At 36.5% G+C, this 230686-nt stretch carries 215 protein-coding genes, 2 pseudogenes and 1 other annotated feature (2 of these 218 cut by a window edge); of the genes and pseudogenes, 187 read left to right on the top strand and 30 right to left on the bottom strand.

Going from position 1 to position 230686, the window contains the following annotated elements; genetic code table 11:
• The 19 genes and pseudogenes from QA584_RS25725 to QA584_RS25635 form a co-directional block, all read left to right on the top strand.
• Positions 1–996: the 3' portion of an ABC transporter ATP-binding protein gene (locus tag QA584_RS25725; RefSeq protein WP_278271956.1), read on the top strand. Its footprint begins 678 nt before the window's first position; 996 of the gene's 1674 nt are visible here — the last part of the coding sequence; its start codon lies beyond the left edge, outside the window; the stop codon is at positions 994–996.
• Positions 997–1092: 96 nt separating this feature from the next.
• Positions 1093–1950 (top strand): zinc dependent phospholipase C family protein, encoded by an 858-nt coding sequence (locus tag QA584_RS25720; protein ID WP_278271955.1) that lies wholly within the window; start codon positions 1093–1095, stop codon positions 1948–1950.
• Positions 1951–2079: 129 nt separating this feature from the next.
• Positions 2080–3255: a S8 family peptidase gene (locus QA584_RS25715; RefSeq protein WP_278271954.1), complete on the top strand. Its 1176-nt coding sequence runs from the start codon at positions 2080–2082 to the stop codon at positions 3253–3255.
• A gap of 167 nt (positions 3256–3422) precedes the next feature.
• Positions 3423–3581 carry a hypothetical protein gene (locus QA584_RS25710; protein WP_278271953.1) on the top strand — a complete coding sequence of 53 codons (159 nt, stop codon included), beginning with the start codon at positions 3423–3425 and terminating at the stop codon, positions 3579–3581.
• Positions 3582–3608: 27 nt separating this feature from the next.
• The gene (locus tag QA584_RS25705) at positions 3609–5123 is read left to right on the top strand and encodes a recombinase family protein (protein ID WP_278271952.1); all 1515 of its coding nucleotides are present in this window, start codon (positions 3609–3611) and stop codon (positions 5121–5123) included.
• Positions 5124–5414: 291 nt separating this feature from the next.
• Positions 5415–6797: a coproporphyrinogen-III oxidase family protein gene (locus QA584_RS25700; protein ID WP_278271951.1), complete on the top strand. Its 1383-nt coding sequence runs from the start codon at positions 5415–5417 to the stop codon at positions 6795–6797.
• A gap of 36 nt (positions 6798–6833) precedes the next feature.
• Positions 6834–7082 carry a phosphopantetheine-binding protein gene (locus QA584_RS25695; RefSeq protein ID WP_278271950.1) on the top strand — a complete coding sequence of 83 codons (249 nt, stop codon included), beginning with the start codon at positions 6834–6836 and terminating at the stop codon, positions 7080–7082.
• 17 nt (positions 7083–7099) lie between these two features.
• On the top strand, positions 7100–8452 hold the full coding sequence (locus tag QA584_RS25690; protein WP_278271949.1) for a S8 family serine peptidase: 1353 nt from the start codon (positions 7100–7102) through the stop codon (positions 8450–8452).
• 17 nt (positions 8453–8469) lie between these two features.
• On the top strand, positions 8470–9984 hold the full coding sequence (locus QA584_RS25685) for an amino acid adenylation domain-containing protein (protein ID WP_278271948.1): 1515 nt from the start codon (positions 8470–8472) through the stop codon (positions 9982–9984).
• Positions 9985–10004: 20 nt separating this feature from the next.
• Positions 10005–10967 (top strand): hypothetical protein, encoded by a 963-nt coding sequence (locus QA584_RS25680; protein ID WP_278271947.1) that lies wholly within the window; start codon positions 10005–10007, stop codon positions 10965–10967.
• 131 nt (positions 10968–11098) lie between these two features.
• On the top strand, positions 11099–12343 hold the full coding sequence (locus tag QA584_RS25675) for an ATP-grasp domain-containing protein (protein ID WP_278271946.1): 1245 nt from the start codon (positions 11099–11101) through the stop codon (positions 12341–12343).
• 142 nt (positions 12344–12485) lie between these two features.
• Complete coding sequence (locus QA584_RS25670; RefSeq protein ID WP_278271945.1) at positions 12486–13901, top strand: B12-binding domain-containing radical SAM protein; 1416 nt, start codon at positions 12486–12488, stop codon at positions 13899–13901.
• The gene (locus tag QA584_RS25665) at positions 13894–14556 is read left to right on the top strand and encodes a hypothetical protein (protein ID WP_278271944.1); all 663 of its coding nucleotides are present in this window, start codon (positions 13894–13896) and stop codon (positions 14554–14556) included. The genes QA584_RS25670 and QA584_RS25665 overlap by 8 nt, the downstream gene beginning before the upstream one ends.
• A gap of 50 nt (positions 14557–14606) precedes the next feature.
• The gene (locus QA584_RS25660; RefSeq protein WP_278271943.1) at positions 14607–15773 is read left to right on the top strand and encodes an aminotransferase-like domain-containing protein; all 1167 of its coding nucleotides are present in this window, start codon (positions 14607–14609) and stop codon (positions 15771–15773) included.
• A gap of 123 nt (positions 15774–15896) precedes the next feature.
• A pseudogene (locus QA584_RS25655) lies at positions 15897–15980 on the top strand (manganese catalase family protein); the annotation flags it as partial.
• 488 nt (positions 15981–16468) lie between these two features.
• Complete coding sequence (locus tag QA584_RS25650) at positions 16469–17059, top strand: DUF6385 domain-containing protein (protein WP_278271942.1); 591 nt, start codon at positions 16469–16471, stop codon at positions 17057–17059.
• A gap of 331 nt (positions 17060–17390) precedes the next feature.
• Positions 17391–18371: a biotin--[acetyl-CoA-carboxylase] ligase gene (locus QA584_RS25645; RefSeq protein WP_278271941.1), complete on the top strand. Its 981-nt coding sequence runs from the start codon at positions 17391–17393 to the stop codon at positions 18369–18371.
• Between the two features lie 247 nt (positions 18372–18618).
• Positions 18619–19593: a biotin synthase BioB gene (gene bioB / locus QA584_RS25640; RefSeq protein WP_278271940.1), complete on the top strand. Its 975-nt coding sequence runs from the start codon at positions 18619–18621 to the stop codon at positions 19591–19593.
• 71 nt (positions 19594–19664) lie between these two features.
• On the top strand, positions 19665–20213 hold the full coding sequence (locus tag QA584_RS25635) for a biotin transporter BioY (protein ID WP_278271939.1): 549 nt from the start codon (positions 19665–19667) through the stop codon (positions 20211–20213).
• 334 nt (positions 20214–20547) lie between these two features.
• On the opposite strand, the gene QA584_RS25630 is transcribed toward QA584_RS25635, so the two are convergent.
• The gene (locus QA584_RS25630) at positions 20548–21429 is read right to left on the bottom strand and encodes a hypothetical protein (RefSeq protein WP_278271938.1); all 882 of its coding nucleotides are present in this window, start codon (positions 21427–21429) and stop codon (positions 20548–20550) included.
• Positions 21430–22028: 599 nt separating this feature from the next.
• Between QA584_RS25630 and QA584_RS25625 the strand changes: the two genes are divergently transcribed.
• Positions 22029–23180, top strand: coding sequence for a methyl-accepting chemotaxis protein (locus QA584_RS25625; protein WP_278271937.1), 1152 nt, complete (start codon positions 22029–22031; stop codon positions 23178–23180).
• 17 nt (positions 23181–23197) lie between these two features.
• On the opposite strand, the gene QA584_RS25620 is transcribed toward QA584_RS25625, so the two are convergent.
• The 4 genes from QA584_RS25620 to QA584_RS25605 form a co-directional block, all read right to left on the bottom strand.
• The gene (locus QA584_RS25620; RefSeq protein WP_278271936.1) at positions 23198–23578 is read right to left on the bottom strand and encodes a helix-turn-helix domain-containing protein; all 381 of its coding nucleotides are present in this window, start codon (positions 23576–23578) and stop codon (positions 23198–23200) included.
• Between the two features lie 786 nt (positions 23579–24364).
• Positions 24365–25084 carry a lysophospholipid acyltransferase family protein gene (locus tag QA584_RS25615; protein ID WP_278271935.1) on the bottom strand — a complete coding sequence of 240 codons (720 nt, stop codon included), beginning with the start codon at positions 25082–25084 and terminating at the stop codon, positions 24365–24367.
• 69 nt (positions 25085–25153) lie between these two features.
• Complete coding sequence (rpoD, locus tag QA584_RS25610; RefSeq protein WP_278271934.1) at positions 25154–26269, bottom strand: RNA polymerase sigma factor RpoD; 1116 nt, start codon at positions 26267–26269, stop codon at positions 25154–25156.
• A 695-nt stretch (positions 26270–26964) separates the two neighbouring features.
• On the bottom strand, positions 26965–28344 hold the full coding sequence (locus QA584_RS25605; protein WP_278271933.1) for a TrpB-like pyridoxal phosphate-dependent enzyme: 1380 nt from the start codon (positions 28342–28344) through the stop codon (positions 26965–26967).
• Positions 28345–28424: 80 nt separating this feature from the next.
• Positions 28425–28677 (bottom strand) — a binding site (T-box leader).
• Between the two features lie 250 nt (positions 28678–28927).
• Here QA584_RS25605 and QA584_RS25600 point away from each other — a divergent pair.
• Positions 28928–29272, top strand: coding sequence for a phenylpyruvate tautomerase MIF-related protein (locus QA584_RS25600; RefSeq protein ID WP_278271932.1), 345 nt, complete (start codon positions 28928–28930; stop codon positions 29270–29272).
• A gap of 117 nt (positions 29273–29389) precedes the next feature.
• Here QA584_RS25600 and QA584_RS25595 read toward each other — a convergent pair whose 3' ends face one another.
• Positions 29390–29965 carry an N-acetylmuramoyl-L-alanine amidase family protein gene (locus QA584_RS25595; protein ID WP_278271931.1) on the bottom strand — a complete coding sequence of 192 codons (576 nt, stop codon included), beginning with the start codon at positions 29963–29965 and terminating at the stop codon, positions 29390–29392.
• A gap of 286 nt (positions 29966–30251) precedes the next feature.
• Between QA584_RS25595 and QA584_RS25590 the strand changes: the two genes are divergently transcribed.
• From QA584_RS25590 to QA584_RS28765, 3 genes and pseudogenes are all read left to right on the top strand, one after another.
• Positions 30252–30617, top strand: coding sequence for a DUF134 domain-containing protein (locus tag QA584_RS25590; RefSeq protein ID WP_278271930.1), 366 nt, complete (start codon positions 30252–30254; stop codon positions 30615–30617).
• Positions 30618–30762: 145 nt separating this feature from the next.
• Positions 30763–31602: pseudogene (locus tag QA584_RS25585) on the top strand (P-loop NTPase); the annotation flags it as partial.
• Between the two features lie 12 nt (positions 31603–31614).
• Entirely contained in the window at positions 31615–32061 is a 447-nt protein-coding gene (locus tag QA584_RS28765) for a NifB/NifX family molybdenum-iron cluster-binding protein (RefSeq protein ID WP_334306038.1), read from the top strand.
• 160 nt (positions 32062–32221) lie between these two features.
• On the opposite strand, the gene QA584_RS25580 is transcribed toward QA584_RS28765, so the two are convergent.
• The gene (locus QA584_RS25580; protein ID WP_278271928.1) at positions 32222–33451 is read right to left on the bottom strand and encodes a DNA polymerase Y family protein; all 1230 of its coding nucleotides are present in this window, start codon (positions 33449–33451) and stop codon (positions 32222–32224) included.
• 303 nt (positions 33452–33754) lie between these two features.
• Here QA584_RS25580 and fba point away from each other — a divergent pair, with 303 nt between their 5' ends.
• The 6 genes from fba to QA584_RS25555 all read left to right on the top strand — a co-directional run bounded on the left by fba (position 33755) and on the right by QA584_RS25555 (position 37895).
• A complete protein-coding gene (gene fba / locus QA584_RS25575; protein ID WP_278271927.1) occupies positions 33755–34618 on the top strand; it encodes a class II fructose-1,6-bisphosphate aldolase in 864 nt (287 codons plus the stop codon).
• Positions 34619–35063: 445 nt separating this feature from the next.
• Complete coding sequence (locus QA584_RS28655; RefSeq protein WP_331487757.1) at positions 35064–35264, top strand: hypothetical protein; 201 nt, start codon at positions 35064–35066, stop codon at positions 35262–35264.
• Positions 35261–35527 carry an HIT family protein gene (locus tag QA584_RS28650; RefSeq protein ID WP_331487756.1) on the top strand — a complete coding sequence of 89 codons (267 nt, stop codon included), beginning with the start codon at positions 35261–35263 and terminating at the stop codon, positions 35525–35527. Before QA584_RS28655 ends, QA584_RS28650 begins: the two co-directional genes overlap by 4 nt.
• Positions 35528–35638: 111 nt before the next feature.
• Positions 35639–36922, top strand: a complete 1284-nt coding sequence (locus QA584_RS25565; protein ID WP_278271926.1) for a LysM peptidoglycan-binding domain-containing protein — start codon at positions 35639–35641, stop codon at positions 36920–36922.
• A 149-nt stretch (positions 36923–37071) separates the two neighbouring features.
• Positions 37072–37272 carry a hypothetical protein gene (locus QA584_RS25560; protein WP_278271925.1) on the top strand — a complete coding sequence of 67 codons (201 nt, stop codon included), beginning with the start codon at positions 37072–37074 and terminating at the stop codon, positions 37270–37272.
• A 158-nt stretch (positions 37273–37430) separates the two neighbouring features.
• The gene (locus QA584_RS25555; protein WP_278271924.1) at positions 37431–37895 is read left to right on the top strand and encodes a cupin domain-containing protein; all 465 of its coding nucleotides are present in this window, start codon (positions 37431–37433) and stop codon (positions 37893–37895) included.
• Positions 37896–38134: 239 nt separating this feature from the next.
• On the opposite strand, the gene QA584_RS25550 is transcribed toward QA584_RS25555, so the two are convergent.
• Together QA584_RS25550 and QA584_RS25545 are read right to left on the bottom strand one after the other, a co-directional pair.
• Positions 38135–38752: a LysE family translocator gene (locus QA584_RS25550; protein WP_278271923.1), complete on the bottom strand. Its 618-nt coding sequence runs from the start codon at positions 38750–38752 to the stop codon at positions 38135–38137.
• A 102-nt stretch (positions 38753–38854) separates the two neighbouring features.
• Positions 38855–39271, bottom strand: coding sequence for a YjdF family protein (locus tag QA584_RS25545; RefSeq protein WP_278271922.1), 417 nt, complete (start codon positions 39269–39271; stop codon positions 38855–38857).
• Between the two features lie 440 nt (positions 39272–39711).
• Here QA584_RS25545 and QA584_RS25540 point away from each other — a divergent pair, with 440 nt between their 5' ends.
• Positions 39712–41427, top strand: coding sequence for a phospho-sugar mutase (locus QA584_RS25540; RefSeq protein WP_278271921.1), 1716 nt, complete (start codon positions 39712–39714; stop codon positions 41425–41427).
• Positions 41428–41551: 124 nt separating this feature from the next.
• On the opposite strand, the gene QA584_RS25535 is transcribed toward QA584_RS25540, so the two are convergent.
• From QA584_RS25535 to QA584_RS25520, 4 genes are all read right to left on the bottom strand, one after another.
• Positions 41552–42547, bottom strand: coding sequence for an SPFH domain-containing protein (locus QA584_RS25535; protein WP_278271920.1), 996 nt, complete (start codon positions 42545–42547; stop codon positions 41552–41554).
• A 41-nt stretch (positions 42548–42588) separates the two neighbouring features.
• Entirely contained in the window at positions 42589–43545 is a 957-nt protein-coding gene (locus QA584_RS25530; RefSeq protein WP_278271919.1) for a TPM domain-containing protein, read from the bottom strand.
• Positions 43542–44648: a hypothetical protein gene (locus QA584_RS25525; protein WP_278271918.1), complete on the bottom strand. Its 1107-nt coding sequence runs from the start codon at positions 44646–44648 to the stop codon at positions 43542–43544. Before QA584_RS25525 ends, QA584_RS25530 begins: the two co-directional genes overlap by 4 nt.
• A gap of 118 nt (positions 44649–44766) precedes the next feature.
• Positions 44767–45441, bottom strand: a complete 675-nt coding sequence (locus QA584_RS25520) for a PspA/IM30 family protein (protein ID WP_278271917.1) — start codon at positions 45439–45441, stop codon at positions 44767–44769.
• 784 nt (positions 45442–46225) lie between these two features.
• Between QA584_RS25520 and QA584_RS25515 the strand changes: the two genes are divergently transcribed.
• A complete protein-coding gene (locus QA584_RS25515) occupies positions 46226–47263 on the top strand; it encodes a LacI family DNA-binding transcriptional regulator (RefSeq protein ID WP_278271916.1) in 1038 nt (345 codons plus the stop codon).
• 289 nt (positions 47264–47552) lie between these two features.
• Positions 47553–48431 (top strand): class I SAM-dependent methyltransferase, encoded by an 879-nt coding sequence (locus tag QA584_RS25510; protein WP_278271915.1) that lies wholly within the window; start codon positions 47553–47555, stop codon positions 48429–48431.
• A gap of 13 nt (positions 48432–48444) precedes the next feature.
• Here QA584_RS25510 and QA584_RS25505 read toward each other — a convergent pair whose 3' ends face one another.
• Positions 48445–49161, bottom strand: coding sequence for a GNAT family N-acetyltransferase (locus QA584_RS25505; protein ID WP_278271914.1), 717 nt, complete (start codon positions 49159–49161; stop codon positions 48445–48447).
• A gap of 133 nt (positions 49162–49294) precedes the next feature.
• Here QA584_RS25505 and QA584_RS25500 point away from each other — a divergent pair, with 133 nt between their 5' ends.
• From QA584_RS25500 to QA584_RS25340, 33 genes are all read left to right on the top strand, one after another.
• Complete coding sequence (locus QA584_RS25500; RefSeq protein WP_278271913.1) at positions 49295–49747, top strand: VOC family protein; 453 nt, start codon at positions 49295–49297, stop codon at positions 49745–49747.
• A gap of 399 nt (positions 49748–50146) precedes the next feature.
• On the top strand, positions 50147–50458 hold the full coding sequence (gene rpsJ, locus QA584_RS25495; RefSeq protein WP_161837418.1) for a 30S ribosomal protein S10: 312 nt from the start codon (positions 50147–50149) through the stop codon (positions 50456–50458).
• Positions 50459–50619: 161 nt separating this feature from the next.
• On the top strand, positions 50620–51252 hold the full coding sequence (rplC, locus tag QA584_RS25490; protein WP_278271912.1) for a 50S ribosomal protein L3: 633 nt from the start codon (positions 50620–50622) through the stop codon (positions 51250–51252).
• Positions 51253–51279: 27 nt separating this feature from the next.
• A complete protein-coding gene (rplD, locus tag QA584_RS25485) occupies positions 51280–51900 on the top strand; it encodes a 50S ribosomal protein L4 (protein WP_278271911.1) in 621 nt (206 codons plus the stop codon).
• Positions 51900–52199: a 50S ribosomal protein L23 gene (gene rplW / locus QA584_RS25480; RefSeq protein ID WP_278271910.1), complete on the top strand. Its 300-nt coding sequence runs from the start codon at positions 51900–51902 to the stop codon at positions 52197–52199. The genes rplD and rplW overlap by 1 nt, the downstream gene beginning before the upstream one ends.
• Before the next feature lie 76 nt (positions 52200–52275).
• Positions 52276–53118, top strand: a complete 843-nt coding sequence (gene rplB, locus QA584_RS25475; protein WP_278271909.1) for a 50S ribosomal protein L2 — start codon at positions 52276–52278, stop codon at positions 53116–53118.
• Between the two features lie 17 nt (positions 53119–53135).
• On the top strand, positions 53136–53414 hold the full coding sequence (gene rpsS / locus QA584_RS25470; protein WP_278271908.1) for a 30S ribosomal protein S19: 279 nt from the start codon (positions 53136–53138) through the stop codon (positions 53412–53414).
• Positions 53415–53445: 31 nt separating this feature from the next.
• The gene (gene rplV, locus QA584_RS25465) at positions 53446–53832 is read left to right on the top strand and encodes a 50S ribosomal protein L22 (RefSeq protein WP_278271907.1); all 387 of its coding nucleotides are present in this window, start codon (positions 53446–53448) and stop codon (positions 53830–53832) included.
• Between the two features lie 11 nt (positions 53833–53843).
• Positions 53844–54500, top strand: coding sequence for a 30S ribosomal protein S3 (gene rpsC / locus QA584_RS25460; RefSeq protein ID WP_278271906.1), 657 nt, complete (start codon positions 53844–53846; stop codon positions 54498–54500).
• Positions 54500–54937 (top strand): 50S ribosomal protein L16, encoded by a 438-nt coding sequence (rplP, locus tag QA584_RS25455; RefSeq protein ID WP_278271905.1) that lies wholly within the window; start codon positions 54500–54502, stop codon positions 54935–54937. The genes rpsC and rplP overlap by 1 nt, the downstream gene beginning before the upstream one ends.
• Positions 54927–55136, top strand: coding sequence for a 50S ribosomal protein L29 (rpmC, locus tag QA584_RS25450; RefSeq protein WP_278271904.1), 210 nt, complete (start codon positions 54927–54929; stop codon positions 55134–55136). The genes rplP and rpmC overlap by 11 nt, the downstream gene beginning before the upstream one ends.
• Positions 55137–55171: 35 nt before the next feature.
• On the top strand, positions 55172–55426 hold the full coding sequence (rpsQ, locus tag QA584_RS25445; RefSeq protein ID WP_033169004.1) for a 30S ribosomal protein S17: 255 nt from the start codon (positions 55172–55174) through the stop codon (positions 55424–55426).
• 23 nt (positions 55427–55449) lie between these two features.
• Positions 55450–55818 (top strand): 50S ribosomal protein L14, encoded by a 369-nt coding sequence (gene rplN / locus QA584_RS25440; protein WP_278271903.1) that lies wholly within the window; start codon positions 55450–55452, stop codon positions 55816–55818.
• A 13-nt stretch (positions 55819–55831) separates the two neighbouring features.
• Complete coding sequence (gene rplX, locus QA584_RS25435) at positions 55832–56149, top strand: 50S ribosomal protein L24 (protein WP_278271902.1); 318 nt, start codon at positions 55832–55834, stop codon at positions 56147–56149.
• Positions 56150–56173: 24 nt separating this feature from the next.
• Positions 56174–56713 (top strand): 50S ribosomal protein L5, encoded by a 540-nt coding sequence (gene rplE, locus QA584_RS25430; protein ID WP_278271901.1) that lies wholly within the window; start codon positions 56174–56176, stop codon positions 56711–56713.
• A gap of 15 nt (positions 56714–56728) precedes the next feature.
• Positions 56729–56914 (top strand): type Z 30S ribosomal protein S14, encoded by a 186-nt coding sequence (locus QA584_RS25425; protein ID WP_278271900.1) that lies wholly within the window; start codon positions 56729–56731, stop codon positions 56912–56914.
• Between the two features lie 24 nt (positions 56915–56938).
• A complete protein-coding gene (gene rpsH / locus QA584_RS25420) occupies positions 56939–57340 on the top strand; it encodes a 30S ribosomal protein S8 (protein WP_278271899.1) in 402 nt (133 codons plus the stop codon).
• Positions 57341–57393: 53 nt separating this feature from the next.
• Positions 57394–57936 (top strand): 50S ribosomal protein L6, encoded by a 543-nt coding sequence (gene rplF, locus QA584_RS25415; protein WP_278271898.1) that lies wholly within the window; start codon positions 57394–57396, stop codon positions 57934–57936.
• 16 nt (positions 57937–57952) lie between these two features.
• Positions 57953–58321, top strand: a complete 369-nt coding sequence (rplR, locus tag QA584_RS25410; RefSeq protein ID WP_161837432.1) for a 50S ribosomal protein L18 — start codon at positions 57953–57955, stop codon at positions 58319–58321.
• Positions 58322–58337: 16 nt separating this feature from the next.
• A complete protein-coding gene (gene rpsE / locus QA584_RS25405) occupies positions 58338–58850 on the top strand; it encodes a 30S ribosomal protein S5 (RefSeq protein ID WP_278271897.1) in 513 nt (170 codons plus the stop codon).
• Positions 58851–58862: 12 nt separating this feature from the next.
• Complete coding sequence (rpmD, locus tag QA584_RS25400) at positions 58863–59045, top strand: 50S ribosomal protein L30 (RefSeq protein WP_278271896.1); 183 nt, start codon at positions 58863–58865, stop codon at positions 59043–59045.
• Between the two features lie 28 nt (positions 59046–59073).
• Entirely contained in the window at positions 59074–59514 is a 441-nt protein-coding gene (rplO, locus tag QA584_RS25395) for a 50S ribosomal protein L15 (protein WP_278271895.1), read from the top strand.
• 3 nt (positions 59515–59517) lie between these two features.
• Entirely contained in the window at positions 59518–60846 is a 1329-nt protein-coding gene (gene secY / locus QA584_RS25390) for a preprotein translocase subunit SecY (RefSeq protein WP_278271894.1), read from the top strand.
• 458 nt (positions 60847–61304) lie between these two features.
• Complete coding sequence (locus tag QA584_RS25385) at positions 61305–61949, top strand: adenylate kinase (protein ID WP_278271893.1); 645 nt, start codon at positions 61305–61307, stop codon at positions 61947–61949.
• Positions 61950–62013: 64 nt separating this feature from the next.
• Entirely contained in the window at positions 62014–62769 is a 756-nt protein-coding gene (gene map, locus QA584_RS25380) for a type I methionyl aminopeptidase (protein WP_278271892.1), read from the top strand.
• A gap of 113 nt (positions 62770–62882) precedes the next feature.
• Positions 62883–63164 (top strand): hypothetical protein, encoded by a 282-nt coding sequence (locus QA584_RS25375; protein WP_278271891.1) that lies wholly within the window; start codon positions 62883–62885, stop codon positions 63162–63164.
• Positions 63165–63230: 66 nt separating this feature from the next.
• Complete coding sequence (infA, locus tag QA584_RS25370; protein WP_033168705.1) at positions 63231–63449, top strand: translation initiation factor IF-1; 219 nt, start codon at positions 63231–63233, stop codon at positions 63447–63449.
• Between the two features lie 103 nt (positions 63450–63552).
• A complete protein-coding gene (gene rpmJ, locus QA584_RS25365) occupies positions 63553–63666 on the top strand; it encodes a 50S ribosomal protein L36 (protein WP_073285411.1) in 114 nt (37 codons plus the stop codon).
• 405 nt (positions 63667–64071) lie between these two features.
• Complete coding sequence (rpsM, locus tag QA584_RS25360; RefSeq protein WP_161837437.1) at positions 64072–64440, top strand: 30S ribosomal protein S13; 369 nt, start codon at positions 64072–64074, stop codon at positions 64438–64440.
• Positions 64441–64511: 71 nt separating this feature from the next.
• The gene (gene rpsK / locus QA584_RS25355) at positions 64512–64907 is read left to right on the top strand and encodes a 30S ribosomal protein S11 (protein WP_185256919.1); all 396 of its coding nucleotides are present in this window, start codon (positions 64512–64514) and stop codon (positions 64905–64907) included.
• Between the two features lie 16 nt (positions 64908–64923).
• Positions 64924–65520, top strand: coding sequence for a 30S ribosomal protein S4 (gene rpsD, locus QA584_RS25350; RefSeq protein WP_278271890.1), 597 nt, complete (start codon positions 64924–64926; stop codon positions 65518–65520).
• Positions 65521–65561: 41 nt separating this feature from the next.
• Complete coding sequence (locus tag QA584_RS25345) at positions 65562–66521, top strand: DNA-directed RNA polymerase subunit alpha (RefSeq protein WP_278271889.1); 960 nt, start codon at positions 65562–65564, stop codon at positions 66519–66521.
• 26 nt (positions 66522–66547) lie between these two features.
• On the top strand, positions 66548–67084 hold the full coding sequence (locus QA584_RS25340) for a bL17 family ribosomal protein (RefSeq protein WP_278271888.1): 537 nt from the start codon (positions 66548–66550) through the stop codon (positions 67082–67084).
• Positions 67085–67539: 455 nt separating this feature from the next.
• On the opposite strand, the gene lepB is transcribed toward QA584_RS25340, so the two are convergent.
• Positions 67540–68061, bottom strand: a complete 522-nt coding sequence (gene lepB, locus QA584_RS25335; RefSeq protein WP_278271887.1) for a signal peptidase I — start codon at positions 68059–68061, stop codon at positions 67540–67542.
• 1060 nt (positions 68062–69121) lie between these two features.
• Here lepB and QA584_RS25330 point away from each other — a divergent pair.
• From QA584_RS25330 to QA584_RS25295, 8 genes are all read left to right on the top strand, one after another.
• The gene (locus QA584_RS25330; RefSeq protein ID WP_278271886.1) at positions 69122–69973 is read left to right on the top strand and encodes an energy-coupling factor transporter ATPase; all 852 of its coding nucleotides are present in this window, start codon (positions 69122–69124) and stop codon (positions 69971–69973) included.
• A gap of 45 nt (positions 69974–70018) precedes the next feature.
• Entirely contained in the window at positions 70019–70873 is an 855-nt protein-coding gene (locus QA584_RS25325) for an energy-coupling factor transporter ATPase (RefSeq protein WP_278271885.1), read from the top strand.
• Positions 70874–70891: 18 nt separating this feature from the next.
• On the top strand, positions 70892–71695 hold the full coding sequence (locus QA584_RS25320; RefSeq protein ID WP_278271884.1) for an energy-coupling factor transporter transmembrane component T family protein: 804 nt from the start codon (positions 70892–70894) through the stop codon (positions 71693–71695).
• A gap of 427 nt (positions 71696–72122) precedes the next feature.
• On the top strand, positions 72123–72866 hold the full coding sequence (gene truA, locus QA584_RS25315; protein WP_278271883.1) for a tRNA pseudouridine(38-40) synthase TruA: 744 nt from the start codon (positions 72123–72125) through the stop codon (positions 72864–72866).
• Positions 72867–73578: 712 nt separating this feature from the next.
• Positions 73579–74013, top strand: coding sequence for a 50S ribosomal protein L13 (rplM, locus tag QA584_RS25310; protein WP_278271882.1), 435 nt, complete (start codon positions 73579–73581; stop codon positions 74011–74013).
• A 28-nt stretch (positions 74014–74041) separates the two neighbouring features.
• Positions 74042–74434 (top strand): 30S ribosomal protein S9, encoded by a 393-nt coding sequence (gene rpsI, locus QA584_RS25305; protein WP_278271881.1) that lies wholly within the window; start codon positions 74042–74044, stop codon positions 74432–74434.
• A gap of 408 nt (positions 74435–74842) precedes the next feature.
• Positions 74843–75670, top strand: a complete 828-nt coding sequence (locus QA584_RS25300) for a MerR family transcriptional regulator (protein WP_278271880.1) — start codon at positions 74843–74845, stop codon at positions 75668–75670.
• 67 nt (positions 75671–75737) lie between these two features.
• Positions 75738–76199, top strand: coding sequence for a DUF6790 family protein (locus QA584_RS25295; RefSeq protein WP_278271879.1), 462 nt, complete (start codon positions 75738–75740; stop codon positions 76197–76199).
• Positions 76200–76308: 109 nt separating this feature from the next.
• On the opposite strand, the gene QA584_RS25290 is transcribed toward QA584_RS25295, so the two are convergent.
• From QA584_RS25290 to QA584_RS25265, 6 genes are all read right to left on the bottom strand, one after another.
• Positions 76309–77796, bottom strand: coding sequence for an aryl-sulfate sulfotransferase (locus QA584_RS25290; RefSeq protein ID WP_278271878.1), 1488 nt, complete (start codon positions 77794–77796; stop codon positions 76309–76311).
• Between the two features lie 57 nt (positions 77797–77853).
• Positions 77854–78912: an ABC transporter substrate-binding protein gene (locus tag QA584_RS25285; protein ID WP_278271877.1), complete on the bottom strand. Its 1059-nt coding sequence runs from the start codon at positions 78910–78912 to the stop codon at positions 77854–77856.
• A 54-nt stretch (positions 78913–78966) separates the two neighbouring features.
• Positions 78967–79779, bottom strand: coding sequence for an ABC transporter permease (locus tag QA584_RS25280; RefSeq protein ID WP_278271876.1), 813 nt, complete (start codon positions 79777–79779; stop codon positions 78967–78969).
• Positions 79780–79791: 12 nt separating this feature from the next.
• Positions 79792–80853: a sulfate/molybdate ABC transporter ATP-binding protein gene (locus QA584_RS25275; protein ID WP_278271875.1), complete on the bottom strand. Its 1062-nt coding sequence runs from the start codon at positions 80851–80853 to the stop codon at positions 79792–79794.
• Positions 80854–80909: 56 nt separating this feature from the next.
• A complete protein-coding gene (locus tag QA584_RS25270) occupies positions 80910–81239 on the bottom strand; it encodes a thioredoxin family protein (protein ID WP_278271874.1) in 330 nt (109 codons plus the stop codon).
• 185 nt (positions 81240–81424) lie between these two features.
• Positions 81425–82969, bottom strand: a complete 1545-nt coding sequence (locus tag QA584_RS25265; RefSeq protein WP_278271873.1) for a PucR family transcriptional regulator — start codon at positions 82967–82969, stop codon at positions 81425–81427.
• Between the two features lie 465 nt (positions 82970–83434).
• On the opposite strand from QA584_RS25265, the gene QA584_RS25260 reads away from it, so the two are divergent.
• The 12 genes from QA584_RS25260 (at position 83435) to QA584_RS25205 (ending at position 95997) form a co-directional block, all read left to right on the top strand.
• On the top strand, positions 83435–85138 hold the full coding sequence (locus tag QA584_RS25260) for an ABC transporter substrate-binding protein (protein ID WP_278271872.1): 1704 nt from the start codon (positions 83435–83437) through the stop codon (positions 85136–85138).
• 234 nt (positions 85139–85372) lie between these two features.
• Complete coding sequence (locus QA584_RS25255; protein ID WP_278271871.1) at positions 85373–86371, top strand: ABC transporter permease; 999 nt, start codon at positions 85373–85375, stop codon at positions 86369–86371.
• A 23-nt stretch (positions 86372–86394) separates the two neighbouring features.
• A complete protein-coding gene (locus QA584_RS25250) occupies positions 86395–87330 on the top strand; it encodes an ABC transporter permease (RefSeq protein WP_278271870.1) in 936 nt (311 codons plus the stop codon).
• A 19-nt stretch (positions 87331–87349) separates the two neighbouring features.
• The gene (locus tag QA584_RS25245; protein WP_278271869.1) at positions 87350–88318 is read left to right on the top strand and encodes an ABC transporter ATP-binding protein; all 969 of its coding nucleotides are present in this window, start codon (positions 87350–87352) and stop codon (positions 88316–88318) included.
• Between the two features lie 81 nt (positions 88319–88399).
• On the top strand, positions 88400–89389 hold the full coding sequence (locus tag QA584_RS25240) for an ABC transporter ATP-binding protein (RefSeq protein WP_278271868.1): 990 nt from the start codon (positions 88400–88402) through the stop codon (positions 89387–89389).
• Positions 89390–89662: 273 nt separating this feature from the next.
• Entirely contained in the window at positions 89663–91096 is a 1434-nt protein-coding gene (locus tag QA584_RS25235) for a CD3324 family protein (protein ID WP_278271867.1), read from the top strand.
• A complete protein-coding gene (locus tag QA584_RS25230) occupies positions 91089–91352 on the top strand; it encodes a Txe/YoeB family addiction module toxin (protein ID WP_278271866.1) in 264 nt (87 codons plus the stop codon). The genes QA584_RS25235 and QA584_RS25230 overlap by 8 nt, the downstream gene beginning before the upstream one ends.
• 533 nt (positions 91353–91885) lie before the next feature.
• A complete protein-coding gene (locus QA584_RS25225; protein WP_278271865.1) occupies positions 91886–93016 on the top strand; it encodes a helix-turn-helix domain-containing protein in 1131 nt (376 codons plus the stop codon).
• Positions 93009–93212, top strand: a complete 204-nt coding sequence (locus QA584_RS25220) for a PLDc N-terminal domain-containing protein (protein ID WP_278271864.1) — start codon at positions 93009–93011, stop codon at positions 93210–93212. The genes QA584_RS25225 and QA584_RS25220 overlap by 8 nt, the downstream gene beginning before the upstream one ends.
• A 1-nt stretch (position 93213) precedes the next feature.
• A complete protein-coding gene (locus QA584_RS25215) occupies positions 93214–94116 on the top strand; it encodes an ABC transporter ATP-binding protein (RefSeq protein ID WP_278271863.1) in 903 nt (300 codons plus the stop codon).
• Positions 94113–94901 (top strand): ABC transporter permease, encoded by a 789-nt coding sequence (locus QA584_RS25210; protein WP_278271862.1) that lies wholly within the window; start codon positions 94113–94115, stop codon positions 94899–94901. Before QA584_RS25215 ends, QA584_RS25210 begins: the two co-directional genes overlap by 4 nt.
• Before the next feature lie 382 nt (positions 94902–95283).
• Entirely contained in the window at positions 95284–95997 is a 714-nt protein-coding gene (locus tag QA584_RS25205) for a dihydrofolate reductase family protein (RefSeq protein ID WP_278271861.1), read from the top strand.
• Positions 95998–96385: 388 nt separating this feature from the next.
• Here the strand turns inward: QA584_RS25205 and QA584_RS25200 are convergent, their stop codons facing one another.
• Positions 96386–97291, bottom strand: a complete 906-nt coding sequence (locus QA584_RS25200) for a LysR family transcriptional regulator (protein WP_278271860.1) — start codon at positions 97289–97291, stop codon at positions 96386–96388.
• A 684-nt stretch (positions 97292–97975) separates the two neighbouring features.
• On the opposite strand from QA584_RS25200, the gene QA584_RS25195 reads away from it, so the two are divergent.
• The 8 genes from QA584_RS25195 to lysS all read left to right on the top strand — a co-directional run bounded on the left by QA584_RS25195 (position 97976) and on the right by lysS (position 105923).
• Positions 97976–98536 (top strand): nitroreductase family protein, encoded by a 561-nt coding sequence (locus QA584_RS25195; protein WP_278271859.1) that lies wholly within the window; start codon positions 97976–97978, stop codon positions 98534–98536.
• Between the two features lie 444 nt (positions 98537–98980).
• Complete coding sequence (locus tag QA584_RS25190) at positions 98981–100012, top strand: hypothetical protein (RefSeq protein WP_278271858.1); 1032 nt, start codon at positions 98981–98983, stop codon at positions 100010–100012.
• A 240-nt stretch (positions 100013–100252) separates the two neighbouring features.
• Positions 100253–101011: a class I SAM-dependent methyltransferase gene (locus QA584_RS25185; protein WP_278271857.1), complete on the top strand. Its 759-nt coding sequence runs from the start codon at positions 100253–100255 to the stop codon at positions 101009–101011.
• 118 nt (positions 101012–101129) lie between these two features.
• On the top strand, positions 101130–101966 hold the full coding sequence (locus QA584_RS25180; protein WP_278271856.1) for a potassium channel family protein: 837 nt from the start codon (positions 101130–101132) through the stop codon (positions 101964–101966).
• A gap of 328 nt (positions 101967–102294) precedes the next feature.
• Positions 102295–102498, top strand: coding sequence for a helix-turn-helix transcriptional regulator (locus tag QA584_RS25175; protein WP_278271855.1), 204 nt, complete (start codon positions 102295–102297; stop codon positions 102496–102498).
• Between the two features lie 12 nt (positions 102499–102510).
• Positions 102511–102960: a hypothetical protein gene (locus QA584_RS25170; protein WP_278271854.1), complete on the top strand. Its 450-nt coding sequence runs from the start codon at positions 102511–102513 to the stop codon at positions 102958–102960.
• Positions 102961–103057: 97 nt separating this feature from the next.
• Positions 103058–103720, top strand: a complete 663-nt coding sequence (locus QA584_RS25165) for a YkgJ family cysteine cluster protein (RefSeq protein ID WP_278271853.1) — start codon at positions 103058–103060, stop codon at positions 103718–103720.
• A 733-nt stretch (positions 103721–104453) separates the two neighbouring features.
• Positions 104454–105923, top strand: coding sequence for a lysine--tRNA ligase (gene lysS / locus QA584_RS25160; protein WP_278271852.1), 1470 nt, complete (start codon positions 104454–104456; stop codon positions 105921–105923).
• 4 nt (positions 105924–105927) lie between these two features.
• Here lysS and ymfI read toward each other — a convergent pair whose 3' ends face one another.
• Positions 105928–106659 carry an elongation factor P 5-aminopentanone reductase gene (ymfI, locus tag QA584_RS25155; protein ID WP_278271851.1) on the bottom strand — a complete coding sequence of 244 codons (732 nt, stop codon included), beginning with the start codon at positions 106657–106659 and terminating at the stop codon, positions 105928–105930.
• A gap of 573 nt (positions 106660–107232) precedes the next feature.
• Between ymfI and uraA the strand changes: the two genes are divergently transcribed.
• From uraA to yfbR, 12 genes are all read left to right on the top strand, one after another.
• A complete protein-coding gene (gene uraA, locus QA584_RS25150) occupies positions 107233–108507 on the top strand; it encodes a uracil permease (RefSeq protein ID WP_278271850.1) in 1275 nt (424 codons plus the stop codon).
• A 258-nt stretch (positions 108508–108765) separates the two neighbouring features.
• A complete protein-coding gene (locus tag QA584_RS25145; RefSeq protein ID WP_278271849.1) occupies positions 108766–109557 on the top strand; it encodes a hypothetical protein in 792 nt (263 codons plus the stop codon).
• Between the two features lie 206 nt (positions 109558–109763).
• Positions 109764–110636 (top strand): YitT family protein, encoded by an 873-nt coding sequence (locus tag QA584_RS25140; RefSeq protein ID WP_278271848.1) that lies wholly within the window; start codon positions 109764–109766, stop codon positions 110634–110636.
• Between the two features lie 197 nt (positions 110637–110833).
• On the top strand, positions 110834–111946 hold the full coding sequence (locus QA584_RS25135) for an ABC transporter ATP-binding protein (RefSeq protein ID WP_278271847.1): 1113 nt from the start codon (positions 110834–110836) through the stop codon (positions 111944–111946).
• 394 nt (positions 111947–112340) lie between these two features.
• On the top strand, positions 112341–113429 hold the full coding sequence (locus tag QA584_RS25130) for a PucR family transcriptional regulator (RefSeq protein ID WP_278271846.1): 1089 nt from the start codon (positions 112341–112343) through the stop codon (positions 113427–113429).
• Positions 113430–113475: 46 nt separating this feature from the next.
• Positions 113476–114162, top strand: a complete 687-nt coding sequence (gene ftsE, locus QA584_RS25125) for a cell division ATP-binding protein FtsE (RefSeq protein WP_278275235.1) — start codon at positions 113476–113478, stop codon at positions 114160–114162.
• A complete protein-coding gene (gene ftsX / locus QA584_RS25120; RefSeq protein WP_278271845.1) occupies positions 114152–115066 on the top strand; it encodes a permease-like cell division protein FtsX in 915 nt (304 codons plus the stop codon). The genes ftsE and ftsX overlap by 11 nt, the downstream gene beginning before the upstream one ends.
• A gap of 53 nt (positions 115067–115119) precedes the next feature.
• Positions 115120–116460: a murein hydrolase activator EnvC family protein gene (locus QA584_RS25115; protein WP_278271844.1), complete on the top strand. Its 1341-nt coding sequence runs from the start codon at positions 115120–115122 to the stop codon at positions 116458–116460.
• Positions 116461–116614: 154 nt separating this feature from the next.
• Positions 116615–117877, top strand: coding sequence for a S41 family peptidase (locus tag QA584_RS25110; RefSeq protein WP_278271843.1), 1263 nt, complete (start codon positions 116615–116617; stop codon positions 117875–117877).
• A gap of 914 nt (positions 117878–118791) precedes the next feature.
• Positions 118792–120777, top strand: a complete 1986-nt coding sequence (uvrB, locus tag QA584_RS25105; protein ID WP_278271842.1) for an excinuclease ABC subunit UvrB — start codon at positions 118792–118794, stop codon at positions 120775–120777.
• Positions 120778–120842: 65 nt separating this feature from the next.
• Complete coding sequence (gene uvrA / locus QA584_RS25100; RefSeq protein WP_278271841.1) at positions 120843–123704, top strand: excinuclease ABC subunit UvrA; 2862 nt, start codon at positions 120843–120845, stop codon at positions 123702–123704.
• A 157-nt stretch (positions 123705–123861) separates the two neighbouring features.
• Positions 123862–124443, top strand: a complete 582-nt coding sequence (gene yfbR / locus QA584_RS25095) for a 5'-deoxynucleotidase (protein ID WP_278271840.1) — start codon at positions 123862–123864, stop codon at positions 124441–124443.
• Between the two features lie 181 nt (positions 124444–124624).
• Here yfbR and QA584_RS25090 read toward each other — a convergent pair whose 3' ends face one another.
• On the bottom strand, positions 124625–124978 hold the full coding sequence (locus tag QA584_RS25090; protein WP_278271839.1) for a VOC family protein: 354 nt from the start codon (positions 124976–124978) through the stop codon (positions 124625–124627).
• A 720-nt stretch (positions 124979–125698) separates the two neighbouring features.
• Between QA584_RS25090 and guaA the strand changes: the two genes are divergently transcribed.
• Positions 125699–127234, top strand: coding sequence for a glutamine-hydrolyzing GMP synthase (gene guaA, locus QA584_RS25085; RefSeq protein WP_278271838.1), 1536 nt, complete (start codon positions 125699–125701; stop codon positions 127232–127234).
• 178 nt (positions 127235–127412) lie between these two features.
• Here the strand turns inward: guaA and QA584_RS25080 are convergent, their stop codons facing one another.
• A complete protein-coding gene (locus tag QA584_RS25080; RefSeq protein ID WP_278271837.1) occupies positions 127413–128084 on the bottom strand; it encodes a site-specific integrase in 672 nt (223 codons plus the stop codon).
• Between the two features lie 203 nt (positions 128085–128287).
• Here QA584_RS25080 and QA584_RS25075 point away from each other — a divergent pair, with 203 nt between their 5' ends.
• From QA584_RS25075 to QA584_RS25030, 11 genes are all read left to right on the top strand, one after another.
• Positions 128288–128473, top strand: a complete 186-nt coding sequence (locus QA584_RS25075; RefSeq protein WP_278271836.1) for a helix-turn-helix domain-containing protein — start codon at positions 128288–128290, stop codon at positions 128471–128473.
• A gap of 24 nt (positions 128474–128497) precedes the next feature.
• Positions 128498–128656, top strand: a complete 159-nt coding sequence (locus QA584_RS25070; protein ID WP_278271835.1) for a DNA cytosine methyltransferase — start codon at positions 128498–128500, stop codon at positions 128654–128656.
• Between the two features lie 10 nt (positions 128657–128666).
• Positions 128667–128792, top strand: coding sequence for a DNA cytosine methyltransferase (locus QA584_RS28915; RefSeq protein WP_442870344.1), 126 nt, complete (start codon positions 128667–128669; stop codon positions 128790–128792).
• Between the two features lie 41 nt (positions 128793–128833).
• A complete protein-coding gene (locus tag QA584_RS28760; protein WP_334306016.1) occupies positions 128834–129034 on the top strand; it encodes a hypothetical protein in 201 nt (66 codons plus the stop codon).
• A gap of 177 nt (positions 129035–129211) precedes the next feature.
• Positions 129212–129844, top strand: coding sequence for a hypothetical protein (locus QA584_RS25060; protein WP_278271834.1), 633 nt, complete (start codon positions 129212–129214; stop codon positions 129842–129844).
• A gap of 22 nt (positions 129845–129866) precedes the next feature.
• Positions 129867–130292 (top strand): hypothetical protein, encoded by a 426-nt coding sequence (locus QA584_RS25055; protein ID WP_278271833.1) that lies wholly within the window; start codon positions 129867–129869, stop codon positions 130290–130292.
• 72 nt (positions 130293–130364) lie between these two features.
• Positions 130365–130736 (top strand): hypothetical protein, encoded by a 372-nt coding sequence (locus QA584_RS25050; RefSeq protein ID WP_278271832.1) that lies wholly within the window; start codon positions 130365–130367, stop codon positions 130734–130736.
• Positions 130691–131161, top strand: a complete 471-nt coding sequence (locus QA584_RS25045; protein ID WP_278271831.1) for a hypothetical protein — start codon at positions 130691–130693, stop codon at positions 131159–131161. Before QA584_RS25050 ends, QA584_RS25045 begins: the two co-directional genes overlap by 46 nt.
• 327 nt (positions 131162–131488) lie before the next feature.
• Positions 131489–132958 carry an ATP-binding protein gene (locus tag QA584_RS25040; protein WP_278271830.1) on the top strand — a complete coding sequence of 490 codons (1470 nt, stop codon included), beginning with the start codon at positions 131489–131491 and terminating at the stop codon, positions 132956–132958.
• A 158-nt stretch (positions 132959–133116) separates the two neighbouring features.
• The gene (locus QA584_RS25035) at positions 133117–136077 is read left to right on the top strand and encodes a TOTE conflict system archaeo-eukaryotic primase domain-containing protein (RefSeq protein WP_278271829.1); all 2961 of its coding nucleotides are present in this window, start codon (positions 133117–133119) and stop codon (positions 136075–136077) included.
• Between the two features lie 79 nt (positions 136078–136156).
• Positions 136157–136519 carry a hypothetical protein gene (locus QA584_RS25030; RefSeq protein WP_278271828.1) on the top strand — a complete coding sequence of 121 codons (363 nt, stop codon included), beginning with the start codon at positions 136157–136159 and terminating at the stop codon, positions 136517–136519.
• A gap of 61 nt (positions 136520–136580) precedes the next feature.
• On the opposite strand, the gene QA584_RS25025 is transcribed toward QA584_RS25030, so the two are convergent.
• Positions 136581–136946, bottom strand: coding sequence for a plasmid mobilization protein (locus QA584_RS25025; RefSeq protein ID WP_278271827.1), 366 nt, complete (start codon positions 136944–136946; stop codon positions 136581–136583).
• Positions 136947–137570: 624 nt separating this feature from the next.
• Here QA584_RS25025 and QA584_RS25020 point away from each other — a divergent pair.
• The 15 genes from QA584_RS25020 (at position 137571) to QA584_RS24950 (ending at position 155526) form a co-directional block, all read left to right on the top strand.
• Positions 137571–138311, top strand: coding sequence for a helix-turn-helix domain-containing protein (locus QA584_RS25020; RefSeq protein WP_278271826.1), 741 nt, complete (start codon positions 137571–137573; stop codon positions 138309–138311).
• A gap of 32 nt (positions 138312–138343) precedes the next feature.
• On the top strand, positions 138344–138793 hold the full coding sequence (locus QA584_RS25015) for a GNAT family N-acetyltransferase (RefSeq protein WP_278271825.1): 450 nt from the start codon (positions 138344–138346) through the stop codon (positions 138791–138793).
• Between the two features lie 71 nt (positions 138794–138864).
• Entirely contained in the window at positions 138865–139785 is a 921-nt protein-coding gene (locus tag QA584_RS25010) for an AraC family transcriptional regulator (protein WP_278271824.1), read from the top strand.
• Positions 139786–139803: 18 nt separating this feature from the next.
• Positions 139804–140787 carry a serine hydrolase domain-containing protein gene (locus QA584_RS25005; RefSeq protein WP_278271823.1) on the top strand — a complete coding sequence of 328 codons (984 nt, stop codon included), beginning with the start codon at positions 139804–139806 and terminating at the stop codon, positions 140785–140787.
• Positions 140788–141077: 290 nt separating this feature from the next.
• Positions 141078–142076 (top strand): DNA cytosine methyltransferase, encoded by a 999-nt coding sequence (locus tag QA584_RS25000; protein ID WP_278271822.1) that lies wholly within the window; start codon positions 141078–141080, stop codon positions 142074–142076.
• The gene (locus QA584_RS24995; RefSeq protein WP_278271821.1) at positions 142019–143053 is read left to right on the top strand and encodes a HaeIII family restriction endonuclease; all 1035 of its coding nucleotides are present in this window, start codon (positions 142019–142021) and stop codon (positions 143051–143053) included. Before QA584_RS25000 ends, QA584_RS24995 begins: the two co-directional genes overlap by 58 nt.
• A 180-nt stretch (positions 143054–143233) precedes the next feature.
• Positions 143234–144130: a helix-turn-helix transcriptional regulator gene (locus tag QA584_RS24990; protein ID WP_278271820.1), complete on the top strand. Its 897-nt coding sequence runs from the start codon at positions 143234–143236 to the stop codon at positions 144128–144130.
• 28 nt (positions 144131–144158) lie between these two features.
• Positions 144159–144806 carry a hypothetical protein gene (locus tag QA584_RS24985; protein WP_278271819.1) on the top strand — a complete coding sequence of 216 codons (648 nt, stop codon included), beginning with the start codon at positions 144159–144161 and terminating at the stop codon, positions 144804–144806.
• An 814-nt stretch (positions 144807–145620) separates the two neighbouring features.
• The gene (locus tag QA584_RS24980) at positions 145621–146661 is read left to right on the top strand and encodes a LacI family DNA-binding transcriptional regulator (RefSeq protein WP_278271818.1); all 1041 of its coding nucleotides are present in this window, start codon (positions 145621–145623) and stop codon (positions 146659–146661) included.
• Between the two features lie 147 nt (positions 146662–146808).
• Complete coding sequence (locus QA584_RS24975) at positions 146809–147729, top strand: ABC transporter permease (protein ID WP_278271817.1); 921 nt, start codon at positions 146809–146811, stop codon at positions 147727–147729.
• A 12-nt stretch (positions 147730–147741) separates the two neighbouring features.
• Positions 147742–148674 (top strand): carbohydrate ABC transporter permease, encoded by a 933-nt coding sequence (locus tag QA584_RS24970; RefSeq protein WP_278271816.1) that lies wholly within the window; start codon positions 147742–147744, stop codon positions 148672–148674.
• A 67-nt stretch (positions 148675–148741) separates the two neighbouring features.
• Positions 148742–150337, top strand: a complete 1596-nt coding sequence (locus QA584_RS24965) for a DUF3502 domain-containing protein (protein WP_278271815.1) — start codon at positions 148742–148744, stop codon at positions 150335–150337.
• Between the two features lie 74 nt (positions 150338–150411).
• A complete protein-coding gene (locus tag QA584_RS24960) occupies positions 150412–152115 on the top strand; it encodes a glycosyl hydrolase 53 family protein (RefSeq protein ID WP_278271814.1) in 1704 nt (567 codons plus the stop codon).
• 405 nt (positions 152116–152520) lie between these two features.
• Entirely contained in the window at positions 152521–154599 is a 2079-nt protein-coding gene (locus QA584_RS24955) for a beta-galactosidase (RefSeq protein WP_278271813.1), read from the top strand.
• A 684-nt stretch (positions 154600–155283) separates the two neighbouring features.
• Entirely contained in the window at positions 155284–155526 is a 243-nt protein-coding gene (locus QA584_RS24950; protein ID WP_278271812.1) for a hypothetical protein, read from the top strand.
• Positions 155527–155818: 292 nt separating this feature from the next.
• On the opposite strand, the gene QA584_RS24945 is transcribed toward QA584_RS24950, so the two are convergent.
• Positions 155819–156601 (bottom strand): DeoR/GlpR family DNA-binding transcription regulator, encoded by a 783-nt coding sequence (locus QA584_RS24945; RefSeq protein ID WP_278271811.1) that lies wholly within the window; start codon positions 156599–156601, stop codon positions 155819–155821.
• Between the two features lie 436 nt (positions 156602–157037).
• Between QA584_RS24945 and deoC the strand changes: the two genes are divergently transcribed.
• From deoC to QA584_RS24915, 6 genes are all read left to right on the top strand, one after another.
• Positions 157038–157703, top strand: coding sequence for a deoxyribose-phosphate aldolase (gene deoC / locus QA584_RS24940; RefSeq protein ID WP_278271810.1), 666 nt, complete (start codon positions 157038–157040; stop codon positions 157701–157703).
• A 397-nt stretch (positions 157704–158100) separates the two neighbouring features.
• Positions 158101–158805: a purine-nucleoside phosphorylase gene (deoD, locus tag QA584_RS24935; protein ID WP_278271809.1), complete on the top strand. Its 705-nt coding sequence runs from the start codon at positions 158101–158103 to the stop codon at positions 158803–158805.
• Between the two features lie 155 nt (positions 158806–158960).
• Positions 158961–160124 carry a BMP family lipoprotein gene (locus QA584_RS24930; protein WP_278271808.1) on the top strand — a complete coding sequence of 388 codons (1164 nt, stop codon included), beginning with the start codon at positions 158961–158963 and terminating at the stop codon, positions 160122–160124.
• Between the two features lie 98 nt (positions 160125–160222).
• Positions 160223–161749, top strand: coding sequence for an ABC transporter ATP-binding protein (locus QA584_RS24925; protein WP_278271807.1), 1527 nt, complete (start codon positions 160223–160225; stop codon positions 161747–161749).
• Entirely contained in the window at positions 161746–162846 is a 1101-nt protein-coding gene (locus QA584_RS24920) for an ABC transporter permease (protein WP_278271806.1), read from the top strand. The genes QA584_RS24925 and QA584_RS24920 overlap by 4 nt, the downstream gene beginning before the upstream one ends.
• Complete coding sequence (locus QA584_RS24915) at positions 162846–163799, top strand: ABC transporter permease (protein ID WP_278271805.1); 954 nt, start codon at positions 162846–162848, stop codon at positions 163797–163799. Before QA584_RS24920 ends, QA584_RS24915 begins: the two co-directional genes overlap by 1 nt.
• Before the next feature lie 402 nt (positions 163800–164201).
• Here QA584_RS24915 and QA584_RS24910 read toward each other — a convergent pair whose 3' ends face one another.
• Both QA584_RS24910 and QA584_RS24905 read right to left on the bottom strand, forming a co-directional pair.
• Positions 164202–166451 (bottom strand): DNA gyrase/topoisomerase IV subunit A, encoded by a 2250-nt coding sequence (locus tag QA584_RS24910; RefSeq protein ID WP_278271804.1) that lies wholly within the window; start codon positions 166449–166451, stop codon positions 164202–164204.
• An 11-nt stretch (positions 166452–166462) separates the two neighbouring features.
• Complete coding sequence (locus QA584_RS24905) at positions 166463–168394, bottom strand: DNA gyrase/topoisomerase IV subunit B (RefSeq protein WP_278271803.1); 1932 nt, start codon at positions 168392–168394, stop codon at positions 166463–166465.
• 725 nt (positions 168395–169119) lie between these two features.
• Between QA584_RS24905 and QA584_RS24900 the strand changes: the two genes are divergently transcribed.
• The 37 genes from QA584_RS24900 (at position 169120) to lspA (ending at position 212480) form a co-directional block, all read left to right on the top strand.
• Entirely contained in the window at positions 169120–169791 is a 672-nt protein-coding gene (locus QA584_RS24900; RefSeq protein WP_278271802.1) for a PHP domain-containing protein, read from the top strand.
• A 317-nt stretch (positions 169792–170108) separates the two neighbouring features.
• The gene (locus QA584_RS24895) at positions 170109–171374 is read left to right on the top strand and encodes a diaminopimelate decarboxylase (RefSeq protein ID WP_278271801.1); all 1266 of its coding nucleotides are present in this window, start codon (positions 170109–170111) and stop codon (positions 171372–171374) included.
• A 497-nt stretch (positions 171375–171871) separates the two neighbouring features.
• Complete coding sequence (gene flgM / locus QA584_RS24890; protein WP_278271800.1) at positions 171872–172150, top strand: flagellar biosynthesis anti-sigma factor FlgM; 279 nt, start codon at positions 171872–171874, stop codon at positions 172148–172150.
• A 47-nt stretch (positions 172151–172197) separates the two neighbouring features.
• A complete protein-coding gene (locus tag QA584_RS24885) occupies positions 172198–172713 on the top strand; it encodes a flagellar protein FlgN (RefSeq protein ID WP_278271799.1) in 516 nt (171 codons plus the stop codon).
• A gap of 33 nt (positions 172714–172746) precedes the next feature.
• Positions 172747–174441, top strand: coding sequence for a flagellar hook-associated protein FlgK (flgK, locus tag QA584_RS24880; protein ID WP_278271798.1), 1695 nt, complete (start codon positions 172747–172749; stop codon positions 174439–174441).
• Between the two features lie 31 nt (positions 174442–174472).
• A complete protein-coding gene (flgK, locus tag QA584_RS24875) occupies positions 174473–176236 on the top strand; it encodes a flagellar hook-associated protein FlgK (RefSeq protein ID WP_278271797.1) in 1764 nt (587 codons plus the stop codon).
• A gap of 135 nt (positions 176237–176371) precedes the next feature.
• Positions 176372–177871: a flagellar hook-associated protein FlgL gene (gene flgL, locus QA584_RS24870; protein WP_278271796.1), complete on the top strand. Its 1500-nt coding sequence runs from the start codon at positions 176372–176374 to the stop codon at positions 177869–177871.
• 153 nt (positions 177872–178024) lie between these two features.
• Entirely contained in the window at positions 178025–178495 is a 471-nt protein-coding gene (gene fliW / locus QA584_RS24865; RefSeq protein WP_278271795.1) for a flagellar assembly protein FliW, read from the top strand.
• Entirely contained in the window at positions 178495–178716 is a 222-nt protein-coding gene (csrA, locus tag QA584_RS24860; protein WP_278271794.1) for a carbon storage regulator CsrA, read from the top strand. The genes fliW and csrA overlap by 1 nt, the downstream gene beginning before the upstream one ends.
• Positions 178717–178902: 186 nt before the next feature.
• On the top strand, positions 178903–179316 hold the full coding sequence (locus QA584_RS24855; RefSeq protein ID WP_278271793.1) for a flagellar protein FlaG: 414 nt from the start codon (positions 178903–178905) through the stop codon (positions 179314–179316).
• 20 nt (positions 179317–179336) lie between these two features.
• Positions 179337–181103: a flagellar filament capping protein FliD gene (gene fliD, locus QA584_RS24850; RefSeq protein WP_278271792.1), complete on the top strand. Its 1767-nt coding sequence runs from the start codon at positions 179337–179339 to the stop codon at positions 181101–181103.
• Between the two features lie 152 nt (positions 181104–181255).
• Positions 181256–181624 (top strand): flagellar export chaperone FliS, encoded by a 369-nt coding sequence (gene fliS, locus QA584_RS24845; RefSeq protein WP_278271791.1) that lies wholly within the window; start codon positions 181256–181258, stop codon positions 181622–181624.
• Positions 181625–181652: 28 nt separating this feature from the next.
• Positions 181653–182132: a flagellar export chaperone FlgN gene (gene flgN / locus QA584_RS24840; protein WP_278271790.1), complete on the top strand. Its 480-nt coding sequence runs from the start codon at positions 181653–181655 to the stop codon at positions 182130–182132.
• Between the two features lie 181 nt (positions 182133–182313).
• Positions 182314–183174 carry a flagellin N-terminal helical domain-containing protein gene (locus QA584_RS24835; RefSeq protein WP_278271789.1) on the top strand — a complete coding sequence of 287 codons (861 nt, stop codon included), beginning with the start codon at positions 182314–182316 and terminating at the stop codon, positions 183172–183174.
• Between the two features lie 115 nt (positions 183175–183289).
• The gene (locus QA584_RS24830; RefSeq protein ID WP_278271788.1) at positions 183290–183580 is read left to right on the top strand and encodes a hypothetical protein; all 291 of its coding nucleotides are present in this window, start codon (positions 183290–183292) and stop codon (positions 183578–183580) included.
• Positions 183577–185448 (top strand): motility associated factor glycosyltransferase family protein, encoded by a 1872-nt coding sequence (locus tag QA584_RS24825; RefSeq protein WP_278271787.1) that lies wholly within the window; start codon positions 183577–183579, stop codon positions 185446–185448. The genes QA584_RS24830 and QA584_RS24825 overlap by 4 nt, the downstream gene beginning before the upstream one ends.
• 4 nt (positions 185449–185452) lie before the next feature.
• Complete coding sequence (locus QA584_RS24820; RefSeq protein WP_278271786.1) at positions 185453–186457, top strand: acylneuraminate cytidylyltransferase family protein; 1005 nt, start codon at positions 185453–185455, stop codon at positions 186455–186457.
• A 125-nt stretch (positions 186458–186582) separates the two neighbouring features.
• The gene (locus QA584_RS24815; protein ID WP_278271785.1) at positions 186583–188289 is read left to right on the top strand and encodes a motility associated factor glycosyltransferase family protein; all 1707 of its coding nucleotides are present in this window, start codon (positions 186583–186585) and stop codon (positions 188287–188289) included.
• A 135-nt stretch (positions 188290–188424) separates the two neighbouring features.
• A complete protein-coding gene (locus QA584_RS24810; RefSeq protein WP_278271784.1) occupies positions 188425–189924 on the top strand; it encodes an N-acetylneuraminate synthase family protein in 1500 nt (499 codons plus the stop codon).
• Between the two features lie 395 nt (positions 189925–190319).
• The gene (locus QA584_RS24805; RefSeq protein ID WP_278271783.1) at positions 190320–191531 is read left to right on the top strand and encodes a CDP-glycerol glycerophosphotransferase family protein; all 1212 of its coding nucleotides are present in this window, start codon (positions 190320–190322) and stop codon (positions 191529–191531) included.
• 39 nt (positions 191532–191570) lie between these two features.
• Positions 191571–192758 carry a nucleoside-diphosphate sugar epimerase/dehydratase gene (locus QA584_RS24800; protein ID WP_278271782.1) on the top strand — a complete coding sequence of 396 codons (1188 nt, stop codon included), beginning with the start codon at positions 191571–191573 and terminating at the stop codon, positions 192756–192758.
• Positions 192759–192817: 59 nt separating this feature from the next.
• On the top strand, positions 192818–194269 hold the full coding sequence (locus QA584_RS24795; RefSeq protein ID WP_278271781.1) for a glycosyltransferase: 1452 nt from the start codon (positions 192818–192820) through the stop codon (positions 194267–194269).
• Positions 194270–194311: 42 nt separating this feature from the next.
• Positions 194312–194788: a hypothetical protein gene (locus QA584_RS24790; RefSeq protein ID WP_278271780.1), complete on the top strand. Its 477-nt coding sequence runs from the start codon at positions 194312–194314 to the stop codon at positions 194786–194788.
• Positions 194781–195572: a glycosyltransferase family 2 protein gene (locus QA584_RS24785; protein WP_278271779.1), complete on the top strand. Its 792-nt coding sequence runs from the start codon at positions 194781–194783 to the stop codon at positions 195570–195572. Before QA584_RS24790 ends, QA584_RS24785 begins: the two co-directional genes overlap by 8 nt.
• Positions 195572–197074, top strand: coding sequence for a TDP-N-acetylfucosamine:lipid II N-acetylfucosaminyltransferase (locus tag QA584_RS24780; protein WP_278271778.1), 1503 nt, complete (start codon positions 195572–195574; stop codon positions 197072–197074). Before QA584_RS24785 ends, QA584_RS24780 begins: the two co-directional genes overlap by 1 nt.
• 30 nt (positions 197075–197104) lie before the next feature.
• The gene (gene rffA, locus QA584_RS24775; protein ID WP_278271777.1) at positions 197105–198229 is read left to right on the top strand and encodes a dTDP-4-amino-4,6-dideoxygalactose transaminase; all 1125 of its coding nucleotides are present in this window, start codon (positions 197105–197107) and stop codon (positions 198227–198229) included.
• Positions 198230–198251: 22 nt separating this feature from the next.
• Positions 198252–199484 (top strand): WcbI family polysaccharide biosynthesis putative acetyltransferase, encoded by a 1233-nt coding sequence (locus tag QA584_RS24770; RefSeq protein WP_278271776.1) that lies wholly within the window; start codon positions 198252–198254, stop codon positions 199482–199484.
• A gap of 134 nt (positions 199485–199618) precedes the next feature.
• The gene (locus QA584_RS24765) at positions 199619–200584 is read left to right on the top strand and encodes a radical SAM protein (RefSeq protein WP_278271775.1); all 966 of its coding nucleotides are present in this window, start codon (positions 199619–199621) and stop codon (positions 200582–200584) included.
• Positions 200585–200594: 10 nt separating this feature from the next.
• Entirely contained in the window at positions 200595–201254 is a 660-nt protein-coding gene (locus QA584_RS24760) for a hypothetical protein (protein ID WP_278271774.1), read from the top strand.
• 18 nt (positions 201255–201272) lie between these two features.
• A complete protein-coding gene (locus QA584_RS24755; RefSeq protein WP_278271773.1) occupies positions 201273–202472 on the top strand; it encodes an ATP-grasp domain-containing protein in 1200 nt (399 codons plus the stop codon).
• A 333-nt stretch (positions 202473–202805) separates the two neighbouring features.
• Complete coding sequence (locus tag QA584_RS24750) at positions 202806–204041, top strand: methyltransferase domain-containing protein (protein ID WP_278271772.1); 1236 nt, start codon at positions 202806–202808, stop codon at positions 204039–204041.
• Between the two features lie 41 nt (positions 204042–204082).
• On the top strand, positions 204083–205180 hold the full coding sequence (gene wecB / locus QA584_RS24745; protein WP_278271771.1) for a non-hydrolyzing UDP-N-acetylglucosamine 2-epimerase: 1098 nt from the start codon (positions 204083–204085) through the stop codon (positions 205178–205180).
• 34 nt (positions 205181–205214) lie between these two features.
• Complete coding sequence (locus QA584_RS24740; protein ID WP_278271770.1) at positions 205215–207440, top strand: hypothetical protein; 2226 nt, start codon at positions 205215–205217, stop codon at positions 207438–207440.
• Positions 207441–207481: 41 nt separating this feature from the next.
• On the top strand, positions 207482–208666 hold the full coding sequence (locus QA584_RS24735) for a glycosyltransferase family protein (protein WP_278271769.1): 1185 nt from the start codon (positions 207482–207484) through the stop codon (positions 208664–208666).
• A 1327-nt stretch (positions 208667–209993) separates the two neighbouring features.
• A complete protein-coding gene (locus QA584_RS24730; protein ID WP_278271768.1) occupies positions 209994–210374 on the top strand; it encodes a molecular chaperone in 381 nt (126 codons plus the stop codon).
• Between the two features lie 111 nt (positions 210375–210485).
• Positions 210486–211499, top strand: a complete 1014-nt coding sequence (locus QA584_RS24725) for a glycosyltransferase (protein WP_278271767.1) — start codon at positions 210486–210488, stop codon at positions 211497–211499.
• A 534-nt stretch (positions 211500–212033) separates the two neighbouring features.
• Entirely contained in the window at positions 212034–212480 is a 447-nt protein-coding gene (gene lspA / locus QA584_RS24720; protein ID WP_278271766.1) for a signal peptidase II, read from the top strand.
• Positions 212481–212568: 88 nt separating this feature from the next.
• Here the strand turns inward: lspA and QA584_RS24715 are convergent, their stop codons facing one another.
• The gene (locus tag QA584_RS24715; protein ID WP_278271765.1) at positions 212569–214173 is read right to left on the bottom strand and encodes a CTP synthase; all 1605 of its coding nucleotides are present in this window, start codon (positions 214171–214173) and stop codon (positions 212569–212571) included.
• Positions 214174–214799: 626 nt separating this feature from the next.
• On the opposite strand from QA584_RS24715, the gene ftsH reads away from it, so the two are divergent.
• The 11 genes from ftsH to QA584_RS24660 form a co-directional block, all read left to right on the top strand.
• On the top strand, positions 214800–216722 hold the full coding sequence (ftsH, locus tag QA584_RS24710; protein WP_278271764.1) for an ATP-dependent zinc metalloprotease FtsH: 1923 nt from the start codon (positions 214800–214802) through the stop codon (positions 216720–216722).
• Positions 216723–217266: 544 nt separating this feature from the next.
• Positions 217267–219123: an excinuclease ABC subunit UvrC gene (gene uvrC, locus QA584_RS24705; protein ID WP_278271763.1), complete on the top strand. Its 1857-nt coding sequence runs from the start codon at positions 217267–217269 to the stop codon at positions 219121–219123.
• A gap of 177 nt (positions 219124–219300) precedes the next feature.
• Positions 219301–220242 carry an HPr(Ser) kinase/phosphatase gene (hprK, locus tag QA584_RS24700; RefSeq protein ID WP_278275234.1) on the top strand — a complete coding sequence of 314 codons (942 nt, stop codon included), beginning with the start codon at positions 219301–219303 and terminating at the stop codon, positions 220240–220242.
• A gap of 101 nt (positions 220243–220343) precedes the next feature.
• The gene (locus QA584_RS24695; RefSeq protein WP_331487743.1) at positions 220344–221288 is read left to right on the top strand and encodes an ROK family glucokinase; all 945 of its coding nucleotides are present in this window, start codon (positions 220344–220346) and stop codon (positions 221286–221288) included.
• A gap of 209 nt (positions 221289–221497) precedes the next feature.
• Positions 221498–221722, top strand: coding sequence for a hypothetical protein (locus QA584_RS24690; protein WP_278271762.1), 225 nt, complete (start codon positions 221498–221500; stop codon positions 221720–221722).
• Positions 221682–222599, top strand: coding sequence for a UDP-N-acetylmuramate dehydrogenase (gene murB, locus QA584_RS24685; RefSeq protein ID WP_278271761.1), 918 nt, complete (start codon positions 221682–221684; stop codon positions 222597–222599). Before QA584_RS24690 ends, murB begins: the two co-directional genes overlap by 41 nt.
• Positions 222600–222616: 17 nt before the next feature.
• Positions 222617–223483 (top strand): RNase adapter RapZ, encoded by an 867-nt coding sequence (gene rapZ / locus QA584_RS24680; protein ID WP_278271760.1) that lies wholly within the window; start codon positions 222617–222619, stop codon positions 223481–223483.
• 21 nt (positions 223484–223504) lie between these two features.
• Positions 223505–224491, top strand: coding sequence for a DNA-binding protein WhiA (gene whiA, locus QA584_RS24675; RefSeq protein WP_278271759.1), 987 nt, complete (start codon positions 223505–223507; stop codon positions 224489–224491).
• The gene (locus tag QA584_RS24670) at positions 224466–224720 is read left to right on the top strand and encodes an HPr family phosphocarrier protein (RefSeq protein WP_278271758.1); all 255 of its coding nucleotides are present in this window, start codon (positions 224466–224468) and stop codon (positions 224718–224720) included. Before whiA ends, QA584_RS24670 begins: the two co-directional genes overlap by 26 nt.
• A gap of 524 nt (positions 224721–225244) precedes the next feature.
• Positions 225245–226705: a polysaccharide deacetylase family protein gene (locus QA584_RS24665; protein ID WP_278271757.1), complete on the top strand. Its 1461-nt coding sequence runs from the start codon at positions 225245–225247 to the stop codon at positions 226703–226705.
• Between the two features lie 844 nt (positions 226706–227549).
• Positions 227550–230686 carry the 5' portion of a DNA polymerase III subunit alpha gene (locus QA584_RS24660; protein ID WP_278271756.1) on the top strand. 352 nt of this gene lie beyond the right edge of the window, so the window shows 3137 of its 3489 coding nt (coding positions 1–3137); the start codon lies at positions 227550–227552; the stop codon falls past the right edge of the window.

The following is a 230686-nucleotide window of genomic DNA, read 5'->3' as shown; positions in this document are numbered from 1 at the left end:
TACGAAAAGTATTATGCGGCTCAGATTAAGTTAAAGCTGACTTCTTCCGTCAATATTAATATAAGTTATCTGTTGATTTACCTTCTTTCCGGTTGTATCTGGGTAATCGGCGGTTTTTCCATATTTGCCGGAACACTTACCGTAGGTTCGGTTATGGCAATTGTTAACTACCAAAACCTTCTCCTTACCCCGACGAACTTTTTCACCCAGTTCAATAACAGTTATCAGGGTGCTGTTATAGCAATTAATCGTTTATATTCCATACTTAAAGAACAGGATGAGAGCAGTGGCGACAGGGAACTGGAGGAACCGGTGGAAACCATCCGGTTTGACGAGGTGAGTTTTTGGTATCAGGAAGGAAAAAAGGTACTAAACCGTCTTAATCTAACCATAAACCGTGGAGAAGTAACGGCTTTTATGGGACCAAGCGGCTGCGGCAAGTCTACTATTATGAAACTGGTAACAGGACTTTATACCGTCAGTGACGGAAACATATACTTTAATCATATCCCAATAAAACAATTGGATATTCGTTCCCTTCGCAAAAAAATTGCTTTCGTACAGCAGGAATCACTATTTTATAAAGAATCCATTCTTGAGAATCTTAATATAAGTGGGGAGTTTAGTGAAAAGCAGCTGATTACCTTTAGTGAGCTGCTAGACTTAAAAGAGGAAATACTTGACTTACCAGCTAAATGGAAAGAAGAATTAAGTGCAGGGACTTCTAATTTGTCCATCGGTCAGAAAAAGAGGCTGGATATTTTAAGAGCCTTATTAAAAGATGCAGACATCCTTATATTTGATGAAAGTACTGCTTCTATTGATATTGAACGGAGAAAAAAACTCTTTTCTATTATAGATAAATTAAAGGAAGATAAAATTATCCTGTTTATATCCCACAATATCGAGGAATGTGCATATTTTGATAGAATTTATTCCGTGAAAAAAGGAATTGCAGCAGTGGTTAAGGAGTATGAAATCGCAACGATCTATTAGATTGTTGCGTTCATAGATAAGAAACCAACGAAAGTAATTAAGTGCCGGCTGCTTTGCTGGTTTTAATTACGCAACAAAAAGAAAGGGGAATGTAGAATGAAACAATTCATGAAAAAAGTATTATGTACCTTATGTGTGGTAACAGTTTTTTGCAGCAGTACTGCTTTTGCAGCAGGAACAGAGGGAAAGGAGGAGGGACTGCCGGAGAAAGTACTGGAGATTATGAATGGCTCTGATGATATTTACGGCAGCGGAGTACCTCTTAATCACAGCCAGGGCGAATTTACACCAAGCTTTGTCAGCGGAGGTGTGGATCATACCCATCAATATATTGTTGCCAATGCCCTGGCGATAATAAGTAATGACAAGGGAAACAGTATTCTTCATTCAGCTTATAATGCAGAGGTTATTGTATCGAATACCGACTGGCCGGATGGACTTGGCAATGAAACAGATTTTGCCACATTTGCCGGACACTTTTATGATCCGGATACGAATAAAAACTGGTTGGGACAAACTTCTCCAACGGCAAAAACCAGAGCAGAATCCTATTATAACCAGGCAATTGAACGGTATAAAGCAGGCGACATCACAGCAGCATTCTTATATCTTGGCAGGGGAACCCATTATGTTTCCGATGCGAACGAGCCTCATCATGCCTCAAATCTTACAGCGTTAAACAGCAATCATACCGAATTCGAAGCCTATGTGGATGACCATCGTACTTCCTATAAAATTGCCGGCAATACATTTTCTTCAAGTGTTTACCAGCAGGCTGTTAATACTTCCGTAGGTAGCCTTATGCAGGCTACGGCAAAGTTGGCGAAAGCTTTGGCAGGACAGGCACAAAACAGCAGTACATACAGTATTGCAGGAGAAAAGAGCGTCCAAAATGCTATCAAAGCAGTTACTCAGTATATTTATAAATTTGCGGAAGAAGTCGGAATCTACTAAGGGTCTGGATGTCTTAAGTATCATTCAAAACATAAGTTTCAACTGGGAGGTTAAAGCTCCCCTTGAAACTTATGTTATCTTTGGTTTTGCGGTTACTGTAAAGTGTAAATGATAAGGAAAGGAGCAGATATGAAGCCAATAAAAGCAGCTGTAATTGATTCGGGTGTAAATTTAGAGGATAGTTTTTTTGCAGGAAAAAAGGTGACAGGACTGGGATATGATAGACAGGGCATCAAAGAATCCGGATATGATACAGCTTCCCATGGTACCAATATTATTAAGAAATTGCTTTATGAAGCTCCTGATACGGAGATTATATCCATTCAGATATTAGATGACCGGTTAAGGGGAAGCTTGGAAGATTTATGCGGAGCCATTAAGTATAGCATCGAAGCAGGTGTTGATATCATTAATTTAAGTTTAGGTTTTACCTGGAAAGCAGATAAGACTGAACAGAAAAAAGTACTTATGCTAAAGGATGTATGTGACAGGGCTTATAGAGCAGGCATTGCCATATTTGCTGCGGATAATAATAAAAATGGTATATCCTATCCTGCTGGATTTGATTCGGTTATGGGGATAAGTTCGGTTTCGGGAAATTGCTTGGCGGTGGGAAACAACCTAGAATCGGTGAGCTGCTCGGAGACTGCAATTACCCCGGAAAACGAAAGCAACCCGGATACATTGCAGATACCATATCTGCATCTGGACCGAATTAACAACAGGCTTATTTTTTCAGACAGTTATGTAGGAATTCCGTCTTCGGATACCTTTAACATATATCATGGAAACAGCTATTTGACCCCCTTAATTACTGCGCTTTACAGCCGTTACCTAAATTACTTCCATAAAACCTTCAATTTTCTCGGAGACTTTTTTGATTTTTTAGAAACCAATTTAAGCAGAGATAATATCAATAATTTCTATCTGAATAAAAAAGTACGAACCACAGTTTTTAACAATAGTAATATTTTATATCTGGGGAATGAAAACAACCACCTTGATAGGGATCTGGTAGCATTTTTAAAAGATCAGGGTATCGTTGAATTTTATTCTTGGGATAGGACCTGGTTTGATGATATAAAAGTCAGAGAAGAGTTGCTAAGAGAGGAGTACCATTATATATGGTTTGGAAGTCTTAGAGAAGAAGCAGTAACTACAGATAAAGAAAAGGTTGAAACGGTTTACTGTTATGCCCTGAACAGTAAAAAGGATATTGTAATGACAATGCCTCTCCTTCCCCTTTTTAACCGAATATTATTGCATAATATAGAACAGATAAAAGTGGTCAGCCTGTATAAATAATCTGGGATAAACCCGATTTCTGACACTTAAAAAAGAATTTGAAATTTATCCAAATCCTTATCTGATATTGCATAGAAGAATGCTGCCCATATAAGGCAGCTTTTTTAATGCATACTGTACGAACTGTCTTGCATAGTTTTTTATGAAGTTATATCAGGAGGCGGCTCATGCAGGAGAAAGATAGTATTTATGCGATAGAAATCTCAGAACTGAATGAGGAGAAGATGCAGTATACCGTTATAAACCATACACCTGTGAATCCAGAAGAGAATGCACGGCTTTCTCTTGAACAGGAACTATATAAAATATTTAGTAAATACACATAAGCTCTAACATTGTAATGGAGGTGTAGGATGAACGATACCTATATAGCCATATATGGTCGTCAGTCAATCATAAAAGAAGATAGTATTTCCGTAGAAAGTCAAGTTGATTACTGCAAGTATGAGACCCACGGTGAGCCTTATAAAGCGTATATTGATAGAGGGTACAGTGGAAAGAATACAAATCGTCCGGCATTTGAAGAAATGCTGTGTGATATGGAAGCGGGAAAAATTTCCACAGTAATTGTTTACAAACTGGACAGGATCAGCCGTTCCATCTTAGACTTTTCTAATATGATGGAAAAATTTCAAAAATATAATGTGGAATTCATTTCAACAACAGAAAAATTCGATACCTCTACCCCTATTGGCCGGGCCATGCTTCATATTTGTATTGTATTTGCCCAGCTAGAAAGGGAGACCATACAAAAAAGAGTGGCGGATGCTTATTATTCCCGCAGCAAAAAGGGTTTTTATATGGGAGGCCGTATTCCTTATGGTTTTGCTATAGAAAAAACAATGATTGATGGAGTGAATACCTCAAGATATATTCCTATTCCAGAGGAAAGCGAACAGATCAGATTGCTTTATGCAATGTATTCCGACAGTAGTAATTCTTTAGGGGATTTAATTCGCTATATGAATGAAAATAATATTAAAAATCTGCGAGGAGCCAGTTGGAGTACTGCCAGGATTTCGGAAATGCTTCGTAACCCGGTATATGTTAAGGCTGATGTAGAGGTTTATGAATTTTTTAAAAGTCAGGGGGCTAATATAATTAATCCGGTAACGGATTTTATCGGAGTAAATGGCTGTTACCTTTATAGAGGTTCTGCTTCAGAAACCAGAAAGCAATGTGATCTGACAGATAAGGAAATAGTATTAGCACCCCATGAAGGAATTGTATCCTCGAAAGAATGGATTAAGTGCAGAGTAAGATGCTTAAATAACAGGCAATCTGCTAAAGCAGGCAAAGCTAGAAACTCCTGGCTTGCGGGGAAGGTGAAATGCGGAAATTGCGGATATGCCCTGACGATAGCAAAATCAAAGACAAAATGGGGAAGATACTTTGTATGCAGCTCCAGGTTGAATAGGAAGAAGTGTAGCGGTGTTGGAAGAACCATTTATGCAGATTTATTAGAAAATTATATGGGGGCTGCTATAAAAAAGAAACTTTCCCAATTTATTAAATTAACCGCACAAGCTGATTATAAGCCTAATCAAAAATTAAATGAAGATAAAATGCAGTTATCACAAATCGAAAATGAAATAGAACAGTTACTTGCGAAAGTCAGTAATGCAAACGAAGTTTTACTGCGATATATAAATGAAAAAATATGTAAACTGGATTCAGAGCGTACCCGGCTAAAAGAAGAAATTATAAAACTTACCAGCACTTCAACTGACAGTGATAGGAAGGTGATTAAAGATCATGTGGAAAAATGGGAAATAATTTCTTTTGCCGACAAGCAGGCAGTAGTGGATGCATTAATCAAAATAATTTATATTACAGAGGATAAAATTGATATAACCTGGAATATATAAAACTTTCTTACGAAGTAGCGCACTGTCTAACATATCTGGTTGGGGAGTGCGTTTTGCGGTGTGCCGGTATGGCACTATACGAGTTCATTCTATATATTTTGTTAAAATTCTAAAAATTTCGCATTTTTATGCATCATTCAAAACTGGAAATAAATAGAAAAAAATATATTTATAAATATTGACAAATTAACGCGTCACTCGTATAATGTGATAAAGAATAAAATTTACAAAATTTGATATAAAAGGGAATAAAATGGAAAGGAGTCGTGTAATTAATACACTGTTTTTATTATGGGGAGAGAATTATTCACTGATAGGAATAATTTAACTTGGTTTTATCCAAAATTGTGTAAATTCCAAGATAATGCAAAATCAATAGAGGGGGTACTTAACAATAATTATAAGGATGACGGTATCGAAAAACTACTTTACATACATATTCCTTTCTGTGATTCATTTTGTTCTTACTGCGCCTGCTTCAAGGAATTAATCCACCAATACAACGATGAAGAAAAAATATTATTTATAAATTCTCTTGTTAAAGAAATGTCAATCTTAAAGAAGTTAAATAATGATAAAAAGATAAAAGTAAGGTATATCCAATTTGGAGGAGGTACGCCCTCCTGTTTACATAAGGATTTACTATTAAGACTCTTTGAAGGAATTAATGAGAATATAGATTTAAGCGAAAATGAAGGCATATCCTTTGAAGGTAACGTTATGTCTTTAAATGATTATGATAAATTAAAAATATTAAAGGATGCAGGAGTCACCAGGGTAAGCTTTGGGGTTCAGACTTTTAACAAGTTATTACGAAAAGAATTAAACATCAAGGCAAAGCTTAGTGATATTTTTGGGACTGTAGAAAAATTGAACATGGTTGGAATCAACTCCTATGCTTTGGATTTGATATATAACCTGCCAAATCAAACAATTGAAATTCTTGAGAATGATTTGGAAATAGCAGGGAGAGAATTAAAACCTGTATTTATTCAAACCTATCAATTTAATCAGTTTAATAACACAACGTTATCTAACCGCATTAGAAAAGGTGATTTTAAAGTCCTTCCCTCTGAGGAACGTGAAAAAGAAATGGCGGAATTTATTCAAAGTAAAATGAATCAATTAGGCTATAAGAATAGAGTATTAATTAATCTTTATAGCAATGTGGATTCAAAACCCTGGACAGGTATTGAAATTTCTTTGGGAAACAACAGATACAATGGAAGTTATATGATTGGAATCGGACCAGGTGCAATGAGTTACCTAAAAGAAAGCAATCATAGAAATTTCTGTTCCGTTAAAGAATATATAGGTTCTTTGGAAAATAATATGTTACCTATTGAATGCGGACATTTATCAAGAGATGAAGAAAAACGTAATAAAGTCATGGTATGTTTTCCAGCATTTACAAAAATGAACAAGAAGGACATACCTGAGGATGATAACATTCATCAAAAAGTGAAAGTACTTATAGAAAACGGTTATATTTATGAAGATGAACAAACTATTTTTCTAAGCGAAAAAGGGTTAGACTGGGCAGGAAATATTTCGTATTTTTTTTATTCGGAAAGTGAAGTAAAACGTAATAAAAATTCCTATTATCAATCGATTAAACATAATAAAAATCCATTTAATCAGGATGACATGAACATCGATAAAAAGGTTAAATAATTTTTTCGTTGCATATCAGGAAGAGGGGGTAAAGTTGTGAAAGATAAAATATATGAAGATATTAATAACATATTGAATGAAAGCTTCAAAATGGCTGACAGCAGAATTGATAAGAATACGCTTTTGCTAAACGGAGGACTTAATCTTAATTCGCTGCAGCTTATTGAACTTACAGTTGCAATTGAAAATTATTATAATAAAGAATTCGATACGGATACGCTGACTGAAGAAAACTTTAGCAGCGTTGAGGCGCTGGCAGACTTGATTCAATCCAGTTTTATGTAGATAGGCGGTGAAGTTTCATGGAGATATTGGAAGTAGTATTTAGTGTAACATTTTATTCAGATGGAGGAAAGTCCATATATAGGGAACTTGGTGAACTTAATAGGGATACTTTTAAAGATTATATTCCAAAACAGGAAGGGATTGAGGAAGCCGTTCACTTCTTTTTAGCCAAGGGATGTATTGTAGAAGCCAGGTCTGAAGTTGGGATTACCGTAAGCTGCGAAAAGGAAATCTTTGAAGAAATATTTACCACAGAAATTGTCTATAATCGAATAAAATACATAAAAGATTTTGATAAATACATATATGAAAACAAAAAAGAGATTATTATTCCAAAGGAATTAAAGCAGATAGAAAGAATCATATTACCAAAACAAAGTTTTGAACTGGAATCAAAAGAGACACAAAGACCGGATTTAAATTACAGGCATTTAAATGTGCCAGAGGATATTGCCGCAATAGCAAATGCAGGGACACTACATGATAATGGATATTTTGGACAAGGCATAAGGGTAATTATGATTGATACTGGATTATATGAGCATCAGTATTACAAAGAAAAGTGCATATCTTTTAATAGAATAGGAGCTGTTAACAGCTTTTTGGTGGACAAAGATGAAAGAGGACATGGAACAGCTATGTCCTCTGTATTATTATCAATTGCCCCGAAATGTGACTACACATTAGTAAAATCATGTAATAAAATAAACAGCTATCCCATACCCGCTTTACAAAAAGCTGTGGGATTGGTACCGGATGTGATTAACTGTAGCTGGGGAATAATAGGGTATGAACCACAAATCTATTTGGAAATTGCCAATGCGGTATCTAAAAATATAATTATGGTATATTCCTCCGGTAATGGTTCTAGTGACAGAAAAAATGCATTTTTTCAAAGTATAGCATATCCGGATATAATCTCTGTAGGTGGTTGTTTTGTTAATACTAATATGGAACTTGAGTTATCCGATATTTCAAGTGGTTATAAATCAGAACTATTTGATGAAAGATGTGTTCCAGATTTATGCGGTATTTGCGGTAAGATGCCAAAGGCCCAATTAATACTTATGCCGACCCAGCCCGGCTGTATTTTTGATGTTTCCAATGGCAAGAGGGATGGAACGGGACAGGAAGACGGCTGGATGGTATCTAGTGGAACTTCAGCCGCAGCAGCTTATGTCACCGGACTGATTGCGCTGTATCTTCAATTACATCCTGATATAGACAGAAGAAATCTGAAAGGGGTTCTTCGAAGCCATTGTAATCCAATCAATAAGGGGATAAATTATATGGGCTATCCAGCTGAGACTGACTGGAATAATTGTTCATGTGGGAGTGGTTTTCTGACCGCAAAAAATTTCGGGATCTAAAGATAAGGAGGTGGGAAATGTATAATTTAGCGGATATTTTATATAGAAGTGAAATAAATGACTCTAAGAAGGCTGTAGAGCATGGAAGTGACAGTATTACTTACAAGCAGCTAAGAGAGTCAAGTAATAGAGTAGCAGAAATATTGGCAAAATATAATGTTTATGAAGAGGATAATATTATTATCTTATTGAAAAAATCAATATCTGCAATTATCAGTATTTTTGGTGTTTTGAAAATAGGTGCAGCTTATATTCCAATAGACTATACCCTTCCATTAGAAAGATTATGTTATATTGCACAAGATTCCCATGCGAAATTAATTATAACGGATTGTATTAAAATAGAAGAATTAAATGGAGTCATGACAATTCCTATGGTAAATATCCAAGAAGAGCTAAAAACAGACGAATCAGAGAGAAACGCTAAAAAATTAACTTCCCGTAAAGATACCCTGAACAAAGCAGCATACATAATTTATACTTCTGGTTCAACCGGAGTTCCCAAAGGTGTTGTAATACCCACTAGTAGTGTGCTTACATTTATAGACAATGCAGCTAATCTTAATTTGTATGATTCTAACACACGTTTCCTTAATGTATGTCCACTGCATTTTGATGCCAGTGTACTAGATATCTTTGTTACACTTTACTGTGGAGGGACAATTGTTTTAATGGATAAATTTATTTGGCCCATGCAGTTAATTAATATGTTAAAAGATAATAAGATTACGGATACGCTTCTTGTGCCTTCCGTAATTAATATCATCATAACCCAGATAAATAAGCTGGTTACAGAGGATTTCCTGGCGTTAAAGAGTATCTGGTTTGGGGGAGAATCTTGTTCTGTTACGAATATAAGAAAATTAATGAGTAAACTGGAACACGTTAAATTCATCCACGGCTATGGACCAACTGAAAGTACACATTCCGTAACAGTTAAAATATTGGATGGAATACCTAAGGAAGGAAATGAAACTATCCCCATAGGAAAAGCCTTAAGGGGCGTGAAGCTTTATGTTGTTAAAGAAGATGGGAATATTGCAAAAACGGGGGAGCCCGGCGAATTACTAATAGGTGGAGAGCAGTTAATGCTTGGGTATTGTAATCATGAAGAATTAACGGGTAGAGTTTTGATAAAAAGTAAGTTTGACGAAGGACTGCTGTATAAAAGCGGTGATATTGTTTATCTGGATGAAAACGGAGAATATAATTTTATTTCTAGAAAAGATGACATGGTTAAAGTTGGCGGTAATCTGGTTTATACATCAGAAGTTGAAAAAGTCTTGTCTACGGATAAAAGGATCAATCGTTGTTTTGTACTACCGGTAAAAAATGATTTGGGTACAAAACTTGCTGCAATTATAGTAAAAAATATGAATTATGAATTAGAGGTTGAAGACGTTAGGAAGGAAATACAGAGTAAATTACCGGATTATATGATTCCTTCTGTTATTTGTTTTATTAACGAAAGTGAATTAAAATATATGGCTTCAGGTAAAATTGACAGAAAGGGACTGCTTGAATTTCTGTAATTTTAAGTAAAGGTGATGACATGATTGGTATAACCTATATGGATTATTACTTAGGTATGCAAGAAGCAGATATAAAGAAAGTATTACAAGAATCTCATTTATTTGGAGAGGCTAAAGAAGATGATTTTAAAGAAAAAATAAATTATATTTCACAAATGAGTCAATGTAATACAATTGTATATGACGACAAGGAATCACATATTTTAGTATATGAATCCTTAGTAGATCGCTTTATAGAAAATAGCAAAGTGGATGTCAATGATATAATCGGATTATTTTTTACGGATATATATAATTTTAAAAACGAAGGAATCAATGTTCCCTACTATATTCAGCATAAATATAAAATGAAAAATGCTGGGGTTATCAGCTTAAATCAACAATGCTCTGGAACACTTGCCGGTATAAAACTAAGCAGCAGCCTACTTGAAAATACAAAAAATAAATATGTAATACTATTAACCTCTTGTTTTATGGATAATTTTACAGACAGATATCATGGGGATTGTCTGGTTGGAGATGGTGCAGGAATTATAGTTATAAGTAATCAGGACTATTTACTAAAACTTAGAGGTTCCAGTCTTAAATCTTATGGGGAACGAAGTTATTGTAAACAGAAAGGAGATAACGTTAAGATAAATAATATGAAATTAGCTCAGATATATAAGCAGGCAATGGAAGAAGCAGTTACGGACAGTGGTCTTTTAATGGATGAAATTGATAAAATTATATGCCAGAATACAAATTACTATCTTAATTCTAATGTATTGCTTAAATTATTAAGGATTAAGAAGAATATCATTTTCATGGAAAATAAAGAGTATGGAGGGCATATCGGGGATGTGGACATAGTAAGAAATTTAAAGGACTTTACGGACCAGAAAAAAGAGGAAGTTAGGTATATGTTGCTGTTAGCAATAGGTTCATATGACTGCAGTGAGGGTGATAGAAGCATTGCATCCGTAGTATTGGAAAAAGTATAAAGTGAGAGGTGCTAATGAATGAAACGTGTTTTATTTATCTTTGATTTCCCATACATACAGGAACAAATAAAAAATATAAAAGAATACTACAAGAATATACTTATCCGTTTGACGGATAGAGAGGAGCGAATGTGAGAAAAACAGTATTAGTTGTTATAGCAAAAGGCGGAGGTCATTACCCATTAAAACAATTAATGGAGTATTTGTTTGCAGCAGGTCATAAAATTGTCTTTGCAAAGAATAAAAATGATAACTTAAATGAGTTTGATAACTATGCAGAAGATATGATTGATGTAGATGTCTATAATGTAGATTCCCTCATAACTGAAGTTACGGAATACAAGGTTAAAAATAGAATCGATGCTATTGTTACAGTAAATGAATATGCTGTTGAGCAGACAGCAATTCTTTGCAGTGCACTGGGGTTAAAAGGACTGGATGTAGGTGCGGCAAAGAGATGCAGGAATAAATACCTGACCCGTTTTTGTTTAAGTAACAAAGGAATAGAGCAACCTAAATTCGGTTTGGTGAGAAAGCCTCAGGATTTATATGAAATGGCTGATAAATTAGGTTATCCGTTTATTGTAAAACCCATGAATTTTGCAGGGTCCTGCGCGGTTACAAAAGTGCAAGACGAAACCGCTTTGAGGGAAATCGTTAAAAATTTGTATGATATTAAAAAAAATGCACCTTCCAATGAACATTTTATGGATCCAATAAAAGATTATTGGTTGGCTGAACAATATCTTAGCGGAGCAGAAATTACTGTAGAATGTGTTGTAGATAAAGGAGAAGCACATATAATTGCAATTCACGACAAAATGGTTTTGAATGATTATGATGATTTTCTTGAGCAGTATGCGGTTACCCCTTCTCCAAGACTAAGTGAAGAAATTCAGCAAAAAATAGCAGACCGAAGTAGGGAAATCTTAAAAGCGCTGGAATATGATAATGGTATTGCTCACATAGAGTACCGAGTAGAGGGTGAGAAGCTGGGGCTTTTGGAAGTAAATGCAAGGATAGGTGGTGTGCTGATTGCAGCATCTGCATATAATTCAACCCGGGTAAATCTTTCTGAATGTCTAGTGAAAATCAGTTTGGGAGAAGAAATACATATAAATGTCAGTGAAAGAATACCAACTGCCTTTTGTACCGCATTTACGGGAGTTGGTTATGTAAAAAATATCAGGGGTATTGAGGAAGTAAAAGGAATGGACGGTCTTGTGTATATGGATCAGTGGATTAAAACTGGTGACCTGATTGAAAACAAGATGGATGGTTACGGAATTGTCTTAATGTATCAGGGGCAAGACAGCAATGAAGCATACAAAAGAGCCAGTACTGCTGTAGCAACTATTGTTTATGAAATGGAGTAAGTATGGCTGTTAAGAGTCTTAAGAAGTAAATTATATTACGCTGATAAACCTTGTATTTTATTTTAATGACTGTGTTTTGTTGTTTGCTAGTGGGATATATTATACAAAATAAGTCGAATACTGCTAAAGGAGAATATCAAATATGAATGTAGTGTTAATTTATGCTCCTATGGATGATGATTATTATACTGATGGTGTTAATGATTGCCTTCCACTTGGATTGCTGGCGCTATATAACTATGCAATCAAGGTATGTAAGTTAGATGTTTACATAGACATCATAGATGGGGAGTATTATTCCCTGGAACAAATCTTAAATCTATTACCCCAATATAATATGGTATGTGTTCAGTCGATGATGGCCTCGTATAAAAATACCTTAAAAATTCTTAACGAAGCGAAGAAATATAATATTACGACTGTGCTAGGGGGACATCATGCAACACAGCTTTGTCAAAGTATTATGAAAAACAGACATAGTGTTTTGGACTGTATTATGACAAGTGACGGCGAACAGACCTTCGTTGATTTAATATTAAATAAACCATGGAAAGATATTAATAATCTTGCTTATATGGATTATGAAAACGGCAAGGTCATTATAAATAAAAATGAAAAATTTCCAATTAATGATAATCTCATATTGGAGATTGATAATAAGTTATTCGAGCAATACAAAAGAATACCGGTCAGAGACAGTAAGTTGGAAAGATTAGAAGTGCTGACAAGCTTTCGCAGTTACAGTCATAAAGGCTGCAGCAACAGGGAGAACTCACAATACTGCTTTTTCTGTGGTAGGGCAGATGCAGGTGTAAGATTTAAAACGCCGGAAAATTATATAAAAGAATTAGAATATCTTGTAACCATACCCACAATTAAATATATATTTGAAATTGGTGATGATTTTCTACAAAATGAAGATTGGCTAAGGGAAGTGGCTGTTTTATACCAAAGAAAATTGAAGGATTCAAAAGTTTTACTTAAAATTTTTGCCAGAGCAAACAGGGTAAACGAAAATGTAGTCAAATATTTAAAGATGTTGAATATAACAGAGGTTGCTATTGGATTTGAATCGGGCAGTGATAAGATATTATCTAATATAAATAAAAATGCCACTACTGCTGATAACATAAACGCAGCTAAAATATTATATCAAAATAATATTGATACCATAGCCAGTTATGTAATTGGGTTACCGGGAGAAGATATCGAAAGTTTGGATATGACGTATGAGCAGGCCAAGTATATACGGGAATTGGCTATTAAACATATAGGAAGGCCCCCTCAAGAAATAATAGCTAATATTATAGAAGTAAATCCGGGTGCACCTGCATTTCAATTATTAAAAAAGGCGATGCCTGGAAAATATGAAAATCAGGATTTACTTGGTATTAAAGAAACGCAGAATGACTATTTTAAAGTAGTGTTTAATCTGGCAGATGATGACAAAGTAGCTGATTTTAGAAAACTTTTAATAAATTACGGACACAAAATTAATTCTTTGGGAAATTATAGTTATCGTGCTGGATGGACGATGGAGGATATAATGAATGAATAATATAGTGTTCGCTGAAAAGTTAAAAGGATTCATAGATATTAACCTTAATTTAAGTATGATAGGAACTTATTTAACAATGGACTTAATTAAAGAGGTTAGGATTTTTGCCTTGGGTCCTGAAGGAACCAATATATATGAAGCGGCTAAATTATGGGCAAAGGAAAGAAACATTGAGAATAAATGCTCCTTTGTACTTTGTACTACACCGGAGGAAGCCGTGAGTGAAGCCAAAAAGGTTAATGATAAAAACATTTTGCCAGTATTTGTGTTATGTGCCGTTTATTTTAAATTATATGAACTTTATTTTTTCAATACCGATTGTCTTTTTTTTATGGATCATTTATATATGAAACTGGATGATATGCAGCTTGCGACATTATCCTATATCGAAAAAAATAACTATAAGGTATTCACACATCCCTCTCCAGCCAAATTAGTGGATAGCATTAACAATGTGAAGCTTGAATACTCTGATTCAAATGGTTATGCAGCTCGCAGATGTAAGGAAGAGGAAGGATCATTATGCATAACAACGGAAAAGGCAAGAAGTATTTATGAACTGGAGAAAATATATGATTTTGGTTCACCCTTTATGCTTTTTACCTTTGGGACATCCTATAATGGAGTGAAATTATTAGAAAAATGTGCAGTTTAGAATTTGTTTGAGTTATAAAAGACTTAGAAAAAACAGAGGAGAGCAAGGATATGAGATTTTCAAACAGAATGAATAAAGTACAAAAGTCTTTTGTTCGTGAAATATTAAAGGTGACAGAAAATAAGGAAGTAATTTCATTTGCAGGAGGATTACCAAATCCAAGGTTTTTTCCTGTAAATGAAATTGCAGAAGCCTCCAATATGGTTCTTCATGAATGTGGGGAATCTGTACTTCAGTATAGTACAACGGAAGGCTACAGACCACTTAGGGAGTTTATCGCAAATAGGTATTATAAAGATTTAGGAATAACTGCAGATAATATTATCATAACAAATGGTTCGCAGCAGGCATTAGATTTAATTGGAAAAATTCTTATAGATGCGGGTGATCATATAATAATAGAAAAACCAGGGTATTTAGGTGCAATTCAGGCTTTTTCTATTTTTGAACCTGCTTTTAATGCCGTATCACTTGGTAAGGATGGAATTTATATAGAAGAATTGAAACAAGTGATCGAAAAAAATAATCCAAAACTTTTTTACGCAGTAACTAATTTTCAGAATCCTACTGGCATAACTTATTCTTCTGAAAATAGAAAAAAACTGGCAGAAATTATGAAAGAAACGGAAACGATACTAATTGATGATAATCCTTATGGAGAGTTAAGATTTGATAATGAACCGATAGAATCTATGGTTTCAATATTAGGAACAAAGATGATTTCTCTTGGCTCTTTCTCGAAAGTATTTGCTCCAGCAATGAGACTTGGATGGATTTGCGCCAATGATGAAATAATAGACAAACTGGTTATCACAAAACAGGCATCAGACCTACATACCAATAATTTTTCACAAAGGGTTTTATATCAGTATTTATTAAGTAATAGTCTGGATGAACATATTGCCCATATTTGCAAAGCCTATAAAGAACAAAAAGATTGTATGCTTGCATGGCTTGATCAAGAACTCCCGGAAGGTGTAGAAGTTACAAGGCCTAAGGGAGGTATGTTCCTTTGGGTAACATTGCCAGAAAGAACATCCTCTATTAAGTTATTTAATATTGCTACTTCTAAAAATGTAGCCTTTGTACCAGGAGTACCTTTTTATACTAACTGTAAGGATATTAATACATTACGCATGAACTTTACAAATTCATCGTTTGAAGATATAGAAAAAGGTGTTAAGTTATTTGCATGTTCGTTAAAAGAGATCTTGTAGATACTATTACATTGTGACCAAAATATCCAGACTACTATTTATGATTAAAAAATACAGAGTGATATCTGGGGTATTTAAAATATGTACATTAACTGGGTAACATATAATCTGCTTGATACTGTACGCTTTGGTGAATCATTAAGAATCGTCCAGGATCATCTGGATTCCAGAAACTTCTACGCATTTAATCCGGAATTTGATAGATAATGCAAAGAATATTATATAAGGTTTCTAAAAAAAAGTAATAATCTGTTAACCCAGATTGGAATAAAGACATTAAACCCGACAGGATGGAGTGAAAGGAACAGCACTCCATCCTGTTGCTGTTTTGTTAATAAAATCAGATACTAAAGGTCTTTAAAGGACATTCTTTTGATATTCTTCTTGCTGAGTCTATCGTTGCTTTTTGATAGTTCTTTGGGTATTTGAATAGGATTCCTCTGGTCACCTTTTATTACCTTTTAGCGGTATTTCAGAGAGTTCGTTGAAATGTATTTTACATGAATCATGTCGAATATAATAAAATATAGGGATTTACAATCACAAAAGTTAAGAAAAGCTCATATTATGTTATGGTGATGATTAAATCCGCCCGATTCTATGAAGCTGGTAATCGGAATCAGAGCAAGTTAAAGCGGGATGATTAATCATTATTGAGATAGGAATTACAACTAAAATCTTAGGAGATGATTTTTATGTCAGGTCTTGCTGTATATCAGGACTCTCCCGAAAGCCTAAAATCGATACATTATGGGTATGACGGAACCACAGCAAAGGTAATAAAAGTAGATTCAAACGGACGGTTATATATTACAACAGAAATAGGTACAACAGTTGAAGTTAATGCAAATGACTTTGATATAAGAAACCTGTCAAATACACAGGATAATGTTGCTGTGTATGGTAATGACGGAACTACGAACCGTATCTTAAAAACCAATGACAGTGGAGCACTTCAGGTCTCGGTTGGAATGAACTTTACTAACCAGAGCGAAAATGTAACATCTGCTGATGATTATGCCGGCTCCACACAAAGAGACATATCTCTCCAGCGTCAATATAGTTTCTTTATCAGCAACACCGGTACAAATTCAGCTATAGTAAAGGTACAAATCAGCCCAGATGGCACTCTCTGGGTAGATGACAGTGCGGAATTTACAGTAGCAGGAGCAGCGGCGCTGGTATTGGGACCTAACAAATTTGCAAACTTTACCCGTATTTCCTTTAAGTCTGCTACAACTGGTTCAAGTACAGGATTAACGATAACTTATCAGTCACAGGCATAAACGGATATCATAATTATTGAGATAGAAAAGAAATAGGAACAGCCGCATTCTTAATTCGATGCGGCTGTTCCTATATAAGTCAGCTTTGCCTAACCTGCTCTGGGAGAAAGTGCCATGTAATATTACAGATTAATATCTCCCTGGTTTTAAGGTATTTGATTACTAACAATATCAATTTTAAATGTCACCCATTGTAATGATATAGGTTGACATTTGAAGACCCTTATGTTATCTTTAGGTAGAAAATTAAAATAATAATTAAGTACATATATTTTTTGAGGTCAAAAGTAGTAAAGCAGGTTAAAATTTATAAATAAAAGAAGGTGACTTCATGAGTGCAAAACAACATGTATTACTTATGCTTGAAAAAAATAAGGGAACCAGCGTATCCGGTGCCAAACTGGCCCAGGATCTTTCCATCAGCCGGAATGCGGTCTGGAAGGCAATTAAAACGCTCCAGGGTGAAGGATATGCCATTTCAGCGGTACCAAATAAGGGGTATTGTTTATCGGAAGACAATGACATACTCTCAAATGAAAGCATAATGCCTTATTTAGCGGATAATCTAAAGAATGTAAAGTTAGAAGTTCATAAATCCGTAACCTCCACAAACACCCTGCTCAAAGAACTGGCAGCAGCAGGGGCAGAAGAGGGAAAAGTCCTGATTGCGGAGGAACAGACCGGGGGAAGAGGCCGCCAGGGACGTCAATTTTATTCTCCGCCCAATACCGGAATCTATATGAGTATACTTCTGCGTCCTAAGCTAACGGTGGAGGATGCCCTGTTTATTACCACATCGGCTGCCGCCGCTGTTGCCAAAGCCATTGAAATGGTTACTGGCTGCGAAGCTAAAATCAAGTGGGTCAATGATATTTATTGTAACGGGAAGAAAGTCTGCGGAATCCTAACGGAGGCTGGGGTAGACTTTGAGGGTGGAGGACTGGAATACTGCATTGTAGGGATTGGAATTAATGTTGCCAGACCGGTGGAAGATTTCCCGGAGGAATTAAAAGATGTAGCAACAGGTATATTTGAAAACAGGATGTATTCAGCAGATCTTCGGAGCAGGCTGGCTGCTACGATACTGAATCTTTTTTGGGAATATTACCGGGAATTTTCCGGTAAAGCTTTTATTGAGGAATACCGGAAGCGCTCTTTCTTAATCGGGAAAGAAATCGATGTTTTAACCGGAGACAGAACGGAGCAGGCAACAGCTCTTGATATTGATGAAAGAGCAAGGCTTATTATAAAATTGACGGATGGAGAGATCAAAGCCCTGACCTCGGGAGAAGTAAGTGTAAGAGTCAGATAGAAAATAGGCTTGGTTGAACATGATAAATGCACAGTAGATAATAAAGAAGTATGATAATGAAACAGTAGATAATAGAAAAAACAGTAAGATAATGAGACAGCAGATAATCGAGAAACAGTAGAATAGTTAAGCAGTAAGATAATCAGTAAGGCAATTTATAGATAAGATAAGAAAGCAGCAAGATCATTTAAAGTATGATAAAAGGAAATATGAAAATTTTCGATTACCTACAGTGAGGAGAAAAGGGATGCTAGAATTGGCAGATAAAATAATAAAGGGGCACCGTCTTACCAGGGAGGAGGATGTAACCGCATTTTTAACCGCAGATTTAAAAGAACTATGTGAGGGTGCCAATAAACTGCGGGAGCATTTTCATGGTAATAAAGCGGATTTGTGTGCCATTATAAATGGCAGAAGCGGTAATTGCAGTGAAGATTGTAAGTTCTGCGCCCAATCCGGACACCATAATACAGGAATAGAGGAATATGGTTTCCTTACCAGGGAGGTTATTTTAGAGGATTGTAAAAAGCATGAGGCGGAAGGCGTCCATAGGTATTCGATCGTAACTGCGGGCAGGTCGCTGTCAGGCACGGATTTAGATCAGGCCATAGCTGCCTATCAGGTTATGGAGGAGGAGTGTAATATTAATTTATGTGCTTCCCATGGATTACTGACAGAGGAGGCTTATACGGATTTAAAAGCAGCCGGAGTCTCAAGATATCATGAAAATATAGAGACGTCCAAAAGAAATTTTCCCAATATATGTACAACCCATACATATGAAGACAAAATAGAGGGTATCCGTTTGGCAAAAAAAGCCGGTTTGGAGGTTTGCTCCGGTGGTATTATTGGAATGGGAGAAACCTGGGAGGACCGGTTGGACATGGCATTTAGTCTATCAGAGTTAAAGGTGGATTCCATCCCGATTAATGCCCTTATGCCGATTAAAGGAACCCCCCTTGAGGACAATATAAGGGTAACGGAGGAAGAATTACTGCGGACCATAGCTATTTTCCGTTATATAAATCCCCAGGCAGATATCAGATTGGCGGCCGGTCGTGCAATTATGGACAATTCCGGGGAAAAGGCTTTTTTATCCGGTGCCAATGCTACCATTACCGGAAATATGCTTACTACCTCTGGTAATAATATAAAACAGGATATAAAAATGCTTGAAACACTGGGCTTTGACTTATCTAAACAACACGAAGAAACAAAATAACAGGAAAGGAATGCCGTACAAACAATATATGATGCGGCTTATTGCAGCAGGACTGCAATAATTAGGTACATATGAATACAAAAAAAATTACTACCAAAGAACTAACACTGATTGGTCTTATGACTGCCATCACCTGTATATTAGGTCCCCTCTCAATACCGCTGCCCTTTAGCGTGGTTCCAATCACGTTTACCAATCTGGCAATATACTTCACGGTATTTTTGCTTGGCTGGAAAAAAGGCACCATAAGTTATTTAATCTATCTGTTAATCGGCTTCGTAGGAGTACCCGTATTCTCAGGTTTTAGCGGCGGTCCGGGAAAACTTATGGGGCCAACAGGAGGATATCTGATTGGATTTATATTATTAGCTGTAATCAGCGGTTTATTTATCGAAAAATTCAAAGGTAAGCTTTATATGTATACCCTTGGCATGGTTCTAGGACTTTTAACCACTTATTTACTTGGAACTGCATGGTTGTCCTTTCAGCTGGAATTATCCTTTCAACAGGGACTTTTAATGGGGGTTATCCCATATATTCCGGGAGATATCTTAAAGATTGCGGCAGCGTTATTACTAGGACCGGTACTAAGGAAACATATAGCCGGAATTGTTGGGTAATTATCTGAAATAAAATATTAGCTGTATGTTATTTAAGATAGCATCTGATAAGCTTATAAATATTGAACATCTTATCTAATCCAGATGTAATGTTAAAAATAAAAAGACGAGGCTGTTACAAAATTGTAAGGTTTTTGAACTTGGGCTTAGAATGGGGATAATGTTTTTAGTAATTTAGTGTAAAGATTGCGCGAATGGGCGGCTGCATTCTCTTTCTTGCAGCCATTCGCGCATACTTTACACTAAATTTCTAAAAAACATTATCCCCATTCTCTCCCAAGTAATTTACTCTTTGAATTTTGCAACAGTCTCATCTTTTTCGCATTTAAAAATGTTACCCCACAGATTCCTCAAAGAACCTATAAGGAAGACGAATCTGTTTTAAGGAACAATTATTACTACCATAATCCAAATAGTAAAGAACCGGTGCTTCATTGCTTCTTTCATCATCGATTTCAACAATTACCTTGTTATTTACCTCTTTTAAAAAGGAGGAAGATATCTTAGTGATGTTTGTATCAAGCCTGTCTACTTCATCATTTATATCAGCAAGCATAAAGGATCCCTTTTGAAAACTAAGTATATTTAGCTCTGGAGCATTTAGATGCATTCCTCCAAATTGTAATATTACTTCCTTGATCCCATCCTGATTTACATCAATCACTTGCGGTTTACCCCAATTATGAAAAGAAAACCAACTATTGCTTGCCTCATCAAAAATTACATAGGTATATCCCAGAGTGGAAGAGCCTATACAAGAAACCAAATCAATAATCCTCCCATTGAAATTGAATTTGAGCTGTAATTTATGAATTTCAATTGAGTTAATATCATGAGCATATCCTAAATAAGTTAACATATACTTTTTACTTTTATGTTTAAAAACTCCGAAGATATTATTATCTTTGTCTGAATATAATGTGATGTTAATTTGACTTTTACTTGCATTACCCAATCGTTCACTCTTTAATTCATTGAGAAATTCAAAGTCACCAGCCTGTTCAATACGATCAAGTTTAACTTTACTTAAGGATAATTTTATTGTGTCTGGCAGATTATAATTCTGGACCTGATCCTCTGACTGATTATTCTTAGTAACTATTTGATTTATATTACTTTGCATAGTAACTACAAATCTATTATTTCCGGCAGCTATATTACCACCTTCGTTTATAAAAAAAGAAATCAGCCCAAATACCATTAACAGAAATTTCATTATACACCTCTTTCAATACACAATTCCACGGTGATGGATTTAGTCTTACCATATAACAGCTTTTTGTTAACCTCCGGGAATATCTATATAATAGAGCAGTTTCATAATAGAGCAGTTTCATAATAGAGCAGCTTCACTGACAACTGCTATCAGTGAAGAAATTTTAATTTAATACTATTTCATTTTTTGTATTTCGTCAAGGATTCTAACACAATTACTACACCTTGATAATTCCATTGCCATTCTTTTGTATCAAGATTTTTGTATTATGCAATTTTTCCAACATCCCATCTCATATGCCAGGGCTTGGTAATCCGGTAATGTAATAACAAAAAGATGAATGAAACATGCGTCAATGCACATTGACCTCTTGACAACCTGCGCAACTGCATATATAATGGTAAACGAATACAAAAACTAACAAAAAATGATATTATGTAACAAATAATGTAAGAGAATTACGTTATGATATAAGGTAAAGATCAAAGGAAATGTCATTAAATTCATTAACGTAAATATCAATATTTTCATTATATTAGCGGTTGCTCAAAGACCCTTAACAGAAGTTTTAACAGCAGCTATGAGATGGAGGATAAGCAATGATTCATATGTCGGGATTAGAAGAATGTAAGTTTATGATAGAAACTCTTACCGAGCTGGTACAAGGAGGGATTCTGTTTGCTGTTATTGAAGGCGATACGGTTACATGGCAGAAAAAGTCCAGGACCTTTGCATTGGATATATTAAAGTTAGGTGATCAGTTGGAACAGGATTCCACTACCATAAAAGCAATTCGTGAAAAGAAAGTTTTAGTTCAGAACATTCCCCGCAGTGTATACGGTGTAAGACTTAAGGTATCATCGCTGCCAATACTTAACAGTGACGGAGAAGCTTATGGAGCCTTACTTATCGCAGTGCCTCATTTACATCCGGTAGCTGCTTCCTTTTATGATTTCGCCCCGATTCTGACAGAGATGTTTAATGAAGGAGCCTTTCTTTACCTGACAGATCTTCAAAAAATAGCGTATTGTCAGAATTCCAACAAATTTCAGATGCCTATGTTCCCGGTGGGTTATGAGTTAACCCAAGAAGATGTAGCATATAAGGTGATACAATCTAAAACTCCGATGACTGCAGAACTGGATGAAGCAAAGTATGGTGTGCCTGTTTTTACAGCCAATTATCCTCTTTTTGATGAGGAGAACGGAACAGATCTTGTAGCTACCTTAGGAATTATCATGCCTAAGGAGAATGCAGCCGTACTCCGCGGTATGTCAGTCAATCTAGAAAACAGCCTTACCGGAATATCCTCTGCCATACAGCAGCTTGCAGCTTCAGCCACAGAAATCCATTCCAATGAACAGGTACTAAATGGAATAATCAAAGACATTGCCGGTATCTCCGATGAAATCAATTCGGTAACCAAATTTATTAAAGTAATAGCAGACCAGACCAAAATGCTTGGATTAAATGCCTCCATTGAGGCTGCCAGAGCAGGCGAAGCCGGTAAAGGCTTTGCAGTTGTTGCGGATGAAATCCGAAAATTATCTGATCAGTCTAAAAGTACAGTGCCAATCATTAATAAACTCACGGACACTATAAAACAAAAAGTAGAAGAGGCAGGCATTAAAAGCAGCGATTCTTTAAGTGCAAGCCAGGAACAGGCGGCTGCTACAGAAGAGATTACTTCCAGTATTGAAGAGATTACTAGTATGTCGACAGAATTATCAAGACTCGCTCTTAATGTATAGAGGGTAGGACTTCATCATCAATTAGTCTGCATATCTTTTTGATATAGGATAAATTTTACAAATCTGATTACTTCGTGTTTTTCATTGTCGTTTAGATTCTGATACAGTTTATAAAATTCCCCTAACAAAGGGTCAGTTTGCAGAGACTTTTCAAAGGTCAGGGCTGCTTCAAGGAGCAGTTCGTGACAGGGAGGCGAAGAGACTCCCGTAAGTAACCATTCCACACTGGTATTCAGATTTTTGGCAATCAGATATAAAATATCTGCCTGCGGCACGGCATCTTTATTTTCAATTCTGCCTATATTGGTAGGATGTATGCCTGACAAACTGCCTAGTTGGGCTTGGGTCAAGCCTTTTTTAACTCGTAATTCTTTCACTCTGCTGCCTATAGAAGACATATTAATACCCCATGTATAAATGATTGGGAAAAATCACCATACATATTCCTTTCTAATAATAGTAGTAACCTTTTTATCCTTCGTATTATGTATATTCTAATGATTCGTAAAGTTTTGCTTTTTATACGGTTAATTATATAAAAACGGTTAACAAATCTCTCACAAGATGTAACAAACTGACCGGGAGGAAGTGTGCGTTACATAGAAACGTGATAGCAAAATGCACCTTAGAAGTAATATGAGACAGGATTTATATAATCCGGTTTTGGGTAGATGTTCCCTGGTATAATAAGAGTTTACTGACTATTCCGACATTTAGGGTTAATTGGTAGTTTATACACGGTAAGAGGTACCTTATTATATAATAAGTTGTGGTACCTGTTTTCTGTATTGTCTGTAATTCTACACACTACTTCGTCAAAATTCATTAAAATTCAGTCATATTAATAAATAAACTGGTAAAAAAGGTAATTAAATATTAACAAATTTAGGATAAATTTTCTATAGGTAATTATAAAACTTAATTATAAAATAAGGTAATTTAAGAAAAAAAGTGTCTGTGATGGGGAGCTAAAGCCTCCAAAATAGCTAAAGCCCCAAAAATGGCTAAAGCCCCAAAAATGGCTAAAGCCAAAAAAATGGCTAAGGCTTTATGCCTTAACCATTATAAGTATAACTGATTTTATATTGATAAGTAGTTGAGTTAGCGGCTAAGTTAAAAGTTCAACTTTCTGTCAGGATGTTCTTTGATGCAGCATCGCAAACAATAACGTAGATGCTTTACTTTCAAGCTGGAATCGTTTCAAACTCATTTATAGTTTTTTCAATTCTGGCTGCAACCAATTCCGCTATTTCACCGGATTTCATACCTTGATAATCCTCATAGTAAAGTGGTTCTAAGTAATGAATCTGAACCGTTAATTTTGCAATGGAATGGGTGTCAAAGCTCTTATAAGAATCAATTATGGCGATTGGGACAATCGGAGCTTTAGCGTTCATAGCGCATTTAAAACTGCCGCCTTTAAATTCCTGTATCTGATTCTGGTTCTTAGATCTGGTACCTTCGGGAAATATTAAGTAATTACGACCTTCCTTAACCTCCTTGGTTACCTCCATCATAACCTTCATGGATTGTCTGACGTCTTCTCTGTCAATAAATTTGGATCTGAGAATAACAAAAATCTGTTTTATGAAAAATACATTCTCAACCTCTTTCTTTGACACCGTTGCAAAGGGGCGTTCATGAGTCTCAAGTAAAATTAATGCATCGAACATACCCTGGTGATTGGAATACATAACATAACCATTCTCCTTAGGCAGATTATCAAGACCATAACATTGAATCGTAACCCGGCCTCTGCGATTGGCTTTTTTAGTCAGCCGGTATAAAAGCGCGTATCCGGTTGTTTCATCATATTTGTCAATATCTGCGTATCGAAATATTTTATATAACCAAAAGGGCAGTTCCAAAAGACTTCTTATAACCATCAATATAATACGTTCCATAGTGTGTCCTCCATGGGTATAACCACAATAACAGTGCTTATACTTGATATTTTATAATTCCAAGAATTCTTACATGATGTCATAGCCTTTTAGCATTCTTGCGCGGCTTGGATGTCTTAATTTTCGTAGTGCTTTTGCTTCAATCTGTCTGATACGTTCACGGGTTACGTTAAATTCCTTACCTACCTCTTCCAAGGTTCTGGTCCTTCCGTCCTTAAGACCGAATCTTAATATTAATACCCGCTGTTCCCGCTCAGTTAAGGTCTCTAATAATTTTGAGATCTGATCCTGAAGCACGGAATAAGATGCTGCATCCTCCGGTCCCATAATGGAATCATCTTTGATAAAATCGCCAAGATGGCTGTCGTCTTCTTCACCAATGGGGGTATCAAGAGAAATAGGGTCCGCGGAAACCTTAAGGATTTCCCTCACTTTTTCAATGGGAAGTTTCATGGCATCTGCAATTTCCTGCTCGGAAGGTTCTCTTCCTAATTCCTGTAAAAGGCTTCTGGATACGCGGTAAGTCTTATTAATAACCTCAGACATATGTACCGGTATACGAATGGTACGTGACTGATCTGCGATGGATCTGGTAATCGCCTGTCGAATCCACCAGGTAGCATAAGTACTGAATTTATATCCTTTATTATAATCAAATTTATCAACAGCTTTAATAAGACCTAAATTACCTTCCTGAATTAAATCCAGAAAAGATAAGCCTCTGCCGACATAACGTTTTGCTATACTGACAACCAGACGAAGATTCGATTCAGCCAGTACTCTTTTTGCATTGGCATCGCCTTCTTCGATTTTTTTTGCAAGTTCAATTTCTTCGGCTACGGATAAAAGAGGATAACTTCCGATTTCTTTTAAATACAATTTAACCGGGTCATCAGACATGGTACCGATCATGGAAAAATCTTCAAAATCTAAAAGAGCAGCCTCATCACTGTCTTCCAAATCCATAATAATCTCATCATCCGGTTCATCCTCTTCAATGGGATTCAGGATAACAATATTATGTGCTTCCAGATACTCATATATTTTATCAATTTGCCTGACATCCAGGTTCATCTCTTTAAAAAAGTCGTTGACTTTACCCACATCAACAACACCTTTATTGTCATTGGCATAGGATAATAATTCTCTTAATTTCTCTTCAAAGTTATGTGCTACTTCGCTCATTTTATTCCTCCATGGGTCTGGTTGCTTTTAATGTACAATAAAAAAAGAAACTATTTACAAAATTAAGAGTCCCTTTTTCATAGTATGATTATCTTAGGGACATTTCATGCAAAAATATTTAGTAAATAAGTTTCCTGGGACGATATTATCACCAAATATCATTATAGCACAGGCTGTCCTAGAAGAAAAGCAGATTTTTTAATTTCGACATAATTCGGATAGTGCATCAGACATACTTATAAATATGAGGATTTATGCATTAAGATGAAAACATAATAGAATAAAGTATTTAAACCTCGTCAATAAGTATTTATGAAACACCGCATAATCCTGCTTACAATTTAGGCACTTGAAGTAATTTTATTAAGAGTTTTTTGTTATCAAACAGCGAAATCTACGAAAATTATCATATACTATATGAAAGTATCTTACAGAATAAAATATGAATATAGAAAGTAAAATAGTCATGAATTCATGAATCAGGGTGACATAATGTGAGAAAATAGTAACTTGATGAAAAATAGGTATGAATTACTACAATTTTTTCAGGCTGTTGCAGATAGATATCAGAGATATATTTGATATCTATCTGGTAAATAAATTGGGACAAAGTTACTTAAAAACGTATTGCTATCTCAGACCGATGTCCATAATAGAGATTTTATTCCGCAACAGCCTCCATCAAAAATAATAAGTTAAGCCTTTAATCCAGGAATTATAGGCAATTGGGAAAATCCCATTGCCAGGTCACTGTCGGTGGGAATATAATCCGTCATAGTGCCTTCCAGATAAGCGGTATAAGCCATCATATCGAAATAACCGGTACCGGTAAGACCGAAAAGAATGGTTTTTGCTTCACCGGTTTCTTTGCAGGTTAAGGCTTCATCAATTGCAGCCCGTATGGCATGGGCAGACTCCGGAGCCGGCAGGATGGTCTCTTGTTTTGCAAAAAGACAAGCGGCCTCAAATACCTTGGTCTGTTCTACAGCCACAGCCTCCATATATCCGTCATGATATAATTTAGAAAGAATCGGAGACATGCCATGGTATCTTAAACCGCCGGCATGGTTGGCGGAGGGGATGAAACTAGAGCCTAAGGTATACATTCTGGCCATAGGTGTGACTTTACCGGTATCGCAGAAATCATAAGCATATTTGCCTCGGGTAAAGGAGGGACAGGAGGCCGGTTCTACGGCTACAATTCGGGGATTTGCCTTACCCAGTAATTTATCCTGCATAAAAGGAGCAATTAACCCGCCAAGGTTGGAACCGCCCCCGGCACAGCCAATTACAATATCCGGGTATTCATCTAAAAGTTCCATAGCAGTTTTGGTCTCTAGACCGATAATTGATTGATGAAGGAGTACCTGATTTAATACGGAACCCAGTACATAACGGCAGCCTTCTGTGGTAACGGCCTTTTCCACAGCTTCCGAGATAGCACACCCAAGGCTTCCGCCGGTATTCGGGGATTTTTCTAATATCTTTCGCCCTGCCTCTGTGGTGGCACTTGGACTTGGAATGATAGCTGCATCAAAGGTCTTTATAATGGATTTGCGGAAGGGCTTTTGTTCATAGGAGCATTTGACCATATAAACCGTAAGGGGAATGTTAAAATAGGAGCAGGCTTCTGCCAGGGCGGTACCCCATTGACCGGCGCCGGTTTCTGTCGTTAGGCTTTTAAGACCCTGCTCTTTGGCATAATAAGCCTGTGCAACGGCAGAGTTTAGCTTATGGCTTCCGGAGGTATTGTTCCCTTCGAATTTATAATAGATTTTAGCAGGTGTCCCCAGGGCTTTTTCTAAATTATAGGCACGGATTAAAGGTGAGGGTCGGTACATCTTATAAAAGTCCTGTATTTCATCCGGAATATCTACATACCTTGTGACTCCATCCATTTCCTGATGGGCAAGTTCTTTACAAAATACAGGGTATAAATCTTCCTCGGTGGCGGGCTTAAAAGTTCCTGGGTTTAACATGGGATCCGGCTGTTCCTTCATATCAGCTCTTAGATTATACCAACTGGTGGGCATCTGGTCCTCCGTAAGATAAAGTCTGTGTGGAATTTTTGCCATAACTTAAGTTCTCCTTTCGATTCATTAATGCATGTTTATAAGTAAATGGGTATAAAAAAAGACTCTTGCCTCAGTAAATTTACTGGGACAAAAGTCTGTATATCCTTCTGCGGTACCACCCTGTTTGGTGAAAAATCACCCACTTATTCCATATACCTAGAATATATGCTCCCAGGATAACGGGTGGAGATCCCGTCGGGCATTACTTGGTCTTTGACCTTTCTTCCCAACCTCTTAAGCCCATTCGGTCTGCCCTCTATTACCTTACTTCCACCACTGTAAGGTTCTCTGAAAATGTAAGACAAACGTACTCTTCTTAATCAACGGTTTATTTATAATTATTCATGAATTATCTTATAGTATAATTAGAATATTTTTCATTGTCAATATAAAATTTGTAATATTCGTAAAGTTTATTAAAAATTTCTGCCGAATTGGAAAAAATCTTGTAATTATCCTATAAATAACTTGACAAATGGGATAACTAACAATAAATTATATAGTATATTAAATTTATTCCAGATCAGTTAGAAACTGGGCCTAACGAAGGAATGGAAGGTTAGTAACTTTTAGGAGGTAAGACATGCCATATATTAATACACAGACCAATGTAACTATAACAAAAGGTAAAGAACTGGATATAAAGAAAAAGTTAGGAAAGGCAATAGAATTAATCCCCGGTAAAAGTGAAAATTGGCTTATGGTTTCCTTTGAAGATCAATGCTCTATGTATTTTAAAGGGGAAGGTGATTTTGGTATTGCATTTGTAGAAGTGAAATTGTTTGGAAAAGCTGATTCCGATTCCTATAACAAACTTACTACTGTCATAACTAAAATATTGGAGGAAGAACTGGATATTAGTCCGGATCATATCTATGTAAAATATGAAGAAGTAAGTAACTGGGGCTGGAACGGAAGTAATTTTTAGAGCCAGTAACACAACAGACAAAGAGATTATTTCAAAAGATCCCTGAGCCGGCAGTTGGAGAATTAATTGCCTCTCAGGGATTTTTTTGTCTGATTGTCACTGCTGTCATAAAGCGCCTTATCCTAAAACAGAAAATCCAAAGTAATCTAACAATCCCTGATAAATACCATAAGCAAAATCATATTGCCGCGAACCTAATTTTTGAGCATCCTCATAATTGGTAATATAGGCAAGCTCTACTAAAACAGCAGGCATATTAGTCCGCCGTAATACATATAAAGAAGGATTAATCCGGACACCGTTATTTCTTGTTCCCACCCGGTTAACGATGGCAGGCAGTATTCGTTCTGCCAGGTAATAGGATTGGGTATAATTCTGGAAGACATAACATTCTGTTCCGTTGATGGCGGGATTATCATTTGCATTACAATGGATACTAATAAAATAATTAGCCGGCCAGGAGTTAGCCAGCCTTACCCTTTCTGCTAAACTGGTGGTATTGCTGTAACCTAAAACCTGCTCCGGTGTTGTCCTTGATGTGCGGGCTTCAAATCTGGGGTCATCATTCAGAATATTAGCCAGGTACATGCCGACCTGGTAAGTGATATCCTGTTCCCTAAGACCAAAACCCTCAGCTCCGGCATTGAAGCCGCTGGGGTTATGTCCCTGATCTATAAATATTCGTATAGGCAAAGTTATAAAACTCCTTAAGGATTTTATTAACATAATATTCAGATAGATTTATTCTGACACAAGATAATAATGTACTATGTTCACATAGATCTCAGCTGGCTTTTAACAGTTTGAGAAAATGAGTAACATAAAGGAGGTTATTAATATTTTTAGCTTAACTATTGACAAAAAATTATCAGGTAGTATAATTTAATTTGTGCATATGCACAATATAAATAAAAGATAGAGTTTATGTTAAGTTATAGTAGCAAGCAGCTGGATACTGGTGCCGGAAAGGAGATGCTTTATGCCAAGAAATGCAAAATGCAGGAAAGTTTGTGCGGAGTTTGAACATAAAGTATTTACGCCGGAAGAAGGCGGGCAGGGGTATATTATACTCAGTGTAGACGAATTGGAAGCCCTCCGCCTTTGTGATTTTGAAAATCTGGAGCAGGAGGATGCTGCTCAGAAAATGGGTGTCTCCCGAGGGACTTTTCAAAGAATTCTTTACTCTGGAAGGCATAAGTCCGTGGAAGCACTATGTGAAGGGAAAGGTGTATTGATACAGGGTGGCAATTATGAAATTACGGAGATGGACCTGCCCTGCAACTGCGGTTGTAAACGTTGTAAAAAGGTTTTGAACCAAAAACCGAGTGAATACAAAGCCGAGTGAAATTCAAAGCTAAGTAAAATTCAAAATTGAGTAAAACACTAAGAGGAAATAACAATATCCAGTTATGCCAAAGTCTGGTAAACCACAGCCGGGTAGACCACAGAAGTAAGAGAATATGTGTTAATAAGAATAGGAGAATAAAGATATGAGTGAAACGTATGAATCACAAAGCAGCTGTTCTAGTGACTGTTCAAGCTGTCAAACAGAATGTTCCTCAAGGAAATCTTCCAAGGAAGATTTTTTAGCCCCCCTTAATCCTTATAGTAAGGTGAAAAAGGTAATTGGAATTGTAAGCGGTAAAGGAGGCGTGGGCAAATCCTTTATTACGTCTTATCTTTCCGTATTGATGAACCAAAAAGGCTACAATATCGGTATTTTGGATGCGGATATAACCGGACCGTCTATTCCGAAAGCATTTGGTATCCACAGCAAAGCAGCCGGCAATGAGCTTGGAATTTTACCGGCAGTAAGTGAAAACGGTGTTAAGATTATGTCGGTTAACTTATTGTTGGAAACCGAAGATACTCCGGTGATTTGGAGAGGTCCAGTGATTGCAGGAACCGTAAAACAATTCTGGTCTGAGGTGCTTTGGGAAGATATTGACTATATGTTTGTGGATATGCCTCCCGGAACCGGAGATGTTCCGCTTACCGTATTTCAGTCCTTGCCGGTGGACGGACTTATTATAGTAGCATCCCCTCAGGAACTGGTATCCATGATTGTATCAAAGGCAGTTAATATGGCTAATGCCATGGATATTCCTATTCTGGGTCTTATTGAAAATTATAGTTATATCAAGTGCGGTAATTGCGGAGAAAAGATTAGTGTATTTGGTACCAGCCACATCGACGAAATTGCCAATAAATATGATTTGCCGGTCCTTGCCAAAGTTCCCATTGATCCGGCAATTGCTGCAGCTATTGACGGTGAGCGTATTGAGGAGTTAAAGGGTGACTGGCTTGATCTCGCAGCAGAAACTATTGAGATTGTACATGAAGTGGAAGGGGCAGCAGCAATAAAGGCTTCAAAGGAAGTAACTGCAGCCCAAGAAAAGGCTGCGACCATTAAAATTGCAGTTACGGTGGATGATGAGAATACTGTATTCGGTCATTTTGGAAGATCAGAACAGTTCAACATCTATGAAATACGAGGGAAAGAATTAATAAGCAAATCTGTTTTAAAAAGTAATGGCAGCGGACATTCTGAATTGGTAGAGCTCCTAAGTGGTGAAAAGGTCAATGTGGTAATATGCGGTGGTATTGGCATGGGAGCCATGGAAGGACTTATGGATGCAGGTATTCTGGTAATACCGGGAGCAGAAGGTGATGCAGATGTAGTAACAGCAGCTTACTTAGACGGAAGCCTTGCGGAAGGAAAAGGTCAGTGTGATCATCATGGACAAAACCATGAAGAGTGCAGCGGAGACTGCCAATGTCATGACTAACAACAAAGGATTAACTTGAAGAAATAAGAAGTCTCTTATCTACGTCAGGTAAAATAAATTATAAAAGTAAGGGTCTGTTGCAAATCAAAGACTAAATTGCAACAGACCCTTTAACTAATTTTATTCTGCGCCTAAGAATATCTTCCTGCTTGTAGCATAACTACTTCATCTGAGCATTATTTGATGACTGGCTTTTCTCAGGTTCCATAAACCTGGCCCGCTTGACGGAATCGCTGCCGAACCGGCTTCGAATACTGTCAAGGGCTTTATCCAGTTTTTCTAATTTTTCATTTCTGGACATATCGAATAGATTCATTTGAGTATATTCTTCTGTAGTAAGCTTCGTAACCCGGATACCAAGCAGCCGAAGTGGAGTACCATTCCAGCACTCCTTTAACAGGCGGAAGGCAGTTTCTTGTAGGGTGTTGGCAGTATTAGTCGGTGATAATAGGGTGGTCTGGTGGGTCTGATGATTAAAATCACAGTCCGTAAGTTCTACCGTAATACAGCTCCCTTTTACTTCACTGGTACGAAGTCTTGCAGCCACAGTTTCACTTAAAGATAACAGCACCAGCTTTGCAGTATCAAGATCGGTAACATCCCGGGATAAAGTTGTACTGCTGCCGATTCCTTTGTTCGGGGACTCAGCTGATTCCACAAGGTCATTATTAATTCCGTGGGCATATTGATAAATAAGCTGTCCATGTTTATTTCCAATATGTGTCTTTAATATACCAAGATCCATTTTGGCTATATCGCCTATGGTACAAAGTCCTAAACCGCGAAGAATCTTACTGGTGGACCTGCCTACGAAAAAAAGCTCCTCCAGAGGCAAAGGCCACATCTTAGCCGGAACTTCATCCGGAAAAAGCGTATGGATCAGATCTGGCTTTTGAAAATCCGAGGCCATCTTTGCCAGCAGCTTATTCGAGGAAATACCAATATTCACAGTAAATCCCAGTTCGTTCTTAATCCGGTTCTTTATAATTTGGGCGGCATTCAGGGGTGAGTCAAAATGAATACAGGCACCGGTCATATCAAGAAAAGCTTCATCTATGGAAAAAGGTTCAATATCCGGCGTGTATTCAGACAGGAGGTTCAAAAGGCTTTGGGAACACTGTTCGTATAGCGCATGATTGGGAGGAACCAGGACAAGTTCCGGACATTTTTGCAGAGCCTGAACAATCGGTTCTCCGGTTTGCACCTTATATTTTTTTGCCGGAGTGGATTTGGCGAGGATGATTCCATGACGTTTAGAACTGTCACCGCCAACAGCCGAAGGAATCGAGCGTAAATCCAGTGTTTCGCCTAACACATTCATGCGGTAAACAGCTTCCCAGCTTAAAAATGCGGAATTTACATCCACATGAAATATAATTTTTTCCTGCAAAAAAATCCCTCCTCTCCTATAGATGTTTAATTGCTTCAAGGTTATGAGCAAAATTGTTAACCATATTATCTAATAACATTTTACTGCATAGATCCGTTATTATCAACAGATTTTCACCTTCCATGAAACCTGAGGAACAGGGGATGATAATATAGGTGTCCATGAACATAGGTTATTGATAAAATTATAACAAAAAAAAGTTTTAATGGAATTTTTATTTCTTTTTCTTTGAAAATAGGTTATAATAACAAAAAGTTGTGATACAGCTTATACGATAAAATAGAAGAAGATGGAGGTAGATTTATGTTAGTATCAGCGAAAGAAATGCTTAACAAAGCAAAAGCAGGCCACTATGCAGTGGGCCAATTTAATATTAATAATCTTGAATGGACGAAAGCAGTATTATTAACAGCCCAGGAATTAAACTCACCGGTAATCCTTGGTGTATCCGAAGGCGCTGGAAAATATATGTGTGGTTATAAGACTGTAGTTGGTATGGTAAATGGAATGCTGGAAGAATTAAAAATTACCGTGCCTGTTGCTCTGCATCTTGACCACGGCAGCTATGATGGTGCATTAAAGTGTATCGAAGCAGGATTTTCATCCATTATGTTTGACGGATCACATTATCCTATTGAAGAAAATATTGATAAAACCACTGAATTAGTTAAAATCTGTGCAGAAAAAGGTTTATCCATAGAAGCAGAAGTTGGTTCCATTGGTGGAGAAGAAGACGGCGTGATAGGTGCCGGTGAAGTTGCAGATCCTAAGGAATGTAAGGCTATTGCTGATCTTGGTGTAACCATGCTTGCCGCCGGTATCGGTAATATCCATGGTAAATATCCGGAAAACTGGGCAGGTTTAAGCTTTGACACCTTGGATGCTATTCAGCAATTAACGAAAGACATGCCTTTAGTTCTTCACGGCGGTACTGGAATTCCGGAAGACATGATTAAAAAAGCGATTTCCCTTGGAGTTGCTAAAATCAATGTTAATACAGAATGCCAATTATCCTTTGCAGAAGGTACACGTAAGTATATTGAAGAAGGCAAGGATTTAACCGGCAAAGGTTTTGACCCTCGTAAGCTTTTAGCTCCTGGAACAGAAGCAATTAAAGCTACCGTTAAAGAAAAAATGGAATTATTCGGTTCCGTTGGAAAAGCTTAAATTTATAAACATAGCAATTAATCACTTTGTGAATTAAAGTGAATAAATCGCTCTGAAATGATGTGGGCTTGTATATACCTATGAATTATTTTTTTCGTTGTTTTGCAGTTACGCTAATCGGTATGTCATAACATAATGACAGCAATCAGGTTAGTTGACAGATATCAAATAAGTTGATAAATATCAAACAAGTGATAAATATCAAATAGTTGATAAATGTCAGATAAATTGATAGATGTCAGACAGACAATAGAGGTGATAGTGGATAAGACGATTCATTATTTAACTGATATATTGATTGATAAACTAACTGCTGCAATAAACGAAAAAGAGGATTTTCATAGCTATTTACAAGCCCACATTTTTTATAGAATTTTGAATACGCTTACTGGGGAGAGGTATTTATGTGCTAGATAAAACCGCGAAAATTAAGGAAGGTAAAATTATGAGCTGCTTCATATGTGAAAGAATTGAAATGATAAAAGACGGAACAAATCCATATTTCGTAACAGAACTTGAAACAGGATATGTGGTATTGGGAGATTACCAGAGATATAAAGGTTATACATGCTTTCTAAGTAAACTACATGTTACGGAACTTCATTTTATGACTAAGGAATACAGAATAAACACTTGGAAGAAATGAGTATAGTATCGGAAGCAGTATATAATGCATTTCAAGCTGATAAGATGAATCATGCCATGCTTGGAAATCTGGATAGCCATGTACATTGGCACCTGATTCCAAGAGTAGAGGGAGATACACCTGTAAAAGCTCCGATATGGAGATTACCCGATGAGGAGTTATTTCATGATTCCTATCGTCCTGGAAGGGAAGAATTAAATGAGATGATAATTAGTTTAAAAACAGAAATAAGCAGATTAAACGCCAAAAATATTATAGAATAGGCAAATGAGAGTTTTAAATGCATTATCAAATCATCTTAAAGTAGTCTTAGAATGAATTATAATTTCAGACATATATTTAAAGTAAGCATATGTTTGGAATCGAGGATTCGTATGGTAATTCATGTTGTGCAGCAGGGAGAAACGTTAGAGTCCATCGCTGATTATTATGGAATACCCGTAACCAGATTGAGAGTAGATAATGGTCTGAGAGAAAATCAAGGTTTAGTTATAGGACAGTCAATCGTTATAGCGGTTCCGGAGGTTGTCTATACGGTTAAAGATGGGGATACCTTAACTAAGATCGCAGAAGTTTTTCAAGTTTCGGTAATGCAGCTGTTACAGAATAATCCGTTTTTAGCCGATAGAGAATATATATATCCTGGGGAAGAAATTGTAATTAGTTACCCACATAGGGGAAGTGTAACTATACACGGTAATACCAACCCCAATATTGATTCTGGAATTTTAAGAAAGACCCTGCCTTATTTAACCTATCTTTCAATTTTGAATTATACAGCAACCAAAGAGGGTGAAATAATAACCTATTTTGATGATACCCAGGTGGTAGAAATTGCAAAGGAATATGGAGTAATGCCCCTTTTATTACTAACTACCTTGACGATTCGAGGTGAAGCTAATATCGGTATTGAATATGATTTGCTGTTGAATAGTAATTATCAAAACAGATATATTGACAATCTGTTAGTCATTATTAAACAGAAGGGATACCAGGGCGTTAACATCTCATTTCAGTATATAAATGTATCCAATATATACTGGTACAACACGTTTTTTAAACTTATATCCGACCGTTTGAACAGCGAAGGATTTTATGTTTTTATTACAATAAACCCTAATTTCAGTAATATCACCGGTGAAGTTGACTTTGAACGAGTGGATTATTCGATACTAAATGAATATGCCCAAAACATCATATTTATGAGTTATCAGTGGGCTACCAACATTAACCCTCCATCACCAATCAGTTCGATATATAAAATGGATGTATTCTTAAGTTATGTTGATACCTTCATATCACCGGATAAAATAATTATTGGTATTCCAACGATCGGCTATAAATGGGAACTGCCATTTTTGCCAGGATTCTCAAGTATTAATGCTATATCCTTTGAAGGGGCAGTTGAGCTGGCGGAAGTACATGGTGCTGTGATTCAATTTGATGAACTGTCCCAGACCCCGTATTACATTTATTACGAAAATAAAGTACAATACATAGTTTGGTTTATAGATTCACGCAGTATTAATGCTTTACTTGAGCTGGTAGTTAAATATGGATTACATGGTTCCGGAATCTGGAATATAACCCTTTACAACCCTCAACTTTGGTTGGTAATAACTTCTCAATTTGATATTGTGAAAGTTAATATGCAATAATGCTTCTATCATTTCTGCACCTGCAGGGGCTGTAATTTTTGCGTCTGCAGAGAAATGCAGGGCAATTTTTTTGATGGACAACCAAACTGTATATTAAACTATTAAAATGACGTTTGAAATAAAGAAAATTGGATAGGAGAAGTATATACATGGTGATAGAGGTTATGAGATACATAGGGATATTTTATTATTGGACATGGTTTATATGGCCTTTTGTGTTTGTATTTTCCTTGGCTAAGGGTATAGCACTGAAAGTCAATAAAGAAGAGTCGGCAGATCAGTACATTCTCGCTGCAGCCATATCCTTCTTAATTATATTAGCCGGGATTACAACTCCAAACTTTAAATAGATATAGAAATTAGTAATATGACCATTAGGAAAATCAGTAAGTAATAAGCCTGTTATTATGGAGGACATTGTGAAAACTGAATACCCTTCTATATATGAGAATATAGCAGAAACTTTCTTATTTAAATAATTTATATTAAATAGGGCAGGAGGAAAATAATGAAAAGAATCGGTAACATCAATGAGATTTCTGACGAATTTATATGGAAAGACAGAATCGGGCTCATAACGAAAGAATTAGGAACTTCAACAGGCAGTCAAAAGCTGTATGTCAACATGGACAGCGTTCCCCCAAAGGGCTATAGTACGAAATACCATAGCCATTCCCAACAGGAAGAATTCTTCTATATCATTTCAGGTAATGGAATTCTTCGCCTGAATAATAAGGAGACAGCAGTTAGCCAAGGTGATTTCTTATCCAAACCGGCAGGTGAAAATATAGCCCATACATTCTATAATTCCGGAGAAGAACCACTGGTTATCCTTGATATAGGAACGAAAGAAAAAGAAGATACCTGTTATTATCCTGATGAGGATATTTATTTACATAAGTCAAATGGGAAAAATAATGCCTTTAGAGGAACCTCTTTTTTAAAGGAATGGGTATCGGATCCCAATGAATAACATAAACCCTCATACTAAACTTACGGGCAGGAACTATGGTTCTGTTACCTGTAATAAATATTATTACAGGTATTTTATGCTTTGTAGACGCTTATAGTTGCCATAAGAAATATCTTAAAGGGAATAAGATTTAATGCAAACCTTAGAATCATTACCAAGTATCTTAAAATCACCCTTGGAGTTTAATATACCTCAAGGCTCATATAAGGGTGAGATGAAGTTCTATAAGCAGTACAGTTTTAACTTTTCCTGTAAAAGGTCCGGATACCAAAAAATACTAAGAGAATACCCACCAAGATATTTAAAAAATTAACGGCGGTTGTATTTAAATACGAATTTAATAAACTGCCGGTAAAAGCCACTGCCGACAGAAAAACCAAAGTAGAGAGCAAGGCACCAAGACCAAAGCCATACATAGTTTTCCTGTCCCTGTCACCTTCTGAGAGTTTCGTTGAAAATACTCCTGCCCAGAATAATATGGTCAATGGATTGGATAAAGTCAATAAAAGAGTTTTTAAGAATATATTATTAAGGGTATCTGCTTCCTTAAAACTCAGACCAGGAAGAAAATTGAGGTCAAATACACCGGCTATAGTACTGAGACCAAATACAAGGAGTACCAATCCTCCAAAAAGCCTGAGAGTCGTCTTTGCCCTGCTGTTTTTATTCAGTAAGGTACCAATTCCTAATATGGCAGCCAGTATGTACAACCCGTCAATTAATGTGACTCCAAGGACTCCTGTCATGGCGGTATAAAAGCCGGATACAGAAGCTGTTTGAAAGATAAAAAAGCAAATTGGTCCTACGGCGATCTGAAGCAGTAAGCCGAAGCGGAATCCTTTCAGTAATATATGCATAATAACTCCTATCTTGAAAAACCGCTGTAATCTTTGCAGGTTACATCCAGTTGTGGACGCTGAGAAAAGTATGGTTTATCACTTTTGATAACTTAGTGGCAGTTATCTACCCTTATGTTTTTCTTTTCTCTTGCGTTGTTTGAGCTCAAATTGACGATTATTTTCAGCTTCTTTTCTCTCTCGTTTTTTTTTTGCCCGATTGTGTTTAGCCAAAGTCTGCTGCAATTTGAGTGACTGTTGTGATTTGGTGCCAACCCCCATATGGTCAAGCTGCCGTTTTATGGCTCTTTGCATACGTTTGGGATTGGTACATACTTTGATTACGGTGTCCTCGGTAGCTGGGCTGAATTCTAACTTTTGCCAGTTCTTAAGTATATATTCCTGAATTTCATAATCTTTTGGTTCTGTCCCAAAGGTGATTTTACATACAGTTAACCACCCATTCGTCCTGCGTTCACAGATACCGATAAAAAATGGATCTTCAAAAAATACACGTAAAGCTACTGATACTTTGTCCATAATATTCCTCCTTAAAATAAAATGAACAAAGAACGGACAACCAAGGAGGCAGGTTACTGATAGCTTACGCTACGCCTGGACTACCAACCAGACTGTGTTTTTATCTTTGTCTTCTCATTATAATCAGAACTTTCATGATTTACAAGATTTTTCTAATTCATAAAACCTCAAAAGTGCAATGAAAATTTATATTATTTGTATAACAGGAACGTAAGATAATTTAAATCAATCAGAAATACATTGTTAACAACCTATAGAACGATATATTTCCCTAAGACTAAGACTAACGGATTGTTAAGCAGGTGCTGACAGGCAAATAGAGTCGTTGATTATTCCGAATATAATAGGTATTTTCATAATAGTTTAAAAAATGCATTGCAAGATATGATGAAATTCAGTAAAATGTATAATAATAAGACAGATTGAAAGGAGATAAGATTTTGGATTATTTAGAGAAATATAAACAATGGACAACAGATGAGTATTTTGACGCAGCAACCAGACAGGAATTAAAGGATTTATCAGATAATGATGTAGAAATTAAGGATCGTTTTTATAAAGATTTGGAATTTGGAACAGGAGGTCTTCGCGGCGTATTAGGTGCCGGAAGTAACCGAATGAATTTATATACGGTAAGAAAAGCAACCCAGGGTCTGGCTAATTACATTATTAAGCAGGGCGGTGCCGCGAAAGGGGTTGCTATTGCATATGATTCCAGAAGAATGTCTCCGGAATTTGCTTCTGATGCAGCTCTTTGCTTAAATGCCAATGGTATTAAATCCTATGTATTTGAAGCCTTAAGACCCACTCCGGAATTATCCTTTACGGTAAGGGAATTAGGCTGTATTGCCGGTATCGTAATTACTGCCAGCCATAATCCGGCAGAATACAATGGTTATAAGGTATACTGGGAAGATGGTGCCCAGATTACTTATCCCAAGGATGAGGAGATTATAACAGAAGTAAATACCATTACCGACTATGCGTCAGTAAAAACAATGGACAAGGAAACCGCTGAAGGAAAAGGCTTATATAATGTAATCGGAAGTGAAATTGATGATAAATATATAGCAGAACTTAAAAAACTGGTAGTAAATCCTGTTGCCGATAGCTGCAAAGATATGAAAATTGTCTACACTCCTCTTAACGGAACCGGTAATCTTCCGGTCAGACGTATTTTAAAAGAGCTGGGCTTTACTAATGTATATGTAGTTCCAGAACAGGAGATGCCGGATTCTAACTTTACAACAGTTGGTTACCCCAATCCCGAAGACCCGAAAGTATTCACTCTTGCGAAAAAACTGGCAGATGAAGTGGGTGCAGATTTAATTATGGCTACAGACCCGGATGCAGACAGACTTGGAGTGCAGGTACGTAACGAGCAGGGCGAATTTGTATTATTGACCGGTAATATGTCCGGTTCCTTAATAGCAGAGTATGTATTTTCCCAGAAAGCAGAACACCATACCTTACCATCTAATGCAGCATTAGTTAAGACAATAGTAACTGGAAATATGTCAGACCAGATTGCAAAATACTATGGTGCGGATCTGATTGAAGTTTTAACCGGCTTTAAATACATTGGTGAACAGATTAAATTATATAAAGAAACCGGTTCTCATGAATATGTTTTTGGCTTTGAAGAAAGTTATGGCTGTTTAATCGGAACTCATTCCAGAGATAAAGATGCGGTTGTGGCAGTTATGGCTTTATGCGAAGCAGCAGCTTATTATAAGCAAAAGGGTATTACACTGTATCAGCAGATGAACCACCTGTTTGAAAAATACGGATATTTTAAAGAAGATTTAGTATCTGTTACCCTAAAAGGTATTGAAGGAATGCAGAAAATCAAAGAGATTATGGGCAATTACCGAAAGAATCCTCCAGTTGCAGCCGGTGGTTACAAGGTGCTAAAATTCAGGGATTATGAAGCAGATACCATAACCGATCTGTCTACTGGAACAGTGACAAAAACCGGATTGCCAAACTCTGACGTATTATATTTTGAACTGGAAGAAGATGCCTGGTGTGCAGTCAGACCCTCTGGAACAGAACCTAAGATTAAATTTTACTTTGGTGTAAAAGGTTCAAATCTGGAAGACGCACAGGATAAGCTGAATAAATTGGTTCAGGATCCGGTCTTTAAAGTACAATAAATAATTAAGACTGAATAAAGTTATTAAATATGCCCAATCATTCAATAATTGAAGGAAACATATATCCTGCAATTACAGTTTGATTGGGCATTCTTTAAATAAAACGATTCAAAAGTTATTCAGCTTATACTAATTTCTGACCGCAGTTCGGACAGAAATTGGCATCTCCGGTTTTCTGACCGCAGTTTGGACAGAAATTAGGTTTTGTACCATTGCTTACAAATTGGTTACCGGGTTGACCGGAAGTATTAGGTTGTTTCGCATTCTGATCCATACTCTGGTTCATATTCTGCATCATCTGATTGGCAATATTCATACCCATCATCATGCCTGTCATATCAGAAGCAAAGCCGCCGCTGTTTACCCGGCCTTTTGATATACCGTCTGTCATAATAACCTGCTGGTATTTGCCGAGATCGCCAATCATACTGGTGGAAGCGCTTCTGGTAATCATCTCCTGGATTTCCTCCGGATAGGTAAAGCTCATTATGTTAAAGCCGGCAATGGTAAGACCTGTATCAAATAGCTGCATATCCAAATCGGTCTTTATGCCGGTGCTGATATCAAAAGAATTGGCCTGGAGGTTAAACATATCCTTGCCTTCCTTAACAATCCACTTCATTAATAATTGATCTAACAGGGAAGAAATACGAAGCTTTACATCTTCAACCAGATAGCTGTCTTTTACACCTGCTATTTTATCTATTAATTTAATATAATCATTTACTCTGAAATTAAAGGTACCATTTGCCCGGATTGGAAGACCTCCCGGCAGCTGTGGGGTAGGAATATTAATTGCGCTCCTGGTGCCCCATTTTACCGTGAATTCTTTGGTATTAATAAATAATACTTCCGCCCGCATACCGCTGTTAAACCCAAAACGAAACCCTTTTAAGGTAGAAAGGAAAGGTATAATGTCGGATTCAATATCATAATCTCCGTCATCTTTAAAGATTCCCTCTATTTTACCGTTAAATAAAAATACAGCATCCTGACCCGGACGTATAATTAATTTACTGCCTTTTTTAATTTCTGAGTTATGCCATTTATAGAAGATCATATCTTCCCTAAACTCTTCCCATTCAATTACATTGGATAATTGTCCTGTAAAAAATCCCATCGTTTCCTACTTCCTTTCTATAAAACATAAGGTGCCAAAATTTAAAAGCTTCTGCCGCCGCCGCTGTGGGAGTGACCGCCGCTTGAGATTCCGCCGCCGCCACTGCTTCTGCCGCCTCCGTTGTTATTATCATTGGTAGGTTTTTTAACCCTGGTTGTGGTGGTCCTGATATAATCATCACGGGTGGCAACGATTCCCGAATGCCCCTCATCCAGATAAGTCCGGTTAGAAACGGTAACCCTTCCTCCGGAGTTTGCTGCCATAATACCTACGGCTACTGCTCCTATTATAACAGCAATTGCTACTTGAAAAAAGGTATTATAGAAAATATTATCATCTTTTTCTCCATAATAATCACTGGGACCGGCGTAACCGGATTCCCCGTAATTATTGGAACCAGACCCACCATAATTATTACCCGGACCGGTATAACCAGATTCGCCGGAATCATCAGCCCCTGTAGCAGGGGAAGTATTAACACCCTTATCCTGATTCATGTAATAAGCAGCCTGTTTGGCAAACTCATCCATGGCATCATAATAGCTGCCGTCTTTAAGCAGAGCCACAACATCATCCAGCATATGTTCAATACGGTCATTATTCAGATAATATTCGGCATTTCCGTACCCCTGGATTTCAACACCCCGGTCGTCCTGGTTCATATTAATTAAAATCATTGCGGTATCGCCAAATTCCTTATCAAAACCAAAACCATGCTCATCATAGAAATCTTCCAGATACTCTTGGCGTGATTTATCAGAAAAATCATCGGTTATCATAACAATATCTATTTTTCCTTCATCACCATATTTGGAGCAGATATCTTCTAAGTCTGCTACTTCTTCCGAACTAAACAGCCCATAATTGTCATAGACCTTCTGATCCTCCGGGGCTGCCAGGGCTTTAAGGGGAGCCAAAGCAGTGCCACCTAAAAGTACGGATAGGATAAGAAGTATAAAAAGTCTGTAATATTTATTAATTCTGCCTGTCTGCATCATAATATCGGTCCTCCTGTCAGTACTGCAATGATTTTTAATACTGCAAAGACACCGGCGCTGATTCCGGTAAACCAGGCAGCCATTTTACCGACACTAAGGGGAGGTTTACCTACGATTTTACCAGTCTGACCGTTCATGGCAAAGGTGTGTTCTGATTGTTTATAATCGTAGCAGACCATCCAGACGGGAAGAAGTACATAATCCGCCTGCTGTTCCTTTACCCGGATATTTTTCTGGTTATAAGATGTTGTGGTGTAGCCGCCAATCGTAGATTTAATATAGGTGTCTACAAAATCCGTTACCCGGTCTTCAACCCTGGAAAATAAGGTTTTATCGTCATAATTATACTTTTCTGCCAGATATCCTGCCAAATAAGGCATATTAAAGTCTTTTAAATCGTTATAATGATAAGGCTCTAATTTATCCATTAACTCATCATTCATTTTTTCAGAGGCATCAGCAGGAACCTTTAAGTAATTTAAATTGACCTGCCGGTAGACATGATAATAACTGGTTTCGGTATAGATATAATCTCCCTGGGGATACGTCCGGACCCTGGTACAGGTGGCATCTGCTTCCCCCTGACCATTTAAGTCATAAAGCCAGAAAGGTACATATAATCCGCTAATACTTTTGATACGGTTGGCGGTCATAAAACCTTTTGGAGTCAAGAGACCTTTTTTGCACCATTTTTTAAAAGCTTCCTGTGCCTGCTGTTTATTGATTGTAAATGGAATTACTTTAGCAGGCTTCATGCTGCCGCTTAACCGGTCCGCAAGGACAACTCCGGCACCACAGAAGCTGCAGGTAGTTGCAGTTGTATTTTTATCGGTAATTAATACAGCACCGCAATTCTTGCAGTGGTATTCTGCTGTTTCATTTTCGTCATAGGAATGGAAATCCCTGTCCTTCTCTTTGTGGTGTTCTTCGTGGGAGTGAAAACTGTCCGTACCGGTTTCTGTTTTTGAATCCGTACCTGAACCGGCTTTTTGGAAGGATTCAATGGAGTCATTTCTTCCGCAGCTATCGCAATGGAGCATACCGGAGGTACTGTCATATGCCATGTCGGCTCCGCAATTTGGACATTTATATTGTACTACCATAAACCTTACCTCTTTCTGCTATAGTGATACCTTAGCGCGAAAAACAGCGGCTTAAGTTCCCTGCCGCCATTTTCCTATTGTTATAATTTGATCTCGAATTTATAAGGCTGATTCTTCTTTATTTATTTAAGCTTGCTTTGAGTGCTGCCAGTTCTGCATCTACATCGGAATCGGAAGCATATTTCTTTGTAAGGTCATCAATGGAATTATCTGAGGTAGAGCGGTTTAATTCAGCCATGGCATTTGCCTTGTCAATGGCTTTATCAGCCATTTCTTCATATTTGCTGAAGCTTGCTAAAGAATCATTGGCACTTGCAAAAGAAGAAGTCATCTTGTTAATGCGTTCCTGGGCTTTGGCAACGGATAACTTACCTTTTATCATTTCTCTACGGGATTCCAGTTCGTTAATATCGCCAACTAATTTATCATGCATCTCTCTCATATGAAGCGCATTGGCATGAGATAAATCGTAAGCTTCCTGTAAGCCGGCTAATTTATTGGTTAAGGTTGCTTTTTGTTCCAGGAATTTCTTAGCATCCTCTTCATTATTTGCTTCAAGTGCTTTTATTGCATAAGTCTGCATTTTAGCAACTTCTTCACTGCATTCATCAAGAACCCTTTTTGCACGCTGTTCTTCTGCCATAATGGTAGCGGTTTCAGATTTTACTTTACCCAAATCACTATTAAGATTTCTTAAACACTGATCGATCATTTTTTCTGGATCTTCTGCTTTGTCCAGTAATGCATTAATGTTGCTTGACATAATGTCTTTAAATCTTGTTAAAATTCCCATTGTACAATCCCTCCAACTGTTATTGGCTAAGACGTCTGCTTTTAGCAGATATCTTAAGTTTCTATGTTATTTCCATGTATTGTCTGCTCTTTCAGTTTATATTTTTTTTGTGGTAACGTCAAGTTAAAAAACGGTTAAAATAATGATGAACAGATTAAAACTTGATTGCTTACACACCTTTCTCCAAGCTTTTTTTGACTTCCTGGGTTACTGCAATTACAAAAACACAGCCCCCATACGGACGAGAACTGTATGTAAAAATAATTTATAAATATATATTTATTGATTTGAGAGTCAAAAGCCTCAACTTAATTAATGAATATATATACTGGCTTATTCATTTTACAACCTAAATTAGGCTTTTGACTCTCAAATCATTTATTTCATATTTATGAATTAGGTAAGAATAAAAAAGAAGGGGAAAATGCAATTGACATCCCCAGATGCCTGTTGTAAATTTATTATGTATTAAATTATGTTATATACCTTTACAGTTGTCTGTATTTTTTGCGCAAAAATCGGTGCTTTTTATATTGTGTGTAATTTTCGTGCAAAAATCAGTGCTTTTTATATTGTCTGTATTTTTGAGCAAGAATCAGTGCTTTTTATATTGTGTATATTTTTTGTGCAAAAATCAGCGCTTTTTACGTTGTGTATAGTTTCGTGCAAAAGTCGGTGCTTTTTACAAGGGTACAAGAGAGCATGCTCATAAACCGGTTAAATGGTTATATCAGAATGGAGAAGGTAACCAGCCATTACTTAGAATAAGATTGAGGTGAAGCAAGTGAAAAAGATAACAATACAAGACGTAGCGAAGGAACTTAACCTGTCCCGCAATACGGTTGCTAAAGCATTGAATAACAGCGAAACGGTTGCTTATGAGACAAGGTATGTGGTAATTAAGAAAGCCTATGAAATGGGTTATTCCAAGCTTTCTCAGGTGGTTCTAAATGATTTTAATATTAAGGACAGGCTGGAAAAAACCAAAACCATAGTTGTATTTGCAAGAAGGGAGCTGTCCACCTTTTGGAATCGGATTATTATGGGGATTTCCGATGAACTGAATAAAAATAACTGCAAGCTCCAGTTTAACTTTATCAGCGAAGAGGATGAGGAAAACCACGTCCTCCCTTTGGATATGCAGTCAGAAATGAGTGGAATCATTATATTAAGTGTATTTTGTAAATCATTTTTGGAATTAATAATTAAGAAGAATGTTCCGGTTGTATTTTTAGATGGACCAAGAAATGTACATGAAATCTCTGATTTAGGGGATATCATTTTATTTGAAGGCTATAACAGCACGAGGTTATTAACAGAACAACTGATATCCCAGGGTATGAAGCAAATAGGTTTTATCGGTGATACCACCTACTGCAGGACCATTAAAGACCGTTATGAAGGTTACCTTGCTGCCATGACTGAACACGGGTTACAGGCAGATGATAAGTTTATAATTAATAAACATGTTGAACATAAATATTACCGCCAGGATGAGATTTCTAAGGTACTAGAAAGTCTCCCCCAGATGCCGGAAGCCTTTGTGTGTGCGAATGACGATATTGCCAAAGACACTATGCTCTGGCTTAAGAAAAAAGGCATTAAGATACCAGAGGAGGTTGCGGTGACAGGATTTGATGATAAGGAAGAAGTGGAGCTGTTATCCCCTGCTTTAACCACGGTGCATATCGGCAACCAGAGAATGGGCAGGAGACTGGTGCAGATATTGATCTGGCGTATTGAAAATATGGAATTACCCAAAGAAATTGTTATTATTAATACGGAACCTATAATCCGGGAATCATCACTTAAGAGGAAATAAAGCTGGAATATTGGTTTGCGTTGACAAATGGTTTATTACCTTTATAATAAAATACTGTGTATTTAATTTGACCAGGTATGTTTACTATATTTAATTTTCCATATTTTAATAGAGTATTGGAAGTATATTACGATGCGGAAACGGAGTATTTTAGTAAAGGACCATTATATATAGAAACGATTAAAAAAACACAAATATTCTAAAATCAAATATAGAAAGATTATTAAAGATACAATCAGACAAAGGCTTGGAACCGTTAATAAAAATTTATACTGAAAGAGAGAAAAATATGTGGATTGCAGATGGATGGAAAGATTATGAAGTCATAGATACTTCTTCAGGAGAAAAATTGGAACGCTGGGGTAACTATATATTAGTTCGTCCGGATCCGCAGGTTCTTTGGGATACACCGAAAACCCATACTGGCTGGAAGAAAAGAAATGCCCATTATCACAGAAGCAGTAAAGGCGGCGGAGAATGGGAATTCTTTGACCTGCCAAAGCAATGGCAGATACAATATAAAGATTTAAGTTTTAACCTTCAGCCCTTTAGCTTTAAGCATACGGGATTATTTCCGGAGCAGGCGGCTAACTGGGAGTGGTTTGGTGATTTAATCCGCAGAAAGAAACAGTTAAACCCGGAACGTGAAATCAAGGTATTAAACCTCTTTGCCTATACCGGCGGGGCAACCATCGCAGCCGCCAAGGCAGGCGCTAGTGTCACCCATGTGGATGCCTCCAAGGGAATGGTGACCTGGGCAAAAGAAAATGCTGCACTTTCCGGTCTTTCAGAGGCACCAATCCGATACATTGTTGATGACTGCGTAAAATTTGTGGAACGGGAAATCCGCAGAGGGAACTTTTATGATGCAGTTATTATGGATCCGCCCTCTTATGGAAGAGGTCCCAAGGGAGAAATCTGGAAGATAGAAGAGAGTATCCACCCTTTTGTAAAATTAAGCTCAGGGGTATTAACAAAAGAACCGTTATTTTTCCTGATTAACTCCTATACCACCGGTTTACAGCCGGCAGTACTGGCATATTTGCTGGGAATCGAGATAAAATCCAAATTCGGAGGCATTGTTGCGGCAGATGAAGTCGGACTTCCTGTATCCTCTAATAATCTGATTTTACCTTGCGGGGCGTCCGGACGCTGGTATTCTATTTAGAAGTATAAGGGTTTTACCCCTTATGATATTCTACCCAGTTTACAGAATCCATTTTTTGAAATCCAAGCTTTAATGCCAGATTCATGGATTTTGTATTCTTTTCTTCAATATGTAAAAAAGGTAATTTGCCTTTTAGGCGTACTTTGCGAATTAAATCCAGTGTTACTTCCTGTCCAAGCCCCATTCTTCTGTATTCAGGCAAAACATGAAGGAAACCGATTGCACCGTCATCCTGTGTCATTCCCCAGGCAACCGGCTTGCCCTCCCTTCGAATGCAGGAAGTAACACCTTTCTGTAAACGGTCCAAAACATAAGGAAGAGAAATAAAATCTTTATAATCGGAATTTGTATATATGAACACAGCATCCTCTAATGTTAATTCCGTCATGGAATGCACGGGAAGTGCAACACTTTTATCCTCCGGCAGGATCAGCTTAACGGAGGATAAGATCCATTTGCAGTCCCTGCCCCTGCTGATGACTGGGAGCATCCAGTCCTTAACAGCGGCAAAGCAGGTATCCTCATAAGTCAGTTCTTCTGCAAGCGCAGCCAGTTCTTCTATAGAAGAGGAACTTATGTAGATCCAGTTCTTATCGCTGGTACCTTTTACAAGGATTGTATTGCCATATTGCTTTATGTCGTGGATTTCATAATCTTCTATAAAATTGATGAGATTAATATGATCTTCAATATTTTCTGATAAATGTTTCATTATTCTCTGTGTATTCATTGCCGCTCCTGACTTTACTCATATTAATTAAAGAAAACTCTTGATTGATTCCTATATAAAATAAGGTATAATTTTATTATATATAAAAGAGCATAGAAAGGAAAGCGATAATCTGTGCGGGAGGAATAGCATAATGAATATAAAGTATGTACACACTAACATTATTGCAAAAGACTGGAAAAAGCTATCCCAGTTTTATCAGGAGGTATTTAACTGCAAACCAGTACCGCCGGAGAGAAACCTAGAAGGAGAATGGGTTGATAAATTGACAGGTTTGCCAAATGCACATATAACAGGAGTGCATCTGGCTTTACCGGGGTATGAAGATTTTCTTCCGACACTTGAAATTTTTTCTTATGATAGGATGGAAGAGTATAACCTTAAGAGGATTAACGGTATCGGATATGGTCATCTGGCCTTTCAGACAGATGACGTGGAGGGATTGCTTAAAAAGCTTCTTCATGCCGGAGGAAAAAAGATAGGTGAATTAGTTAAAACGGTTTATCCTGGAAAGGGCACTGCGGTCTTTCTTTATGCGGCTGACCCAGAAGGCAATATCATCGAACTTCAGAGCTGGGAAAAGTAATAATTAATCCCATAAAGCACTGAAAAACACTCTATTTATCATTACTAATACATTGTAATAAAAAAAATAAAATTTTGTAAAAAAATACTTGCATTAATGAAATGCCTGTAGTATACTAATTAGTGCTGTGACATTGATAGCGTAGAAACGTGAGGTTGCTACATAATATGTAGGTTTTCCGTGGAGCGAATGTCAAGTTATGAAACTGGCGACAAGTCACTGTACAAAACAAATCTTTCTGCTTCGGGCAGATAAACGTGGGTAAGTCACGCGTGTAAACTCAGATAGATTGTGCGAGCAATCTGCGTTGCGGGTTTTAATGCTATGACACACACGGTTGAGTGTACAGTCACCGCTTGTCGTACTGCAATTAAGTGCGAAAAGGAGGCGACTTTTTTTATGGCAAGTCAAGTAATGAGAATTACATTGAAAGCGTATGATCATCAATTAATCGATCAATCAGCTGCAAAAATCATCGAAACTGTAAAGAAGACAGGATCAAAGGTGAGTGGACCGGTACCCCTACCTACTAAGAAGGAAGTAATAACAATCCTTAGAGCGGTACACAAGTACAAAGATTCCAGAGAGCAGTTCGAACAAAGAACTCATAAGAGATTAATCGATATCATCACACCTACACAAAAAACAGTTGATGCATTATCAAGATTAGAAATGCCGGCTGGCGTGTACATCGACATCAAAATGAAGTAATTCATTCCTTTGTCAAAAAGAAGTAAAATTAGAAGAAATCCTTTAGGGTTTATATATAGGGAAAAGGTTCGGAAAAGAAACCTGCACCCAAGGTAGACCATCTAGGATGATTACACGAAATGTGTAATCCGCTGTAGATTAAACAGGAGGTGCAATAAGTAATGAAAAAAGCGATTTTAGCTACAAAAGTCGGAATGACTCAGATTTTCAATGAAAATGGAGCGTTAATCCCAGTAACTGTATTACAGGCAGGTCCTTGTGCAGTAACTCAGGTTAAAACAGTTGAAAATGACGGATACAGCGCTGTTCAGGTTGGCTTTGGCGATATCCGTGAAGTATTAGTAAATAAGCCAAGAAAAGGACACTTTGCAAAAGCAGGTGTTGCAAACAAAAAACATCTTAAAGAGTTCAGGTTTGAAAATGCCGCTGATTATACAGTAGGACAAGAAATTAAAGCTGACATCTTCGCAGAAGGTGACAAAGTTGATGTTACTGCAAAATCAAAAGGTAAAGGTTTCCAAGGTGCAATCAAGAGACACGGACAGTCCAGAGGACCTATGGCTCATGGTTCCAAATTCCACAGACATGCAGGTTCCAATGGTGCTGCTACAAGCCCGGGTAGAGTATTTAAAGGCAAACACATGCCAGGACATATGGGTCATGTAAAAGTAACCGTTCAGAATCTTGAAGTTGTCAGAATTGACACCGAAAATAACATTATCTTAGTAAAAGGTGCTGTTCCAGGACCTAAGAAATCTCTGGTAATGTTAAAGAATACCGTGAAAGCAAACTAGAAGCTTTGAGAAAGGAGGAACACACAGATGGCAAACGTATCTGTTTATAATATGGATGGCAAAGCCGTTGGTTCTATCGAATTAAACGATGCTATCTTCGGAGTAGAAGTTAATGAACATTTAGTTCATTTAGCAGTTGTTCAGCAACTTGCTAATAAACGTCAGGGAACACAAAGCGCTAAAACCCGTGCGGAAGTAAGCGGCGGCGGAAAGAAACCCTGGAGACAAAAAGGAACTGGTCATGCAAGACAGGGTTCAACCAGAGCACCTCAATGGAAAGGTGGCGGCGTTGTATTTGCTCCAAAGCCAAGAGATTATTCCTTTAAGTTAAACAAGAAGGAAAAAAGAATCGCATTAAAATCAGCTTTAACTTCCAGAGTAGCTGCTGAAAAAATTGTAGTACTTGAAGACCTTAGTTTTGACGAAATCAAAACAAAGAAAATGGCTGCAGTACTTGGTAACTTAAAAGTAAATAAGGCATTAGTAGTTGTTGGGGAAAAGAATGATAATGTAATTCTTTCTGCTAAAAACATTCCTTCCATCAGGACTGCATTACCTAACTCCATTAATGTATATGACATTTTAAAATATGATACTTTAGTATTAACTAAGGATGCAGTGGCAAAGATTGAGGAGGTGTACGCATAATGGCAGATTTAAAATATTATGATGTTATACTCAAACCGATTATTACTGAAAAAAGTATGAACTCCATGAGCGAGAAGAAATATACATTTTCAGTTCATCCGGATGCAACAAAGAACCAGATCAAAGAAGCTGTAGAAAAAATGTTCCAGGGAACAAAGGTTGTACGTGTTAACACAATGAACTTAGACGGTAAAAACCGCAGACGTGGAAATACAACCGGTAAAACTTCAGCTGTGAAAAAAGCAATCGTTCAGTTAACAGAAGACAGTGCAGAAATCGAAATTTTTGCAGGTCTGTAGTTAAGAGTTACAAATAAATTATGGTGTTTATTCGCCGATAACAGAATAAAATAACTGCTCGAAAGGAGTGCAAAAGATGGGAATCAAAAAGTTTAACCCATATACACCTTCCAGAAGACATATGACTGCATCTGATTTCAATGAAATCACAACAACTACCCCGGAGAAATCCTTAGTAGTATCCATTAATAAAAATGCTGGTCGTAACAATCAAGGAAAAATTACTGTAAGACATCAGGGCGGCGGCTCTAGAAGAAAATATAGATTAGTAGATTTTAAGAGAAAGAAAGATGGTGTACCTGCAACTGTAAAGACAATCGAATACGATCCGAACAGAACAGCCAACATCGCTCTTATCTGCTATGCAGATGGTGAAAAATCATACATTCTTGCTCCGAACGGACTTACCGTTGGAACAGTAATCATGAATGGTGAAACTGCAGAAGTCAGAGTAGGTAACTGCTTACCGCTTCAAAACATTCCAGTTGGTACTCAGGTACACAACATTGAATTATATCCTGGCAAAGGTGGACAGTTAGTTCGTTCCGCTGGTAACGCTGCACAGTTAATGGCGAAAGAAGGAAAATATGCTACACTTCGTTTGCCTTCAGGTGAAATGAGATTAGTTCCTATCATCTGCCGTGCGACAATTGGTCAGGTTGGTAATATTGATCACGAATTAATTAACATTGGTAAAGCCGGTCGTAAACGTCATATGGGTATCAGACCTACTGTCCGCGGTTCCGTAATGAACCCGAATGACCATCCTCATGGTGGTGGTGAAGGTAAGACTGGTATTGGTCGTCCAGGTCCTGTTACACCTTGGGGTAAACCTGCTCTTGGCTTAAAGACAAGAAAGACCAACAAGAAGTCTAACAAACTGATCGTAAGAAGAAGAGACGGTAAAACTGTTAAATAATTAAGGAGGTTAAACCTATGGCTCGTTCATTAAAAAAAGGACCATTTGCTGATGATCATTTATTAAAGAAAATAGATACTATGAACAAAGCAGGTGACAAGTCTGTAATCAAAACTTGGTCACGTCGTTCTACTATTTTCCCTCAGATGGTTGGACATACAATTGCAGTCCATGACGGAAGAAGACATGTGCCTGTATATGTAACAGAAGATATGGTTGGACACAAACTTGGTGAGTTTGTAGCAACTAGAACCTATAGAGGACATGGAAAAGACGAAAAGAAGACAAAGAGATAGAAAGTAATGGTATTGAAAGGAGGTTTCATCCATGGCGAAAGGACATAGATCGCAGATTAAGAGAGAAAGAAATGAGAATAAAGACACCAGACCGAAGGCAAAAGTTTCTTTTACAAGAGTGTCTGTACAAAAGGCTTGTTTCGTTTTAGATGCCATTCGCGGTAAAGATGCCACAACAGCTCTTGGTATCTTAGCTTATAATCCAAGATATGCATCAACTGTAATAGAGAAAGTATTAAAGTCAGCTATTGCTAATGCTGAGAATAATAATGGCATGGACGTATCAAAATTATATATTCAAGAGTGCTACGCAAATCAGGCACCTACTATGAAGAGAATCAGACCTAGGGCACAGGGCAGGGCTTACAGAATCTTAAAGAGATTAAGTCATATCACTGTTGTACTAAATGAAAGATAAGGAGGCAGGTAATGGGACAGAAAGTTAATCCTCATGGCTTGAGAGTCGGAGTTATTAGTGACTGGGACTCAAGATGGTATGCTGAAGCTGATTTTGCAGATAACTTAGTAGAAGACTACAATATCAGAACATATCTGAAAAAGAAATTATACAGCGCAGGTGTTTCTAAGATTGAAATCGAACGCGCATCCGATCGTTTAAAGGTTATCATTTTCACTGCTAAACCTGGTGTAGTAATTGGTAAAGGCGGAGCGGAAATTGAAAAATTAAAAACAGATATTCAAAGATTTACTACCAAGAAATTAATGGTAGATATCAAAGAAATCAAGAAACCGGATATGAACGCTCAATTAGTAGCTGAAAATATTGCCGCTCAACTTGAAAACCGTATTTCTTTCAGAAGAGCAATGAAGTCAACTATGTCAAGAACTATGAAAGCTGGCGCAAAAGGAATTAAAGCTGCGGTTGCTGGACGTCTTGGCGGTGCTGATATGGCTCGTACTGAATTCTATAGTGAAGGAACTATTCCGTTACAGACCTTACGTGCGGATATTGATTATGGATTTGCAGAAGCAGATACCACTTATGGTAAATTAGGCGTTAAAGTTTGGATTTACCAGGGTGAAGTACTTCCAACAAAGGCAAAAAAGGAAGGGAGCGATAAATAATGTTAATGCCAAAAAGAGTAAAACGCCGTAAACAATTCCGTGGCTCCATGGCAGGAAAAGCATTAAGAGGTAATACAATCTCTAACGGCGAATTTGGTCTGGTATCATTAGAACCAGCTTGGATTAAATCTAACCAAATCGAAGCTGCCCGTATTGCGATGACTCGTTATATCAAACGTGGTGGTAAAGTTTGGATTAAAATATTCCCTGATAAACCTGTAACAACGAAACCAGCTGAAACTCGTATGGGTTCCGGTAAGGGCTCATTAGAATACTGGGTAGCTGTTGTAAAGCCAGGACGTGTAATGTTTGAAATTTCAGGTGTTTCTGAAGAGTTAGCCAGAGAAGCATTACGTCTTGCTATGCATAAATTACCGGTTAAGTGTAAAGTAGTTTCTCGCGCAGACTTAGAAGGAGGTGCGGGCAGTGAAAACTAATAAATATGTAGAAGATTTAAAGGTAAAATCTGCAGCAGAATTAAACGAAGAATTAGTAGCTGCTAAAAAGGAACTTTTTAATTTAAGGTTCCAAAACGCAACAAACCAGTTAGATAATACTAGCAGAATTAAAGATGTTAGAAAGAATATTGCAAGAATTCAAACAGTGATTTCTGAAAAAGCTAAGGCTTCTAACTAATCACGGGATCTTAAGTTAGGAAAGGAGAATTTGTTGTGGAAAGAAATCTTAGAAAAGTTCGTACCGGTAAAGTAGTAAGTGACAAAATGGATAAGACAATCACAGTAGCAGTTATTGACCATGTGAAACATCCTTTATATAACAAAATTGTTAAAAGAACTTACAAATTAAAGGCTCATGATGAAAATAATGAGTGTGGTATTGGCGATAGAGTAAAAGTTATGGAAACAAGACCTTTATCCAAAGATAAGAGATGGAGACTTGTTGAAATTATTGAAAAAGCGAAATAAGCTGTGCTGAAAGGAGTAAGGTCATGATACAACAAGAATCAAGACTTAGAGTTGCTGACAATACCGGCGCAAAAGAATTACTCTGCATCCGTGTTTTAGGCGGATCAACTAGAAGATATGCTGGTATCGGCGATATCATCGTTGCGTCTGTTAAAGATGCAACACCAGGTGGTGTTGTTAAAAAAGGTGACGTTGTAAAAGCTGTTGTAGTTCGTAGCGTAAAAGGAGCCCGTCGTAAAGATGGATCTTATATCAAATTCGATGAGAACGCAGCTGTAATCATAAAAGAAGATAAGAATCCAAAAGGAACACGTATTTTTGGACCAGTAGCAAGAGAATTAAGAGAAAAACAATTCATGAAAATCGTTTCATTAGCACCAGAAGTATTATAAGGAGGTGTCGGCTGTGTCTACAATTAAAATCAAAAAAGGTGATAACGTTAAAGTTGTAACCGGTAAAGATAAAGGCAAAGAAGGCAAAGTTATTGCTGTTATGGACAGCAAGGTATTAGTGGAAGGCATAAATATGGTTACTAAGCATAGCAAAGCCAGCCAGTCTAATCCAAAGGGTGGAATAATCCACCAGGAATCACCGATTGATATTTCAAACGTTATGTACGTTCATAAGGGCAAAGTTACCAGAATTGGTTTTACTACCAAAGAAGGTAAAAAAGGCACTGAAAAAGTACGTATCGCAAAATCAACTGGCGAAGTAATCGACTAATTCTAAGAGAGGAGGTCTCATAAGTTGACTAGATTAAAAGAAACTTATTTGAATGAAATTATTGATGGTATGACTAAAAAGTTCGGATATAAGAATGTTATGGAAGTACCTAAATTAAATAAAATCGTAATTAACATGGGTGTTGGTGAAGCGAAGGATAACTCCAAGCTTTTAGATGCGGCTGTTAAGGATATGGAAATCATAGCAGGACAGAAAGCTGTTGTAACAAAAGCTAAGAAGTCTGTTGCTAACTTTAAAATCAGAGAAGGCATGCCTATCGGATGTAAAGTAACCCTTAGAGGCGATAAAATGTATGAATTTGCAGATCGTCTTATTAACTTGGCTTTACCTCGTGTACGTGACTTTAGAGGTGTTAATGGCAATGCATTTGACGGCAGAGGAAATTACTCACTTGGTATCAAAGAGCAGGTTATTTTCCCTGAAATCGAATACGACAAAATTGATAAGGTTAGAGGAATGGATATTATCTTCGTAACCACAGCTAAAACAGATGAAGAAGCTCGTGAATTATTGACATTATTCGGTATGCCATTCAAAAAATAGTTAGGAGGGAATTCCATGGCTAAAACGTCTATGAAGATTAAGCAACAGCGTACAGCTAAGTTTTCAACACAAGAGTACAATCGTTGCAGAATCTGTGGTCGTCCACATGCATATTTAAGAAAATACGGAATTTGCAGAATCTGCTTCCGTGAATTAGCTTATAAAGGACAAATACCAGGTGTTAAGAAGGCAAGCTGGTAGGAAACAAGGAAGGAGGCAAATGACATGACAATGAGTGATCCTATTGCAGATATGCTTACAAGAATCCGTAATGCAAGTACTGCAAAACATGATACAGTAGATATACCTGCTTCAAAGATGAAGACAGCAATTGCTGATATTCTTCTTAAGGAAGGTTATATCAAAAAATATGATATTGAAGAAGTAGATAATTTTAAAACCATCCATATCACATTAAAATATGGTAAAGATAAAAATGTTAAGATTATTACAGGTCTTAAGAGAATCTCTAAGCCAGGTCTTCGTGTATATGCTAACAAGGAAGAGCTTCCAAAAGTACTTGGAGGTCTTGGTGTAGCTATTATATCCACGAACAAAGGTGTTGTTACTGATAAAGAAGCTAGAAAGCTTAACGTAGGCGGAGAGGTATTAGCATTCATCTGGTAGTTAAGAAGAATGGAATACAAGAAGACCTATAACAAATCATAGGAGGTGCGGGCATGTCACGTATAGGAAGAATGCCTATCGCTGTACCAGCAGGCGTAACTGTAGATATAGCAGAAAATAATAAAGTATCTGTAAAAGGACCGAAAGGAACACTCTCCAGAGTGTTACCTACTGAAATGATAATTAAATTAGAAGGTTCTGAAATCATAGTAACCAGACCAAGTGAATTAAAGAAGATGAAATCCTTACATGGTCTTACAAGAACCTTAATCGCTAATATGGTAACCGGTGTTACAGCTGGTTATGAAAAAGTGCTTGAAATCAACGGTGTTGGTTATAGAGCAGCAAAAGCCGGTAAAGAATTAACTTTAACTTTAGGATATTCTCATCCAGTAGTAATGACTGATCCGGAAGGCGTTGAAACAGTATTAGAAGGACAGAACAAGATTACAGTAAAAGGTATTGATAAAGAAAAAGTTGGCCAATACGCTGCCGAAATCAGAGATAAGAAGAGACCGGAACCTTATAAAGGTAAAGGTATTAAATATGCTGATGAAGTTATCAGACGTAAAGTTGGTAAGACTGGTAAGAAATAATTGGAGGTGAAATACAATGGTTAGTAAAGAATCAAGATCTGAAGTTCGTGTAAATAAACATAGAAAATTACGTAATCGTTTCACCGGAACTCCTGAAAGACCACGTTTAGCTGTGTTTAGAAGTAATAATCATATGTACGCTCAAATTATTGACGATACAGTTGGTAATACTTTAGTATCAGCTTCTACACTTCAAAAGGATGTTAAGGCTGAACTCGAGAAAACAAACGATGTGGCTGCAGCAGCATATTTAGGTACTGTAATTGCAAAAAAAGCATTGGAAAAAGGTATTACAGCAGTTGTCTTTGATCGAGGCGGTTTCATATATCAAGGAAAGGTAAAAGCATTAGCAGATGCAGCCAGAGAAGCTGGTCTGGAATTCTAAGCAAGGAGGAAAACACATGAAACGTACAATCGTTGATGCTAGTCAACTAGGCGAATTAGAAGATAAAGTAGTATCAATCAAGCGTGTTACTAAAGTAGTTAAAGGTGGACGTAATTTCAGATTTACAGCTTTAGTAGTAGTTGGTGACAAAAATGGACACGTTGGTGCAGGTTTAGGAAAAGCAGCAGAAATTCCGGAAGCTATTCGTAAGGGAAAAGAAGACGCAATGAAGAAATTAATTACCCTTCCTATCGATGAGAATGGCAGTGTGCCACATGACTACATTGGTAAATTCGGAAGCGCAACTGTATTACTTAAGCGTTCCCCAGAAGGTACCGGTGTTATCGCAGGAGGTCCTGCGCGTAATGTTCTTGAACTTGCAGGGTTTAAGAATATCCGTACCAAGTCACTGGGTTCTAACAATAAACAAAACGTAGTTCTCGCTACAATTGATGGATTAAGTCAGTTAAAGACTCCTGAGGAAGTAGCTAAGCTTCGCGGTATTTCTGTAGAAGATATGTTAGGTTAGGAGGACTTTAAAATGGCAGGTAAATTAAAAATAACTTTAGTAAAATCTACAATTGGTTCAATCCCTAAGCATAAATTAACAGTTGCAGCATTAGGACTTAAAAAACCGAATAAGACTGTTGAATTGCCGGATAATGCAGCAATCAGAGGCATGGTAAACCAGGTAAGACATTTAGTAAAGGTTGAAGAGATATAATTACGAAACAAGTAAGGAGGTGTAATCGATGAATTTATCAGAATTAAGACCAGCTGACGGCTCTAAACACAGTGATAATTTTAGAAGAGGACGCGGACATGGTTCAGGAAATGGTAAAACCGCAGGTAAGGGTCATAAAGGACAGAAAGCCCGTTCTGGCGCACCCAGAGTAGGTTTTGAAGGTGGTCAGACCCCTTTTATCAGAACTTTACCTAAAAGAGGTTTTACAAACAGAAATACAAAAGAAATCATTGCAGTTAATGTAGACAGATTAAACAGATTTGAAGATGGCGCCGTTGTTACCGTTGAGTCATTAATGGAAATTGGTATCATCAATAACCCCAAAGATGGTGTTAAGATTCTAGGAAATGGAGAACTTACCAAAAAGCTTGATGTTAAAGTGAATGCATTCAGTGAAAGTGCAATCGAAAAGATCAAAGCTCTTGGTGGAAATGCTGAGGTGATTTAGGATATGTTTAAAACGTTCCGAAATGCTTTTAAGATTAAAGATATAAGAAGCAAATTAGTGTTTACTTTTATAGCACTGATTTTAGTTAGACTTGGCTCTCAACTTCCTGTACCACGTATCGATCGAGAATACTTCGCACAGTGGATTGGAACTCAGACTTCTTTAGGATTCTTTGATACTTTAACAGGTGGTTCTTTTACAAGAATGTCAATTTTTGCATTAAATATTACTCCATATATTACTTCCTCCATTATTATGCAGCTCCTTACCATAGCGATTCCAAAGCTCGAGGAACTTCAGAAAGAAGGAGAAGACGGTAGAAAGAAAATTGCAGAGTTTACCCGTTACGTGACAATTGGTTTATCTTTAATCGAATCTATTGCTATGGCAATCGGTTTCGGAAGTTCAGGCTTGTTAGAAGGTGGCACCACATTTACGAATGTTGTCATCATCGTAGCATCCTTAACTGCTGGTTCTGCGTTCTTAATGTGGTTAGGCGAAAGAATTACAGAAAAAGGCGTTGGAAATGGTATCTCAATTATCCTTTTAATTAATATCATTGCAAGAATGCCAAGTGATATTACAAACCTTTATAGAAAATTTGTAGCTGGTGCTTCCAATGTAATGAATGGTCTTATCGGAGCTGTTATAATCCTTGTGGTTATTGTTACGGTAGTAGCTTTCATTGTATTGTTACAGAATGCCCAGAGAAGAATACCAGTACAATATGCAAAGAAAGTACAGGGAAGGAAAATGGTAGGCGGTCAGTCTTCCCATATTCCTTTGAAAGTAAATACAGCCGGTGTTATACCGGTAATCTTTGCAGGTTCATTACTGCAATTTCCGATCGTTATTTCATCATTTTTTGGTGTAAGTCCGGCAAGAGCATATTTTTGGCCTAAAGTATTGTACTTATTAAACCAGAATACCTGGTTAAATTTTAAAAGTATAGGCGAATTCAAATATTCAATCGGATTATTGATTTATATTGTATTAGTAATTTTCTTTGCTTATTTCTATACTTCCATTACATTTAATCCAATTGAAGTATCGAATAATATGAAGAAGCAGGGTGGTTTTATCCCGGGTATCCGCCCAGGAAAGCCAACGACTGAATATTTGACAAAAGTTCTTAACCATATCATTTTTATAGGTGCTGTTGGTCTTACCATTGTAGCAGTTATTCCTATTTTCTTTTCAGGAGCTTTTGGTGCAGATGTATCGTTCGGCGGAACATCCTTAATCATTATCGTAGGTGTTGTTCTTGATACAATCAAGCAGATTGAATCACAGATGCTAGTACGTCATTATAAAGGATTTTTAAACGATTAACAGACATAATGAAATTTGCGAAGGCGGAGCCCCTGCTCCGCCATTTGCAGATTATACATTTTTGAAAAACGCTTGGCTTATTCTGGGTTTTTATAAGTAATTCAAGAATATTTAGCCGGATTTTACTGTACAAAGGATATAGATATTAGGGCATTTGAAGGTATCATAACATTCTTTAATATCCTAATCATTATCAGCAGGTTAAAATGAAACGTTTTTAGTTATGGGTTCTGTGCTTAATCCTTTATTCCGGTCATTATGATGACTTATTATGTTTTTGAACATTAGAACAGGTATTATGCATATAAATCAGTTTGAAGGGTCTGCTTACTTATGTAAGCAGAGGATTTATGGTGAAAGAAAATAAAGTCAGGAAGGATGCCACGTTTTGGTTCTTTCACTCCTTAATATTCGTGGCAGTACTGCAGATAGTTTTAAGGTATGCAGTGGTGTAAATAATGAAAATAATTATGTTAGGCGCACCTGGCGCAGGTAAAGGCACACAGGCAAAAAGAATAGCTGAAAAATATACAGTTCCGCATATATCAACAGGAGATATCTTCAGAGCTAACATTAAGAATGGTACGGAGCTTGGTAATAAAGCAAAGTCTTATATGGATCAGGGATTACTGGTTCCTGATGAATTAGTAGTTGACCTTGTAGTAGACAGAGTAAAACAGGATGATTGCGTGAATGGTTATGTTTTTGATGGTTTTCCAAGAACCATACCACAGGCAGAAGCACTTGATACTGCACTGAAAGCAATCAATGAAAAAATTGATTTTGCTGTTAATGTGGAAGTGCCGGATTCCAACATTGTTGATCGTATGTCTGGACGCAGGGCATGCTTAAACTGTGGAGCAACTTATCATTTGGAACATATACCTACTAAGGTTGAAGGCATCTGCGATGTATGCGGCTCTGAGCTGGTATTACGAGATGATGATAAGCCTGAGACTGTATTAAAGAGATTAAAGGTATATCATGAACAAACCCAGCCTTTAATTGATTTCTATAAGAATCAGGGTGTCTTAGTGGAAGTTGACGGAACGAAGGACATGGCTGAGGTATTTAAAGCAATCGTAAGCGTTTTGGAACAATAAAATCCATAGGTGTATGAATTGTAATACATTGATATGCAAGGAATATCAATGCATGGGAGAGATTATGTCAGTTATTATTAAATCAGAGAGAGAAATTGAATTAATGCGTGAAGCTGGCAACATCCTGGCTATTGTACATGAAGAGCTTGAAAAATATCTTAAGCCCGGCATATCTACCCTGGATATTGACAAAAAAGCAGATGAGCTGATCAGAAGCTATGGGTGTATACCATCCTTTTTAAACTATAATGGTTATCCTGCTTCCATTTGTGTATCCCTTAATGAGCAGGTAGTACATGGCATACCGAATAAGAGTACATTTTTAAGAGACGGCGATATTGTCAGTTTGGATGCAGGTGTTATTCATAAAGGCTTTCAATCCGATGCAGCAAGAACCTGGGCAATCGGAGAAATTACCGAAGAAGCCCAAAAGCTTATCGAGGTAACAAAACAAAGCTTCTATGAAGGTATTAAATGTGCAAAAGCTGGCAATCATCTATATGAAATCTCTGCTGCAATTCAAGATTATGTAGAATCTTTTGGTTTTTCAGTAGTCAGGGATCTGGTAGGTCATGGAATCGGTAAAGATTTGCATGAAGAGCCCCAGATACCGAATTTCAGACAAAAAAGAAGAGGTATCCGCTTAGAGCCCGGAATGACATTAGCGATTGAACCAATGGTTAACGCCGGCAGGTATGATGTATACTGGGAAGACGATGATTGGACCGTAGTTTCTGAGGATGGCTCCTTATCAGCACATTATGAGAATACCATTCTTATTACGGAAGGTGAACCGGAGATTTTATCGATACGGTTATAACCGCAATACGTAATAACGGTCAGTTTAAACTGATTTTTCAACTCCTTAGTACCGGCGCCGTAGTCAATGCGTCAATCCGGGAACAGGTAACTATAATTAAGTGGAGATCCGATATGTCGTTATATGAATTCGGCAATATAGCAGTATCCAAGGCTGGCCATGACAAAGGTGAAGTTTTTGTCATACTTAAATCAGATTCTGAATATGTTTATTTGATGGACGGCAAAAACAGAACGTTGGAAAAACCCAAGAAAAAGAAACGAAAGCATATCCAATCTATTCAATATACAGATGAAAAGCTGTCACAAAGATATGCGAATCAAGAGAAGATAATCAATGAAGATGTGAAAAGAGCCATAAAGCTCTATAAAACAAAAAAATGTAGTCATAGTTAGTAGGTAATGATGATGAGTGAAGGAATAAAAGATAACTAAATTTCTTCAAATCATGGAGGTGACATAGTGTCAAAATCAGATGTAGTAGAAATCGAAGGAACCGTAATCGAAAAATTACCCAATGCAATGTTTCAGGTAGAATTAGAGAACGGACATAGAGTATTAGCACATATCAGCGGAAAGCTGCGTATGAATTTCATTAAAATAGTACCAGGCGATAAAGTTACCCTGGAATTATCTCCATATGATTTAACTAAAGGCAGAATTATTTGGCGTGACAAATAATTTCGATAAATTTCAAGTAAATAAATATGAAAATATTACTTGATATATTATTATAACAGTGTTATAATGATAGACGGACTTTTTTTGAAAGGAGTGAATTACTGTGAAAGTAAGGTCATCAGTAAAACCAATCTGCGAAAAGTGTAAGATTATTAAAAGAAAGGGAAGTATCAGAGTAATCTGTGAAAATCCCAGACACAAACAAAGACAAGGCTAATATTCAATAGAAGAGTTGGCTGTTTGACGGCAGTCTTTTATTGTTCTATATAATCTAGTTCTTGCTTTTTGTGTTACAATCTGCATTTTTGCAGTTGTGATATTGTGGGCAGTTTAGTTAAATTGCTTTGGAATCAGACGATGGCGCATCGCGCCCGTTTCATATCATTATTATGATTTCAGCAGGTAAGGGTATCCCTTTGCTTGTCACAATTTAAAGCGGCTGTGCAATGAAACACTTGGAAGAGTTGTTCATTGTATTTTATCTAAAATATGTTATATGAAAGAAACATTTAATCCAGGGGTGACGGATTATAGTATACATTTCACCATATAAAGCAATTAGTTTTATATGATACTAAATGACTTCACTCTTATTAAAATCCAACGGAGGTGTAATACGCACATGGCTCGTATCAGTGGTGTAGATTTACCAAGAGAGAAACGTGTAGAAATCGGTCTTACTTATATATATGGTATTGGTAGAGTAAGTTCAAACCGTATTTTAAAAGAAGCTAACGTTAATCCGGACACACGTGTCAGAGATTTAACAGACGAAGAAGTAGCTAGAATTCGTGATATAATTGATGCAACCCAGCAGGTTGAAGGTGATTTAAGAAGAGAAATCGCCCTTAATATTAAGAGACTTCAAGAAATTGGATGCTACAGAGGAATCCGTCATAGAAAAGGTCTTCCTGTTCGTGGACAGAAAACTAAGACAAACGCTAGAACCAGAAAAGGACCTAAGCGTACAGTTGCAAATAAGAAGAAGTAATATAATCTGCCGTGACCAAATCGTCACGAATTAATTAAGTAGTTAAAAAATCCAATAGGAGGGTTTGTTAAATGGCTAAAAAGATAGCAAAAAAAGTGACTAAGAAACGTGTCAAGAAGAACGTCGATCGTGGACAGGCACATATCCAGTCATCTTTTAATAATACAATTGTTACTCTGACCGATGCAGAAGGCAATGCTCTTTCATGGGCTAGTGCTGGCGGATTAGGATTTAGAGGTTCCAGAAAGTCTACTCCCTATGCAGCTCAGATGGCAGCAGAAACAGCAGCTAAAGCAGCGTTAGTACATGGTTTAAGATCAGTTGATGTTATGGTAAAAGGCCCAGGTTCAGGAAGAGAAGCAGCAATTCGTGCACTTCAAGCTTGCGGTATTGAAGTAACCAGTATTAAGGATGTCACTCCGGTTCCTCACAACGGATGTAGACCTCCGAAACGCAGAAGAGTCTAATAGGAGGTAAATAACAATGGCAAGAGACATGGGTCCTGTTTTAAAGAAATGCAGATCACTTGGTCTGGAACCTGCATACTTAGGTATTGATAAGAAGTCTAACAGAACTTCTTCAAGAGCCGGCAAGAAATTAAGCGAGTATGGTACACAGTTAAGAGAAAAACAAAAGGCTAAATTTATCTATGGTATTCTGGAAAAACCTTTCAGAAACAATTTTGATAAAGCAAAGAAAATGAAATACGGTACAACCGGTGAAAATCTTATGATCCTTCTTGAACTTAGACTGGATAATGTTATATTCCGTTTAGGTTTCGGTAGAACCAGAAGTGAAGCTAGACAGATCGTTGATCATAAACATGTATTAGTAAATGGAAAATGCATCAATATTCCTTCTTACGTAGTAAAAGCAGGTGACGTTATTGAAATCAAAGAAAAATTCAAGAGCGCTCAAAGATATAAAGATGTATTAGAAGTGACAGCTGGAAGAACAACCCCAGCTTGGCTTGAAGCAAATCACGAAGCGCTTAGCGGCACAGTAAAAGAGATTCCTTCAAGAGACCAAATCGATGTTCCGGTAAATGAAATGCTTATCGTCGAGTTGTATTCTAAGTAATCATTAATCGTATCATAATAACCCATAAGGAGGGTCCTATTGTGTTTGATTTCGAAAAACCAAAAATTGAAATTGCAGAAATTTCTGAAGATAAAAAATTTGGACGTTTTGTAGTAGAACCTTTGGAACGAGGATACGGTACAACCTTGGGTAATTCTTTGAGAAGAATTATGCTTTCATCCTTACCCGGTGCTGCAGTCAGTCAAGTTAAGATTGATGGCGTTGTTCATGAATTCAGTGCAATTCCTGGCGTTAAAGAGGATGTTACTGAAATCATCATGAACTTAAAGAGTTTAGCAATCAAAAATACCAGTGAGACAAATGAACCGAAGACGGCTTATATAGAATTTGAAGGTGAAGGTGTTGTAACAGCCGGAGATATCCAGGCTGACCCTGATATTGAGGTGCTTAACCCTGAATTGCCGATTGCAACATTAAACGGCGGCAACGACAGCAAACTGTATATGGAGATAACCATTACAAAGGGCAGAGGATATATTAGTGCGGATAAGAACAAGAATGATGATTTACCAATTGGAGTTATTCCAATTGATTCTATCTATACTCCTGTTGAACGCGTTAATTTAACTGTTGAGAATACCCGTGTTGGTCAAATAACAGATTTTGATAAACTTACACTAGACGTATATACCAACGGAACTTTAGCTCCTGATGAAGCTGTTAGTTTAGCTGCTAAGGTTTTAAGTGAACATCTTAATTCATTTATCGATTTATCCGAAAATGCTAAAACCGCTGAAATTATGGTTGAAAAAGAAGATAATGAGAAAGAAAAAGTTCTGGAAATGAATATTGACGAATTGGAATTATCCGTTCGTTCTTATAATTGTCTGAAGAGAGCCGGAATTAATACGGTTGAAGAATTAACGAATAAAACTTCTGAAGATATGATGAAGGTTAGAAATCTTGGTCGTAAGTCATTAGAAGAAGTACTTGCAAAGCTGAAAGAGCTTGGCTTATCACTTAATGTAAGCGATGACTAAAAACAGAAGTTAAAGGAGGGAAAAAAATGGCAGGCTATAGAAAACTTGGAAGAACATCCAACCAAAGGAAAGCGTTGCTTAGAAACCAAGTAACAAATTTATTATACAATGGTAAAATAATTACTACCGAAGCGAAAGCAAAGGAAATCCGCAGAATCGCTGAAGGTATGATAGCTTTAGCTGTAAAAGAAAAAGATAATTTCGAAACTGTTACAGTAAAAGCGAAAGTAGCTCGTAAAGATAAAGACGGTAATAAAGTAAAAGAAGTTGTTAACGGTAAAAAGGTTACAGTATATGATGATGTTGAAAAAACAATCAAAAAAGATAGTGCAACCCGCCTTCATGCAAGAAGACAAATGTTAAAATTCCTTTATTCCGTAACAGAAGTACCTACAGAAGCAGCTGGTAAGAAGAAAAACACCAAAACTGTTGATGTAACAGAAAAATTATTTGATGAAATCGCGCCTAAGTATGTAAGCCGTAACGGTGGTTACACAAGAATCGTAAAGATTGGACCTCGTAAAGGCGATGCAGCTATGGAAGTATTAATCGAATTAGTGTAATTTTACTTTTGTAATTGTAATTATTTATTCATATAATTGTTTATGAAAAGGAGCTGTTTCAAGTTGATTGAAGCAGCTTCTTTTAGACTAAATAAAATAATTTATAAGATTAAACTTCCTTACAGCAAATACTTTTAGTGCTATATACTGCCAGGTAACCTTTTCTGCATTTCGCTAGAACATAGTTCAAATAGTATCAATAGATGGAAAGATGAACTGGCTAATAATTTTAATTTTATAGTAGTAAGTTAGTTTTATGAGAAAGTTATGGTATGAAATTAATGTAAACCATGAATTGAAAAATAATTTGGATATTATGCATAAAGTCATTTGTAATCAAAAAAGAAAAAATAAAACTTGGAATATAGAAAATAACTATTCCAAGTTTCTGTAAAATCAGTATTTAATTAGACCGTAAGATTATTCCAGCATTATGTATGGCAATATAAGAAGTTTTACTTTAATACCTTAATCGAAGGATAATAGCGTAAAACCACCTTACCTAATATTTTTTCCTTTTTAACAAAAGGATGATTCCAAAATCTTGAGTCTAAAGAGATATTTCGATTATCACCCATCATAAAATAGGAATCCGCCGGAACTTTGTAAGGACCATAAGAACCGGTAGGTTTTTCTTTGAGATAATCCTCTTTTAAAGGTTCTTTACTATTATTTATGTATACTTTGCCATCTTTGATTTCAACCGTATCACCGGGAAGACCAATTATACGCTTTAGATAGTTGACACTTTCATCATCTGGAAATGGGAACACGACAATATCGCCTCGTTGTGGATCATTAAACAAATAAGAAAGCCGATTAGCAAAAACCCGGTCCTTCGTCATAACTGTGTTCTCCATGGAACCGGTAGGAACCTGTGCATTAACAATCACGAAGTTATTTAAAATAAACGAGATTGCGACTGCTGCCAGTATAACCTTGACCCAATCCAGAATTTCTTTTTTCTTATCACTCATATTATTACTTATCCTTTCTACGTTTGTAAGAATATATATCAAAAGCATACTAAAATCTAAGTATATTAATAATAAAAATATACTAAAATAAAAAGTGTATCAATATCAAGAATGTGCCAATAACGAAGTGTAATTATATTAATAACTTAAGCCGAGCATCATTAAACTATAATCATATAAAAAAATATGTAATAGCGATAGGGAAAAATCCAATAAAAACAGTTTATTTCCAGAGCCCAATGCAAATCTGATTATTATATTAAGTATATTAATAGTTAATAAAGATGGATTATAATACCTAAAGTTACTATATTACTATATTTAAGAAAAGTCAAATCCAAAAATCTTAAAAATTCATTACAAATTTCAAAAGGTGTGTAAACAAATTACATTGAAACTAGCCATTTAATAAATATCAAGCATATATTGAAACTGGTTATTCAATAAGTGTCAAGCATATACTCAAATTGGCTATTTAATAAGTGTCAAGTATATATTCAAACTGGCTATTCAATAAATGTCAAGTATATATTCAAACTGGTTATACAATAAGTGTCAAGTATATATTCAAACTGGCTATTCAACAAATGTCACGTATATATTCAAACTGGCTATTTAATAAATGTCAAACACAATGCAATATAACATTATTCAACAAAAGAACTTTCGACATAATATTCCTATACTCTAATATTATAATACCCTGGAAAATAGTCAAAGAAGCGAAGGATAAAAGTCTTAGAACCTAATTAAGCCATGTATTTTTTGAATGCATTATTACAGAAATAAGAGGTTTGTAGTGATAAAACACAGTTTACGTGTTTTGTTCGAATCCCTGACGTATTATGCCATTATTATAGATGTTTTAGGCAGGAGATAAACGATAATAATTGGACAGAATCAGTGTTATAAATCATAAAAATACGTTGCAAATATTTATATTATACTTTACAATGTAGAAAGCTAAAGTAGTAATTTATAAGTAAAAATTGCAATTTATAAGTAAAAGTAGTTTAATGGCTGAAATAGTAAAAACCAAACAATAAAGAAGGTCATAATCATGGGAATGATAAATGCTAAAAATTTAATTTTTGAATATATAAGACGGGATGAAGACGGTAATGTGGAGTCGATAAACCGCGCCATAGATAACGTAGATATAGAAGTTAAAAAAGGCGAATTTGTGGCTATCTTAGGCCATAATGGATCAGGGAAATCCACTATGGCGAAACATATCAATGCCATACTTACCCCAACAGAAGGAACCGTCTGGGTAAACGGAATGGATACGAAAAACGAAGATAAGATATGGGATATACGTCAGACTGCCGGTATGGTATTTCAAAATCCGGACAACCAGATCATCGCTACAGTAGTGGAAGAGGATGTTGGTTTTGGTGCTGAAAACCTGGGTGTACCCACGGAAGAGATCTGGAAACGGGTAGAAGAAAGTTTACGTGCAGTAGGCATGCTTGAGTACCGTACACATTCACCGAATAAACTATCCGGCGGACAAAAACAAAGAGTTGCCATAGCAGGAATCATGGCAATGAAACCGGAATGCATCGTTTTGGATGAACCCACTGCCATGCTAGATCCCATTGGACGCAAGGAAGTTATTCAGACTGTTATGGAACTGAATAAACGTGAGAAAGTAACGGTATTATTAATCACTCATTATATGGAAGAGGTTATTCATGCAGATAACGTCATTGTAATGGATCAGGGAAAAGTCGTAATGCAGGGAACTCCCAGAGAAATCTTTTCCAGAGTAGAAGAATTAAAGCAATACCGTTTGGCAGTACCCCAAGTAACGGAATTAGCTTTTGAACTAAGAAAAAATGGACTGAAGATTCCCAAAGGGATACTTACTGTCTCTGAACTGGTAGAAGCAATAAGCAACATTGCTTAGAGATGAAAAAAGTGCAGTAACGTAACATGCTGCAGGGAGGTTATTATGTTAATGGTTATCGACAAATTAAATTATATATATAGCCCGGGCAATGCTTATGAAAAACAGGCGTTAAAAGATGTTAACCTGGTAATTGACGAAGGAGATTTTATTGGGTTAATCGGGCACACCGGTTCTGGAAAATCCACGTTAACACAGCATTTAAACGGACTGATGAAAGCAACCAGCGGAACCATCTATTTTAAAGGACAGGATATTTATGAAAAAAATTATGACATGAAAAGCCTGCGCAGTAAAGTCGGACTGGTATTTCAATATCCCGAACACCAATTATTTGAGACCACCGTTTATAAAGATGTGAGTTTTGGACCAAAGAATTTGGGTCTCGAACAATTAGAAATTGACTTAAGGACTTATGATGCCATTAAAATGGTAGGACTAGGAGATGATATTCTGGATGCCTCTCCTTTTGAATTATCCGGCGGGCAGAAAAGAAGAGTTGCCATAGCAGGTGTATTGGCAATGAAACCGGAACTGTTGATCTTGGACGAACCCACAGCAGGACTAGATCCCAAAGGTAGAGATGAGATATTAGATCAGATTGCAAAGCTCCACAGGGAAAGCAACATTACCATAATCTTAGTATCCCATAGCATGGAGGATGTGGCAAAGTACGCTAACCGGCTGGTTGTAATGAATAAAGGTGCAGTTGTTTTTAACGATACTCCCCACAATGTGTTCAAACATTATAAAGAATTAGAGGACATGGGTCTTGCCGCACCCCAGGTTACTTATGTTATGAATGAACTAAAAGTAAGAGGATTTTCTGTAAATACTTCCGCTACTACGGTGGAAGAAGCCAAAGAAGAGATCCTGAAGGCCTTAAAACATAAGCTTTAATAAAGAAGGAAGATAAAAATGATCAGAGACATTACCATAGGACAATACTATCCGGCAGATTCCATTCTCCACAGATTGGATCCCAGAGTGAAACTAATTGGCACAATCCTGTATATTGTATCATTGTTTACATTCCGGAATAACTTCGGATATTTACTTGCAGCTCTTTTTCTGGCTTGCATCATACAAGTATCAAAAGTACCCGTTAAATTCATCGTTCGGGGATTAAGGCCGATTATTATGCTCTTACTATTTACCGTTGTCTTTAATTTATTTTTAACTCCGGGTAAAGTGGTATTCCACTGGGGTATTTTGAAAATAACAATGGAAGGTATTCGGTCCTGCGTTTTAATGGGTATCCGCCTTATATTCTTAATATTAGGTTCTTCCCTTATGACATTTACTACAACACCAAACCATTTGACCGATGGTTTAGAGAGTGTAATGCGTCCCCTCAATAAAATCAAAGTGCCGGTACATGAAATATCCATGATGATGTCCATAGCCCTCCGGTTTATACCGATATTGATGGAGGAAACGGACAAAATCATGAAAGCCCAGATGGCAAGAGGAGCCGACTTTGAAACCGGAGGATTAATGAAAAGAGCTAAAAGCCTGATTCCCCTTTTAGTTCCCTTATTTGTCTCCGCCTTCCGCCGCGCCAATGACTTAGCTATGGCCATGGAAGCCCGGTGTTACCGCGGAGGTGAAGGACGTACCAAGATGAAGCCGCTTAAATATGCTTCCCGGGATATTATGGCATATCTTGTACTGGTTTTGTATGTTGCAGCCATTGTTGTGCTGAATGTATTCGTTAAGTAAAGTAATATAATAAGGAAAGAAAAACAAATCAATACTGTATGTAAAAAAAGTAGCAAACGATAAATCAATACTGTATGTAAATGAAGTGGCAAACGATAAATCAATACTGTATGTAAATGAAGTGGCAAACGATAAATCAATACTGTATGTAAATAAAGTAGCTAACAAGAAATCAATACTATATGTAAATTTAGTAGGAAACAAGAAACTAAGAAGATATATATAGTTATGTTAAAAATCGAAAAGGAAAATCTAGAAGTAAGATCGGTTAATTCAATATTCGTTATAACCATGGACTGAATCAGTTAAGTAGATGTTAAAGTATTGAACTATACTATAAAAATATGACAGGCAATCACTCAATGATTGCCTTTTATACAGTTTATATAAACGCAGTATAATTACCAAAATGGTATCGGAGTATATTATGAAGAGAATTATGTTAATAGTCGCATATGATGGAACCGGTTATTGCGGCTGGCAGGTGCAGCCCAATGGAATCACTGTTGAAGAAGTAGTGAACCGGCATTTAAGTGAGCTCTTAAAAGAGCCTATAGAGGTAATCGGTGCAAGCAGAACGGACTCAGGGGTACATGCACTGGGTAATGTAGCTGTATTTGACACAGAAACCCGTATTCCGGGAGAGAAGATTTCTTTTGCATTAAATCAAAGGCTGCCCCAGGATATCGTGATTCAAATGTCGAGGGAAGTCCCGTCAGATTTTCATCCCAGATTCTGTAACAGTACAAAGACCTATCAGTATCGTATATTAAACAGCAGGTTCCCACTGCCCACCCTAAGGCTGTATAATCACTTTGTATACTATCCATTGAATACAGATTTAATGGCAGAGGCGACGAAGCATTTAATTGGGGAACATGATTTTAAAAGTTTCTGTTCTACCAGAACGCAGGTTACGGATACAGTCAGGATAATTTATGATCTAAAGGTGGAAAGAGACGGGGACAGCATATCCATTACCATATCTGGTAATGGCTTTTTATACAATATGGTTCGTATTATCGTAGGTACTTTATTAAAAGTAGGTCTCGGTGTATATCCTCCGGTCCATGTTAAAGAGATTCTGGAGAAAAAAGACCGACTGGCAGCTGGTCCCAAAGCACCGGCACAGGGTTTGACCCTTATAAAGATAGATTACCCGGACTTATAGTAAAATGAATGGAAATCACTAATATAAACGAATCAATATGTATATGCGGCATGTTTGGTTGGACTAATATGAAAAGCATACAAGCTTAGTATTGTTGAGATAAAAATATGATTATATCATGAAAAAATATTTTTATGAAAAAATCAATTATGAATTATGAAAAAAAATATTGTTGTGAAAAATATTATATTATGCTAAGGATATATAATATTAATTAATATTGTGGGATATGAAGAATCAATAGAATCAATCTAAGTAACCTCTTTAATAATGAATATCTGAATTAATACATTTCTGTTTTGTAGTTGATAGAATGAAATGTGATTAAATAAAGCATAATTTAAATGCTGGTTATTTTAGAAGGAATGAAGCAGCAATAAACCTAATAGCAATAGATGAATTGATAATAAAAGGAATGGTAATAATTGTATTAGAAATAGTAGTGCTAGCAGTTGCAGCATAGTGATTATAAAATTAGTTAAGCCTAGTATACTAAGAAAAAAGTAATCAAATAGTAACCGATCAAATGCTCAATATAAAATATTGGAAAAACAGCACAAAACCGCATAAAATCTATTGACACGCCAGGCGGAATGTATTATAATATGGAGATGTGACGTGAGAATACTTAGCCAAGCCCCGGTAAAGTATTTTAACATATAACTATGAAATAATTGAAATGAGATTAAAATTAATCTAAGGAGGGTAACCAATGAAAAGCTTTATGGCTAGTCCAGCAACGATAGAAAGAAAATGGTATGTTATAGATGCTACAGGTCATACTTTAGGACGTCTTTCATCCGAAATCGCTAAGATTTTAAGAGGAAAAAACAAACCAACTTACACACCACACATTGATACTGGTGATTATGTAATCATCGTAAATGCTGATAAAATAAAAGTAACAGGTAAAAAATTAGATCAGAAAATTTACTACAACCACTCTGATTATGTAGGTGGAATGAGAGAAACAACTTTAAGAGAATTAATGGCTAAGAAACCAACCGAAGCTATTAGTATTGCTGTTAAAGGAATGCTTCCCAAAGGACCTTTAGGAAGACAGATGATCACAAAATTACACGTATACGCTGGTCCTGAACATGAGAATGCAGCTCAGAAACCAGAAGTATTAGAGATTAAATATTAATCAAAGAGGTTGAAAGGAGGAAATTAAAGTGGCTAAAGTAAAATATTACGGAACTGGAAGAAGAAAAAGCAGTATAGCAAGAGTTTACTTAGTACCTGGTACTGGTAAAGTTACAATAAATAAAAGAAGTATGGATGAATATTTCGGTCTTGAAACATTAAAATTAATCGTTCGTCAACCATTGGTTATTACAGATACAGTTGATAAATATGACGTTCTTGTAAATGTACGCGGAGGTGGTTTCACTGGTCAAGCTGGTGCAATCAGACACGGAATTTCCAGAGCATTATTACATGCTGATCAGGATTTCCGTCCATCCTTAAAGAAAGCTGGTTTCTTAACCAGAGATCCAAGAATGAAGGAAAGAAAGAAGTACGGCTTAAAAGCTGCACGTCGTGCTCCTCAGTTCTCAAAGAGATAATTGGAAATTTCATACAAAGCTATTCGAAGCCTTGCAAACAATATGTTTGCAAGGCTTTTTTACGTTAAATGAAAATAGTTAATAAATATAAAACGATATAAATTACATAGAAGAGTACGGGTAGGAAACAAGTAAGTAACTAAGTTATAATCTATTAGAACTTACTACTATCATAAAAAAGCAAGTACTCAAAGGATGATAGTTGTGCCATACAAAATTAGTGATATAATCTTTATATAGCAAGACTGGAAAAGGAATCAATTGATTATAGTATAACTAATACGTGGAAATTACGAACTAAGTATTTTTCAGCGGAATATTTTAATGGATTATTAGATAGCAAATAAAATTTGATTCATATTGGTTTTATATAATGATTATAAAATTAAACTTTTAGGAGTGACTTGTATGAGCAAAGAGTTGTATTCAATAGGTGAATTTTCGAAATTATGCGGTATTTCGATTCAAACATTGCGTTATTATGATAAAATAGAACTTTTAAGGCCTAAATTTACAGATGTACAGAGTGGATATAGATTTTATAATAATGAGCAGATTACTATTATAAAGATAACCCAAAAGATGAGAACATTAGGGTTATCCCTGGATGAAATAAAATTATTTTTACTAAGAAATGATATGGTTAAAATAAAGTTACTTTTAGAAGAAAAAAGAAAAGAAATTGAAGAAAAAATGAATGAGCTTTTATATGCAGATAAAAGTTTAGAATTACATATAGAGAATATAAATCTTAGGGAAAATATAGATTTTACTTCTATTACAGTAAAAAAAACATATGAAAAAAAAGTGATTTATTTAAGGAAAGAGATAGAACTAGATAACAATGGATTCACTAAATTATTCAATGAATTTGAAAAACTAATTGGTGCTTATAAATATTATACGGTAGGAAATCCAATGGTTATATATTATAGTGATAGAATTTTAGGAGAAGCATGTGATATTGAACTTTGTATGGAAATTAAGGATAATTGCACACCTGAAATTGAATGGAGGCAACTAGAAAGAGGTTATTTTTTAACGAAAATGCATTTAGGAGACCATATGAATAAGCCAAAAACATATGATATTTTATATAATTATGCTAAAAATAATAATTTGTTAATAGTAGGAAATCCAATTGAAGTTTGCTACATAGATATTTCCATAACAAAAAATACAGATGATTTCATTACAGAAATTCAAATTCCTGTTAAAAATATGTTGACTCTATAGTAAGTATAGACATTATAATTCTCCTCAAGAAACAAAAATTTTATTAAAAATTGAGGAGGTTATTAAGATGGTATTTTTATTTTATGATTTATTGGGTATTATTGTAGGTACTATTGATGCCTTATTTTATTCAAAGTCAAACACGGTTGCAGCCTTTGCAAGCAGGATGCTTTTATGGGAGATTGTTATTGGAATAGGAGCCTTAGGTATAATATGTTTTATAGGTCATGTATTGGCTTCTGAAAGAGTTGCGGAATATATAGGTTGGCAATCTAATTATTTTCAGAAAGAATTGGGTTTTGCTGAGCTTGGTATGGGGTTAATTGCTATTATGAGTTTATGGCAAAAATCACAATTTATTGATTGTAGCATAATTATTGCTTTAACTACTTGTATTGGAGCAACCTGTGTTAGAATTACAGATTTAACCAAGAATAAAAATCGTACAAGAGGAAATATCTTATCATTGCTGCCCGATTTGTTTATACCTTTTTCACTTATTACTTTAAAGATTCTTTCTAATGTTTAAACTAACGTTTACGTTACTATCTTTTGTTATAATGTATTAAGCGCAAAACAATAAAAGTATTGATAAACGGCACCTTATTGCATAGCTTTAAGGTGCCGAAGCATTAACTTTATGGTTTTTTCAAAGTATCTTCCTTGGTTATTGAGGTTACACAGAAATTAACCTGCTCCTCTTCACTTCCAAAACCGGTCAGTTTTTCCCTCTCAGGATCGACTCCCTCTGTTAAGGTAACCTTTCCGCTGCCTTCACCAATGGAAGCTCCCGGAACTCGAAAGGTCACAATATCAATTTTCTCAATATCTGTTTCAAGGGGCTTCTCAAGCTGAGGAATCCATTCATAGGGTACTCTGTAAGCGCGATATACCATATTGTTATCAAATTTACCGAGTATTTTTTTGAAGTAAGGATTAATAAATTCCCATACAATTTCGTGGTCCGGTGTTACTTCAAATACCCTGCCGTCGGAACCTTCTGTAATCAGCGTATTGCCGTTAGGAAGCCGCTGGGCTGAGCTGATATAGGAGCTGTAGAACTTTGAGGCATCTGTAAATAACATTGCTCCGGCTTCAAGAGGGGTATACTGCCAGGTAATCTCAAGGGTCAGAGGATTAAACTGCAATACTCTGGAATAATCCCGGACAGCATTATTTATGCCGTATTTTGAAGAAGGATTAGGAGAGCCGTAACCGCCGGCACCGCCGTTATCATATACCAGAAAGTCTCCTTCACCAGGAAGCCCCCTGGGTATTAAGTGAAAATGATGTTGTCCGATTATCCACCCAAGCTTCTTTGTTGCTTCACTTTCATTAAAGTCAGGGCCAAGTCTCCATACGATTTTACCAGTTTTCTTATCGATAATAGCCAATATATTCGCATTTCTTGCATCAAAGATAATATTATCAGGGTGAAAACGTTCATCACCGGAATCATACCATTTGTTTGGGCCCAGTGTGGAGATAGAATTAATATGCAGCCAGTCACCATCAAAATTCTTAACTACACAGGGATCTCTGAACAGAACATTTTTGGCAGCTTCATCAAAGCCAAATTCCTCAAAATGTTCATTGGCCCGCCAGGTCCAGATAATATCGCCCTCCCAGGTCACTTCGATAATTTTATCATCCAACAGACGTTTATCAGAGATAGCATGGTTATAGATATTCTCGTGAGTAAGTATTAAGGTATTGCCGTGATCGATATATGGCTCGGCATCCGGAGCAAAATATCCGGTAGAAGATCCCTCTCTTTGGTAATCATGATGCTGACGTGCCACATAACGTGGCTCAGAACCCGGATCCGCTACAAGTTCAGTCTGATCAAATTTCCAGACAATATTACCCTCCCAGTCCACTTGAACCAAATCCAGCTGATCCTGAAAAGCATACTTAGCATTGCGTTCTCCTGTTGTACCAAACACATAACCACCCGGCAGTATTTTATTTGGAAATCCACCCAGGCCGGCCCATAACTGAACCTCGTTTCCGTTCATATCAATCAGCAGAGCTCCTTTAGATGACGGATATATGGTATATCCGTTAAAAGCTTTTGTCTTGTCATAATAGGTAACCCCTGTGGGGTATATAGTAGGTAATCCCATGGTTCTTACTCCTTTTCTTTGATTTTTTCCAAAAAGTCATCATTCCCAATGCTTGATTTATTTTCCGGCTATTGTAACTTTATCAGGAAATGCAAGCTTTACTGCATCTGTGTTAATATAGTCTCTGATTGCATAATCTTGCTTAAATTTCTCTTTACCTAAGGCCCATTTCTCAATTGCTTCCAGCTGAAGGGCACCCTCCTCACTAAAACCAATACCAGACTTGGCAGCAGACCAGTCTGCTTTCACTACCTCCGCATTTACACCAAGGGTCTTTTCAAGGTAAGCGGCAGATTCATCCAAATGACTGACAATATAATCAAAGCTTTCCTGAGTTGCCTGTAAATACTGGGAAATTAGTTCTTTGTTATTTTCATTAAATTCTTTCGTTGCAACATCAAAGCTGTAGGTATTAATATTTAATTCAGAAGCATCTACAGCTTTTATCCAACCCATTTCTTCGTAGAGTTTTGCATTTGCACCGGAAGCAAAGAGAGCAGCCGCATCTCCTTTTTGGGCCAGAGCAAGGGAAGTCTGAGGATTGTCAATATTCAATAACTGTTGTTTATCCTCTTCAAAGCCTAAATACTCAAAAATTTTGCTGTTGTAATATTCGATTACTGTACCTACCGAACTAATGAACCCCTTACCATCTAAAGCGTTCAGATTATCCTTATAGTCAGGATTCACATATAATCCGCCGTTTACAGGTCCGCCCTGCACCTCTGAAACAATAACCAGATTTGTGGAATCAAGGGTATTACCGATACGGTTTACGATAGCAAAATCAGCAACGAATCCAAGGTCGGCTTGGTCTGTAACCAGTGCATCCACGGTATTGATACCTGCCGGATATTCAGTTATTTGTAAATCAATACCATGTTTCAGATAGATTCCCTGTTCTACTCCGATTAAAGCGGTGTAATGGTTAAACATTCCTGTCATTACCGCTAATCGTAATTGCTTTGGTTCACCTTTCGAGGAGTCTCCTTTGGTAACGGCACTTTCTTTGGTTTCAGGATTTCCAGGGGCTGCATTGCTGCACCCAATAACTGAAACGGCCATTAGGAGTAATAAGAGTAACCCTACAATTTGTTTTCTTCTGGCTGTCATCATTCAAAATCCTCTCTTTCTTTCTGCTGTTTTATCAGGGCTATTTCATTTAAGTTGTTATTTTACACCATATTGTTTTAAAAACCTTCTGCCTAAATATGTAATTAACCGGTCTGCTGCAAAGCCTAATATACCAAGAGTCAGAATACCTACAAACATCCAGCCGGTTTTATAATACAGGCGTGAACTATAGATCAGGTATCCCAGCCCATTATTAGCAACCAACATTTCAGCCGCTACCACACATAGAATCGAACTGCCAAGACCAAGCCGTATCCCTGTAAATACAAAGGGAATGGAAGAGGGGACTACCACTGTCAAAAACACTCTTAAACGGGATGCTCCCATACACTGGGCAGCCTCCAGTAGAATTTTATTGGTGGAACCTACACCGGCAATGGTATTAATCAGCATGGGAAAAAAAGTTGCATAAGTGATCAGAGCTATTTTAGATTCCTCACCCACTCCAAACCACATTAAGAACAGACTTGTCAGAGCCAGCACCGGAACAAATCGTAAGAAATTTAAGAAGGGTTCAGTAAGGCATCGTACCTTTTCAAAATTTCCAATCAGCAGTCCCAAGGGAACCGCCAGAACGATACCTAAAAGCCAGCCCTTTCCTGCTCTGACTGCACTGAAAATAATATCTGTCCATAACACCCCGTTGCCAATCAATTCTACGAAATTCCTTATTACAGAAAGCGGACCGGGAAGAAAGTAATCCGAATATGACAGAGCAGTCAATTGCCAGACTGCTAGAATTAAGAGCCAGGAAAGCAGTCCTCCTCTGGTGAAAATAACCGGAATATTTTTCGGGGAGAATTTTGCCTGCTGGTTTTGCTTGTTACTATATTTTTCGTAGCTTTTCATGCCATCCTCCCTCTAAATATAAAATGTGTCTGCCGCATCAAGACTTTTATTCGTAACTGAATATGCTTTCTTATCATCGAATAGATAGAAACGCAGGATATGCAGCTGTACCTTTTCACCAAGGGCAACTCCTTCGTCATCCAGGGAACGAAGGGTCTTTAGGAAATTTCCTTTGACTTCCAGGGTAACCTCCATACAGTCTCCTCTGAAAATAGCATTCCTTACAATTCCATCCTCCAGGGCACTGATATATTCCTCTTTTGTTCCGTATTTATAGACCTTTATAAATTCAGGCCGAATAACGGCTCTAAAGCCTTCCTCCAGTGTTTCAAAGCCTTTTAGGTTTCTGTACCCGTTAATTTGTGTGGATTGCCCGATAAACTGAGCAACAAAGGGAGTTCTGGGATTTTTGTAGATTTCAATCGGTGTTCCGATTTGTTCAACCTGGCCTTTATTTGTAATAATAATTTCATCGGCGACTTCTACCGCTTCATCCTGATCATGAGTCACAAAGATACTTGTAATTCTTATTTTTGTTATCATTTCCCGCAGCCAGCTTCTTAGCTCTTTACGAACCTTTGCATCAATAGCAGCAAAGGGTTCATCCAACAGTAACAGCTTTGGGTTGGGTGCTAAAGCTCTGGCAAAAGCAATTCTTTGCATTTGCCCACCGGAAAGTTCTAAAGGGTATCGCTTTTCAAGACCCGGAAGTTCAACAAGTTCCAGTAGTTCCGTTACTCTGTCCCTGATATATTCCTTGCTTTTCTTTTGTACCTTCAGGCCATAGGCTATGTTGTCATAAACGGTCATATAAGGGAACAAACCATAGCTTTGGAATACAAATCCAATGCCCCTTTTGCTGGCAGACAACTCATTGACCAGGATACCGTTCAGATATACATTACCAGTATCCTGTCTTTCAAGTCCTGCAAGGATTCTTAAAATGGTCGTTTTTCCGCTGCCGCTGGGTCCTAATAAACCTATCAGTTTTCCTTTCTCTATTTCAAAAGATACCTGATCGAGGGCTTTGTAATTGCCAAAGACTTTATTGATATTATCTAATTTAATATCCATATGCCGACTTCTCCTTTCCACCATTCTTTTACAATCTAGAGGCTTACCTTTTCTTATTAGGAAAGCAGGTGAAGCAATTTGTTTTGGTTTGCTTGAATTACCAGTGAGGGATAGTAACCCTCCAGACACTCTTTTTTCTCACCTTTAATAAAGAATAGTAGTGTTGGCAGAGAATCAATTTCATACAAATCCAAGAGCTCATACTCCTCCTTTCCATTAATCTTCCCGAAGAGAACCGGACCTGCTGACTTACTGGATAAATCATCTAATTCTGCTTTCATTTTACTGCAATGGATACAGTCCTCCTTATAAAAAAGTATCATTAGCAGTTCATTGGAATTTGATAAAAATTCACTGAAATTACTCTTGTTTAATTGAGTTATCATACTGTCCTCCAATGCAATTAAATATATACTGTAATCATATATGTTAAGTATGAAATAGGGTTTTATTTATTGTAGACCACAGGCTTGTTAAAGACAATGTACTTGATTTACGGTTTTAAATGACATATTTGTACTCAGGAGTACAAATAATATAAATAATGAATTTATACGGCTAGAAGTCGGCGTTACAGTTTTTCGTATTTACAGATTTCTAAGGATACCATCAGACTCAAATCCTCATGTTCATCCAGATTGAGACCGGTAATCTCTTTTATTTTATTTATGCGGTAGACAAGAGTATTTCTATGTATATAAATTGCTTCTGCTGCTGCATATGAATTTTTGTTATACTTTAAAAAAGCCTCCAATGTTTCAAGATAATGCGTATGTTTGGTTTGATCATATTCGTAAAGCTGTATAACCGCCGGATGGCAGAAGTACTTTAAGTCTGCGTGTCTGCTGCAGACCCTTATCATATATTGCAGTGCATAATTTCTGTAATAAGAAAGAGGAGTGATGTCCTTTTGTACTGCTTCTCCCAGCTCAAGGGCTAAGAGAGACTGATTATAATAGGTCTTTAGCAGTACTAAATTGCTAAATACATTACTGATCCCTCCGCGCAGACCACTTTTTGCAAGGATTATTTTCAGAGGATTCAAATAACTCTCCTCCGGCTCCAATAACCCGGCTGCCAAACCATCAATGATTATGATCTGCCGGTTATATAGTAGGAGATTGCAGCGGGGGTATCGTTTCCTGACAGCGTTTTTTATATAACAACTCAGCGTGTCAAAATTATCCTGTCCGGTTATATCTATGGTAAGCAAATAATACCTGTCTGAAAAATTCCATTTCAAATAGGGAAGCCTTTTCTGCAGCTGGTTTTCGCTAATCTGCCCGTCTTCCAGGATATCAATTATCATCTGTTCATATCTGTCATTATCACATTTATTCGTTTCAGTGTTCTGATCAGATAACAGCTTTGCCATTATCTTTGAAATCAACTTTATCAATTCCAGATCATAATCTGTAAAAATATGATTTTCTTCAAGGATTGCCATATAGCCTAAATTGCTTTTACCGGATTGCAGTCTTATTAGAATTTTTCTCACATTGCCTTTACATTCAGGTTCAATGATACAAGGCTGCAGAAAGCTTTTGTAGCCGTTTGCTTTTTGAACCGCAGTTATCGTTGCCAGAGAGGGATATCCATTCTCTAGGATTTCTTTCCAATAGTTATCTTTTGTTACTGTGTCTTTGGTCCATGCCAGAAGCTTAAAGCTGGAATCCATTACTGCTACAGGATTTTGAAGTACTTTTTCACATTTATCCACAACAGTTTGAAGGGGATCCTCCTCCAGAATTGTTTTCATAAACTCATGGTAAACCGTGAGTACTTTATTGAAATGAAAGAACATATCCAGTACATCACTTAAAGTTTTGGCAACATTGCTGCTCTGGAGTACAACTATATTGGCACCTGGGTGGAATACTTCTTCAGTTGAGCTCTCCGTATCCGAACACAAAATGGCATTTAGTTCGTAATCCCTTATTAAGATGTAATCCTGCATTGTTCCAATATATACAGTATCATGATCAAACTGGTCTTGGCTGCTGTCAAAAAGCTTCACGCGTTCAATTTTTTGATTTTCCTTATATACCTTTTTCTGCAGTATTCTTCCATTCAGATTGTCACAAATCTTTAAAAATGTTAGAGATGCATTCACCATTTGATTTTCTCCCATAAGGTCCTTATAAGACCATTTGCTTCCGGCAATAGATACCTGACTATCTGTTAATTCATATTAATCTGATATGATAACAGTATATTAATGCAAGAATGTTTTCTTGTCAATCAATAAATCATATAAAACCGATTGACAAAGCAGTCAATCGGTTTATGGAAGGTGAAATTTATATTTTCAAAGGTGATAAAATGATGGCAGGATAGATAGAGGGACACCTATCATAAAATGATAATAAAAACTAACTAAAATAGCTTTGAAATACAAACGAATTAAGAAATATTCACGGTTGAAGCTCTATATATTTTTTTGGACATAGGCTAATGTTTATATAAAATAATTATTATGAGCTTTAAAATTAAACAAAATTTATAAAAAGTGTAATTATTATCATAATCAGGTAATATACATGTTCTGTAGTAAAATAATAATTTAAAGGAGGATAAGCTTATGAAAATGAAAAAGTTTATCGCTATAATGCTGATAGTTGTGCTATCATTTCCCATGACTATGCCTACTATGGCGAAGGCTGCAAAGAAACCTGCTTTTCTTACGATTATGTCACAGGAGAGTAATGGTTGGGTAAGAAACTTTAACCCGCTTATTAACAATGCTTTACACGCTTCTTTGGGATTTATGTTTGAGCCATTGGTTATTTTTGATAGCTTTAACAATAATAAGGAAACACCATGGCTTGCAGAAAAGATTGTAACAGAACCTGATTTTAAAACCCTAACCGTATATGTGCGAAAGGGAGTTAAATGGAGCGATGGTAAGGATTTTACTGCTAAAGACGTTGCATTTACCTTCAACTATACAAAGACACATCCGGAGATAGACAGAAACGGTGACTGGGATCACAATGGCGTAAAGGGAAGAATTGCTTATGTTACCATAGTTAACAACTATACAGTTAAAATTGTCATGAAAGAAGCAAATCGTTTTGTACGTAACAGTTTATTCTATCAACGCTGGATGTTACCGGAACATGTTTATTCAAAGGTTACAAATCCGGCAACTTATGTAGACAAAAACCCTGTAGTTACAGGTCCATTCTCAGTAGTTAAGTCATTTAAACCTGAAATGATTGTACTGGATAGAAACCCTAATTATTGGAATGGTAAAAATCTAAGTGTTGATCAGCTTCGTTTCCCGCAGTTTAATGGCAACCAAGCTGCACTTTCCTTACTTCAGACAGGAGCGGTTGACTGGGCACATATCTTTATACCGGACGCAGAAAAGAATTATGTACAGGGTGACCCGAACAGAAAATACTGGTATGGTAAAAACGATGCTGTAAGACTTGCATTTAACTTTATGGATGAAAATAAGGATACCTTAAAGGCATTTAACGATGTTAATTTCAGAAGAGCGGTATCATTATGTGCTGATAGAAACGGTATCATAAATTCAGCAGTATACGGATATCTTTCAAAGGATGTTCCTCCGGTTACCGGTTTACCGCCGGCACTAATGGGGTACGCTGATAAAACTGCCCAGGCTGAATTGGCTAAATATGCTAGATATGATATCAATGCAGCCAAAAAGTTATTAGCAGATGCCGGATACAAAGATGTGAACAATGATGGATTCTTAGAGAACCCGGATGGTTCCAAGCTGGCATTTGAAATTACATCACCTGCAGGTTGGACTGATTGGAATGATGGTGCAGCAATTGTTGCAGCAGGACTTAAGAAAGCAGGTATCAATGCAACAGCAAAAGCGATAGATCTTGCAATGTATATTGAAAGCTGGAAAACTGGTAAACATGACATTCTTTATGGTGGATATGGTATTTCCGGTGACCCGTACAGATACTATTATGACACAATTGGTGATCAATCAAGAATTAAAACAGATACCTGGTGGACGATTACCATGAATAACTATGCGAATAATCAGATGACAGCTTTAATCGCCAGCATGCCAACTGCGAAAGATTCTGAATTAAAATCCATAACAGCAAAGATAGAGCAGCATTTTGCAAACAATATGATCAATGTTCCATTATTCTACAATGGAAACTGGTTTGTTTACAACACAAGCAGATTTACCGGTTGGGCTACTGCTAACAATGTAGTATGTAATCCTGCAAATGTTCAGCATGATTCAAAACTTTTACAGCTTATGCTTTTAAAGCCTGTTAAAAAGTAATGAATGAATCAGGTATGGCATAAGTTTTTACTTGTGCCATACTTGATATAGTAATAGTCCAACGATTACTATATTGCACCTTATAATTCCGGATTTCTATAGATTTTACTATTTATCTTCTATAGATTTTACTATTTATCGAATTTCACCGGAATTTCATAGAACCTTACAATTTAATATTATATAAAATTTTGGATCTGTATAAAGACCATATACTTGGAGGTGAGGATAGCTGTGAAATACATTTTAAAAAGGTTATGGTTTTATATAATAGCATTCTTTGGGGCTTTGGCTGTAAACTTTTTTCTTCCACGTATGATGCCGGGAAATCCTGTTCAGATGTTCTTATCAAACCTTTATCAATCAGGTGGAGTTGTTGATAATAATACAATAGCTGCAGTAGAGAAATTATTTGGATACGATACCCATACACCTGTTATCATAAGTTTCTTTCATTATATCGCTAGTATTTTCAAAGGTGATTGGGGTATTTCTTTTACTTTTTACCCACAGACAGTATTGGAAGCAACGGGACGTGGAGTGAGATGGACGGTATTCCTGTTGGGATCAGCATTGATTCTCGGATTTATTATAAATACACTGCTTGGTATTCTTGTTGCCTGGAAACGTGGAAGCAGATTAGATACAACATTAACAGTTGGCGGGCAAATTATGGCTAATATTCCGTCAGTTGTGACAGCAATAATTTTAAGCATCGCACTTGCCTATACGGATATATTTCCAAGAGGCTATGCGGTTACTCCCCTTTTTTATCCTGACAATGTCTTTCAATACATAGGTGATGTGGCTTATCATGCATTCTTGCCCGGTCTTGCAGTTATTATTACAGGACTTGGCGGGATTATGGGCATGAGAGCAAATATGATTAACCAACTTGGTGAAGATTATATCGTTATGGGAATTGCCAAAGGCGTACCTGACAGGAAGATCATGTTTGGCTACGGTGCAAGAAATGCACTTTTACCCGTTGTTACATCACTTGCAATGCAGATCGGATTCTTATTAGGCGGCTCATTAATAATCGAACAGGTTTTTAATTATCCTGGGTTAGGTCAAATTATGGTTATGGCGATTAGCAGACGTGATTATCCTTTGATGCAAGGCATACTACTTATGACTACAATAGTGATGCTTACAGCAAACTTTATAGCAGACATCAGCATCATGATTTTGGATCCAAGAACCAGAAGACAAGGTGTGAATGGGAATTAATTGGAAAGGAGGCTTAAGAGTATATGAAAAAAATATGGAATAGTATGATAATACGCTTTTTCAGAAACAGCCCCAAAACAAGTATTGGAGCTATTCTGATACTTATAATTCTTCTCCTTACCATTGGAGCAAACCTGTTTACGAGTATTGATCCTACAAATAGATTTGTTGATGAATATCACAGCCAACCTTCACATAGTCATATCTTAGGCACAACGCAATTGGGTAATGATGTATTCGCTCAAACCTTATATGGAGGCCGTGTATCCATCCTGGTAGGTATATTTGCAGGTGTTCTTACCGTGTTTTTAGGAATCTTTTTTGGAATCACTTCGGGCTATTTTGGAGGATGGTACGATAACATAATAACAACAGTGATAAACATTATCATGGTTATACCGAATATAGTCTTGCTGCTTATCGTTGCAGCAATGTTAGATGGGGTATCGCCCTTCCTGATTTGTATTATTATTGGGCTGACTTCCTGGCCCTGGAATGCTCGTGTACTTCGTGCTCAGACAATGAGCTTGAGAAACAGGGAATTTGTTTATTCAGCAGAGACATTAGGAGAATCAAAGCTTAGGATCTTGTTTATAGAGATTATGCCAAATATGCTTTCTATTATAAGTTCTGCGTTTGTCAGCACAATCATCTATGCCATTACAGCGAGTGCTACGCTTGAATTTATTGGTTTTGGTGATCCCCTTTCTTGCACCTGGGGAATCATGCTTTTTAATGCAAATAAATCTGGAGCGTTGACAAGTGGTGCATGGTGGGAATTGATCGGTCCGATTGCAGGGATTGTTTTGTTTGGTGTAGGGCTTACCTTAATCAACTTCTCCATCGATGAAGTATCAAATCCGAAATTGAAAGCACAAAGAATTATGAGAGCTTATTATAAAGTGAAAAAAATACAGGCAAAAAAAATGAAAAAATTAGGTTTAAATAACATCGAATAGGAAGGAGGAATGCTTTAAGATGGGTGACTTATTAACGGTAAAAGGACTTAGCGTTGATTATGTGACTGCAAAAGGGGGACATGTCAGAGCTGTAGATAATGTCAGTTTTTCAATACAAGAGGGTCAAAGCTATGGCTTAGCGGGAGAATCCGGCTGTGGTAAGAGTACAATTGCTTACTCTCTTATGAGATTACACAGACCTCCAGCCTTAATATCAGATGGTCAGATTATTGTTGGAGGTAATGATATCGTACCTATGACAGAAGACAGGGTTCAGCAATTACGCTGGAGCGAGATCGCCATGGTATTCCAATCGGCTATGAATTGTCTGAATCCCGTCGTAAAGATGGAGGAACAATTTTTTGAAATATTTAAGTATCATAAGATTACCAATAATAAAACCGTTGCCAGAAAGAAGTCTGAAGAACTGTTATCCTTTGTAGGTATCCCAGCAGAAAGGTTAAAAGATTATCCTCATCAATATTCCGGAGGTATGCGTCAAAGAGCAGTTATTGCAATGGCATTAGCGCTCAGACCAAAGCTGCTTATATTAGATGAACCTACTACTGCGCTTGATACGGTAGTACAAAGGGATATATTACGTTGTATTTACGACTTAAAAAAGGAGTTGAAATTTTCCATTCTTTTTATTACACACGATATTAGTTTGATGATGGAATTTTGCGATACAATAGGTATTATGTATGCTGGGAAGATTGTAGAACAGGCTTCTTCGGAGAAGATTCTTCATAATCCAAGACATCCCTATACCTACGGATTAAAAAATTCATTTCCCTCTTTAAAAGGAGAAGTTAAGTATATGGAAGGAATACCCGGGACCCCCCTTGATTTAAATGCAATTCCTGTAGGGTGCAGATTTCAAGACCGTTGTTTTAGAACCTGTAAAGACTGTTTTACAAAAGAACCAGAGAATAGCACAACGAATGAGGGGTTCTTTTATTGCCATAATCCATTAGAGGTAGGATAGATGTAACTTAATTCATGACAAGTGAACTGGCTGGACCGTTCCAAATACCAAACGCAATGTATCAATAATACGAGGTGTGAAATGAAAGAAGAAAATCAAATAGTATTAAGTGTAAAAAACGTTGTGATGGATTTTAAAATCGGTGGAAAATCAATTCTGGCTAAGAAGAAAACCTTACGTGCTTTAAACGATATCACTTTTGATTTATATAAAGGGGAAGCCTTAGCCATTGTTGGCGAATCAGGCTGTGGAAAATCTACTATATGCAGGATCGCTATGAAATTTTACAATCCAACCTCGGGAACAATGACATTTGAAAATAAAGATATTCATAAATTAAAAGCCCAGAATTTAAAAAATTATCGTCAAAAAGTGCAGATGATTTTTCAAGACCCTTTTTCCTCATTAAATCCATTGCATAATATTTATTATCATTTGGAGAGACCCCTTAAGTTATATCATCCTTCAGACAAAATTACCATGAAAAAGAAGATGGATGAGTATTTGACTTTGGTAGGTCTGGTTCCACCAGAAGAACAAGGAAGCAAAAATCCTCATCAGCTGTCTGGCGGGCAAAGACAAAGAGCTTATTTAGCAAGAATTTTGTCTGTAGGTGCAGAAGTTATATTTGCAGATGAGCCAACATCAATGTTAGATGTATCGATTCGGCTGGGTATTCTAAACCTTATGAATAAATTGAAAAAAGAAAATAACAAATCCTTTATTTTTATTACCCATGATATAGCCACTGCCAGGTATTTTGCTGATCGGATTATTGTCTTGTATGCCGGGCATATGGTTGAATGGGGTGATGTGAATAAGGTTATCGTAGGTCCTGCGCATCCCTATACAAAACTTTTGATTACTGCTGCTCCAGATCCAGAAAGAGAAGGAGTTGTAGAATTGCCAGTATTAAAAGATAAAGAATCAGAAGTTACTTATTGGACACCAGAAAGCAAAGGATGCCCGTTTAAAGGCCGTTGTCCTGTCGCAGAAGAGAGATGTTCCAAGGAAATGCCTCCGGTAAGAGAAGTAAGTGATGGACAGTTTATTAGATGTTTCCATTCATAAAAGAAAAACCCCGAAGATACTTTGTTTTTCGGGGTTTTTTATAATTATTAGATATTTCCAGTAATTTATTATACTGTTTTATCCCAAAGCGCGATTCTAACACCTGCAGCTATTTGCAGCAGCATTATTTAATAGAGTTAGTTCAAAGCATGTAAAGATTAGGTCCAGAGAAAGATATTATCAAGAAGCTGCCCAATGATTTGCCATACATGAGATTGGGAATGAAAATTAACAGTCCATATGGTAAAATTTGTTGTAAAGCGAGGTGATTCAATGAAGTATATAAATGGAGCGGATATTTTACCAGAAGAACTAATAAATGAGATAAGAAAATATACCGATGGCGTATATATTTACATTTCTAAAAGTGGTTCAAAACGAAATAAATGGGGAGAAAATACAAACCACCGCCGGGAAATGGAACTAAAGAATTTACATATTTACGATAAATTCTTGGAAGGTATTGATTATATGGAATTATCAGAGTGCTATCATTTGTCTGTTAAAAGTATTAGAAGGATAGTGATGACGCAGAAAAGAAGAATGGAGCCTGTTCAAGCTATGATGGAGGAAATAGTAAAAGAGTGGAATTTAAAGGATTGCCCAAAACAAATATACCATTCCACTTGGAGTGTAAAAGAGACATATGTTTTAAAAGAATACAGCGATCGTAACTTATTATTAAGAAATATTCAAATGCATAAAACACTTCGTGAAGCCGGAGTTACCGTGCCGGAAATCTGCCCACTTGCAGATGGCAAAGAATTTTATGTAAAAAACGATAAGATGTATTTGCTTACAACGAAATTGAAGGGTAAAAATATTATTGATATCGACCAGTTGGAGGAAGATTGGTTTTACAATTTTGGGCGAATTCTCGCAAAGCTTCATATTGCCTTTCGGGAATGCGAGAAAACAATAAGTTTTTGGAATAATAGCCTTCTGGAAGAAATGGAAGGCTGGGTTACGAGAAATCTCGATGAATTTGCACCCGAATACTTACCGGAGAATGAAATTAAGGAATCTATTCATCAATTATCGGAGGTATATAGAGAGCTGCCCAAACAGTTAATACACAGAGATGTATACTTGGGAAATTTTTTGTTTGATGATAAGCAGTTTTCAGGATATATTGATTTTGATTTGAGCCAGAGTAATATCAGAATTTTTGATATCTGTTATTTCTTGTTAGGAATTCTAATGCAGGAAGATAATAATCGGGTAAAGAAAGAATTCTGGTTTCGTATCGTAAGCCAGGTGATTGAAGGATACGACTCACTTGCAGACTTAAAACAAGTTGAGCGGCAGTCTATGGCATGTGTTATGAAGAATATAGAATTACTGTTTGTAGCGTATTTTTTGAAAATCGGAGATGAAAAATTAGCAAAAGACTCGGCTGATTTATTTCTGTTTGTATGTAGAAATGAAGAGAAAATAATGGACGTTGTAATAAACTATACAACGTTAAGAGATAATATGAAGACGTACATGGATAAGGTCACTGATGATTATGAGACATTGATAGTAACAAGAAAAGATAATAAAAATGTTGTTATTCTCTCTGAAGAATCCTATAATAATATGATTGAAAATATATATGTAATGGGAAATAAAAATAATTATGACTGGTTAATGGAATCAAGGACACAATTAGAAAATGGAATAGTATCTACACAAGAATTATCAGAGGATGAAGCCGATGATTAAGGTTTTTACGAAAAATGGATGGACCGATTATATTTATTGGCAGATGGAAGATAGAAAAACATTAAGAAAAATAAATCAATTAATTGACGAAATAACCAGAAATGGGAATGAAGGAATTGGAAAGCCAGAGGCATTAAGTGGAAATATGGCTGGTTTTTGGAGTAGGAGAATAAATGATAAAGATCGTTTGATATATAAAATTGACAATGATACTATCTATATTCTGGCTTGCAGATACCGTTATGGTGATAAATGATTTTACGGTAAATAGGGGATGTTTCCAATGCTTTTTAGTGTTGCTAACATCCTTTTTTAGTGTAAAAATTCTTGTGAGTTTAAACCAATGGTTTTAAACGAATCTACTGCAGAATCGACTACTAGTATCAGTGGTGCCCGGTACATTGATTATCGTACATAATACTAGGTAAAAGCAGATAGAGATTTCTGTGTAAAAATCCTTAACTATAGAAATAGTACCCATAAAGATATTTAATTGTAAACAACAGACAGTAGTATGAAGAGAATCAATCAAGAATAAAAGTTTCCTGTTGGTTGATTTTGTATTATAAGGTATCGTGCTTCTCCATTGTTTTCTGTATTTTAGTTTTGTATAATTTATTATGAAAGCAGCCAAAGAACTGAGGGCCAAAGAACTGAGGACCAAAGAACGGAGAGCAAAAGAACTGAGAGCCAAAGAACTGAGAGCTAAAGAACTGAGAAATAAGAATCGAGAGCCAAGAATCGAGAGCTGAGAACTATTAACTGAGAACTAGAAAGGAGCTAGCCAATATGAGGTTACTTAATATTTCGGAAAATCTGGTAAAGTTTCGGCATGAAAAAAAAGTGACACAGGATGAAGTTGCATCGTTTTTAGGAGTAACAAAAGCATCCGTTTCAAAATGGGAAAATGAGCAGAGTATGCCAGATATTCTGCTATTGCCACAAATTGCTGTTTATTTTGGAGTGACGGTTGATGAATTACTTGGTTATGAACCACAACTAAGTAAAGAACAAATACAACGCATATATCAGGAACTCGCTAAAGATTTTGCATCCCAATCCTTTGAGGATACGATGGAAAAATGTAAGTCACTAGTGCACAGATACTATTCTTGCTTTCCCTTTTTGCAACAAATCTGTGTTCTGTGGTTAAATCATTTTATGTTAGCAAATTCTCAAAGTGCACAACGAGAAGTATTAGAAGAAATATCAGACCTTAGCGAACATATTCTTAAGAATTGCAAAATAATAGAGATTTGTAATCATGCACTATCCTTTAAGGCTATGGTAGAATTACAGCTGGGAAACCCACATAATGTAATTGAAATTTTAGAGGACATTGTCAGATCTCAAAATCTGTCTATGTCTAATAATTCGGTATTGATACAAGCTTATCAGATGGTGGGAGATACAGATAAAGCGTTAAGCAGCGTTCAAATATCTATTTATATTCACTTATTAGAGCTGGTGGGTACGTCCGTTGGATATCTCGCTATAAATAGCGACAATCTTAATGGATGCGAAGAAACTATAAGACGAACTGGTTGTGTCATTTCTGCCTATAATCTGGATAAACTGCAGCCTAATTTGGCGGCTCAGTTTTATTATCAGTCGGCGGTAGTTTATGCAATATATAAACAAACGGATAAAGCACTGGAGATGCTTCATAAATTCGAACGCACTGTAACTTATCTGCTCACTGGGGATAATATCAATTTACATGGTGACAGCTATTTCACTGCACTTGATTCATGGTTTGCACAACTTGATCTTGGTGCAGCACCCCCAAGAGATAAAAAATTAATAATGGATAATGCAGTAGAATCCCTTGACCATCCGGTTTTTGAAGCAATGAAAGATACTGAGGCATTTCAAAAAATCAAACAAAATCTAAGTAAAGGAAGAACTTATTATGAATAAAATCATCGAATACTTACCATTTATTCTACCACTTGTAATAGCAGAACTGGGACTTCTAGTATATACGCTCCACCATATACTAACACATCAGAATTATAAACGAGGCAGTCGAAAGGTGTGGCTGATTATTGTGATTGTGGGTATGGAGTTTATTGGACCAATTCTTTATTTCCTCCTTGGAAGAGAGGACGATTAGAATGGAAATGTTAAACGTATCCCATGTTTCTAAGCAATTTGGTGAAAAGAAGGTACTTTCCGACTTGAGTTTTTCCGTACCGGCAGGCAGTGTGTTTGGTTTCGTAGGGCAAAATGGTGCGGGCAAAACTACTACAATGAAAATGATACTTGGCCTTATAGCTGCAGATCGTGGAGAGATTTATGTAAATGGTGAAAAGGTTACTTACGGGCAGAACAAGACCAACCGTTATGTGGGTTATCTGCCGGATGTTCCCGAATTTTATTCCTATATGACACCCAGAGAGTATTTAAACTTTTGCGGTGAAATTACGGGAATGGAAACCAATAAAAACAAAAGCAGAACGACAGAACTTCTTGCACTTGTTGGGTTAGAACATGAAAAAAGACACATAAAGGGCTTTTCGAGGGGAATGAAGCAGCGGCTTGGTATTGCACAGGCACTTATGAATCAACCCAAACTGCTTATATGTGATGAGCCAACCTCTGCGCTTGATCCGGTAGGCAGAAAGGAGATTCTGGATATTTTAGTGTCTTCGAAAGAACAGACAACGGTGCTGTTTTCAACGCATATCCTGTCAGATGTGGAACGGATATGCAATGCAATTGCATTTATCAAGGATGGAAAGATAGCTTTAAGTGGAAATTTAGAACAAATCAAAAATATGCATCAGGCAGCAGGCTTTGAAATTGAGTTTGAGGATTCTTCCGATGCAGATAAGCTCCTTTTCGTTTTTCCGGATGGAAAGAAACGAAGGGAAAGGAATATTGCTTTTGACGACGTTAACGAGCAGAAAATGATGGATGTATTAGGGGTTGTTGTAAATCAGAAACTTGCGTTTACTAAAATCGAGAGGTTAGAGCCTACTCTGGAATCTTTGTTTTTGGAGGTGGTCAGCAAATGAAAACATTATTTGCATTTTTTAAAAAGGAGTTTATGGAACTGATACGTTCTGGACGGCTGACAATCCTTTTATTGGTTTTCGTACTGTTTGGTATTATGAATCCGGCTATAGCGAAAATAACACCCTGGTTAATGGAAATGATGGAAAGTTCCCTGAAAAGTACTGGAATGATTGTAACTGATATAAAGATTGATGCCATGACTTCATGGATGCAGTATTATAAAAATATTGAAATGGCACTATTTATCTTTGTTTTACTTGTTAGTAATACCTTTACGAAAGAGTATCAAAGCGGGACATTAGTTTTGGTTTTGACGAAAGGATTGTCAAGATATAAAGTTATTCTTGCAAAAACAGCAGTCCTGCTGTTGTTATGGACATTCTGTTACTGGATATGCTTTGGCATTACTTATGGATATAATGCATATTTTTGGGATAACAGCATTGCCTCACATTTATTTTATGCGGCACTATGCTATTGGCTGTTTGGAATATGGATACTGGCAATGGTTATATTGTTCTCTTCCCTTGCACAGAGCAATACCCTTGTTTTGGCTGGAACAGGAGGTACCTTTATTGCAATTAATTTGCTTAATATGTTTTCAAGCATTCAAAAATACCTGCCGACTAAGCTTACAGGTGGATTTTCTTTGTTGACTGCCACAACAGTAGATACGGACTTCAAGGTAACGATTCTGTTAACCATACTCTTTTGTATCGCATGTATAGGCGGTAGTATTCTTATCTTTAATCGGAAGATGATTGGGGTTCCAAGAGAATCTTAAAGGTACCTTATAAAAAGCCTTACAGGCAGGATGCGCATGACGCACTTAAGGAAAATTGTCACTGTCGTGACAGCGCGTCAGCGCTAGAGTCTGGCGAGGCAGACACTTTGTTTTTTACAGAAAGTTATCTGTATCCATTTGTTTTCTTTGGACTAGAATGAAATATATTATTAAATGCAATTTCCACCAGGGCATTTCATTCTTATTAATTAATTGTTTTAATTGTATAAAAGGTGGTTTAGGTTACCAGGTAAAGGATATGTGATGATATCGTATAGAAATAATTCCTGATAATTTTATGCAAAAAAAATCATGAAGAAATGGGCTGCCTCCTGTAAAATAGATTAATACCATAAAAAGCAGGAAGGAGATAGATAAGCATATGGATTTTGAAAAAGTAGTAAAAGCGAAAAAAAGACCTATTACAACCTTATTTATGCTGTCATCGGTAGATGGTAAGATTAGTACCGGAGCATCGGATACGTTGGATGTTGATACGGATTATCCTAAGCTTGCTGGTGTAAAAGAGGGATTACATCAGTATTATGAGATAGAGCAGACCACAGATTTATGGTCTTTGAATTCCGGTCGCGTACAGGCAAAATTAGGAGTTAATAAAAAGGCTATGCCTGAAAAAACACCAGTATCATTTGTGATTATTGATAATAAACATCTAAAAGAAGGAGGAATACGGTATTTTTGTTCACTAGCAAAGGAATTTGTATTGGTTACAACGAATGATGGGCATCCGGCATATTCAGTGAAAGAAAAGAATTTAAACATTATATATCAGGAAAAGCTGAACCTAAAAGCAATGCTTGAAGTTCTCTCAGAACAGTATCAATGTGAACGTATCACGATACAGTCTGGTGGAACATTAAACGGAATGTTTCTGCGTAATAAATTATTTGATTACGTCGATATAGTTATAGCTCCGGTTTTGGTCGGTGGAAGGAATACCGCAACCCTTATAGACGGCGAATCAATTACACGGCAGGAGGAATTAGAAAAATTAGGTGTGCTCTCACTTGAAAAGTGTGAAGTATTGGAGAATTCTTATATACGTTTAGTGTATAGAATAATAAATTACAATTAATGTAGTTGCTTTAAGTGATATGTAGAATTTATACAAATGAATGGTAGAATGTTATGCGGGTGCGGGCTAATAGTATAATGAATTGAATCCATGTCTACATAACTCATATAGACAAATTCATTTAGACTAAATTTATAAGAAATCCAGCCTATTCCGGAAGTATACTTAGTCTAATGGGGTAGCTGTGTACAGGCATATGTTTGCGCCTGTATGTGTTCTGATCGCCTGCATGTTCTTCTATGGAGTTAGAATAAGGGTAGAAGAGGCAGCTTTACGGGGTAGGTTTAGGGAGGAATTTAATGAGTATTGTAAGCAGACACAATTCCGGTTGATTCCCTATGTTTATTGATTGTATATAGTACGTTTGAAACAAACTGGCATCCGGTTCTTAAGTTTGATTGCTGAAAGTTGTTCTGGAGACATATTCAATCAAAAAGTCTTTAAATAGTTTGGCAGAAGAGGATAAAGTAGCATTTTTCTTGAGACCCATATAAATTGTCCTGAAACAATGCTGTTCTTTTGACCTTAGTACAGATATATCCTCCGTTTTTAAGAAACAGGAATAAGGAACAATGGATATCCCCAGACCTGCTCGTACAAATTCGGTTACTAAACTTCCGTTTTCACTGGGTTTTAGCAGGGACTTTGGAGTATAGCCATGCATTTTATAAAAGGTAGTAATTTTCTCTTTGGTTTTTTCAGAAAAGAAAACAAAATTTTCGTCCTTTAGTTCCAACAGGGATATTTCAGTTTTATTTGAAAGAGGATGATTCTTTGGAACAATAATTACAAGTTCTTCCTGTTTGACGGGTATGGCTTCAATTTCCCTGTTTGGTATAGCAATTTCGTTATCAGCTAATAAGCCCAAATCAAACCTTCCGTTTACTAGACCTTTTAGGATATTTTCCGCAGTTTCCATGCAGTATTCAAATTTAATATTGGGATATTTAATCAGAAATTCACTAACTGCATCAGGTATAAGGCGAGTGCCAAGAGTAAAGAGTGAGGAAATTGAAACAGTACCCGTTTCCGGATTGGCCATATCCTTAAGTTCCTGCACACCTTCGTTGATTTCCCGGAGAGCAGTTTGGGTGTGTGTAAGAAACAGACTTCCATAACGGGTCAGTTGGATATTCCGTCCATGTTTTTCAAACACAGGAACGCCTAACTCTTCTTCTAATTTGGATATAGCCTTGCTGAGGGCTGGCTGTGTTACGGAAAGTAAAGTTGCTGCCTCTGTGAAATTTTCAGTTTCTGCTATGGTCTTAAAATATTCTAATTGCTGCCAGTTCATAATTCCTCCTGCTTTTTTCTGATTTATAAATATGAGGTAAATAAATATGAGGTAAATAAAAATGTCGTAAATAAATATGATGTAAACAAATATGATGTAAATAAATATGTCGTAAATAAAATGATGTAAATAAAAATGATGTAAATAAAAATGATGTAAATAAAAATGATGTAAATAAATATGATGCAAATAAATGTGTTGTATTATGTCGTAAAGAAAAATAATAAATAAATATGGTACATAACTATGCGAAACATAAAATTTATCATTTATGATAAAACTTCTATTTGTGAAATTGTGAAGTATAAATTTGTAATGATACATCTATACTTAGATAGACAACCCCGATAATGAATCCTGATAAAGCAAACAATAAAGGTATCAAGGAACGTACTCCCAATAACCAATTGACTTATTTTATGTGACATAAAATTTTTCATCCATAACTTAAAGTTATAGAATTAATGAAAAGAATTCATTAGACCTGAGATGAAAATACTGTTATTATTTCAGTGTTATCAAGATAATCAAATAAATCAGTAGCTAATTATAAAACAAATTTATAAATTAGTCAAAGCAAGGTTTCTGATACCAAAACTAATCTGATTCCGAAACTAGTCTGATTCCAAAACAAGTTTAATGACATTGTGGTCACCAAGTTTTTACAATCGAAAGGAGTTATATATGAACGAAATAATACAGAATATTTTATCCAGAAGAAGTGTAAGATCCTATACACAGGAGCAGATTTCAGATGAAAACTTAAATCTGATTTTAGAAGCGGCAAACTATGCGCCAAGTGGGATGGGACAACAGGGATGGCATTTTACGGTAGTACAGAATAAGGAAAAAGTAGATGAACTGGTCTCTGCTGTGAAAGAATTAATGAAAAATTCCTCGGAAGAACGTTTCCAAAAGATGGCTGGCAATCCTGAATTCAATCCTTTTTATAATGCACCCACAGTAATTATCACCTCTTATGATAAAAGCTCAGCTACAGTTGAAGCAAATTGTGCAGTTGCCCTTCAAAATATATTTCTGGCTGCCCATTCTCTTAATATCAGTTCCTGTTGGATTCATATATTGGCATACTTTGGGCAGGATCCTAAGGTAAGAAGTATCTTAACAGAACTAGGTGTACCACAGGATTATGAAGTATCTGGTTCCGCTGTATTAGGATACAGCGATAAGCCGCTGCCTGCCGCTGCGCCTAGAAAAGAAGGAACTGTTAACTTTGTAAAATAAGATTTTTGCTTCGCAGCATATACAAAAAACACGTTATATATTTAGCTGTGAACAGTTCCACCTCCCCGTCATAAGCAGCAGGGAGGTGGAAATTATATTGACATCATAATTAATGTAATGTTATGATACAAAGGTGATAACATAAAAATATAATTCTGGGGTGACGATATCCGGTACACTTGATATTACAGAATCGGTAATATAAGTAGCACGTGGAAAGGAAGATAAAAATCATAATTTAATAGAAAATATAAGACTGTTCCATAACAGTATTATTTTCTATACACAAATATGGTTTTATCAAACTTTTCCGCTCATATAATAACAACTATTTGGCTGTGGAGAGTTCCATGGCCTTTTTATGTTATCACAAAAAAAGACCGTAATTACTTATTACCTTAATTACAATATAAAAATACCATTACATTTGAAAGGGAACATATAATGAAAAGTAAAAGACCTTATGTCAGTATTAAAAAAGATAGTAATTTGACAGAACTTATGGAAGCGCTTAATAAAAATATGGATAAAATCAAAGAATTTGAACAAATTGCAGGTATTATGCTGGACGGTGGCATGTCAAGAGGCTATGCTGATTATTTATCGGAAATAGATGTGGTGATTTTTCTCCATGAAGAGGCTTTTAATTGCTATAAAACGAAAAAAACGCCGCTTGCTCTTGGAATTACAAAAGTCGATGGATATCTGTATGATATTAAAATCTTAAATTATGAAGAAGAGTTAAAAAGGGATTATGACACCATTGCATTATGGGATCTATCGTATGCAAAAATTATCTATGATGAGAATGGAGCGTTAAAAAGTCTGTTTGAAACAAAGCTCCAAAAAGAAAGCGAAGTCAGTCAGGCAGAAGGACTCATGTTTGAATCCTGGTGGAATTATAAATTAGCAGGTGATATATGGATTCACAGAGAGGATATTTTACAGGGACATTATTGTTTTAACTATGCGGTAAAACCTCTGATATCCGCTTTATTTATTGCAAATAAAGAATATATCCCTCATGATAAATGGCTGATTCATATGAGCAGAACCTTGGAATGGCAGCCGCAGAATTATGAGCAGTTGCTAATGGAGATGCTAAATACCGGGGACATGAGCTTGGAAAGCTTATATAAAAGACAGCAAAGTATTGAAACCGTATGGAAGGCCATCGATAACCAACTGTGCAGTAGGATTGATTTTAATGCCGGGTTGAATTTGATGCACCGGAGTACTTATCAGAACTTGAAAAGAATAACAGAAAAAGAGGTGTTTACAATTGAGGAATGGAAGGAATTTAGCAGCATTCAAGCACTAAATTATGAGCCGCTTTTTGGTATTTCGGAAATAAAGGATGGAAAGGTTATTCTGAATAAAGAAAAATTATTTGGATTAGGTGAAGCTGATTTGTATAATTGGTTCCTGGATATTGTGAAGGCGATTAGACAAGGAGATAAGCGAAGCAATAAATAAAGATTGTAGGAGACAATAAATATTTTGATAGAATAGCCTCTGTGTGGCTACAATAACAGATTTTAAATTTAGTCCGCACTTCATTATCCATTATATTACAAATTGAATTACAAGTCTATTATTTTCTCAAAATTATTGCTAATATAATACTGCCGGCAAGTAATTATGAATTGTTAATATAGTATTATTAAAATACGTGCAGGGGAATTAATACCCAATATACGCATAAGGAGGCAGTATGTGAAGATAAAAGCTTCAGACTGGTATAAAAATATATGGACCCTTGATATGAAAAAGCAGTCATGGGTGGAAGATACTAAGAATCAAGTGGATTTTATTATTAACACCCTCGGGCTTACCGGACGGGAACGTATTCTTGATCTTGCTTGCGGGTACGGAAGACATTCACTGGAGTTTGCAAGAAAAGGCTACTCGGTTGTTGGAGTTGATATAACGAAAGAATTAATTGAAGACGCAAGGATGATGGCAGAAAAAGAAGCATTGACCCCAGAATTTATCCATTCGGATATCCGCAGCATAAATTTTAAAAATGAATTTGACGTTGTCGTAAATCTGGCAGATGGTGCAATTGGTTATTTGGAGAATGAAGAGGAGAACTTAAAGATTTTTGACGTTATCTCAAAAGCGTTAAAGCCTTTAGGAAAGCATTTTATGGATATATGCAATGCGGAACATGCAGAGCTTTATTTTCCAAAGCAGGGCTGGGAAGTTGGAGATAAGGCACTTGCTTTATCCGTGTTTGATTGGGATGCAAAAAACAGAAGAATGCTGTATGGAGACTTCAATATACCCTATGGATTTCCTGCACAAAAACCGGAGATAAGTCCGGCAGATCCAACCAGACTGTATTCTATTGATGAGCTAAAAGAAATCTTTCGGAAGAGAGACATGAAGATAATAGCTTCATTTTCAAATTATTACGGAAAAGCCGCGACATACAAAGAATTACAGCTTATGGTGTATTCGATGAAGCGATAAGATGCCAGAGAATAGAAGAGGTAAAATTCAGTGATAATACATTTTTAGGTTCCCATAGCAAATAGGAGAATTAAGGAGTATAATTGGGAGACAAATAGAGTTTTAAGGAGGTATGTTGGTGGATGACATATTGATTTTAGCAATGACTATGATAATGTTGCTCTACTTCTTTAGGGAAATCTGGAAAAACAGACTATATTTATTAAAATATATCGCCACGGTGGGAGGAAAGTCTTCTGCTGCTGTCCATGTGAAACCGGCGGTTTTAATTCCAGTTGCAATATTCCACGGTGTACTTTTCATTGCAGTGGGGGTTGTGATTTTCTTAAATGACAGTGAAGGAAGAATAGCATTCCGGCTCCTGATTTCATCGATTTTATCTCTAATTTGTTTGCTGCTGTTGTTTTTATTATATTTTTTAGTTGTAGTTATCATAAAAGAAATTGTCAGTATGAAGGATAAGACCATTAATTGTATTCTGATTTATTCGGGAGTTTCCTTCTGTATCCTGTTTGGGCAGTTAATAACCCGGAGCATAGAATATCCCAAGGGATTTATATGGATCAGTGCGGTTTTATATGTAGTGAATATATTTGGCATTGGTCGGATCATTTGGACAATCTTTAAAAAGAAAGTACTGGTAAAAAGTATTTGGAGTATTGCTTTTATGAATATCAGCTTTGCGATTTTTGCATTAAGCAATATTACTTTTGAAATACAGAACGTCTATCCCACTGCCTGCTATAGCCGGGAGCTGACCTCCTGGGGAGATGCTTTGTATTTCGTTGTAATTACTTTTTTTACGGTGGGATATGGTGATCTATACCCGGTCTGTGAAGCGACAAAGATCTTATCTATGATAACTATTTTATCGGGATTTACGTTTACGGCAGTATTTGTATCGGCGGCTTTGTCAACAACCATTGAACATTTTGGGAGTATTCAAAAAAAGTAATAAAGCTATTGAATAACAAATTTTATGAAGTTTATTGAAAACCCTGTAGATGTAGATAGTACATTTACAGGGTTTTAGTATATTGTAAAATGAAAAATGTTTGCTGTTAGAAAAGAAAGATGAGAAAAGAAAGATGAAAAAAAGATGAGAAGAGATGAGAAAAGAAAGATAAGAAAATAATAATAAGAAAAATAAGAAATGAATAAATATAAGATGTGAAAGATACAAAAAAATATATTTAATATGCAAAGTAGACTTGACAAATAATGCAAAGCAGACTATACTAAAAATGCAAAGTTAACTTAGCTTTATTTGAGAGGCGGTATTAGTGAAAACACACATTAAAGAGTTGCGAAAGCAGCACAAATTATCACAGGAAGAACTTGCATTTGCAGTGGGGACGACGCGGCAGACAATTACATCCATTGAAGTGGAGAAGTATACAGCTTCCCTGGTCCTTGCATATAAGATTGCACATTATTTTGGATTGCCCATTGAAGAAGTCTTTGACTTCACAGACATTGAAAGGTAAAAGGAGAACGATATGGAAAATTACAGAAAAAAAATTATCTCAAGCATATTTATCGGTGGCATCATGATTGCCGCTGCGTTAATTTTATTTGTTTTTAATATTTTAGTAGATACGAATGTAATAACCTTCTACTCAGGTAATAAAATGATGCTCAGTTTTCAAAGCGGTCTGCTGTGTGGAATCAGCCTGGTTGCATTGGTTACAACAATTAAATATGCAATGGCATTAAAAAATCCTCAAAAACTTCAGCTAATGTATAATGAGGAATACGATGAACGTAAGCAGCTGATTGCCCAGAAAGCAGGAATGCCCATGGCAGGGATAAATGCCGTGGTTATGATAATGGCTGGTATTGTAGCCGGTTATTTTAACACAGTTGTTTTCTATACACTGATTGCTGCTGCAGTCGCGCAATCCATGATTAGTCTGGCAGCTAAGGTATATTATTCGAAAACCATATAAATAATCTTATTTATATTGCAGGCATATATTATTATGTTATAATGGAGTTCAATAATTATAAGAATAAGCCATAGCAATTAATAAGTGAGGAAAACATATGAAAAGAAACTGCAGTCTGGATGAAATATCCGATGGAAAACTATATGATCTGGAAGATCTGGTAGAAGCCAGTTGCAATGGCTGTAAGGGAGAAGCCTCCTGCTGCCACGGAATGGGAAAATCAATTATTCTGGATCCTTATGATATATTCCGGTTAACAACGTATCAGGATGCTACGTTTGAAGGACTTTTAATTGATAAGATTGAATTAAACGTGGTAGACGGCATCATTCTTCCAAATCTGAAGATGGCGGGGAACAATGAAGCCTGTTCCTATCTGAATACCCAAGGCAGATGCAGCATTCACGGATTACGACCGGGGATATGCAGGATTTTTCCGCTTGGAAGATATTATGAAGATCATGGGTTTAAATATTTTTTACAAATCAACGAATGCCAAAACAACATAGCGACAAAACGAAAAGTCATGAATTGGATTGATACACCGGATATAAAGCAGAACCAGCAGTTTCTGACAGACTGGCATTATTTTCTCAATGATATGGAAGTTATTATAAAAAATACCAAAGAGGATAATCAAATTAGAAATATCAATATGTATCTGCTCAATATCTTTTACCTGAAGAAATATGATAAAGATAAAGAATTTTATTCTCAATTCTATGAACGGCTGGCTGAAGTAAAGAAAGTTATAGGTTGAAATAAAACCCTTGACACCCTCCTATTCCATATGATAGGATAAACCCAATAAAAATAAAGGCTATGAAAAGATAAGTAGATAATGTGTTATGTTACAGAGAGCCTCAGCCGGTGGAAAGAGGTACAAAAAGCATTAGCGAAACAAAGACTTGGAGCCGCGTACCGACTGCTATCCTGCTGAGGCTACGATGGGAGCGCCCATTACAGCGCCAGAGTATCGGTATGAATTAGTATACCCGTACTTGTAGAGATCCCTATTGTGAAATATGGATGAAACAGGGTGGTATCACGAAGCTTATGCTCTCGTCCTTGAATAAAATCAAGGAAGGGGGCTTTTTTTAATTTATAGGAAAGTTCTAAGAACTTTCCTATAAATTAAAAAGCCTTCCAGGCAGGATGCGCATGACGCACTTAAGGAAGATTGTCACTGTCGTGACAGCGCGTCAGCGCTAGAGTCTGGCGGGCCAGACTCTTATTATACCTTTTAGTCAAGTGATTATGTAGGAAACGATTAAAAAAATTTCACGAAAACGATAATTTCTAATTTCTTGAAAAGAAAATTCATGAAGAAAGGTTTATTAAAACAATCGTCGTATCGTTACGTAATCAGGTGAGATTTATCAATTAAAGGTAAAATTACCTTTAACATGGATAAATAAAAACTTCATAAAAATATACTCAAAAGTATACTCAAAAGTACAAAACCTAAATTGTAAATGCAAGGAGGATTACAAATGGAAACAAGCTTAGAGCAAGTCAGAAGAGAAAAGTTAAATCTGGTTTCTGAAATAACGAATCCCTACCCGGAGCGCTTTGAAATAACCCACCAGCTGGCTGAACTATCAACCATGCCTGATGGAACAGACCAGATAAAAGCAGCCGGAAGAATAACATTTATTCGAAAGATGGGCAAGTTAACCTTTATTACCATAGCGGATATTAACGGGCACCTGCAGGCAGCCTTAAAGAAAGATATTTTAGGTGAAGCCCAGTATGATTTCTTTAAAAAATCCTTTGACATAGGGGATTTTATCGGGGTAATAGGTGAGCTTTTTACTACACAGACCGGAGAGAAAACAATCCGGGTTGCTGAGTTTCAATTTTTAGGCAAAGCCTTGAAACCACTGCCGGAAAAGTTCCATGGAATCAGTAACATTGACAGCTGTTACCGCCAAAGGTACTTAGACCTGATTATGAATGAGGAGACCAGAAAGCGCTTCCTAATTAAGTTTAATTTTATGAAAGAAATCAGACGCTTCTTAGAAGATAACAGCTATATTGAGATTGAAACTCCCGTTTTAATCAACAAGCCTTCTGGAGCGTTGGCGAAACCCTTTATATCCCACCATAATGCCCTGGATCTTGACGTTTATCTTAGAATTGCACCGGAAACATATTTAAAGCGGGCAATTGTCGGCGGTTTTACCAGAGTATTTGAATTTGCAAGGTGTTTTCGAAATGAAGGGATGGATACGACCCATTTGCAGGATTTTACCATGCTGGAATGTTACTGTGCATATTTTAATTACAAGGATAACATGGAATTTACCCAAAGAATGCTTTGCAATGCAGTCAATCAGGTCTTTGGAACTACGAAGATAACGATAGGAGACAGAGAGATTGATTTTAAGGCCCAGTGGCCGGTAGTATCTTTTCGGGAATTGATATTAAAAGACAGTGGTATCGATATAACCAGCTTCCAGACAGCAGCAGAGCTAAAAGCTGAAATTGACCGAAAAGGCATAACTCTGGAATCTGAAACAGATATTAATCTGTTAGGCAGGGGAAATCTGATTGACCTTCTATATAAAAAGGTCAGCAGACCAAATATGATCGCACCGGTTTTCCTCACCGAGCATCCGATTGCTCTTTCACCTTTAGCCAGAGCGAATGATGCGGATAAAGAATTAACCGACCGCTTTCAGCTGGTTATTAACGGTGTAGAAGTAATCAATGCCTACTCGGAATTAGTTGACCCGAAAGAACAGGCAAATCGGTTAACCGAGCAGGCTAAGTTAAACGCTATGGGTGATGAGGATGCCATGGTTATGGATCAGGATTATATTACTGCCATGGAATACGGAATGCCTCCCATATCCGGCTGGGGGATGGGGATTGACAGAATCCTGCAGGTACTTTTAGGCACTGGAAATATTAAAGATTCTATCCTGTTTCCGCTAATGAGACCAATGGAAAAGGACTAAATGCTTATATCCAGGCTCCGTCTAAGCGGATAACCTGACCATTTAAATAATCATTGCCAGAGGCTATATGATAGACAAACTCAGCCACTTCCTCCGTGCGTCCAAGTCGGTTTGCCGGAATTTCTTCAATAAGAGAGGACACTTCCTCTTGGTTTAGAAAATGATTCATTTGGGTATCAATGGCTCCGCAGGCTACTGCATTTACCTGAATATTACTTGGCGCCAGTTCTTTTGCCAGGGCTTTGGTAAAGGCATTGATACCCCCTTTTGAAGCGGAATAGGCTACTTCACAGGAAGCACCTGCACTTCCCCAGACAGAAGATATATTGATGATTTTCCCCTGCTTCCTGGCAATCATATCGGGGACTACCAGCCTGCAGCAGTTAAAAACGGAAGTTAAATTCGTGTTAATTATCTCATTCCAGGTTAAAAGATCCATATCGGTAAAAAGACCTACATGGGATATCCCTGCATTATTTACCAGCACATCAATGGTCCCGAATTGCTGTTTAGCGAGCATAATCATATTATTTACTTCTTCAAAGCTGCCTGCGTTACCGACATAAGCCATGCAGGATACCTGGAAGCTTTCAATTTCTTTCTTGGTAAGAAGCAGTTCTTTCTCCTGATGGGAACAATTGATAATAACGTTATAACCCTCTTTGGCAAACTTTATTGCTATGGCTTTCCCGATTCCCCTACTGGAACCGGTTACTAATACAGTGCTTCGATTCATAATAGCTCCAATCTTGATTCTTTATATGATATATTCATACTTCGCAGTTATTTTTGTCTTGGTATACTTGATAAAATCAGCAAGGAAGGTGATTAAGAAAGCATTGATTATGCTATGTTTCATAAGCTTAGTATTCTGAGCCTGGACATCAAATAACCAAATAAATTATAACACAAGTTACAACGGATGGAAACAGATTGTATCTATGTTCCATATCATCCATAAACATGAAAATATATATTAACTTATTAACTTGTTCCATGTTTGTTCTTAAAAAGGCTATGCACTTCAAATAAAATAACGGCACTAAATAATACGGTAAAGCGAATGGAAAAAGAGCTTACATCCTATCATTGTGCACATATGATAAATCAGTTAGTACTAATTGGTAAAATATGAATAATTTTTGAAGTATTATCTAATAATCAATACAAGAAAGGCGAGAAAAAAATTCAAAATAATAAAAATAATTGTAGAAATCTGCCGAAGACCGTGCTATACTTGTCAGGATGAGCTTTTAGAATGAATTTCAGGACAAGCTTTCAGGATGAACTTTAAGGAGGTATTTTTTTTTTGGAAACCAAGAAAATTATTCAAGTGGAAGATAAGGTCGGGGTTAATCTGTTAATTCCATTATCCCTTCAACACATGTTTGCTATGTTTGGAGCATCTGTTTTAGTTCCTATTCTCTTCCAGATCAATCCATCTGTTGTATTGCTGATGAATGGTATCGGCACCTTATTATTTATTCTTATCACCAAGGGCAAAGCTCCCGCTTATCTCGGATCCAGCTTTGCTTTTCTTGCGCCAGCAGGTATTGTAATCTCAAAATGGGGTTATCCTTACGCACTGGGTGGTTTTATCGTAGTCGGCCTTGCCGCTTGTATTATTGCATTTATCATTTATAAGTTCGGCACCAAATGGATCGATGTCGTTCTTCCCGCAGCCGCAATGGGACCCGTAGTAGCACTTATTGGTCTGGAACTTGCAGGAACTGCTGCTTCTACCGCTGGTATTCTTCCTTCAGAAGATGCTGCTATCAATCCCAAAAATATAATTGTTTTTGCTGTTACTCTGGGGGTTGCCGTATTTGGTAACGTACTATTCCGTAAATTTTTTGCTGTAATACCGATTTTGATTGCAATTATTGCCGGATATGTTACAGCAGTACTTACTCATCTGGTAACTATGGCTGATGTAAGTAAAGCACTTCATGCCAATATCCTGGTTATGCCTAATTTTCAAGCACCCCGCTTTAATCTTGAGGCAATTATCATGATTCTTCCGGTCATCTTAGTTATTACGTCGGAGCATGTTGGTCACCAGATTGTAACCAGTAAAATCGTTGAAAGAGATTTATTAAAAGACCCCGGCTTACACCGTTCCTTATTTGCAGATGGTTTTTCTACCATGCTTTCTGGTTTTGTGGGATCTGTACCAACCACAACCTATGGTGAAAACATTGGTGTTATGGCTATGACTAAAGTTTATTCCGTACAAGTTATCGGAGGTGCAGCAGTCCTCTCTGTAATAGCTTCCTTTGTAGGACCTGTCTCAGCCTTAATTCAAACCATCCCAGGACCAGTAATCGGAGGTATTTCCTTCTTATTATATGGTATGATCGGTGCCTCTGGTATCCGTGTTATGGTAGACGGACAAGTTGACTACAGCCGCAGCCGAAACTTAACCCTGACCTCCATTGTATTTGTAACTGGTTTATCTGGTGTTGCATTAAACCTTGGTGAAGTTACTTTAAAAGGAATGGTACTTGCTTGTATCGTTGGTATGATACTATCCCTTCTCTTCTTTCTTTTTGACAAGCTCGGATTAACGAATGATAAACAGTAAAATATATATGCAGGTTTATAACATATAGCAGAATGCCCCAAATAGATCTTTCACTGATCTTATGGGGCATTTTTTAAAATCAATAAATTCTATAAATTCTCTAAAAAGAGTTGATGATAACAGCCTTATTTCACTCATGGGGATAGAACATATATGGCCACAAACAATTAGAATAAAGTGTTGGAATTAATAGGATATTATTGCTATAATATATGAAATAGAATATGATGTGCAACAGGTTAAAGGTGGGAGGAAGAGTTGAAAAGAGCAGAAGGAATATCTGATAATAAGACAAAACCGAAGAACACTGGGACATCCTTTATGCAGGAAATAACGGAAGCGGATTATAAGAATAATGAGAAATATCCAGTCACTTTTATAAATCCCAACTTCGGACATCTGGATAAAGAAAGTGAAGCGGATAAAAAATGGGAAATAGATTACGCAAACAGGCAAAGGATGATAAAAAAGAAGAGAAGAAATAGGAGGTCCATTGCCTTAGGGATATTAACCACCTCAATAATGCTGCTTTTTACAATATCAGTTATAAAGGAAAAAAATAAAAGAGATATCCTGGAAGCTGATAAGAAAGAATATCTTAACCAACTGTATGTCCAATGTAATCAAGGTGTAAAAGCACTGGATAACATTGAATTTGTTGAGGAAGGTCTTGGTAACTATGAATTATTTACGGACTCTTTGAAAGCAATCATAAACTTAGATAATGAAAATAGTAATATGGAACGTATAATTACCGGTTTTTCCGCCTTTCATCTGACTATGGAGCAGATTTATCAGAATATGACGAATGGGCAGGAAGTCTACCAGTATGAAGCATTTGATGCGGATAATAAGTTATCGGAAATTGAAAAACAATATCTCACCAATATACGTTATGATTTTATGACACTCTGTGACGCTATATATACGAAAGGAAATTTTAATAACCTGAAACCCGAGGAAATCGATCATTTATTTTCTTATTTTATAAAGAAATATCAAACCAACAGTGATATTCGGACATTTTCCGGGAAATACAGCGGTAAATAGTTATGGGACCGCTTAATACAGGGTATAATACCTGTATAAGAGATTACATTTTGCCTCTTTAATGCTTTAACAAGCTGCCTTGGAGAGCTTGTCTTTCTATATTAATTTTGATATACTACAAATTGGTGCGCTATACATTATTTGGTATGCTGAGGGACTAAGCTCCCAATTGCACCTCTTAAATTAAATGAAAAGGCGAAGGGAAAATGGAAAAAATATTTAAAAAAACGAAAGCAGGACATTATCTGCTGATCATTGTCGGCACTTTACTTATGGCAGCCTCAGTCAATCTGGTCTATGATCCTTTGGAAATGGTTACCGGAGGTGTCACCGGTCTGGCAATCGTAATAAAAAAAGTCACCAGTATATGGATAAAGGGCGGCGTACCAATCTGGCTGACGAATATACTGCTTAATATCCCGCTGTTTATAACTGCCTGGCTCGTACGGGGAAAAACCTTTTTAAAGAATACTTTCTTTGCAACGGTCAGTCTGAGTGTGGCATTATATATTGTTCCGCCTTTTGATATTGTTCATGAGGATTATCTCCTTGCAGCCGTTTTCGGCGGAGTCCTTGGCGGCGCCGGGTTAGGTCTGGTTTTTGTCACCTTAGCTTCCACAGGGGGTACGGATCTTTTGGCTATGGTAATCCATAAATTCAAACCTTATTATACGGTTCCACAGATTTTGACGGTAATTGACGGCATAATTGTGCTGGCCGGTGTTATCAGTTTTGGACTTCATAAAGCGTTATATGCAATTATAGCGGTATTTATTACAGCAAAAGTCTCCGATGGCATACTTGAGGGTCTTAAATTTGCCAAAATGGCTTATATTATTTCAGATTATTATGATGAAATTGCCAGGGTTATCTTAAAAGAACTGGATCGTGGCGTAACCGGAATATCAGCCACTGGAATGTATTCCAATAAAGATAAAAAAATGCTTTTCTGTGTAGTATCTAAAAAAGAAATCGTGGAATTAACTGATATTGTGGCAAAAATCGACCCAAAAGCCTTTATTATCGTAAGTGATGCCAGAGAGGTAATGGGTGAGGGTTTTAGAGAATATAGACAGTAATTTTATAGAAAATTATAAGAAAAATCGGTAAAAGTACTTATTTTGAAAATGAATATACAAATTATACAAAAGGGCAAAAATTAATTTGTTTAATTGAGATATGGCGTTACAAGTGCTAATAGTGTATGATAAGTCATATAGTAATAGTACAAGATAGTGTACTCAAAAAGACATAAAATTTAGGGAGGAAATGAAAAATGGCAAGTTTATCTTTAAAAAATATTAACAAGACATATCCTAATGGTTTTGTAGCTGTTAAAGATTTTAATCTTGAAGTAGCTGATAAGGAGTTCATCATCTTTGTAGGACCCTCTGGTTGCGGTAAATCAACAACTCTTCGTATGATAGCAGGTCTGGAAGAAATTTCAGCCGGTGAATTATGGATCGCTGATAAATTAGTTAATGATGTAGAACCTAAGGACAGAGATATCGCGATGGTTTTCCAGAACTACGCTTTGTATCCTCATATGTCAGTTTATGATAACATGGCATTCGGTCTTAAATTAAGAAAAACTCCTAAGGATCAAATAGATAAATTAGTTCACGAAGCTGCTAAAATCCTTGATATCGAACATCTCTTAGACCGTAAACCGAAGGCTTTATCCGGTGGTCAGAGACAGCGTGTTGCTATGGGTCGTGCCATCGTACGTAATCCTAAAGTATTCCTTATGGATGAACCGTTATCAAACCTGGATGCTAAGTTAAGGGTGCAGATGCGTATCGAGATTTCCAAGTTACATCAGAATTTACAGACAACAATCATCTATGTAACACATGACCAGACAGAAGCTATGACACTTGGTACCAGAATCGTTGTTATGAAAGATGGCGTTATTCAGCAGGTAGATTCTCCTCAAAACCTTTACAATGCTCCGAATAACTTATTCGTTGCTGGATTCATCGGATCTCCTCAGATGAATATGGTTGACGCAAAAGTTGTTAAATCCGGTTCTGACGTTTTATTATCCTTTGGAACAAATTCCATTAAGGTACCGGAAGCAAGAGCTAAGAAATTAATCGATGGCGGATATGAAAACAAAGTAGTTGTATTCGGAATCCGTCCGGAAGATGTAAAAGACGAAGAAATGTTTATCAGCAGTTCTCCTGACAGTGTTGTTGAAGCTACTGTTAAGGTATACGAATTATTAGGTGCTGAAGTTAACTTATACTTCGCTGTTGATGAATATGATATTACAGCTCGTGTTAATCCAAGAACTACTGCAAGACCTGGTGATACAATTAAAATTGCATTCGATTTAACTAAGATGCATTTATTTGATAAGGAAACAGAACAAGTAATTTCTCACTAATACTATAAAGAATAATAATATAAGAGGACGGTCCTTGCGTTATAAGTTTTTAACTTATAAGTAAGGGGCGTCCTCTTATTATTCATAGAAATTTCTTTAAACTTCCCAATGAAATAATAAGCCCTCCAGGCAGGATGCGCATGACGTTTAAGGGGAAGGTGTCACTGACGTTATATAAGGACCGTATCTGATTGTCGAATTTTGCGTTGTGATGTATAGTTCAGTCAATAAACTAAATTGAAAAACTTGGGTTTTGACAGTATTGTACGAAATTTTAATAATATTTTATATTTTTTTAGTTTACTTTCGACGAAATCAATGTTAAAATTAGCGTATGAAAATTTAGTTTTTTAATAATAATAAAAAAAAGCAGCTTACAGAAGGAGTGTATGATATGATTTCGAATCAAATTCTACAGAATACCATCGAAGGACTGAAAGCGATTACCAGAGTAGACCTGTGTGTTATGGATACCGAGGGTAAAGCTTTGGCAACTACTATAAATAATGCTGACGAATATGAGAGCGCAGTATTGACGTTTGTGGAATCCCCGGCAGACAGCCAGGTGCTGCAGGGATATCAGTTCTTTAAGGTTTTTGATGAACATCAGCTTGAATATGTGATATTGGCAAAAGGTGACAGTGATGATGTATATATGGTTGGCAAGATAGCTTCTTTCCAGATACAGAATTTACTGGTAGCTTATAAAGAAAGATATGATAAGGACAACTTCATTAAGAATCTGTTATTAGACAACTTATTATTGGTAGATATCTATAACCGTGCGAAAAAGCTACACATCGAAACCGATGTCAGAAGAGTTGTATTTATCATAGAAACCAAGAATGAGAAGGACGTCAATGCCCTTGAAACCGTAAGAGGTTTATTCTCCGGCAAGACAAAAGACTTTATCACTGCGGTAGATGAAAAGAATATAATTCTTGTAAAAGAATTAAAACAGAATGAAACCTATGATGATATGCATAAGACCGCAAGGGTAATCTTAGACATGCTGAATACGGAAGCAATGACCAAAGTACATGTATCCTTTGGTACCATTGTAAACGAAATCAAAGATGTATCCAGATCCTATAAAGAAGCTAAGATGGCACTGGACGTAGGAAAGATTTTCTACAGCAGCCGCAATGTGGTAGCTTATAGTAACTTAGGAATCGGCCGTCTGATTTATCAGTTGCCGATGCCGTTATGCAAGATGTTCATTAAAGAGATCTTTGACGGAAAATCCCCAGATGAATTTGATGAAGAAACTTTAACTACTATCAATAAGTTCTTTGAGAACAGCTTAAATGTATCAGAAACTTCAAGACAGCTTTACATCCACCGTAATACACTGGTTTATCGTCTTGATAAACTGCAGAAGAGCACCAATTTAGACCTTAGGGTATTTGAAGACGCTATTACCTTTAAGATTGCACTGATGGTTGTGAAATACATGAAATATATGGAGACTTTGGAGTATTAAAATGGCTTATGATTTAAAAAAACAGCTAAAAGACATGGATGCTCCCGTGATTAACTTCGAGCAGGTGTCTAAAACATATCAAAAAGGTACCCCTGCTATCAACAATGTCAGTTTACAAATTCGCAAGGGCGAATTTGTATTCATTGTTGGCAGCAGCGGCTCCGGCAAATCCACCATGATAAAACTTATGCTAAAGGAAATCGAACCAACAACCGGCAAGGTTTTCGTAAACTATAAGGATTTATCCAGATTAAGGCACGGTCAGGTGGCAAAGTACCGCCGCAGCATTGGGGTGGTATTCCAAAACTTCCGTCTGTTAAAGGACCGGAATGTATATGAGAATGTTGCATTTGCCCAAAGAGTAATTGAAATGCCAAACAGTTCCATCAGGAGGCAGGTTCCAGCTATGCTCTCTGTGGTAGGTCTGGCGGATAAACAAAAAGCCCTCCCCAGCCAATTATCCGGTGGTGAGCAGCAAAGAGTGGCACTGGCAAGGGCTCTTGTTAATAATCCTGTTATTTTACTGGCCGATGAGCCCACCGGTAATTTAGACCCTAAGAATTCCTGGGAAATCATGAAGCTTTTAGATGAAATTAATAAAAGAGGAACTACGGTGGTTGTGGTTACCCATAACAGTGATATCGTAGATAAGATGCAGAAGAGAGTGATCACCATGAGTAAAGGCATTCTGATCAGTGATGAGCAAAAAGGTGGGTATACCCATGCGTATTAGTACATTTTTCTATAGTTTAAAGCAAGGAATTAAGAATATACATAGAAACCGAATGTTTTCCCTGGCCTCCATCGGCACGATTACGGCTTGTCTGTTTTTATTTGGCATATTTTATTTTGTAGTAGCTAATTTTCAATATATGGTAAAAACAGCCGAGACTTCTGTTGGGGTAACGGTTTTTTTTGATGCCGGAGTCAGCGAAGACCAGATTAAGCAAATTGGTGAAGAAATCAAATCCAGAGCGGAAGTTTCTAAGATTGAATATATTTCAGCGGAGGAAACCTGGAAGAATTATAAAGAAAAATATCTCAAACCGGAGCTTGCACAAACCTTTGGGGATGATAACCCATTAGCAGATTCTGCGTCCTATTCGGTTTACTTAAATGATGTATCCATGCAGAAGTCCCTGGTTACGTACATACAAGACCTTGACGGTGTAAGACAGGTCAATCATTCCGATTCCGTTGCCAATACCTTTAAAACCTTCAATGCTTTGGTGGGCTATGTTTCAGCGGCAATTATCATAATTTTGCTGGCAGTAGCTATATTTTTAATAAGTACTACGGTCACCATGGGAATTGCAATTCGGAAAGAAGAAATTTCTATTATGAAATTAATCGGGGCTACCGATACCTTTATCAGAGCACCTTTTATAGTAGAAGGTGTAATCATCGGTATTATTGGTGCACTTTTACCCGTTACCGGATTATATTTCATTTATCATAAAGTAATATCATATATTACTGAAAAGTACATAAATATATTTCATGCATTTAAGTTTTTGGAAGCACCGGAGATTTTCTCCAAACTGGTTCCCATATCCTTGGGTATCGGAATCGGAATTGGACTGATCGGAAGCTATATGACAGTAAGAAGGCATTTAAGACGCAATGAAGCGTTGTAACCTGAGTTAAGCGGTGAACCTATGAGAAGTCATGCAAATGGGAGAAGAACGTTATGGAGAAAAAGCCTTTAAAAGACCTTATTGCCAGAGCATTAAAGCTTACTGGAAAAAAGAAATTACAAGGTATACTTATAATATTGTCGGTTATAATGTTAGTAAGCTCTCTTAGTTTCCCTTCCCTTGCCAATGAAATTGACAAGGCTAAGGATGCTAAGTCTGACCTTGAGAGAAAGAAACAGGAAACAGAATCAAGATTATCGGAATTAGAAAAGGAAAAGGGCGATATACTTAAATATATCGAAGAATTAGATAAGGAATTAAGCAACTTAGCCGATGAAATTGATTCGTTGAACGGTGACATTAAAAAGACAGGTGTCTCTTTGGAGAATGCGAAAAAGGAATTAAAAGCTGCCAAAGCAGTTGAGCAGGAACAATATAACATAATGAAAAAACGGATACAATACATGTATGAGAACGGTAATACGGAATATATCGAAATTATTATGAAATCCGATACGATTTCCGATATGTTAAATCAGGTTGAATACATGTCTAAAATTACGGAATTTGACAACAATCTTTTGGATAACTATAAAAAACTGAAACAGGATGTGGCGGATAAAGAAAAAAAGCTGGAAGCAAAAGTTGCCGAATTAAATGCATTAAAAGAAGAGCTGACTTATGAACAAGGGACGGTTAAAAAATTAGCCTCAGATAAAAATAAAGAACTGGCTAAATATGAGGCCAGCATTGATGAAACACAGGCTCTTTCCGCCGACTATACCAATAAACTAAACGAGCAGGAAGATCTGATCGAACAATTACTGGAAGCAGAAAGAAAACGTGTGGAAGAAGAGGAACGTAAGAAAAAGGAAGCAGAGGAACGCAGGAGAAAGGAAGAAGAAAGAAAACGACAGGAAGAAGCAGCTAAGAATAATAACGATTCAGAACAAAACGATGATTCCGGTCAGGATACCTCTTCCGGAGGTCCGGTTAATACCGGGGGCTTTACCTGGCCCTGCCCGTCCAGTACCCGTATTACCTCAACCTTTGGAAATAGGGAACAACCAACGGAAGGCGCAAGTACCTACCATAAAGGAATTGATATCGGTGCAAGCACCGGAAGTAATATTGTAGCGGCAGGAAGCGGTTCTGTTGTCACGGCGGCCTATAGTGTATCTGCAGGTAATTACATCATGATTTACCATGGTGATGGAGTCTATACCGTATATATGCATTGCTCTAAATTACTGGTTTCCGTCGGCGACGAGGTCACTAAGGGGCAGACCATTGCCCTGGTAGGATCAACGGGAATTTCTACCGGTTCCCATTTACACTTTGGAGTTACTGTAAATGGTACATATGTAAATCCGCTGAATTATGTAAGTTATTAGATTTTTTTCATGTTAGCTGCAGGGGGAGTTTTTATTTATAAAAAACATTTACTTCCCCGTAGATAGAGTAAAGGATTAATATTTTAGTAAGTCTGGTTAACGTTTGCATTTTATATTATGCAAGCGCCCCGCTAAAAGATAAGGAGAGCGAACTATGAAGAATAAATTTATGTCTGGATTTTTATCAGGATTAGCAGGCGCACTATTTATTTTTACAATCGTACTGACAATTTATGTTACCCAGGTTGAGGGCAGAGATTCAAAAAGCCCGGAAGCAAATGTTGCCAGTGAACAAAACAATGGTACGGCTAAAGCCACTGAAGTAAAAGAAACATCTTCAGATGAAGTCATGCAAAAAATAAATAAGCTTGAAACCCTGATTGATAAGTTTTACATGGAGAAAGTGGATGACAGCAAGTTAGCGGATGGTATTTATAAAGGTCTGCTTGCAAGTCTTGGTGACCCATATTCCTGTTATTATACGGCAGATGAGTATAAAGCCCTGATGGAGTCCACCGGTGGTGTTTATTGCGGAATCGGTGCTACGGTGACTCAGAATGTGACCACTGGTATTATTACCATAGTAAAGCCCTTCCTGAACGGACCGGCCCATGCGGCAGGAATTTTACCCGGGGATATTGTATATAAGGTTAACGGTGAAGAAGTAACCGGGAAAGATTTAACCGAAGTAGTAAGCAAGATCAAAGGAGAGGAAGGGACCAAAGCGGAGATAACCATTGTCCGTGAAGGAGAAACAAAGCCCATGGAGTTTTCCATACCCAGAAAAACCGTGGAAGTTCCTACCATCGAATATGAGATGTTAGACAATAAAATCGGCTATATTGCAGTTTCTGAATTCGACGAAGTTACGGCAGAACAGTTCCGTAAAGCTGTCAATGACTTAGAAAAACAAGGCGAAAAAGGTCTGGTTATTGATATCCGTAATAATCCGGGAGGATTGCTGGATACGGTATGCGACATGCTTGACCGGATGCTGCCCAAAGGTTTAATTGTATATACGGAAGATAAGTATGGCAAGAGAGAAGAAAAATTCTCTGACGCCAAAGAAGAGTTTAATAAACCGTTAGCAGTTCTGATTAATGGAAACAGCGCCAGTGCTTCGGAAATATTTGCAGGTGCAATACAGGATTACAAACGTGGTACCATTGTTGGGACCACCAGTTTTGGTAAGGGTATCGTACAGTCTATTATCCCTTTATCTGACGGCACCGCAATTAAAGTTACAGTTTCTAAGTATTTCACTCCTAACGGTAAAAACATTCATAAGATTGGTATCAAACCGGATGTGACCGTAGATTTGAAAGAAAAACTAAAAAAAGAGGTAGTCATTAAGAAAGAAGAAGATAACCAGCTTCAGAAAGCAATTCAGGTTATTAAGGATCAGATAAAGAAATAAGGGGTATTGAAGGATAAAGGGTATTGAAGAATAAGGGGTATTGAAGAATAAAGGGTTTTGAGAAATAAAGGGTTTTGAAGAAAGAATATTGAAGAATAAAGGATACTAAAAACAAGGGATATAGTAATAAAGGTATAAAGAAATATAATTAAAACCAACAATTTTTTAGGCATTTGTAATCCGGAGGTTATTCATTAACTGATTTTAGGCAGTTGATAGGAATAAATCCGTTAGATTTACAAATGCCTTTTTCATATTATAGCAGCAAATTGGTGAATTCACTGCTTAGCGACTATTTACTTAATGATGATGATTATAATTCATTAAGTTATTTGGTTATTAGATAAAGTTACACAGTATGTTAATGCTTAAGATATTACATATTATAGAAATTATGGCAGAACAGACATTCGAAAATATGTTGCGTTTGAAAACCAGATATGATATAATGACTAACGATTAGTTAAATCGATTAAAATAATACCTTTTGATATAGATGATATAAACCGTAGGGAATGCAAATATAAGGACTGGAGTAATTGAGAATCATCCTAATTAAATTTATAATCGACATTCATATTTATAATTGACATTCATATTTATAATCGACATTCATATTTATAAACGACATTCATATTTATAAACGATATTCATATTTATAATCGAAATTCATATTTATAACTGACATTCATATTTATAACCGATATTCACATTTACAATCGACTGTTGCAGTTATAGTGCATTCACAGTTATAATCGATATTCATGCCATTAATGTAAGATTAGAAGTATAACCATTGCAGAAAAGGCAGTGCAAGATATAATTCATATTCATATAAATAGCAGATATTTCTAAATCATGTAGTTTTATAACTGCTTGATTTCATGTAAGGATTAATAGAAAGGATAAAACAGATGAGTATTTTCAAGCTTGTTTCGGAATATGCACCAACAGGAGACCAACCGGAAGCGATAACCCAGTTGGTTAATGGTTTTAAAGAAGGTAATCAGTTTGAGACCCTGCTTGGTGTTACGGGTTCCGGTAAAACCTTTACCATGGCCAATGTAATACAGGCGCTGGATAAACCAACGTTGGTCATTGCCCATAACAAGACTTTAGCAGCTCAGTTATATGGAGAATTCAAGGAATTTTTCCCTGAGAATGCCGTAGAGTATTTTGTAAGTTATTATGATTATTACCAGCCGGAAGCCTATGTCCCTTCAACCGATACTTACATTGAAAAGGATTCCGCTATTAACGATGAGATTGATAAACTAAGGCACTCCGCTACCGCAGCCTTATCCGAACGTAAGGATGTCATTATCATTGCCAGCGTATCCTGTATTTATGGCTTGGGTGACCCTATAGATTATCAGGATATGGTAATTTCCCTAAGACCTGGTATGACAAAAGACAGGGACGAGGTTCTTAGAAAGCTGGTGGATCTTCAATATACCAGAAACAATATGGACTTTAAACGTGGTACCTTCCGTGTACATGGCGATGTGGTTGAGATATTTCCGGTGACTTCCGATGATCGTGCAATCCGTGTGGAATTCTTTGGTGATGAAGTCGACCGGATTAGTGAAATTGATGTATTAACCGGTGAAATCAAGTGCAGCCTGGAACATATTGCAATCTTCCCTGCTTCTCACTATGTAGTATCCCAGGACAAGCTTGAAGCTGCCATTAAGACTATTGAAGTCGAGCTGGAAGAAAGAATCCGGTACTTTAAGAGTGAAGATAAATTGCTGGAAGCCCAGAGAATCTCTGAGCGGACGAATTTTGATATCGAGATGTTACGGGAGACCGGATTTTGTTCTGGTATCGAGAACTATTCCAGACATTTATCCGGTTTGGAACCAGGAAGTACGCCCCATACTTTAATAGATTATTTTCCAGATGACTTCCTTATTATTGTAGATGAATCCCATATTACCATACCTCAGGTCAGGGGGATGTACGCCGGAGATCAGGCCAGAAAGAGTACCCTGGTGGATTTTGGTTTCCGCTTGCCGTCTGCTAAGGATAACAGACCTTTAAATTTTGAAGAATTTGAAAGTAAGATTAATCAGATGATGTTCGTATCCGCTACCCCTTCCGTTTATGAAAGAGATCATGAACTGATGCGCACAGAACAGATTATAAGACCTACCGGATTATTGGATCCGGAGATTTCCGTACGTCCCGTTAACGGACAGATAGATGACTTAGTCGGTGAAGTGAATAAGGAAGTAGCCAAAAAGAATAAGATACTGGTTACTACCTTAACAAAGCGTATGGCAGAAGATTTAACCGCTTATATGAGGGAAGTCGGCATTCGGGTAAAGTACCTTCATTCCGATATTGACACACTGGAACGTTCGGAAATTATTAGGGACATGAGATTGGATGTATTTGATGTTTTAGTTGGAATTAATCTGCTTAGAGAAGGACTTGATATACCTGAGATTACTTTAGTGGCAATACTGGATGCAGATAAGGAAGGTTTCTTACGTTCAGAAACTTCACTGATTCAGACCGTTGGACGAGCCGCTCGTAATTCAGAAGGCCGGGTTATCATGTATGCAGATAAAATAACGGATTCTATGGATAAGGCAATCTATGAAACCAACCGAAGAAGAGCAATCCAAAGCCAATATAATGAAGAACATGGAATTACTCCGACTACAATACAAAAGAAAGTACGGGAGTTAATCCGTATATCGAAAAAAGCAGACAAAGATTATTATAAGATGGATAAAGATCCGGAATCCATGAGCCGGAACGAACTTGAAGCAGTGGTTAAGAAGATTACCAAAGACATGCATACGGCAGCCGCCGAATTAAACTTTGAGCTGGCAGCCGAACTAAGAGATAGACTGCTTGAACTAAAAAAACAGTTAAATGATATGGAGTAGGACCAGGTAATTACGAAAGCTATGGAGCTTAAGCAGGTTAGTTATTGAAAGGTACAGGTGTTAAAATGGCTGAAAAGAAACATTATATTAAAATCAGAGGGGCAAAGGAACATAACCTTAAGAATATCAGTGTGAATATACCTCGGGATGAATTCGTTGTCCTGACGGGGCTAAGCGGTTCTGGTAAGTCCTCTTTGGCGTTTGATACAATCTATGCAGAAGGACAAAGAAGATATATGGAATCCTTATCTTCCTATGCCAGGCAGTTTTTAGGACAGATGGAAAAACCGAATGTGGAAAGCATTGAAGGTCTGTCCCCTGCTATATCCATAGATCAGAAATCTACTAACCGAAATCCCCGTTCCACGGTTGGAACCGTAACGGAGATTTATGATTATTTTCGTTTATTATATGCCAGAGTCGGTACGCCCCACTGCCCCAAATGCGGTAAGGAGATAAAGAAACAGACTGTTGACCAGATGGTGGACGAAATAATGCGTCTTGAAAGCGGCAGCAGGATTCAGCTGCTGGCTCCGGTAGTAAGAGGCAGAAAAGGTGAACATGTTAAATTATTTGAACAGGCCAAGAAAAGCGGATATGTCCGTGTTATGGTAGATGGTCACCTTTATGAATTATCCGAAGAGATTAAATTAGAAAAAAATATCAAACATAACATAGAAATCATTGTAGACCGTCTGATTGTAAAAGAAGGAATAGAAAAGAGGCTATCCGATTCTATCGAAAGTTCCCTGAAACTGGCAGAAGGTCTGTTGCTTGTAGATGTTCAGGATAAAGCACCTTTAACCTTTAGTCAGAACTTTGCCTGCCCGGACTGCGGTATCAGTATTGATGAAATTGAACCAAGGAGCTTTTCCTTTAATAATCCTTTTGGAGCCTGCCCGGAGTGCCATGGTATCGGCTTTAAGATGGAATTTGCAGAAGAACTTATAATACCTGACCATTCCCTGAGTCTGGCAGAAGGTGCCATTGCTGTATTAGGCTGGCAGTCGGCAGTTGATAAATCCAGTTATACCAGATGCACCCTGGAAGCACTGGCGAAGGAATATAAGTTTGATCTATATACACCATATAAAGATTTACCGGAGAAAATCAAATATGTCATAATGCACGGCACCGATGGCAGATCTGTAAAGGTTCATTATAAGGGACAACGTGGTGAAGGGGTATATGACGTAGCGTTTGAAGGTCTGATCCGTAACGTGGAAAGACGCTACCGGGAAACCGCCTCAGAATCCACCAGACAGGAATATGAAAGTTTCATGAGAACCACACCTTGTAAAGAATGCGGTGGTAAGCGTTTAAAGAAGGAATCCCTGGCGGTTACCATTAATAATAAAAATATCTCGGATGTAACGGAATACTCCATCCGTGATTTAAGTGACTTCATGAGTAAGTTAGAACTTACGCCGACCCAGCTTAAAATCGGAGAACTGGTACTTAAGGAAATCCGGGCAAGAGTAGGCTTCTTAATGGATGTTGGTCTTGACTACTTATCCTTATCTAGAGCTACCGGCTCCTTATCCGGTGGTGAAGCTCAGAGAATCCGACTGGCGACCCAGATTGGATCAGGTCTGGTAGGTGTTGCTTATATTCTGGATGAACCAAGTATCGGTCTTCATCAAAGAGACAATGATAAGCTTTTAAAGACTCTCAAAAACTTAAAAGAACTCGGCAATACCTTAATTGTGGTTGAGCATGACGAAGATACCATGTTTGCGGCAGATTATATAATCGATATCGGACCAGGAGCAGGAGAGCACGGTGGAGAAGTGATTGCTGCCGGTACGGCGGAAGAAATCATGAAAGTGGAAGAATCCATAACCGGAGCATATCTGAGCGGAAGGATAAAGATTCCCATTCCGGAGATTAGAAGACAACCAAGCGGATATATAACGATTAAAGGTGCCAAGGAGAATAATTTAAAGAATGTTACAGTGGATATCCCACTTGGAATAATGACCTGTATAACCGGAGTATCCGGTTCCGGTAAGAGCTCTCTGGTTACGGAGATATTGTATAAGCGTCTGGCAAGGGATCTTAACCGGGCCCGTTGTATTCCGGGCAAGCATGAGGATATGATTGGACTGGATAGACTGGATAAAGTAATTAATATTGACCAGTCACCGATTGGAAGAACACCCAGATCAAACCCTGCAACCTATACCGGTGTATTTGACCAGATCAGGGACTTATTCTCTGCTACACCGGATGCTAAGATGAAAGGTTACTCAAAAGGTCGCTTCAGCTTTAATGTAAAAGGCGGACGCTGTGAAGCCTGCAGCGGTGACGGAATTATAAAAATTGAGATGAACTTTTTACCGGATGTCTATGTACCTTGTGAAGTCTGCGGCGGAAAACGCTATAACCGTGAAACCCTGGAAGTAAGATATAAGGGAAAGAATATATACGATGTGCTTGATATGACGGTGGAAGAGGCCATGAAGTTCTTTGAGAATATGCCTTCCATCCGGCGAAAGATTGAAACCTTATATGACGTAGGTTTGTCTTATATCCGACTTGGACAGCCATCCACTACACTCTCCGGCGGGGAAGCCCAAAGAATCAAACTGGCAACGGAACTTAGCAAGCGCAGTACCGGTAAGACGATATACATTTTGGATGAACCGACAACCGGACTCCATTTTGCAGATGTCCACAAATTAATTGAAATCTTAAGAAGGCTTTCTGAGGGCGGCAATTCAGTGGTTGTAATCGAACACAACTTAGATGTAATTAAGACAGCGGATTATATTATCGATATGGGACCGGAAGGCGGAGATAAGGGTGGTACTGTCATCGCTAAGGGAACACCAGAAGAAATTGCTGAGAACAAGAATTCCTATACCGGTATTTATGTAAAAAGACAGCTGGAGGATTATCAGAAGGATAACTTAAAGGTAATATAGTAGTATTAAACTATGTAATAGAAAAAATATAAGCAAACGTTATTATACTTATTGTAGGCTATATAATAGTAAAAAAGTATGATACAACTAAAAAGTATGTAATACAGCAGAGGTGATACTATAGTTAAGTTTTAATCGCTTCGAGATTGGAGTATATATGGACAGCCATTTCTTTGCTATGATGTCACGAATGAAATATATAGAACGATGGGCACTCATGCGAAACTCACAGACAGAGAATATATCCGAACATTCCCTGGAGGTAAGCATGTTAGCCCATGCACTGGCTGTTATCAGCAATAAACGCCTGGGTAATACTTTGAATGCAGAAAAAGCTGCTCTAATTGGTCTTTATCATGACTCTACTGAGATTATAACCGGAGATATGCCAACTCCGGTTAAATATTATAATAAAGAGATTCAGGCTGCCTTTAAAGACATAGAAAAAATAGCAGCCAGACGTTTAGTTGACATGCTGCCGGAAGATATGAGGGATTCCTATCAATCCATCTTTTTTCAAATGGAAGGGGAGGAATATCTTTGGAAACTACTGAAAGCTGCAGATAAACTCTCGGCACTCATAAAATGCATACAGGAAGAAAATGCAGGTAATACGGAGTTTTCCAGTGCAAAGCTAAGTTTAACAGAGACATTAAGGGAGATGGAACTTAAGGAAGTGGAGATATTTATGGAAGAGTTTCTGCCTTCTTATTATAAAACTTTGGATGAACTTAATTGACTATATTTGATAAAAAATAAATAATATATGGGCAAAAAAAAGAGGGGCAGTAAGATACCAATGTCATTAAGTTAAGATGACATTGGTATCTTACCCTCTTAAATTTTTATTTTAATATTCCATAATAAAATGTTATGTAAATTATTAAATCTGAACATTCTAATGAAAAGCGTTTCTTAATTTACTTTTGCTCAGGAAAACTCCTAAAATATATATCATTACCGTCCGGATCTTTAAAATGCATGTTCTTGGCGCCCCAAGGCTGTAATGTAGGTCCATCTAGAATGGGAATTTCAAGTTTTATGAAACGCTCATACTCTATATCTACGTCATCCACAGTAAAGGCCAGGCTGATATTCGGACTTGGATTATTTTTAATTGTCCCGTCATTATAAACTGTTAAGGTGGTCCCCTCGGTAATTATGAATTGATGTACTTCGTCTTTACAATCAGAACTGATATATAATATTTTTCTGTAAAAATCAGCCAATCTGATTACATCATTTGTTCCTAAACATACTTCTCCTAAAATCATCTCTTAGTTACCTCTTTCTATTAGTTTTGTATTTTGTATTAGATTGTAATTTGGGTTCATAATGTAATATAAAGTATGAGTTTCAAAATTTGAGTTATATTGATGATTTCATTTGTAATCTAAGATATATAGTTCGAATTCAAAATTCGAGGTCAAGATTCGCGTTCAAGATTCGAGTTCAAAATCCGAGGTCAAGATTCGAGTTCAAAATTCGAGTTCAATATTCGCGTTCAAGATTCGAGTTCAAAATCCGAGTTTAAAATTCGAGTTCAAATTCCAAGTTTAAAATTTGAGCTGTATTAGTTCAAATTCAAAAAAAGGTATATGGAATGAGGACATAAAGTTATAAACTTATTAATGCATAGGATACCGATGTTAGTCGTCGCTTAGCGTTTAAAAGAACATTATGCTTTGATTTATTATACTATAGAAAGAACGTGTGTTCAAGGGTGTAATCCATTTTATTTACAGGTCTTAATTCTATTAAGTTTCAATTGATTTACAATTAAATTTACAGGGATTTATCCTAAAGACTCCATAAAATAGGATACAGCTTAAAATAAAACTTTTTCAAATTGCCTTTATAGATAAGTTGCACAGATTTTAATATAATAATGAAATATTTTGTACTGGTGTTCACGAAAAAAATGTTGTAAAATAGGCTATATGTTTAAATTGACAAGATACCAGATAATCATAGTCTAGTAGGAGGAAAAACGAGTGGATAAGGAAATAGTAATTGTCTTGGATTTTGGAGGTCAGTACAATCAGCTGATAGCCAGAAGAGTAAGGGAATGTAATGTATATTGCGAGGTATTGCCTTACAACACAAGTCTTGAAAGAATAAAAGAAATAAATCCCAAGGGTATCATATTTACCGGTGGGCCGGCCAGTGTCTATGCAGAAGACTCTCCAACCTGCGATAAAGAAATATTTGAATTAGGTATTCCGGTTCTGGGAATCTGCTATGGCTGCCAGTTAATGACGTATTTACTTGGCGGTAAGGTTTCCAAAGCTCCTGTCAGAGAATATGGTAAGACAGAAGTAAAGGTGAATAAAAATTCAAAATTATTTGAAGATGTAATGGAAAGCTTGATCTGCTGGATGAGCCATACCGATTACGTTGAAGTATTACCCGAGGGCTTTACTGTATCTGCCCATTCCGATTCCTGCCCGGTAGCCGGCTTAGAAAAGCCTTCACAGAATTTATATGGTGTACAATTCCATCCGGAAGTTGTCCATACCCAGGAAGGAACCAAAATGCTTCACAACTTCCTTTATAAGGTATGTAACTGTGCCGGAGACTGGAAGATGGATTCCTTTGCGGAAGAATCCATAAAAGCGTTAAAAGAAAAGATCGGTGATAAAAAAGTATTATGCGCCTTATCCGGCGGAGTAGATTCCTCTGTAGCTGCAGTAATGATTAGTAAGGCTGTTGGAAAGCAATTAACCTGTATTTTCGTTGACCACGGTCTGCTTCGTAAAAACGAAGGTGACGAAGTTGAGAAGATATTTACAGAGCAGTTTGATGTGAACTTTATCCGTGTAAATGTTCAGCAGAGATTTTATGATAAATTAGCAGGTGTGTCCGAGCCTGAGACTAAGAGAAAAATCATCGGTGAAGAGTTCATTCGTGTATTTGAAGAAGAAGCGAAGAAGATTGGAACCGTGGACTTCCTGGTTCAGGGAACGATATATCCTGACGTAATTGAGAGTGGTCTTGGCAAATCAGCAGTGATTAAAAGTCATCATAATGTAGGTGGACTACCCGATTATGTGGATTTTAAAGAGATAATAGAACCTCTTCGCAACCTGTTTAAGGATGAAGTACGAAAAGCAGGTTTGGAACTTGGAATTCCTGAAAACCTGGTCTTTAGACAGCCATTCCCGGGACCAGGACTTGCCATCCGTATCATCGGAGATGTAACAGAAGAAAAGATTAAGATATTACAGGAAGCAGATTACATTTACCGCGAAGAAATTGCAAAAGCCGGATTGGACAGATCCATAGGACAATATTTCGCTGCCCTTACTAACATGCGCTCCGTTGGTGTTATGGGAGATGAGAGAACCTATGATTATGCAGTGGCTCTTCGTGCCGTAACTACCTCGGATTTCATGACAGCGGAAGCTGCGGAACTGCCTTGGGAAGTTATTGGGAAGGTGTCATCTCGAATTGTAAATGAAGTGAAACATATTAATAGAGTGCTCTATGACTGTACGGGTAAGCCACCGGCTACGATAGAGTTTGAATAGTAGCGATGAGTCTGGGAAGCCTTATAAAATAGGGCGTTCCTGGACTTTTCTTTTGTCTCTGCTACTACTCTGCTACTAACCGCAACTATCCTTTTTCTTAGTTATTATGTGGCTTATAGTAGAATTTAGTGACAATACAGCGCATGATTTTACAGCATGGCTGTTATTAAAGTTGATATTAAACAATGTTTCGAATTGGCATTTGGATTATTTTTCCGGGTGCCTTTTCTTTTGGAACAGGACCAATTGGTGTTGGTGGAAAATTAGCTGCTGCTGTGTCTTCCATAGTATCTTCAAAAATGTCCAGTGAAAAGATATTATCTGGAGAAGGTGGTGTAGGAATTGCTTTCTCACCAAGATTTTGAAGATTATCAACCAATTCTTTCTGTTTGTGTGGAAACATGTGCGAGTAAGTGTTTAACGTTGTGGATACTTTCTCATGTCCCAGTCTGTCAGCAATCACAATTGCATCGTAGCCCTCATTGATAAGAAGGGAAACGTGCGAGTGTCTTACGTCATGAATTCGTATTTTCTTTACTCCAGAGGCTTTGGTGCCTCGTTTCATTTCATGTGCAAGAAATGATTTGGTGAAAGGAAATAATCTGCTCTTTGGATCAAGCATATATTGTCTGTCTATATAATCCTTTACTTCTTGAAATAGAAAGTCTGGAATAGGAACGGTGCGCTTGCTTTTCTTGGTCTTTGGAGTAGTAATAACATCTTTTCCTTTGCTTCGGGAGTAGGTCTTATTGACACGAATATTCTTTTCGGTAAGATTAATATCTTCCGCTGTCAGAGCTAGCAATTCACCTTCTCGGATACCTGTCCAATATAAAATTTCAAAACACATATACGATACAGGTTATCCTTGATTGCGTCTCGAAAAGCAAGAAATTCAGGTGTGCGTTGGCTGGTCATTATTAAATTTATGAAAAAATAAATACCATTAAATCATACTTAACAAGTAAAATATCGGTTGTTATTTCACATTTTATTATGTATAATTTTAAATTAGGGTAACTATACTTAGTATCAAAAAATGGAGGAAAAGCAATGTCAGAAGTTACTGAAAAATGGTCAAGTTTAGAAGAGACAGCAGATTATCTGGGAGTGACCAAAGACACTATAAGAAGCTGGATAAAAAAAGGTGCAATACCAGCACATAAGGTAGGAAGGCTTTGGAAATTCAAATTTTCTGAGGTGGATGACTGGGTGAAGACTGGGAAGAGTGCATTATAGAATTAATTACAAGGAGCAATTTCAGTGAAAAAAATTAGATTTATAGATTTGTTTTGTGGATGTGGTGGATTGAGTTTAGGCTTTGAACAAGCAGGATTTATTCCAGTTGCGGGTATTGATTTTAAGGAGTCAGCCATAAAGACATATAGGGAACATTTAAAAATCAAAAGCAATATGTGTTGATATATCGTCAATGGATGAAAAACAAATTAAAGAAGAATTAGGAGGTTTGCCTAAGATAGACATTATTATAGGCGGTCCACCTTGTCAGGGATTTTCAAATGCAAATAAGAATTATGTTTGTTATTACAAAAGGTGAGAAATTCGATTTATAATTAATAATAGCTTCATAAAGCATTATTGCATAAGGGATACTGGTACAGAAAAAACTGCAAAGTTTTTTATGGGAAGCCAGATGTTGTACTCAAAAAATACAGTATAGCAATATTCTGTGATGGAGAATTTTTTCATGGAAAAGACTGGGAAGTATTGAAATCTAGATTAGAAAAGCGTAATAATGGCGAGTGCTGGATTAGCAAGATTTCTCGATATAGAGAATGAGATGATAAGGTCAACAAAAGAATTTTATTTGAAGGGTGGACGTTTGTTAGGTTTTGGAGCGATGATATTAAGCGGCATGTGGACGAATGCATAAAGATTGTGGAAGAGATGACATTTGATATAAAGATAAATGAAGATAAAATATAAGCTTTCGAAAAAACGGAGGAAAAGATAAGGATGTTTGATGCATTGACATATCAGATGATGATGGAAGAAATAAATGATAATGTTAGACGGCATGGTATTATGGATGACACAATTGGTATTCTTGTAACTAGACCAGATCTTCCTACGGGAAAAAATATTATGAACAGCTTAGAATATTTTCATTTTCGCACAGGAAAGTCAGTTAATTTCTATTTGCCAGGTTATGGAGCTTATTGGCCAAAAACTGATTATCCTGATGGAAAAATCGTCACCGTGATTGATGGAGTAAATTGGTCCTTTAGTAATCAAATGTTTGTACAATTTATCTCTCAATTAGAGAAATATTCAAAATGGCAGTATTCTGGAGAAAGTGAATTGTTGTTAGTAGAATTAAAAAACGGAATTCTTTCGTATGAAAACATGATGCAGTTTCATTTGGATAATATGATTCGAGACAATGTAATTCAATCGGTTTATCAATTTTTTGAACAATTGTTTAGCATATGTTCGGATAAAGAGACTTTGAATCAAATAAGTAATGCTTTTGGAATCAATAAGCTGAAACAAATTAGTAAAGAGAAACTTTTAGAAAAAATGCCGTTAGATATAGGAAATGTTCTTAAACAGGAAAAATACTTTTGCATAAAAAATATGCAAGTGTAAAGCTGATAAAAGGAGGAATTTTATGGAGGATATTTTTGTATCAGAATTTTTTCGTTTAGATAATGAATTGGATGAAATAAATGACTTTTTTCGCACAATAATGATTTTGCTTGATAATTCTAATAATAAGGATGATAAATTGTATCGAACTGCGTTGGAGAAATTTGATTTCCCGGGAGTAAAAGGGATTAATTTGGGCGTATCAGAAACTGGAATGGATGCGGGGTTTGGACCAATATTATCGGAGCAAGTTATTAGTGATGCTTTTGATATCGTAGAGGCAGGCTCAAAGCAGCCAGAAATTTTTCAATTAGTTGGTTTGTTTGAAAAAAATGTTTCATCTGATCGATTAAGTGATATGATAGCAACCATTATTCTGCCGGATATTAGGGAATATACTCGGAAAGTGAACCGTAAATTAGGACTAAATTTTGCTAGATATTATTAGATTAAATTCAGGGATGAAATCGCAATTAATCCATTTAAAAATTGTGAATTACTATATTTACCCATAGATATCTTGCATGAAATTCCAATTGCTCGTTCTTGGAGTGACATCGATAGGGTAATTGCAGAGAATAAAGCAATTAGAGACGAAGTAAATGAAGCAGTAGGAAAAGAATGGAGAAAAATGTGTTCTGCCGACAAAAAAGAGTATATAAAAAATCATATATTTCATGATTTTGACAGATGTATGCGTCTGATTGAAAGCTATAGGCAGGCGGAGATAAATGAATACGAATTAGCAAATAATTGGGATTATTTGATTGCAGATACATTTAAACAGATGAAGAAGTGCGGACTTTTTAATTTCTTAGAACACGCAGATAATTCTGGAATCGATAGTTGGCATGCATCTTTAAAGGTTCTATCACTTCTAAGGATTGGATAGAAAATAATAAAGGATGGGATGAAATTATATCGATAGCCACAAATAGAAGAGAAAAGTCATTGCAACGATTATTACATTTGAGTGGAAAATATTATTGCTCAACAAATAACATTGATATGTCTTTTGAAGCAAATGAAGGACCAGGTCCTGTAGATTTGAAAATCAGTCGAGGAATGGATAAAACAGTTGTGGAAATAAAATTGTCTTCAAATGAGGATTATATGCATGGGTATGAAGAACAAATAGAAAAGTATGCAAAAGCAGAGGAAACTGATAAAAGAATATTTGTGTACGTTAAAGTTGTAAATCCTATAAGAGACAAGAAAATAGAACAAAGACATATAGAAAGAACTGAGAGTTTCGAGAACTCACCATTACTATTTGTCATTGACTCTCAAATACAAAAAACAGCAAGTAAAAAGTAAATAAAAATCACAAAGATACTTATTAAAAGAATAAAATTACTCATAAAAAGTACGAGAAAGACTTGATAAAATAGATCAGTTCTTTGGTGGATATTGTGAAGTTTATAGAATGAAATGAGATGGGGAATAATAGAGAATATTATTCATACCATTTGTGTATTTGCAAACGACTTGGAGAATGTTAATAGTGTAAATGGTCAAGCTCCACTAAGGAATTATACTAGAATATTATTAAATTAATATATCCAAAGAAACAATGAATTCGTAGAACTAAGCCATAAAAAATATGTATTTATTATAAGTCAAAACATAGAGGTAGGTGAAATAATGGCAACTAGATCAATAGAATATCTTCAAAGTCTTGTCAGGGAATTAGCAAAGCTTCCAAGTGAAGTTGAATGGGTTGAATTTAAATGTAATAGCAAAGATCCAGAGAGAATAGCAGAATATATTTCAGGACTTAGTAATGTGGCAGCTTTGTTTGAAAAACCAAAAGCATATCTTGTATGGGGAATAGAGGATGATACACATGAGATAAGTGGTACTAATTTTGAATACAGAAAGATGAAAAAAGGAAACGAAGAATTAGAAGCATGGCTTGCAAGAATGATAAATCCTAAGATAAATTTTAAGTTTTTTGAAGTGTCGATGGGGAATAATATAACAGTGGTGTTATTAGAAATTCCGTGTGCAGAAACAGAAACAACCAAGTTTGGAGCAACTGCGTATATACGTGTAGGTACTAATTTAAAACCGTTGGTAGGATATAAGGACAAGGAAATGGAGTTATGGAGAATATTTGATACGACTCCATACGAACTTCGTATTGCTGCTAGTAATATGATGGAAGATGAAATTGTTATGCTTCTTGAATATCCAAGGTATTATGATAAAATGGAACTGCCTATTCCGAGAAACCGCGACAAAGTTTTTGAGGATTTAAATAACGAAAAATTTATTAAGAAGAATGATGCAGGAAATTGGGATATTACTAATTTAGGTGCATTGATGATTGCAAAGGATTTAAAGAAGTTTGATAATCTTGCACGTAGAACGGTTAGAGTTATCTGGTATAAGGGCATTTCTAGGTTGGAGGCAGTAAGAGAAAAAGAGTTCTCCGGTGGCTATGCTTTTGCATACGAAGACATTGTGCAGTACATTATGACGATTATTCCTCAGGAAGAGGTAATTGTAGAGGCTACTAGAAAGTCGATTTTTAGCTTTCCAGAAATTGCTATCCGTGAATTGATTGCTAATATTATGATACATCAATCACTGGAACAACGTGGTACTAATCCGATGGTAGAGATTTTTGAAAATAGAATTGAGTTTTCGAATGCAGGTGCACCGCTTATTTCAATCGATCGTATTGTAGATACGGTTCCAGTATCTCGAAATGAGAATATGGCTGGATTTATGCATAAATGTGGTATATGCGAGGAACGTGGTAGTGGATACGATAAAATTGTAGCAGCAACCAGTCGGAATGAAATGCTTGCTCCTCGTATTGAAAATCAAAATAATCAATTTACAAAAGTTGTTTTGTTTGCAAAAGTCCCATTTGATATTACTACAAAAGAAGATCGTATCAGAACATGTTATATGCAAGCGTGTCTGGCATATGTTAACTTTGGTGCTGTTGGAAATTCTGACATTAGAGAAGTGTTTGGATTGACGGATAAAGAAAGTTATAAATCCTCTCGAGTTATTAAGGACACAGTAGATGCGGGCTTAATTAAACCACTTGATGAAAATACGGCGCCTAGATATATGAAATATATTCCTCACTGGGCATAAGTTTAACTTGCAGTAACTTGCAATAAAATGTTTTATCGGACTTATACCATCCATTTTTAACGAAAAACACATGGAACTGAGCTGAAAACATCAAAATTTAACTTGCAGTAACTTGCAACAACTTGCAGCCTGATAGGAAAAGTAAAGGAGGTATTCCCATGGATGACAAAGATAAAATAATACAAGAATTACAACAAAAAGTTTACAATCTGGAATCCAGAGTGGATTATCTTCAAGGTATTTTGATGGAAGCAAAGATTCCTTATAAAAATGATGTTGACCAACCTGAAGAAACAGAGCTACATACTGACTCTACTGAAGAAAATCAAGGAGCACTTATAATTCCAGAAGTTATAACCCAAAATCACGCAAAATACTTTTATTCTATGTTCAAAGGAAGAATGGATGTATATAGCAAGCGTGGTGGTAAGCCTAATCCTAAGACAGGAAAGACTGGTTATTATACGCAGTGTTGGAACTTCTGGAAAGATGGTATATGTCCTAAGAAAACTGGTAACAAGATCAAGTGTGGTGAGTGTAAGAATCAAAACTATAAGCCACTGATTGGTGAAAATATAATGAATCACCTAAAAGGCGAAAGAGAGGATTGCTCTGACGTAATTGGCTTATATCCGATGTTTCCGGATGAAACATGTAATTTCCTCGTGTTTGATTTTGATAATCATGATGAAAAAACAAATGGAGATGATTTTGCAAATACTGACGATGAATGGATGGAAGAAGTAAATGCAATGCGTGCCATATGTGAAAATAATAATATTCAAGTATTGGTGGAACGCTCACGCTCAGGGAAGGGTGCACATATTTGGCTGTTTTTTGATGAATCTATTCCTGCATCTCTTGCTCGGAAATTTGGAACAGCATTACTTACAAAAGGAGCAGAATCTGTAAATCAAAAGAATTTTAAGTCTTATGATAGAATGCTACCGGCACAGGATCATATGCCAGAGGGCGGATTGGGGAATCTGATAGCATTGCCACTACAAGGACAGGCTTTGAAAAATGGAAATAGTGCTTTTATTGATGAAAAATGGAATGCATATCCGAATCAATGGAACGTTCTAGGAGAGACCAGTAAAATATCCAAAGCTTATATTGAAGAAAAAGTAAATGAGTGGACGGCAGATGGATTACTTGGAGTTCTTGCAGAAGATATGAGTGGGAATGTAGAAAAAAGTGAAAATGAAGAATCAAAGCCATGGGAAAAGAAGAAACAAAGATTTGAGACATCTGATGTTAATGGTATTTTAAACATTACATTGGCGAATCAGATTTATATAGATATAGAGAATGTAAAGCCACGTTTGCAGAATCAAATTCGGAGATTAGCTGCATTTAGCAATCCACAGTTTTATAAGAATCAGGCAATGGGATTTTTATCACAGGGAACTGCAAGAATTATATCGTGTAGTCAGGATGTTGAACATTATGTTTGCATCCCTCGTGGTTGTGAGGAAAACCTTGTTGAACGGCTTACAGATTCAGGAGTATCATTTAATAAAGAAGATTGTAGACAAGCTGGTAGAAGCATATCAGTTTCTTTTGTAGGAGAACTGTATCCAGAACAAAAGAAAGCAGCTGATAAAATGCTTTCTTTTGATATTGGGATACTTGGAGCTGCTACTGCATTTGGAAAGACAGCTGTTGGAGCATATCTTGTGTCTGCACGTAAAGTGAATACTCTGATATTGGTTCAAAATACAGAAATTATGAAGAACTGGGTAGAGGATTTTGAAAAGTTTCTACATATTGACGAAGAACTACCAGAGTATAAAACTGCTACCGGCAGGATAAAAAAGAGAAAAAGTGTAATCGGACGTATGTATGCAGGACATAATTCGGTTACTGGAATTATAGATGTTGTAATGATTTCCTCCCTTGGCAAAAAAGGAGAAATCAACCAATTGGTGAAAGATTACGGCTTAGTTATCATGGATGAATGTCATCATGGAGCTTCGCAAACAGCAGAAGAAGTGTTAAATGAAGTAAATGCAAAATATGTCTATGGTCTGACTGCAACACCAAAACGTGATGATGGTCAAGAGCAGAAAGTATTTATGCAGTTTGGTCCAATCAGGTATCGTTACACAGCGAAGGATAAGGCAAAAGAGCAAGGAATTGAACATTTTGTTTATCCGCGTTTTACAAGGCTGGTACATGCTGAAGGAGAAACGCTAAAAATAAATGACGCATATCAAATGGTTAGAGAAAGTGACATTAGAAATAATCAGATCATTTCTGATGTAGAAGCTTGTCTTGAGAATGGAAGAACACCTCTGGTGTTAACAAAATTCAAAGATCATGCAGCGTATTTATATGACAAGTTAAGTGGTAAAGCGGATCATATTTTCTTGTTGCAGGGTGGAAAAAGTGCCAAAGAGCGAGATTTAATCAGAAAGAAAATGAAGGAAGTACCAGAAAATGAAACAACTGTACTCGTGGCAATAGGACAATATATTGGGGAAGGTTTTAATTATCCAAGGCTTGATACCATGATGCTAACCACACCAATCGCATGGCAGGGAAATGTAGAACAATATGCAGGGCGATTACATAGAGATTTTGAAGGAAAACAGGATGTAATAATTTATGATTATGTAGATTCACATATCCGTGTTCTGGAGAGAATGTACCATAAGAGACTTCGTGCATATAAGAAAATTGGTTATGAAATATGCTTGACGTTAACTGATAAAAAGCAGATTGCAAATGCCATTTACGACAATGAATCCTATGGGGCAATCTATGAAAAAGATCTTCTTGAAGCGAATAACAATATTATTATTTCTAGTCCAGGTATCAATGAAAAGAAAGTAAAACGAATTATTTCATTGATAAGAAAAAGGCAAGAATCTGGGGTGACGGTTACCGTCATAACCTTGAAGCCAGAAAGTTATCCTGAAAACAGAGTGGATAAGACAAGACAATTGATTAATCAGCTTATGGAGGTTGGAATAAAGGTAAGGCAGGAACCAATCATGCATGAACACTATGCGATTATTGATGAGGAAATTGTATGGTACGGAAGTATGAACTTGCTGTCTTGGGAAAAAGAAGATGACAATTTAATGCGTGTTGTAAGTAAGGAAATTGCGTAGCAGATTATGGAGATTGCGTTTGGTAAAAACATATAATACGATTAGTATTAATAGATAAAAAAGGGGACGAAGGAAAAATATGCTGGGTATAGATGAGCAAATTATAAATATTGATAAAGTTATTTGTAGACATATTGGAGCAACGGATTTTTCATCACGAGGGGCAGTATCACAAGATATTCTTGCCCAGTTAAGGAATTTTGTTGAACATATCATGCTTAAATTTTATGCACAGGGAAATGATATAAACGACTCCTATGAAAACATATGCAAGGCTGTTAAATATTCAAAAACAAATGCAAAATTAAAAGTATTAAACAAATTTTATGATTATCTAGAGATTGTGGCATCACATTATACTTTAGATGAAGAAAATTCTGAGCGATTGATGTTGAAGTATTACACATATCTGTTTAAAATACGGATTTTTGAACGAGCTTAGTTCAATTGGTAATATTATACCAGTTTTTCCAGGAAGCAATGTGAATCGTGGAAAGTTAAAGTCATTCATGATGTCCTCCTTCCCAAAGATACTTGGCACCGTCAAGCATATTAATAATAGCTTTTAGTGCAAGTTCATATTTGGTTTGAAGTGCCGAGATTTCCTCGGATGTTGGAAATGTAGTTGTAGTATCGCTAGTAAAAGTAGCATGCATGGTATAAAGTTGAAGATATAATTTTCTTAGGACTTCAACCAAAGGATATATCGTTTCTTTCTTGCCTACAACGCAGATTTGATTATAGATACAGGAACGAACAAAGTAATCTTTTTTCATCATACCGCTGGCAAGGATGTGTGCTTCAATAGCATTTCGTTCATATTCAGATACACGGAAACTTATAGTTGGATTTTTATGTTGATTGCTCATAGCAAACTCCTTTCAAAAGTCGCGACAGTGTCGCGATAATTCGCTTTGTAATTAGCAATGATTCCAGTGACTCGAAGCCACAAGGAACAACTGCCTGGTGAATAATAAAAAGTAGATTATACCAATCTTTAGAAGTTAAAAGTCTGCTACTATTCTGCTACTAAAAGAACGAAAAACAATGCGGAAAGCGTAATATTTCATGGAATAGATATACCAGAAACCGCCATTTATCAGCATTCAGTGAGCAGTGGTAAAATGCCCAGCAAGAGTTTGAGTAACCTGGAAACGCTTGGAAGCCGCTAAATAAGCGACTTCCCAGTTTTTGCGTCAGCAAAATGTCAGCAGAATTTAGAATCACAATAGAGTATTATTGATTTGGGATGAATATTTAAGTGTCAAATTCATATTTGGGGAGTTATTGAAGTTAATGCAACATGATGTGTTACATACAATCGAAAAAGAGCAAATGCCAGTTGGTTGTTATGCTACATATGATATGACATAATATATCTTGTCTAGATGACCGAAAGATAATATTTTGAATGTAGGCAGCGTAGCCGTCTGTGTTAATAAGTAAGAAACGTAGCAGATTGCGAATGTCTGCATTTATAGGAGATGAAATATATGAGCTTAGGATCAAATATATGTTTTTTGAGAAAACAGAAAAAATATACGCAGGAACAATTTGCAGAAAAGATGGGTGTTACGCGACAGACTATATCAAGGTGGGAGTCTGGCGAAGTAGTTCCGGAGCTGGCAAAACTCATTGAGATATGTGATGTTTTTACATGTAAACTTGATGCACTTGTGAAAGAAAATCTATCAGATCAGGGAGATATTTATTCAAAAGTTCAGATAAAAAGAGTAGCAGCATTTAGAATGGCGAGATATGTAATGATTTCGCCTAATCCTGAGAGCGATGTTAATGAATATATGGAGAAATGGGCTATTAGTAGTGGTCTTAAGGCTTCAAATCCAAACGCGAGAAGGATAGGATGGGATTTTCCTTTTGTATCACAGGAACAACAAAACAGATTCGGAATGCACGGATATGTGTCTGCTTATATTTTGCCAGAAGGGTTTGATACAAAATGCCCTGGCGTAGTAGAGTATGCAGAAAATGCGGAGGCTGACTACGCAATGATTACCATAAAAGAGCCTTTTATACAGCCTTTTGAGAGAATTCCTAACGCATATAAGATTATCATGGAATATCTTCAGGTAAATAATTTTAAAGAGAAGCAACAGGATAACATTGTCAGCTGTTTTGAACACGAATATGAAGAAAACGGAATTGAGTATATGGAAGTTTATATTCATGTTGAGGGTGTTACTAAAGTTGATGCCTTTTCGCCGTTTAATTGAAGTGGCTTAAAATAGAAACGGGGGATTAATTAATGATGCAGTTGACAAAAGCCGGTACATTGGATGTAGTGGTGATAAATAGTATTTCAAAGCGTGCATTTGATAGTGATATTATTGTTGGAGCATCGTCAAGAGGAGGCCCACCTGGATATATGTCTGTAAGTTTTCATATTAAGATGGCAAAGGAAAATCATTTATATAAATTATTAGTGGATGGTCTTATTGTAGGAGGCGCCATTCTTTTTGTGGATGGATTACAACTTAATATTGGTAGAATATTTGTAGACCCTGAATATTTCAAAAAAGGGTATGGTATATTTATTATGCAAGAAATTGAAAGAATCTTTTCTGATGCAAAAGAATTATATCTTGATACACCTGTTTGGAACATTCGAACAAATGCTTTTTATCAAAAACTGGGATATATTGTGTATAAGAAAGAGGATGAGTTCATTTACTATAGTAAGAAGATAAACAACTGATGAAATGCTTGGTTTGAATACCATTGAACAGGAGAATATAGCAATGGATGCCGTTACAGGGAGAACGATTTATGTCAGACAAATGTAAAAATGAGTATATATCCAGAATATGTAAAGTACAGGACTATATCGAAAAAAACTATTTTCATAATGTTTCAGTGGAAAAGCTTGCAGATGTTGCAGGCTTTTCGAGGTATCATTTTAATAGAATATTTAAGAGCATTTTGAACGAATCGGTATCCCAATATGTTAATCGTATTCGTATAGAACATTCACTTTTTCTCCTAGCTTATCGCACAGATATATCATTAACAGATATTGCATTGGAATTGGGATATACAGATTCTGCAATATTTTCAAGAGCGTTTAAAAATAATTATGGAATTAGTCCATACGCATATCGAAAGAAATATAGCACAAAGTGCAAAGAAAATATTTTTATTTCTGAATATAATGAACCTGTAAAAAAGAAAAAATGGGTTCAAAAATCATATTTAAACTTGGGAGAAATCCGCATAGAATCAAGGGATGAGGTGCCTGCTGTCTATGTACGTCATGTAGGTAATTACAAGTCGTTAGAAAAAAAATATACAAAACTAATGCATCGACTATGTAGGGAAGCAGCAAAACAGCATCTGATGGACCATGATAATGTGGAGATTCTGGCAATGTATCATGATAATCCAGAATTTAGTCTGGAAGATCAGTTTCGGACCAGTTTATGCGTGTCTTTACCAAAGGGTACAAATCCTTTAGTAAATGATAAACTGGGTGTTATGAAAATTGAAGGTGGTCTATATGCAATTGGACACTTCAGGATACAACAAGAGCAGTTTCAGGATGCATGGGACTTTATGTATCAACAGTGGTTATTTACAAGTGATTATGTTCCACGAGATGTTTGCCCTTTTGAAGTATATTTGAATAATCCTATGGAGGAAGCGAATCATCACATTGAGGTAGATATCTATATGCCAATTGAGCCCATATAATTTGAAAGAGGGTATTATATGGATAAGAAAGAATTACATAGTTTCGTAGAAAAAGAACAGCCAAACATATGCCAGATAGTTGTACTTAAAGATGGAGAAGAAGTATATTCAGATGAATGGAATGATTATAAAAAAAGTGATTGCGTTCATGTTATGTCAGCGACAAAAAGCATTGTATCATTATTAATTGGTATAGCCATAGATCAAGAGTTAATAAATAGTATAAACGATAAAGTGCTGGACTATTTTCCGGACTATAAAGTGAAACGTGGTGAGAAAACTATTTATGATATTACCATTCGGCATTTGCTTACGATGACGGCGCCTTATAAATGTAAAGGAGATCCATGGACTAAAGTATGCTCCAGTGATGATTGGACTTTAACCTCTTTGGATATTTTAGGGGGGAGAAAGGGTATCACGAATGAATTTAGATACCAAACTGTTTGCCTGCATATATTAACTGGTATATTAAATAAAGTATCTAAAATGACTACAGTAGATTTTGCAAATAAGTATTTATTTGAACCAATAGGAGTACAAAAACATATTAATTACTTAGCTGAAACAGCGGAGGAACATAAGAATTTTACGATAAATAAAGAACCAAAAGAAAATATTTGGTTTTGCGATCCACAAGGTGTAGGTACTGCTGGATATGGTCTTTGTTTGTCCGCAGAAGATATGGCGAAAATAGGATTTCTATGTTTAAACAAGGGAGTGGTAGATGGTGTACACATCATATCTTCTGAGTGGATTGATCTCATATCAACAACTACATGTTTAGCTGGAAAAGAGTTTAGAAATATGAGATATGGTTATCTCTGGTGGATAATCGATGCCGAAAAAAATATTTATGCTGCAATTGGTAACAGCGGAAATGTAATTTATATAGATTCAGAAAATAATTTGGTGATATCAGTTACCTCATATTTTAAACCAACAGTATTTGATCGTATAGATTTTATAGAAGATAGAATAAAACCGTTTGTTTTAAAATGATTTTTATGAAAATATAACACACTAAAATAAGGCAGTAATGCAATATGCGGTAATCCATCTGACATCAGATAAGCAGTGGCTTGGAGGAGAATATTTATATCTGCTATATATTAAGATAACAGGATTTCAGATTTTTGGTAGAGATTTCGTGTCAAATATGGTAGAATTAATTTGGGTTTGCCTGCACTTTCAAAATAACTCAAACTGGTAAGAATAATGAATTCATCCGAAAGTGCCAAAAGACCAATTATTTGAAATAATTAAGAAAATAAAAGATTAGGAGTATTACGATGAGAGAATTTACAGCCGTAAGTTTGTTCTGCGGGGCGGGTGGTCTGGATTTGGGATTTGACAAAGCTGGCTTCCAAACTGTCTGGGCAAACGATTTTAATGCAGATGCTTGTAAAACTCATCAGAATTGGAGCAAAGCAAAAATAGTCTGTGGTGATATTTCAAAAGTTGATATTGATACCATTCCAGATTCTGATGTAATCCTTGGAGGTTTTCCTTGCCAGGGGTTTAGTTTAAGTGGACCAAGAAAAATTGATGATTCCAGAAATGTCTTATATAAGCACTATGTAAAGATTGTTGCCGCCAAGCAGCCAAAGATATTTGTAGGGGAAAACGTAAAGGGTCTCCTTACCATGGGGGGCGGACAAATTATTGAGGCAATTCTCGAAGAATTTTCAATTTGTGGATATAATGTGTTTTATCAGTTGGTGAATGCCAAAGACTTTGGGGTTCCTCAGGACCGGGAAAGGGTCATTATTTTTGGATTTAGAAAAGATTTAAATATAGCTGATTTTAAACTGCCAATTCCCAAAATACCAATGATGACCTTATCAGATGCCTTAAAGGATTTGCCGGAGGCAAAAGCAGAGGAGATCTGCAATGCCTCATACTCTTCAAGATATATGTCGCGAAACAGAAAACGTGATTGGAACCAGGTCTCTTATACAATACCGGCAATGGCCAAGCAAGTAACCCTTTATCCAGGGTCTCCGGATATGGTGAAACTAGATAAGGATTTGTGGCAGTTTGGTAAAAATGGAATAACAAGGCGGCTTAGCTGGCGGGAGGCCGCAGCTATTCAGACCTTTCCAAAAGACCTTGACTTTTACGGAGATTTAACCAGTAAATACAAGCAGATTGGGAATGCGGTACCTGTGAAGCTTGCAGAATATGTTGCACTACAATTAAAAGCTGTATTGCTTGAAAAGGAGAATGTTTTATGGCAGCCGGAATCCAAACCTCCAATGGAAAAGCCTTTGAATATGCATGTGTCATAGCTTTGTGCGAGGAACTTGATTGTGGACAGAAAATAATCGTGGAACCATCTCCACAGATGGATACCGCGAAGAAATTATACGAAGCCATGGAAGAGGAAATGAAAAATTCTTTGGATGCAGCAGCAAGAGCAGCGGTAAGGATTATTAAACGCCTGGAACCCCAATTGGTGGAGGCAAATGGAAATTCACCGCTATTTTTTTCGTTACAAGCTGATGCAGCAGGGATTAAGGGTGATGTAAGAGACGTACTTTGCCAAAGAAAGCAAAATAAATGGGAAGTTGGTCTATCCTGTAAACATAATCACCACGCTGTAAAACACAGCCGGTTATCCAGCACCATAGATTTTGGACAAGAGTGGTTAGGTATACCTTGTTCACAGGATTATTTTGATAAGATTGTACCTTTGTTTCATGAGCTGCGGGAACTACGGGATAGCAGCAAAGAAGCTGGTACCTCGGCATTATGGAGTGATATAGATGGTAAGGCAGAAAAATATTACATTCCTGTATTACGGGCATTTATGGATGAATTAAGTAAAATCAATAGAGAGAATACAGGTATACCAGAAAAATTGGTCAAATACTTGCTTGGCAGGTATGACTTCTACAAAGTTATTACGGATGATAATAACCGGACAACTCGTATTGAAGCTATTAATATAGCAGGTACATTAAATCAGAGTTCTGGAATCCAAAAGTCAATAACAAAAATTCCGATGTTGAAAATGCCTACGCAGTTTTACCATATTGACTTCAAGCCAAATTCAAATAATACGATAGAAGTGGTATGCGATGAGGGATGGCAAATTTCTATGAGAATACATAGTGCAAGTTCAAGAGTAGAACCTTCACTGAAGTTTGATGTAAATTTGATCTCATTACCTTCAACAGTTCATACTCAGATTGAGCCATGGGATAATGATCCAGATGCAAACCGAAGACAGGGACTCGAGATATATGCAATGAAGTTTTTTTAAATATAGATATGGATGGCGTTATCATTTCTGAATTTTAATGAAAATGATAACGCTATTTTTATAAATAAAAGAGCCAAAAGATTCTGGGGGAGTCCTTGTTTACTAAGAACAGCAATATCAATCAAAAAAATATTTTTATCTATGCTATAATAGAGTTACCTTATATGAGGAGTAATAAATATGAATTATACGTATAGTATTCAGAAAACTATTCTATACATAGAAGCAAACCTTGGAAAGAAACTTTCCTTAGATGAGTTGGCGGATCTGGCAGGATTTTCTAAATATCATTTAATTAGAATCTTTAAACATGAGACTGGATGTAAAATATTTGAATATATTCAAAGTCGTAGGATGGCTGGGGCGGCGAAACAATTATTGTTTAGTAACCAGAATATACTTGATATTGCACTAATGTATCAGTTTGCTTCACAAGAAGCTTTTACAAGGGCTTTTAAGAGAGAGTATACTCTTTCACCTAGAAGATATCGTATTTTAATGAGTAATTTAACTCACATCGAGGAGGTAGATACCGTGGATAAAAGCAATAGTATTCCAGGCTGGATTGTAATAGGAACTGCACCACGTGAGTACAGTGTAGATTTTGATCGTGCTATTTTTCACAAAGGAAATCGTTCTGTGCGAATAGTGGGAGAAGGTATAAATATTAATAATAAAGACTATATGACGGTAATGCAGCAGTTTAAAGCATCTAATTACGTAGGTAAAAGGATACGTTTTTCGGCATTTATAAAGACTCAAGAGGTAGAAGTGCTGTGCGGTCTTTGGATGAGGATTAATGATTCCACAGCTAATATACTAAAAATTGATAACATGCAGAATCGTCCAATAAAAGGAACAAAGGAATGGAATTACTATGCTGTTGTCCTAGATGTACCAACAAATAGTAATGTGATTAATATCGGAATTCTCCTAAATGGAAAAGGAACAGTTTGGATGGATCATGTGAATTTTGAGATAGTAGATAAGAATGTGGAGACAACCGATGTTGATCTGAGCAGTGAACTGCCGGATAAGCCTGTAAACCTTTCGTTGGAAGAATCTATTATTATTTAAAGTAGAAAAGAAATTGAGGGATAGGAAAATGAGCAAAAATAGTACAAAAAAATTAACATGGGAGTACGGATATATGTTAGGTATGACTGCTATAAGCGGCATTCTAGCCTTCTTAATGAATAAAATGAGTTTGCCGGTGATTCTCATATTATTTTTAGTGGATTTAGCTGGAATTATTGTGCTTTGGCTGAAACCACTCAGTAGAAAATTATTATATATCCTTAATGTCTTAAATTGTTTGGCGTCCGTTTCACTCGCATATCTACTTATTACCGCATTTATAAAATCTGTAGATAGCTTTGTTGCATTTATTATAATACTTGTAGTAATGGATGTGTTTAGTTTTACAAAAGCGGGAAAAAAGACGCCAAATGCCAAATTAATTAGCAATAACAATGCGCTGCCCCGTTTGAGTATCTGCTTGCCGGTGCCAGGTAAACCAGGACTTCAGCCAATTATAGGTGTGGGAGATTTGTATTTTTATGGCACGATATCTGTGTTTTCCATACATCATTTTGGAATGAGTGTTTTTGGCTATATAGTATTGCTAATTCTTGCAGGCCAATTAATAAATATTCTTTTGATTTCAAATATTAAAGAAAAAGTATGGTATAAAGGTTTTCCTGCAACACTATTTCCAGGTATATTATATTTAATTATTTTGTTTTTTGCTTAAAAGTATAAAATGTTTAAGGGGCAAATCTCTATATACATAAGTCATACCGACTATAGGAATCATGCCGTCGACGGTTCATATGCAGATAGAACCATGGGATAATGATTCAGACGCAAATCAACAGCAGCTACAGACATATGCACCAAGTTTTTTGAGTCATAAATAACTGTGTAATAATAAATTAAAATTTATATAACGATGCTGACATTTTGAACTGACCACTAAAAGTTAAACTTATATAACTTAACTTTTAGATGGTCGTTTTTTTATGCTGTGGTCTTGTGTTTCAATAAGTATCATTATATCAATGAATGTAAGTCTTGAAACGAAACCAGTACTAGAAGATGGATGGAGCATAAACAATCAAATATAGATAAATCAAAATGCAAACAAACTAAAATACAAACTAAAGTTTCTTAGCCAAACAGGACAGATGAAATTATCCAAGGAATATTCCTACAGGAGGATAAAAAGTACCGTAATTGAACCCATTGATACAACAAAAGAGAATAGAAATAATTGCGCAAAATAGCGCAACATATCTAGGTTTTCTAAACAAAAAATAGTAATAAGGAAAAAAACAAAAAGATATCTAAAAAATAGAAGAAACAATTTTCGAGAATATTTAGCAGTATTGTCCAGAATAATAAGTAAAAGCGCAACATAAATTGCGCTAAAAATACATAATAATTATTTATAATGCACAAAGAAAATGTAAAATTATAGATAATTATAGCAATTGAATAAAAAATACGCAATGATATAATTAAAATAGAACAACCGATTGAGCATGAAGATGTCGGAGGAGGGACAAATGTCATATCAAAATCTGGATGAGAAAACAAATAGGAATTTGTTAACCGGCAGTAAATTAACTATAACCGACATAGCAGCAGAACTGGGGGTCTCCAAATCCACCGTATCCCGTGCCATATCCGGAAAAGGAAGGATTGGTAAGGAAACCATACAGCGGGTTACTGAATGTATTGATAAATATAACTATAAACCCAGCGCAATCGCAAAGGGACTTGCAAACTCAAGGACATATAATATCGGAGTGGCTTTTCCGGCGGATGCCAATTTAAGCAGTACCCCCTTCTTTCAGATTTGTCTTTTGGGAGTGTGTGAGGTGGCAGCGGCAATGGATTATGATGTAGTAGTAACCACTGTGAAAGAGACAGACATTAACCTTTTAAAAAGAATCGTTGATCACCATAAAATTGACGGAATGATTCTTACGAGAAATTTTATGAATGATATTGCCTCAGAGTACTTAAAGCAAAAAGGCATTCCCTTTGTACTGGTAGGTTCCAGCCTTGATACTACTATTGTACAGATTGATAACAATCATATGGAGGCCTGTGAAAAGCTTGTCTCCTTACTGCTGGCAGAGGGTGTGAAGAAGATAGCCCTCATAGCCGGTGATAAAAAACATATGGTAAACCGGTACCGCTGCGAAGGGTATTTTAACGCCTTAAGAGCACGGCAGGTTTCCATTGAACAGGAATTGGTATTTACAGACTGTGACAGTCCGGTATTTATAGAACAGGCGGTACACAACATCTTAAAAAGACAGGTGGAATGCATCGTATGTACCGATGATGTAATCTGTACCAGAGTGATGTCTTTATTGCGGGAGGCGGGTATAACCGTACCCGGGGATATGAAAGTGGCTTCTTTCTATGACAGCATACATTTAGAAACCAATAATCCACCGGTAACTGCGGTTGGTATCGATGTAAAGGAGTTAGGGACCATCGCAGGCAAACGTCTGATAGAGATTATTAATGGGAATACAAGTACACATAAGACGATACTGAATTATGAAATTCACTTAAGGCGTTCAACACAGTAAGAGAAGAGCAAGAAAAGAGCAAGAAAAGAGCAAGAGAAGAACAAGAGAAGAGCAAGAGAAGAACAAGAGAAGAGCAAGAGAAGAGTCAGAAAAGAGCCAGATTAGAACCAGAAAAGAGTCAGATAAGGGACTGGAGGTACATAAGTTGTGAATAAAAATGGTTTTTTACATAAGCTAAAGAAATACAGGGTATTTTTGTTGATGATACTTCCAGCAGTAATTTATACACTGATATTTAGTTATATACCTATGGCGGGTATAGTTATGGCATTTAAGAAATATACCTATGCCGGCGGGATTTTTAACAGTCCCTGGAATGGTTTTAAGAATTTTGAATTTTTCTTTAAATCAGGACAAGCCTTTCTGGTAACAAAGAATACGGTACTGTACAACCTGATGTTCATTGCATTTAATACCGTGCTACAGATAACAGTAGCCATACTGTTAACAGAAATGAAAAATAAACATGTTAGGAAGCTTTCTCAGTCCGTTATGTTTTTACCTTACTTTATCTCCTGGGTTATCGTATCTGTAATTGCTTTTAATCTCTTAAGCTATGATTACGGTTTTATCAATGGGATTCTTGCAAAGCTCGGTCTGGCTAAAATTAATTTTTATAATACCGGTGCACTTTGGCCCTTTATCCTGATCCTTTTTAATGCCTGGAAGAGCGTGGGATACGGATCGGTAATGTATCTGGCGGCTATTATGGGAATCGATACATCAATTTATGAGGCTGCCTCCATTGACGGGGCGAATGTTTTTCAACGTATATTTAAGATAACTATACCCCTTATGATGCCGACGGTAATCATTCTTTTACTCTTATCGGTTGGCGGAATTTTCCGAGGCAATTTTGATATGTTTTATAATTTAGTGGGTAAAAACGGTACCCTATATAACTATACGGATGTTATTGATACCTTAACCTTTCGGGCTTTAATTGCGAATAATGACTTTGGTATGGCAGCAGCCGCCGGTTTCTATCAGTCCGTATTGTGTTTTATCACAATCTTACTGGTGAATAAATTAGTCAGCGTGTACAACAAAGATTACAGCTTGTTCTAGGAGGAACAGTATATGAATAAAAATACAACTGCCAGGTCAAAGAAATTGAAAAGGGGTCTGGATTCGAAAGTGCTTTCTTTCCTATCCTACTTTATCAGCGGTTCGGTAGCATTATTCTGCCTGATACCATTTATTATGGTTATATCAGCCTCTTTTTCTTCAGAGGAAGCGATTAAACAAAATGGCTTTTCCTTATTACCTCAGAACTTTACTTTAGAGGCCTATAACACCGTATTTAAAGAACCCAGTGTTATACTAAGAGCTTATGGGGTGACCATCCTGCTGACGATTTTTGGAACTGCATTAGGCTTATTCCTACAGACTATGACCGCCTATGTCTTATCCAGAAAAGAATTTGAATGGCGAAATAAATTTTCCTTTTTCTTTTATTTCACCACCTTGTTTAACGGCGGTCTGGTGCCTTACTTTATATTAATGACCAGGTATCTGGGTCTTAAGGACAATTATCTGGCTCTGGTGCTGCCCCTTCTTTTTAGTGTCTATAATTTGTTAATTATGAAAAGTTATATTATGGGTATCCCGGAATCCCTAATCGATGCGGCAAAAATCGATGGCTGCGGTGAATTCGGGACTATGATAAAGGTGGTAATGCCTTTGTTAAAGCCTGCATTGGCAACGGTAGGTCTCTTTATCGCCCTTGCCTACTGGAATGACTGGTATAATGCCATGCTCTATATCGGGAAGGATGAGATGCAGCCTTTGCAATATTTTTTATATCAGCAGGTTAACAATATAGAAGCTTATAAGCGTCTGGTGGAATCCATGGGCGGAGGCAGTGCGGCAGCAGTATCCGCAATGTCTATGCCGACCCAGTCCTTAAAAATGGCGCTTACCGTAGTAGTAACCGGACCGATTATTTTGTTATATCCCTTTGTGCAGAGGTATTTTGTTCAGGGTATTACCATCGGAGCGGTAAAAGGATAGTATAGATCCGTTCTGGATTTATATAGAAGGTATACAAGGTAATTTATGAATGAAGAGGAGGATTACAATGAAGAGAAAAGTTTTATCCCTTATCCTTATCCTGACATTATTAACAGCACTCTTTGCAGGCTGCAGTAAAAAGGATAACGCGGTGGAGACAGGAAAAGTTACAGAAACAGAAGGTACTGACACGGGAAGCACCAAGGGGGATGGAAGGACCTTTAACGGCGTGGATATTTCGAAGCCGGTAACCTTAAAGATGTATCTCTTAGGTGATCGGACAGCAGATTTTGATAAGGTATATGCAGAGATTAATAAAAAGTTACAGGAAAAACTTAATGCAACGGTGGATGTTGATTTCCTGTCCTGGAGTGAACATGATAAAAGATACTCTCTGTTGTTCTCAGGCGGTGAGGATTTTGATTTAATCTTTACGGCAGCAGGCTGGGGACATTATGAAAACACCGTAGCCATGGGTGGTTTTTATGCGCTTACCAAGGATTTTATAACTACCTATGCCCCGGATATCATGAAAGTAGTTCCTGAGGTGGCCTGGAGCCAGGCAACCATTGACGGCAGTATTTATATGGTACCCAATTATCAGAATGAATTCGGTAATAATGTAGTAGGGCTTCGGGGAGATTTACTTTCAAAGTATGGCTACAGCGATATCACAAGCTTTGACCAGCTGCTGGAATTCTATGGAAAGGTTGCAGCAGGCGAACCTTCTATCTCTCCTTTAGGTACTCAGGCTGGAGGACTATATTATCAGTATCTGTTAGATAAAGGTATGGATACGGTAAGCGGTACGTCTACCAAGGAATTGTTCCTTTACAATACAGTTAATCCAGAAGATAAAACCGTTACTTATGCACTTGACTGGGATGGATTTACCGAATACTGTAAACTGGCTAAAGAATTATATGATAAAGGTTATTGGTCAGCAGATTCCCTGGCAACTACAGAGGAAAGACAGGATGGGTTCTTAAGCGGAACTGCCGCCTCCTTAATCTGGAATATTGGAACTACTGAGACTTATGTTGATCAGGCCAATAAAGAACATCCCGAATGGAAAGCCCAGATTTTTGATACCTCACCAAGTGTAGCGAAAGCTGTAAATGCTTATATTAATAACGGTATGGCAATCAATGCAACCAGTAAGAACAAAGAACGTGCCATGATGGTATTAAATGAATTTTATACCAATCCGGAGATACAAGATCTTACTTCTTTGGGTATTGAGGGAACCCACTGGAAAGCAGAAAGCGACAACCAGTACAGTGTACTTGATGCAGAAGCTAATTATGGTGTAGATGCAAACTGCAACTGGGGATGGGTGAACATGAACATCAAACGTACGGAATATAAAGCAAATCCGGATGAGGTAGATAATAAGGTTAAGGCTATTAAAGATTCCTGGAATGCAAATATCAAACCAGAGCACATATACGATGGATTTACCTTTAATAATGCTAGCGTAAGTTCACAGGCGGCGGCAGTTGAAACCGTATTAGATCAGTACTATACCCCTCTGGTACTCGGTATGGCCGGCGATGTAGATACTGCCATAGCTGAACTGCGTAAACAACTTGATAATGCAGGAATCCAATCCGTTTATGACGAAATCAAGAAGCAGGCCGAAAGTGTTACCGCAGGCAAGTAAAGAAATAAGGGTTAAAAGTATAATGGGGACTGTAACTGTTCAGTCCCCATTACTACTACCTGGAGGGGTTTATCATGGATTTTATAAAAGGCATGGATATTTCATTTTTACCGGAGCTAAATAAACTCTTGCCAGAGTTTTATGATGCAGACGGAAATAAGAAAGAAATATGGGAATTGTTAAAAGAAAATGGAGTGAATTCGATTCGGCTGCGCCTCTTTCATGAACCGGAAAATGTTGCAGAATCCGGTGGTTATTGCAATCTGGAACAGACCATTGCAATGGCGAAGCAGATAAAACAAAATGGTATGAGCTTTTTTCTGGACTTCCATTATTCAGACTGGTGGGCAGATCCTGGTAAGCAGGTGAAACCAAAAGCCTGGGAAAAGCTTGAATTTGAGGAACTGGAACAGGCAGTATATGACTATACCAGAGATGTACTCCTTATTATGAAGAAAGAAGGGGTACTGCCGGAGCTGGTTCAGATTGGAAATGAAATCAGAAGCGGTATGTTATTTCCAGAAGGGGAAGTACCAAATTACCGTCAGCTGGTTTTATTAGTGAATTCCGGAATACAGGCAGTCCGAGAGATAGACAAAGATATGAAAATAGTGATTCATTTGGATCAGGGAGGCAGATATTATTATCTGAGGGAGTGGTTTGACGCGTGTTTAGCGGCCGGTCTTGAGGAATTTGACATTATAGGTGTGTCTTATTATCCTTTCTGGCATGGAAGCTTTATGGATCTTAAGAATTCTCTTGTAAACTTAGTAAAACGCTATAAAAAACCAGTTGTGGTGGCAGAAACAGCCCATGCCTGGCGAAATGCAGGAGATGGTTTCATAGGTGAACAGCAGGAGAAAATTGCGGGGTTCTCTGCAAGTCCCAGAGGACAGAAACAAGTGCTTGATTTGGTGATGAATATAACAGCCTCACTGGATAATAACATGGGGCTTGGCATATATTATTGGGAACCGGTGGTACTTCCCCTTGAAGGGAAAGGCGGCTGGTGGAGTAATATGGGAGTATTTAATGAAAAGGCAGCAGCCTTGCCTGCCCTCTCTTGCTTTCGGTTTGTCAGAGAGGACTTTAAACCCAGGGAAATTGCGAAACTATACGAGCCGGAGAAAATCATTCAAAAGCTTGGTGAAGCAGTCAGATTACCGGAGTACATCAAGGTGCTGTACTTTGACGGTGAAAGTAAGGAAATAAATGTTTGTTGGGAAGCATTCTTACCAGAAAGGGCAGGGACGTTTAAGATTACAGGCAGTATTCCCTCAATCGGCAGAACGGTAGAAGCAGAGGTACTGGTGGTAGACGAGTTTGAAACCAGTCATAATTATTTAGATAATGCAGCCTTTGAAGACGGACTTAGGGGCTGGGAGATACAAAGTCTGGATAACCGGGTTAAGACAGAATTATTACAAGAATTTGAAGAACCTTTTCCAGCACCGCCTGTTAATTATATCTATGTAGAAAGCCCGGTTAATTTTACCTGGAAGCTGGAAAAACAGGTGAAGGGTCTGGAGCCTGGAAGGTATTGTCTGTCTGTAGAATACAGAGGAACCAATACGACAGGTGTAGATGTGAGATTGTATGCCGGGGAAAGAAATCAGAATTATAAGGAACTGGTGATATTCCCAACGGATGAAAGCTGGGTAACCTATGAACTTCCAGATGTTGTGATAGAAAAGGACAGTGTCAAACTGGGAGTTACCATGGTATCTCCTCCGGTATTTGCTAAAATAAGAAGATTTAGATTCCTGAAACAGAATTAAGACACGGCCTTGAGTTATACAGTATTTTCCTACATCCTTACGTCGGTCTGGTAGTTGTGCCGCGACGTGTGAACAAAGCAGTTCACAATTGAGCTGCTTAATACTTAAAATACCCAAATTAATATCCTTAAATTCTATTATGATATTTTGCCTACATACTCATGTTGTTGCGAAAACAGCAATATACTGGTAGGTACAAAGGATGAGTGTGAAGAAAAAACATATACAAACGGAAGAACTACGAACTTCATCCTATATTGTTTAAAATGTCACTTCTGCGGCATTATTACGGGACGGTTGAAAGAAAATATGACTACAGAAAGGATGCCACAATGCTTCTTTCAACCTTTTTATATGTGGCAGTAACACATCTGCTAGCAGCTGTGTTATGCAATGGGTGCTAAAATGAGCAGAACAGAGTATGGATTTACCGCTAAGTATATGACAAAGGATGGTAACCCCTGGTTACCGATCATGGGTGAATTTCATTACAGCCGTTATCCAAGAAAGTATTGGAAGGAATCCCTTTATAAAATGAAAGCCGGGGGCGTAGAAACGGTATCGACTTATGCGTTCTGGCTTCATCATGAAGAAGTAGAAGGTGAATATGATTTTACCGGACAGAGGGATTTGAGAGCATTTGTAGAAACGGTCAAAGAGACTGGACTTACCTTGTTCTTAAGAATCGGACCCTGGTGTCATGGAGAGGCCAGAAATGGGGGATTGCCGGATTGGCTTTTTAAGAAATCCTTTGAACCCCGAACCAATCATGAAGATTACTTTTTGGAAGTAAGTCGCTATTATAATAAATTAGCTGAGCAGGTAAAAGGTCTTCTTTTTAAGGATAATGGTCCAATTATCGGAATACAAATAGAAAATGAGTATGGGCATTGCGGCGGACTGCAGGGCGAGGCAGGAGAAGAACACTTAAAACGCCTCACTGCGTTAGCAAAAGAAGCAGGTTTTATAGTGCCTTACTATACGGCAACCGGCTGGGGCGGAGCAGTTACGGGAGGTTTACTTCCAGTAATGGGCGGATACTGCGAAGCGCCCTGGGATCAAAGGCTCACAGAAATAGAACCCAGTGGAAACTATGTATTTACCACGGAAAGAAACGACCACAATATTGGCAGTGATTATGGATTTGGCACCGGTATCACCTTTGATATTTCAAAGTTTCCATTTCTGACAGCAGAATTAGGGGGAGGCTTGCAGGTTACCCATCATAGAAGACCAGTAGCCTATCCTAAGGATATTGGGGCTATGTCCATGGTTAAACTAGGCTGTGGTGTTAATCTTCTGGGTTATTATATGTATCATGGCGGTACGAATCCTGGGGGCAAATTAACTACACTGCAAGAATCCAGAGAAACCGGATATCCCAATGACCTTCCGGTATTCAGCTATGATTTTGCAGCCCCTATAAGAGAATATGGACAGATGTCTGGAACTTTAAAGGAAATCAAGCTGCTCGCCATGTTTAGTAAGGACTTTGGAAATTCCTTATGTGAAATGGATACCTATATACCTAAAAGCAATCCCTTATATCAGACAAACTTAAAAGATTTAAGGACTTCTGTGCGAAGAAATGGAAAAAGCGGTTATCTGTTTGTGAACAATTATCAGAGAAGATACGAGATGGCAGAGCATAAGGACCTAGTACTAAAAGCAGATACCGGTGAAGGCATCTTAAGCTATCCGATACGTGATATAAAGAATGGAGACTTTTTCTTTCTGCCGTTTTATATGCCGGTAGGGGATGGAGAACTAAGGACGGCTATGGCAACTCCTTTGTGTATACTGCATAACCCTGAGAAAGAAAGCTATGTTTTTTACACGGATACAAAACCTGCCTATGACTGGGTGAAAAAGCCTGATAAGGCCGAGGTGCTTACTTTAACCAGGAAGGATGCTCTAAACGCCTGGAAAATATCCCTGGATAAGGAATACCTTCTGCTGACCGAAGGAGAAGTCATAGAATCGGAAGATGGTTATATAATCCTAAGCCGTAATAATGAACCGCTAAGAGCATATCCGGCATTGCCATCTGCCCCTTCTGGTTACCGGTATATTGGAGAAGAAGACAGTTTTGCAGTATATGAAAGCTGTGAAAAACATCTTTTAGCCGCAGCCAGATATAAATTAATCCGGGAAACAGCAGACAGTAAAAGTAAATTGTATGAGCTCACGCTTGAATATCCTGTGGGAGCAGCGGACTGCTTTTTGCAGGTTGAGTTCGGAGGAGACACTGCAAAACTCTATATTGATGGAGAACAGGTAAATGACTGGTTCTATACCGGACAGACCTGGGAAATCGGCTTGAAACGTTATGATTTTCCGGATAAAGTACAGATTGAGATAGAAGCATTAGAAGAAAAAGCGGAACGCTATCTGGAGAAATGGCCGGTATTTAAGAAGGGAATTGCCTGTGAAATTAATCGGGTTACAATGGAAGCGGAGTATGTTTATCATTTGATGAAATAATACGAATACTATAATACGAATACTATGATACGAAATAGAGTAAGGACTTGGAACATCTGATAGCTGATGTTTGCAGGTCCTGTTTTTAATTCAGTTATCGGCCGTAAAGCTTTTAGGGAGAGACGTAATCAATTAGAACCAAATACAACCTTTGTAGTACAGTATTTTTTAGCACTATATAGTTTGAAGTCTGGACCTGTAAAAATCCTTGTATGAAGTTGTAATAATTCACTATAAATTATTGAGAAAATAAGAAAATATAGTGAAAACAAACAAAAGTGTTATTGACTTATTTCTAGCTAGACATTATACTGGATACATACTATTGTAGTGTGCTAACAAGCGAATATATCAAGGTAAAATCAAGAAATCTTTCCATCATACTACGATAGGCAGATTAAAATATCAGTACATAAAAGCTGTGCAATACTTCCAAAAGCAACACTGCAAATTTGTTAAATATGTACATGGTACTAATTGCTATAAACAGAAAATTAAGGTATAGTTATTTTATAAGCAAAATAGGATTCAAAGGCATGAAGAAAAAACTACTTCCGCCATTGTCCTGACAGTTAGGTTAAAAGAAAATATAAGAATAGAAAGGATGCCACGAAGCGAATCTTTTAACCTGTTTTAATTGTGGCTGTATCGCAAGTAAACTTGTGATATGCAAGGGGTGATAATATGAAGAGCAAAACAATAATATTTAAAACCGCTAATGATCTCTATGATTTTAACAAAGAGGCCTCAAAATGCAAAACAGATGTAAGAATTAAAACAGCCAGCGGAACCTTTGACTTTGATGCTAAGACCTTATTAGGTTTGTTCTTTGCACTTAATTTACCTTCTATTGATGTTTTTTATGATGAAAGTGAAACAGAATTCGATGAATATTTAAACAATTTAGAGAAAGATAAAGCAGAGTAATAAACTTGTTGTCTATTGCGTAATAACATATAATTATTATGAAACTATGTGATTAGTTATTATACTAATACAAAAGGGTATCAATTTAATAATTCGAGCAGCAACGGTCCGTTACTTTAACCAGGGTGGACATAGCTGCTCTTTTTTATATCTATACGAAAGCTAATGCAAATCATAAATCAAGAAGACATCAAATCAATCAGACTAAATTAACCAGGCCCAAAATCAACTAAATCCAATTTAGCCAGACAAAATCATACAAGATTCAAATCATCTCAACATGAAATCTTCCTTATGACACAATATAGAGCTTTATCTTCAGGTCTTCAATCTCTTTTTTCCACTCTTCTGGTATGGAAACATCCGTAATAATAACATCAAAATCCTCCAGATTCGCAAAATAAGCCGGTTTGACCTGGTCAAACTTACTGGAATCTAAAAGGAGTATCTTTTCTACAGAGGATTGCATAATCGCTTTTTTGGTTGGAATCTCATAATGATAAACACAGGTAACCCCCAGGTTATGGTGCATACCGGCTGCGGAGATAAAGGCTTTGGTAAACCGCATACTTTGAATCAGAGCGATTCCTTCTGCACTTTCAACCATCTGGGTTTTAGGATGGTATCTGCCGCCGGAGAATATAAGGGACAGATTCTCTTTTTCCCGTAATGAGTTTAAAATGTTAGCATTAAAACACAAAATAGTCGCTTCCAGGCTGTCACCTATATTTTCTGCAAGCATTTCTGTAGTGGAGCCCGTATCAATAACCACAATGTCACCAGGGGTAATGAGAGAAGCGGCAAAAGCACCGATTTTACTCTTTTCTAAATCCTGAGTGATTTTTGCATGGGACAGCTCGTAAGAGGAATCGGTTTGCTCCTGCTTATAGGCAGGATTATAGATAGCAGCGCCATATACATTATTAACAATATTATTTTGTTCCAATACAATTAGATCCCTTCGGATTGTCATCTCGGATACCTCAAGAATGGAAGCAAGTTCCTTAACGGATGCACCATTTTTGGATTTGATAATATCGATTAAACGATTCATTCGGTCTGCCTTTTTGCTCATATTTTCTCCTGTTTCCTCATCTTGTACTCCCTGATCTAATTGGAAATAACAAAATGATTCTGCTCATATGTTAGTATTATAACATTTTCTTTATAATTATTCAATAATTATCTTGTATTTTTAGTATTGTAACAAAAAAGCATAAATTATGATAAAATGTGACAATACAAACATGTAAAATGTGAAAAGTAAAACAAAAATCTGTTGACCGAAATAATGAAAAGTGATAGTATATTTAATAGGTGATTTACAAGAATTTATATTTTCAATGTAATAAATATGCTGTATCGCACATACTATGGCAAGATATTTGAATTTACCGATTTGAATGAGATTTTATTCATTTAGAAGATATGAAATTAATATTAACCTAAAAGATCAATTGATACGATATTACAATTTACCTGATAGTATGATAACTGAAAGGATAACAAATATGAATGAATTAGAAATGCTGCAATATGTTGACCATACCCTGCTAAAAGCGGTTTCCTCCTGGGAAGATATCCAAATCTTATGTGAAGAAGCCCTGGAATATCACACGGCCTCGGTCTGCATACCGCCTTGCTATATAAAAAGAATCCACGATAAATATGGCGATGCCATTAATATCTGTACCGTTATAGGCTTTCCCTTAGGATACAGTACCACAGCAGCGAAAGCTGCAGAGTGTGAGCAGGCGCTAAAGGACGGAGCCAACGAAATTGACATGGTGATTAATCTGACGGATGTTAAGAATGGGGATTACAAAAAAGTAGAAGATGAAATTGCATTTTTAAAAAAGATCGTAGGGAATAAGATCCTAAAAGTCATTATTGAAACCTGCTATCTTACTCATGAGGAAAAGGTTGCAATGTGCCATGCAGTTACCAATGCAGGTGCTGATTTTATCAAAACTTCAACCGGTTTTGGTACAGGCGGTGCCACCTTAGAGGATATCATCTTATTTAAAGCCAATATTGGTCCCAGAGTAAAGATAAAAGCCGCCGGTGGTGTGAAAAGCGTAGAAGACCTGGAAGCCTTTATACAAGAAGGCTGTGCAAGAATCGGAACCAGTTCAGCTGTTAACTTGGTTAAAGGGAAGCTTGCTAAAGACTATTAATGTAATGAAACGAAGCAAAGAATTAATAGAAGTATTATAGAAGGAATGTAATATAGAAGAAATGCATTATGAAGAAAGTAAATAATAAGTCTTAAAAGAAACTTTTATCAAATAAAAGTTTCTAAAGCATATTATGTGAGCAATAAAGTTATGTAAGCAAGATTATGTAAGCAAATAAATTAAGTAAGCAATAAATTATGTGAGCAAGTATATAAGCAAATAAATTATGTAAAGTAATAAATTATGTGAAAAGTATATTATATAAGCAAATAAACTATGTGAGCATATATATTAAGTAAGCAATTAATATTAAGTAAGCAAGATTAAAAGCATGTTTTAATCTTTATTAAGTAATATGTACAGAAAACAAAATAAATACCACATCAGGAGGATTACAATGAGTATACCAACACCACACATATCCGCGAAAGCAGGAGAATTTGCCAAGACCGTATTAATGCCGGGAGATCCATTAAGAGCTAAATTTGTAGCTGATAATTATTTGGAAGACGCAGTACTAGTGAATTCAGTAAGGGGAATTAACGGATATACCGGTAAGTATAACGGCAAAACAGTATCCGTTATGGCGAGTGGTATGGGAATGCCCTCCATCGGAATTTACTCCTATGAATTATTTAACTTCTATGAGGTCGATAATATTATCCGTATCGGAACTGCAGGTTCCCTTCATGCAGACCTAAAAGTCAGAGATGTTGCATTTGCCATGGGTGCCTGCACCAATTCAGCTTATGGATCTCAGTTTGAACTGCCTGGAACTTTTGCACCAATTGCTTCCTTTGATCTTCTGAAAAAGGCAATTGAAGTAACGGAACAGATGGGAATTCATTATAAAGCGGGTAATTTCTTATCCTCCGATACATTCTATGATGATTCCCAAGGTACCATGAAGTGGGCAAAGATGGGAATACTATGTGTTGAAATGGAAGCAGCAGCCCTTTACATGAACGCAGCAAGAGCAGGAAAGAACGCTTTGGCTATTTGTACGATTTCTGATTCTTTAGTAACCGGAGAAGCAACTACAGCAGAGGAAAGACAGAATAGTTTTCACAATATGATGAAAATAGCACTGGAAATTGCTTAACATTCAAACGGGAAACGGTTTGCTTTGTATAGAAAATAAAAATAAGGAGAGTGATAACTAGATATCCGGGGCAAAATAATAATAGACCTGGACATGCAATCGGGAGACTTTGCAAATTATTGCAACGAATAAATTATTGAATGGGAGGAACTTAAATGAAATTATCGAAAAAGTTATTAAGTGTGTTATTAACAGCAGTTTTAGTGGTGTCCTTAGCTGGATGCGGATCGAAAACCAATACAGGTGATAACGGTAACAACACAGCTACCAATGAAAATACTAAGGATACCGTAGCAAATAATGGCGGAGACGGCTCCGGCAAATATGAAATCGCTTTAATTACCGATATCGGTACCATTGATGATAAATCCTTCAACCAAGGTGCCTGGGAAGGTGTTGAAGCATATGCAAAAGCAAACAATAAAACTTATAAATATTACAGACCTACAGAAAAATCCGATGACGCTTACCTGCAATCCATTGACCTTGCTATAAAAGCAGGTGCAAAGATTATAGTATGCCCGGGATTCCTATTTGAAGTTCCGGTTCATACTGCACAAACGAAATATCCGGATGTTAGTTTTGTTATTTTAGATGGTGTACCTCATGCTGCAGAAGAAGGCAGTGCACCTGACATTGCAAAGAACTCCTACTCTATCTTCTATTCAGAAGAAGAAGCCGGCTTCCTTGCAGGTTATGCAATTGTTAAAGAAGGCTTTACCAAATTAGGCTTTATGGGTGGTATTGCTGTTCCTGCAGTTGTTCGTTATGGATATGGTTTTATCCAGGGAGCAGATTATGCAGCAAAAGAATTAGCTTTAGCTGATGATGCAGTACAAGTTCAGTATACTTATGTAGGTAATTTTGATGCAACTCCTGATAATCAGGCAAAAGCAGCAGCCTGGTATAACGAAGGAACCGAAGTTATCTTTGCCTGCGGCGGTGCAGTTGGTAACTCTGTTATGAAAGCAGCTGAAACAGCAGGTAAGAAAGTTATCGGTGTTGACGTAGACCAGTCTTCTGAATCCGATACGGTTATTACTTCCTCAATGAAGAACTTAAGTAAGTCCGTAAGCGATGCCCTTACTAGTTTCTATGACAATAAATTCCCGGGCGGAACTTCAGTTTCTTTAAATGCAAGCACCGAAGGTGTGGAACTTCCAATGGATTCTTCTAAGTTTACAAAATTTACAAAAACAGATTATGATGCCATTTATGCTAAAATCGTTAATAAAGAAATCACCATTGGAAATGATAGCGTAGCAAAAGATGCAAGTGGCGTTCCGGCTGACAAGGTTAAAGTTAACGTTGTTCAGTAAGGAAATTTGGTAATTAAAGTTATAAAAGCATAATGGAATACAATGAGGGTGCTATAAACAGTACCCTCATTTTTAAAAGGATGCTTAGGAGGACTGCGATGGAATATGTTATTGAAATGAACCATATCACGAAAGAGTTTGGGAATTTTAAGGCTCTGGACGATGTTACCTTATGTGTTAAAAAAGGAGAGATTCATGCACTATTGGGGGAGAACGGTGCAGGAAAGTCTACATTAATGAGTGTTTTGTTTGGTCTGTACCAGGCTGAGCGGGGCGAAATTAAGATTAACGGCAAACCGGTCAAAATAAATAATCCCAATGATGCCAATAACTTAAACATCGGTATGGTACACCAGCATTTTAAATTGGTGCATAATTTTACAATACTGGAAAGCATTGTGCTTGGCAGGGAAACTGTAAAGGGCGGTTTCCTTAAGATGGAGGAAGCCAGAAAAAAAGTTGTGGAATTAAGTGACCACTATAAATTAAAAATTGATCCAGATGCTTATATTTCTGATATAACGGTAGGTATGCAGCAAAGGGTAGAAATTCTAAAGATGCTGTATTGCGATAATGATATATTAATCTTTGACGAACCTACCGCGGTACTGACGCCACAGGAAATCGATGAATTAATGAAAATTATGAAAAATTTAGTAGACGAAGGCAAGTCTATTATTTTCATTTCTCATAAATTAAATGAAATTAAAGCGGTAGCGAACCGTTGTACTGTCCTTAGAAAAGGCCACTACATTGGTACGATTGAGGTAGAGACCACTACCAAAGAAGAGATGTCTGAGATGATGGTTGGACGAAAGGTAAACTTCCATCTGGATAAACCAGAACTTAACACCGGCGATGTAACCCTTTCAGTCAAAGACCTTACCGTGGTTTCTAAAACCTCTCATAAGAATATCGTCAATCAGGTATCCTTTGAGGTGAAAAAAGGTGAAATTGTATGTATTGCAGGTATTGATGGCAATGGTCAGTCGGAGCTTGTTTATGGAATAACTGGTCTGATGTCTATCCAATCCGGTCAGGTTCTGCTAAATGGAAAAGACATTACCAGGGAATCCATACGTAAAAAGTCCATAGACGGCATGGCCCATATACCGGAGGACCGCCATAAGCACGGACTGGTGCTGGACTACAGCCTCCAGGAGAATCTTGTGCTACAGACTTATTTTGAACCCAGATTCCAGAATAAGGGTATAATACGTTTTAATGCCGTACGGGAATATGCAAAAAAACTAATCAATCAATATGATATTAGAAGCGGTCAGGGCGAAGAATCCATTGTCAGGGATATGTCCGGCGGTAATCAGCAGAAAGTTATCATAGCAAGGGAACTGGACCGTGACCCGGATATTGTTATTGCAGTACAGCCTACCAGAGGACTGGATATCGGAGCTACGGAATATATTCACCGTCAGTTAATTAATCAGAGGGATAATGGGAAAGCAGTACTATTGGTATCCTTAGAACTTGATGAGGTAATGGAGGTCAGTGACCGTATACTGGTAATTTATGAAGGCGAAATCGTTGCAGACCTTGATCCCAAGAATGTGACCGTTCAGGAATTAGGACTTTATATGTCCGGCTCAAAAAGGAGTGTAAAAGCATGAAACAGAAGCATAATTTTTTAAACAATAAAGGCAGTAAAAGCTTTTTTGCTTCCATCATGGCTATAGCAGCCGGTCTGCTCTTTGGTCTGCTGATTTTGTTATTAAGTAACGCAAAGCAGGCCTTGCCGGCCTTCGGGATGATTTTAGCTGGTGGTTTTACCGATGGTCTGGAAGGAGTCGGACAGGTTTTATATTTAGCAAATCCCATTATACTTACCGGTCTTTCTGTAGGTTTTGCCTTTAAAACCGGCTTATTTAATATCGGTTCCTCAGGTCAATTTACCTTTGGTGCTTTCTGGGCTATCTATGTGGGAGTAAAGTGGACCTTTCTTCCGGCTGGAATTCACTGGATCGTTGCTCTTATCGTTGCTGCCATTGCCGGCGCACTTTGGGGGATGGTACCGGGACTTTTAAAAGCAATCTCTAATGTAAATGAAGTTATCACTTCCATTATGATGAACTATATTGGCATGTATCTGGTTAATATACTAATTGTGAAGTATGTATTTGACCCAATTAAGAATCAGTCCGTAGCAGTTGCCAAGACAGCTATCATTCCAAAGGCGGGGCTGGATAAATTATTTCATTCATCGAATATGAATATTAGCATTTTTATAGCCGTCCTTATGGTAATTGTTGTATATATTGTTCTGAATAAAACCATATTCGGCTATGAATTAAAAGCCTGCGGTCAAAGCCCCAGTGCAAGTAAATATGCGGGTATTAATGCAAAACGAAATATTGTATTATCCATGACAATAGCAGGAGCACTTTCTGGTCTTGGCGGCGGCTTATTATACCTTGCCGGTTCTGGAAAGTATCTTCAGGTATTAGATATATTAGCCCCTCAGGGCTTTAACGGTATTTCGGTTGCGCTCCTTGGTATGTCCAATCCCATTGGTATCTTATTTGCCGGATTATTTATCGGACATATAACGGTGGGGGGAAGTAACACCCAGTTATATAATTTCGTACCGGAAGTTATTGATATCATCATCTCTGCAATCATTTACTGTGGTGCCTTTGCCCTGCTCTTTAAGAGTATTATCGGCAGATTTACCCGTAGAACAGCAAAAGAAGGAAAGGAGGAAGGCTGATGAATGTCTTATATTTTATCGTACAGCAGACCATGTTTTTTGCAATTCCTCTGTTAATTGTTGCACTTGGGGGAATGTTTTCGGAACGAAGCGGAGTCGTTAACATTGCCTTGGAAGGGATTATGGTTATCGGCGGATTTATCAGTATCGCTTTTATCCATATCTTTGAAAACCGTATGAGCGGACAGATTTTATTGCTTCTGGCAGTTGTGATTGCCGGATTATCCGGAGCAGTTTTCTCTTTGCTCCACGCGTTTGCTTCTATTAATTTAAAAGCAGATCAGACCATCAGTGGTACTGCCTTAAATCTTTTTGCACCAGCCTTTGCAATCTTCGTTGCGAGAATGGTACAGGGTTTGCAGCAGATTCCTTTTAAAGATACCTTTCATATAGCAAAAGTCCCCGGGTTAGGAGATATACCGGTAATTGGTCCACTCTTATTCCAAAACAGCTATATAACCACTTACTTAGGAATTGGTATTGCTATTTTATCCGGAGTAGTAATTAACCATACCAGGTTTGGGTTAAGACTTCGTGCCTGTGGGGAACATCCTCAGGCAGCAGATTCCGTTGGCATTAATGTATACAAAATCCGTTATGCCGGAGTGATTATCTCAGGTGTGTTAGGCGGGATTGGCGGATTGGTGTTTATTGTACCCACCTCTACAAACTTTAATGCCAGCGTTGCAGGTTATGGATTCCTTGCACTGGCGGTTTTAATCTTCGGACAGTGGAGAACCAAGCGGATTATTGTAGCAGCATTTTTCTTTGGGATTATGAAGACCTTTGCCTCTGCGTACTCCGGAATTCCATTTTTAAAAGAACTGCCGATATCCAATGAAGTTTATAAAATGATTCCCTATATTGCTACCTTGGTTATCCTTGCATTCTCCTCTAGAAATTCACAGGCTCCAAGAGCAGAGGGTATTCCTTATGATAAGGGCAGCAGATAAGCGGTAAGCGTATTAGCAAAATGGTGCTTCGTTATTCAAGGATTGGTATCGCTTGTTAATTTTGTAAAGGAAACTACAGGTTTCTTGTCAATTGGGCATAGCTACCAGAAAGTTTACCTTCAAGCCTGTTTTGGCTTTGCAATACAATGCTGGCAGATCTTCATGCAAGCTTTTAAGTAGTGAGTTAATAATAGTGAAACACATAAAAAATAACTGGTTTGTTGTATTCTCTTATATTAGGAAAGCAACAAACCAGTTATCGGTTAAATAATAATAAATAAAGTTTTAAAAGGACATTTCCAAGGTTTGAATAGTATCAATGTTATATATAAACTAGAGGATAGGATACCTTTTGACTGACAACGAATCCTTATATAATCTGCACAAATCAACTAGAATAATCTATAACTGCGCCTTCTGTCCCTTTTGCCCCCGTTTACGGTTTCGTACTTTCTTAACGCTTAGTTCTTTTCCGTTATAAACAAAGGTATCCTCCATTGATTTCACAATCGTAGTAAAGGCAACGGTATCATTTTTTTCCAGGTCGATGGATTTTACACCACGTCCGGTTTTCTTCATTTCGCTGATTTCTTCCAATGAGAATCCAAGAGATAAGCCTTTTTCGGTCAGGATGATTACCTTCCTATCCCCTGATAAGATTTCTCCTGCGCTTAACATAATAATACTTACCAACTGGTCACCATCTTCTAATTTTGTGGCTGCAATCATAGAGCGGTTGGTTTCAAACTCAACACCGGATACTTGTTTGATATAGCCGGCCTTAGTAGAGAAGACTAACTGGGCTTCAAACAACTGCTCAAAGGACGTATACATCATTATGGTTTCCTTGTCAACTTTACACAGGGTATGAATCAGTGCGCCTTTATCTTTTATCTTGCATTTTGGAATGGCGGATGCTTTCACCTGATACATATTGCCTTCTGCGGTAAACAAACATAACTTGTCCGTATTTTTCATCAGGATTATGTGGGAGAATTCTTTTAGATTCTCCTCCGACACACGGGAGAAGCTAGAGGCATCTAAGGACTTGGTGTAGCCGAACCGGTCAATTAAGATATAGATATCTTCAATCTTAACTTCCTCCACATATCCGGCATTCACTTCTACATTATCAAGCTGGGTTCTTCGTGGTATGTTAAATGCCTTTTTATATTCTTTCAAACGATTTTTAATGACTTTATAAAGTTCATTCACATCGCCTAGAATCATTTTGTATTCCGATATGTTACCTTGCAGGGATTCATTCTCTTCGTGTAGTTTGAGTATTTCCAAACCGATTAATTTGCTTAAAGGCATTGACAGTATGGCTTCCGCCTGTCGTTCTGTAAATTTTAGTTTAGAAGCTTCTTTTTCAGATTTTGCTGTCTTAAACTTAATATCGGTAGTATCGCCATTAGTTAAGCAGGTTTTAGCTTGTTTAATGGAGGAGCTGCCCCGAAGGATTTCAATAATCAGGTCGATTACATCGGTAGCACGGATTAAACCGTCTACGATTTCCAGACGTGCTTCTGCTTTTTCCAGCAAATGCTTAAATTCTTTGGTATAGAGTTCTTCCTGAAAGCGGATAAATTCCTCCAGAATACTTTTTAAATTAAATACGATAGGCTGCTGATCTTTTACTGCCAGAAGATTAACGCCATAAGTATCTTCCAAAGGAGTCTTTTTATATAAACCGTTCAGCAGGTTTTCGATATCCCTGTCTTTTTTGACCTCCACCACGATACGGATTCCTTCTTTGGAGGACTCATCCCTGACATCAAAGATTTCATCAAATACCTTGTCCTTCATCATAGAAACCAGGCTTTCTACCAGTTTCGTCTTGTTGCCGGCTATGGTATAGGGAATCTCGGTGATAACAATATTTTTACGGCCATTTTCTCCCGTTTCAATTTCAACCTTGGAACGGATACGGATTTTACCTTCTCCGGATTCATAAATCTGTCTGATATCACTTTGATTGATAATAGAGCCGCCGGTAGGGAAATCCGGAGCAGGGATATATTTCATTAATTTTTCTATGGTAATCTCAGGATTATCGAGATAAGCAATGGCACCGTCAATTACTTCCACAGGGTTGTGGGGCGGTATGTTGGTTGCCATACCTACGGCGATTCCGGTAGTGCCGTTAATGAGCAGATTGGGAATCATGGCGGGAAGTACCGTGGGTTCCTTTTCGCTGTCATCAAAGTTAGGAATAAATTCAACCAGTCCTTTTTCCAGATGATCAAGCATGGTCATGGCGCCGTCTGATAAACGGGCTTCCGTATAACGCATGGCGGCCGCTCCGTCTCCGTCAATAGAACCGAAGTTGCCGTGACCGTCTACTAAAGGAATGGACAAGGAGTAATCCTCTGTCATTCTAACTAAAGCTTCATAAATAGAACTGTCCCCATGAGGATGGAATTTACCCATGGTATCACCGACGATACGGGCACTTTTCCTATGCGGTTTTTTTGGGTCCAGACCAAGCTCACTCATAGCATATAAAATACGGCGCTGTACCGGCTTTAAACCATCCCGGACATCCGGAAGGGCTCTTGCCATAATAACACTCATCGCATAATCTCTATAAGAATTTTTCATTTCTTCCGAAAAATCCAACTGTATAATATTCTCTGTATTTTTACTCATAACGTTCTCCTTTAAATATCCAGTTTAGCATATCGTGCTTCTTCCAAAATGAAATTTTTTCTTGGCGGAACATTACTGCTCATTAAGGTAGTTGTAATTTCATCTGCTTCTACGGTATCACTTATGGTAATCTGGGCTAGTATTCGGGTCTCCGGATTTAAGGTGGTTTCCCATAACTGATTGGCATCCATTTCCCCTAGACCTTTATAACGCTGGAGATTTATTATCTTATTTTCTGTCTTCTTACGAAATTTTTCCAGTTCAAAATCATTGAATAAGTATTCGGACTGTTTTTTCTTTTTGCCCTTTACTGTAGTTTCATATTCTACTTTATAAAGAGGCGGAAGACCGCGGAAAACCTTGCCTTCTAATATGAGTTCCGGCATGAAGCGATAGAAGAAGGTCATTAAAAGAGTACTGATATGGGCACCGTCAACGTCGGCATCGGTTAAAATAATTATTTTACCAAAACGGAGCTTATTAATGTCAAAATCATCTCCGATACCGCAGCCAAAGGAGGCAATCATGGATTTGATTTCGTTATTCACCAATATCTTTTCCAGAGAAGATTTTTCTACATTTAGAATCTTGCCCCTAAGAGGAAGAACTGCCTGAGTCCTGCGGTTCCTGGCAGTTTTAACCGTCCCGCCGGCGGAATCACCCTCCACGATATACACCTCGCATTCCTCAGGTTTTTTGGAGGAACAGGAGGCAAGCTTGCTTCTGGTATCTACATCGGATAACTGTTTCATAACCGCAGTACGGGCTTTGTCCCCGGCCCTTCTAGCGGTATAGGACTTCATGGAGTTGTCTAGAATTCCTTTTAATACTTCCACATTTTTATCAAAATAACGTACTACTTCCGCTGCAAATACTTCATCCACAGCACTTTTAGCATCCGTATTCCCAAGCTTTGTCTTAGTTTGTCCTTCAAACTGGGGATCAGGGTGTTTTATGGATATAATTGCAACCAAACCGTTACGGATATCTTTGCCGTCAAAGTTCTCGTCTTTATCCTTTAATATGCCTAGTTCTCTGGCATATTGATTCATTACTCTGGTGAGGGCGGTTTTAAAACCGGTAACTAAGGTTCCGCCGTCTACTACATTAATTCGGTTACAGTACGCATTAATCTGTTCGGAGTAAGTATCGACATACTGCAGGGCAACTTCGACTTCAATCTCTCCGCTGGTGCCTACCACATAAACTGGCTCTTCATGAAGGGGAGTAGCTTCACGGTTTAAATAAGAAACAAAACTTTTAATACCGAATTCTTCCTGATAGGATACTTCCTCTCCGGTATTGGAATCGGTAAAGCAGATTAATAAATTTTTATTTAAAAAGGCGATTTCTTTTAATTTCTTCTTAATGGTATCGGCTTTAAACTCCGTGGTTTCAAAAATGGTTTCATCGGGATAAAAAGTAACCTTGGTTCCGGTATCACTTTTGTTGCATTTTCCAACAACGGGAAGATAGCCGTCCTCTAATTCAGTTACAGGATGTCCACCCTCACGGTACTCATCCCGGTATACCTTGCCTTCGCGCTTGATTTCAACAATCATACGGCTTGACAGCGCATTCACAACAGAAGCACCAACGCCGTGGAGACCACCGGATACTTTGTATACGGAACCCCCGAATTTACCGCCGGCATGTAGGATAGTATAGACTACCCGGGCAGTTGGTATATGTTTTGTCGGATGGATATCTACAGGAACACCTCTTCCGTTATCCTGAATCGTGATACCTCCGTCTTTTTGCAGAATGATATTAATCTGCGTACAAAAACCAGCAAGATGTTCATCAATGGCATTATCTATGATTTCCCAGATTAGATGGTGAAGTCCTCTTGAACCGGTGCTGCCTATGTACATACCCGGACGTTTTCTGACAGCCTCCAAACCTTCCAAAACTACAATTTGACTTCCTGTATATTGTTCCATTCTTCGAATCCTTTCCTAAATAACTGTATTAATTTAAGCAATTAGAGTTATTGTAACATATCTATAGGGGAAAATCCAGTTTTTTGAACAATCATATGTTCGCCGAAATGACAGAAAATGCCTTATAATACGCCATTTTAAGGGACAAGGACTATTTACCCACATAGGAACCCTCATGTTTCATAAAACTTGATGAACTGCGAGAACAGCGAAGATCACCAAGTTTAACTGTCATGAACGACATAACCAAACTAATAGAACAGCAAACCGCCCAGAATACGATTAATGTCTTTGAATTATATCCCTTCAGGGTTTGCCATTAGCATTGATACGATCAATAGATACCTATGGATTGAATTAAGAAAGGGTTTATGTTAAACTGATTTTTAAGTAAAAGGAATAGTTAATGTACTAGTTAAAAACTAGTAAAAGGAATAGTAAAAGAATACGAAAAGTACTTGTAATTTTCTGACCAATAAATATGGAGTAAGTAACTATAACTAAGTATCTATTTAGTAAGAATGACTTATAAATAGGTCTCTACTAAAAACGTGTTCTCCGTTATGGGTACATTATATGCAAAGTAGCAAATACAAAAGAAGGAAATAAAAAAGAAGGAAATAAAAAAGAAGGAAATAAAAAAGAACAAATACATAAAGAATGAAATACAAAAGAAATTAAACAAATACAGCAAGGACTATAAATACAGAAAGAAGACGACTTAAATGTATAAATATGATACTCATGTACATACCTCTGAAACCAGTGCCTGTGCGTCCATAAGCGGAGCCGGACAGGTAAAACTATATAAGAAATTAGGATATGACGGAATCATTATTACAGATCACTTTTTTAATGGTAATACCACGGTACCCAGAAGTTTACCCTGGAAAGAAAGAGTGGAGCGATTTTGTCTAGGCTTCGAACATGCTTATGCAGAAGGGAAAAAGTGTAACCTTTCCGTATTCTTTGGATGGGAAGAAAGTTTTCAAGGAATGGATTTTTTAGTATATGGATTAGACAAGGACTGGCTTCTTAACCATCCTGAGATTTTAAAGTGGGATATTGGGGAACACTATGACAGGATACATGGGGACGGCGGATTTCTGGTTCATGCCCATCCGTTCCGTCAGGCAGACTATATTTCTAAAATAAGACTGTATCCGGAATATGAAGACGGGATTGAAACCATAAATGCAAGCCATACAAACCCATTATATAATCAAAAAGCTATAGAATACGCAAAACAGCAGGATAAACCGGTGACCGGAGGCTCAGATGCCCATCATGCCGATTCGGTTCATGGCGGTATGTTGTTTAACCATGAATTAACAAATATTCAGGATTTTATTACTAGTGTAAAACGAAAAAAAGATGCATCAGTAATAATGATATAAACAATCCGGCAGTAGGCAGATGATTATGGATAATAAGTCTTTCTTATATGCATTGGTATTCTGTATAAAGCAGAATGTATTCAATAATAATTATCATCAACATAAATTAGGTAAGAAAAGCAATTGACAAGCTTTTAAATATATATTATAGTGATTTCTAAGAAATTAAAATGTATAAATATACGAAAGCCAATGAAGGTGTGATACAGACCTTCATTCTTTTTAATATAAGATAACACCCTGGGAAATCCCAATACAGCTTTTGCCGTTATTACAGTATCGTTTACGCCTGTCAGATAGGCAGATTGGAGCCAAAGATGAAGAAACCCTTTGTAACACTGGAGCAATTAAAGGAGATAACCGCCAAGTATCCCACCCCATTTCATATTTATGATGAAAAAGGAATAAGAGAAAATGCAAGAAAATTAAAAGAAGCTTTTTCCTGGAATAAAGGATTCAGAGAATATTTTGCAGTAAAGGCTACCCCTAATCCGTATATTATTAAGATATTAAATGAAGAAGGCTGCGGAACGGACTGTTCCTCCTTAACGGAACTCATGCTTTCCGAAGCCCTTGGCATTACGGGGGGAGATATTATGTTTTCTTCCAATGCAACTCCCGTGGAAGAATTTATCAAAGCCAAGGAATTAAACGCAATAATCAATCTCGATGATTTTACTCACATCGATTTTCTGGATAAGAATATTGGAATACCTGAGACAATCTGCTGCAGGTTTAATCCGGGAGGGTTATTTAAGATTAGTAATAATATTATGGATAACCCCGGTGATGCCAAATATGGTTTTACTAAAGACCAGATGATTGAAGGCTATAAAAAGTTAATAAAGCTGGGTGCGAAACAATTTGGTATTCATTCCTTTTTAGCCAGCAATACAGTTACCAATGAGTATTATCCCGTTCTGGCTAAAATATTATTTGAGCTGGCGGTAGAGTTAAAGGAAAAAACCGGTGCTCATATAAAATTCATTAATTTATCCGGTGGTATCGGAATCCCTTACAAGCCCGATGAACCCTCTAACGATATTATGGAAATCGGAGAAGGAGTCAGACAAGCCTTTGAAGAAGTTTTAGTCCCTGCCGGTATGGGGGATGTAGAAATCTATACCGAGCTTGGCCGCTATATGCTTGCACCTTATGGACATCTAGTGACAACAGCCCTTCATGAAAAACATATATATAAGGAATATATTGGTCTGGATGCCTGCGCCGTTAATCTTATGAGACCGGCCATGTATGGTGCCTACCACCATATTACCGTAATGGGCAAAGAAAATGAACCCTGTGACCATAAATATGACATAACCGGTTCTCTTTGCGAGAATAACGATAAATTTGCCATAGACCGTATGCTTCCTAAAATCGATTTAGGAGATTTGTTGGTAGTCCATGATACCGGTGCCCATGGTTTTGCAATGGGTTATAATTATAACGGCAAATTAAAATCTGCCGAGTTACTGTTAAAAGAAGACGGATCTGTCCAGTTAATACGCCGGGCGGAAGAACCGAAAGATTATTTTGCTACCTTTGATTTTAGTGATGTATTAACCAATATAAAGCTATAATATAAAAGTGTACCAGACTAGCTTATAGCTTGAGAAAACCGAGTGATGGAAGGACTGTTGTGAAATTTAGCAGCAGTCCTTTTACTGTGTGATCTGGGAATTATATAAAAAGGTAGAAAAGGATATGGATAATCACAAATAAAAACACAAAAAAATACAAATAAAAACACAATTAAAATTTAAAACAACGATAAAAATACATGCAAATGAACCGATAAACGAATCAGATGAAAGCGCAGAAAAAATGGCATAAGTTTTAGAAATACATTAGGTAAATAAACAGACAAATAACCATTTAATAGTAAGAAAACATATAATAAAATTTACCAGAAAACATTATCTGACAGAAAAGAAACTTACCTCCTGAAGCCTAAAGGACGCAGTAAAAAATTACCATAACTTTTTTAAAAAAGCTCTAACTGGCTATAATATAAAGTGCAAAACATCCGATAAATAAAATATAAGTTAAATGAAAAGTAAGACAGGTGGTGGAAATAATGCGTATCGATGCATATAACAAAATTTCACAAGTGTATCAGACCAGTGCGGTAACGAAGACATCAAAAGTTCAGGGAACTTCTGCTGCGGACCAGCTTGAAATATCCAGAACAGCTAAGGATTATCAGGTAGCCAAGCAGGCAGTATCAGCAACGCAGGATATCAGAGCGGATAAAGTGAATGAAATCAAAAAACGATTAGAATCAGGCAACTATAATATCAGTATGGAAGAAGTGGCTGATAAGATAACGGAAAGCTATTTCGAAAAATTGATATAGAACGGAAAGCGAAAGCTTAATTCTAAGGAAAAGAGGGTTGTTTTTCTGTGGCAAGCTTAATTGAAGAATTAATTGATACGCTGCAGCAGGAATATGAGATTTATAAAAAATTGATTCCTATTGCAGAAAATAAGACAGAGGTAATCGTAAGCAATGACCTGATAACTTTGCAGGATATAACCGAACGGGAACAGGCAATGATAGAAGCGATTAATGCTTTGGAACGGAAACGGGATGAGGTAGTCATTAATATCGGCACAGTAGTAAATAAGGATCCAGGGACAATCCATATCCGGACAGTTATCCAGATTCTGGAGAAACAACCGAAAGAACAGAAACAACTTTCCGAAATTCATGATAATCTAAAAAATACAATTCAAAGACTTGTTGAAATCAACAATCATAACAAATCGTTAATACAGCAATCCCTAGAGATGATAGAATTCAATATGAATTTTATTCAGAGTACAAGGATGTCACCGGGGAATCTAAGCTACAATAAGGGCGCTTCACAATTTGATATGCCCTCTTTGCAAACAGGGATGTTTGATGCAAAGCAGTAGTAATGAGAGAAAAGTTAAGGCAGGTGAAATTCTATGAGTTTAATGAGCAGTTTGTATATAGGAGTATCCGGTCTTGGTGCCAGTCAGAATTCCCTTAATACGACGGCACATAATTTGGCGAATGTAAATTCGCCGGGTTATGTAAGGCAGCAGGTACTACAGCAGGACAGTACCTATATAAAATGGGGCGTAACCCATTTATCCAGTCTTCAGACCGGCTTAGGTACCGATATTGCTACGGTAAGACAGGTAAGGGATATGTTTTTAGATAAAGCATATCGTCAGGAAACCGGAAGGCAAGGGTTTTATGAGGTACAGTACCAAGCCGTAGAAGAAGTTGAAGGTATGCTTGGAGAGACAGAAGGGGTTGCATTTCAGAATTCACTGAACGATTTATGGACTTCCCTACAGGAATTATCAAAAACCCCGGGTCAGATTGAAGCCCGTGCTTCCTTAGTGCAGAATGCACAGTCCTTCCTGGAACGAGCCGGGATTATACAGAATCAATTAAAAGAATACCAGGTAAACCTTAATAAACAAATTACAGATAAGGTAGACCGTATCAATGACATTGCGGACCGAATTAATACATTAAATGGTGAAATTAGTGCAAATGAATGCAATGGTGTAGAACATGCCAATGATTTAAGGGATGAAAGAAATAACCTCCTTGACGAATTGGGACAAATCATCAGCATAACCTATAAAGAAAAACCGAATGGCGTCGTTACCGTCAGTGCAGAAGGCGTACAGTTAGTTTCTGAAACGGGTACTTACAAGATGGGTACTGCCAAGGTCAGTGATTCCTCTCCTTTACTAAAACCGGTATGGCCAGGTTATAATGACACGGATGTATTTAATCTGGACAGACCGACTTCAACCCAGGATAATACAGACATAGGTTCCTTAAAAGGCTTACTGGTATCCAGAGGTAACGGTACCGCGAATTACACCGATATGCTCAGGTCTCCTGAGGACTATAACACCAACATTAATACCTCAGTCATCATGACGGTACAAGCACAGTTTGATCAGTTAATTCACGGAGTGGTAACGGCGATCAATGATGTATTAAGTCCCAATAAGACAGTGACAGATCCCTTGAGTGGAACAAGCATAACGGTTTTAGATAAGGATAAGGCACCGGTTGGAATGGATCCTAACTATACCATGGGAGAGGGATTATTCAATCGCAAGACGGTAGACCGGTATAGACCTATAACCGCAGCGGAAGCGGCAACTTATGGGCTCCCGGCAGATACTATGGTTTATAATGAAGAAGATCCTTCGGATACGTATTCCCTGTTTACCTTAAGTCAAATTGAAATCAACAAAAACATAAAGAGCAACTACTCATTAATACCATTAAGCTCCAATGCACGTACCGGAGAAGTGGATGTAAAGGCTGCGGAAGCATTGGCTTCCATATGGAAAACACCCTTTGCTACCTTATCACCCAATTCCCTGACGAAGAGTACCTTTAAGGATTATTATACGGCCTTTATCGGAGATCTTGCTACAAGGGGAGAACAGTTAAAGGGTATCAGTGATAATCAGGCAACTTTGACAGGCAATATTGATAACCAGCGACAACAGGTTTCAGGGGTATCCTCCGATGAAGAATTAACCAATTTAATAAAATATCAACATGCTTATAATGCTTCTTCAAGATATATCAATGTAATAAATGAAATGCTGGAACACGTTATTAACACACTTGGGAGATAACAATTATTAATAAGAGGACAGAGGTGATAACATGCCATCTACATTTTTCGGACTAAATATAGGAACTACTGGATTATTTACCTATCAGGCAGCACTTAATACAACCGCGCATAATGTAACCAATGCGGAAACAGATGGTTATACAAGACAGATATTAGAACAAAAGGCCGGTGTACCCATTAAAGTGAACAAAAGTTACGGTATGGTGGGTACCGGTGTTGAAGCGACAGCAATCGTCCAGGCCAGGAATGCTTACTACGATTTGAAATTCAGAAACAGTAATACGATTTTGGGAGGCTATTCGGCAAAACAGTATGCCATGACTGAAATCGAGAATTATTTTAATGAAGTATCAGTAGATGGATTTACTACTTCATTTAATAAGCTGTTTACCAGTCTCCAGTCATTATCCACGGATTCCGCCAATTTAACCAAACGGACCGAGATAACCAATTACGCCAATAGTCTTACAGATTATTTTAACAGTATGGCGACGAACCTTAAAAGTGTACAGGAAGAATGTAACTTTGAAGTAAAAAACCAGGTAGACCGGATTAATTCCCTGGGGCAGCAGATTGCAACAGTAACAAAACAGATTAACGTACTGGAATCTGGCGGTGGTACTGCCAATGATTTAAGAGATCAAAGACAGCTTTTGCTAGATGACTTATCAAGTATCGTAAACATAACCTATAATGAAAACGTAGTGGGTAATGACGTGGGTGTTACCAGCTTTACCGTTAAGATAGACGGACAAACCTTAGTAAACACCGGTGATTATAATACGTTACAAGTTGTCCCCAGAACCAATAAAGTGAACCAGAATGATGTGGATGGCTTGTATGATATCCAGTGGAGCAACGGAAATGATTTTGGCACAAGCAGCTCATCTCTGGGCGGATATTTAAAGTCTTTAATTGAAGTAAGGGATGGCAATAACAATGAAAACCTAAGAGGAACCGTTGCCACAGGAGCAGCAGGCTCCAACCAGATAACAGTAACCAATTCCAATATTAATTCCATTGAAAAATTAAATGCTCCCATTCCCGGTGTCATAACAATCGGAAATGAAGAATATACCTATAGCAATTTTACAGTAACCTATGATGCTGCTACGAATACCAATTCCTATACCTTTACCCTTGATAAAAATCTGACAGCTAATGCAGCCGGTAAAGAGGTTTCTGTTGGTGACAGTATAGACTATAAAGGAATTCCTTACTATATGGGACAGCTTAACCAACTGGTAAGAACCTTTTCCAAAGAATTTAACGACCTGCATAAAAGCGGCGTAGACCTGAATGGGAATGCAGGGATAGATTTCTTTAATGGCAGAAATCCTGTGACGGGCGATAATTATACCTTTGCAAATTATGAAGATTATTACAACCTCACGGCTGCTAATTTTACAATAACAGATAAAGTCAGAGATGATCCAAACCTTGTGGTAACCGGCAGTAATGTGGAAAACGGGGTTGAGAAAAATGATATCCTGAAAAAATTACTGGCCTTAAAAGATGATAAATCCATGTTCAAACAGGGCACGCCGGCATCCTTTTTCCAGACTTTGGTGGCTGAGGTGGGTGTTGATACCGACAAAGCAAATAAATTTGCCAAGAACCAGGGGGATATCTTGGATATGATAAAAAACCAGAGATTATCCGTATCCGGCGTAGATGTTGATGAAGAAGCCATGAACCTGGTAAAATTCCAGAATGCTTATAATTTATCGGCGAAAGTCATACAGACCATGAATGAAGTTTATGATAAATTAATCAATGGTACCGGAGTATGATAATTAACTGGGCTTAAGGTGACGGAACCGGTCTTTTAGAAAAATTATAAAGAAAGGAATGCCAGAATCAGATTCTTTCAAACGCAGATGAATGGCATTATCACAGATTAAGACTGTGGTAAGAAGAGGTATAATATGCGAATTACAAATCAAATGATGACCAACAATATGATGAACAGCATTAATAAGAATAAGAATAATCTCTCGGCATTAGATGCACAGTATGCCTCCGGTAAGAAAATACAGCGTCCCTCCGAAGATCCTATTGTTGCGGTTCGGGCATTAAAATTGCGAACGAATCTTGCAGAGCTGAATCAATATTACGAAAAGAATATTCCTGATGCAAAATCCTGGATGGATGTGACAGAAGGCGCCTTGACGAATATCAATAGTATTCTTACCAATATTAATACTGCCTGTGTACAAGGTTCCAGTGATCCTTTGTCGGCAGACGACAGAGAAAGTATTATAAAAAATCTGGAGCAGTACAAAGAGCAGATTTATCAGGAGGGCAATGCAAATTATGCCGGTAGATACGTATTTACCGGATATAAAACGGATACCAGCCTGATATTTGATAAACCTTCCACGGATTTAGAATATACGATTACAGAGAATTTTTCAGGGAAAAATATAGAAAGCATCTCAAAAGTGTCAGGAACCTATTCGGTAGACGACTATGATCCTTCAACAGACTATAGTGCCTCACCGACTATGAACACTTCTTATCGTATCAGACTTTCCTATGATAACCTGGATATGAAAATGCCGGATGGTGTTACAGATGTAGACTTAAACGGCAAAGTGACTGCACTTGATAAAACCGGTGCTGCAATCACAGTGCCTCATATTACGACTAAGAGTGCCAGTGATCCTACGGCATACCAACCGGTTGCCGGAGAGATTAATTATATACCGGAAACCGGTGAACTGATCCTTTCGGATGGAGCAAATAATACGTTAAAAAATGCTGCCAGTATATCCGTCGATTACAGAAAAACCAATTTTAAAGAGGGTGATTTGAGACCGGAACACTATTTTGACAGTGATGTTCATTTGACCGGTTCTCCTGTGGCTGAGGATAAACATTACACGAAGCAGGATCAGGATATCCAGTATGAAATCAATTTCAATCAGAAATTAACAGTAAACACCCAGGGTAGTGATGCCTTACAGCATAATATCGGAAGGGATATCGATGAAATCTTAAAAGCGGTGCAGGATGTTAAGGCAGCAGAACAAAAAATTGCCGATGTGGATAAAATGCTGGCAGACCCTAACTATGCCAACCAGACGGATAAGCTCAATCAGTTAAAACAGCAGTTAAAGACAGAGCTTACCTTAAAAAATGATATTATGCAGAAGAAGTTTGGGAGCGGTATTACCCATTCAAACGAATCCCAGAATACTGTAAATGTGGCTATTGCGGATTTAGGAAGCCGGTATGTAAGACTTGAACTTACGGAAAACAGATTATCCGACCAGCAGGTGGAGTTTACCGACCTCATGTCTACGAATGAAGACGTGGATATGGTAGAGACTTATATTAAATATAATTCTGCCGAAGTAATATATAATGCATCCCTATCAGCGGCATCTAAAGTAGTTCAGAATACATTACTGGATTTTCTGTAAACTATTTATAAACTTCTTTGAGATTTTCTATGGCATATTCGGTATGAAATCCGGGTATGCCATAAATAAAACAATGGGCAGGTAGTTGCAAAACCAGGAAGCTTTTAAACCTTATGTGAACTCTCGCAATCACCTAAATACAAGAAGGGAGAAATGATGTTAGTTAAAACGAAATATTTTGGGGAAATCAATCTGGAGGAAGAAAAGATCATAACCTTTGCCAGTGGTATTATGGGCTTTGAGCAATATAAAAGATATACCATTCTATATGATTTGGAAGAAGGGGATAAACCTGGGATATCCTGGCTTCAGAGCCTTGAGGAGCAAAGTCTTGCGCTGCCGGTTATCAATCCTTTTTTAATAAAGTCAGACTACAATCCCATTGTAGAAGATGAGATATTAAAAGAAATCGGAGACATAACGGAACAGAATCTGGTCATCTTATTATCCCTTACGGTTCCTGCAGAACTTACAAAAATGTCGGCAAATCTCAAAGCGCCGTTTATCATAAATTCCGATACCAGAAAAGGCTGCCAGATCATTGTGGATAACCAGGATTACGAAGTAAAATATAATGTTTATGATGCAATGCAAAGGCTAAAAGAAGAGAAGGGAGAGAACTAATGCTAGCCCTTACCAGAAAACTAAACGAATCCATCATGATCGGCAATGACATTGAACTGTCCATACTTGAAATAAAAGGTGACCAGGTGAAAATAGGAATCAGCGCACCCAAATCAGTGCCGATCTACCGGAAAGAGATCTATATACAGATACAGGAAGCCAATAAAGAATCTGCGAACAGCCAGGCTTCATTGGAAGATATAAAGAAGCTGTTCCAGTAGAGAGTTATAAAGAAGTTGTTTCAGTAGACCGATAAAAACAGTATCAAATAACAGCAAGGAGGCTGTCATGATACAAATGTCGAACGATTAGTGAAGGTACCGGTATTAACAAAATGATAAAAATGCCGATATAATAGCTAAATACAATGGAATGGGATAATACCCGCACACACGGAGGTGGCAAATATGGCAATCGAATCAATTGCAAATGCAGTACCATATGGAGAGTATAAACCGGAACAAAGAGTTCAACCTGTAACAATACAACCGGCTGTTACCCTGCCAGGATCAGATGCTGACACAACATCAGGTAAAACATTAACCGGAAAACAGGATGGAACCAAAGAAGAAGAAAAACAAAAAGATGCTCAGGCAAATGCAAACCGCTTAAAGAGTATACTAAACGAAACCAACAATAAAATCAAACCAACAAGAACACGCTGTGAATTTTCCTACCATGAAGACATTAACCGGGTATCCATCAAAGTAATGGATGTGGATTCGGATAAAGTAATCAGGGAAATTCCACCGGAAGAGACCCTGGAAATGCTGCAGAAATTATGGGAGGTCGCCGGACTGCTGGTAGATGAAAAGAGATAGTTCACTAAGGAGGTAGGAGTATGTCTACAATAAGAATGACGGGTTTAATATCCGGACTTGATACAGAATCTATTATTAAGGAGTTAGTCAGTGCTCAGAAACTTAAGAATAAGAAGACATCGGATAAGTTGACTTTATCGGAGTGGAAAGAAGATAAGTGGAAAGAACTGAATATAAAGCTGACTAAGCTTTATAAAGAACAGTTAAGTGATATGAGGTTACAGGGAAGTTACATGACGAAGAAGGTAACTTCATCCAATGAAAACATTGCTACGGTTACTGCGGGTAAAGATGCGCCCACAGGGGCTCAGACTCTAAAGATTTTAGAGACTGCCGGTGCGCAGTATGTTACAGGCGGAGTTATCGAACTTAATGGTGCAAAAGCAACTGAAAAAACTACTCTGAATGCTTTGGGTATTGATGCAGGCACTGTGTTTAGTTTCAAATCCGGCAGCAGCGCTGCTAAAACACTTGAAGTGAAATCAACTACAACTATTGCTGATTTTGTAAATGCAGCGAAATCGGCGGGCTTGAATGCAAGTTATGATGCGGGGCAGGGGAGATTATTTATAAGTTCGAAAGAAAGTGGTACAGCAAACAGCTTTCAAATTTCCAGTTACACATCTTCGGCAGTCAATATGAAAAATAATATATTGGATAAAGTTGGATATTCATCACTTGCTGCCAATGATAAAGCTAAAGTTGATGGTGCTTTAGCAACGCTTCTTAGTGATGCCAGTGTCCCTTCTGATATCGATACCGCTAAAAACATACTTACGGGTTTTGCGCCAGATGATCAAGATGCCGCAGTTTCTGCATTAGCAGATAATTATAAAGCAGAATTTCAGAATCCTGTTCTAACGGATGACTTTACCAAACTGAATAAATTAGGTCTTGATGCATTGAAATCTGACGGAAGCAAAGTTGACGGAGCATCGACTCTATCTACCCTTATAGCTGCTAAAAACAGTAAAATTGAGCTTAATGGTGTTGAACTTGAATATTCTACAAATGACATAACAGTGAATGGGTTAACGTTAAATATTAAAGATAAAACAGCAGCCGGACAAAGTATCAGCTTAAACATAACAGATAACACCCAGGCAACTTATGATATGGTGAAAAATTTTATTAAATCATATAATGATATCTTAGATCAAATGAACAAACTGTACTATGCAAATTCTGCGAAAGGCTATGCTCCTCTTACTGATGATCAAAGAGAAGCCATGACCGATGATCAAATTGAAAAATGGGAAACCAAGATTAAAGATTCCTCGTTGAGGCGTGACAGTTCCCTAGGTTTCTTGATCGATTCAATGAAATCCGCACTTATGTCCTCGGTGACAGTGAACGGCAAGCGATATTCTTTGGATACCTTTGGAATCCAAACATCTTCGGATTATACGGAAAAAGGGTTATTACATATATATGGAGATAAAGATGATTCAACCTATTCTGACCAAAAAGATAAGCTGATGAAAGCACTTACAGATGACCCGGACACTGTTATGAAAGCGATATCAGGTATATCCCAGAAGTTGTATGATGCAATGGGGGATAAAATGAAAGCTATTCCTAATGTAAGAAGCATATATACTTTTTATGATGATAAATTAATGGATAAAGAACAGGATAGTTATAAAAAACAAGTTGCTACTTTGGAAGCTAAGCTGACACAGATGGAAAATAAATATTATAAACAATTCTCTGCCATGGAAACTGCAATGGCTAAATTACAGTCCCAAAGCAATTCGTTGGCAGGACTGCTGAATTCTGGAAAGTAATAACGCGTTTACAATAATTTAATATTTATGTTCCATATGACACGAAATAAATATTTATTTTTTCGACAAAAAGAGATATAATAAGCTCATATACATAAGTATTAAATTAATTTTTCTAATACGAATAAGTAACAGAGGTAGGAGGAAATAAAATGCCAATTAATGCAGCTATTGCATACCAGAATAATAAAATTTCAACCGCTACACCGGCAGAGTTAACATTAATGTTATACGAAGGGGCTATCAAATATTGCAATATAGCAATTACTGGGATCGAAGAAAATAATATAACTAAAACCAATAATAATATTATAAAAACTGAGAATATTATATCGTATCTTCGCTCTACTCTGGATTTTAATTATCCAATCGCAGGGGAGTTTGAAGCAATATATAAGTATATTTACGAGAGGTTAATTAGCGCCAACATAAGAAAAGAAAAAGAAATAATGGAAGAAGTATTGGAACATTTGAGGGTGATGAGAGATACCTGGAAGGAAGTTATGAATCAGGCTAAATAAATTAATTGCTTTGAAAGCGAGGTTAATTGTGGATAACAACACCTATATACCTATCCTGTTGGATACCTTAATTAAGAAAAAAAACCTGCTGGATAGTTTATTAAATATAACTACCTCTCAGGAAAAGTATATTAATGAGCAAATTCCTGACATGGATCTGTTTGATCAGACATTAATTGAAAAAGAGAATATCATAACTAAAATTAATCAGCTTGATGAAGGATTTGAAAAAATCTATACTTATGTACAAGAAGAGCTTATCAGGAAACAAATCCAGCACAAGGAGCAGATTGAAGCGTTGCAGGATCTAATTCGCCAGATAACTGATAAAAGTACAAAAATCCAGGCTCTTGAATTACGCAATAAAGTAAAATTGGAAGCTTATTTTCAGATGAAAAAGAAAGAAATTAAGAATTTTAAAACAAGCAGTCAAACGGTTTCTAATTATTATAAGAATATGAATAATCAATACGAAGGCAATTCATATTTTCTCGACAAAAAAAAATAAAAAATTCAAAAAGTACTATAAAGTTTTGTATTGTTAACACCGATATAAATTATAAGTAAAACCAATATTTTCAGCAGCAATAAGGAGCGTACGGCCTCATTGTTTTATGCTGAGAATATTGATTACTAATAAATAACTACGGTAGCATGGATGCTACTGCACTTTCAAGGAGGAAACACATATGATAATTCAACATAACATGGCATCTGCCAACACGAACAGACAATTAGGAATCACTACTGGACAACTTTCAAAATCTACTGAAAAATTATCTTCCGGTTACAGAATTAACCGTGCAGGCGATGATGCAGCAGGTCTTTCTATTTCTGAAAAGATGAGAGGACAGATCAGAGGTTTACAACAGGCTTCTACTAATGCACAGGATGGTATTTCATTAATTCAGACAGCAGAAGGCGCATTAAATGAAACTCATTCCATTCTTCAAAGAATGAGAGAGTTAGCTGTTCAGGCTTCCAATGCTACTAACGTTACAGCAGACCGTCAGGCTATTGCAAAAGAAGTAAGAGCTTTAACATGCGAAATTTCCCGTATCGGTAACCAGACAGAATTCAATACTATGAAACTGTTAAGCGGTAAATTAACAGATAAGTATCTGCAGGTTGGCGCTAATGGAGATCAGAAAATCAAATTATCTATTCTTGATATGAGACCTAGCCAGTTAGGCACAAATTCAGGTAATACTGCTGGTCTTACTGATGCTAATGTAGCAAAAGTAATATCTAATGGAGCATCTGATTATGATGCTATCTCAGCAACGATCTCCATCATCAATAGAGCAATTACAGATGTATCCAGCCAACGTTCTAAATTAGGTGCATTACAGAACAGACTTGAACATACCATTGCGAATGCCGATAATACAGCTGAAAACTTACAGGCTGCTGAATCCCGTATCCGTGACGTTGATATGGCTAAAGAAATGGTAACATACTCCAAAAACAATATTTTACAACAAGCTGCTCAGTCTATGCTTGCACAGGCTAATCAGTCTACACAGGGTGTATTATCATTACTTCAGTAACAGTTTACAATATAAAGGTTAGCCTTACGGCTAACCTTTATATAAATATATTTTGTCCAAATATGGGAACATAAATGTTTGTGTTTTGATACTTGTGCAAAATTGAGGAGGACTTATGGAGAATAAAGTAGAAAGTATAGTAAAGCAGTTGGAAGCTGCTGCTCAAAAATTACATGTGCAGAATAGAAAGGAAGCTTACGGGGTTATTAATACAGCCGCCGATACGCTTTTTTTATTTTTGGAGGAAGCAGCTGGAAGTGAAATGGGGAAGGCAATGCTGCCTCAGATCAACATAGCGCTCATTCAATGCCTGGAGGCTATGGAACAACAGGATGATGTACTTGCAGCAGATGTCCTTGAATATGAAGTGATTCCTTTGTTGCTGCAACTGGAGGCTTCTGAATGAAAGCAGCAGAAGAAAAACAATGGCTGGAAAATATAGATAGCCTAAAACAGTATAATCAATATTTATATGAAGAACTTAAACAATATTGGGGTGGCGTATCTGAATTAGAAGGATACAAATATCTGAAAGAGAAATGCGCAGTAAAATATGGTCCCGAAGGATCCTTTTTTGTAGAAACCCTGGAAACTAAGGATGGTGGCACTACCTACAACATTACCTGTGAGGGAAAGCCGGTTCGGATGAACAGCCTATATAATCAGAAAAGAGAAGCAGAAAGATGGGCAGAGCAATTCAGGGTTACCAAGGCACATCAAGTAATTATATGCTTTGGACTTGGAAATGGTGTCTGCTTAAAAGAATTGGTATCCCGTATCTTACCGGATACGGTTCTAATACTAATTGAGCCGGAAGAAGCAATGTTTCTGAAGCTGCTGCAGGATTTTGAATATCAGGAATTATGGAATCATAAACTCCTGCAGTTACTTGTGGGACAAAGCTGTGAGGAAGCCTTTCATCAAGCCCTAAGTTTAACGGTAGACTGGACGAATGTAGATGCCTTGCAATTTATTAAACACCCTCAATACGATATCCTATTCCCGGAAGTCTATAAGCAATACTATGAACAATATATGGATTACCGCAACCTGGTGGTAGTAAATCATATGACAGAGAGAGCCATTGGCAGGAAGATGAGCAACAATATTCTAGCAAATCTGTCCTATTGCAATAAAGGCTGTCTAATTACGGAAGTGGCCAGGGAGTTTGATGCGAATTTGCCGGCTATTATTGTATCAGCAGGTCCTTCTCTTGATAAGAATATATTCGAACTCAAAAACCTGCATCACAATGCTTATATCATAGCAGTGGATACAGCGGTTAAATATTTATTGAAACAGGAGATTTATCCGGATATTATTGTTACGCTGGATCCAGAGAAATCTACACATCACTTAAATGATCCAAGGTGTTTTTCCATTCCGCTGTTTTGCAGAGTTGAGGCCAATCCACTTGTACTGAAGAATTTTGAAAAACTGGTCTTTTTTAACATGGAAGGATATTTTGCAGCCTTGGTTAACCGGATGGGGAAAATCACAGATAACTGTAATTCAGGAGGTTCCGTAACCACAGGGGCTTTTTCAGTATGTGTAACCTTAGGATTTCAAGAAATAATTCTTATCGGCTCGGATTTAGCATATTTAAATGATAAGACCCATGCCGGAAGCCTGACGGTGGATGTGGCAAATACCGCGCGGTATATGGTGAAAGTAGAAGATATCTACGGTAATATCGTACAGACCCGTTATGATTGGTATGTTTATTTAAAGTGGTTGGAAGATGCGGTAAAGAGATATAATACGATTCGTGTAATTGATGCAACAGAAGGCGGAGCAAGAATTCACGGTACGGAACTTCTTACGTTACATGAAGTAGTTGAGGAAATTAATGAGCAGAATCATGTAACAAAAAGACTGGTATTGATTGGGGAAACGTTAGTTCCGGAAATTTATAACATAATAAAAGTGGATGCTGTGACAGTACAGAGTATAATAACACGCCTGCAGGAAAATATAAAAAATGCAAAAGAAACTTTAAAGATTATGAGTAAAGGAAAATCACCCAGGAAAGTTTTACTGGATAGGATGAGGGATAATAACAGCTGGATCGAGAGTCAGTTTATCTATGTGCTGATAGATGGTGATATTGTAAATGAAACTTCGGAAGATGTGGCAGGATTAGTGAATGATAACGACAGCTCCTTGACGGCTGAGATAAAAGTGTTTGAGAGGGCGCTAAACTTGTATGAAGCAATGATTAAGTCAGCAGAGAGTATGCTGCCTAAACTTTGTAGTCTGACGGAGGGGAGATAAGGGTATGAATATATTAGCAATTATACCTGCAAGGAGTGGGTCAAAAAGTGTTCCCCATAAGAATATACGATTAATGAATGACAAGCCTATGCTTGCTTATTCTATTGAACATGCACTGGGTTCTCAGTATATAAATCGTGTTATACTTGATACTGACAGTGCGGAATATGCTGAGATCGGTAAGAAATATGGGGCAGAGATACCTTTTTTAAGACCTGCTTCTTTAGCAGAAGACCTTTCACTGGATTTTGATGTTTTCTATCATTGTTTAAATTATCTACAAGAAAATGAAAACTATAAAGCTGATATTGTAGTTCAGTTAAGGCCTACCTATCCTATTAGAAATATCGAAGATATAGACAAGATGATAAAGATATTAGTTGATAATGAGTTATATGATTCAGTTCGTTCTATTGCCCCCAGTAAAGAAATTCCATATAAAATGTGGCATAGGAGCAGTGACGGTACAATTTCTCCTCTATTAGATAACATAAAGGAGTGCTATAATATGCCAAGGCAGAACTTGCCTGTAACCTATTATCAAAATGCTTGTATTGATGTTATCAGGGGAAGAGTTATCCTTAAGGAAAAATCTATGTCGGGCAAGCACATCTACGGTTATGTTATGAATAAAAACTATGACATAGATACGGAAGAAGAATTTGGAATTGCAGAAGAATTCTTAAAAGTAACAAGTGGAAATAAGAAATTTGTATTCGATATCGATGGTGTTATAGCTGAATTACAACCGGATAATGATTATGAAAAAGCGCAGCCCAATGTCGAAATGATAAAAATCGTTAATAAATTGTACGAAATCGGTAATGAAATTGTCCTTTTTACTGCGAGAGGCTATGTAACCGGCATAGACTGGGAAGAAGTAACCAGGACCCAATTAAATGCATGGGGTCTTAAATATCATAAGTTATTATTTGGGAAACCAAATGCAGATTATTATATTGATGATAAGATGCTAAATATGAATCGGCTTTTAGAATATTTAAGATAGGTATGCAATCTGTTGTATATCTATTTTTGCATGTGAGTTTGCTGATCAATTTAAAATATTGATTCCAGATTTTAATTTTCTAGAAAGGTCACAAAAAACTTTGCAAAAAGTAGAGGGAAATTACGTTGGAAAAGAAAAATAAAGTATTATCAGAAGAAACATCATATTATATCTGCCAAATTAGTAAGATTATTTACTATTTCCGTATCCAAAATTATGATTATGCCCTGAGAAAAATGACAGAGGTGTTAACAGGATTAGGAGGCTTTTTTGGTAAGGTACAGCAAAATGGAACTAATTGGTCTGATTATGGAATTTTTACAGATTACAATTCTCTTAATGATCTATTAACATCACTTTTAGAGTCTCAGAAAAATAAAGATTATATATTGTTAGCAGATATCTACGAAGCTCAATTATTGCCTTTTCTCTTTAAAATTGAAGAAGTATTACTCTATGAAGAGAATGTATATTTTGATAAAAATAAATATGATGAGGCACTTAGCGTTATATCAAACAAAGATATACCATTGGCGGCAGATTTAAAAGCATTGTCTCATCCTGATAATTTAAAAGAGAAGGGATATGACGTTGAATATACAGCCTGTGGTGCGATGACGATTTCGCTATATGATAAAGGGAAACGGATTTATTTACATAGTAATTGTAATGTTTATCAAGAAGCGTTTGCACTGGCTAACTCCTGGTACAGAGAAGATAAATCAACATACATTGTATATGGTTTAGGACTTGGATATCATATCGAAGCACTAACTAATCTGGATAATAATATTACCATAGAAATTTTTGAAAGCGATTTAAATACAATACAATTAGCCTGCGCATATTCTGGGATTGGAAACCTACTTAGATCTGCTAATGTAAAACTGCAGTATGACCCCAATTTTAGTAAACTATCAGAACGTTTAAAATCTGTTTATAACGATACTGAGTTTGTAATACATTACCCATCTTTACGGAGTATTCAAAATAAAGACAGCAGAGAAGATTTGGAAGAGTACTTCCTTCAGTATAGTTCGGTAAAAAATCAACTTCATTTATTGAATGGAAATTTTAGGGAAAATACTAAGAGATATGACGATAGCGTGGATGCATTAGATAAAGATTTTTATGGAAAAGATGTATTTATCGTTGCTGCAGGTCCATCTTTGGATAAAAATTTTCGTTTGCTGAAAAATAGAATAAACAGCAGTATTATTTTAGCTACCGGAACGGTTTTTCGTAAGTTAATACGGGAAGGAATCAGACCAGATTATTTTATTGTTACAGATGCAAATCCAAGAGTCTACGCACAAATCCAGGGCTTGGAACAATTAGATATTCCTATGATATATTTATCTACTGCATTTAAAGGGTTTACAGAGAACTATCAAGGTAAGAAGTACATTGTATTACAGAATGGGTATGAAAAGGCAGAGGAATATGCGACTGTAAATAATATGAAGCTTTTCGATACCGGTGGATCTGTAAGTACAACCGCTTTGGACGTGGCAATTAAATTAAAAAGTAAACGTATTATATTTTTAGGACTTGACTTGGCTTTTACTGAAAATTATGTACATGCTTCTGACACCTCGAGAAGAGAATTAGTTAGCACGGATGACTTAGAGCAGGTAAATGATATCAATGGAAAAAGTATCTATACGAGTAGAAGTTTTTTGATTTATAAAAAATGGATTGAAAATCATATTCGGAATATTAGTGATATTGAACTAATTAATGCCACGGAAGGTGGAGCATTAATTAAAGGCATGAGGAATGTAAAACTGCAGGATTTTCTTCATGAAAATTATGATAAGTCAGGTTTATAAAATTTATACGATGTATTGATTATAAAAGTATTGATTATCGTGTTTAATCTGTCGATATATGTTTTATTAAGTAGTTATGACATTTGATTATAAAAGCTTATATAAATTACTTTAAGAAACTTTTGGAGGACAAGCATGAATAGTAATGGTATATTTGAAAACTTATATATATTTGAAATGGCTAATAGTCATCAGGGAAGTGTTGAACATGGAATAGATATCATAAAAGCAATGAGCAGGATTGCGAGAAAATATAATATAAAAGCTGCGGTTAAATTACAATACCGAAATTTGGATTCTTTTGTACACCCAGATTATAAGGAAAGAGAAGATGTTAAACATATTCCAAGATTTATGAGTACAAAATTAAATTACGAACAGTTTACACAATTAGTAGAAGCAATTCATGAAGAAGGCATGATTGCCATGAGTACACCTTTTGATGAAGACGGGGTAGATTGGTGCATGGATCAAGGAATAGATATTATTAAGGTGGCAAGCTGCAGTTCTCTGGATTGGCCTTTACTTACTAAAATAGCATTTACCCAGAAACCTATTATTATTTCAACCGGTGGAAAGACCTTATCTGATATTGATAAATTATATAATTTCTTTACCCATAAAGGCTGTGAATTTGCATTTCTTCATTGCATAGCAGAATATCCAGCGCCAATGGAACACTTGCAGTTGGATTTTATTGATAGAATGAACCGGAGATATCCTGAAGTTACAATTGGTTATTCTGGACATGAAGCTCCGGATGATAATATTGTGCCTATGTTAGCAATTGCAAAAGGTGCTAAAATATTAGAAAGACACGTTGGACTTCCAACAGAGAATATTACATTAAATAATTATTCTATGAACCCTGAACAGGCGGAGAAATGGGTTAAAGCAGCTATGGATGCGAAAACCATCTGTCAAATGAAGAAAGAGGATACCAAATATATCAGCCAGGAAGAAGTTGATTCCTTAAGGTCTCTTATGAGAGGAGTATACTTAAAGAGAGCAATAAAAATGGGTGAACCTATCATGAGTGAGGATGTATTCTTTGCTATGCCTTGCAATGATAAGCAGATGTGCAGCGGAGATTTTACCGAAGGGGTTATTGCCAGTAAAGATTATAATATAAATGAAGAATTACATGAGAAAAGAAAGATAACGGATATCGGAATGGTGCGCAATGTGGTGCATGACGCTAAAGGTATGCTTTATGAAGCAGGAATAGCTCTTGGAAATGATTTTGAAGTGGAATTATCTCATCACTATGGCATGCAGCATTTCAGGCAAACGGGTGCCATTATTATTAGTATCATTAACAGAGAATATTGTAAAAAGTTACTGGTTATCCTTCCTGGTCAGAAACACCCAGTCCATGCTCATAAAGTTAAGGAAGAAACTTTTCAGTTACTTTATGGGGACTTAATTGTTAACATTGAGGGTAAGGAAAAAGTAATGAAACCGGGAGACATACAAACAGTATTAAGGGAGGAAAAGCATTCGTTTACATCTGTTAAAGGTGCAATATTTGAAGAAATATCAACAACCCATATAAAAAATGATTCTTACTATGAAGATCCAATGATAAGAAGACTCGATCCGATCGAAAGAAAGACTATATTGAAGAGATGGTGAGATATTAGAATTAGGCAATGGAAAGTTAGAGTGTTTTAATTTTCCATTGCTTTTTAATTGTATATCACTACAATGCTAGAGCTATTTCCTATTGAGACCAATTGATGATAATTTCTATTGCATAAATAAAAACATAAACACTGGAAATGATTAAGAATAATATAAAACTATTAAGATATGCACGAATAATGTCGATATAACTATTACTTAACGAATTTCAAGGATGAAAGTAATTCACAATCATGGATGAGTAATAATGTTAAATAGAATGTAGCAAAGAGGATTGACAATATCCACTTTGCTAAATGATTAGTGTATTATGAGTCAGAATAATTCGCCAGAATTATTCTTTTTTCATATGAAAATAAAGTCTTAAAGTAATTGAGGAGACGGTTATGAAAAAGGTAATAAACGAATTGAAATATTGGAGTCAAGTTTTACTGTTACCGGTTTATGGATTGTCTTTTCTGTTTCCTCGTAATAAGAGAATCTGGCTTTTTGGAAGTACATTTGGCAGAAGGTTTGCAGATAATCCCAGGTATCTATATACATATCTTCAAAATAAAAAAAGCAATATAAGACCTATATGGATAACACGCAATTTGGAAATCTTTAATTTACTCAAAAAAAATAATCTGGAAGTTTATATGTCAAATTCACTAAAAGGGTTTTGGTTCGCATTGAGGGGTGGAGTATATATTTATGATAATTACTCAAAAGATATTAACTTTTGGTTATCAGGAAATGCTTTGAAATTTAATACTTGGCACGGTATCCCATTAAAGATGATACAAATGGATAATAAATTTGATCATGTTCGTCATCCTAAAAATACATTATCAAAGCTTAGATGGGTTTTAAGAAGATTATCAGATGAAAAACCAACGGATTATGTGCTAACTACCAGTGATTATTTAAAAAATATATTTGCATCTGCTTTTGCAACACCTAATGTTGTTGTAAGCGGCTATCCCAGAGTGGATTTGCTTAATGGAAATCTTGAGAATAATATCTTCTTGGATTCTGAAAAGAAAATATATGAATCCATGCTAGAAAATAAAAAAAATAATATAAAAAACATCATATACATGCCAACTTTTAGAGATAGTGAATCAGAATTTTTTGAAGTTATTCAAATCAAGAGCTTTCTTGATTTTTTGAAGTATAATAATATGTCTTTTTATGTAAAGCTACATCCAAAATCTAAGAATTTGCAAAGATTTAAATCTATCAAGCAAAGTAACTTAATTGTTGTAGATAAGGATTCAGATCCTTATACATATTTGTGCTTAACGGATATACTCATTACGGATTATTCCTCAATATATTTTGATTATTTGGTAACAGATAAGCCGATTATATTCTTCCCATATGATTTAAATACTTATTTGAAGGAATCACGTCAAATGTATTTTTCATATGATGAGATTACGCCGGGGCACCATGTTACAACTATGGAAGAATTAGTTAAAGCAATAAAAGACATACTAATAGATAATGTGGATAATTATGTAAATGATAGAAAAGAAGTAAAAAAGACTGTATTTAATGATTGCAGTATAGTAGGCAGTCAAGCATTAGCGAAGGTAATTGAAACATTATTATAAAGCGGTGTGAGGTCATCAATTGAAGGAGGCGTGATTTCTATGTATGTTTATATTGAAAATGATGAGTTACAAAATTATAGAAATAAAGAGGTGCTTCTTTTTGGTGCAGGGTCATGTGGTTTAAAATGTATTGAAGAATTTGAGAAAATTAACGCGAAAATAGTGGGATTCTGTGACAACAACAGATCACGCCGCGGTGAAGAGATAAAAGGGTATAAGATATGGTCACCTGAGGATATCGTTTCATTTAAGAATGTAACTATAATGATTACAAGTACATATGAAGAGGAAATAAAAATTCAATTAAAGAATATGGGATTTACAGGCTATAAAACAGTCAAAATTGGAGCGTTAAAAGATACGTTACCGAAAGAGAAATTTTTCAAGCCATTTATTACCTTAGAAGAGGCAAATGAATTTATATATAAAGGTTTAGTTAGCGAGAATCCTTTTTTTATTGGCCGATTTGGTTCTGTTGAATTAGAATGCTTGGTGGAATACTATTATTTATTGGATAGAGTTAACGGTGGTAAAGAAGACTATCATGATAACCTTAAAAATATGATCAGAGATTGGGCGGGTTTTTTTCCTCCAACGAAAGATCTAATGGATCGATTCTCCAGATTATATATAGAAGATGCAAAACAAATTGATATGATGTGGAGTATGTGGTTGTCTCGCTTTGAAAATATGATATATAGCAATTTTATTCCTGAAAAACCATTAGCATTATATGATGATACAGCTTTTCCAATTAATATTGAAAAACCATGGACTAGAGCTTTAAGAGGGAAGAGAGTTCTTGTAATACATCCTTTTGAAGAATCTATTCAATACAATTATAAAAAAAGAGATAAATTATTCGCAAATAATGAATTTTTACCAGAGTTTGAATTGATTACCTTAAAAGCTGTTCAGAGTATCGCTGGTACTCAAACAGAGTTTGCCACTTGGTTTAATGCTTTAGAGCATATGGAAAGACAGATTAATTCTATAAATTTTGATATTGCATTGATTGGGGCTGGAGCATACGGATTCCCTCTTGCGGCATATGTGAAACATATAGGCAAGAAGGCGATACACGTAGGGGGGATGCTGCAATTATATTTTGGAATTAAAGGTAAGGCGTGGAATGAGATGGGGATATATAATGAACATTGGACTTCTCCTACTGAGACAGAAAGACCAGAGGGTTATAAGAAGGTGGAAGCGGGACGTTATTGGTAGCAATGGTTATATAAAACAGTATGATGAAATAAGTTGTAGACTGCGTAAAGGAGTATAGAATGAAAAAATTATGTATTATATATGGAAGTTCAGCCGGAGGACAAAAAGTGGCTGAAACGCTTCGTAGTTTTGATATAGAATTCGATTGCTTCATTGATAGTAACAGTGAAATGTGGGGTACAACTGTTATGGGGAAAGTAGTATATTCTCCTGACTATATATTAGATAAAGAGTGTAGTATTATTATAGCAAGCGACGCTGGATATTCAGCCATTAAAGATAAATTGAGAAAAATGGGTAAAAGTGATACTTGTATTTTAAAAGAAGAGTTGATTTTGCCTAAAGTACAAGCAATGAATAAAGAGATAAAGAATGAGGTTTTTATTAATTTAAATGATAATGTTGAAACCAACAATTTGAGAAGTAATGTTTTTCTTGAATTAATGGAAGGATATCAATTAGGAGGAATAGAGAATTGGTCCTATAATGTATCAAAAGGATTAAAGAAAAAAGGTATATATACCAAAATTCTTTGTCAAAGAAAGAAAGATATGCCAGATGAATGGAAGGATATTACTTGTGATGAATTCGAGGGAGATTACTCCAATTATAAAAAAGGTATTCTTGAGGTTTATGAGTACTTAGTAAAAAATTTACCTTGTACTTTATTACTTAATAAACATCAACAGGTTATGTATGCAGGATATCTATTAAAACAACGTTACCCCGAATTGGTAAAGTTATATTCTATAGTACACAACGATTTAGAAGCCTTATATGATCGGCATACCTATATGGATACGGTTTTAGAGGGATATTTATGTGTGAGTAAAAAGATTAAAAATGAGTTGAAAACAAAATATCATGTTACAGAGGATAGACTATTTAATAAAGAAAGTCCTGTTGTTTTTGATGAATCAAATTCTATAATACATTTGGATAGAACCTACACGCTGAGTCGAAAACAACCGATTCGCATTGCCTATGGTGCTAGATTAGAAAAAGAACAAAAAAGAGCGGATTTAATCATTCCTTTTATTGAAGAACTTGAAAAAAGAGGATGTAATTATTGTTTTGATATTGCGGGTGATGGAACCTATTTACCTATTCTGATAAAATATGTTGAAGAACATTTGTTATCTTATAAGATTAGAATTCATGGGAAAATTGAACATGATGCAATGCAACAATTTTGGTCTAATGCAGATGCCTTTATAAGTTTATCGGAGATGGAGGGATTATCCATATCAATGATAGAAGCAATGATGTGTGGAGCTGTTCCGATAATGTTTGATGTAGCAGGATGCGATGAATTTATCAATAATGGTGAAAACGGTTTTGTTTTATCTTATGAGGATTATAAAGGTTTAGTTGATAAAATAGAAAACTTGGAAAGTAATAGGCAACTACTATCTCAAATGGGACAATATTGTAAGGATTTGGTTGCGGAAAAATGCGATTTAGAAGATTATATTAATTATATAATTAATATGATTTCTGGTACGGTGTAAAGCTAATAGAAATTTACAAATAATCTGGTATCGGAGAAAGAAATGCTAATAAAAAGTAGATTTAAACAGAAAAAGTTATTGGAAAAAGCAAATGATTTATATGGTGAATATTATCGCAACAATTCATATTTATTAAGTGATTTACTGGTTTTTATAAGGAAAGAATATGGTCAAATTGTGGTTTGGGGAGCTGGATTAAAGGGACTGGCATTCCTTTCACAATGTGATTCTTCTAATAAATTCGTAGATTTTATTATTGATATGGATGAGAAAAAGCAAAACGAATCATTAATAACGGGACATATGGTTTATGCAATTGACAAATTAGTGGCTGATAATACAGTTATCTTAGTTGTTAATGTTAATTATTATACTTCTATTTGCTTTGATCTTATAAATAATGGTTATGATATCAAAAAAATGAGAATTATTTGCTTGGATCATTTCTTACAAGGTAGGTATTCACTTTTGCAGATAAAGGACAATACTATCTGGGAAAGGAAAAGATATTATGATTAGCATAGTATTACCCACATATAATGGAGAAAGATTTATTAAACAATCTATAGACAGTATAATTAATCAAACTTTTAAAGAGTGGGAGTTAATTATAGTAGACGATTGTTCTACTGACGATACCTTTAATATTGTAGAAAAATATAGTGAAAGTGACAACCGAATATCAGTTATCCATAATGAGATGAATCAAAAGTTACCAGCGAGTTTAAACATAGGTTTTACAAAAGCTAAAGGTGATTGGTTTACCTGGACTTCTGACGACAATGTGTTTATGCCAGATGCATTAGAGAAAATGCATAAAGTATTAATGAATGACCAATCTATAGATTTTGTTTATTCTAATTATATAGTAATTGATCCTGACGATTTTATGCTTTTTGGAGTGAAAACTGGTCCCGAAGAGGAAATATTCTTAAAAAACAATATAGGTGCTTGCTTCCTGTATAAAAAAGAATTGCACCAAATGTTAAATGGATATGATATAAAGAAATTTTTAGTTGAAGATTTTGATTTTTGGATTAGAGCGTACGAAAAGTATAAGTTTAAACATATAGATGAGGAGTTATATTATTATAGAATACATAATTCTTCTCTTACAGCAGAAAGAAAAGAAAGTATCAGATCAGCGACAATACAGTTATTAGAGGAACATTATCAAAGTATACCTACACATAATGTAAAACTTCGGCATGATGTTCTTTTTACAATTGCTCAATATTATAGTAAGCATAAGAATTATATGAAAGCATTTAAGTATTATTGGTTAGACAAAAAGAGGGGATAATGATGAGTTGGATTAACCATGAATTAGAAGATGTTACAGATGAAAGATTAGCTGGAATGCTTACTAAGAAGCAGGTTGTTATATTAGGAGCATCAACTAGGGTAATAGCATATATCACAAAATATCTAGATAAGAATAATTGCATTGTTATTGATAGTAATCCTTTAATGGAGGGAAAAGTATTTGAAGGATTTATAGTGCATAGCATAAATTACTTCAGTGAATTAGATAGTGCTGAAGTAGTAGCTATATCTGTAATAAAAAATTATTCCTACATTATGCAACTAATGAAAGAAATACAGATTAAAGAATTTTATATTCAGAAATATAACTCCTTAAATAAATATAAAAGTGAATTTCTTAAAAATGATGAGCTGATAAGAAAAAATAAGGAAATTTTACATACAGGTAATTTTGATTTTGTTGATTTTATATATGATGGGAAATTCGTTGTTAATGTTATAGAAGCTATTATAAGAGAATCGGATATTAGTAAACATTTAATTATAATACATTACTTAAATGAGCTTAATCCAGATGATTTATATAATGTCTGGGAATTGTATGAGCAAAATCAAAACAAGTATAATAATGTAATTATATTAAATGACATGTATCACTCATTTGACCTTGATGATAATGCGAAATATCACCTTATTACAACCTTAAAGAATAGCAAGAGGATTATATTTCATAGTGGCGTAATTTCTATAAGATTAGGTGATTTTCTTTCTGAATTCATTAATGAGTTTAGGGAAAAGACTTATCTAATAATTCATGGTGGTGAATTACTATGGAAAACAAGTAGTAACGAATATCATAAGTTTTTCTCCAAGATAGGCAATGTTGTATTGAATAATCAAAAATATTTTACTATACTAAATTCTTTATATAACTTTAATGAAGGTGTTAATGTTATTACGAATAGTTCTTTGGCTTATGATAGTGGAATAATCGTTATGCCAAATGAAAAAAGCAATAAAACTTTAAATGTATTGGTAGGCTATTCTGCTGCTAAAGATATTGACCATAAATTAGCCTTTGAGTTACTGGAGAAGTTTAAAGATGAAGATATGAATGTTATATGTCCACTTTCGTATATGGGAGATGAAACCTACATAAACGAAGTAATTGCAAAAGGAAGAGATATATTCGGAGAAAAATTAAAAGTTATACGAGAGTTTCTGACATTAGAAGATTATAGCAGATTGTTGTCAGAAGTTGACATTGGAGTATTTCCATTGTCAAGGAATTGCGGATGGACTACAATTTTCGCAATGCTAAAAGGTGGTAAGAAAATTTACTTAACATCTGTAAACTCCTATAGAGAGATATTTAAATATAACATAACGGTATTTAATGTTAGCGATATTAGTGTATATGATTTTCAAAAATTTAAAGAAAATAAAGTTGGTGGTGTTAATAAAGAGGAGATAGAAAAATATCTGAAAGATTCAAAACAAAACATGTTTAGTTGGAGTAAATTGTATTCTACTAATTAAAGAGTTAATAAACAATACTGAGGAGAAAATATGATACCTTTTAACAAATCTATTAATCTTGAAAAATCAACAGAATATGTCTCAGAGTGTATTATAACAGGAAAGATTGCAGGTGATGGAAAATATACAAAATTATGCAGTGAATGGATGAAGTCACGGTTTAATGCAAAAAAAATATTACTTACCACATCTTGTACAGCAGCCCTGGAGATGGCAGCCATATTATTGGATGTAAAATCAGGAGATGAGGTAATCATGCCATCTTATACATTTGTTTCTACTGCAAATGCTTTTGTATGTCGGGGAGCTAAAATTGTATTTGTAGACATTAGACCAGATACAATGAATATTGATGAAAAACAAATTGAACAAGCGATTACAGATAAAACTAAGGCTATCGTTGTTGTTCATTATGCAGGTGTTGGTTGCGAGATGGATGAAATTATGAAAATTAGTCGTAAGCATAATGTTCCCGTTATAGAGGATGCCGCTCAAGGTGTTATGGCAAAATATAAAGATAAGTATCTTGGTACAATAGGTGATATTGGTTGCTATAGTTTCCATGAGACAAAAAATTATCAAATGGGCGAAGGAGGAGCTATTGTATTAAATAATGAGAAATATTTTGAACGTGCTGAAATCTTAAGGGAAAAAGGAACAGATCGATCGAGGTTTTTTAGGGGAGAAATTGATAAATATAGTTGGGTTGATGTAGGATCATCCTATCTACCAAGTGAAATTAATGCAGCAATTTTATGGGCACAGTTAGAAATTGCTGATAAAATCAACGAAAATAGAATTGAAACATGGGATTATTATTACAATGAACTGAAAGATATAAAAGAATTAGAGTTACCATCAGTACCCAGGGAGTGTAAACATAATGGTCACTTATTTTATATCAAAGTGAAAGATCTTGATAATAGAATGATAGTAATAAGTAAATTAAAAGAATTAGGAATTAGTGCAGTTTTTCACTATGTACCATTACACTCTTCTTTGGCAGGATTTAAGTATGGTAAATTTAGCGGTAGAGATGTTTACACATCATTAGAAAGTGAACGACTAATAAGACTACCTATGTTTTATGGAATACCGAATCAAGACAGAGAAAAGGTGGTAAATGTATTAAAGACCATTCTTTCTGCTAAATAATTTGTTTGAAAAAGGAGAAGAGATGAATACAATGAAACTTCCGTATAATGAAATATCAATATGGGGGACGGGAGGTGTAGGAAAAAGATGTTATTTTCAGTTAAAAGATAATTACAACATAAAATGCTTTTATGATAATAATCAAAATCAAAAAAATGAAATTGTAATTGATAATATTAAGAAGGAAGATTTTAAAAAAGATGATTCATTCATTGTAATTGCTAGTTCATATTGGAAGGAAATTATGGATCAGCTGAAATGCAGGGGGTTATGTCTATTTAGAGATTTTATTCCTTCTTTTATGATTGATAATAGTGTTGAAATAAGAATTTTAAAACACTATTTTAACAATTATGAGATAAACACATATATAAATTTAATTAAAAAAAATAAAAAAATAGTTGTAGTTTTTGGCAATTGTCAAACTAGTATTTTGGAAAAAATGTTACTTAAAAATGAGAAATTTAGTAATGATTATTTCGCCTTAATTTTTCCCAGGGTTTGTGATTATACATTAAATGAAATTGAAGATCTTGTGTATAACTTTGATTGGACAGAAGTGGATTTATTTATTTATCAAGAAGTTAATAATAACAATAAGTTTTCTGAAAAATTAGCTACCGATCAAATTAAAAAATTAATGAAATCAAGTTGTAGAACTGTTTGTATTTCAAACTTATATTTTGCGGGTTATTTCCCTCAAGCTATACAAAATAACCATAATATTTATGAAGAACTACATAAGTCGGGATTGTTCCCAATTGCCGACAAATATATAGAAGAGTTTATATATAAAAATAAACAAGGTAACGAAATAATTGAAATTGTTAATAATCCAAACTTTATTGACAGTGCAGATATATTGAATCATTGTGAAGATTCAATAAACGAATTAATTAAAAGAGAGAAGTTAGTAGATATTAAAATAAGTGATTACATAATTTTAAATTATAAAAAAGAGCAATTATTTTATTCCTTTAATCATCCCAGTAATTTAGTGTTATATGAATATGCAAATAGAATATTAAAATTTTTGGGTTATATAGCTAATGATCCAATGAATGAAGAAGATATGTATTATTTTTTTGGTACCTTAAAGGCACAGGATATTCCTATTTATCCTTCGGTTATTAAAACACTTAAATTAGAAAAATTTGAAACTAATTTTTTCCCAAATAAGTATGCCTTGGGTAATTATTATTTGTCATTTAATGAATTTATTGTAGAATATATTCATCAATGTTTCAAAAAATAGACCAAGTTAATAAGGTGTTTCTCTGATATAAAGTAAGTAAGGAAAAAATATGTATGAAAAATTATATGAAGAGAAGGTTAACTAGGTTATAAAGATAACTATATACGTTATTTATTGATAATGGAGGATAAAAGATGTACGAAAATTTAGATAATCTTGAAAGTAAATTTAAGATTGCAGAATTTCCATTAAATGTTGCTATAGAAGTAGGAAATTATTGTAATCTGAATTGTATTATGTGCGCCAATGATAAAATCACTAGAAAGAAAGGCTTTATAGACATTAAAACATATAAAAAAATTATTGACGAAATAGCGATTAATAATGTCAATACACGGTTATGGCTTGATTTTTATGGAGAACCTCTTCTAGCTGGATATAAATTATTCTATATGATTGATTATGCAAAAAAGAAAGGCTTAACCAATATTAATATGAACACGAATGGCACTTTGCTTAATGAAGAAAAGGCAGAGATGTTGTTGGAATCAGGAATTGACTTTATTAGTATTGATGTGGATGGGTATTCTAAAGAAGTATTTGAAAAAATACGTATTGGAGCAAATAGGGACGAGGTTTACAAAAATATAGAATATATATTACTCAAAAAAGAAGAAATGGGTATAAAAACACCTATTATTGAAGTGAAGGTGTTAGAAATGAAAGAAAATGAGGATGAGATAGAAGAAATTTTAAATTACTGGCATGAAAAGAAAGCAAGAATTACATTACGTAGGCTTATATCATGGGGAGGTGCTTGCCTAGATTTAAGAAATGAAGGTAAATTACCTGAGCGGATAGCATGCGGATATGCGGTTGGCATTTGTGCTATTACTTGGGATGGTAATATTGTCACATGTGGATTAGACGCTCATGGAAAAGAGATATTTGGAAACGTAAAAGAACAATCTATCAACGAAATATGGGAAAAAAGAAATAAAGAGTTAGTAGAAAAACATATTAATCATGAATTTGATAAATTACCTCAGATTTGCAGGGAATGTACCGACTGGATGATAATAGGCGAAAAGCATTATGATGAAAATGGAATAGAACTTACGAAAAATTATGACGCATCATCTGATATGTATGAGAAATAGAGATAGAATTATGAAAGAAATTATTATTGTAGGAAATAACAATTTTGCAGATTTAATGCGATATTATTGGGAAAAAGATGCGGGAAGAAAAGTGGTGGCCTATACTGTAGAAGAAAACTATATCACTGAAAAAATCCATAAAGACCTTCCAGTTGTACCTTTGGAATCAGTAGAGAATATATATTCACCTACTAGTTATGTAATATCTCTCTGTATTGGATATTCAAAGATGAATGCAGTAAGAGAACGAATATATGGGACATGTATAAAAAAAGGATATACAATTGTAAATTTTAAACATTCTTCTGCTGTTATTGCTGACGATGTTAAAATGGGTTTTGGAAATATTTTTTTGGCTGGAGCAGTAGTGGAACCCTTTTGTGAAATAGGAAATGGTAATTTATTTTTTGCAGGTGCTACGATTAGTCATAATGACACCGTAGGAAACTTTAATTTTTTTGGTGGAAACTCTGTTATAACTGGTTATGTTCATGTCGAAAATAATTGTTTTTTTGGAGCAAACGCTACTGTAAAAAATGAATTATATGTTCCATCATATGTACTTCTTGGTGCAGGAGCATATTTAAGAAAAACTCCAAGTGAGTATGATGTAATAGTACCTGAAAAAAGTAAAGTTCTAAAAGAAAAGAAAAGTATTGACTTAATCTAAAGTAAGAGGTGATAGAATATGAAAAAAATCATGTTACTTGGAGGTAATTATTTTCAGATGACGGCAACAAAGGCTGCCAAAGAGCTAGGGTGTCATGTTATAAGCGTAGATTATTTGCCAGAGAATCCTGCTCATAAAATTGCGGATGAATATTGTAATGTTAGCACAACAGATAAGGATAATATTCTAAAATTAGCAGAAAAATTAGGAATTGATGGTATTGTGTCATATGCGTCCGATGCATCTGCACCTACAGCAGCCTATGTAGCCGAAAAAATGGGATTGCCAACAAATCCATATGAATCTGTGCTACTAATGACAAGAAAAGATATGTTTCGTGATTTTCTTAAAAGAAACGATTTTTATGTGCCAGAAGGAAAAAGTTTTAAGAGTGAGGATGAGAAAGAAGCTTATGATTTCTTTATTTCTTTAGATAAACCGGTAATGATAAAGCCGGTGGATGCATCAGGCAGTAAAGGTGTAAGTAAGGTATATGAAAATAGTGATTTTAAAAAAGCTTTTGAATTAGCGACTACGTACTCAAATGCGGGTTTTGTTATAATAGAAGGATTTATGGAAAGAGATGGATATCAAGTGGCGGGTGATGGATTTATAGTTAATGGTAAATTAAAGTTTACTGGCTTAATGAATGAGCATTTTGATGTAAAATGTAATCCTTTAGTCCCAATAGGCGAGAGCTATCCATCAATTCTAAATGAATGTTTAAAGGAAAAAGCAATTAATGAAATACAGAGATTAATTACATCACTAGACATGAAGATGGGAGCAATTAATTTAGATTTTATAGTTAATAAGGACGGACGTGTTTGCATTCTAGAAATAGGTCCTAGAAATGGTGGAAATTTAATTACTGACGTTATTAAAGAAAGCAATGAGATAGATTTGGCAGAATATACAATAAAAGCGGCTTTAGGTTTGGACTGTTCTAGGTTGTATCAAAAAGAAGCGGTGAAATTTATATCATCTTATATTGTGCACAGTAAGAACAGTGGATATTACTCTGAAATGCTATTAGATCCTGAAGTTGAGAAGGATATTATAAGGGAGGAACTTTTTATTGAAAAAGGTAATCCAGTTAAAAAATTTGATAATGCAGGTTTTGGCATTGGTGCTATGATTATTAGGCATAAAAGTATAGATGAAATGTGTTATAGAATGGACCATATGGATGAGTTTATTAAAATAAATGTTAGGTAACACGCTTAAATATATTTTATCTTTTTCCGTTTAACCAACAGATGTCTTTTTGGTATTATCCATTAGTTGGTCATATTATTCTGATGATGTTATGGTTAATCAATATTTTAATAAAGGGATTTATTACTTCTAGAAAAGAAGTTGAAAATTATCTTGGGATAAAACTGAGATCAATTCGATGTACATGTATATGGTTTAGAAACAATACATACCCAGCTGTACAAAATCTAGATAAAATACAAAAGATCATCCAGGCTAAGGATTTTATCAAGTTACTGAATTTTATAGAGCAAAGTAAATAACATAGTTAATAACATAGAGCAGGAGATATATATGGATAAAATCATACTATTAGATTTAGAAAACTTGATAAGTAGCAAGAAATTAATCGTTTTTGGAGGAAACAAATCAGGATTAAGATGTATAAATTTTATACGAAAGATGGGATTAAGCTTATGCATGTGTGTAGATAATAATCATGAGATGTCTGGTAAAACCATTATTGATAATATTACTATTTCTACATTTTATTCGCTTAAAGAAGAAATAACTGGACATGAAAGTGAATATATAATAATTATAGCATCCTCTCATTATGATGAAATAGCATTGCAAATTGAAAAGGAATTCAATGGAAATTGCATATACTGTTATTCTAATGTAATTGAAGATATGTACGCTAACTATAGTTTTCCTGGTTTGCCTGAAGCATATGTCATTAATCCGATTAATGCGATTGAACAATGGGCACAAAATCTACTAGCAGAAGTAAAGTTTTGGATTCAAGATGTGGCTCAAGATTCAGGTAGATATCATGATTCATATATCGATGATAGAAGTAGTAACAAGATTTTTGATTGTAAACATCTGGATGACCGGGTATGTGACAATAGTATTATAATGGATGTAGGGTGTGGGCTTTGTTCACAATACGGTAATTTAACGGCAACAGGTAAAATTAAATTAGTTGCAGTTGATCCTTTAGCTCATCAGTATAACGAAATTAATAAGATTGCATTGGATAAAAAGAAATTGAATGATAAAATAGTGCAATTTGGGCTTTTTGAATACCTAGATGCCTTTTATCCTAATAATTATGCTGATATAATACTTATTGATAATGCATTAGATCACTGCTTTGACCCTGTAAAAAGTATTGTGTCATGTTTACAGGTTCTTAAGGTAGATGGAATCATTTCAATGATGCATACAATTCGGGAAGCAGTAAATCAGAATTATAAAGACTTACACCAATGGAATTTAGATAGTAATGATAAAAGTGAATTGCTTATTTGGAATAATGATGGTTATATTAATGTTACTAAAAAGCTAAAAGATTATGCAGAGATTACGGTAACAAAAGAAGAGAGATTTGTTTCAAAAAGCTTAAGAAATATCACTGGATGTATCTATATATCCATTAAAAAGTTAAAAGATATTGATTATAAAGAAACAGATGATAGTAAATATTTAGGGCACACCTTGTCCAATATTATGCAAGTCTTTTCTAAAACGAAATTCTGTGAAGATTATATTCACATGATGAATTTTAAAAATACTGTATTTTAATCTATTACTATTGATATCCATCTACAGAAAGAGGATTCATTATGAAACATATAATGCTTGTATTCGGGACACGTCCAGAAGCAATAAAAATGTGTCCAATAGTTAATGAGCTAAAGAAAAGAAATGGTGTTAAGGTTACCGTTAGCGTTACAGGGCAACATAAGGAAATGTTGAAACAAGTGCTAGATATTTTTCATGTTTTACCTGAGTATAATCTTGATATCATGAAAGAACACCAAACTTTATTTGATGTTACAATTAGTATACTATCGAAGATTAAAGAAGTACTAATTAAGGAACAACCCGATATAGTATTAGTTCATGGAGATACAACTACAACCTTTGCCGCATCACTTGCTTGTTTTTATCTTAACATAAAAATTGGACACGTAGAAGCGGGATTACGCACTTATAATATCTACTCACCTTACCCAGAGGAATTTAACAGACAAGCTGTTGGTATTATTGCGAATTATAATTTTGCTCCTACAATCCATGCGAAAGCTAATCTTATTAAGGAGGGTAAGGACAAAGATACTATATATGTAACAGGAAATACAGCTATAGATGCATTAAAATTTACAGTCCGGGTAGATTACAATCATCCAGAATTACAATGGTGTAACAATTGTAGATTAATATTGATTACTGCCCATCGCAGAGAGAATATCGGTAAACCTATGGAGGGCATGTTTACAGCTATAAGATCCATTATCGAGGAATATCCGGATGTTAAAGTTATTTATCCAATACATATGAATCCTGTTGTTCGTGAAATAGCTGAGAGCGTGTTCAATGGAATTGACCGAATACATATCATTGAGCCATTAGACGTTATAGATTTTCATAATTTTATGGCTAGAAGCTATTTGATATTAACAGATAGTGGTGGAATTCAAGAGGAAGCGCCAGCACTCGGTATTCCAGTATTAGTCATGAGAGATACGACTGAACGACCAGAAGGTGTAGATGCTGGAACTTTAAAATTAGTTGGTATAGAAAAAGAGAATATTTACGCTAATTGTAAATTGTTGCTAGATAATCTGGCTGAGTATAATAAAATGAATAAAGCAGTTAACCCATATGGAGATGGGACGGCCAGTAAAAAAATCGTAGATTTTTTATTGACTGAATGCTAATGGTATATGTAACAAGCCAAAGTGGAGTATAAAAATGAATAAAATAATATGTTATATAGACAAACAAGAGAACTATTCAGGAGAATTAGAAGAATATATTGCAAAGCTTGATGAAGCAGGTTATCAGATATTTCTTTATTTAGACGTTATCCTGCAGGAGGGAGACCCAAGTGATATAATGTATAATCTTGATACTATTAGAGAAGAGAATCTAAAAGAGGATAGATACACATTTTTTTCAAATATGTGTAATCTGACCCAGTATGTATATAGGGTCTATCATCAGATATTTGACCGCTTTATATACTTTTATCAAGATCAAGCCGAAAATTATCCATTTAAGGGTAACTTACAGGTTATATTGGATTTAAGAATAACTGATGCTGAAGACTTTTATAAAAAAATTTATACTAATACACCCCAATTCATTATAAATAACTATATATGTAAAATAGTGGAGCTAAACTCATTTATAGACCATAGTATGGATGATGATAATTTTAGTTGTATAATTGAAAAAGTGAAAAAAATATATTACATAAAGGATAGATATTATTTCTTTGAACCATTAATAACAGAAAAGTATGTAGTTATCAATAAATATATTTCTAAGAGCATCAATAACATATGGTCGAATTTACCGACTATTGATAATTGTAAATATCCCAAATTTTCCTTGATAAAGTATGCTTATTCCTATAACGAAACTACCATAGCAAAACTTCTCACTCTTACAGAACATTTCAATTATCAATCCATGGTAGAGACCTATGAGTTACTAGAGACATTAGAAAAAGAAATGGAAGGCTACCATACTTACGTCTACAATATGACCTGCTGTATATTAGATGATATTTCCTTAAGTCATACAGGAAAAGATATCCTGCGTGCGCTATTACTAACATCTTTCTTATTGCAGATAACAAAAAAGCCATTTTATTTGAACCGTTTTATAGAATATGCAATTGAGAGTAATGTACTATCCTGTGAGAATCGTTTCTACTTATGGAATCAAGCCAAAAGATATATGCTTACGAATAGAGCCAACAGTGATACGAATACCGAAACTCTGATGAAAGAGCTATACCAAAAGGCGTATGATGAATTCAAATCTCAATTAGTAAATGAATTAAAGCTAATACCACTAGAGGAAAGAAATAAAGATACCATAGCTATATTTACCATACAGTTCCTATCAGAAAGACATGCCCCTACTAGGACAACCCTGGAAAGGTGCTATACTTTATCCAAACTTTTGGGTAAAAATATCATACTCATTAACACCAGAGAACAACTTACCAGCAGAGGTATGCTGCCATTATATAAATCAACATTGGGAAATGTGATGGATGAGTATAGTGAAATTAATAAATATCAGTACAAAGACTGTGAAATTCCTTTCTATCAACCAGGAGATAATATGCCTTCTCTGGAAGGTATAAGAAATATAATAACTAAAATTAAAAAACTTAAGCCGCAATTTATTTTTAGTATTGGAAATGGCAGCATTATAGCCGACTTATGCGGAAATATTGTACACGAGGCTTCCATAGGTGTAGCTTTTTCAACATTGCCTACAACCATGGCAACTTTCTCAGTTATCGGAAAAACATTATCCGAACTGGAATGGGAGTACTATTTAGAGAAAGGCTATACAAGGAATAACATTATAGAAAGTACCTTTACCTTTGAGCTGCTGCCTAAAAAGATGATATTTAACCGTAAAGAACTAGGTATTCCAGAGAATGATTTTGTTTTAATTACAGTTGGCATACGTCTTGATATGGAAATTGATGATACGTTTATGGAAACTATTCTTTCTACCTTTAAATGGGGAACTCATATTGTTTTTGCTGGGTATTTTGAACATTATACTTTATATTGTGAAAAATATCCGGGATTGAAAGAACATTCAACTTTTGTTGGATATTGTGAAGATATCTTAGCATTAATGGAAATTTGTAATTTATATGTCAATCCAAAGCGTTTGGGTGGCGGTTTTTCGATTATTGAAGCATTTCATGAGGGAAAGCCAGGAGTCACCATAGATTACGGAGATATTGCAATTGCAGCAGGAAAGCCTTTTACGGTTAAGAATTATGACGAAATGACCGAAATAATACATAGATATATAACTGATAAGGATTTTTATCAGTTGATGGCTGAAAGAGCAATTGCCAGAGAAAAAGTATTAACGGATTCAGCGGCTGCAATGAATGAAATTATACATAAAATTCAGGACAATCCATTATTTTTTTAATAAAACCGACATAACGGAAATCTATTAAGTGAGGTTATTGAATGAAAAGAATCCTTCTTATCAAAGGAATTTCCCAATACGATGCAATGCGAATTTATATTGACGAGTATGCAAAATGTCTGCAGAATGAGAATGTAGATACAATTATAATTGATGCAAAAGAAGATAATTTTACAGAAGATTTCATTCGTTATGCTACAAGTGGCGAAATCGACTGGGTATTTACCTGTAATGGTATTATGATGGAGGATGAATTTTACAATAATATATTTAGGCAGAATAGTATTAATAAATGTACCTTTTTATATGATCACCCAATCTACCACAGTCAAAGATTATGTCAAGCGGATAAGAATACCATTATCTTTACCTGTGACCGGAAACATAAAGAATTCCTTGAACAATATTATGGAAATATTGGTGTGGTTAAGTTTCTACCGTTATCAGGAAGCTATCTGGAGAATGGATTGCCTTATGAGAATAGAAAAATAGATGTATTATTTACCGGTACCTATGGGGATAAGGATAGAACGCTTAATGATCTGAAAAGTTTACCGGAAGTTTATTATAGAATAGCCTTGCAAGTAATTGAAAAGATGATATATGAGCCTCAGTTTACCATTGAGGAGGCTTTAAATATAATCCTAGATGAGTATGAGTTTGAAAGAACGGATTCTGAGTTTCATTATATGCTAATTATGCTAAATAAAGCTGATAAGTATGTCCGGGAGTATTTTAGGGAAAAAATGATTAAAACTGTTTTAGAGAATGATATTATTTTAAATATACATGGAAATGGTTGGACCAATTTTCCTAGTAATAAGAAAAGTAATTTGGTTATTAGAGAAGGTTATGGAGATGAAGCCCTAAAGAGTTTATTACAGACAAAGATTTCTTTGAATATCATGCCCTGGTTCCGGGGAGGATTTCAGGAAAGAATTGCCTCTGCTATGTTGTCTGGAGCAATATCATTAACAGATACCAGTGGTTATATAGAAGACAAGTTTATTAATGGAAACAATATCGTTATTTATTCACTAAAAGACTTAGATAACTTACCAAATATAATTACCGATTTATTATCCAATCCGGAGAAAGCAAAAATTATAGCACAAAATGGATATGAAGAAGCATTAAAAAAACATACATGGCATCATAGAATAAAAGATGTATTGCAAATTATAAAAGAATTTGAGGTGAATTTAAAAGCAGATTCAAATTCTTAAAAAGATAGATTTTATAATTCGGTATATTTTAATAATAGTATTAAATTTATTAATTGTAATATGAAACAATTAATAGTTAAATACACAAAGAGGGAAAAGGTTATAGCGGTCTACTCCAGAATTACGTCTGATTTATATTAATTAAATAAAAGAAGCTCGTTATTTTACAGATGAATTCAATATATACTCAAAATATAGAATAAATTATAAGAAGCATTGTATGACAATGCTGCGAAATTATAGCAAACAACCATCAATAAAACAAGACAGGAGTTTCTAGACATACTCCCCTCTAAAAACTCCATCACATGAAATAGAAATTAAGAAAATTGAGATTTTAATATAAGACAAATAACTCAATTTATAAAGAATAAATAGATATTACAAGATATAGAAGATATAGAAAATTTCTATACAAAGAGTATAACACGACATAAAGTATTATACAATATTGGTAAAACGACAATTTTTAAAGGCATTATATGTAAAAAGTGCATACAAAAAATGACATAAAAACGTAAAATATTTATAATTTCTGTTGTCTTTTTCAACAAAATAATTTAAAATAATTTACATTTAACACAATAAGAATTGCGCCTGTCAACTAGATGAATCTTTGAATTTATAGGAATTTGTACCTAAGAAGTATAAGAATATACATGCTTTATTATACGATTTTATGGGTAATTAGTATGAATGGAAATATATAACAAATATGTAAACTAGTGATTTTGTTTTCATAAAACATATTTTTTCATGAGAGCAAATTTATATTTGAATAGTATTTAAATTATTTAATTTCTGGTAACTAATATAAATAATACCTAGGACATTGTAAGTTACGGCAAACAATGTTTATATTATCAAAAGTCATTTTTTAAAAACCGATATTTATAATACAAAGGCATTTTATAAGAAATTATTATTTATAATGCCTAAGAATTTTATAAGAAATCATCATTTATAATACCAAAGCATTTATTGGAGACCAATAATTATAATACCAGAACATTTCTCTGAAACCAATATTTATAAACCCAAAAGATTTTATGTAACCCAAAAACTATGTTTACAAATTCCAAAACATCTTATGATATAAAACCAATATTTGTAATACCCAATATATTTATGTCAAAAAACCAATATTTATAAACCCCAAAACATTTCTAATATTATAAAAAGCATAATTAAAATGTTTAAATTCTGAAACCATTTGATACGAAATCAAATCAATATTCATATCTCACAATTTTTATGTTACCAAAACAATGTTCAAATATCAAATTAAGGAGTAAGAGATTTTACAAATCTCAGTAAAACTAAAACCATGAGTGAAAAAGAGTATAAAATACAGCAGATGGAAGCATTGGAGGAACTATACCAATATAATCAGAAGTTAATTCCGGCGGTAGAAAGTATGATTGCAGAGCTTAGGGAAGGAAGACGGGAAGATACCAAGGAACTATTAAGTATCATAATTAATGGAATCAATTGGACCATCCAAGTACTGAATCATACCATGGATATTATTAATGATAACGGAGAATCCCTTGATAAGGAAAGAATGAATGCTTCCATACAAGAGTTGGGAAGCGGCTTACAAGCTCAGGATGATCTAAAAATCGCGGACAACTTAGAAAAAGGTATTATACCTTTGTTGCAGACAATTGAAGCTAAGATTTCTGTTAAAATCAACGCAGCTAACTAATTACACTTTTAATTAAAATCTAAAAGCACTTCTTATTAAACCGTTAATTAGAATATAATAAGTTAATGATAAATGTAAAATACCAAAGCAACATGGCACAAGGAGTCCCAAATGATAACAATCAGTGCATGCCTGATCGTAAAAAATGAAGAGAAGATTTTAGCCAGGTGTTTAGACAGCCTAAAAGATATTGCAGATGAAATTATAATTATCGATACCGGTTCCAAAGATAGAACGAAGGAAATCGCTTTCACTTATACGGATCAGGTATTTGATTACATATGGGCAGATGATTTTTCATCAGCCAGAAATTTTTCTTTCTCCAAAGCTTCAATGGAATACATATATGCAGCCGATGCAGATGAAGTGATTGATACGGAAAACAGGAATAAATTTATGCAGCTAAAACAATCACTGCTTCCAGAAATAGAGATTGTACAAATGCTTTATACCAATCAATTGCAGCATAACACTACTTATAATTTTGATACGGAATATCGGCCAAAGCTCTATAAAAGAGTAAGAAACTTTTACTGGATTGACCCAATCCATGAATCCGTAGCCCTGGAGCCGGTAATATATAACAGTGAGATTGAGATCATACATCTTCCGGAAGACAACCACGGACAAAGAGATTTTGGGATCTTTCAGAAAATAATCGGAAGCGGCAAGGTTTTATCGGCAAAAGTCCAAAGTATGTATGCCAGAGAATTGTTTATTACAGGAACTGAGGCTGATTTTTTAGCAGCGGAATGCTATTTTGAAGAACTTTCGGAACAAGCGATACCACTGGAGCAGCTAAAGCAGGTGCAGTGTATTCTGGTGAGGTGCGGGGTGATAAAGATGGAACCGGCGCAGATAATGAAATACGCTTTAAAAAATATTTCCTTGGATAAAGCAAGTGCGGAAGTATGCTATGATGTAGGCGAATATTACTTTCGATTAAAGGATTATAAAGAAGCAACCATATGGTTTTACAATGCTGCTTATGAAACGGAAAGTGATCTGAATATCCATTACTCCGGGAATTATCCGTTAGAACGTCTGGCACTATGCTATAAAGAATTAGGCATAGAGGACCAGGCAAATACTTATTATGAACTTGCTAAAACTTGGACGTTATGAATGATTTTGTTTTTATTTTGCCATTACACAATCAATCTTAGAGAAAAGTATAATGTTACGAGACCAGAATAGGTTATGAGATGCCATTTAGATTAAAGTATATGTGAAATACTAGAGTAACGCCAATATGTGATTTTGAGATAATTCGAGATAATTACCATTCAGTCATATGGTTTTTAATTAACATATGCCAGAATAAGATACAGTCATAAAGAGTTGTATAAATTATTATGCATAAATTATTATTTATATGTAGTATAGTTCTTTATTAGAGGGATAATTTAATAATAAACGCTTGTTACTAAGAAATTTGTAAAATTATCAGTTGTAAAATATCTGTAATACAAGCTTAACCTTATTGCTAAGTTTGTCTTTTTTCATTATAATTATAATAACAAATAACAAACAAGAATCATGATAAAAATTCATATCAAATATGGTATGCAATTTGTAATTTGGTTTCAGTAAGTATTTTGTACCAAGCGTGTGATTTGTTAACATTCACAATCCAGATAGTTAATAAGGAGGACCTCAATGATCTATATATTGATAGTTGCAGCAATATTCATTACCGAACTCATAGTTAAAAAATATATTGAAGAAAACAAGGAAATGCACAAAAAGGAAGAAATTCTGCAAGGCAAAATCATAATTGAACGGTATCACAATAAAGGTGCCATGCTTAATTTTATGGAAAATAATGTACAGACCGTAAAAATAATTACCTTAACCTTATTGGGTATCCTATTGTTAGTATTCGCTGTATTATTACCTAAGAAAGGCAATTATTTGCTGAAATTAAGTCTGTCGCTGGTATCAGGAGGAGCGTTAAGCAATGTTTATGACCGTTTGAAAAGAGGGTATGTAGTTGATTATTTCAGCTTTAGTTTCTTAAAAAAGATAGTATTTAATATTTCAGATATCTGCATCTTTGTGGGTTCAGCATTAATGGCATTGGTATCTTTGGTGAAAAAAGATTAAATGGAAATAATAAAATAACACAGTAAAGAGGCGGGATTCAAAGAATCCCGCCTCTAACTAATCTACGCAAAAACCAATCCACACGACCCTACCCTTGATACTCAAGTGCTGCTCCCACAAACCCCTTAAACAAAGGATGTGGTCTGTTGGGTCTTGACTTAAATTCCGGATGAGCCTGAGTAGCAACAAACCAGGGATGGTTTTCTAATTCCATCATCTCCACAATACGTCCGTCAGGAGATAATCCGGATAACTTAATACCGCCACGGATAAAATCTTCACGGTAATAGTTATTTACTTCATAACGGTGACGGTGTCTTTCGTGAATGGTCTTTTCTCCATATAATTCATAGGCCTTGCTGGTTTCATCCAGTACACAAGGATAAGAACCAAGTCTTAACGTACCACCGATATCTTCAATACCATCCTGCTCCGGCATAAGGTGAATGACCGGGTGGGTAGTGCCAGGATCAAGTTCCACACTGTGGGCATCCGAGAAACCAATCACATGGCGGGAGAACTCAACAATGGCTAACTGCATTCCAAGGCAAAGTCCAAGGAATGGTATGTTGTTTTCACGGGCATACTTAATAGCTGAGATCTTACCTTCGATACCCCTGTCACCAAATCCGCCGGGAACTAGTATTCCGCTTACATCAGAAAGAATTCCGGCTGCATTTTCATCGGTTAAAGTTTCGGAAGGAATCCATTTTATATTAATAGAGGCATTATGTGCAACAGCACCATGTTTTAAAGATTCCACAACACTGATATATGCATCATGAAGCTGTGTATATTTTCCGACTAAAGCAACGGTAACTTCTTTTTCAGGATGTTTTAACGCTTTCACCATTTTTTCCCATGCGCTTAAGTCTGGAGTGGGACAATCTAAGTCAAGGCATTCGCAGGCAATATTAGCCAGGTGTTCTTTTTCCATTGCCAGAGGAGCTTCATATAGGGTTTCCACATCCAGATTCTGGATAACATGATTGCTGGGTACATTACAAAAGAGTGCAATCTTTTCCTTAATGCCTGGTTCTAAGGGGAGTTCGGTTCTGCATACAATAATATCCGGGCGGATACCCATACCTTGAAGCTCTTTTACACTTGCCTGGGTAGGTTTTGTTTTCATTTCACCGGAAGCTTTTAGATAAGGGATTAAGGTTACGTGAATAAGAATTGCGTTTTCAGGACCAACATCATGCTGGAATTGACGAATCGCTTCGAGAAAGGGCTGGCTTTCGATGTCACCAACAGTACCGCCTACTTCGATAATGGCGATTTGGGTATCTTCACAGCCTTCGTTATGGTAAAAACGGTTTTTGATTTCATTCGTAATATGGGGAATTACCTGGACAGTTCCGCCGCCAAAGTCACCGCGTCTTTCTTTGGATAATACGGACCAATATATTTTACCGGTTGTAACGTTGGATTGTTTTGTCAAGCTTTCGTCGATAAATCGCTCGTAATGACCTAAATCAAGATCAGTTTCTGCACCATCATCCGTCACGAATACCTCACCATGCTGTATTGGGTTCATGGTACCGGGGTCAATATTAATGTAAGGATCAAACTTCTGCATCGTTACATGATAGCCGCGTTCTTTCAGCAGTCTTCCAAGGGAAGCAGCAGTGATACCTTTTCCTAAACCTGATACTACGCCTCCGGTTACAAATACATACTTAACTCCCATTCTATGATTCCTCCTTCGATTTTAATATTTATTGTTTGTTACACAAGCATACTTTATATCATACGGATGTTGTGAGGTTAAAGTGTGAAAGAAAATTTAAGTAAGAAAGGTTGCCATTTGTGGATTCTTTCACCCTTTTATTATTTGTGGCAGTATCGCAGGCCGACCTGCAATATGCAATGGGTGTAAATAATGAAAAAAGCCCTAAAAACAGTCGACGGCAGTCGTGCATTCCATCGGTTTAAGGCGTTTGAAATAAGGGTAGAGCCGTTTTTGATACTAACATTTCATATTGCTTGCTGCTTAACAAGCACATTTTTAAACAATCACATGCTATTATACTATCATTGCTTCAAGAAATCCAGTAGAATTTTTAAAAAAATCAAAAAAGTTAATAGTTTTTTAATTTAGAGCATAAAAAATTCATGACATATGTATTGATTTATAATTAGACTAACATTATAATGAAGTGTGTCTATTAAATTCTTTTTCATCCCCAATATAAGAATTTCGCATAAATACGGTAAATATACAAAACTATGCTTTATGCATGACAGGCAAATAGTTAAAAATATGGTTTATACCTATCAAAATAATATTAAAAAATAATACGAAGGAGGTAGGGTATGGATAATAAAAAACCGAACAATAACAAAAACGGAATGAACAATAAGAAAACTTTTATTTATATTTTAATTGCTGCAATTGTTACCCTTGCTTTATTTACATTTACGACGAATCAGTTCAAAGCCGGCAGCAATGTAGAGATTTCTTACGATAAATTTATCGACATGTTAGATAAAGGGGAAATAAAATCAGTTAACATACAGCCTGATAAAATTGTCATAGAACCAGTGAAGCAGCCAAATCCGCTTTATAAGATGTCCTATTATACAGGAGTCATGAATGATGGTGATTTAACGAACCGGTTGCTAAAAGCAGGTGTTACGATTAATCCAGAGATTGTGAATAACAAAACCACAATTCTTGATTTTATTTTGGTATGGATTTTACCATTTGCACTGATTTATCTGGTGATGTGGTTCTTATTTAAGATGATATCCAAGAGCGGCGGCGGTATGATGGGCGGCGTCGGTAAAAGCAATGCGAAGGTTTATGTGGAGAAGGAAACCGGAGTTACCTTTAAAGATGTAGCAGGTCAGGAGGAAGCGAAAGAGTCTCTGACCGAATTGGTAGATTTCCTTCATAATCCCGGTAAGTACACCAGAATTGGTGCAAAGCTTCCAAAAGGTGCTTTGTTGGTAGGACCTCCCGGAACCGGTAAGACGTTACTTGCCAAGGCGGTTGCCGGAGAAGCGAAAGTTCCCTTCTTCTCCCTGTCGGGTTCTGACTTTGTGGAGATGTTTGTAGGTGTAGGTGCCTCCAGAGTAAGGGATTTATTTAAACAGGCACAATCCATGGCTCCCTGTATTATCTTTATCGATGAAGTGGATGCCATCGGTAAAAGCAGGGATTCCCACTACGGCGGCGGTAATGATGAAAGAGAACAAACCTTGAATCAGCTGTTATCTGAAATGGATGGTTTTGATACTTCCAAAGGTCTTGTTATCCTGGCAGCTACCAACCGTCCGGAAGTATTAGATAAGGCACTTCTTAGACCAGGTCGTTTTGATCGCCGTGTTATTGTTGATAAACCCGACTTAAAGGGACGTATTGATATATTAAAGGTTCATGCAAAAGACGTACTAATGCATGATTCTGTAGATTTAGAAGCCATCGGTCTTGCGACCTCAGGCGCAGTTGGTTCCGATCTTGCCAATATGATTAACGAAGCAGCTATTCTTGCCGTTAAAAAAGGCAGAACGGTAGTGACTCAGGAAGATTTATTTGAATCGGTGGAGGTTGTTGTAGCCGGTAAAGAGAAAAAGGACCGTATTCTTAATAAGGAAGAAAAGCAGATTGTAGCATATCATGAAGTAGGTCATGCGCTGGTAACTGCTCTTGAGAAGAAAGCAGAACCAGTTCAAAAGATTACCATTGTACCAAGGACCATGGGTTCTCTTGGATATGTAATGCAGGTTCCGGAAGAAGAAAAGTATCTTATGAGCAAGGATGAACTGTTAGCCAGAATCGTAACTCTCTATGGAGGACGCGCGGCGGAACAGCTGGTATTTAGTTCTATAACCACCGGAGCTTCCAACGATATTGAGAAAGCCACCCAGTTAGCCAGGGCAATGGTAACCCAATATGGTATGTCCGAGAAGTTTGGACTGATGGGACTTGAATCCATTGAGAACCGTTACTTAGACGGCAGGGCAGTCCTAAACTGTGGTGATGCAACAGCAGCAGAAATTGATCAGGAAGTTATGGCTCTTTTAAAACAATGCTATCAAAGAGCGGAAGCTTTACTTGCCGATAACAGGGAAGTACTTGATCGGATTGCAGCATTCCTGGTAGAAAAAGAAACTATTACCGGTAAAGAATTCATGGAAATTTTCCATGAGGTAAAGGGAATACCGGTGGAAGATACTGCGAATGCAGATAATACCGAGCTTCCAAGGATTGATACAATGAGTTTAGATTTATAGTATATAAGTTGAGTGTTAAAAATCACATATCAGGTATAGTAATATCAGTATATTCAATCTGATTTTTGCCCTCCGTACAAGAACGCTATTAAGTCAAAAATCTAATCCAAAATCAAGCCGTGCTGTTTGGGCTTTGGGATATAAGAGGTTTTTAAAATATAGCGTTTCTGGAAAACTGGAAAAGGCCGGAAAAGGCGGGAAAAGCTTCCAAAATGCTATTTAAGCCGATAATCATACTATACGTAAATTAGATTTTTTGAATCTCTCATATACTAGTTTAGTTTTTCAATATAGTTATACAGGCTTGATTATCATCCATGTTCAATTGTTTTATGGAAGACAGCCAAAGATTCATACCAATATATGCCACTCAGAGAACGGACTTGTTATTTTTTAAGTTTAAACCCATACCATACGCTGTTATTTCTACACAAAATGTAATATAATAGGAGTAGAGATAAGCTTAGGACAGGATTTAAAGGTAAGAAATATCAGGTCCGTTCTAAGCACGTTCCAAAGTTACCCCACATAAAAGGAGTATGCCATGTATTTTAACATAGAAGAGGAATTAAAGAAGCTTCCTGCCAAGCCGGGTGTATATATTATGCATGACAAGCATGATACCATTATCTATGTAGGCAAAGCCATCAGCCTTAAGAACCGCGTAAGGCAGTATTTTCAGAGCAGCAGGAATTTAACTCCCAAAATTCAACAGATGGTAGCCAGGATTCAGTATTTTGAATATATCATAACGGATTCCGAATTAGAAGCCCTGGTCTTAGAAAGCAATTTGATTAAAGAACATAGACCCAAATATAATACCATGCTTAAGGATGATAAAAATTATCCTTATATTAAGGTTACCGTCCAAGAGGCTTATCCCAGGATACTGTTTGCCAGAGAAAGGGGAAAAGATAAAGCAAAGTACTTCGGTCCTTACACCAGTGCCAAATCCGTCAAGGATACCATTGAGCTTATAAGAAAAATCTTCTTTACCAGATCCTGCAACCGGAATCTTCCAAGGGATATCGGGAAGGAAAGACCTTGTCTTTATTATCATATCAAGCAGTGCAAAGCGCCCTGTCAGGGCTATATTTCAGAAGAAGACTACAGAGAATCTGTTAATCAGGTGTTAGAATTCCTAAACGGGAATTTTTCTCTTATTACAAAACAACTGGAACAGAAAATGAATGATGCCGCCCTGAATATGGAATATGAGAATGCGGCGGAATACAGAGATCTGTTAAATAGCGTAAAACAGATTTCTGAGAAGCAAAAGATAACCAGCGGAGAGTTTGAGGACAGGGATATCCTTGCCAGTGCTTCGGCCGGAGATGAAGCGGTGGTACAGGTATTTTTTATCCGAAACGGCAAATTAATCGGCAGGGAACATTTTTACTTAACCGGAGTGGAACATGAGACAAAGAGCAGTGTTATGACCAGCTTTGTAAAGCAGTTCTATGCCGGAACCCCTTTTATTCCAAGAGAATTGATTTTAAGCGAAGCCCTGGAGGAACAGGAAATCATTGAGGAATGGCTTGCCTCCAAGCGGGGTCAGAAGGTGTACATTAAAGTACCTGTAAAAGGGGAAAAGGAACGATTGGTGGAACTGGCCAGGAAGAATGCCTCTATGGTATTGCAGCAAGATGCGGAAAAGATTAAACGGGAAGAAGCCAAAACCATCGGCGCTCTGGGACAGATTGCAGAAATGCTTAATATACCAGGTTTATCCCGTATTGAAGCCTTTGATATTTCCAATATAAGCGGCTTTGAATCTGTAGGTTCTATGGTAGTTTATGAGAACGGAAAACCAAAACGGAATGATTACCGTAAATTTAAGATAAAATGGGTGAAAGGTCCCGACGATTACGCGTCTATGCAGGAGGTATTAACAAGGCGTCTTACCCATGGGTTAAAGGAAGATGAGGAACTAAAGGAGAAAAAACTGGATGGCTACGGAAGTTTTAACCGGTATCCGGATCTGATTATGATGGATGGCGGGAAAGGTCAGGTGAATATTGCGGAAAAGGTACTGGCGGATTTAAAGATGGACATTCCCGTCTGCGGTATGGTTAAGGATGACAATCACCGGACCAGGGGACTTTTATTCCATAATGAAGAAATACCCCTTGACCACAGCAGTGAAGCATTTAAGCTAATCACCCGAATACAGGATGAAACCCACCGCTTTGCAATTGAATACCACAGACAGCTTCGGGGTAAGGCTCAGGTTCATTCTATTTTGGATGACATAGAAGGCATCGGAACCACCAGAAGGCGTGCCCTGATGAAGCATTATCAGTCCTTAGAGGCAATCAAAGCCGCTACGGTAGAGGAGCTGGCGGTGGTGGAGACCATGAATATGCGCTCTGCCAGGCAGGTATATGATTTCTTCCACTGACAGGTACGTTTCTTCTGTGTTTTGATAAAGTTATTTACATCTTAGGAGGGTCTGTGTTAGAATAAGTCTAGATTTTGATATAATGAAATGGAAGACATTTCTTTTATAGAGCAGAATTTCGGTTCGTTGCCAGGTATGCCGAATGGTTCGAATACGGCAGCGGAGAAAGGAATAATTATGTATACGGTACGATTGTCAAAATTAATTGAAAAGATGAATCTTGAAAATGTTACACCTGATATCGAGTTAAGATCTATAAAATTAAGCCAGCCGGACGTGAACCGCCCTGCCCTGCAGCTTGCCGGATTCTTTGATTACTTTGATTCCGATCGTGTTCAGGTCATCGGTCATGTGGAATACGCATATATGCAGAAGATGGAGAAAGATCATGGTCTTGGAATTATGTCCAGGCTTATGGATTATAAAGTTCCCTGTATCGTATTCTGCAGAAATATTGAAGTGGCACCGGAACTCATACAGATGGCCACCGAAAAAGAAGTACCGATTTTACGGACTGGGAAGACCACCTCTTCCTTTATGGCAGAAGTAATCCGCTGGCTGAATGTGGAACTGGCACCCAGAATCTCCATTCATGGTGTTTTGGTTGATGTTTACGGTGAAGGTATCCTGATTATGGGGGAAAGCGGAATCGGTAAAAGTGAAGCCGCCCTGGAGTTAATTAAGCGCGGTCACCGTCTGGTTACAGATGACGTGGTAGAGATTAAAAAAGTAAGTGATGATACCTTAATTGGTACGGCGCCGGATATCACAAGGCACTTTATTGAACTTAGGGGTATTGGTATTATAGATGTGAAAACGCTGTTTGGTGTTGAAAGTGTTAAGAATACCCAATCCATTGATTTGGTTATTAAACTGGAGGAGTGGAACAAAGACCAGGAATATGACAGATTAGGGCTGGAAGAACAATATACGGAATTCCTTGGCAATAAGGTAGTATGCCACTCCATTCCTATAAGACCCGGCAGAAATCTGGCGATTATCTGCGAATCTGCAGCGGTTAATTACAGGCAGAAGAAGATGGGATATAATGCTGCCCAGGAATTATATAACCGTGTTACGAATAATCTTATGAAAAAAGCAAAACTTGAGGAAGAATAAAGCTGTTCCAATCTGTGTAAACCCATAGGATATAAGAGATGGACTGTTTAAATGGCATTGTTTAATAAGAAAAGACAGAATAAATAACAAAGAGGATAAGAATGATGGAAAGATTGTGTTTTGGTATTGATATCGGGGGAACATCAGTTAAATTAGGACTTTTTACGGATAAAGGCGATCTGCTTGACAAGTGGGAGATACCTACCAACAAAGAAGAGAATGGAAGCCATATATTAGAAGATGTAGCCGCTTCTGTGAATAAAAAGATTGTAGATGGTAAGCTTAACAGGGACAATATTATCGGTATCGGAATCGGTGTACCAGGTCCTGTAACGGAGGATGGAACCGTAATCCACTGTGTTAATTTAGGGTGGGGAGTTTTTAATGTTGCAGAGGAAACCAGACGTCTGACCGGATTTGAGACCAAAGTTGGGAATGACGCTAACGTAGCAGCCTTAGGAGAAATGTGGCAGGGCGGCGGCAGAGGTTATAAAAATCTGATTATGGTAACCCTTGGCACCGGTGTTGGCGGCGGAGTTATTTTAAATGGCGAAATTCTAACCGGCAGTAATGGTGCGGCAGGTGAAATCGGACATATTACCGTTAATTTTGAAGAAGAAGACAGCTGTAACTGCGGCAGAAAAGGATGTTTAGAGCAGTTTGCCTCGGCAACGGGTATTGTAAAAGAAGCTAAGAGGATGTTGGAGAAATCCAAAGAGCCCTCCAAATTAAGAGAGGTTTCTCATTTATCCGCCAAAGCAATCTTTGATTATGCCAAAGAAGGCGATGATTTGTCGAATAAGCTGGTAGAGCAGTTATGCAGATATCTTGCCATAGCCATGTCCCATATTGCCCATGTGGTAGACCCACAGGCCTTTGTTATCGGAGGAGGCGTATCCAAAGCCGGTACCATGTTAACAGAGAAGATTAAAAAATATTATGATAATAATGTATTATTCGCTTTAAAAAATAAAGATTTCAAACTTGCTGAATTAGGCAATGATGCAGGTATCTATGGAAGTGCAAAACTTATCATCGGCAAATAAGGAATTATGGTACATTGTACTAACATATAAAAGTTAAGGGAAAGCATATACTAAATAACAGAAAAGAAAATTTTCAAAGATAATATCCAATTTAATTGTTTACTTTATTTTTTCCGGAGCCGTTTTTATAATAACGGATCAGGAGTTTTTATATGCGATGAGAGCAAGTGTGAAGAAAAAGAGCATCTTCACACTGGAAGAGCTCTATAATGAGCACGAAGGATGCTCATTTCAAACTTCTTCCTTTATTATCTGAGATGCCGCAACGCGGCATCATGTTTGGAAGTGTGAAGAAATTTATAATAAGAAAGGTTACCACACAAAGAATCTTTCACACATTCTTATTTGTGGCAGTATCCCAGGGTGGTCTGGGATATGCGATGGGTGTAAATTATGAAAGAGGCATTTTATCAAAAACTAAAAACGGTACTTAAAGATAATCAGATACTGATAGAAGAACCTCTCGCGAAACATACTACCTTTGAAATCGGAGGTCCGGCCTGGTTTTTGACCTTGCCGGAAAGTGTATCCCAGATTACGGAGACCATAAAGCTGTGTCGTGCTCAGGATATGCCCTTTTATATTATGGGGAATGGCAGCAATCTTTTAGTCAGCGATAAAGGATATCAGGGAACCATAATAAAATTAGGCAAAGATTTCAGTGAAGTTACCTTTGAGGAAGAATCCTATACGGTAAGGGCCCAGGCAGGAGTGCTCCTGTCAAAACTGGCAAGTCAGATAGCAGAGCATAGTCTGACAGGCTTTGAATTTGCGGCCGGAATACCGGGAACCCTTGGCGGCGCAGTTACTATGAATGCCGGTGCCTACGACGGAGAAATCAAAATGACAATCCTAGAAGCGTTGGCAGCAGACCAGGAGGGAAATATCCTAAGGTTTACAAAAGACGAATTAAAGATGGGATATCGTACTACTGTCATTCAAGAGAAAAATTATATAGTTTTAGAGGCTTTATTCGGCTTTGAACCAGGAAATAAGGAAGAAATCAGAGAAAAAATCAATGAACTTAATGCAAGAAGGCGTGATAAACAGCCTTTGGAGTACCCCAGTGCCGGCAGCACCTTTAAAAGACCGGCAGGCTATTACGCCGGAAAACTGATTATGGATTCAGGACTTCGGGGATACCAGGTAGGCAATGCTCAAGTTTCTGAAAAACATTGCGGCTTTGTTATTAATAAAGGCGGTGCCACTGCTTTGGAGGTTAGGACTTTAATTTCTGACGTAATTGAAATCGTTAATCATAAATTTGGAGTTGTGTTAGAGCCGGAAGTGAAACTTTTAGGAGAATTCTAACAGAATGTGAGGTTACTATGAGGATGGTTATTGTAACAGGCATGTCCGGAGCAGGAAAAAGCTCGGTATTAAAAATGCTAGAAGATGCCGGATATTTCTGTGTAGACAATCTTCCTATCCAACTCATTTACAAGCTTGTTCAGCTTACCGTTAATGGTTCCGAAGAGTTTGACAAGGTGGCCTTAGGTGTTGATATAAGGAGCGGACAGGCACTGGAAGAATTAGATGAAGTTTTGGAACAGATGAAACGGGAAAGATGCAAGTATGAGATATTATTCCTGGATGCTAAGACCGAGGTTTTAGTCAAGCGGTATAAGGAAACCAGGAGAACCCATCCTTTATCCGGTTCTGGGAGAGTGGAACAGGGGATTGAAGATGAGCGGGATAAGCTTGAATTTATAAAAAAGAAAGCTGACGTAATTATAGATACCAGCCAGATGCTGATCCGTGAATTAAAATCTGAGGTGGATAAAATATACCTTAAGAATGAAAAATATAACAATTTCTTTATTACAGTCTTATCTTTTGGCTTTAAATACGGAATACCAATGGATTCCGATTTGGTATTTGACGTTAGGTTCCTGCCGAATCCTTTTTATGATCCGGAGCTGAAATACCAGACCGGTAATGATAAACCGGTAAGGGACTTCGTTATGAGTTCCGATATGGCTGTAACATTTTTAGATAAATTAGAAGATATGATAACCTTTTTAATCCCGAATTATATACTGGAGGGAAAAAACCAGCTGGTAATCAGTATTGGCTGTACCGGAGGAAAACACCGCTCTGTTACTCTTGCCAATGCGCTGACAAGCAGACTGGGAAAGCTTTCATACGGAATAAAGGTTGAACATAGGGACATAGAAAAAGACGCAAAGAGATAGGTTTCTTGTGAGGTGAATACCATGTCATTTTCCAAAGATATTAAGGAAGAATTATCAAAACAGATAAGTCCTGCAAGACATTGCCAGATAGCGGAATTAGCAGCATTAATCAGTTTATGCGGACGAGTTATAATAACAGAAAATGACCGTTATATCTTGAAAATTCATACGGAAAATTTAACTGTCGCAAGAAAGTACTTTACTTTAATCAAAAAAACATTTAATATTAATACAGAAATTTCAATCAGGCGAAATACTTTTTTAAAGTCCAGCAAGATGTATAGTTTAGTGATAATGGACCATGATATTGTAATAAAAGTACTGCAGGCGACTAAATTGATAGATGAGAACAAAGAAATCAGTGAAAATCTTTCAATTAATAGCAACCTTGTAATCCAGAATGTCTGTTGTAAAAGAGCATTTATAAGAGGAGCATTCTTAGCAGCCGGTTCCATGAGTGATCCGGAAAAGACATATCACTTCGAAATAGTGGCAGCCAATGAACCAAAGGCGAAGCAGCTACAGGAGATTATTAACAGTTTTGAAATAGACGCTAAAATTGTTATCCGAAAAAAATACTTCGTGGTATATGTAAAAGAAGGCGCCCAAATCGTTGATTTGCTAAATATTATGGAAGCTCATGTAGCACTGATGAATCTGGAGAATGTGCGGATTTTGAAGGAAATGAGGAATTCAATCAACAGACAGGTTAACTGTGAAGCGGCCAACATTAACAAAACTGTTATGGCGGCAACCAAACAGATTGATGATATACTGTACATTAAAAATCAGATAGGCTTCAGTGAACTGACTGAGGGACTGGAAGAAATTGCGACACTGAGAATTGAATACCCAGAAAGCTCATTAAAAGAATTAGGAGCATTGCTTAGTCCGCCCATCGGTAAATCCGGTGTAAATCACAGACTGCGTAAACTAAGCATTTTAGCTGATAACTTAAGGGAACAGAAGGAGGAAGTAAATTATGGTAACAAAGAAAATATTAATTAAGATCCCTACAGGATTAGAGGCAAGACCGGTTGCTTTATTAGTACAGGTTGCCAGCCAATATGAAAGCAGCATTTACGTGGAATGCGATGAGAAAAAAGTAAATGCCAAGAGCATTATGGGGATGATGAGCTTGGGATTGGCAGCAGGGGAAGAGGTTACTGTTTCCGCTGATGGTCCTGATGAAGAAGTAGCAATGGAAAATATAGAAAAATATTTAAGTAGTAAATAGTATATAAAATCTGCCACATGGACCGACTTATGAGGCAGATTTTTTTATTTTACAAAAAGGAAAGTAATTTGAAATATCCTATAAAATAAAAACAGGACCTAACAGGAGTTTAGTTTTAGTCTTAGTGTCTGGTGTACCAGGCACTTTGTTATGTAATAGGATACAGGAGTAAAACCTGGTTTTGATTCTTTTTTGCGACGGAAACGGCATAGTTTACTGAAAGAAGTAATAAAGTGAAAGTTTTAACAGAAAAGCATTTAAAATGCAAAGAAAATGAAATATTATTTAACAAAAACGTAAGGATTTGTAAATGAGGATATGCTATAATATTACATATTAGGTATAATGAACTAATTTATAGGAGATTTTAATCTGACTTTACAATATTCTGTATTATTTGGTGATTAAAATTCGGAACATAGCATATGAAGTAAAAATATTAGGTATAATAAAAGTAACCTGATTATTTTATTTTTATATGGTAACAATGGTGAAAAGGATAAAAAATAGTAGGGAGAAAAGAAATGGCTGGGAATAATGATTTTAATCAAAAACCAAATAACAGGAATTCGTTTAGAGATTCGAATAAGTCGAAGAAGAAAAGTTTTCGGACTTTACTGATCATTGAAGCAATCGTACTCATTGTCATTGTAGTGGGATTTGCTTATATGGTGCTCCCCGGCTTTGGAAAACACAAGAATGATAATAATAATAACAAGCCCGGCGGTGCTCAAAATACAGAAGAGGTCAAGAACTCCCCTACAAAAGAGCCGACCCTAACACCGGAAGAACAGGAACAGCAAAGTGCAGAAGCTGCTGAAAAAGAGACAGAGCAGAAAATTGCAGACCTCGTTGCGAAAGCGGACAGGCTGGCACTGGGGTATGATTATGATAAAGCAATCGATTTAATTAAAAGTTTCGGAGATAATTATACGGATTATGATGCCCTGACTAAGGCAATTGCAGGGTATGAAGCGACCAAACAAACCTTGAAGCCCTTCGGTGCATATGATTCGGTGAATCAGATCAACCATATTTTCTTTCATACTTTGGTTGCAGATACAAAAAAAGCCTTTGATGGGGATTATGAAGCCAACGGATATAATTATTATATGACCACCATCGGAGAATTTAATGAAATGATGCAGCAGATGTATGACGATGGTTATGTAATTGTAAGCATACATGATGTTGCAAAGAAGGTAAAAGGGGAAGATGGCAAGACCAAATTCGTGCCGGGAGACATTATGCTGCCGCCGGATAAGAAGCCTTTTGTTATTTCCCAGGATGATGTGAATTATTATGAGTATATGAACGATGATGGTTTTGCTAACAGAATTGTAATAGATGAAAACGGACGTCCCTCCACAGAGATGAAGCTGGATGACGGAACAGTTTCCGTAGGAGATTATGACATGGTTCCTATTTTGGAAACCTTTATTGATAAACATCCGGACTTTTCCTATAAAGGTGCTAAAGGAATCATAGCTTTAACCGGGTACGAAGGAAGTATGGGGTACCGCACCAATGATCCGACTTCACCAACTTATAAACAAGATCAGGAAACCGTTAAAAAGATTGTTAAGGTTATGAAAGAATGGGGCTGGGAATTTGCTTCCCACAGCTATGGACACAGAGATATGGGTAAAGCAACCTATAGCTTTACCAAAAAAGATACGGACCGGTGGATGAAGGAAGTTGGTTCTTTGATTGGACCTACGGATATCTATATATTCCCGTTCGGAATCGATATTGAAACTACTATGGGTCATTATGAAAGTGATAAATTTAAATATATCAAGAGTCTGGGCTTTGATTATTTCTGCGGTGTTTATAAGGATCCATGGATTCAGGTCAAGGAGGATTATGTCAGAATGACCAGACGTCCTTTAGACGGACAGGCTATGCTGCAATTCCCCGAACGGTTAAAGGATCTGTTTGACCTTAGTAAAGTGGTGGATAAGAGCAGACCAAAGCTTAAGTAACCCTTGATTTAAAGATTATCGTGCTGATAGACAACTGAACCGAAAGATAACGATTCGGAGGACAACTGATTCAAAATAAAACTAATCCAAAATAAAACGAATCCGGAGGACAACGAATCCGGAGAACAACGAATCCGAAAGACAATTATTACGCAAAATAACTAATTCGAAAGTCTATTATTTAGTAAAATAACTATTACTCAATATAAATATTTAGAAAAAACAACTGTTCTTAACTATTTACAAAAGAAAGTTCGGTATAAAAGGCTGTTGCAGGTAATAAGTTAACCAGAGGTTTGAACCGGTTTCATATTTTTTGAATTTTGTGGTAAATACACAAGTAAACGAACGTACACTTTTTTTGTGCGGATATGTGTATTCATAAATTTCATGGAATAGAAAGCTCCGGTTCACCCTAGCGGTAAGATTTATTATCTGTGGCGGCTTATTTTTTACGAGTGAAAGCCATAAAATATAGTTATCAATAAAATGACTCCAATATAAGGATATGGTAACTTCCTGTATTCGGTCTGTTAAGAAAAAACCTGTAAATAAAAAAACTGTAATAGAAGTAAAGAACATTTGTTTTGAATTTTGTTATTTACTTTTACGAATTAGAAAAAATGTGTTATAATCAAGTTGTTATTAGTTTCAAAAGCTGTATCAAATAAAATAAATATAGCTTAGGTTTCAAAACTTCATTATTATAAAACCTTAACCGGCTGAAGATATTGAAAAAGATATTGAAAAAGATATCGAAAAAGATATTAAAAAAAGTAACAGTATACAGTTCATTTAAGAATCACCGGATTTAAGCCCAATTTACGGGTAGATAGGAGCAGTTATGAATTTCGCGCATTTGCATTTACATACAGAATACAGTTTATTAGACGGTTCCGGCAAAATCAAAGAAATGGTTGCAAGAACCAAAGAACTTGGCATGGATAGTATGGCTATTACAGATCACGGTGTTATGTATGGAGTCATCGATTTTTACCGTGCCTGTCGTGCAGAGGGTATCCGTCCAATCATCGGCTGTGAAGTTTATGTAGCCCCCGGTTCCCGGTTTGACAGAGAAGCCAATTCCTCCGATGACCGGTATTATCATCTGGTTTTATTGGCAGAGAATAATACCGGCTATGCCAATCTGATGAAAATTGTTTCCAAGGGTTTTTTAGAAGGGTTTTACTACAAACCAAGAGTTGACTATGAAGTCTTAAAAGAACATCACGAAGGTATTATTGCGCTTAGTGCCTGCCTTGGCGGTGAGATTGCCAGTAACCTGCGCAAGGGCTTTTATGAAGAAGCGAAGAGGGCAGCCCTTAATTTACAGGAAATCTTTGGAGAAGGCAACTTCTTCTTAGAGCTTCAAGATCATGGTATACCGGAACAAAAGACCGTGAACCAGGGACTTCTTAGAATGAGTAATGAAACAAAAATCGCCCTGGTTGCAACGAATGATGTCCATTACACCCTGGAAAGTGATGCCGCAGCCCATGATATCCTGCTGTGCATACAGACCCAGAAAAAAGTAACGGATGAAAACCGAATGCGGTATGACGGAGGACAATATTTTATAAAATCTCCGGAGGAAATGGCCAAATTATTCCCCTATGCAGGCGAAGCCCTTGAGAATACCCAAAGAATAGCAGAGCGTTGTCAGGTGGAAATTGAATTCGGTGAATACAAGCTGCCTAAATTTGATGTTCCAAAGGGTTACACTGCACTGGATTATTTAAAGAAATTATGCCAGGAAGGATTTTATGAGCGGTATCCGAACCCACCCCAGGAACTAGTTGAGCGGTTAGACTATGAAATTGAAACCATCCGCAGTATGGGCTTTGTGGATTATTTCCTTATCGTAGGAGATTTTATAAAATATGCCAGAGATCATGAAATCATGGTGGGTCCCGGAAGAGGAAGTGCTGCCGGAAGTATTGTTTCCTATTCCCTGGGGATTACCAATATTGATCCTACAAAATATAATCTGCTGTTTGAGCGTTTCCTGAATCCGGAACGTCTGACTATGCCAGATATTGATATTGACTTCTGCTTTGAGCGCAGGCAGGAAGTAATTGATTATGTAGTAAGCAAATACGGCAAAGACCGGGTAGTACAGATTGTAACCTTCGGAACCATGGCGGCCAGAGCGGTAATCCGGGATGTAGGACGTGCCCTGGACTTAGGGTATGCCAGAGTGGATACGGTAGCCAAAATGATACCTACCGAACTGGGAATAACCATAGGAAAAGCATTAAAGCTAAATAAGGACCTTCAAAGCTTATATGACGGTGATGATGAAATACGGTATCTGATTGATATGTCCATGCGTCTGGAAGGACTGCCAAGACATACGTCCATGCATGCTGCCGGAGTTGTAATCAGTAAAGCTCCCGTAATGGAATATGTACCGTTATCCCGCGCCTCCGATGACTCGATCACGACTCAGTTTACAATGACAACCTTAGAGGAACTGGGACTTCTTAAGATGGACTTTTTAGGTCTTAGAACACTGACCGTAATTCAGAATGCGGTACGTTTGATCAATAAAAAATTAGAAGATGGGAAAAAGTTAGACATTGACGCCATTGACTATGAGGATAAAAATGTATATGCTTTATTTGCCTCTGCTAAAACAGACGGTATCTTCCAGTTTGAAAGTTCCGGAATGAAGAACTTCTTAAAAGAATTAAAGCCAACCAGCCTGGAGGATATTATAGCCGGTAATGCGCTTTATCGCCCAGGTCCAATGGATTTCATACCCAAATATATCAAAGGGAAGAATTCAGCCGGAAGTATTATCTATGAATGCCCCCAGTTAGAACCGATTCTTGCTCCTACATACGGCTGTATTGTATACCAGGAACAGGTTATGCAGATTGTACGGGATCTGGCAGGTTACAGCTATGGGCGAAGTGATTTGGTACGCCGTGCCATGTCCAAGAAAAAGGCTTCCGTAATGGAAAAGGAACGTTACTATTTTGTATATGGCAATGAGGAGGCTGGTGTACCCGGCTGTATTAAGAATGGCATTTCTGAAGAGGTTGCCAATCATATCTTTGATGAAATGACGGACTTTGCCAATTATGCTTTTAATAAGTCCCACGCAGCAGCTTATTCAGTAGTAGCTTATCAGACGGCTTATTTAAAATGTTATTATCCGCTGGAATTTATGGCGGCCTTAATTACCTCTGTAATAGATAACTCGGGTAAAGTAGCAGAATATATCTTTACCTGCAGGCAGATGGGGATTAAAATCTTACCGCCGGATATTAACGAGGGGGACAGTACTTTTTCCGTATCAAACGGCGCCATCCGTTATGGGCTATCCGCTATTAAAGGGCTTGGAAGACCGGTTATCGAAGCGGTTGTAAAGGAAAGAGAGGCGAACGGCTGTTTTACCAGTCTAAAAGACTTTGCAGAACGGTTATCGGGAAAAGAGGTAAATAAAAGGACGGTGGAAAGCTTTATCAAATCCGGTGCCTTTGACAGCCTGCCTGGTACCAGAAAGCAGTTAATGATGATTTATGTCCAGGTGCTGGATGATGTTGCTCAGAATAAGAAGAGAAACTTAACGGGTCAGATCTCCTTATTTGATTTTGCCGGGGAAGAAGATAAGATGAATTATGAAATAAACCTGCCCGAGGTAGGAGAATACACCATTGAACAGAAGCTTAATCTGGAAAAAGAAGTAATGGGTGTCTACGTAAGCGGTCATCCCTTAGAGGCTTATGCAGATTTATTAAAGAAAAATATAACAAACACTACGTTGGACTTTTCCATTGACGAAGAGAATAACGAAGTGAAAGTAAATGACGGCAGCTATGCCACAGTGGGTGGTATTATTACCGGTAAAACCTTAAAAACCACGAAAACCAACTCCATGATGGCCTTTATCACCCTGGAAGATATGGTGGGTGCCGTTGAGATTATCATATTCCCAAGAGATTATGATAAATATAAATTACATCTCAATGAGGA

Source organism: Anaerocolumna sp. AGMB13025, assembly GCF_029689925.1.
In the GTDB taxonomy this organism is placed as follows: Bacteria; Bacillota; Clostridia; order Lachnospirales; family Lachnospiraceae; genus Anaerocolumna.
This window is presented reverse-complemented; position numbering and strand designations above follow the sequence as displayed.

Coding starts and splice junctions, on each gene's coding strand:
- QA584_RS25720 (WP_278271955.1), top strand. CDS start 1,093: ATGAAACAATTCATGAAAAAAGTATTATGTACCTTATGTGTGGTAACA.
- QA584_RS25715 (WP_278271954.1), top strand. CDS start 2,080: ATGAAGCCAATAAAAGCAGCTGTAATTGATTCGGGTGTAAATTTAGAG.
- QA584_RS25710 (WP_278271953.1), top strand. CDS start 3,423: ATGCAGGAGAAAGATAGTATTTATGCGATAGAAATCTCAGAACTGAAT.
- QA584_RS25705 (WP_278271952.1), top strand. CDS start 3,609: ATGAACGATACCTATATAGCCATATATGGTCGTCAGTCAATCATAAAA.
- QA584_RS25700 (WP_278271951.1), top strand. CDS start 5,415: ATGGGGAGAGAATTATTCACTGATAGGAATAATTTAACTTGGTTTTAT.
- QA584_RS25690 (WP_278271949.1), top strand. CDS start 7,100: ATGGAGATATTGGAAGTAGTATTTAGTGTAACATTTTATTCAGATGGA.
- QA584_RS25685 (WP_278271948.1), top strand. CDS start 8,470: ATGTATAATTTAGCGGATATTTTATATAGAAGTGAAATAAATGACTCT.
- QA584_RS25680 (WP_278271947.1), top strand. CDS start 10,005: ATGATTGGTATAACCTATATGGATTATTACTTAGGTATGCAAGAAGCA.
- QA584_RS25670 (WP_278271945.1), top strand. CDS start 12,486: ATGAATGTAGTGTTAATTTATGCTCCTATGGATGATGATTATTATACT.
- QA584_RS25665 (WP_278271944.1), top strand. CDS start 13,894: ATGAATAATATAGTGTTCGCTGAAAAGTTAAAAGGATTCATAGATATT.
- QA584_RS25660 (WP_278271943.1), top strand. CDS start 14,607: ATGAGATTTTCAAACAGAATGAATAAAGTACAAAAGTCTTTTGTTCGT.
- QA584_RS25650 (WP_278271942.1), top strand. CDS start 16,469: ATGTCAGGTCTTGCTGTATATCAGGACTCTCCCGAAAGCCTAAAATCG.
- QA584_RS25645 (WP_278271941.1), top strand. CDS start 17,391: ATGAGTGCAAAACAACATGTATTACTTATGCTTGAAAAAAATAAGGGA.
- bioB (WP_278271940.1), top strand. CDS start 18,619: ATGCTAGAATTGGCAGATAAAATAATAAAGGGGCACCGTCTTACCAGG.
- QA584_RS25635 (WP_278271939.1), top strand. CDS start 19,665: ATGAATACAAAAAAAATTACTACCAAAGAACTAACACTGATTGGTCTT.
- QA584_RS25630 (WP_278271938.1), bottom strand. CDS start 21,429: ATGAAATTTCTGTTAATGGTATTTGGGCTGATTTCTTTTTTTATAAAC.
- QA584_RS25625 (WP_278271937.1), top strand. CDS start 22,029: ATGATTCATATGTCGGGATTAGAAGAATGTAAGTTTATGATAGAAACT.
- QA584_RS25620 (WP_278271936.1), bottom strand. CDS start 23,578: ATGTCTTCTATAGGCAGCAGAGTGAAAGAATTACGAGTTAAAAAAGGC.
- QA584_RS25615 (WP_278271935.1), bottom strand. CDS start 25,084: ATGGAACGTATTATATTGATGGTTATAAGAAGTCTTTTGGAACTGCCC.
- rpoD (WP_278271934.1), bottom strand. CDS start 26,269: ATGAGCGAAGTAGCACATAACTTTGAAGAGAAATTAAGAGAATTATTA.
- QA584_RS25605 (WP_278271933.1), bottom strand. CDS start 28,344: ATGGCAAAAATTCCACACAGACTTTATCTTACGGAGGACCAGATGCCC.
- QA584_RS25600 (WP_278271932.1), top strand. CDS start 28,928: ATGCCATATATTAATACACAGACCAATGTAACTATAACAAAAGGTAAA.
- QA584_RS25590 (WP_278271930.1), top strand. CDS start 30,252: ATGCCAAGAAATGCAAAATGCAGGAAAGTTTGTGCGGAGTTTGAACAT.
- fba (WP_278271927.1), top strand. CDS start 33,755: ATGTTAGTATCAGCGAAAGAAATGCTTAACAAAGCAAAAGCAGGCCAC.
- QA584_RS28655 (WP_331487757.1), top strand. CDS start 35,064: ATGAGCTGCTTCATATGTGAAAGAATTGAAATGATAAAAGACGGAACA.
- QA584_RS28650 (WP_331487756.1), top strand. CDS start 35,261: ATGAGTATAGTATCGGAAGCAGTATATAATGCATTTCAAGCTGATAAG.
- QA584_RS25565 (WP_278271926.1), top strand. CDS start 35,639: ATGGTAATTCATGTTGTGCAGCAGGGAGAAACGTTAGAGTCCATCGCT.
- QA584_RS25560 (WP_278271925.1), top strand. CDS start 37,072: ATGGTGATAGAGGTTATGAGATACATAGGGATATTTTATTATTGGACA.
- QA584_RS25555 (WP_278271924.1), top strand. CDS start 37,431: ATGAAAAGAATCGGTAACATCAATGAGATTTCTGACGAATTTATATGG.
- QA584_RS25550 (WP_278271923.1), bottom strand. CDS start 38,752: ATGCATATATTACTGAAAGGATTCCGCTTCGGCTTACTGCTTCAGATC.
- QA584_RS25545 (WP_278271922.1), bottom strand. CDS start 39,271: ATGGACAAAGTATCAGTAGCTTTACGTGTATTTTTTGAAGATCCATTT.
- QA584_RS25535 (WP_278271920.1), bottom strand. CDS start 42,547: ATGGGATTTTTTACAGGACAATTATCCAATGTAATTGAATGGGAAGAG.
- QA584_RS25530 (WP_278271919.1), bottom strand. CDS start 43,545: ATGATGCAGACAGGCAGAATTAATAAATATTACAGACTTTTTATACTT.
- QA584_RS25525 (WP_278271918.1), bottom strand. CDS start 44,648: ATGGTAGTACAATATAAATGTCCAAATTGCGGAGCCGACATGGCATAT.
- QA584_RS25520 (WP_278271917.1), bottom strand. CDS start 45,441: ATGGGAATTTTAACAAGATTTAAAGACATTATGTCAAGCAACATTAAT.
- QA584_RS25510 (WP_278271915.1), top strand. CDS start 47,553: ATGTGGATTGCAGATGGATGGAAAGATTATGAAGTCATAGATACTTCT.
- QA584_RS25505 (WP_278271914.1), bottom strand. CDS start 49,161: ATGAATACACAGAGAATAATGAAACATTTATCAGAAAATATTGAAGAT.
- QA584_RS25500 (WP_278271913.1), top strand. CDS start 49,295: ATGAATATAAAGTATGTACACACTAACATTATTGCAAAAGACTGGAAA.
- rpsJ (WP_161837418.1), top strand. CDS start 50,147: ATGGCAAGTCAAGTAATGAGAATTACATTGAAAGCGTATGATCATCAA.
- rplC (WP_278271912.1), top strand. CDS start 50,620: ATGAAAAAAGCGATTTTAGCTACAAAAGTCGGAATGACTCAGATTTTC.
- rplD (WP_278271911.1), top strand. CDS start 51,280: ATGGCAAACGTATCTGTTTATAATATGGATGGCAAAGCCGTTGGTTCT.
- rplW (WP_278271910.1), top strand. CDS start 51,900: ATGGCAGATTTAAAATATTATGATGTTATACTCAAACCGATTATTACT.
- rplB (WP_278271909.1), top strand. CDS start 52,276: ATGGGAATCAAAAAGTTTAACCCATATACACCTTCCAGAAGACATATG.
- rpsS (WP_278271908.1), top strand. CDS start 53,136: ATGGCTCGTTCATTAAAAAAAGGACCATTTGCTGATGATCATTTATTA.
- rplV (WP_278271907.1), top strand. CDS start 53,446: ATGGCGAAAGGACATAGATCGCAGATTAAGAGAGAAAGAAATGAGAAT.
- rpsC (WP_278271906.1), top strand. CDS start 53,844: ATGGGACAGAAAGTTAATCCTCATGGCTTGAGAGTCGGAGTTATTAGT.
- rplP (WP_278271905.1), top strand. CDS start 54,500: ATGTTAATGCCAAAAAGAGTAAAACGCCGTAAACAATTCCGTGGCTCC.
- rplN (WP_278271903.1), top strand. CDS start 55,450: ATGATACAACAAGAATCAAGACTTAGAGTTGCTGACAATACCGGCGCA.
- QA584_RS25425 (WP_278271900.1), top strand. CDS start 56,729: ATGGCTAAAACGTCTATGAAGATTAAGCAACAGCGTACAGCTAAGTTT.
- rpsH (WP_278271899.1), top strand. CDS start 56,939: ATGACAATGAGTGATCCTATTGCAGATATGCTTACAAGAATCCGTAAT.
- rplF (WP_278271898.1), top strand. CDS start 57,394: ATGTCACGTATAGGAAGAATGCCTATCGCTGTACCAGCAGGCGTAACT.
- rplR (WP_161837432.1), top strand. CDS start 57,953: ATGGTTAGTAAAGAATCAAGATCTGAAGTTCGTGTAAATAAACATAGA.
- rpsE (WP_278271897.1), top strand. CDS start 58,338: ATGAAACGTACAATCGTTGATGCTAGTCAACTAGGCGAATTAGAAGAT.
- rpmD (WP_278271896.1), top strand. CDS start 58,863: ATGGCAGGTAAATTAAAAATAACTTTAGTAAAATCTACAATTGGTTCA.
- rplO (WP_278271895.1), top strand. CDS start 59,074: ATGAATTTATCAGAATTAAGACCAGCTGACGGCTCTAAACACAGTGAT.
- secY (WP_278271894.1), top strand. CDS start 59,518: ATGTTTAAAACGTTCCGAAATGCTTTTAAGATTAAAGATATAAGAAGC.
- QA584_RS25385 (WP_278271893.1), top strand. CDS start 61,305: ATGAAAATAATTATGTTAGGCGCACCTGGCGCAGGTAAAGGCACACAG.
- map (WP_278271892.1), top strand. CDS start 62,014: ATGTCAGTTATTATTAAATCAGAGAGAGAAATTGAATTAATGCGTGAA.
- QA584_RS25375 (WP_278271891.1), top strand. CDS start 62,883: ATGTCGTTATATGAATTCGGCAATATAGCAGTATCCAAGGCTGGCCAT.
- rpsM (WP_161837437.1), top strand. CDS start 64,072: ATGGCTCGTATCAGTGGTGTAGATTTACCAAGAGAGAAACGTGTAGAA.
- rpsK (WP_185256919.1), top strand. CDS start 64,512: ATGGCTAAAAAGATAGCAAAAAAAGTGACTAAGAAACGTGTCAAGAAG.
- rpsD (WP_278271890.1), top strand. CDS start 64,924: ATGGCAAGAGACATGGGTCCTGTTTTAAAGAAATGCAGATCACTTGGT.
- QA584_RS25340 (WP_278271888.1), top strand. CDS start 66,548: ATGGCAGGCTATAGAAAACTTGGAAGAACATCCAACCAAAGGAAAGCG.
- lepB (WP_278271887.1), bottom strand. CDS start 68,061: ATGAGTGATAAGAAAAAAGAAATTCTGGATTGGGTCAAGGTTATACTG.
- QA584_RS25330 (WP_278271886.1), top strand. CDS start 69,122: ATGGGAATGATAAATGCTAAAAATTTAATTTTTGAATATATAAGACGG.
- QA584_RS25325 (WP_278271885.1), top strand. CDS start 70,019: ATGTTAATGGTTATCGACAAATTAAATTATATATATAGCCCGGGCAAT.
- QA584_RS25320 (WP_278271884.1), top strand. CDS start 70,892: ATGATCAGAGACATTACCATAGGACAATACTATCCGGCAGATTCCATT.
- truA (WP_278271883.1), top strand. CDS start 72,123: ATGAAGAGAATTATGTTAATAGTCGCATATGATGGAACCGGTTATTGC.
- rplM (WP_278271882.1), top strand. CDS start 73,579: ATGAAAAGCTTTATGGCTAGTCCAGCAACGATAGAAAGAAAATGGTAT.
- QA584_RS25300 (WP_278271880.1), top strand. CDS start 74,843: ATGAGCAAAGAGTTGTATTCAATAGGTGAATTTTCGAAATTATGCGGT.
- QA584_RS25295 (WP_278271879.1), top strand. CDS start 75,738: ATGGTATTTTTATTTTATGATTTATTGGGTATTATTGTAGGTACTATT.
- QA584_RS25290 (WP_278271878.1), bottom strand. CDS start 77,796: ATGGGATTACCTACTATATACCCCACAGGGGTTACCTATTATGACAAG.
- QA584_RS25285 (WP_278271877.1), bottom strand. CDS start 78,912: ATGATGACAGCCAGAAGAAAACAAATTGTAGGGTTACTCTTATTACTC.
- QA584_RS25280 (WP_278271876.1), bottom strand. CDS start 79,779: ATGAAAAGCTACGAAAAATATAGTAACAAGCAAAACCAGCAGGCAAAA.
- QA584_RS25275 (WP_278271875.1), bottom strand. CDS start 80,853: ATGGATATTAAATTAGATAATATCAATAAAGTCTTTGGCAATTACAAA.
- QA584_RS25270 (WP_278271874.1), bottom strand. CDS start 81,239: ATGATAACTCAATTAAACAAGAGTAATTTCAGTGAATTTTTATCAAAT.
- QA584_RS25265 (WP_278271873.1), bottom strand. CDS start 82,969: ATGGTGAATGCATCTCTAACATTTTTAAAGATTTGTGACAATCTGAAT.
- QA584_RS25260 (WP_278271872.1), top strand. CDS start 83,435: ATGAAAATGAAAAAGTTTATCGCTATAATGCTGATAGTTGTGCTATCA.
- QA584_RS25250 (WP_278271870.1), top strand. CDS start 86,395: ATGAAAAAAATATGGAATAGTATGATAATACGCTTTTTCAGAAACAGC.
- QA584_RS25245 (WP_278271869.1), top strand. CDS start 87,350: ATGGGTGACTTATTAACGGTAAAAGGACTTAGCGTTGATTATGTGACT.
- QA584_RS25240 (WP_278271868.1), top strand. CDS start 88,400: ATGAAAGAAGAAAATCAAATAGTATTAAGTGTAAAAAACGTTGTGATG.
- QA584_RS25235 (WP_278271867.1), top strand. CDS start 89,663: ATGAAGTATATAAATGGAGCGGATATTTTACCAGAAGAACTAATAAAT.
- QA584_RS25230 (WP_278271866.1), top strand. CDS start 91,089: ATGATTAAGGTTTTTACGAAAAATGGATGGACCGATTATATTTATTGG.
- QA584_RS25225 (WP_278271865.1), top strand. CDS start 91,886: ATGAGGTTACTTAATATTTCGGAAAATCTGGTAAAGTTTCGGCATGAA.
- QA584_RS25220 (WP_278271864.1), top strand. CDS start 93,009: ATGAATAAAATCATCGAATACTTACCATTTATTCTACCACTTGTAATA.
- QA584_RS25215 (WP_278271863.1), top strand. CDS start 93,214: ATGGAAATGTTAAACGTATCCCATGTTTCTAAGCAATTTGGTGAAAAG.
- QA584_RS25210 (WP_278271862.1), top strand. CDS start 94,113: ATGAAAACATTATTTGCATTTTTTAAAAAGGAGTTTATGGAACTGATA.
- QA584_RS25205 (WP_278271861.1), top strand. CDS start 95,284: ATGGATTTTGAAAAAGTAGTAAAAGCGAAAAAAAGACCTATTACAACC.
- QA584_RS25200 (WP_278271860.1), bottom strand. CDS start 97,291: ATGAACTGGCAGCAATTAGAATATTTTAAGACCATAGCAGAAACTGAA.
- QA584_RS25195 (WP_278271859.1), top strand. CDS start 97,976: ATGAACGAAATAATACAGAATATTTTATCCAGAAGAAGTGTAAGATCC.
- QA584_RS25190 (WP_278271858.1), top strand. CDS start 98,981: ATGAAAAGTAAAAGACCTTATGTCAGTATTAAAAAAGATAGTAATTTG.
- QA584_RS25170 (WP_278271854.1), top strand. CDS start 102,511: ATGGAAAATTACAGAAAAAAAATTATCTCAAGCATATTTATCGGTGGC.
- QA584_RS25165 (WP_278271853.1), top strand. CDS start 103,058: ATGAAAAGAAACTGCAGTCTGGATGAAATATCCGATGGAAAACTATAT.
- lysS (WP_278271852.1), top strand. CDS start 104,454: ATGGAAACAAGCTTAGAGCAAGTCAGAAGAGAAAAGTTAAATCTGGTT.
- ymfI (WP_278271851.1), bottom strand. CDS start 106,659: ATGAATCGAAGCACTGTATTAGTAACCGGTTCCAGTAGGGGAATCGGG.
- QA584_RS25140 (WP_278271848.1), top strand. CDS start 109,764: ATGGAAAAAATATTTAAAAAAACGAAAGCAGGACATTATCTGCTGATC.
- QA584_RS25135 (WP_278271847.1), top strand. CDS start 110,834: ATGGCAAGTTTATCTTTAAAAAATATTAACAAGACATATCCTAATGGT.
- QA584_RS25130 (WP_278271846.1), top strand. CDS start 112,341: ATGATTTCGAATCAAATTCTACAGAATACCATCGAAGGACTGAAAGCG.
- ftsX (WP_278271845.1), top strand. CDS start 114,152: ATGCGTATTAGTACATTTTTCTATAGTTTAAAGCAAGGAATTAAGAAT.
- QA584_RS25115 (WP_278271844.1), top strand. CDS start 115,120: ATGGAGAAAAAGCCTTTAAAAGACCTTATTGCCAGAGCATTAAAGCTT.
- QA584_RS25110 (WP_278271843.1), top strand. CDS start 116,615: ATGAAGAATAAATTTATGTCTGGATTTTTATCAGGATTAGCAGGCGCA.
- uvrB (WP_278271842.1), top strand. CDS start 118,792: ATGAGTATTTTCAAGCTTGTTTCGGAATATGCACCAACAGGAGACCAA.
- uvrA (WP_278271841.1), top strand. CDS start 120,843: ATGGCTGAAAAGAAACATTATATTAAAATCAGAGGGGCAAAGGAACAT.
- yfbR (WP_278271840.1), top strand. CDS start 123,862: ATGGACAGCCATTTCTTTGCTATGATGTCACGAATGAAATATATAGAA.
- QA584_RS25090 (WP_278271839.1), bottom strand. CDS start 124,978: ATGATTTTAGGAGAAGTATGTTTAGGAACAAATGATGTAATCAGATTG.
- QA584_RS25080 (WP_278271837.1), bottom strand. CDS start 128,084: ATGTGTTTTGAAATTTTATATTGGACAGGTATCCGAGAAGGTGAATTG.
- QA584_RS25075 (WP_278271836.1), top strand. CDS start 128,288: ATGTCAGAAGTTACTGAAAAATGGTCAAGTTTAGAAGAGACAGCAGAT.
- QA584_RS28915 (WP_442870344.1), top strand. CDS start 128,667: ATGGATGAAAAACAAATTAAAGAAGAATTAGGAGGTTTGCCTAAGATA.
- QA584_RS25060 (WP_278271834.1), top strand. CDS start 129,212: ATGTTTGATGCATTGACATATCAGATGATGATGGAAGAAATAAATGAT.
- QA584_RS25055 (WP_278271833.1), top strand. CDS start 129,867: ATGGAGGATATTTTTGTATCAGAATTTTTTCGTTTAGATAATGAATTG.
- QA584_RS25040 (WP_278271830.1), top strand. CDS start 131,489: ATGGCAACTAGATCAATAGAATATCTTCAAAGTCTTGTCAGGGAATTA.
- QA584_RS25035 (WP_278271829.1), top strand. CDS start 133,117: ATGGATGACAAAGATAAAATAATACAAGAATTACAACAAAAAGTTTAC.
- QA584_RS25030 (WP_278271828.1), top strand. CDS start 136,157: ATGCTGGGTATAGATGAGCAAATTATAAATATTGATAAAGTTATTTGT.
- QA584_RS25025 (WP_278271827.1), bottom strand. CDS start 136,946: ATGAGCAATCAACATAAAAATCCAACTATAAGTTTCCGTGTATCTGAA.
- QA584_RS25020 (WP_278271826.1), top strand. CDS start 137,571: ATGAGCTTAGGATCAAATATATGTTTTTTGAGAAAACAGAAAAAATAT.
- QA584_RS25015 (WP_278271825.1), top strand. CDS start 138,344: ATGATGCAGTTGACAAAAGCCGGTACATTGGATGTAGTGGTGATAAAT.
- QA584_RS25010 (WP_278271824.1), top strand. CDS start 138,865: ATGTCAGACAAATGTAAAAATGAGTATATATCCAGAATATGTAAAGTA.
- QA584_RS25005 (WP_278271823.1), top strand. CDS start 139,804: ATGGATAAGAAAGAATTACATAGTTTCGTAGAAAAAGAACAGCCAAAC.
- QA584_RS25000 (WP_278271822.1), top strand. CDS start 141,078: ATGAGAGAATTTACAGCCGTAAGTTTGTTCTGCGGGGCGGGTGGTCTG.
- QA584_RS24995 (WP_278271821.1), top strand. CDS start 142,019: ATGGCAGCCGGAATCCAAACCTCCAATGGAAAAGCCTTTGAATATGCA.
- QA584_RS24990 (WP_278271820.1), top strand. CDS start 143,234: ATGAATTATACGTATAGTATTCAGAAAACTATTCTATACATAGAAGCA.
- QA584_RS24985 (WP_278271819.1), top strand. CDS start 144,159: ATGAGCAAAAATAGTACAAAAAAATTAACATGGGAGTACGGATATATG.
- QA584_RS24980 (WP_278271818.1), top strand. CDS start 145,621: ATGTCATATCAAAATCTGGATGAGAAAACAAATAGGAATTTGTTAACC.
- QA584_RS24970 (WP_278271816.1), top strand. CDS start 147,742: ATGAATAAAAATACAACTGCCAGGTCAAAGAAATTGAAAAGGGGTCTG.
- QA584_RS24965 (WP_278271815.1), top strand. CDS start 148,742: ATGAAGAGAAAAGTTTTATCCCTTATCCTTATCCTGACATTATTAACA.
- QA584_RS24960 (WP_278271814.1), top strand. CDS start 150,412: ATGGATTTTATAAAAGGCATGGATATTTCATTTTTACCGGAGCTAAAT.
- QA584_RS24955 (WP_278271813.1), top strand. CDS start 152,521: ATGAGCAGAACAGAGTATGGATTTACCGCTAAGTATATGACAAAGGAT.
- QA584_RS24950 (WP_278271812.1), top strand. CDS start 155,284: ATGAAGAGCAAAACAATAATATTTAAAACCGCTAATGATCTCTATGAT.
- QA584_RS24945 (WP_278271811.1), bottom strand. CDS start 156,601: ATGAGCAAAAAGGCAGACCGAATGAATCGTTTAATCGATATTATCAAA.
- deoC (WP_278271810.1), top strand. CDS start 157,038: ATGAATGAATTAGAAATGCTGCAATATGTTGACCATACCCTGCTAAAA.
- deoD (WP_278271809.1), top strand. CDS start 158,101: ATGAGTATACCAACACCACACATATCCGCGAAAGCAGGAGAATTTGCC.
- QA584_RS24930 (WP_278271808.1), top strand. CDS start 158,961: ATGAAATTATCGAAAAAGTTATTAAGTGTGTTATTAACAGCAGTTTTA.
- QA584_RS24925 (WP_278271807.1), top strand. CDS start 160,223: ATGGAATATGTTATTGAAATGAACCATATCACGAAAGAGTTTGGGAAT.
- QA584_RS24920 (WP_278271806.1), top strand. CDS start 161,746: ATGAAACAGAAGCATAATTTTTTAAACAATAAAGGCAGTAAAAGCTTT.
- QA584_RS24915 (WP_278271805.1), top strand. CDS start 162,846: ATGAATGTCTTATATTTTATCGTACAGCAGACCATGTTTTTTGCAATT.
- QA584_RS24910 (WP_278271804.1), bottom strand. CDS start 166,451: ATGAGTAAAAATACAGAGAATATTATACAGTTGGATTTTTCGGAAGAA.
- QA584_RS24905 (WP_278271803.1), bottom strand. CDS start 168,394: ATGGAACAATATACAGGAAGTCAAATTGTAGTTTTGGAAGGTTTGGAG.
- QA584_RS24900 (WP_278271802.1), top strand. CDS start 169,120: ATGTATAAATATGATACTCATGTACATACCTCTGAAACCAGTGCCTGT.
- QA584_RS24895 (WP_278271801.1), top strand. CDS start 170,109: ATGAAGAAACCCTTTGTAACACTGGAGCAATTAAAGGAGATAACCGCC.
- flgM (WP_278271800.1), top strand. CDS start 171,872: ATGCGTATCGATGCATATAACAAAATTTCACAAGTGTATCAGACCAGT.
- flgK (WP_278271798.1), top strand. CDS start 172,747: ATGAGTTTAATGAGCAGTTTGTATATAGGAGTATCCGGTCTTGGTGCC.
- flgK (WP_278271797.1), top strand. CDS start 174,473: ATGCCATCTACATTTTTCGGACTAAATATAGGAACTACTGGATTATTT.
- flgL (WP_278271796.1), top strand. CDS start 176,372: ATGCGAATTACAAATCAAATGATGACCAACAATATGATGAACAGCATT.
- fliW (WP_278271795.1), top strand. CDS start 178,025: ATGATGTTAGTTAAAACGAAATATTTTGGGGAAATCAATCTGGAGGAA.
- csrA (WP_278271794.1), top strand. CDS start 178,495: ATGCTAGCCCTTACCAGAAAACTAAACGAATCCATCATGATCGGCAAT.
- QA584_RS24855 (WP_278271793.1), top strand. CDS start 178,903: ATGGCAATCGAATCAATTGCAAATGCAGTACCATATGGAGAGTATAAA.
- fliD (WP_278271792.1), top strand. CDS start 179,337: ATGTCTACAATAAGAATGACGGGTTTAATATCCGGACTTGATACAGAA.
- fliS (WP_278271791.1), top strand. CDS start 181,256: ATGCCAATTAATGCAGCTATTGCATACCAGAATAATAAAATTTCAACC.
- QA584_RS24835 (WP_278271789.1), top strand. CDS start 182,314: ATGATAATTCAACATAACATGGCATCTGCCAACACGAACAGACAATTA.
- QA584_RS24830 (WP_278271788.1), top strand. CDS start 183,290: ATGGAGAATAAAGTAGAAAGTATAGTAAAGCAGTTGGAAGCTGCTGCT.
- QA584_RS24825 (WP_278271787.1), top strand. CDS start 183,577: ATGAAAGCAGCAGAAGAAAAACAATGGCTGGAAAATATAGATAGCCTA.
- QA584_RS24820 (WP_278271786.1), top strand. CDS start 185,453: ATGAATATATTAGCAATTATACCTGCAAGGAGTGGGTCAAAAAGTGTT.
- QA584_RS24810 (WP_278271784.1), top strand. CDS start 188,425: ATGAATAGTAATGGTATATTTGAAAACTTATATATATTTGAAATGGCT.
- QA584_RS24805 (WP_278271783.1), top strand. CDS start 190,320: ATGAAAAAGGTAATAAACGAATTGAAATATTGGAGTCAAGTTTTACTG.
- QA584_RS24800 (WP_278271782.1), top strand. CDS start 191,571: ATGTATGTTTATATTGAAAATGATGAGTTACAAAATTATAGAAATAAA.
- QA584_RS24795 (WP_278271781.1), top strand. CDS start 192,818: ATGAAAAAATTATGTATTATATATGGAAGTTCAGCCGGAGGACAAAAA.
- QA584_RS24790 (WP_278271780.1), top strand. CDS start 194,312: ATGCTAATAAAAAGTAGATTTAAACAGAAAAAGTTATTGGAAAAAGCA.
- QA584_RS24785 (WP_278271779.1), top strand. CDS start 194,781: ATGATTAGCATAGTATTACCCACATATAATGGAGAAAGATTTATTAAA.
- QA584_RS24780 (WP_278271778.1), top strand. CDS start 195,572: ATGATGAGTTGGATTAACCATGAATTAGAAGATGTTACAGATGAAAGA.
- rffA (WP_278271777.1), top strand. CDS start 197,105: ATGATACCTTTTAACAAATCTATTAATCTTGAAAAATCAACAGAATAT.
- QA584_RS24770 (WP_278271776.1), top strand. CDS start 198,252: ATGAATACAATGAAACTTCCGTATAATGAAATATCAATATGGGGGACG.
- QA584_RS24765 (WP_278271775.1), top strand. CDS start 199,619: ATGTACGAAAATTTAGATAATCTTGAAAGTAAATTTAAGATTGCAGAA.
- QA584_RS24760 (WP_278271774.1), top strand. CDS start 200,595: ATGAAAGAAATTATTATTGTAGGAAATAACAATTTTGCAGATTTAATG.
- QA584_RS24755 (WP_278271773.1), top strand. CDS start 201,273: ATGAAAAAAATCATGTTACTTGGAGGTAATTATTTTCAGATGACGGCA.
- QA584_RS24750 (WP_278271772.1), top strand. CDS start 202,806: ATGGATAAAATCATACTATTAGATTTAGAAAACTTGATAAGTAGCAAG.
- wecB (WP_278271771.1), top strand. CDS start 204,083: ATGAAACATATAATGCTTGTATTCGGGACACGTCCAGAAGCAATAAAA.
- QA584_RS24740 (WP_278271770.1), top strand. CDS start 205,215: ATGAATAAAATAATATGTTATATAGACAAACAAGAGAACTATTCAGGA.
- QA584_RS24735 (WP_278271769.1), top strand. CDS start 207,482: ATGAAAAGAATCCTTCTTATCAAAGGAATTTCCCAATACGATGCAATG.
- QA584_RS24730 (WP_278271768.1), top strand. CDS start 209,994: ATGAGTGAAAAAGAGTATAAAATACAGCAGATGGAAGCATTGGAGGAA.
- QA584_RS24725 (WP_278271767.1), top strand. CDS start 210,486: ATGATAACAATCAGTGCATGCCTGATCGTAAAAAATGAAGAGAAGATT.
- lspA (WP_278271766.1), top strand. CDS start 212,034: ATGATCTATATATTGATAGTTGCAGCAATATTCATTACCGAACTCATA.
- QA584_RS24715 (WP_278271765.1), bottom strand. CDS start 214,173: ATGGGAGTTAAGTATGTATTTGTAACCGGAGGCGTAGTATCAGGTTTA.
- ftsH (WP_278271764.1), top strand. CDS start 214,800: ATGGATAATAAAAAACCGAACAATAACAAAAACGGAATGAACAATAAG.
- uvrC (WP_278271763.1), top strand. CDS start 217,267: ATGTATTTTAACATAGAAGAGGAATTAAAGAAGCTTCCTGCCAAGCCG.
- hprK (WP_278275234.1), top strand. CDS start 219,301: ATGTATACGGTACGATTGTCAAAATTAATTGAAAAGATGAATCTTGAA.
- QA584_RS24695 (WP_331487743.1), top strand. CDS start 220,344: ATGATGGAAAGATTGTGTTTTGGTATTGATATCGGGGGAACATCAGTT.
- QA584_RS24690 (WP_278271762.1), top strand. CDS start 221,498: ATGAGCACGAAGGATGCTCATTTCAAACTTCTTCCTTTATTATCTGAG.
- murB (WP_278271761.1), top strand. CDS start 221,682: ATGAAAGAGGCATTTTATCAAAAACTAAAAACGGTACTTAAAGATAAT.
- rapZ (WP_278271760.1), top strand. CDS start 222,617: ATGAGGATGGTTATTGTAACAGGCATGTCCGGAGCAGGAAAAAGCTCG.
- whiA (WP_278271759.1), top strand. CDS start 223,505: ATGTCATTTTCCAAAGATATTAAGGAAGAATTATCAAAACAGATAAGT.
- QA584_RS24670 (WP_278271758.1), top strand. CDS start 224,466: ATGGTAACAAAGAAAATATTAATTAAGATCCCTACAGGATTAGAGGCA.
- QA584_RS24665 (WP_278271757.1), top strand. CDS start 225,245: ATGGCTGGGAATAATGATTTTAATCAAAAACCAAATAACAGGAATTCG.